The 230,686-nt window shown below is 67.6% G+C and carries 207 protein-coding genes and 6 tRNA genes (1 of these 213 only partly in view); 141 read left to right on the top strand and 72 right to left on the bottom strand.

Translation table 11 applies throughout. The features are described from left to right. Positions 1-165: 165 nt before the first annotated feature. Positions 166-885 carry a hypothetical protein gene (locus C5B99_RS08530; protein ID WP_146081969.1) on the top strand — a complete coding sequence of 240 codons (720 nt, stop codon included), beginning with the start codon at positions 166-168 and terminating at the stop codon, positions 883-885. 220 nt (positions 886-1,105) lie between these two features. On the opposite strand, the gene C5B99_RS08525 is transcribed toward C5B99_RS08530, so the two are convergent. The 4 genes from C5B99_RS08525 to C5B99_RS18980 all read right to left on the bottom strand — a co-directional run bounded on the left by C5B99_RS08525 (position 1,106) and on the right by C5B99_RS18980 (position 4,873). Then, positions 1,106-1,357, bottom strand: coding sequence for a hypothetical protein (locus C5B99_RS08525; protein ID WP_104241322.1), 252 nt, complete (start codon positions 1,355-1,357; stop codon positions 1,106-1,108). Between the two features lie 80 nt (positions 1,358-1,437). Continuing rightward, positions 1,438-2,421 (bottom strand): HNH endonuclease family protein, encoded by a 984-nt coding sequence (locus C5B99_RS08520; protein WP_104241321.1) that lies wholly within the window; start codon positions 2,419-2,421, stop codon positions 1,438-1,440. Between the two features lie 171 nt (positions 2,422-2,592). Then, positions 2,593-3,711 carry an MFS transporter gene (locus C5B99_RS08515; protein WP_181064968.1) on the bottom strand — a complete coding sequence of 373 codons (1,119 nt, stop codon included), beginning with the start codon at positions 3,709-3,711 and terminating at the stop codon, positions 2,593-2,595. A gap of 247 nt (positions 3,712-3,958) precedes the next feature. Next, positions 3,959-4,873 carry a hypothetical protein gene (locus tag C5B99_RS18980; protein WP_146081968.1) on the bottom strand — a complete coding sequence of 305 codons (915 nt, stop codon included), beginning with the start codon at positions 4,871-4,873 and terminating at the stop codon, positions 3,959-3,961. Here C5B99_RS18980 and C5B99_RS08510 point away from each other — a divergent pair. From C5B99_RS08510 to C5B99_RS08500, 3 genes are all read left to right on the top strand, one after another. Beyond that, positions 4,856-6,391, top strand: coding sequence for a hypothetical protein (locus tag C5B99_RS08510; RefSeq protein ID WP_146081967.1), 1,536 nt, complete (start codon positions 4,856-4,858; stop codon positions 6,389-6,391). The genes C5B99_RS18980 and C5B99_RS08510 overlap by 18 nt on opposite strands. After that, complete coding sequence (locus C5B99_RS08505) at positions 6,388-8,187, top strand: HSP90 family protein (RefSeq protein ID WP_104241318.1); 1,800 nt, start codon at positions 6,388-6,390, stop codon at positions 8,185-8,187. Before C5B99_RS08510 ends, C5B99_RS08505 begins: the two co-directional genes overlap by 4 nt. A gap of 256 nt (positions 8,188-8,443) precedes the next feature. Continuing rightward, a complete protein-coding gene (locus tag C5B99_RS08500) occupies positions 8,444-9,418 on the top strand; it encodes a helix-turn-helix domain-containing protein (RefSeq protein WP_146081966.1) in 975 nt (324 codons plus the stop codon). A 622-nt stretch (positions 9,419-10,040) separates the two neighbouring features. Here C5B99_RS08500 and C5B99_RS19240 read toward each other — a convergent pair. After that, positions 10,041-10,655, bottom strand: a complete 615-nt coding sequence (locus C5B99_RS19240; protein ID WP_181062942.1) for a site-specific integrase — start codon at positions 10,653-10,655, stop codon at positions 10,041-10,043. Positions 10,656-10,712: 57 nt separating this feature from the next. Between C5B99_RS19240 and C5B99_RS19235 the strand changes: the two genes are divergently transcribed. Further along, positions 10,713-10,853: a hypothetical protein gene (locus C5B99_RS19235; protein ID WP_181057833.1), complete on the top strand. Its 141-nt coding sequence runs from the start codon at positions 10,713-10,715 to the stop codon at positions 10,851-10,853. Between the two features lie 48 nt (positions 10,854-10,901). Continuing rightward, positions 10,902-11,570 (top strand): alpha/beta fold hydrolase, encoded by a 669-nt coding sequence (locus C5B99_RS19230; RefSeq protein ID WP_146080525.1) that lies wholly within the window; start codon positions 10,902-10,904, stop codon positions 11,568-11,570. Positions 11,571-11,952: 382 nt separating this feature from the next. Here the strand turns inward: C5B99_RS19230 and C5B99_RS08485 are convergent, their stop codons facing one another. Continuing rightward, a complete protein-coding gene (locus tag C5B99_RS08485) occupies positions 11,953-12,549 on the bottom strand; it encodes a hypothetical protein (protein ID WP_146080526.1) in 597 nt (198 codons plus the stop codon). Positions 12,550-13,057: 508 nt separating this feature from the next. On the opposite strand from C5B99_RS08485, the gene C5B99_RS08480 reads away from it, so the two are divergent. The 7 genes from C5B99_RS08480 (at position 13,058) to C5B99_RS08455 (ending at position 18,802) form a co-directional block, all read left to right on the top strand. Further along, on the top strand, positions 13,058-14,020 hold the full coding sequence (locus C5B99_RS08480) for a hypothetical protein (protein ID WP_104241313.1): 963 nt from the start codon (positions 13,058-13,060) through the stop codon (positions 14,018-14,020). An 8-nt stretch (positions 14,021-14,028) separates the two neighbouring features. Further along, positions 14,029-14,190, top strand: a complete 162-nt coding sequence (locus tag C5B99_RS19225) for a hypothetical protein (protein ID WP_181064967.1) — start codon at positions 14,029-14,031, stop codon at positions 14,188-14,190. A gap of 269 nt (positions 14,191-14,459) precedes the next feature. Next, on the top strand, positions 14,460-16,613 hold the full coding sequence (locus tag C5B99_RS08475; protein WP_146080527.1) for a hypothetical protein: 2,154 nt from the start codon (positions 14,460-14,462) through the stop codon (positions 16,611-16,613). 81 nt (positions 16,614-16,694) lie between these two features. Continuing rightward, entirely contained in the window at positions 16,695-17,504 is an 810-nt protein-coding gene (locus C5B99_RS08470) for an N-acetylmuramoyl-L-alanine amidase (RefSeq protein ID WP_104241311.1), read from the top strand. Between the two features lie 5 nt (positions 17,505-17,509). Then, positions 17,510-17,965 (top strand): hypothetical protein, encoded by a 456-nt coding sequence (locus C5B99_RS08465; protein WP_146080528.1) that lies wholly within the window; start codon positions 17,510-17,512, stop codon positions 17,963-17,965. Continuing rightward, on the top strand, positions 17,955-18,314 hold the full coding sequence (locus tag C5B99_RS08460) for a hypothetical protein (RefSeq protein ID WP_104241309.1): 360 nt from the start codon (positions 17,955-17,957) through the stop codon (positions 18,312-18,314). Before C5B99_RS08465 ends, C5B99_RS08460 begins: the two co-directional genes overlap by 11 nt. A gap of 5 nt (positions 18,315-18,319) precedes the next feature. Beyond that, positions 18,320-18,802 carry a hypothetical protein gene (locus C5B99_RS08455; RefSeq protein ID WP_258063124.1) on the top strand — a complete coding sequence of 161 codons (483 nt, stop codon included), beginning with the start codon at positions 18,320-18,322 and terminating at the stop codon, positions 18,800-18,802. 112 nt (positions 18,803-18,914) lie between these two features. On the opposite strand, the gene C5B99_RS08450 is transcribed toward C5B99_RS08455, so the two are convergent. The 3 genes from C5B99_RS08450 to C5B99_RS08440 all read right to left on the bottom strand — a co-directional run bounded on the left by C5B99_RS08450 (position 18,915) and on the right by C5B99_RS08440 (position 21,470). Continuing rightward, positions 18,915-20,648, bottom strand: coding sequence for a hypothetical protein (locus C5B99_RS08450; RefSeq protein WP_104241308.1), 1,734 nt, complete (start codon positions 20,646-20,648; stop codon positions 18,915-18,917). Between the two features lie 84 nt (positions 20,649-20,732). After that, complete coding sequence (locus C5B99_RS08445) at positions 20,733-21,086, bottom strand: hypothetical protein (protein ID WP_146080529.1); 354 nt, start codon at positions 21,084-21,086, stop codon at positions 20,733-20,735. A gap of 311 nt (positions 21,087-21,397) precedes the next feature. Beyond that, a tRNA-Val gene (locus C5B99_RS08440) sits at positions 21,398-21,470 on the bottom strand. 308 nt (positions 21,471-21,778) lie between these two features. Here C5B99_RS08440 and C5B99_RS08435 point away from each other — a divergent pair. From C5B99_RS08435 to C5B99_RS08420, 4 genes are all read left to right on the top strand, one after another. Continuing rightward, positions 21,779-21,850, top strand: a tRNA-Gly gene (locus tag C5B99_RS08435). A gap of 64 nt (positions 21,851-21,914) precedes the next feature. Then, positions 21,915-21,985 (top strand) — tRNA-Cys (locus C5B99_RS08430). A gap of 6 nt (positions 21,986-21,991) precedes the next feature. Beyond that, positions 21,992-22,066, top strand: a tRNA-Val gene (locus C5B99_RS08425). Positions 22,067-22,142: 76 nt separating this feature from the next. Then, complete coding sequence (locus tag C5B99_RS08420; protein ID WP_146081965.1) at positions 22,143-23,060, top strand: hypothetical protein; 918 nt, start codon at positions 22,143-22,145, stop codon at positions 23,058-23,060. An 88-nt stretch (positions 23,061-23,148) separates the two neighbouring features. On the opposite strand, the gene C5B99_RS08415 is transcribed toward C5B99_RS08420, so the two are convergent. From C5B99_RS08415 to C5B99_RS08400, 4 genes are all read right to left on the bottom strand, one after another. After that, complete coding sequence (locus C5B99_RS08415) at positions 23,149-23,778, bottom strand: NUDIX hydrolase (RefSeq protein ID WP_104241305.1); 630 nt, start codon at positions 23,776-23,778, stop codon at positions 23,149-23,151. Continuing rightward, positions 23,775-25,256, bottom strand: coding sequence for a nicotinate phosphoribosyltransferase (locus tag C5B99_RS08410; RefSeq protein ID WP_104241304.1), 1,482 nt, complete (start codon positions 25,254-25,256; stop codon positions 23,775-23,777). The genes C5B99_RS08415 and C5B99_RS08410 overlap by 4 nt, the downstream gene beginning before the upstream one ends. A 51-nt stretch (positions 25,257-25,307) precedes the next feature. Then, entirely contained in the window at positions 25,308-26,150 is an 843-nt protein-coding gene (locus C5B99_RS08405; protein WP_104241303.1) for a phosphoribosyltransferase family protein, read from the bottom strand. A 115-nt stretch (positions 26,151-26,265) separates the two neighbouring features. Beyond that, on the bottom strand, positions 26,266-27,345 hold the full coding sequence (locus C5B99_RS08400; protein WP_258063165.1) for an acyl-CoA desaturase: 1,080 nt from the start codon (positions 27,343-27,345) through the stop codon (positions 26,266-26,268). 241 nt (positions 27,346-27,586) lie between these two features. Between C5B99_RS08400 and C5B99_RS08395 the strand changes: the two genes are divergently transcribed. From C5B99_RS08395 to C5B99_RS08330, 14 genes are all read left to right on the top strand, one after another. Next, positions 27,587-28,003 (top strand): hypothetical protein, encoded by a 417-nt coding sequence (locus tag C5B99_RS08395; protein ID WP_104241302.1) that lies wholly within the window; start codon positions 27,587-27,589, stop codon positions 28,001-28,003. A gap of 200 nt (positions 28,004-28,203) precedes the next feature. Continuing rightward, positions 28,204-30,126: a threonine--tRNA ligase gene (gene thrS / locus C5B99_RS08390; RefSeq protein ID WP_104242059.1), complete on the top strand. Its 1,923-nt coding sequence runs from the start codon at positions 28,204-28,206 to the stop codon at positions 30,124-30,126. Further along, positions 30,123-30,695, top strand: a complete 573-nt coding sequence (locus tag C5B99_RS08385) for an HIT domain-containing protein (RefSeq protein WP_104241301.1) — start codon at positions 30,123-30,125, stop codon at positions 30,693-30,695. Before thrS ends, C5B99_RS08385 begins: the two co-directional genes overlap by 4 nt. A 118-nt stretch (positions 30,696-30,813) precedes the next feature. Continuing rightward, on the top strand, positions 30,814-31,731 hold the full coding sequence (gene pdxS / locus C5B99_RS08380) for a pyridoxal 5'-phosphate synthase lyase subunit PdxS (RefSeq protein WP_104241300.1): 918 nt from the start codon (positions 30,814-30,816) through the stop codon (positions 31,729-31,731). A gap of 7 nt (positions 31,732-31,738) precedes the next feature. Further along, positions 31,739-32,335, top strand: a complete 597-nt coding sequence (pdxT, locus tag C5B99_RS08375; RefSeq protein WP_104241299.1) for a pyridoxal 5'-phosphate synthase glutaminase subunit PdxT — start codon at positions 31,739-31,741, stop codon at positions 32,333-32,335. 46 nt (positions 32,336-32,381) lie between these two features. Continuing rightward, positions 32,382-33,686 (top strand): M18 family aminopeptidase, encoded by a 1,305-nt coding sequence (locus C5B99_RS08370; RefSeq protein WP_104241298.1) that lies wholly within the window; start codon positions 32,382-32,384, stop codon positions 33,684-33,686. Between the two features lie 128 nt (positions 33,687-33,814). Next, entirely contained in the window at positions 33,815-34,579 is a 765-nt protein-coding gene (locus C5B99_RS08365; RefSeq protein ID WP_104241297.1) for a YebC/PmpR family DNA-binding transcriptional regulator, read from the top strand. A gap of 5 nt (positions 34,580-34,584) precedes the next feature. Next, entirely contained in the window at positions 34,585-35,211 is a 627-nt protein-coding gene (ruvC, locus tag C5B99_RS08360) for a crossover junction endodeoxyribonuclease RuvC (protein ID WP_104241296.1), read from the top strand. A 4-nt stretch (positions 35,212-35,215) separates the two neighbouring features. Beyond that, positions 35,216-35,839, top strand: coding sequence for a Holliday junction branch migration protein RuvA (ruvA, locus tag C5B99_RS08355; protein WP_104241295.1), 624 nt, complete (start codon positions 35,216-35,218; stop codon positions 35,837-35,839). Continuing rightward, a complete protein-coding gene (gene ruvB, locus C5B99_RS08350; RefSeq protein WP_104241294.1) occupies positions 35,836-36,870 on the top strand; it encodes a Holliday junction branch migration DNA helicase RuvB in 1,035 nt (344 codons plus the stop codon). The genes ruvA and ruvB overlap by 4 nt, the downstream gene beginning before the upstream one ends. Before the next feature lie 125 nt (positions 36,871-36,995). Then, entirely contained in the window at positions 36,996-37,391 is a 396-nt protein-coding gene (gene yajC / locus C5B99_RS08345) for a preprotein translocase subunit YajC (protein WP_181057836.1), read from the top strand. Positions 37,392-37,449: 58 nt separating this feature from the next. Continuing rightward, entirely contained in the window at positions 37,450-39,213 is a 1,764-nt protein-coding gene (gene secD / locus C5B99_RS08340) for a protein translocase subunit SecD (RefSeq protein WP_228496575.1), read from the top strand. Further along, positions 39,213-40,283 carry a protein translocase subunit SecF gene (gene secF / locus C5B99_RS08335; protein ID WP_104241292.1) on the top strand — a complete coding sequence of 357 codons (1,071 nt, stop codon included), beginning with the start codon at positions 39,213-39,215 and terminating at the stop codon, positions 40,281-40,283. The genes secD and secF overlap by 1 nt, the downstream gene beginning before the upstream one ends. Positions 40,284-40,368: 85 nt before the next feature. Further along, the gene (locus C5B99_RS08330; protein ID WP_104241291.1) at positions 40,369-42,603 is read left to right on the top strand and encodes a bifunctional (p)ppGpp synthetase/guanosine-3',5'-bis(diphosphate) 3'-pyrophosphohydrolase; all 2,235 of its coding nucleotides are present in this window, start codon (positions 40,369-40,371) and stop codon (positions 42,601-42,603) included. Here C5B99_RS08330 and C5B99_RS08325 read toward each other — a convergent pair. From C5B99_RS08325 to C5B99_RS08315, 3 genes are all read right to left on the bottom strand, one after another. Next, positions 42,590-43,165: a hypothetical protein gene (locus C5B99_RS08325; RefSeq protein WP_146081964.1), complete on the bottom strand. Its 576-nt coding sequence runs from the start codon at positions 43,163-43,165 to the stop codon at positions 42,590-42,592. The genes C5B99_RS08330 and C5B99_RS08325 overlap by 14 nt on opposite strands. 40 nt (positions 43,166-43,205) lie before the next feature. Next, on the bottom strand, positions 43,206-44,438 hold the full coding sequence (locus C5B99_RS08320) for a DUF349 domain-containing protein (protein WP_104241289.1): 1,233 nt from the start codon (positions 44,436-44,438) through the stop codon (positions 43,206-43,208). Between the two features lie 136 nt (positions 44,439-44,574). Further along, on the bottom strand, positions 44,575-45,354 hold the full coding sequence (locus C5B99_RS08315; RefSeq protein ID WP_104241288.1) for a peptidylprolyl isomerase: 780 nt from the start codon (positions 45,352-45,354) through the stop codon (positions 44,575-44,577). 69 nt (positions 45,355-45,423) lie between these two features. Between C5B99_RS08315 and C5B99_RS08310 the strand changes: the two genes are divergently transcribed. The 11 genes from C5B99_RS08310 to aroB all read left to right on the top strand — a co-directional run bounded on the left by C5B99_RS08310 (position 45,424) and on the right by aroB (position 56,594). Further along, positions 45,424-46,749, top strand: coding sequence for a replication-associated recombination protein A (locus C5B99_RS08310; RefSeq protein WP_104241287.1), 1,326 nt, complete (start codon positions 45,424-45,426; stop codon positions 46,747-46,749). A gap of 198 nt (positions 46,750-46,947) precedes the next feature. Further along, on the top strand, positions 46,948-47,577 hold the full coding sequence (rpsD, locus tag C5B99_RS08305) for a 30S ribosomal protein S4 (RefSeq protein ID WP_104241286.1): 630 nt from the start codon (positions 46,948-46,950) through the stop codon (positions 47,575-47,577). 197 nt (positions 47,578-47,774) lie between these two features. Further along, positions 47,775-48,200: a DUF948 domain-containing protein gene (locus C5B99_RS08300; RefSeq protein WP_104241285.1), complete on the top strand. Its 426-nt coding sequence runs from the start codon at positions 47,775-47,777 to the stop codon at positions 48,198-48,200. Positions 48,201-48,238: 38 nt separating this feature from the next. Next, positions 48,239-48,433 carry a Na+ dependent nucleoside transporter N-terminal domain-containing protein gene (locus C5B99_RS08295; protein ID WP_104241284.1) on the top strand — a complete coding sequence of 65 codons (195 nt, stop codon included), beginning with the start codon at positions 48,239-48,241 and terminating at the stop codon, positions 48,431-48,433. A 72-nt stretch (positions 48,434-48,505) separates the two neighbouring features. After that, positions 48,506-51,175, top strand: coding sequence for an alanine--tRNA ligase (gene alaS / locus C5B99_RS08290; RefSeq protein ID WP_104241283.1), 2,670 nt, complete (start codon positions 48,506-48,508; stop codon positions 51,173-51,175). After that, positions 51,168-51,674: a Holliday junction resolvase RuvX gene (gene ruvX, locus C5B99_RS08285; RefSeq protein WP_104241282.1), complete on the top strand. Its 507-nt coding sequence runs from the start codon at positions 51,168-51,170 to the stop codon at positions 51,672-51,674. The genes alaS and ruvX overlap by 8 nt, the downstream gene beginning before the upstream one ends. Next, positions 51,619-52,872 carry an endolytic transglycosylase MltG gene (gene mltG, locus C5B99_RS08280; RefSeq protein WP_181059351.1) on the top strand — a complete coding sequence of 418 codons (1,254 nt, stop codon included), beginning with the start codon at positions 51,619-51,621 and terminating at the stop codon, positions 52,870-52,872. Before ruvX ends, mltG begins: the two co-directional genes overlap by 56 nt. Beyond that, complete coding sequence (locus C5B99_RS08275) at positions 52,865-53,731, top strand: shikimate dehydrogenase (RefSeq protein WP_104241281.1); 867 nt, start codon at positions 52,865-52,867, stop codon at positions 53,729-53,731. Before mltG ends, C5B99_RS08275 begins: the two co-directional genes overlap by 8 nt. Before the next feature lie 4 nt (positions 53,732-53,735). Next, the gene (gene aroC, locus C5B99_RS08270) at positions 53,736-55,007 is read left to right on the top strand and encodes a chorismate synthase (protein ID WP_104241280.1); all 1,272 of its coding nucleotides are present in this window, start codon (positions 53,736-53,738) and stop codon (positions 55,005-55,007) included. Further along, on the top strand, positions 55,004-55,519 hold the full coding sequence (locus tag C5B99_RS08265; RefSeq protein WP_104241279.1) for a shikimate kinase: 516 nt from the start codon (positions 55,004-55,006) through the stop codon (positions 55,517-55,519). Before aroC ends, C5B99_RS08265 begins: the two co-directional genes overlap by 4 nt. Further along, positions 55,512-56,594, top strand: a complete 1,083-nt coding sequence (gene aroB, locus C5B99_RS08260) for a 3-dehydroquinate synthase (protein WP_374953189.1) — start codon at positions 55,512-55,514, stop codon at positions 56,592-56,594. Before C5B99_RS08265 ends, aroB begins: the two co-directional genes overlap by 8 nt. Positions 56,595-56,612: 18 nt before the next feature. On the opposite strand, the gene C5B99_RS08255 is transcribed toward aroB, so the two are convergent. Next, the gene (locus tag C5B99_RS08255; protein WP_181064966.1) at positions 56,613-57,431 is read right to left on the bottom strand and encodes a GNAT family N-acetyltransferase; all 819 of its coding nucleotides are present in this window, start codon (positions 57,429-57,431) and stop codon (positions 56,613-56,615) included. 123 nt (positions 57,432-57,554) lie between these two features. Here C5B99_RS08255 and C5B99_RS08250 point away from each other — a divergent pair, with 123 nt between their 5' ends. The 34 genes from C5B99_RS08250 (at position 57,555) to C5B99_RS08085 (ending at position 95,376) form a co-directional block, all read left to right on the top strand. Beyond that, complete coding sequence (locus C5B99_RS08250; protein WP_104241276.1) at positions 57,555-58,457, top strand: HAD family hydrolase; 903 nt, start codon at positions 57,555-57,557, stop codon at positions 58,455-58,457. 23 nt (positions 58,458-58,480) lie between these two features. Beyond that, on the top strand, positions 58,481-58,948 hold the full coding sequence (gene aroQ / locus C5B99_RS08245; RefSeq protein WP_104241275.1) for a type II 3-dehydroquinate dehydratase: 468 nt from the start codon (positions 58,481-58,483) through the stop codon (positions 58,946-58,948). A 116-nt stretch (positions 58,949-59,064) separates the two neighbouring features. Beyond that, positions 59,065-59,628: an elongation factor P gene (efp, locus tag C5B99_RS08240; protein WP_104241274.1), complete on the top strand. Its 564-nt coding sequence runs from the start codon at positions 59,065-59,067 to the stop codon at positions 59,626-59,628. Further along, complete coding sequence (gene nusB, locus C5B99_RS08235; protein ID WP_068484434.1) at positions 59,628-60,035, top strand: transcription antitermination factor NusB; 408 nt, start codon at positions 59,628-59,630, stop codon at positions 60,033-60,035. The genes efp and nusB overlap by 1 nt, the downstream gene beginning before the upstream one ends. Before the next feature lie 165 nt (positions 60,036-60,200). Beyond that, positions 60,201-60,764, top strand: coding sequence for a bifunctional pyr operon transcriptional regulator/uracil phosphoribosyltransferase PyrR (gene pyrR, locus C5B99_RS08230; RefSeq protein ID WP_104241273.1), 564 nt, complete (start codon positions 60,201-60,203; stop codon positions 60,762-60,764). Further along, positions 60,761-61,720, top strand: a complete 960-nt coding sequence (locus tag C5B99_RS08225) for an aspartate carbamoyltransferase catalytic subunit (protein WP_104241272.1) — start codon at positions 60,761-60,763, stop codon at positions 61,718-61,720. The genes pyrR and C5B99_RS08225 overlap by 4 nt, the downstream gene beginning before the upstream one ends. 29 nt (positions 61,721-61,749) lie before the next feature. Then, a complete protein-coding gene (locus C5B99_RS08220) occupies positions 61,750-63,093 on the top strand; it encodes a dihydroorotase (RefSeq protein WP_104241271.1) in 1,344 nt (447 codons plus the stop codon). After that, a complete protein-coding gene (locus tag C5B99_RS08215) occupies positions 63,093-63,635 on the top strand; it encodes a hypothetical protein (RefSeq protein ID WP_104241270.1) in 543 nt (180 codons plus the stop codon). The genes C5B99_RS08220 and C5B99_RS08215 overlap by 1 nt, the downstream gene beginning before the upstream one ends. Further along, positions 63,632-64,804, top strand: a complete 1,173-nt coding sequence (carA, locus tag C5B99_RS08210; RefSeq protein ID WP_104241269.1) for a glutamine-hydrolyzing carbamoyl-phosphate synthase small subunit — start codon at positions 63,632-63,634, stop codon at positions 64,802-64,804. The genes C5B99_RS08215 and carA overlap by 4 nt, the downstream gene beginning before the upstream one ends. Positions 64,805-64,806: 2 nt before the next feature. After that, complete coding sequence (gene carB, locus C5B99_RS08205; RefSeq protein WP_104241268.1) at positions 64,807-68,106, top strand: carbamoyl-phosphate synthase large subunit; 3,300 nt, start codon at positions 64,807-64,809, stop codon at positions 68,104-68,106. A gap of 12 nt (positions 68,107-68,118) precedes the next feature. Next, on the top strand, positions 68,119-68,997 hold the full coding sequence (gene pyrF / locus C5B99_RS08200) for an orotidine-5'-phosphate decarboxylase (protein WP_104241267.1): 879 nt from the start codon (positions 68,119-68,121) through the stop codon (positions 68,995-68,997). Continuing rightward, entirely contained in the window at positions 68,994-69,893 is a 900-nt protein-coding gene (gmk, locus tag C5B99_RS08195) for a guanylate kinase (RefSeq protein WP_104241266.1), read from the top strand. Before pyrF ends, gmk begins: the two co-directional genes overlap by 4 nt. Further along, on the top strand, positions 69,890-70,216 hold the full coding sequence (gene rpoZ / locus C5B99_RS08190; protein ID WP_068484449.1) for a DNA-directed RNA polymerase subunit omega: 327 nt from the start codon (positions 69,890-69,892) through the stop codon (positions 70,214-70,216). The genes gmk and rpoZ overlap by 4 nt, the downstream gene beginning before the upstream one ends. A 73-nt stretch (positions 70,217-70,289) precedes the next feature. After that, positions 70,290-71,507, top strand: a complete 1,218-nt coding sequence (coaBC, locus tag C5B99_RS08185) for a bifunctional phosphopantothenoylcysteine decarboxylase/phosphopantothenate--cysteine ligase CoaBC (protein ID WP_104242053.1) — start codon at positions 70,290-70,292, stop codon at positions 71,505-71,507. Positions 71,508-71,560: 53 nt separating this feature from the next. Then, positions 71,561-72,754 carry a methionine adenosyltransferase gene (gene metK, locus C5B99_RS08180; RefSeq protein WP_104241265.1) on the top strand — a complete coding sequence of 398 codons (1,194 nt, stop codon included), beginning with the start codon at positions 71,561-71,563 and terminating at the stop codon, positions 72,752-72,754. Between the two features lie 14 nt (positions 72,755-72,768). Then, positions 72,769-74,820, top strand: coding sequence for a hypothetical protein (locus C5B99_RS08175; protein ID WP_104241264.1), 2,052 nt, complete (start codon positions 72,769-72,771; stop codon positions 74,818-74,820). Positions 74,821-74,867: 47 nt separating this feature from the next. After that, positions 74,868-75,797: a methionyl-tRNA formyltransferase gene (locus C5B99_RS08170; protein ID WP_104241263.1), complete on the top strand. Its 930-nt coding sequence runs from the start codon at positions 74,868-74,870 to the stop codon at positions 75,795-75,797. Further along, positions 75,794-77,287, top strand: a complete 1,494-nt coding sequence (locus C5B99_RS08165; protein ID WP_104241262.1) for an RsmB/NOP family class I SAM-dependent RNA methyltransferase — start codon at positions 75,794-75,796, stop codon at positions 77,285-77,287. The genes C5B99_RS08170 and C5B99_RS08165 overlap by 4 nt, the downstream gene beginning before the upstream one ends. Before the next feature lie 9 nt (positions 77,288-77,296). Continuing rightward, on the top strand, positions 77,297-77,962 hold the full coding sequence (gene rpe / locus C5B99_RS08160) for a ribulose-phosphate 3-epimerase (RefSeq protein WP_104241261.1): 666 nt from the start codon (positions 77,297-77,299) through the stop codon (positions 77,960-77,962). Between the two features lie 24 nt (positions 77,963-77,986). Further along, the gene (locus C5B99_RS08155; RefSeq protein WP_104241260.1) at positions 77,987-78,250 is read left to right on the top strand and encodes a phosphoribosyl-ATP diphosphatase; all 264 of its coding nucleotides are present in this window, start codon (positions 77,987-77,989) and stop codon (positions 78,248-78,250) included. A gap of 120 nt (positions 78,251-78,370) precedes the next feature. Further along, a complete protein-coding gene (gene hisG / locus C5B99_RS08150) occupies positions 78,371-79,210 on the top strand; it encodes an ATP phosphoribosyltransferase (protein WP_104241259.1) in 840 nt (279 codons plus the stop codon). Between the two features lie 2 nt (positions 79,211-79,212). Next, the gene (gene hisF / locus C5B99_RS08145; protein ID WP_104242051.1) at positions 79,213-80,016 is read left to right on the top strand and encodes an imidazole glycerol phosphate synthase subunit HisF; all 804 of its coding nucleotides are present in this window, start codon (positions 79,213-79,215) and stop codon (positions 80,014-80,016) included. Next, positions 80,013-80,402: a phosphoribosyl-AMP cyclohydrolase gene (gene hisI / locus C5B99_RS08140; protein WP_104241258.1), complete on the top strand. Its 390-nt coding sequence runs from the start codon at positions 80,013-80,015 to the stop codon at positions 80,400-80,402. Before hisF ends, hisI begins: the two co-directional genes overlap by 4 nt. Beyond that, positions 80,389-81,081, top strand: a complete 693-nt coding sequence (locus C5B99_RS08135; protein WP_181064964.1) for a Trp biosynthesis-associated membrane protein — start codon at positions 80,389-80,391, stop codon at positions 81,079-81,081. Before hisI ends, C5B99_RS08135 begins: the two co-directional genes overlap by 14 nt. A gap of 34 nt (positions 81,082-81,115) precedes the next feature. Further along, the gene (locus tag C5B99_RS08130; RefSeq protein ID WP_146080203.1) at positions 81,116-81,394 is read left to right on the top strand and encodes an HGxxPAAW family protein; all 279 of its coding nucleotides are present in this window, start codon (positions 81,116-81,118) and stop codon (positions 81,392-81,394) included. A 1-nt stretch (position 81,395) separates the two neighbouring features. Beyond that, a complete protein-coding gene (gene trpC / locus C5B99_RS08125; protein ID WP_104241256.1) occupies positions 81,396-82,169 on the top strand; it encodes an indole-3-glycerol phosphate synthase TrpC in 774 nt (257 codons plus the stop codon). After that, positions 82,166-83,410, top strand: a complete 1,245-nt coding sequence (trpB, locus tag C5B99_RS08120; protein ID WP_104241255.1) for a tryptophan synthase subunit beta — start codon at positions 82,166-82,168, stop codon at positions 83,408-83,410. Before trpC ends, trpB begins: the two co-directional genes overlap by 4 nt. After that, positions 83,407-84,261, top strand: coding sequence for a tryptophan synthase subunit alpha (trpA, locus tag C5B99_RS08115; protein WP_374953461.1), 855 nt, complete (start codon positions 83,407-83,409; stop codon positions 84,259-84,261). The genes trpB and trpA overlap by 4 nt, the downstream gene beginning before the upstream one ends. Then, complete coding sequence (lgt, locus tag C5B99_RS08110; RefSeq protein WP_104241254.1) at positions 84,258-85,316, top strand: prolipoprotein diacylglyceryl transferase; 1,059 nt, start codon at positions 84,258-84,260, stop codon at positions 85,314-85,316. The genes trpA and lgt overlap by 4 nt, the downstream gene beginning before the upstream one ends. A gap of 209 nt (positions 85,317-85,525) precedes the next feature. Continuing rightward, on the top strand, positions 85,526-90,073 hold the full coding sequence (gltB, locus tag C5B99_RS08105; protein ID WP_258063123.1) for a glutamate synthase large subunit: 4,548 nt from the start codon (positions 85,526-85,528) through the stop codon (positions 90,071-90,073). Then, positions 90,066-91,526: a glutamate synthase subunit beta gene (locus C5B99_RS08100; protein WP_104241252.1), complete on the top strand. Its 1,461-nt coding sequence runs from the start codon at positions 90,066-90,068 to the stop codon at positions 91,524-91,526. Before gltB ends, C5B99_RS08100 begins: the two co-directional genes overlap by 8 nt. A 56-nt stretch (positions 91,527-91,582) precedes the next feature. Next, a complete protein-coding gene (gene pyk / locus C5B99_RS08095; RefSeq protein ID WP_104241251.1) occupies positions 91,583-93,040 on the top strand; it encodes a pyruvate kinase in 1,458 nt (485 codons plus the stop codon). Between the two features lie 129 nt (positions 93,041-93,169). Beyond that, on the top strand, positions 93,170-94,204 hold the full coding sequence (locus C5B99_RS08090; RefSeq protein WP_258063122.1) for an alpha/beta hydrolase: 1,035 nt from the start codon (positions 93,170-93,172) through the stop codon (positions 94,202-94,204). Between the two features lie 68 nt (positions 94,205-94,272). After that, positions 94,273-95,376, top strand: coding sequence for an NADH:flavin oxidoreductase/NADH oxidase (locus tag C5B99_RS08085; protein ID WP_104241250.1), 1,104 nt, complete (start codon positions 94,273-94,275; stop codon positions 95,374-95,376). 35 nt (positions 95,377-95,411) lie between these two features. Here C5B99_RS08085 and C5B99_RS08080 read toward each other — a convergent pair whose 3' ends face one another. Further along, on the bottom strand, positions 95,412-95,870 hold the full coding sequence (locus C5B99_RS08080) for a MarR family winged helix-turn-helix transcriptional regulator (RefSeq protein WP_104241249.1): 459 nt from the start codon (positions 95,868-95,870) through the stop codon (positions 95,412-95,414). 53 nt (positions 95,871-95,923) lie between these two features. Here C5B99_RS08080 and C5B99_RS08075 point away from each other — a divergent pair, with 53 nt between their 5' ends. Continuing rightward, positions 95,924-96,199 carry a hypothetical protein gene (locus tag C5B99_RS08075; protein WP_104241248.1) on the top strand — a complete coding sequence of 92 codons (276 nt, stop codon included), beginning with the start codon at positions 95,924-95,926 and terminating at the stop codon, positions 96,197-96,199. On the opposite strand, the gene C5B99_RS08070 is transcribed toward C5B99_RS08075, so the two are convergent. Continuing rightward, positions 96,200-96,835 (bottom strand): TetR/AcrR family transcriptional regulator, encoded by a 636-nt coding sequence (locus C5B99_RS08070; RefSeq protein ID WP_104241247.1) that lies wholly within the window; start codon positions 96,833-96,835, stop codon positions 96,200-96,202. 104 nt (positions 96,836-96,939) lie between these two features. Beyond that, entirely contained in the window at positions 96,940-97,515 is a 576-nt protein-coding gene (locus tag C5B99_RS08065; protein WP_258063121.1) for a TetR/AcrR family transcriptional regulator, read from the bottom strand. 62 nt (positions 97,516-97,577) lie between these two features. On the opposite strand from C5B99_RS08065, the gene C5B99_RS08060 reads away from it, so the two are divergent. Further along, entirely contained in the window at positions 97,578-98,153 is a 576-nt protein-coding gene (locus tag C5B99_RS08060; RefSeq protein WP_104241246.1) for a dihydrofolate reductase family protein, read from the top strand. 105 nt (positions 98,154-98,258) lie between these two features. On the opposite strand, the gene C5B99_RS08055 is transcribed toward C5B99_RS08060, so the two are convergent. The 3 genes from C5B99_RS08055 to C5B99_RS08045 form a co-directional block, all read right to left on the bottom strand. Beyond that, entirely contained in the window at positions 98,259-99,203 is a 945-nt protein-coding gene (locus C5B99_RS08055; RefSeq protein ID WP_104241245.1) for a hypothetical protein, read from the bottom strand. A gap of 138 nt (positions 99,204-99,341) precedes the next feature. After that, positions 99,342-101,078: a sulfite reductase flavoprotein subunit alpha gene (locus C5B99_RS08050; protein WP_104241244.1), complete on the bottom strand. Its 1,737-nt coding sequence runs from the start codon at positions 101,076-101,078 to the stop codon at positions 99,342-99,344. Then, positions 101,075-106,672 carry a glutamate synthase-related protein gene (locus C5B99_RS08045; RefSeq protein WP_258063120.1) on the bottom strand — a complete coding sequence of 1,866 codons (5,598 nt, stop codon included), beginning with the start codon at positions 106,670-106,672 and terminating at the stop codon, positions 101,075-101,077. Before C5B99_RS08045 ends, C5B99_RS08050 begins: the two co-directional genes overlap by 4 nt. 274 nt (positions 106,673-106,946) lie before the next feature. Between C5B99_RS08045 and C5B99_RS08040 the strand changes: the two genes are divergently transcribed. Next, positions 106,947-107,207, top strand: a complete 261-nt coding sequence (locus tag C5B99_RS08040; protein WP_104241242.1) for a hypothetical protein — start codon at positions 106,947-106,949, stop codon at positions 107,205-107,207. A 198-nt stretch (positions 107,208-107,405) separates the two neighbouring features. Here the strand turns inward: C5B99_RS08040 and C5B99_RS08035 are convergent, their stop codons facing one another. Together C5B99_RS08035 and C5B99_RS08030 are read right to left on the bottom strand one after the other, a co-directional pair. Further along, positions 107,406-108,863, bottom strand: coding sequence for an LPXTG cell wall anchor domain-containing protein (locus C5B99_RS08035; protein ID WP_146081963.1), 1,458 nt, complete (start codon positions 108,861-108,863; stop codon positions 107,406-107,408). 593 nt (positions 108,864-109,456) lie between these two features. Next, positions 109,457-109,539: transfer RNA gene (locus C5B99_RS08030), tRNA-Leu, on the bottom strand. Between the two features lie 35 nt (positions 109,540-109,574). On the opposite strand from C5B99_RS08030, the gene C5B99_RS08025 reads away from it, so the two are divergent. Further along, positions 109,575-110,177, top strand: a complete 603-nt coding sequence (locus tag C5B99_RS08025; RefSeq protein WP_104241240.1) for an ANTAR domain-containing response regulator — start codon at positions 109,575-109,577, stop codon at positions 110,175-110,177. A 68-nt stretch (positions 110,178-110,245) separates the two neighbouring features. On the opposite strand, the gene C5B99_RS08020 is transcribed toward C5B99_RS08025, so the two are convergent. Continuing rightward, the gene (locus C5B99_RS08020; RefSeq protein WP_104241239.1) at positions 110,246-110,692 is read right to left on the bottom strand and encodes a PaaI family thioesterase; all 447 of its coding nucleotides are present in this window, start codon (positions 110,690-110,692) and stop codon (positions 110,246-110,248) included. Positions 110,693-110,796: 104 nt separating this feature from the next. Between C5B99_RS08020 and polA the strand changes: the two genes are divergently transcribed. The 4 genes from polA to C5B99_RS08000 all read left to right on the top strand — a co-directional run bounded on the left by polA (position 110,797) and on the right by C5B99_RS08000 (position 118,281). Beyond that, positions 110,797-113,427, top strand: coding sequence for a DNA polymerase I (gene polA, locus C5B99_RS08015; protein ID WP_104241238.1), 2,631 nt, complete (start codon positions 110,797-110,799; stop codon positions 113,425-113,427). A 94-nt stretch (positions 113,428-113,521) separates the two neighbouring features. Continuing rightward, positions 113,522-115,219 (top strand): DUF885 domain-containing protein, encoded by a 1,698-nt coding sequence (locus C5B99_RS08010; protein WP_104241237.1) that lies wholly within the window; start codon positions 113,522-113,524, stop codon positions 115,217-115,219. Between the two features lie 118 nt (positions 115,220-115,337). Beyond that, entirely contained in the window at positions 115,338-116,657 is a 1,320-nt protein-coding gene (locus tag C5B99_RS08005; RefSeq protein ID WP_104241236.1) for a helix-turn-helix domain-containing protein, read from the top strand. A gap of 100 nt (positions 116,658-116,757) precedes the next feature. Continuing rightward, positions 116,758-118,281, top strand: a complete 1,524-nt coding sequence (locus tag C5B99_RS08000; RefSeq protein ID WP_104241235.1) for an aldehyde dehydrogenase family protein — start codon at positions 116,758-116,760, stop codon at positions 118,279-118,281. Positions 118,282-118,346: 65 nt separating this feature from the next. On the opposite strand, the gene C5B99_RS07995 is transcribed toward C5B99_RS08000, so the two are convergent. After that, positions 118,347-118,985, bottom strand: a complete 639-nt coding sequence (locus C5B99_RS07995) for a TetR/AcrR family transcriptional regulator (protein WP_104241234.1) — start codon at positions 118,983-118,985, stop codon at positions 118,347-118,349. Beyond that, the gene (locus C5B99_RS07990; protein ID WP_104241233.1) at positions 118,951-120,783 is read right to left on the bottom strand and encodes a sugar phosphate isomerase/epimerase and 4-hydroxyphenylpyruvate domain-containing protein; all 1,833 of its coding nucleotides are present in this window, start codon (positions 120,781-120,783) and stop codon (positions 118,951-118,953) included. Before C5B99_RS07990 ends, C5B99_RS07995 begins: the two co-directional genes overlap by 35 nt. A 130-nt stretch (positions 120,784-120,913) precedes the next feature. Here C5B99_RS07990 and C5B99_RS07985 point away from each other — a divergent pair, with 130 nt between their 5' ends. The 4 genes from C5B99_RS07985 to rpsA all read left to right on the top strand — a co-directional run bounded on the left by C5B99_RS07985 (position 120,914) and on the right by rpsA (position 125,384). Next, positions 120,914-121,822: a shikimate dehydrogenase gene (locus C5B99_RS07985; RefSeq protein WP_219819637.1), complete on the top strand. Its 909-nt coding sequence runs from the start codon at positions 120,914-120,916 to the stop codon at positions 121,820-121,822. Next, positions 121,819-123,120: an MFS transporter gene (locus C5B99_RS07980; protein ID WP_104241231.1), complete on the top strand. Its 1,302-nt coding sequence runs from the start codon at positions 121,819-121,821 to the stop codon at positions 123,118-123,120. Before C5B99_RS07985 ends, C5B99_RS07980 begins: the two co-directional genes overlap by 4 nt. Positions 123,121-123,246: 126 nt before the next feature. After that, positions 123,247-123,708, top strand: a complete 462-nt coding sequence (locus tag C5B99_RS07975) for a DUF779 domain-containing protein (RefSeq protein ID WP_104241230.1) — start codon at positions 123,247-123,249, stop codon at positions 123,706-123,708. A 218-nt stretch (positions 123,709-123,926) separates the two neighbouring features. Further along, complete coding sequence (rpsA, locus tag C5B99_RS07970; protein ID WP_104241229.1) at positions 123,927-125,384, top strand: 30S ribosomal protein S1; 1,458 nt, start codon at positions 123,927-123,929, stop codon at positions 125,382-125,384. A gap of 165 nt (positions 125,385-125,549) precedes the next feature. Here the strand turns inward: rpsA and C5B99_RS07965 are convergent, their stop codons facing one another. Then, a complete protein-coding gene (locus tag C5B99_RS07965) occupies positions 125,550-126,194 on the bottom strand; it encodes a DUF4126 domain-containing protein (protein WP_104241228.1) in 645 nt (214 codons plus the stop codon). 150 nt (positions 126,195-126,344) lie between these two features. On the opposite strand from C5B99_RS07965, the gene coaE reads away from it, so the two are divergent. Beyond that, positions 126,345-126,980, top strand: coding sequence for a dephospho-CoA kinase (gene coaE, locus C5B99_RS07960; protein ID WP_104241227.1), 636 nt, complete (start codon positions 126,345-126,347; stop codon positions 126,978-126,980). Positions 126,981-127,034: 54 nt separating this feature from the next. Here the strand turns inward: coaE and C5B99_RS07955 are convergent, their stop codons facing one another. Then, on the bottom strand, positions 127,035-127,760 hold the full coding sequence (locus C5B99_RS07955; RefSeq protein WP_104241226.1) for a YigZ family protein: 726 nt from the start codon (positions 127,758-127,760) through the stop codon (positions 127,035-127,037). A gap of 143 nt (positions 127,761-127,903) precedes the next feature. Here C5B99_RS07955 and C5B99_RS07950 point away from each other — a divergent pair, with 143 nt between their 5' ends. The 11 genes from C5B99_RS07950 to C5B99_RS07900 all read left to right on the top strand — a co-directional run bounded on the left by C5B99_RS07950 (position 127,904) and on the right by C5B99_RS07900 (position 141,388). Continuing rightward, positions 127,904-128,440 (top strand): Dps family protein, encoded by a 537-nt coding sequence (locus C5B99_RS07950; protein WP_104241225.1) that lies wholly within the window; start codon positions 127,904-127,906, stop codon positions 128,438-128,440. Positions 128,441-128,536: 96 nt separating this feature from the next. After that, positions 128,537-130,615: an excinuclease ABC subunit UvrB gene (gene uvrB, locus C5B99_RS07945; protein WP_104241224.1), complete on the top strand. Its 2,079-nt coding sequence runs from the start codon at positions 128,537-128,539 to the stop codon at positions 130,613-130,615. A 64-nt stretch (positions 130,616-130,679) separates the two neighbouring features. Next, positions 130,680-133,553, top strand: a complete 2,874-nt coding sequence (gene uvrA, locus C5B99_RS07940; protein WP_104241223.1) for an excinuclease ABC subunit UvrA — start codon at positions 130,680-130,682, stop codon at positions 133,551-133,553. Continuing rightward, on the top strand, positions 133,553-135,475 hold the full coding sequence (uvrC, locus tag C5B99_RS07935; RefSeq protein WP_104241222.1) for an excinuclease ABC subunit UvrC: 1,923 nt from the start codon (positions 133,553-133,555) through the stop codon (positions 135,473-135,475). The genes uvrA and uvrC overlap by 1 nt, the downstream gene beginning before the upstream one ends. Positions 135,476-135,533: 58 nt before the next feature. Next, complete coding sequence (gene rapZ / locus C5B99_RS07930; RefSeq protein WP_104242040.1) at positions 135,534-136,421, top strand: RNase adapter RapZ; 888 nt, start codon at positions 135,534-135,536, stop codon at positions 136,419-136,421. Positions 136,422-136,492: 71 nt separating this feature from the next. Next, the gene (gene whiA / locus C5B99_RS07925; protein WP_068481866.1) at positions 136,493-137,470 is read left to right on the top strand and encodes a DNA-binding protein WhiA; all 978 of its coding nucleotides are present in this window, start codon (positions 136,493-136,495) and stop codon (positions 137,468-137,470) included. Between the two features lie 184 nt (positions 137,471-137,654). Further along, a complete protein-coding gene (gap, locus tag C5B99_RS07920; RefSeq protein WP_236558411.1) occupies positions 137,655-138,656 on the top strand; it encodes a type I glyceraldehyde-3-phosphate dehydrogenase in 1,002 nt (333 codons plus the stop codon). Positions 138,657-138,687: 31 nt separating this feature from the next. Then, positions 138,688-139,899 (top strand): phosphoglycerate kinase, encoded by a 1,212-nt coding sequence (locus C5B99_RS07915; RefSeq protein ID WP_104241220.1) that lies wholly within the window; start codon positions 138,688-138,690, stop codon positions 139,897-139,899. After that, positions 139,893-140,681: a triose-phosphate isomerase gene (gene tpiA, locus C5B99_RS07910; protein WP_104241219.1), complete on the top strand. Its 789-nt coding sequence runs from the start codon at positions 139,893-139,895 to the stop codon at positions 140,679-140,681. The genes C5B99_RS07915 and tpiA overlap by 7 nt, the downstream gene beginning before the upstream one ends. Before the next feature lie 81 nt (positions 140,682-140,762). Further along, on the top strand, positions 140,763-141,020 hold the full coding sequence (secG, locus tag C5B99_RS07905; protein ID WP_104241218.1) for a preprotein translocase subunit SecG: 258 nt from the start codon (positions 140,763-140,765) through the stop codon (positions 141,018-141,020). Continuing rightward, positions 141,020-141,388 carry an RNA polymerase-binding protein RbpA gene (locus C5B99_RS07900; protein ID WP_104241217.1) on the top strand — a complete coding sequence of 123 codons (369 nt, stop codon included), beginning with the start codon at positions 141,020-141,022 and terminating at the stop codon, positions 141,386-141,388. Before secG ends, C5B99_RS07900 begins: the two co-directional genes overlap by 1 nt. Positions 141,389-141,481: 93 nt before the next feature. Here the strand turns inward: C5B99_RS07900 and pgl are convergent, their stop codons facing one another. From pgl to tkt, 6 genes are all read right to left on the bottom strand, one after another. Next, positions 141,482-142,237, bottom strand: coding sequence for a 6-phosphogluconolactonase (gene pgl, locus C5B99_RS07895; RefSeq protein ID WP_104241216.1), 756 nt, complete (start codon positions 142,235-142,237; stop codon positions 141,482-141,484). Further along, positions 142,234-143,232 carry a glucose-6-phosphate dehydrogenase assembly protein OpcA gene (locus tag C5B99_RS07890; protein WP_104241215.1) on the bottom strand — a complete coding sequence of 333 codons (999 nt, stop codon included), beginning with the start codon at positions 143,230-143,232 and terminating at the stop codon, positions 142,234-142,236. The genes pgl and C5B99_RS07890 overlap by 4 nt, the downstream gene beginning before the upstream one ends. After that, positions 143,229-144,770, bottom strand: coding sequence for a glucose-6-phosphate dehydrogenase (gene zwf / locus C5B99_RS07885; protein WP_236558410.1), 1,542 nt, complete (start codon positions 144,768-144,770; stop codon positions 143,229-143,231). The genes C5B99_RS07890 and zwf overlap by 4 nt, the downstream gene beginning before the upstream one ends. Before the next feature lie 105 nt (positions 144,771-144,875). Continuing rightward, positions 144,876-146,462, bottom strand: coding sequence for a glucose-6-phosphate isomerase (locus C5B99_RS07880; protein WP_104241213.1), 1,587 nt, complete (start codon positions 146,460-146,462; stop codon positions 144,876-144,878). A gap of 9 nt (positions 146,463-146,471) precedes the next feature. After that, entirely contained in the window at positions 146,472-147,590 is a 1,119-nt protein-coding gene (gene tal, locus C5B99_RS07875) for a transaldolase (RefSeq protein ID WP_104241212.1), read from the bottom strand. 77 nt (positions 147,591-147,667) lie between these two features. Continuing rightward, positions 147,668-149,758: a transketolase gene (gene tkt, locus C5B99_RS07870; protein ID WP_104241211.1), complete on the bottom strand. Its 2,091-nt coding sequence runs from the start codon at positions 149,756-149,758 to the stop codon at positions 147,668-147,670. A 243-nt stretch (positions 149,759-150,001) separates the two neighbouring features. Here tkt and C5B99_RS07865 point away from each other — a divergent pair, with 243 nt between their 5' ends. After that, a complete protein-coding gene (locus C5B99_RS07865) occupies positions 150,002-150,904 on the top strand; it encodes a heme o synthase (RefSeq protein ID WP_236558549.1) in 903 nt (300 codons plus the stop codon). A 613-nt stretch (positions 150,905-151,517) separates the two neighbouring features. Here C5B99_RS07865 and C5B99_RS07860 read toward each other — a convergent pair. Next, positions 151,518-152,483 (bottom strand): heme A synthase, encoded by a 966-nt coding sequence (locus C5B99_RS07860; protein WP_104241209.1) that lies wholly within the window; start codon positions 152,481-152,483, stop codon positions 151,518-151,520. A 262-nt stretch (positions 152,484-152,745) separates the two neighbouring features. Here C5B99_RS07860 and sufB point away from each other — a divergent pair, with 262 nt between their 5' ends. The 6 genes from sufB (at position 152,746) to C5B99_RS07830 (ending at position 158,588) form a co-directional block, all read left to right on the top strand. After that, on the top strand, positions 152,746-154,164 hold the full coding sequence (sufB, locus tag C5B99_RS07855; RefSeq protein ID WP_104242038.1) for a Fe-S cluster assembly protein SufB: 1,419 nt from the start codon (positions 152,746-152,748) through the stop codon (positions 154,162-154,164). Further along, entirely contained in the window at positions 154,165-155,370 is a 1,206-nt protein-coding gene (sufD, locus tag C5B99_RS07850; RefSeq protein WP_104241208.1) for a Fe-S cluster assembly protein SufD, read from the top strand. Further along, positions 155,367-155,699 (top strand): non-heme iron oxygenase ferredoxin subunit, encoded by a 333-nt coding sequence (locus C5B99_RS07845; RefSeq protein WP_104241207.1) that lies wholly within the window; start codon positions 155,367-155,369, stop codon positions 155,697-155,699. The genes sufD and C5B99_RS07845 overlap by 4 nt, the downstream gene beginning before the upstream one ends. A gap of 3 nt (positions 155,700-155,702) precedes the next feature. Continuing rightward, positions 155,703-156,467, top strand: coding sequence for a Fe-S cluster assembly ATPase SufC (gene sufC / locus C5B99_RS07840; RefSeq protein ID WP_068481926.1), 765 nt, complete (start codon positions 155,703-155,705; stop codon positions 156,465-156,467). 9 nt (positions 156,468-156,476) lie between these two features. Further along, the gene (locus tag C5B99_RS07835) at positions 156,477-156,809 is read left to right on the top strand and encodes a metal-sulfur cluster assembly factor (RefSeq protein WP_104241206.1); all 333 of its coding nucleotides are present in this window, start codon (positions 156,477-156,479) and stop codon (positions 156,807-156,809) included. Positions 156,810-156,989: 180 nt separating this feature from the next. After that, complete coding sequence (locus C5B99_RS07830) at positions 156,990-158,588, top strand: ABC-F family ATP-binding cassette domain-containing protein (protein ID WP_104241205.1); 1,599 nt, start codon at positions 156,990-156,992, stop codon at positions 158,586-158,588. Positions 158,589-158,683: 95 nt separating this feature from the next. Here C5B99_RS07830 and C5B99_RS07825 read toward each other — a convergent pair whose 3' ends face one another. The 3 genes from C5B99_RS07825 to C5B99_RS07815 are packed head-to-tail and all read right to left on the bottom strand — an operon-like array spanning position 158,684 to position 160,084. Beyond that, complete coding sequence (locus tag C5B99_RS07825; protein ID WP_104241204.1) at positions 158,684-159,538, bottom strand: SURF1 family protein; 855 nt, start codon at positions 159,536-159,538, stop codon at positions 158,684-158,686. Beyond that, on the bottom strand, positions 159,535-159,816 hold the full coding sequence (locus C5B99_RS07820; protein WP_258063119.1) for an acetone carboxylase: 282 nt from the start codon (positions 159,814-159,816) through the stop codon (positions 159,535-159,537). Before C5B99_RS07820 ends, C5B99_RS07825 begins: the two co-directional genes overlap by 4 nt. Continuing rightward, entirely contained in the window at positions 159,809-160,084 is a 276-nt protein-coding gene (locus C5B99_RS07815; RefSeq protein ID WP_146080201.1) for a DUF3099 domain-containing protein, read from the bottom strand. Before C5B99_RS07815 ends, C5B99_RS07820 begins: the two co-directional genes overlap by 8 nt. Positions 160,085-160,164: 80 nt before the next feature. Here C5B99_RS07815 and fabG point away from each other — a divergent pair, with 80 nt between their 5' ends. Next, positions 160,165-160,875 carry a 3-oxoacyl-ACP reductase FabG gene (gene fabG / locus C5B99_RS07810; protein WP_104241202.1) on the top strand — a complete coding sequence of 237 codons (711 nt, stop codon included), beginning with the start codon at positions 160,165-160,167 and terminating at the stop codon, positions 160,873-160,875. 137 nt (positions 160,876-161,012) lie between these two features. Here the strand turns inward: fabG and serB are convergent, their stop codons facing one another. Further along, the gene (gene serB, locus C5B99_RS07805; protein ID WP_104241201.1) at positions 161,013-161,672 is read right to left on the bottom strand and encodes a phosphoserine phosphatase SerB; all 660 of its coding nucleotides are present in this window, start codon (positions 161,670-161,672) and stop codon (positions 161,013-161,015) included. Beyond that, positions 161,669-162,910: a glucose-1-phosphate adenylyltransferase gene (locus tag C5B99_RS07800; RefSeq protein ID WP_104241200.1), complete on the bottom strand. Its 1,242-nt coding sequence runs from the start codon at positions 162,908-162,910 to the stop codon at positions 161,669-161,671. Before C5B99_RS07800 ends, serB begins: the two co-directional genes overlap by 4 nt. A 47-nt stretch (positions 162,911-162,957) precedes the next feature. On the opposite strand from C5B99_RS07800, the gene glgA reads away from it, so the two are divergent. The 3 genes from glgA (at position 162,958) to C5B99_RS07785 (ending at position 165,327) form a co-directional block, all read left to right on the top strand. Beyond that, on the top strand, positions 162,958-164,142 hold the full coding sequence (gene glgA, locus C5B99_RS07795; protein WP_104242034.1) for a glycogen synthase: 1,185 nt from the start codon (positions 162,958-162,960) through the stop codon (positions 164,140-164,142). A gap of 50 nt (positions 164,143-164,192) precedes the next feature. After that, positions 164,193-164,978 (top strand): ABC transporter ATP-binding protein, encoded by a 786-nt coding sequence (locus tag C5B99_RS07790; RefSeq protein WP_104241199.1) that lies wholly within the window; start codon positions 164,193-164,195, stop codon positions 164,976-164,978. A gap of 88 nt (positions 164,979-165,066) precedes the next feature. After that, on the top strand, positions 165,067-165,327 hold the full coding sequence (locus C5B99_RS07785) for a type B 50S ribosomal protein L31 (protein WP_068481959.1): 261 nt from the start codon (positions 165,067-165,069) through the stop codon (positions 165,325-165,327). An 84-nt stretch (positions 165,328-165,411) separates the two neighbouring features. Here C5B99_RS07785 and C5B99_RS07780 read toward each other — a convergent pair whose 3' ends face one another. Continuing rightward, on the bottom strand, positions 165,412-166,107 hold the full coding sequence (locus C5B99_RS07780; protein WP_104241198.1) for an exonuclease domain-containing protein: 696 nt from the start codon (positions 166,105-166,107) through the stop codon (positions 165,412-165,414). A 105-nt stretch (positions 166,108-166,212) separates the two neighbouring features. Between C5B99_RS07780 and C5B99_RS07775 the strand changes: the two genes are divergently transcribed. Both C5B99_RS07775 and C5B99_RS07770 read left to right on the top strand, forming a co-directional pair. Beyond that, the gene (locus C5B99_RS07775) at positions 166,213-167,124 is read left to right on the top strand and encodes an alpha/beta fold hydrolase (RefSeq protein ID WP_104241197.1); all 912 of its coding nucleotides are present in this window, start codon (positions 166,213-166,215) and stop codon (positions 167,122-167,124) included. After that, on the top strand, positions 167,121-168,200 hold the full coding sequence (locus C5B99_RS07770; protein ID WP_104241196.1) for a glycosyltransferase family 1 protein: 1,080 nt from the start codon (positions 167,121-167,123) through the stop codon (positions 168,198-168,200). Before C5B99_RS07775 ends, C5B99_RS07770 begins: the two co-directional genes overlap by 4 nt. A gap of 34 nt (positions 168,201-168,234) precedes the next feature. Here C5B99_RS07770 and C5B99_RS07765 read toward each other — a convergent pair whose 3' ends face one another. Next, complete coding sequence (locus C5B99_RS07765) at positions 168,235-169,110, bottom strand: Sir2 family NAD-dependent protein deacetylase (protein WP_258063118.1); 876 nt, start codon at positions 169,108-169,110, stop codon at positions 168,235-168,237. Here C5B99_RS07765 and C5B99_RS07760 point away from each other — a divergent pair. Further along, positions 169,109-169,948 carry an RNA methyltransferase gene (locus C5B99_RS07760; protein WP_104241194.1) on the top strand — a complete coding sequence of 280 codons (840 nt, stop codon included), beginning with the start codon at positions 169,109-169,111 and terminating at the stop codon, positions 169,946-169,948. The genes C5B99_RS07765 and C5B99_RS07760 overlap by 2 nt on opposite strands. A 12-nt stretch (positions 169,949-169,960) precedes the next feature. On the opposite strand, the gene C5B99_RS07755 is transcribed toward C5B99_RS07760, so the two are convergent. Next, on the bottom strand, positions 169,961-170,770 hold the full coding sequence (locus tag C5B99_RS07755; protein WP_104241193.1) for an SGNH/GDSL hydrolase family protein: 810 nt from the start codon (positions 170,768-170,770) through the stop codon (positions 169,961-169,963). 97 nt (positions 170,771-170,867) lie between these two features. Here C5B99_RS07755 and C5B99_RS07750 point away from each other — a divergent pair, with 97 nt between their 5' ends. Together C5B99_RS07750 and C5B99_RS07745 are read left to right on the top strand one after the other, a co-directional pair. Continuing rightward, on the top strand, positions 170,868-172,046 hold the full coding sequence (locus C5B99_RS07750) for an acyl-CoA dehydrogenase family protein (RefSeq protein WP_104242032.1): 1,179 nt from the start codon (positions 170,868-170,870) through the stop codon (positions 172,044-172,046). Between the two features lie 35 nt (positions 172,047-172,081). Then, entirely contained in the window at positions 172,082-173,911 is a 1,830-nt protein-coding gene (locus C5B99_RS07745; protein WP_104241192.1) for a DEAD/DEAH box helicase, read from the top strand. Between the two features lie 34 nt (positions 173,912-173,945). Here the strand turns inward: C5B99_RS07745 and C5B99_RS07740 are convergent, their stop codons facing one another. From C5B99_RS07740 to C5B99_RS07730, 3 genes are all read right to left on the bottom strand, one after another. Beyond that, positions 173,946-174,647 (bottom strand): DedA family protein, encoded by a 702-nt coding sequence (locus C5B99_RS07740; protein WP_104241191.1) that lies wholly within the window; start codon positions 174,645-174,647, stop codon positions 173,946-173,948. A gap of 107 nt (positions 174,648-174,754) precedes the next feature. Further along, positions 174,755-175,303 (bottom strand): flavin reductase family protein, encoded by a 549-nt coding sequence (locus C5B99_RS07735; protein WP_181059330.1) that lies wholly within the window; start codon positions 175,301-175,303, stop codon positions 174,755-174,757. A gap of 213 nt (positions 175,304-175,516) precedes the next feature. Then, positions 175,517-175,602 (bottom strand) — tRNA-Leu (locus C5B99_RS07730). Positions 175,603-175,733: 131 nt separating this feature from the next. Here C5B99_RS07730 and C5B99_RS07725 point away from each other — a divergent pair. The 3 genes from C5B99_RS07725 (at position 175,734) to mshC (ending at position 179,432) form a co-directional block, all read left to right on the top strand. Beyond that, positions 175,734-177,044, top strand: a complete 1,311-nt coding sequence (locus C5B99_RS07725; protein ID WP_104241189.1) for a M20/M25/M40 family metallo-hydrolase — start codon at positions 175,734-175,736, stop codon at positions 177,042-177,044. 164 nt (positions 177,045-177,208) lie between these two features. Further along, on the top strand, positions 177,209-178,051 hold the full coding sequence (locus C5B99_RS07720; RefSeq protein WP_104241188.1) for an undecaprenyl-diphosphate phosphatase: 843 nt from the start codon (positions 177,209-177,211) through the stop codon (positions 178,049-178,051). A 64-nt stretch (positions 178,052-178,115) separates the two neighbouring features. Next, positions 178,116-179,432, top strand: coding sequence for a cysteine--1-D-myo-inosityl 2-amino-2-deoxy-alpha-D-glucopyranoside ligase (mshC, locus tag C5B99_RS07715; RefSeq protein WP_104241187.1), 1,317 nt, complete (start codon positions 178,116-178,118; stop codon positions 179,430-179,432). 40 nt (positions 179,433-179,472) lie between these two features. On the opposite strand, the gene C5B99_RS07710 is transcribed toward mshC, so the two are convergent. Further along, entirely contained in the window at positions 179,473-180,570 is a 1,098-nt protein-coding gene (locus tag C5B99_RS07710; RefSeq protein ID WP_258063117.1) for a proteasome assembly chaperone family protein, read from the bottom strand. A gap of 87 nt (positions 180,571-180,657) precedes the next feature. On the opposite strand from C5B99_RS07710, the gene C5B99_RS07705 reads away from it, so the two are divergent. The 11 genes from C5B99_RS07705 (at position 180,658) to lnt (ending at position 192,036) form a co-directional block, all read left to right on the top strand. Beyond that, positions 180,658-181,398: an HAD family phosphatase gene (locus C5B99_RS07705; protein ID WP_146081017.1), complete on the top strand. Its 741-nt coding sequence runs from the start codon at positions 180,658-180,660 to the stop codon at positions 181,396-181,398. Further along, positions 181,395-182,450, top strand: coding sequence for a tRNA (adenine-N1)-methyltransferase (locus C5B99_RS07700; protein WP_104241184.1), 1,056 nt, complete (start codon positions 181,395-181,397; stop codon positions 182,448-182,450). The genes C5B99_RS07705 and C5B99_RS07700 overlap by 4 nt, the downstream gene beginning before the upstream one ends. Beyond that, complete coding sequence (locus C5B99_RS07695; RefSeq protein ID WP_146080544.1) at positions 182,447-183,442, top strand: hypothetical protein; 996 nt, start codon at positions 182,447-182,449, stop codon at positions 183,440-183,442. The genes C5B99_RS07700 and C5B99_RS07695 overlap by 4 nt, the downstream gene beginning before the upstream one ends. Before the next feature lie 50 nt (positions 183,443-183,492). Beyond that, positions 183,493-184,410, top strand: a complete 918-nt coding sequence (locus C5B99_RS07690; RefSeq protein ID WP_104241182.1) for an FKBP-type peptidyl-prolyl cis-trans isomerase — start codon at positions 183,493-183,495, stop codon at positions 184,408-184,410. Between the two features lie 9 nt (positions 184,411-184,419). Next, complete coding sequence (locus tag C5B99_RS07685) at positions 184,420-185,445, top strand: YafY family protein (RefSeq protein WP_104241181.1); 1,026 nt, start codon at positions 184,420-184,422, stop codon at positions 185,443-185,445. After that, positions 185,442-186,413, top strand: coding sequence for a YafY family protein (locus tag C5B99_RS07680; protein WP_104241180.1), 972 nt, complete (start codon positions 185,442-185,444; stop codon positions 186,411-186,413). Before C5B99_RS07685 ends, C5B99_RS07680 begins: the two co-directional genes overlap by 4 nt. 106 nt (positions 186,414-186,519) lie before the next feature. After that, the gene (locus tag C5B99_RS07675) at positions 186,520-186,837 is read left to right on the top strand and encodes a hypothetical protein (protein ID WP_146080545.1); all 318 of its coding nucleotides are present in this window, start codon (positions 186,520-186,522) and stop codon (positions 186,835-186,837) included. A gap of 4 nt (positions 186,838-186,841) precedes the next feature. After that, positions 186,842-187,177: a Sec-independent protein translocase subunit TatA gene (tatA, locus tag C5B99_RS07670; protein ID WP_104241178.1), complete on the top strand. Its 336-nt coding sequence runs from the start codon at positions 186,842-186,844 to the stop codon at positions 187,175-187,177. 1 nt (position 187,178) lies between these two features. After that, positions 187,179-188,048 carry a twin-arginine translocase subunit TatC gene (gene tatC / locus C5B99_RS07665; protein WP_308471359.1) on the top strand — a complete coding sequence of 290 codons (870 nt, stop codon included), beginning with the start codon at positions 187,179-187,181 and terminating at the stop codon, positions 188,046-188,048. Continuing rightward, positions 188,045-190,495 (top strand): RNA helicase, encoded by a 2,451-nt coding sequence (locus C5B99_RS07660; RefSeq protein WP_104241177.1) that lies wholly within the window; start codon positions 188,045-188,047, stop codon positions 190,493-190,495. Before tatC ends, C5B99_RS07660 begins: the two co-directional genes overlap by 4 nt. After that, positions 190,492-192,036 (top strand): apolipoprotein N-acyltransferase, encoded by a 1,545-nt coding sequence (gene lnt / locus C5B99_RS07655; protein ID WP_104241176.1) that lies wholly within the window; start codon positions 190,492-190,494, stop codon positions 192,034-192,036. Before C5B99_RS07660 ends, lnt begins: the two co-directional genes overlap by 4 nt. Before the next feature lie 124 nt (positions 192,037-192,160). Here lnt and C5B99_RS07650 read toward each other — a convergent pair whose 3' ends face one another. Both C5B99_RS07650 and C5B99_RS07645 read right to left on the bottom strand, forming a co-directional pair. Beyond that, complete coding sequence (locus tag C5B99_RS07650; RefSeq protein WP_068479689.1) at positions 192,161-192,529, bottom strand: RNA polymerase-binding protein RbpA; 369 nt, start codon at positions 192,527-192,529, stop codon at positions 192,161-192,163. 99 nt (positions 192,530-192,628) lie between these two features. After that, the gene (locus tag C5B99_RS07645) at positions 192,629-193,399 is read right to left on the bottom strand and encodes a glycerophosphodiester phosphodiesterase family protein (protein ID WP_181057880.1); all 771 of its coding nucleotides are present in this window, start codon (positions 193,397-193,399) and stop codon (positions 192,629-192,631) included. 52 nt (positions 193,400-193,451) lie between these two features. On the opposite strand from C5B99_RS07645, the gene C5B99_RS07640 reads away from it, so the two are divergent. Beyond that, positions 193,452-194,231, top strand: coding sequence for an SDR family oxidoreductase (locus tag C5B99_RS07640; protein ID WP_228496557.1), 780 nt, complete (start codon positions 193,452-193,454; stop codon positions 194,229-194,231). Between the two features lie 113 nt (positions 194,232-194,344). On the opposite strand, the gene C5B99_RS07635 is transcribed toward C5B99_RS07640, so the two are convergent. Then, positions 194,345-194,809 carry an SRPBCC domain-containing protein gene (locus C5B99_RS07635; RefSeq protein ID WP_181057882.1) on the bottom strand — a complete coding sequence of 155 codons (465 nt, stop codon included), beginning with the start codon at positions 194,807-194,809 and terminating at the stop codon, positions 194,345-194,347. A 20-nt stretch (positions 194,810-194,829) separates the two neighbouring features. Then, on the bottom strand, positions 194,830-195,009 hold the full coding sequence (locus C5B99_RS19220) for a hypothetical protein (protein ID WP_160071711.1): 180 nt from the start codon (positions 195,007-195,009) through the stop codon (positions 194,830-194,832). 235 nt (positions 195,010-195,244) lie between these two features. Here C5B99_RS19220 and C5B99_RS07630 point away from each other — a divergent pair, with 235 nt between their 5' ends. Both C5B99_RS07630 and C5B99_RS07625 read left to right on the top strand, forming a co-directional pair. Then, on the top strand, positions 195,245-196,351 hold the full coding sequence (locus C5B99_RS07630; protein WP_104241174.1) for an LLM class flavin-dependent oxidoreductase: 1,107 nt from the start codon (positions 195,245-195,247) through the stop codon (positions 196,349-196,351). Between the two features lie 135 nt (positions 196,352-196,486). Further along, the gene (locus tag C5B99_RS07625; RefSeq protein ID WP_181064961.1) at positions 196,487-198,502 is read left to right on the top strand and encodes an AarF/ABC1/UbiB kinase family protein; all 2,016 of its coding nucleotides are present in this window, start codon (positions 196,487-196,489) and stop codon (positions 198,500-198,502) included. Here C5B99_RS07625 and C5B99_RS07620 read toward each other — a convergent pair. Continuing rightward, a complete protein-coding gene (locus C5B99_RS07620) occupies positions 198,484-199,941 on the bottom strand; it encodes an amino acid permease (protein ID WP_258063116.1) in 1,458 nt (485 codons plus the stop codon). The genes C5B99_RS07625 and C5B99_RS07620 overlap by 19 nt on opposite strands. 87 nt (positions 199,942-200,028) lie before the next feature. Between C5B99_RS07620 and C5B99_RS07615 the strand changes: the two genes are divergently transcribed. Further along, the gene (locus C5B99_RS07615) at positions 200,029-201,972 is read left to right on the top strand and encodes a potassium transporter Kup (RefSeq protein ID WP_104241172.1); all 1,944 of its coding nucleotides are present in this window, start codon (positions 200,029-200,031) and stop codon (positions 201,970-201,972) included. On the opposite strand, the gene C5B99_RS07610 is transcribed toward C5B99_RS07615, so the two are convergent. The 6 genes from C5B99_RS07610 to dhaK all read right to left on the bottom strand — a co-directional run bounded on the left by C5B99_RS07610 (position 201,969) and on the right by dhaK (position 207,062). Next, complete coding sequence (locus tag C5B99_RS07610; protein WP_104241171.1) at positions 201,969-202,460, bottom strand: hypothetical protein; 492 nt, start codon at positions 202,458-202,460, stop codon at positions 201,969-201,971. The two genes, C5B99_RS07615 and C5B99_RS07610, sit on opposite strands and share 4 nt — an antisense overlap. A 91-nt stretch (positions 202,461-202,551) precedes the next feature. Further along, positions 202,552-204,027 (bottom strand): flotillin family protein, encoded by a 1,476-nt coding sequence (locus C5B99_RS07605; protein WP_104241170.1) that lies wholly within the window; start codon positions 204,025-204,027, stop codon positions 202,552-202,554. 95 nt (positions 204,028-204,122) lie between these two features. Then, complete coding sequence (locus C5B99_RS07600) at positions 204,123-204,590, bottom strand: NfeD family protein (RefSeq protein ID WP_104241169.1); 468 nt, start codon at positions 204,588-204,590, stop codon at positions 204,123-204,125. 133 nt (positions 204,591-204,723) lie between these two features. Then, positions 204,724-205,428, bottom strand: a complete 705-nt coding sequence (gene dhaM, locus C5B99_RS07595) for a dihydroxyacetone kinase phosphoryl donor subunit DhaM (protein WP_104241168.1) — start codon at positions 205,426-205,428, stop codon at positions 204,724-204,726. After that, positions 205,425-206,057 carry a dihydroxyacetone kinase subunit DhaL gene (dhaL, locus tag C5B99_RS07590; RefSeq protein WP_104241167.1) on the bottom strand — a complete coding sequence of 211 codons (633 nt, stop codon included), beginning with the start codon at positions 206,055-206,057 and terminating at the stop codon, positions 205,425-205,427. The genes dhaM and dhaL overlap by 4 nt, the downstream gene beginning before the upstream one ends. 3 nt (positions 206,058-206,060) lie before the next feature. Beyond that, positions 206,061-207,062 carry a dihydroxyacetone kinase subunit DhaK gene (gene dhaK, locus C5B99_RS07585; RefSeq protein ID WP_104242022.1) on the bottom strand — a complete coding sequence of 334 codons (1,002 nt, stop codon included), beginning with the start codon at positions 207,060-207,062 and terminating at the stop codon, positions 206,061-206,063. Positions 207,063-207,250: 188 nt separating this feature from the next. Here dhaK and C5B99_RS07580 point away from each other — a divergent pair, with 188 nt between their 5' ends. Both C5B99_RS07580 and glpK read left to right on the top strand, forming a co-directional pair. Then, positions 207,251-208,048 carry an MIP/aquaporin family protein gene (locus C5B99_RS07580; protein WP_104241166.1) on the top strand — a complete coding sequence of 266 codons (798 nt, stop codon included), beginning with the start codon at positions 207,251-207,253 and terminating at the stop codon, positions 208,046-208,048. A gap of 154 nt (positions 208,049-208,202) precedes the next feature. After that, entirely contained in the window at positions 208,203-209,717 is a 1,515-nt protein-coding gene (gene glpK / locus C5B99_RS07575) for a glycerol kinase GlpK (RefSeq protein ID WP_104241165.1), read from the top strand. 124 nt (positions 209,718-209,841) lie between these two features. On the opposite strand, the gene trpD is transcribed toward glpK, so the two are convergent. Beyond that, the gene (gene trpD, locus C5B99_RS07570; protein ID WP_104241164.1) at positions 209,842-210,900 is read right to left on the bottom strand and encodes an anthranilate phosphoribosyltransferase; all 1,059 of its coding nucleotides are present in this window, start codon (positions 210,898-210,900) and stop codon (positions 209,842-209,844) included. Positions 210,901-211,006: 106 nt separating this feature from the next. Between trpD and C5B99_RS07565 the strand changes: the two genes are divergently transcribed. From C5B99_RS07565 to C5B99_RS07550, 4 genes are all read left to right on the top strand, one after another. Further along, complete coding sequence (locus tag C5B99_RS07565) at positions 211,007-211,639, top strand: heme-copper oxidase subunit III (RefSeq protein ID WP_236558405.1); 633 nt, start codon at positions 211,007-211,009, stop codon at positions 211,637-211,639. A 22-nt stretch (positions 211,640-211,661) separates the two neighbouring features. Further along, positions 211,662-212,495: a c-type cytochrome gene (locus C5B99_RS07560; RefSeq protein ID WP_104241162.1), complete on the top strand. Its 834-nt coding sequence runs from the start codon at positions 211,662-211,664 to the stop codon at positions 212,493-212,495. 72 nt (positions 212,496-212,567) lie between these two features. Further along, positions 212,568-213,647 carry a ubiquinol-cytochrome c reductase iron-sulfur subunit gene (locus C5B99_RS07555; RefSeq protein WP_104241161.1) on the top strand — a complete coding sequence of 360 codons (1,080 nt, stop codon included), beginning with the start codon at positions 212,568-212,570 and terminating at the stop codon, positions 213,645-213,647. After that, entirely contained in the window at positions 213,631-215,235 is a 1,605-nt protein-coding gene (locus C5B99_RS07550) for a cytochrome bc complex cytochrome b subunit (protein ID WP_104241160.1), read from the top strand. The genes C5B99_RS07555 and C5B99_RS07550 overlap by 17 nt, the downstream gene beginning before the upstream one ends. A gap of 110 nt (positions 215,236-215,345) precedes the next feature. Here C5B99_RS07550 and C5B99_RS07545 read toward each other — a convergent pair whose 3' ends face one another. From C5B99_RS07545 to C5B99_RS07520, 6 genes are all read right to left on the bottom strand, one after another. Continuing rightward, complete coding sequence (locus tag C5B99_RS07545) at positions 215,346-216,566, bottom strand: IS110 family transposase (protein WP_104241159.1); 1,221 nt, start codon at positions 216,564-216,566, stop codon at positions 215,346-215,348. 962 nt (positions 216,567-217,528) lie between these two features. Next, complete coding sequence (locus C5B99_RS07540; RefSeq protein ID WP_104241158.1) at positions 217,529-217,951, bottom strand: cytochrome c oxidase subunit 4; 423 nt, start codon at positions 217,949-217,951, stop codon at positions 217,529-217,531. Continuing rightward, a complete protein-coding gene (gene ctaD / locus C5B99_RS07535) occupies positions 217,948-219,669 on the bottom strand; it encodes a cytochrome c oxidase subunit I (protein ID WP_104241157.1) in 1,722 nt (573 codons plus the stop codon). The genes C5B99_RS07540 and ctaD overlap by 4 nt, the downstream gene beginning before the upstream one ends. 11 nt (positions 219,670-219,680) lie before the next feature. Further along, positions 219,681-220,634 (bottom strand): cytochrome c oxidase subunit II, encoded by a 954-nt coding sequence (coxB, locus tag C5B99_RS07530; protein ID WP_104241156.1) that lies wholly within the window; start codon positions 220,632-220,634, stop codon positions 219,681-219,683. Positions 220,635-220,762: 128 nt separating this feature from the next. Next, positions 220,763-221,128 (bottom strand): iron-sulfur cluster assembly accessory protein, encoded by a 366-nt coding sequence (locus tag C5B99_RS07525; protein ID WP_104241155.1) that lies wholly within the window; start codon positions 221,126-221,128, stop codon positions 220,763-220,765. Positions 221,129-221,228: 100 nt separating this feature from the next. Beyond that, positions 221,229-222,647, bottom strand: a complete 1,419-nt coding sequence (locus tag C5B99_RS07520) for a dipeptidase (protein ID WP_104241154.1) — start codon at positions 222,645-222,647, stop codon at positions 221,229-221,231. Positions 222,648-222,687: 40 nt separating this feature from the next. On the opposite strand from C5B99_RS07520, the gene C5B99_RS07515 reads away from it, so the two are divergent. Further along, the gene (locus C5B99_RS07515) at positions 222,688-223,272 is read left to right on the top strand and encodes a DUF3043 domain-containing protein (RefSeq protein ID WP_181059337.1); all 585 of its coding nucleotides are present in this window, start codon (positions 222,688-222,690) and stop codon (positions 223,270-223,272) included. A 197-nt stretch (positions 223,273-223,469) separates the two neighbouring features. On the opposite strand, the gene C5B99_RS07510 is transcribed toward C5B99_RS07515, so the two are convergent. The 5 genes from C5B99_RS07510 to C5B99_RS07490 all read right to left on the bottom strand — a co-directional run. Continuing rightward, positions 223,470-224,501 carry a quinone-dependent dihydroorotate dehydrogenase gene (locus tag C5B99_RS07510; protein WP_104241152.1) on the bottom strand — a complete coding sequence of 344 codons (1,032 nt, stop codon included), beginning with the start codon at positions 224,499-224,501 and terminating at the stop codon, positions 223,470-223,472. Further along, on the bottom strand, positions 224,498-225,007 hold the full coding sequence (gene nrdR / locus C5B99_RS07505) for a transcriptional regulator NrdR (protein ID WP_104241151.1): 510 nt from the start codon (positions 225,005-225,007) through the stop codon (positions 224,498-224,500). The genes C5B99_RS07510 and nrdR overlap by 4 nt, the downstream gene beginning before the upstream one ends. Continuing rightward, positions 225,007-226,311, bottom strand: a complete 1,305-nt coding sequence (gene hisD / locus C5B99_RS07500) for a histidinol dehydrogenase (RefSeq protein WP_104241150.1) — start codon at positions 226,309-226,311, stop codon at positions 225,007-225,009. Before hisD ends, nrdR begins: the two co-directional genes overlap by 1 nt. A gap of 63 nt (positions 226,312-226,374) precedes the next feature. Next, positions 226,375-229,884 (bottom strand): DNA polymerase III subunit alpha, encoded by a 3,510-nt coding sequence (dnaE, locus tag C5B99_RS07495; protein ID WP_104241149.1) that lies wholly within the window; start codon positions 229,882-229,884, stop codon positions 226,375-226,377. A 76-nt stretch (positions 229,885-229,960) separates the two neighbouring features. Next, positions 229,961-230,686, bottom strand: the 3' portion of a protein-coding gene (locus C5B99_RS07490; protein WP_104241148.1) for an RluA family pseudouridine synthase. It continues 201 nt past the right edge of the window; the window shows 726 of its 927 coding nt (coding positions 202-927); its start codon lies beyond the right edge, outside the window; it ends in the stop codon at positions 229,961-229,963.

Below are 230,686 nucleotides of genomic sequence, written 5' to 3'. Positions count from 1 at the left end.
AATTTCTTACGCTCTGAGCGGCACTTTATACCAAGTGCCACGTTTTGACCTGGGTGCAAGGATTGCCCAGCCCCCCCGCTTCGCCCACCCGAGAAGGAAGTCGTGCACGAAACATCTTCGAACCAGATCCCCCGCCGAACGGTAGTCGGGAGCATGGCATGGTCAGTGCCTGTCATCGCGGCCGCAGTCGCAGCTCCCCATGTCTCGGCGAGCCAGCTGTGCAGCGCAAGCGTCGACTTCAACACGGTTGCGACGAATGGAACCAACTCTTCAACGGGCTTCCCGTCGGCCGTCAGCAGCGTGACGCTCGCAACCGGAACGCCGGCCTACCGCGTTCGAATCACACAGACGGATTCCGTGAACACCCAGTTCGGGACTGCATCCAGCTTCTACAACTTCTCGCAGAGCGCGCGGGCCTGGACGAACAATGACCAGCTCGCAACTCTTCCTGGGCCCGCCGGTCGACTCATCCTGAACCAACGACGCCCCGCAGGCAGCAGTGCGAGCCCGGTGTACCAACGCGTCCGGTTCGAGATCATCAACGCTGCTGGTGTTGCGGTGGATGTCACGAACTTCCGCATCACGCTCGACGACATCAATAAGACCGCGAACCACGATGATGTGATCGCGTTCGTGGACGCACCTGCAACCGTGGTTGCGAGCTACGGCAACTCGACTGGTACGGGGACAGTCACTAATCCATTCCGCCGGGCGAACACGGATGGTGTTCCAGCGGGGAGCCCCACGACGTTCTACCGCGACACCTTCGACCTCGGTGCGGTCCCCGCTTCGGGAACAAGGTTGGATTACGTGGGCGGCACGCCGTATGGATGGCAGTACGTGACGATCAGCGCCCTCTCCTTCACCGCTCCAGGAGCCTGCTGACGACAGCTCACGGCTACTGAGCTCGAATGCTGCGGCGGGCCGTCGACATGACGAACGTCCGCTCATCAATCGAACACCATGACCGGGCCGCCATCGCGAATCTTGCGAGAGCGGCCCGGTGACGGTCTTTCGCCGCACACAGCGTGGGGAGAGCATCCCACCCGCTGACAAGAACACCGCGACGAACGTCGACGCTGACAGGTCCCGCGGGCCGAACGGCCTACTCGTCGAGTCCGGCCAGCTTGGACATCCGCTGAGCGCGTTCCAGACGACGGCGCTGGCGGCGGTTCCTGAGGAACCGGACAAAGTAGAGCCAGCCGGGGACCACGAGGGCGAGTCCGATCACCAGCGAAGTGACGTGAAACCAGACCGTGAGTCCTCCGACGAGCGGCGGTACGGCGATGAGGAGCACGGCCGCCAGCCAGCACCGAAGGGCAGCAAGCAAATTGGAGGACCGGTAGTTGAAGCTCACACGTCCACGGTATCGGCCACGTTCGACTTTCTCCGCGACGTTTCAAGCCGTGCAGACGGAGTATTTGAGAGCTCTGGTGACTAGGCCCTGCGGCGGTGCTGCAGAACAGCCGCCGCGAATGCGGCGAGGGCGACACCAGCGAGCCCGAGAATCCACGGCAGCGCAGATGCGCCGGTCGTCGCGTTCTCGGTCGAGTCCGGAGGTTCCGGGGCGCCGATAACCTCGACCGTCTGCGCGGGCTCTTCCGACGCCACCGTGCTCGGTTCCGCCAGGACTGCACCCGCTGGGAGTGCGCACGAGGCGGCGCCAGCGAAGGGGACACCGTTGATCGTGCCGCCGTTGAGGATCGCGTCCTGGTCGATGGGGGTGACCGCGAGGTCGTAGCTCGTGAGGACGATCGTCATCTGCGCCAGGTAGGTGCAGTGGAACGCGGTATTGGTCGGCATCCACTCAGAGGCGAGGCGCATGCCCTTCGCGGAGTTCGCGCGACCCTCAACGGCCTGCAGGTTCACAGGGTCGTTCGCGAAGGCCTCACGCTGGGCCGCGTCCCACGTGTTCGCCCCACCGGTCCAGGCCGCGGCGAGCGGGACGATGTGGTCGATCTGGACGGCACCGGACGTCGCGACACCACGGGTGAAGGGGACTGCATCGCCCGTGTACGGGTCATCGAGGGTGCCTCGTTCCACGATGCAGTCGCTTCCATCGCGGAGTACGACGTTCGTGAGGTCCCGCTGCAGCATGTCATTGCGGGCATCGCACCCGTTTTCGTCCGGGTCGGACCAGTGCTTGAAGAGGTCGCGGTCGTAGCCCGTCGCGGACGAGTTGATCGTCCGCAGCCCCTCAGCGGCAGCTGCGACCGCGGCACCGTCGACGTACCAGGCGCCGTCCACCTGAGATGCGAATCCGGCGTCGATCAGCGGCGCGACGTTGCTCTTCGCCACGTCGAGTGCGATCGGAACGTACGCGGTGTCCGGTTCGGCCAGAGCAGGGGAGGGGACGGCGGTAGTGACTGCGATCGCAAGGAACGCGCTAGCGGCGCGAGTGCGGAGGAGGGAGGAGGACATGCGTGTCTGCAAGGCTAGAACGAGGCGACTGCCCTTTTCGGCGGGCGCGCGCGGGAAGCGGAAGAGGAGGTGCCGAGGCAGCTCGGAGATCTCGATGCGGGCGTCACCCTGTTCTGAGGAGCGTCCGTGTTCCGTGTTGGGCGCCGAGTGGTGCCCCTCAACGGCCTTGATCTACCCAGAGACCCGTCGCGCGAGGAGCGGGAGCGGCGCAGAGACGGCCAGGAGCAGCGCGAGAGCGAGCAGCACGCTGGGCGTCGTGAGCGCCGCGCTGGTGCCACCAGCGAACGCGCTACCTGCGGCTGAAGCCACGAGCGAGACACTGATCCGGAGACCGGAGGCTCTTCCGATGGAGCCTGGGTCGGCCGCGTTCTCCGTCGCTGACGCCAGGAGTACGGCGATGGGGCCGGCTGCCGCACCCACGCAGAAGAGGAGCAGCCCGAACAGCCACAGGCTCTCCAACGTCAATGCCGAGAGTGCGAGCGCAGTACCCGTGAAGGCGAGAGCCGAGAGCAGCTGCAGGCTTGCAGAGGCGGACCATCGGATGGCGCCGTAGGCGATCGCACCGAGCACCTCACCAAGTGCGAGAGCTGCGAACAGAAGACCAGAGGCGTCGATGGCGTCGTTCGCTTCGGCGACGCGGGGGACAACAAGAACTGCGACTCCACCGACGGTTCCCGTAACTGCGGCGAGGGCGAGAACCGACAGCATCGGACCCCGGAGCCACCTCACGGGTTCACGTGGTTGAACGGCCGCTGGAGTAGCGTCACCGCGACGAGCGATGCGCAGGAAGAACCCAGCGCTGAGCACCCCGATACCCCCAATCATCAGGATGATGACGTCCGGGCTGGCGACGAGGACGACCATGCTCACGAGGAGCGGCCCGATAACCAGGCCCGTTTGGAAGCAGGCTCCGAGGAGCGAGTAGCTCGCGACGCGTTCTCTTGGACCGAGCGAGGATCTTGCGAGCCAGACACGGACCGCCGTCGTGATCTCCGGCAGTGAAACTCCCGCGACGAAGGCTGCGATGAGCAAGGCCGCCGTCCAGGAAGAAGCGGAACGGCCAGAGAGGACGAGCGCGAGGATCGCGACGAGGAACGTCGCAGCTGCGGCGGTGACGGTCGTGCGTGTTCCGATCCGATCGATCAGGTATCCCTGGCCGATCAGGCCGACTGCGGTGCCGCACGTGAATGCCGCGCTCGCCCAACCCGCGATGACGAAGGACCCGGTCCAGGCGTGCACGGTCAGGACCACGGCGACAGGGAGCATTCCCAGGGGCACGGTTGAGATCAAGACCGAAAGAAGGTGTCCGGCCACTCGCCGGTCTCGCATCAATCCGCGATAGATCTGCCGATGCTCCGCGCCCGAGGACGCACTCATCGTCGTGGGGGAGTCATGCGTGCGTGGGGCCGCCTGCTGCTCGACATGGTTCCGAGAATCGCAGATCGACGTTGGCAATCGCCCGCGAGCAGTCGATCCTTGCGGTCCGCCTGCAGCGTCATGCCAGCGCCCCGCCGTTCTCGCACCACCGCCCTTGCCCTCATGACTCGAGGTCGACATGGCGCCTCGGGGGCCGTCCGTGGTCGGGCCCCCGAAGGTCGCGTGACCGCTCGACGATTCGTGAGGATTGGCCGACCGGTATCGCATGACGAGCGGCCTCGTCGACAGCGGCTAGGTTGATCCGAGGCATCTCATTCGGCTCAAGGAACGCGTCGAAACGTACTCGTACTCGGAGGACCACATGATCGGTTACGCAGACCTGCAGGATCTTCAGGGGGAGCAGCGCGAGCGCATCCAGGCGCTTTACGATCGCAGTCATCGCCTCTGGGCTCTCCCGAACGATATGGGCAAGATTGACGCGCTTGAGGAGTTCATCGGTGACTGTGAACGTGCGCAGTTGCCGCCCCTCATCGCCAGCGCGCTCTTCGACCTGCACGTCACCTACGGTGACGGCGGTCTCACTCGTGAAGCGCTGACAGCTTTCGCTCGACTCATGCGTCACCTCGACCGCTACGGCGACCTGGTTCATCCAAGCAACGTCACCCGCATGCTCAACGCAGTGGCCACGAGTACCCTCACCATGCTGAACGACCCGACACTGCCACTCGAGCAGCTCACGCGAGTCATCGATCTGGTCGAAGCTCAAGTTCGCAGGCGAGGCACCGACCCGGTTGGCGTCCTGGTCGCCAGGGCTGCAATTGCCTCGGCCCGCGGCGATGGCCGCGAAACAGCCGACTGGATCGAGCGGTGGCGTTCCGAAGCGAGTGAGGAATGGCGAGCCGACGATCTCGGTGTCATCCAAATCGAGTTGCCGCTCATCGCGAGTTTCGACCTGAAGCGCGCCACCGAGACACTCGAGCAGCGACTTCGGATGGTGGGCATCGACCGTGGTCGACTCGACCTTCAGCAGCGCATCGAAGCGGTTCCTGTGCTCGCTATGCTCGCGTTCTTCCATCTCCGCTCCGGCAAGGTCGCCGAGGCCCGCGCCATCGCCGACCAATTGCTCGATGGCGTGGGCATCGAAGTCCTCGTCCGCGAGGCCGTGGCCTGCCAGCTCATCCCCATCCTGGAGCATCGTCCCGACGCAGCCCTCTTCGTTGTCGACGACGTCTTGCGCAACCTGTCGTTGGACGAGAGCGACGCGGAGACCTTGGCCGCGGTGGCTCGAAATCGGCTCCTCGCCGACCCTGATGGGGACGAAGGTGGCTTGATCCGAGTTCTCGCGCAGCAGGCCGCGGCCGCCCTCGACCGGCGCGGTGCGACCGACGTGCACGTCCGTGAGCTTGCAGACTTCTGGTGGGCGGGCCTTGAGTCCCGGCCCGCGCCGAGTGCGGTCCACGACGGCGAGACCTGGGGAGACCCAAGTGAGCGTGCGCTGCTGATCCTCTCCGCTGGGTGGCTCACAAGAGCAGGCTCGGTGCGCGAAGACCGCATCCCCGTGTCCTTGTGGGAGAGATACACGGCGCTGTTCGACAGATTCCGTGAGCTCATGGCAACAGCGAGTGTGGAAGAGACGAATGCCCTCGCTGCCGAGCTCGAAGCTGAGGGAGAACGTCTCCGCTGCGCAACCACACGCTTCTGTGTCCCGCTTTTTCACTCACTCCAGTCGTCGATGCTCGGCGCCAACGGCCAGGTCGTCGACCTCTACCAGCGTGCGCAGCGCTCCCTGGCGACCGACCCGACGGCGGTGAACGCCACGTACCGCGGGTTCGCGCCCTCGGCCTTCCTCCTCGCGCTCCTCGACGGTGTCTCCACGCCCAGCGTGCCGTGGGCGCAGGTCGAGGCGGTCATCGACGTCGAGGATCAGCTCCGGACGTGGACAGGCGGCTCTGAGGCTCGAGTCCATTTCGCTCGAGCGGAGATCGCCGCCCACAACGGCGACCTGGCGGAGCTGCGCGAACGCACCGACCGCATGTTCGCCAGCCTCGCTGCCGGTGAAGAGCCCTTCGATCGGAACATCCTCGACCTCGTCGCAGTCCGGCAGACGGCGCTGACCCTCCCCGACATCGCCCGGAAGGCGGCCATCCGCGTCGCGGAAGCAGGCAACGAGCTGCAACGGCGTGGCGCGGCAGGCTGGTTGTGCTGGATGCGGGTGCGCGACGGTGACCCTTCCGGTGCCACCGAGCTGGCTGCGCTGCTCGAGTCGGTCGGTGGTGCCACCGAAGAGATCGAGCAGTTGCCCGGCTGGGCGATGCTCGAGGCGTTGACCGACGCAGATGTCGATCTCGTCTCGGTAGTGGATGCGCTCCTCACCGAGGCAGTCGCGGGTGACTGCACGGAAATCGAACTCTTCGCGGCCGCGAGCCGAGTGCTGCAAGACCGAGCCCCGAACGACCCGCGGGGAGCGGAACTGAGGAACGAGGTCGAGAGAACCGCACGCCGTCTCGACGAGCGCAACGGCCACAACGGGTGGAGCACGCATCTTCACGACCGTTGGCTGAACGAGGACCGGGTCTTCGGGGCGCGAGCATGAGCGACGAGCGCTTCCTCGTCGACCTCCGCGGGCTCGTCGACATCCTGTCCCATCACTTGTACTCAAGCCCGAGGGTCTACCTGCGTGAGCTCATACAGAACGCGCGGGATGCGGTGGTCGCACGGCACGAGATCGATCCGGACTCACCAGAGCAGATCACCATCACCGTCGACGAGGCTTCCGGGGCGGTGATCGTCCGAGACCAGGGCATTGGCCTCACCGAACAGGAAATGCGCGACGTGCTCGCGACCATCGGCGCGTCGAGCAAGCGAGAGGACTTCGCTCGGACCCGGCGCAAGTACCTCGGACAGTTCGGCATCGGGCTGCTGTCCTGCTTCCTGATCGCGGACCGCATCGAGGTACGTTCTCGCAGCGCCCGGACTGCGGATGCGGCCACGATCAGCTGGGTAGGGAGCGCGGACGGCACCTTCACCATCAGCCCCGCCACCGAACCCCTCGCTGAGCCAGGCACTGAGGTGCGCGTAGAGGCCCGACCCGACGAGTGGGAATGGACCCAACCGCATCGAGTGCGACTGCTGGCAGAGCGCTTCGCGGGATTGCTCGAGCTGCCCGTCGCGCTCCATCGCGGACCCGTCTTGCCCGCTGAGATCGTCAGCCAGCGGACACAGCCCTGGCGGGGCAGCGCACAGGAGATGGAGGACTGGGCGCACCAGGAGCTGGGATTCCGGCCACTCGCAATCCTCCCGGTCGCTGTGCCCGGCGCTGGGGTGCGAGGGCTCGCGTTCATCGCTGATAGCCCCGGTCAGGTGGGCACGCGTCGCGGTGACACTGTCTACTCGAAGGGCATGTTCGTCACCGACAGCAGTGTGCAACTGGTTCCATCCTGGGCGTACTTCATACGCCTCGTCGTGGAAGCCGGTGATCTGCCGCTCACGGCATCCCGCGAGGCACTTCAAGATTCGGTCACCATCGACGCCGTCAAAGAGCAGGTGGGCATACAGGTCCGGGAAGGCATCGAGCGTTTCGCTGAGAACGATCCCGCTGGGTTCGCCAGATTCCTGGATGTCCACGCCAAAGGCCTGATGGCGATGGCGGTCAGCGACGACGACATGCTCGATCTCGTGTCGCAGAGCGTGAAATGGGAGACCAACGAGGGCTACCAGACCCTGGCCCAGATGCGGCGCCGCGCGGAGGTGGTGCTCTATACGACCTCGATGACTGACTTTACGGCTTTCGCTCCGATTCTCGCCGCGCGCGGGACACCCCTCGTGAACGCCTCCTATGTCTACGGACGTGAAATCCTGCGACGTCTGGTCGAGCGTCCGCTTCGAGGGGCACGGCTGCGAGCCTTCGATGCGGCGCGCTTCATCGATGAGCTTCAGCGTCCGCTTGCCGGAGACACCGCGGCTCGGTTACTTGAGGAGCAGGCGCGCCCGGTGCTGCAACAACTCGGGGTCGCACTCGACCTGCGGGAGTTCTCGCCCGTCACGGTGCCGGTGCTTTTCCTCGGCGCCTCCGGGGACGCTGAGTTCGACGCGGTCAGCGAAGACGAAGCTGACGGCGATGACGCCTGGGGCGACCTCCTCAGCGATCTCGTCACACCATCTGAGTCGTCTGCGCCGCGCGGCCCGCGCCTGGTCGTCAACGTCGGAAGCACTTCTGTGCGCGCCTTCGGGACGATCAAGGATCGCTACGTCCGAGAGGAGGCGATCGCCGGCCTCTACGTCATCGGCAGGCTCACCGCGGGGGAGCGCCTCCAGCCACAAGATGCGGTGCTCCTCAACCGGGCCCTACAGGCGCTGATGACGGCGGCGGGAGATACCGAGACCGAGTGAACAACCCGCCGCGGCGGCATCCTCACCTCGGCGCACCGTGCGAGCATCCTGCAGTTCATTGCACATTGGATCCACGACGTGAAGGAGGCCAGTGTGGTCGTGCTTCGGTCACACGCAGGTGTCGTGCCCAACATGACCTCGGTATCTTCCTGCGATTTCTCGTTATGGGAGAAGGTGCTGAACGAACCGGCCACAGCATGCAAATCTGCTTCCAATTCCACAACCACACGTCCCCGAACAAGTTCAGCCGTCTAGGGTGCTGACTGGCGTCAAACTCCTCGTTGAAGGTCTGGCGCGTGGATTGAGCGCGACGATCGGGGTGACAATGCTCGCTGCATATGCTCAGGGTCTCAAGGATGGTGAAGCCCTGCAGTGGCTGCACGAACAGGGTTGGGGTGTTCAAGATGATGAAGCGTCAGTTCGTGCCCATGTGGACTTCATCGGGACCCGAACGTTCTTGGTGGGACGCAACTGGCAAACGACAACAGCCGTCAACACCGACGCGGACTCGTATGATCCTGATCTTGTCCATGTGTGTTTTGTTGTGAAGGGTTGTCTCTTTCTCCAGGCCGGAGGAGAAACGACAGAAGAAGTGCCTGCGCCGTACTTCTTCACGTATTCAGCGCGTCGACCGGTGCGCATCTCGGCTGTAGATCCCTACTCGTGTCTGTTTCTCGGGATACCAAGGGAGCGTTACGTTGAGCTTGCGTGGGTCGAGAGTCAGGCGCCAGGTCCCTTCCTGACGACCAGCCGTTTTCGAAAGGTCCTCATTGCGTCCTTGAACGCCTCCTTCGAATCGCAAATCAAAGAGGGGCAGGTTGGCTTCCACTCCTGGAGGCGCGGGGTCGAGGACCTGCTGCTTGCAACGCTCGCCGATACGAACGTGCGGCAGAGCACGAACGGTCAATCGCCGCGAGATCTGCATCTCGCTCGCGCGCACCACCTGATCGAGGAGAATTTCCGAGATCCAGCCTTTTCGGTTCGGGTGCTGGCCCGTGACCTCAACATCTCCCTTTCGCAGCTGCACCGAATTTTCGCAGATGAAAGCAATTCAGTCGGAGTGTTCATTCGCCGCTTGCGCGTAGAGCGGGCGCGGACGCTTCTCCGGTCAAGCGATAACTCAAAATCGGACCGTTACAGAATCGCGCAAGAAAGCGGATTCAGGTCGATGCGAACTATGCGTCGCCTTTTGAGCCAGGAATCCGCAGAACGCAAGCCTGCCGGGGACTGAATCCAGACACGAGTGCCGGTCGGGTCTGCAGAGACGGAAGCGCCCAGCAGAGAGACGACGTGGGCCTCGAGGGTCGACCGTCTGGGGTGCGCGTGGTTCTGAATGCTCACGAACGCCCTGTCAGGGACGACGTCCGGGTGTGCGGCCGCAGCACCCCAGTCAGCAATTGCTCCGACCCCGGAGGTGACACCCACGACAACGGCGCAAGTCCGATGCGAAGCTGCCCAAGGGGAAGGCGTCGCGTCCCCCGGCAAGGTCTGCTCCGGCCAGCGACTGGCGGTGCTGTTCGCAACGTTCGCATGCGAGCACCCGCTGGGAACCTCTAAGGCGGACACCTTCGTCTTCGAGGCTAAGGCCATCTCCTCCGCGGAAGCCAATGCGGGGGAGTGGTGCGACCGGTGCGCCGACCGTTGCGGATCGTGCCAGTCGGCACGGTCGCAGGGGAGGCAAAAACCCCCGGACCAGAACGAGGCATTGCCTCGCCGGCCGGGGGGTTTCTCGCGGTGGGTGATGCGGGACTCGAACCCACGACCTCTTCCGTGTGAACGGGCCTGACGCACGAAACGGGGTGAATCGTCGTCACACCAGATGCAACATAAGGCCTGGTCGAGGTTCGATTTCGTCATACGCGACGTAACATCGTGACACGCGCCAGCACGGGAGTTTGCGCCACATTTGCGCCACTCGGATCGAGTAGGGCGGACTCGACGTCCTTCTTCGTGACTGGTGCGAGGTGCGCGTAGATCTCCGTCGTCGACGTGCTCGCGTGCCCGAGCAGCTCGGCGACCCGCGACAGGGAGACGCCGTCCTGCACGAGCCAGGACGCGTAGGTGTGGCGTAGGTCGTGGAGGCTGGCGCCGAGGTGGGTCAGCCCGGCTTCCTTCAACGCTGGCGCGAGGACGTGCTGCGTGAAGTTGCGGTCGTCACGGACGCCACCGTCGTATGAGGGGAAGGCCAGCGCTGACCGGCAGGCGCTGCCTGCCCTGTGGGGGAGTCCGCATGTCGGAGCAGGGTGTAGCTCGAGGCGATCGACGACCCGCTGCAGGACGGGCACGTGGCGCTGCCTGCGGCCTTTCGGGTATGGCTTGATGGATGATTGCCCGTCCCACACATCGCGGACTGTGAGCATGCCCTCGGAGAGGTTCGAGGCGTCGAGGTGGAGGCCGGCGACCTCACCCCAGCGGATGCCGGTGCCGACGAGGAAGCCGAGTACCGCCTGGTCGCGGCGGTCGGGCACGGCGGCGACGAGCGTGGCGCGGGCGATCGCATGGCTGCAGGCAAGGATGGCCGCATAGTGCCCACGACCCCAGGCGGAACCGTATTCGAGGCCATCGAGACGACGCTCCCCATGGGGGACAGGGCCTCGCTCATGGTGCCCGTGTCGTACTCGGCCACGAAGGTCGTCGTCTACACGCACGGCAATGACGGCTCCTAAGATCAGTTCGCGCAGATCGCCCCATGGGCGGAAATGCGGCGCTGGTTCATGGAGAACGACTGGGCCGTTGTGGAATCGAGCGGCGCAGGAAATGGGTGGGGCGGCGACGCCTCCCGGCTCTCCTACGAGCAGGCCGCGGCTTGGGCGATGACGCTCGTCCCGATCGCCGACGTCACGGTGCTCGGACGGTCCATGGGCAGCCTGGTCGCCTACTGGCTGGCGACCTACTCCGAGTTCTCTCCGCTGGTTCGGAATCTGATCATCAACTCGGGGACGACGGACCTCATCGCGCGCTACGCGGCGTCGTCGGGGTCGGACATGCGAGCGATGAACGCCGCGTACGGGGTCGCACCCACCACGGACAAGAACGAAGCGGCCTTCGCTGCCGCGGCGGTCGGACACGACCCGATGCAGTTTCCAACAGGTATCTGGGCAGACAAGCGAGTCCTGCAGCTGTGGGGCAGCGCCGACACCACGGTCGTTCCCGAGGCTCACGGTCAGGCGTGGGTCACGAAGTACGGCGCGCACACCAAGGCGACGGTCGTTGACGTCCGCGCGAACGGCGATCACGGGTGGGACAACGGCTCCTACCTGCAGATGGACGCCATGACGAGCTTCCTGACCGCAGAGCGCCCACCTACCGGAGTCGGGTTCGTCGTCCGCCGAGTCTGGGTGATCGCCGACGGCGAGCCGACACCTGTGCAGGTGTTCGTCTGATCTCGGGAGCTGGCCGGCGTCGAGGGTGACCTCAGATCAGCCTGAGCTCCGGCCATACCTCACATTGGGGAGTTGTCAAGGTCCTCGATGGCGCATTCGTGGGAGCAGAACCCTGCATGCCCAGCGCTGCGCGCCGCGACGGGGTCCGTCTGCTTCCCGCAGGTGCGAGTGCCGGCGTCAACGCTGGCGCGGCACTTCGTGTCGTCTGCGCCTGCGAAGGCGGAGCGAATGCGGGCCAAGAGGGCGGTGCCGGTCATGTGAATCTCTTTTCGTCGCGATCAGAGTAGACCGCCGGGCGTGTCTGCGCCAGAGCATTCGTGTTGCGAGGGACGTCGCTGAGCACTACCGGGAGCAGCACCCAACATTGGCCAACCTGGACGAGTCAGACGAGCTCGATCGGACGTCGTTCTGCCAGAGGCAGAGCCATCGCGGCTTTCTGCGCGGGGACCGCTCCGTCGATGAACGTGCAATTCCACCCATTCGCGTCGCGCCAGGTGATCATCAGACGGTCCGGGATGTTCAAGGGCTCGAATGCCGACCCCAGAACTCGTGACTCGGCAGAGTGCGCTTCCCACTGAACTTGACCGCGTTGATACGCGACGATTCGATGAACTTCCGGGTCTCCGGTTGCCCAGGAAAAATGCATGACCCAGTAGTGGCAGTCGCCCGATTCGCTGATGCGTGCTAGCGCGGACCAGTCGGTCACGGCGCCGCGCAGCAGGTGTTCGCGTCGGTGGAACCGTCTGCGGTGGAGCGCGGCGCGCAATCGGAAACGGTACCTCTTGAAGGCCTGCCATGCGGGCTTCACCAGGATGGTCGACGTGATGATGAGGCCGACCACGCCCGAGACGACGAGGGTGATGCTCAGCGTTTCCGTGCCCCAGCCTTCAACGATCGCGTAGACGCTGCCGATGAATCCGACCGTGGCAGCGAACGCCTTGCCGAGGTTCACGACTGTGGGTGGCACGTGCTTGGTCACGAGCGAAGCATATGGCCACCGTCGCATCCGGAAGTTCGCGAAGATCACCAACCGCCCTTCTCCTCACGCTTCCGGCTTACTCAGCTTGCAGAACTCTCGTGACCTTCGCGCCCCCTCCGGTGGGCGCACCCTGATTTGGAGGCCTCATGGCTCGCGCTGTCGTATCCGAAACGGTCGTGCTCCTCGCGGGTGACCGCGTGGACCCGATCACCATCCCTGTCACCACCGTGGAGGGGGCCGCGGTCGACCTCTCGGAGTAGACTGGCTGGCGGTGCTGGTGGAAGGCCGGGACGAAGGTCATCGCCGCTCAGATCGGCACTGAGCGGCTCGCCCAAGGTGTCCTCGAGATCACCCTGACGGGCGCGCAGACTCGCGAGCTCCTCGGGTCGTCCGAGAGCGTCACCGGCTCGTACGACGCCGAGGCGACGCGAGCTGACGACGTCGAGCCGACGACCTGGATCGAAGGCACGTTCCGCGTCCGCGACGACGTCACGAAGGAAGGCACCCCGTGACCGAGTACAAAGCCGAGGTTCAGCCGCAGCCGGCGTACACCGCGAGCATGACGCAGCCATTCGGTGGGGGCGCCGTGAAGTCCGTGAACACCAAGACTGGCGACGTCGTACTCACCGCGGGCGACGTCGGCGCATCGTCGGTCGGGCACAGGCGCGACGCTGCATCGCTCGTGGGCCTCAACGCGACTCTCGTGGGGCTCGGCAGCGTCGACAACACCAGAGATGCTCAGAAGCCCGTCAGCGTGGCCCAGGCAGCCGCGATCGCTGGCAGAGCTCCGCTCACCCATCGGCATGCGTTCTCGGACATGGACGGGCGCGCGACGCCGGCACAGCTCGGCACGGGCACCGCTTCTGCGTCGACGGTCCTGCACGGCGACGGTGTATTCCGTGCACCCGCAGGCAGCGGCCTGGACCTCGCGCCGGGAACCGGTTCACCCGAGGGCGCCGTCGTCGGCACGGTCGGTCAGCGGTACACGGACACCGCCGCAACCGCTGGCGCATCCTCGTGGATTAAGCGCACCGGCACCGGCAATACGGGATGGCGCGTGCTGTCCGCGGACACGGAGTGGCGGATCATCACGCCGACCGCGTTCGCCACGCACCTCGCCACCAACCCCGGATTCGTCACCTCGGGGCGCATGATGGTCCGCCGCATCAACGACGTCGTGCGCTTCGGCTTGGACGACCTCGTGTTCGGAGGCATCGCCTCCGGCACCGTCGAAATCCGCTTCGACATTCCCGAGGGGTTCCGCATCGGGTCCGTCTACCCCGGCATGATCTTCGCCCAAGCCGGGGGAGCGGTCGCCGGAGGGGCGGGCATCCGAGTTGACGCGTACGGCTCGTACTGGACGCTGCGCACTGTCAGCGCGACCACGCGCCTCCGCGAGTTCAAGAACTTCCCCGCCAGCCCATCCGCATACCCGGCAGCGCCACTCCCTGGTGCGATCGGGCCGACCTGAGGAAGCCCATGGACTACACGAACCTCACGGACGAAGAGCTCGAAGCGGCTCGCGTGGCCGTTCAAGCGGAGCAGGAGCGGCGCGCGAACCTCGCCGCGATCCCCGCGCAGATCGCTGCGCTCAAGCAGACGTTCCTCGACGGCGGCGGAGACCCCGTCGACCTGCCCTAGCCCCACCTCACACCCTCGGCCCTGCACTTACCGTGCGGGGCCTTCCACATGCCCCGGGACTGAATCGCGGACCCCGACCTTGGCAGCGCCTGCCCCCTGTCAGTTATCCATGTTCGACACGCCGTGACACGCCTGGGACGAGCGCGAACCGAGGGGCCTGAAGTCACCAATGTCGGTGGCCAGCGCGAGTCTTTTCTCGTACATAAGTACGAACTTCACGAGAGTCACACGCCCCTCGGATGCGAACAGTCCACTAGGAAAGGCCCATCATGACCGAGAACACAACAACCCCAGAAGCACAGGCTGAAAGCTCGAAAATCCAGTCCACGCCTCCGGAATCGAGCAGCGTCGCGGCAAGCGGCAGCGTTGAAGATTACGTCTCTGACGTTTGGGCGACGACTGCTCGTTACCCCGGCCTCGACCCGACTGGCGTTGGCGACAGTCGCGCTGCGCTTCAGCAGGCGATTCGTGACACCCCGAAGGGCTCTACCCTTCATCTTCCCGGAGGGAAGTACTACATCGGGGGTACAGCTTCGATCATGAACCGCGCACCCGACGACTCGCTCACGAGCTTGTCCTTTGACTGGTCGGGTGCTGAGATCATCTCCGACTCCACTCAGGCGCCCTTCACCTTCGTCGCGAAAACTCCGGAGCAGCACGCGGTGATCTCCCACACCGTCGTAAACCTCACGATGGAAAACGATCTCGTCGTCCCGGGCACAGCATTCGAAGTGGCCGACGTGAGCATCGCTGCAGAATGGCAGCGCGGTGACGTCATCAAGGTCATCGCGAACAACGTGATCCCAGGCTCAGAACCTGGTCCAGCTCCTGGCACGAACCAAGCCCGTGTCGGCGAGTTCCTCGTGTTCCACAGCGTTTCTGGTTCGAGCATCCGCGTCATCGGCACCCTCATCGATTCGTTCACGGACAACGTGCGCCTCTGCAAGCTCGACGAGTCAATCGAGATCTCCATGAAGTGCGGCAAGCTGACGTTCTCCGAAGCGATCATGTCGAGCAAATCACCTCGTAACTCGGTCATCTTGCGCAACCTCGTGAACGCGAGGCTTGACGGGCTCAACGTGCGGGCGGCGCCCAGCGCCATGATTACAAACGAGGGTTGCTACCGGTCTACGTTCGAGAACGTGAACATCGACTACGGCATCGACAACCCGGGGGACAGCAACTTCTCCTACGGCATCGTTGACAAGGCGTCCGCCTACACCCGCATCCTCAATGCGCACGGCCGGAACCTCCGGCATCTCTACACCGACGACACGTCAGCCATAGCGGCGAACTCGGTGAACACGCACGCCTACGGTGCCACGATGTTTGCCAAGATCATCGACAGCACCGGCCAGGGTTCCAGCGCCGCGCCCTTCGACACGCACCACGCTTCCTACGGCGCTGAGTTCCACGGCTGCTCAGCGCGCGATTCCTATTTCGGGTTCCAGCTACGCGGACGCATGGGGCGACTTGTCAATGCCCGCGCTTCGTTCTGCACCGTCGGCGGCCGCGCGTTCGAGCAGACAGTCGGCGGTGAGACGTACGACTCGACCATCATGAACTGGGAGAGCGATAACTGCCTGACCGACTTCGAGTTCATGCTGCGTCCTCCAGGGCACCCCTTGGCGGAGCAACGACAGGACAAATGGTTTGTGGTCGATGGTTTCACGACTCGGAACACGCGACGACGCGGACTACTTCTCAGAAATGCCTCGGTCCGGCTCATGAACTACCGGTTCTCGGCAGCCTCGGACATGATCGGCGGTGGGTGTTCGATGACGATGCGAAACAGCCGCATCTCCATCGACGGCGCAATCGAGCACGACTTCTCCCTCAACGTCTCAGGTGCGGCGCTCAGCGTCATCGAGCTCAACACCACTTGGTTCTCTGTGTTCGAGTCCGGGCCCGCCAAGTACCGGCACCCCGCGTCCACTCCGAGCCGTGTCGCCGCCTACATCAGCTCGGCCGGGAATGACCTCGTCCGTGTCCGCGAGCAGTCAATGACTCAGGCACCCGACCTCATCATTGCGAATGCACCGACATCGAACAGCTACCTCGACTGGTCGTCAGAAGCGAACTCGAGGTCATCCGCTGGCGTGCTGTTGGGGACTACGTCGATGGCGTCTGCGGGTGCTCTAGCTCCACTGGGTCGAAGCATGAAGTCGGACCTGACAGCACTCATCGACCCAAGCGGCGGCAACGGATCCCTGGCTGGTCTTCCCGCTCCACAGTTCGACGGGCAACGGCTCGCGATCATCCACTACGGGTCCTCGAACACCGTGTCGATCTCGCACGACACATCAACTGCTGCCCGGCGAGCTCTGATCGGCAACACAGGCAAATCGCTGACACCTGGCCAGTCGATGCTGCTAGTCGCTATCCCAGGCGGCGTCTGGAAGCAGGTCACTCCCGTGGCCTGATCGTCTCGCCACATCCGTTCCCGAGCTCCGAGGCCCTGCGCGCACCGCGCAGGGCCTCCCTCATGCCCCAGGAGGCACTGCATGACGTTCTCCAACACTGCCACCGGCACGTCCGGCAACGGTGGCCAATTCTCGAATCGATCGGCTCGCGTCGATCGGTTCATCGTCCATCACGCAGCGACCGCGTCGCTGTCCGCCGTGCTCTCCATGATGAGCACCGGCTCCCGCCAGGTCTCCTCGAATTACGTCATCAAGGACGAGCAGATTCTCGGAGTCGTGCCCGAAGAGAAGCGAGCGTGGACCTCCGGGTCCGCCGCATGGGACGGCCGCGCGATCACCGTCGAGACCTGCAACTCAGCGACGGGCGACGCGTCCGGGTGGCCCATCTCCGAAACCTCCTGCCAGTCGCTCGCCCGCCTCATCGCGGACTGCTCCACCCGGTACGGCTTCCCCCTCAACCGCGACACCGTCATCGGGCACCGGGAGCTCTACACGCGCTACGGCGCTTCCTACTCGACCGCCTGCCCGGGCGGCATCAACCTCGACCGGCTCGTCGCGATGGCCCTCGAGTACCAGGCCGGTGGCGACCCCGCCACCGCCACACCCGCAGCACCCAAACCCCTCCAGGAGGAGACCATGTACCCCGTCTTTGTCGCCGACTTCGGCCACGCCCTCATCACGCCCACCTACGTGCGCAAGATCGTCGACCTGCCCCACGCGACCGCGAAGTACACCATTGCGGGCCTCGAGAAGATCAGCAAGCCGGTCGTCGTGCTGCCCTTCCCGGAGTTCTACGGCATCTGGTCGAACGTGAACGCGGGTACCAAGGATGACTCCTCCACCGGCAAGGAGATCCAGGCGCTCGCCAAGAAGCTCGGCATCGCGAGCTGACCGTGATGACTCGTCGCCACGTGCTCCGCGTCTGGCAGCTGCTCACCGACCCGGACGCGACATGGCAGCCCGTGCTCTTCGCGTACGTGGCGACGGTCGTCATGGGCGTCGTCACGTACGCCTTCCCACCGACGACTATCGAGGGGGCGATCGGGTCGACGCTCGCGACGATCTGGGCGGCGTGCATGATCGGCGGCGGGCTCATTGGGCTCGGCACCATGTTCACGCCGCACATGTGGCTCGAGAAGATCGCGCTCTCCATCGCCGCGGTCGGCGGGCTCTTCGTGTACGCGTTCGTCGTCGGCAGCCTCCACGCCTCCGCACCGCCCGGCGCGTCCAGGCTGACTCAGCTGTCGGTGATCTTCATTGCCCTGTCTGCGTACTGGTTCCGCTGGGTCGCGATCCGCAAGCACACGTACGCCCCGCGCGGGCACAGGCGGAAGGCGCCGTGTGGACATTGAACTCACCAAGGCAATCGTCGCGGGCATCTTCGCGTTCCTCGCATCCTCCACGGGCCTCGCGTTCGGGAAGCGCATCTGGGCGCGCTTCACCGGCAAGGACGCCGCTCTCCGGGGAGAGATCGACCGAGCTCACGAGCAGGTCAAGGACGCCGAAGCGAAGGTCACGCTCGCAGAGGCCGCTCTTGACCGCGTCGAGCATGCCCGCAACCAGGAGCGCACCGCCCGCCGCATCTCTCAAGAGCACGCGTCGGAGGTGCGGCGCATCGCGATCGACGCGGGCGTGCCTGCATCAGCCATCCCGCCCTACCCATCCTCGGCCCTGCATATGGGCCCGCTCTCGAAGGAGTAACCCACATGTCCCTCATCCGCACCCCCGACCGGGAGTCGCTGACCGCGCGCGCCCGCGCCGCCCGCTTCGTCCTGGCCTTCGCGCTCATCTTCGCGACCCTCGTGCTCGCCGCGATGCTCGCACCGTTCGCGCAGGCCGCCGAGGTCACCGCAGCTGCCGGAGCGCCGCAGGTCGCGTTCACGCTCGACCCAATCCTCGTCGGCCAGCTCGTGCTCGCCGTCGTCCTGCCGCTGCTCGTCGGCCTCGTCACGACCCGAGTCACCTCGTCAAGCACGAAGGCGTGGCTCCTGGTCGGACTCTCGCTCCTCACGGCGTTGCTCGCCGAGGCGATCTCCGCGTGGCAGGCAGGGGGTATATACGACATCGGCACGGGCCTCCTGCTGGCGCTCCCGACGTTCCTCATCGCCGTCGGGATGCACTACGGCATCTGGAAGCCGACCGGCACCAGCACCGCCTTGCAGAAGGTCGGCGGCAAGCACGCCGCCTGACCCCGCTGAGCACGACTCCGCCCCTCTCGCGGTAGCGACCCTGGACACCCAGGGTGACGCTGCGCGGGAGGGGCGTGTTTCGTCGTTGAGCTGAGTTTTGGCTTGGCCGGCGCTACGGTTTGGCCGCGCGCTTTCGAGCGAGGAGAAGCGTGACACCGAGGGCGAGCAGCGAGCTCGTGAGGAGGCCCAGGGGGGCAAGCGTGTCTGTCCCGGTGGATGCAAGCGCGTGAGGTTGTTCGCTGTGTGGTGGGGTGGGGTGTCCCGCGGGGGCTGATGCGGCTGACATGGAAGGTGCAGATGGGTCGCTTTCAGCGGTAGCGGTCGAAGAGGCTGGTATGGGGGGAAGCGGTGCGCTTGTCGTCCCAATCGGAGTCGGTGATGCGGTGATCGTGCTCGTGGGGGAGTCGGTGACTGTCGGTGACGCTGTCGAGACTGCGGTCTCCGTGGGGGACGGTGCGGCCGAACCGGTGGGGTCCGGCGTCGTCGGCGAAGGAACACCCGTTGGTGTCTCTGTCGGTGTGGAGCTTGCTGTCGGGGTCTCGGTTGCTGTTGGCGAGGGGGTGGCGGTGATGGTCGGGGAGGGCGTTCGGGACGGGATTGGGGCGTCGCGGGGCAGGACGGTCATGTCTGGCAGGCCTGAGATGATCGGATGATCGGACGTCAGTGTGGTCACATTGCCGTAGTCGTCGACGAGCTCGGCGCCCACAACTTCGTAGACACCTCCTCCCCACTTGGGTATGTCCTCTTCGTAGGGGGTGACAGTCAGCCATGCTCCGGACGCGCCGGTAAGAACTTCGCCCAGGCGGTCGCCACCGTCCCCACGCATGGTGTAGATCGTCCCCCGGTAGTTTTTGAGGTAGAACCTGACATCGTCCATGTCGCTCTCATCCCGGATGGTCCAGTTGATATCCGGTTCGTCACCCATGCGAACCGTGGACTGCTCGAATCCTGCTGAGAGCAGTTCTGGAGCCGTGACGTCTGGTCCTCCGGAATCGACAACCGTGAACGCCGCGGCGGAGGCCAGTGCGGCGTTGTCAGCTGGCGTGGCCTGGATGAGTCGGTTCTCGTGTTCGTCCCATGTGGTGAGCTGGGTAACTCGATACTCGCCGAGCGCCCACGTGAAGTTGTTCACTGTGAGGTGCAGTGCTCCCGAGACACGATCGCCTTCCCTGGTCGCAGTCAGCATGTCGAAGCCCTCAGCCGTGTACGACCGGCCATCCGGGCCGGTGATAGTCAGCAGCAGAGACTTGACGCGGCTGGACTCGCGCATCGTCCAGTTGAACCAAATGACGTCGCTCTGACGTACCTCTGCCGGTGCGTCCACTTGCAGGTCGATGAGCTCTGGTGCTTCTTGGTCGCCGTCTGTGCCCACGTCGATTTGGAGCTTCGGAAGAGCTTGGATAACTGGGCTGTATGCCTCGTCCGCACCCCCGTGCACGCCCAACTCGTCGAAGAAGCCCAGGCCTTGCACGCGCCATTCACCAGGCGCCCACTCCGGTCCGTTGGGGGAAAAGGACGTGGTGCCGAAAACGATGTCCCCTTCGCGCCCCGTAATCTCCATGTCGTAGTGTCCGAGGATTTTCCTGGTTTCCGGAGAGAAGACCGTGCCGTTCGCGAGGTCCACTGCGCTGTATGCGATGTCACGGGTGCTGCGCACACTCCAGTTGATGCGGACGGTGTCACCGCCCCTTACTGTCGTCGGCGTTACGATCTCGGCGCTCAAGAGTTCCGGCCCGACGTCAAACTCGTTGTACTCGTTCGCCAAGACTCCAGGGGCGGCGGCTGCAGTTGTCGCAAAGAGCAGCACCGCGGTGCAAGCGCAAAGGAAAGCCAGAAGTTTCTTCATATGTCTCCGATGAGAGAGCCGGGGGATGGAGCCAGACTACTGATGCGACCACGCGACTGGGAAGACAGCCACGTCATGCAGAACTCACCACACTTTCTTCTTCCTGGCCCGCTGATCCATGCAGAGCAACGCGACCGAGAGCTCAGACGCGAGGCTCTGCGCGGCGAGGGCGTCGCCCTCGAGGATGACGGTCCCGCGGATCTGCGCGTTGCCGTGAGATATCGCCCACTCCTTCTCGCTCATCGTCCCGACCTCAAGCGCCTGGCGCACCTCGGCGCGCACGCCACCCTCGGTCACCCACTGCAGCATCTCGAGCCACGCGTCGAACACCTCGAGCGGTTCGAACAAGATCGGCTCGTACGTGTCGCCGTCGACGTCCCGCACCGGGGGAGAGTCACCCCACAGGAGCCACGACATGCCATCGACAGGCCTCGTCACCACCGGGCGCCAACACACGATGCGCTTCGTCCACTTCGAGTCCACCCGCTCCCGGGCCGTCTCGCACCGCAGCACCAGCGACTCGAGGGCGACTTGGCGGTGACCTGTACGGCTAGTTCGTTCATGCGCGGGAGTGTGCAACGGGCCCCCGACAGTGAACTCTCCGAGCGCATCGAGAGCGCGTCCGACCGAGTGCGGAACGAGCTCGCGGGCTGAGCACAAAACAGGTTAGCGCCAACTCTGCGCCAACTACCCAAGCAAGAGAAAAGCCCCGATCTGACGTTAGGGCGTCAGATCGGGGCTTTTCCTAGTGGGTGATGCGGGACTCGAACCCACGACCTCTTCCGTGTGAAGGAAGCGCGCTACCAACTGCGCCAATCACCCGCGACGAGGACTAATCATGCCACAGATTCGGGCTGTGGATGATCACCACGTGCGCAAGGGGGTTTCGTGTCGCCACTCCCGCAGGCTCTGACCCGCACGGCAAGCTCGTGACGCCTCACGACGACGTTCGCCCCGTCGTGCAGGCAGTGCGAGAGTGGGCATCGCTCTGTGTTCGCGATCGCGACCTGCCGCTCTGACCAGGTCTTTCCTCGAATTACACCGGTGGATTTTGTATCGCGGCCCGAGTTCCTATAGAGTCATTCTCGCGCTGGTCAAGCCGGAACGGAAGTTCCCGAGACAAGCGCGATGCGGATGTGGCGCAGTGGTAGCGCATCACCTTGCCAAGGTGAGGGTCGCGAGTTCGAATCTCGTCATCCGCTCGAGTGTGACTCAGTCTGGTGGTAAACGCCAGAAGGAGTTTGCACGGGTTTCAACCCACAACACGGTGACGTGGCCGAGAGGCGAGGCAGCGGCCTGCAAAGCCGTCCACACGGGTTCGAATCCCGTCGTCACCTCGCAATGGGCGATTGGCGCAGCGGTAGCGCGCTTCCCTGACACGGAAGAGGTCACTGGTTCGATCCCAGTATCGCCCACCATTGAGGAGAAGGCCCCTGAGAAATCAGGGGCCTTCTTCGTGTCTCGTCGAAGTCCTGATCGGAAGGCGTGAGGCCCGTGACGAATCCCGAACACGCAGAGACCCGGGTGCTCTCGGCGGCCGGCACCAGCACTGCCCGCCCCGAACTCGAGGAACGCTACTTCCGCCGCATGGCTGCCGCCGTTGACGAGAAAACTCAGCTCACGGACTGGCTGCGCGGCGGTCGGGTCCTCGACATCGGTGCCGGGGGAGGAGAGCTCGCGGCGAGAATCGCAGTGCTCCCTGACATCGAAGAGACCATCGCACTCGACGACTCCGCCGATGCGATCGCGCATCTCGAGCAGATGCCCGGCATCACGGTGCGCTCAGGCTCCGCGGACCAACTGGAGGTGCTCGGCCTGCGTGACCTGGACGGCATCGTGATGAGCTCGGTCCTGCACGAGATCGCGTCGTACGGCCCGAACGGGCCGGAGAACGGGCGTCAGGCCGTCATGGCGAACCTCACGATCATCACGAAGGCGCTCAGCCCGGGCGGAGTCCTCGTCATCCGTGACTTCGTGACACCCGCTCGACCGGATCGCCTGACGACGCTCGTCACCCCCGGCCACGATGGCGACGAGCTCCTCAGCGCCTACTTGGAGCGCGTTCCGCTCCCCGAGCTGAGGCGCCTCGAGAGCCTCGGCCAGCACCGCTTCGTCGGCTCAGCTCGCGTGGTGACTGAGGCGCTGCTGACCGTGAACTGGGGCGCCGAGTCGTTGCCGCGCGAGACACAGGAGCAGTACTGTCAGTTCGAGCTGGACGAGCTCGTCGACGCCGTCGAAGCGCTTGGTGCCGGACTGCGGCTGGTGCACCGGGAGGCCTGGGTGCAGCCGGGGTACCTACAGCACCTTGCCGCCTGGTCCGTGCTCGAGCAGGACGGCACCCAGTGGTTTCCGGAGACGAAAGCCATCTGGGTCTTCGAGAAGGCGGCCTCGCCGCTCTCGACACGCGCATGATCGTGACCACGGTGGTTTAGTCCGCTTGAAGCGATCCGGGTGGCGGTCATCGCTTCGTCCCCGACGGCCCCTCGAGTGCGGCCGAACCTCAGTCCTTCCACTCCCAGACCGTCGTCCGACCTCGGATCTTCACCCCAGTGGTGTTGGTGGTGACACGCACGACCCCCGTCCCCTCCAGCCACCGGCGGAAGTTCGGTCGGTCGAAGGGCTCAGCATCGAGCGCCGCCCCGAGCGCCAGAGCCATCCCCGACGTGAACTTCTCGCCGAGCAGGGCTCGGGTGACGGCCCAGTCGCGCCAGACGACCTCACCGAGGCGCACACGAGCCGCCTCGACGATCTGCGCGTGGTCGAAGGGGAGGTGGGGCACGCTGTCGAGCGGATGCCAACGCAGTTGCCCGTCGCGCGCCTCGGCGCGCAGGAAGACGAGGCTGGCGAGCGAGATCGTGGCGCTGCGTGGGTCGCGCATCGTGCCGTCGAACCAGCCGAGCTGGCGCGTCAGTCGCACATCATCGTCCGGTATCCCAGCCTTCGTCCGCATCGCACGCAGCACGGGGCCAGCCCCGTGCTCCCCGGACAGCAGCAGGACGCCGGGGATGGCCTCCACCCCGGCGTGCGGCGCGTTCTCGCGCACCGCGACGCCGAACTCCAGCCGCTCGTCGCGATAGCGCACAGCGAGTGCATCCATCGCGACGAGCGGCTGGTCGTAGGACTCGGTCAACGCAGCACCGTCTGCTTCGCGAGCACCGCCCGAACCTCCGGGAACGTCTGCCGCCGCACGAAGGCGCCGTCCTCCCAGATGGGCTGCAGCAGGGACTCCGCCTCCTCGGCAGGCGTGGCCCGCTCGATCAGGTGCATGCGGCCGTCGGCGTCCGTCACCACCGCCAGGCGGCCAGTCGCGCTCTTCTTCGTTCCGCTGTCCGTCACAGGGTCCTTCCGGATGTCGACGCCGCGACCATCGACCTGAATCCACGTCGCCTTGATCGCCGACATGAACGTGTCCCTGGTCTGGTACTGGTACCCGAAGCTTCCCATGCCGAAGACGACGTTGCCAGAAGCGAAGCCCTTCGCGGCCAGCCGCTCGGTGATCAGCACCGCCCGCTCGCGGGTGATGGAGTCACCGTAGATGGCCCCGATGTGTGAGTCGAGCTCCTTGTAGCCGGCCTCGTTCACCGTCCCGCCGAACGTGTCCCAGAGCAGTTCGATGACGCCCTTCCGCTCAGCCGCGCCAGCGTCTGGGGCTCCCTCCTCCACTCCACAGAGGATGTCGACGGGGTTCCCGGAGTCTGGCCGGATGACCAGCTTCCCGTCCCGGGCGAGCACCTCTTCTCGGAGCGCCGGCAGGTACTCGGTGAGCACACGCCAGAGATCGAAGGTGTCGGAGACGACGGAGACGATGCCGCTCGGGTAGAGGCCGAGCAGCCCCTCGAAGAGCTCACGCTCGCCGACCGTCGCGATACCCGCGCACATGACCGAGTGCTCCGTGGCTGGCACGCTGCCAGCGACGAACACTCCGCCGTAGTGACGCTCGATCCAGTCGATGGAGACGAGTGAGTCGGTGCCTGTGAAGCTGAGCAGGTGCGCGGCGCCGCTCATCGCGGCGGTCTCGTTGGAGGACATCCCTCGGTAGGAGAAGTCGTGCCCCTGCCAGTCGACAGCAGCCAGGGGCGTCCCCGTTCTCCTCGCCGCGGTCTCGAGCGTCTCGCGCATCGCCTTGGCGATCGTCGCGGTCGTCGATGCCTGCCAGATCTCCGCGCTCAGCACCGTCTCGATGTAGTTGGTGAGCCAGAAGAAGTCGGGGTGCGTGTTCTCGATCGTGAAGCTCGGAACGCGGAGCGGCACTGCTGTGCCCTCCGGCACGGCACAGAACCGCAGGGGGAGGAAGCCGAGGCGGTGCAGCGCGCGGATGTGGGCGCTGCCGATCGTGTTCGGCCCGAGGATGCTCGCGAGACGAGCCTCGTAGGCCTGGCAGACCTGATCCTCGTCGGCCTCGAAGAAGACGCGGAAGCTATCCGCGTATCGCTCGAGGAACGCCTGGAGTCCGAAGTGCACGACCGCGCCGATGTCCGGGATGCGGGAACCGCGGTTGGTGTAGTTGGAGTAGACGCCGGTGACGTCGCCGGCGAGGCCGTACTGCTGGAGGTGGCCGAGCTTGTAGGCATCGGTCTGGAAGAGGGGAGCAACAGGTGTGTAGTGCATGGTCTTTCCTTTCGGGGGAGCTTGTAGCGTCGAGGTCGCGTCTGCCGCGACTCAGTACTCGACGTAGGGGGCGAGGATGTTCCGGATCGAGAGCACCTTGGTCGCGACGCCCTCGCGTGCGGAACCGGGGTGCGAGTCGGTGGTGATGATCTCGCCGAAGTGCTGTCTGAGGGCGGGGGCGTCGCCCGAGAAAACCCCGTGGCTCACGAAGAGCGTCAGGCGCTCCTTGGGCAGTCCAGTGGCCTCTGCCAAGCCCCTGAAGGTGCCGCCTCCGTCGCAGATGTCGTCGACCACGAGGAGGCGCCCGTGGCGGGGGAGAGCCTCGCAGCTGAAGCCGGAGAGCTTCCCGGTCTCGAAGTCACGGTGCTTCTCGGCGCGGAAGAGCGGGAGGTGCAGTGCGGACGCAGCGGCCTGTGCTCGGCCGACGGCACCTGCATCCGGTGCGATGACACCGACGTAGTCGTGCGCGGATCCGACGCGTCCGATCGTCGCTCGCCGCACGTAGGGGGCCGAGCCGACGATCTTGACGTTGTCGATCAGGCCGGGAGCGACCGAGGAGTGGGGGTCGAAGACGATCACCTGGTCCAGCCCGAAGCTGTTGATCAGCTCGGCGTAGACCTTGGCCCCGAAGGGGATGCCCCGGTCGGCACGAGCCGCCGGGAGATAGGGGAGGACCGCGACTGCCCGCTGTCCGAGCTGACGCGCGTAGTCGGCCCAGAGCCCAAGGGTGATGAGGTCGCTCGGATCGGCGCCCGTGACGGTCGCGTAGGCGGGCTTCTCTTCGAGATCCGCGGGGACGACGAGGGTCATCTCGCCTCCGGGAAATCGCAGGACTCGGATGGCGCTTGTGGCCTTCCAGCCGGAAGGCATCTGTGCTTGGAAGTGGATGCTCATGCTTCGACCGTACCAGCTATTCGTAGATTTACGAATAGCTCTCTCCGGGAGACGCAGGCAACACGCAGAAAGGCCCACCCGGATGAACCGGGTGGGCCTTTGCGCACGCGTCAGATCAGACGCGGCGGAACTGATTGACCAGCGGGCAGTCGAAGGGGTCGCGAGCCTGGAGGCCGACCCTGTTGAGGTAGTCGATCACGATGCCGTACGACTTGATGAGCGTCGTCTCGGTGTACGGGACCTCGAGGTTCTGGCAGTGCTCGCGAATGATCTCGCGAGCCCTGGCGAGGTGCGGGCGCGGCATGCTCGGGAAGAGGTGGTGCTCGACCTGGTAGTTGAGGCCGCCCATGAGCGCGCTCGCCCACCAGCCGCCGCTCACGTTCCGCGAGGTGAGGACCTGCTTGCTGAAGAAGTCCATCTTCACGTCGGCCGGGATGATCGGCATGCCCTTGTGGTTCGGGGCGAACGATGCGCCCATGTAGACGCCGAAGACGGCCATCTGCACGGCGATGAAGGCGAACGCCATGCCGAGGGGGAGCAGCCAGAAGATGGCTCCGAGGTAGATCGCGAAGCGGACCGTGATCATCGTGAACTCGATCCAGCGTCCCTTGATGGGCTGGCGAGTGAAGAGCGACTTGATCGAGCGGAAGTGCAGGTTGTAGCCCTCGAAGGTGAGCAGCGGGAAGAACAGGTAGCCCTGCTTCCGCGTGATCAGTGCGAGGAGGCCGGTCTGCTTCCGAGCGTCCTCCTCCGTGAAGGAGATCGTGTCGAAGTCGATGTCAGGGTCTTTGCCCATCTTGTTCGGGTTCACGTGGTGCTTCGTGTGCTTCGTCATCCACCAGCTGTAGCTCATGCCGACGACACCAGCAGCGAGGAAACGACCGAGGCGGTCATTTCCCGGGCCGGACTCGAGCACCTGTCGGTGCGACGCCTCGTGGGCGATGAAGGCGAACTGCGTGAAGATGACGCCGAGGGCGGCAGCGATGAGCAGCTGGAACCAGCTGTCGCCGAGCAGGATGAACCCGGTGATCGCTCCGCCCAGTGCGAGGAGGAGACCAGCGGCCAGCATCCCGTAGAACCAGCGAGTGCGCTTGAGGAGGCCCATCTCGCGGATGACCTTCGACACGGCGCTGTAGCTCTGCGTGACGGATTTCGCTCCCGGGGTGCGGGGCTTGGTGGTACGGATCCGGCCGATGCCCTGGGGGAGCGCAGAAGATGAAGTCGTAATGTGAGGATCCCCTCGGTCGGCAACCTTTGGTTGTTTCGTTCGCCAAAGGCAGTGCGCCGATCGCTGACTTCAGGCTAGCGGGAGGAGCTGCCTTGTTGGCTGTGTATCTGTGCGAGTCGTCACCCAGCGTCTTCACACGCGATGTATCGCGATTGCGCGTATCTTGATGCAATCACGGATCGCGCCGGTCGGCGCACTTGGAGGAATCATGGCTTCGACGGGCAGCGGCGCAGGCGACACCACGGGCTCAGCGAGGGGTGAGCGGATGCGGGAGTCCGCGAACTCTGGCGCGCGCGTCCAGGCCGTGCACACGGGCCTGAAGAAGGTCGTGACCGGACGAGAGAGCGTCATCAAGAGTCAGGCGGTGAAGCTCGCCGAGAAGCTCGACGTCAAGACCGAGGGCCGACACCACCAGAAGATCCGCCTGGCGCTCCTGGCCCTGAACAGCCTGGTCGACACGCTCGGCAAGGATGGCAAGGCCGAGTCGGAAGCCAAGGCCTCAGCCGGCGCCGGTGACGCGAAGTCGGCAAGCGGAGACCCCCGCCCCTCGGCGACACCCCCCGATTCTGACGCGCCCGAGGACATCGGCACGTTCACGCCCCGCGAAGGGCGTCGGAAGAACTAGGCGTCCCGCTCCTCAGGGAGCGAGTTCCGTGCGCCGTGCGGAGGCAGTCGCGCGATAAAGTGGTCGCTTGTTCATGCCTAACGACAAGGAGCATCGTGACCAGCGATCCCGTTGACCTCGAGACCGAAAACCGCCCGCACGAGAACGGCGGCGCGACGACCACCGGATTCGAGCTCTTCACAGACCGCTCCGTCGTCGCGATGAAGCTCGACGGTGTGCTCGTCGACCTCGCCACCGTGGTGCCGGACGGGGCGATCGCGGAACCGGTGACGATCGACAGCGCCGACGGACTCAGCATCCTCCGCCACTCGGCCGCGCACGTCATCGCGCAGGCCGTGCAGAAGATCAACCCGGATGCGCGGCTCGGCATCGGTCCGCCCATCACCGACGGCTTCTACTACGACTTCGACGTCGAGACCCCGTTCACGCCGGAAGACCTCAAGGCCATCGAGAAGGAAGCCCAGCGCATCCAGCGACAGGGGCAGCGCTTCGTGCGTCGGGTCGTGACCGACGATGAGGCACGGGCCGAACTCGCCGACGAGCCCTACAAGCTCGAGCTGATCGGACTCAAGGGCAGCGGCGCCAACGCCGACAACGAGTCGGTCGAGGTGGGCGCTGGTGAGCTCACTATCTACGACAACGTCGACGCGAAGACGGGAGAGGTCTACTGGAAGGACCTCTGCCGGGGGCCACACATCCCCTCGACCCGGATGCTCAGCAATGGCTTCTCGATCCTTCGCTCTGCGGCCGCCTACTGGCGCGGGTCCGAGAAGAACCCGCAGCTCCAGCGCATCTACGGAACGGCCTGGCCGACGAAGGACGAGCTGCGGGCCTACAAGGAGCGCATCGAGGAGGCCATGAAGCGCGACCACCGTCGCCTCGGCCGCGAGCTCGACCTGTTCAGCTTCCCGGACGAGCTCGGATCCGGGCTGCCGGTGTTCCATCCCAGGGGCGGGATCATCAAGCTCGAGATGGAAGAGCACTCGCGAAAGCGCCACGTGCAGGAGGGGTACAGCTTCGTCTCGACCCCGCACATCACGAAGGGGCGTCTCTACGAGATCTCCGGGCACCTCGACTGGTACCGAGACGGCATGTATCCGCCGATGCGCATCGACGAGGAAGTGGACGAGGCGGGCAACGTCACCAAGCAGGGCCAGGACTACTACCTGAAGCCCATGAACTGCCCGATGCACAACCTGATCTACAACCAGGGCGCGCACTCCTACCGTGAGCTGCCACTGCGGATGTTCGAGTTCGGCACGGTCTACCGCATGGAGAAGTCCGGCGTCGTGCACGGCCTGACCCGCGCACGCGGCTTCACCCAGGACGATGCCCACATCTACTGCACGCGCGACCAGATGCGGGACGAGCTGACCCGCACCCTCAAGTTCGTGCTCTCGCTGCTCAAGGACTACGGCCTCGACGACTTCTACCTCGAGCTGTCGACGAAGAACCCCGAGAAGTTCGTCGGCGACGACGCAACGTGGGAGGAAGCGACGCGCACGCTCGAGGAGGTCGCCACCGAGTCCGGTCTCGACCTGGTGCCCGATCCGGGCGGAGCCGCGTTCTACGGTCCGAAGATCTCCGTGCAGGCGCGCGACGCGATCGGCCGCACCTGGCAGATGTCGACCATCCAGCTCGACTTCAACCTGCCAGAGCTCTTCGACATGGAGTACGCGGCTCCGGATGGCACGCGCCAGCGTCCCGTCATGATCCACCGCGCCCTCTTCGGCTCGATCGAGCGCTTCTTCGGCGTGCTCGTCGAGCATTACGCCGGTGCCTTCCCGGTCTGGCTGTCGCCCGTGCAACTCGTCGCCATCCCGGTTGCGGAGCAGTACGGCGACTACCTCCAGGGCATCGTCGACGAGCTGCGTTCCCACGGCGTGCGAGCCGAGCTCGACGCGTCCGACGATCGCATGCCGAAGAAGATCCGCAACCACACCAAGGCGAAGGTGCCGTTCCAGCTCATCGCCGGCGAGGACGACCGCGCCGCGAAGACGGTCTCCTTCCGCTTCCGCGATGGAACCCAGCGCAACGGCGTTCCGATCGAGGACGCGATCCGCCTCGTCCGCGGCGCCGTCGACGAGCACCTGCTCGTGAACACGGCAGAAGACCTGGCATGAGCGCGCTCGGGTTCCCCGAAGGCGAGCTCGACGGCCTCGACATCGAGCGCTCGGCTGACTTCGCCGGGGTGCCCGACTCCTTCCAGCGGCTCTGGACGCCGCACCGGATGGCGTACATCCAGGATGGTCAGGACCCCGCACAGGATGCCTGCCCGTTCTGCGTCGGGCCCACGATGGACGACGAGAAGTCGCTCATCGTGGCCCGGGGCGAGCACGCGTTCGTGGTCATGAACCTCTATCCGTACAACTCCGGTCACCTGCTCGTGTGCCCGTACCGGCACGTGGCGATGTACGACGAGGCCTCCGAGGCCGAGGTGCTCGAGATCGCGCATCTGACGCAGACCGCGATGCGTGTGCTCCGCGCAGTCTCGAACGTCGACGGCTTCAACATCGGGATGAACCAGGGTCGTCTGGCCGGAGCTGGCATCGCCGGGCACCTGCATCAGCACATCGTGCCTCGCTGGCAGTTCGACGCCAACTTCTTCCCGATCATCGCGAAGACGAAGGCGTTCCCATCGCTGCTCGGCGAGACCCGCCAGGCCCTCGCCGACGCCTGGCCGAAGGCCTGATCGACCTTGATTTGATTGGGCAGTCGCCCAATCAAGCCGGGACGCACGCGCGTCTACACTTGAGCCAATTCACCTCCGAACCGCCATGCACTCTCTGCACGCGGAAAGTAAGGACATCATGAGCGAAAGCACTGCCCCCCTCGTCGCCGCCGACGGGACCGTAGGCTCCAACCGGGTCAAGCGCGGCCTCGCGGAGATGCTCAAGGGCGGCGTGATCATGGACGTCGTCACCGCAGAGCAGGCGCGCATCGCCGAAGACGCCGGCGCTGTCGCCGTCATGGCCCTCGAGCGCGTCCCGGCCGACATCCGGGCGCAGGGCGGCGTCGCCCGCATGAGCGACCCCGACCTCATCGAGAGCATCATCGCCGAGGTCTCCATCCCCGTCATGGCTAAGGCTCGCATCGGGCACTTCGTCGAGGCGCAGGTGCTGCAGGCGCTCGACGTCGACTACATCGACGAGTCCGAGGTGCTGAGCCCCGCCGACTACGTCAACCACATCGACAAGTGGCAGTTCACGACGCCGTTCGTCTGCGGCGCCACGAACCTCGGTGAGGCGCTGCGGCGCATCAACGAGGGCGCCGCCATGATCCGCTCGAAGGGCGAGGCCGGCACGGGCGACGTGTCAGAGGCGACCAAGCACATCCGCAAGATCCGCGGTGAGGTCGCCGCCCTCACGTCCATGACCCGCGACGAGCTCTACGTCGCCGCGAAGGAGCTCCAGGCTCCCTACGAACTCGTGCGCGAGATCGCCGAGACCGGCAAGCTGCCCGTCGTGCTCTTCACCGCGGGTGGCGTCGCGACCCCGGCCGACGCCGCGATGATGATGCAGCTCGGCGCAGACGGTGTCTTCGTCGGCTCCGGCATCTTCAAGTCGGGCAACCCGGCCCAGCGCGCCGCCGCCATCGTGAAGGCGACCACCGCATTCGACGACCCTGCCGTGATCGCTGCCGCATCGCGCGGACTCGGCGAGGCCATGGTCGGCATCAACGTCTCCGACCTCGCGGCCCCGCACCGTCTCGCTGAACGCGGCTGGTAGCGAGGCGTTGGCGACTCCCGTAGTCGGCGTCCTGGCCCTGCAGGGCGACGTCCGTGAGCACCAGCAGGTGCTCACGGACCTCGGCGCCGAGGTGGTGCTCGTGCGGACCCAGGCGCAGCTCGAGGCAGTTTCGGGCCTCGTGATCCCCGGAGGCGAGTCGAGTGTCATCGACAAGCTGTCTCGGATCTTCGACATCGCCCAGCCCATCCAGGATCGAATCGCAGCAGGGATGCCGGTCTTCGGCACATGCGCCGGCCTGATCATGCTCGCCGACACCGTCGTCGACGCGATCAGGGGCCAGCAGAGCTTCGGCGGCCTCGATGTGTCGGTGCGGCGCAACGCCTTCGGCTCGCAGAACCAGTCGTTCGAGACGCAGATCGAGGTTCCGGAGCTGGGCGGGCCGGCCGTTCACGCCACCTTCATCCGCGGCCCCGTCGTGGATGCCGTCGGGAGCCGCGCCCGCGTCATGGCGGCACTCCCGGACGGTCGAGTGGTCGCCGTCGCGCAGGGCAACCTCCTCGGGACGTCGTTCCACCCGGAGATGAACGGCGAGACCCGGTTCCACAGGTACTTCCTCGACCGGGTCGCCGAGCACGCCGACTGAACGACGCCACGCACCGACCGATTCGACAGAGAACCAGGAGCAGAACATGGCGAGACGCCGTCCGAGCAAGGCAGCCAGGAGCAAGCAGGTCAGCGATTCCCTCGCGGCCTTCATCCGCGAAGCCCCCTCCTCCTACCACGCGGCAGCTGAGGTCGCACGGCGGCTCGAGGATGCCGGCTTCACGTCACTCGACGAGCGCGATGAGTGGCCACAGGAGGCCGGCGGCTACGTCGTCGTCCGCGACGGAGCGGTCATCGCGTGGCGAGTGCCGGAGTCCACGTCGCCGATCACGCCGTTCGCGATCGTCGGAGCGCACACCGACTCGCCTGGGTTCAAGCTCAAGCCGAACCCGGAGTCGACATCGCAGGGCTGGCAGCGCCTCGAGGTCGAGGTCTACGGCGGGCCACTGCTGAACTCCTGGCTCGACCGCGAGCTGCGCGTCGCGGGCCGTCTCGCCCTCGCTGACGGCACCACCGTGCTCGCCGCCTCAGGACCCATCGCGCGCATCCCGCAGCTTGCGATCCATCTCGACCGTGGCGTCAACGAGCGCGGACTCGTCCTCGACCCGCAGCGCCACACCCACCCCGTCCTCGGTCTCGAGGCGGCGGGAGGCGTCGTGGCGGCGCTCGCATCCGACGCCGGGGTCGACCCGGATTCGATCACGGGCTTCGACCTCTTCCTCGCAGATGCCCAGGACGCCCAGCTCTTCGGACACGGCGAGGCGCTGTTCGCCGGGGCTCGCCTCGACAACCTCGTCAGCGTCCACGCCGCGACGACGGCACTCGTCGAGACCGTGCCGAGTGGCGTGATCCCCGTCATCTCGGCCTTCGACCACGAAGAGGTGGGTTCCGCGAGCCGTTCAGGCGCGGCCGGCCCGTTCCTCGGCGACGTGCTCGCTCGCATCCAGGAGGGCCTCGGTGCGGGACCCGCCCAGCAGCGTCGCGCGCTCGCCGCGTCATGGCTCGTCTCGAGCGACCTGGGCCACAGCTTGCACCCGAACTACCCGGAGAAGCACGACGACGAGACCCGGCCCATCGCGGGCCGAGGGACCCTCCTCAAGCTGAACGCGAACCAGCGCTACGCGACGGATGCGCGCGGGAGCGCACTCTGGACCGGCGTCTGCCAGAACGCGGGCGTGGCCGTGCAGGCCTTCGTGTCGAGCAACTCGCTGCCGTGCGGTTCGACGATCGGCCCGATCGCGTCCACCGAGCTCGGCATCTCGACCGTCGACGTCGGCATCCCCATCCTCTCCATGCACTCGGCCCGCGAACTGGCCGCGATCGCCGACATCGAGGCCCTCGAACGCGCACTCGCTGTGTTCCTCGCGGGTGCTTGGCCGGAGCACGCGTAAACTAGACGAAGAGACCGCTCGCCGACGGCGACCAGTGGCGTCCACTTCTCGGGCCACGGTGTCAGCGTGCATACGAACAGCAGCAGGCGCCCACCGCAGGTGAGACGCGCTAGAACAACGGAGAACAGATGTCCGGACACTCCAAGTGGGCGACGACCAAGCACAAGAAGGCCATCATCGACTCGCGTCGCGCGAAGTCGTTCGCCAAGCTCATCAAGAACATCGAGGTCGCGGCGAAGATCGGCGGCGCCGACATCGCTGGCAACCCCACGCTGGCTGACGCCATCCAGAAGGCCAAGAAGACCAGCGTCCCGATCGACAACATCAACCGGGCCGTCAAGCGCGGCGCGGGCCTCACGGGCGAGTCGATCGACTACACCACGATCATGTACGAGGGCTACGGCCCCGGTGGCATCGCGCTGCTCATCGAGTGTCTGACCGACAACAAGAACCGGGCGGCGGCCGAGGTGCGGACGGCAATGAGCCGCAACGGCGGCAACATGGCGGACCCCGGCTCCGTTGCCTTCAACTTCGAGCGCAAGGGCGTCATCGTCGTCCCCCACGAGGAGACCCCCACCGAGGACGACGTGCTCGAGGTCGTCCTCGACGCCGGCGCCGAGGAGGTCATCGACCACGGGCACGTGTTCGAGATCCGCACGGAAGCCAGCGAGATGGTCGGCGCACGCACGGCCCTGCAGGCCGCTGGCATCGACTACGACTCCGCCGACGCCGAGTTCGTGCCGAACGTCAAGGTCGAGGCCGACGCCGACACCGCTCGCAAGGTGTTCCGCCTCATCGACGCGCTCGAGGACAGCGACGACGTGCAGAACATCTTCACGAACATCGACGTCTCCGCCGAGGTGCAGCAGCAGCTCTCCGAAGACGACGAGTAGTCCGAGTGCCGCGGCGAATCCTGGGCATCGACCCCGGCCTCACGCGCTGCGGCCTCGGCATCGTCGACGCGCACGGCCGACAGCGTGTCGAGTTCGTGCACGTCTCGGTGGTCACATCAGCTCCCGGAGATGAGCTGCAGCGGCGCCTCCGACTCCTCGCAGACGGCATCGAGGCCGTGCTCGACGAGTTCAAGCCGGATGCCATCGCCCTGGAGCGCGTCTTCGCCCAGCAGAACCTCCCGAGCGTCATGGGGGTCGCCCAGATCTCTGGAGTGATCCTCGTCGCGGCGGAACGTCGGGGCATCGCCGCTGTCCTGCACACCCCGTCGGAGGTCAAGGCCGCCGTCACCGGCTACGGCTCAGCCGAGAAGAAGCAGGTCGGCACGATGGTGCAGCGCATCCTCCGACTCGATGACATCCCCAAGCCGGCCGACGCCGCCGACGCGTTGGCGCTCGCTATCTGCTCGGCTTGGAAATCCCCGCTCGACGCCCTCAAGCCCGCGGGGGGCCAGACGCCAGCGCAGCGAGCCGTCGCGTCAGCCGGGCGGCCTGCGGACGCGCCGACAACCGCGCAGAGCGCGTGGCTCGCCGCCGAGCGTGCCGCGAAATCCCGCGGCCGCCGCGTACGGTAGACCGGTGATTGCTTCCCTCCGCGGCCAGGTGCTGTACCGGACCGCCACAACGGTCACGATCGAGGCCGCGGGTGTCGGCTACCAGGTCTTCGTGACCCCAGCCCATGCCCTGCAGCTCCGCCTCGACACCGAGGTGCTGCTGCGCACGCACCTCGTCGTCCGCGAAGACGCCTGGACCCTGTACGGGTTCCAGCGACCCGAGGAGCTCGAGATCTTCGAGCACCTCATCACGGTCACCGGAGTCGGCCCCAAGTCCGCGCTCGGCGTGCTCGCACATCTCGAGCCGGAACAGGTCGCCCGCGCGGTCAGCGAAGAGGACGTCAAGGCCTTCACGGCAGTGAGTGGCATCGGACCCAAGACTGCCAAGCTCATCATCCTCTCGCTCGCGGGCAAGATCGCTCTCGCGCCTGCCCCGGGCACGGCCACGGGGGAGCCGTCTTCCGGCAGCGGAGCCGCAGCGGTGCGCCGCGACGTCGTCGAAGCGCTACTCGGCCTCGGCTACGCAGAACGGCAGGCTTCGCCCGCGGTCGAGGATGCTGCGAAGGCCCTCGAGAGTGAAGAGCAGGACGTCGCGAAGCTGCTGCGGGCCACTCTCAAGCTGCTCGGGCCGGCCGGGAGCCGCTCGTGACCGACGCCTCGCACATCCCGGAGGCACCCGAGTCCGAGGCGGAGATCGCCTTCGAGGGAGCCCTCAGGCCGGCAAACCTCGCCGAGTTCGTCGGCCAGGCGAAGGTGCGAGTGCAGCTGGAGCTGCTCCTCAAGGCAGCCGCCCTGCAGAGTCGCACCCCAGACCACATCCTGCTCGCGGGCCCCCCTGGCCTCGGAAAGACGACGCTGGCTCTCATCGTCGCCGAGGAGACGGGGCAGCCCATTCGACTCACGAGCGGTCCCGCGCTGCAGCACGCGGGCGACCTGGCGGCCGTCCTCTCCAGTCTGGTGCCGGGTGAGCTGCTGTTCATCGACGAGATCCACCGCATGGCGCGTACGGCCGAGGAGATGCTGTACCTCGCCATGGAGGACTACCGCATCGACATCATGGTCGGCAAGGGCGCAGGCGCCACGAGCGTTCCGCTCGAGCTGGCCCCGTTCACCGTCATCGGCGCCACCACCCGAGCGGGCCTCCTCCCGAACCCGCTTCGCGACCGCTTCGGCTTCACCGCGCACCTCGAGTTCTACGAGGACGCCGAGCTGGAACAGGTCCTCGCCCGTGCGGCCCGCCTGCTCGACCTCCGCGTCGACGACGCGGCGCTCGCCGAGATCGCGACCCGCAGCCGGGGCACACCGCGAATCGCGAACCGACTCCTCCGGCGAGTGCGCGACTACGCCCTCGTCCACGAGACCGACGCCAACGAGCAGGCAGTGCAGCACGCACTCCTGGTCTACGACGTGGACGCGCTCGGCCTCGACCGTCTCGACCGCGCCGTCCTGCAGGCGCTCATCGATCGCTTCGCCGGGGGACCGGTCGGCGTGAGATCGCTGGCCGTCTCCGTCGGCGAGGAGGCGGAGACCGTCGAGAGCGTGGTCGAGCCCTTCCTCGTCCGGACCGGCCTCGTCACCCGCACGCAGAGGGGCCGCGTCGCAACGCAGCAGGCCTACGCGCACCTCGGGCGCACCCTCCCTGGCGGGGGAGCACCCCAGCGGTCAGCTCTCGACATCTAGGAACCAGCTTCACCCCTCCAGCTCTTGCTGAGCGACATCCGGACGACCGCGACGTACACTAGATGCGTTTGCCGTCGTTCCGGGCGTGCATAGTCGTAGTACGGACTGCCAGAAAGGCACCCACAATGGATCTCACGCTTCTCCTTCCCCTCGTCCTCCTCGGCGTCATGATCTTCTTCATGTGGCGCAGCAACAAGAAGAGGTCCCAGCAGCAGCAGGAGATGCGCAGCAGCGCGGTCATCGGCGCGGATGTCATGACGCAGAGCGGCGTCTACGGCACGATCGTCGACATCGACGAGGAGAACAACATCACGACGATCGAGTCGGAGCCGGGCACTCGTCTCCGCGTCCACTCGATGACCGTCGCGAACATCCTCACTCCGGCTGTCCCGGACGACGCTTCCGCGCTCTCCGAGCACGAGGCCGTCGAAGAGCGTCCCGAGCTCGAGGCCGAGGCTGAGTCCGAGCGCCGCGACAGCGACAACGGGTCCGAGTCCGGACCGAACATCAACAAGGCGTAGGCGACTCCCTCACCTCTCACGCACGGGCCTCGTCTTGAGGTCAGAAGGCAGAACTCTCTTGGCGAAGTCGACAACGTCATCGGCGCGTCGTGGTCGGGGTGCTGGCATCGTCCAGCGCGCCTGGCGCACGCTCACGTGGCTCTTGATCCTCATCCTTGCCCTCGTGGGCCTCAACTGGCTGGCCGTCGCCACGCAAGGCGGTCAGTGGACGCCTCGCCTCGCGCTCGACCTCGAGGGTGGTACCCAGGTCGTGCTCGCGGCGCAGCTGCCGGAGGGCCAGGCAGACCCGTCGTCCGAGCAGATGCAGCAGGCGGTCTCGATCATCCGCCAGCGCATCGACGCGTCCGGCGTCTCCGAGGCGGAGATCACCACCCAGGGCGGTCGCAACATCGTCGTCTCCGTCCCAGGTGAGATGGACCAGCTCACGCGAGACCGCATCGAGAACTCGGCCAAGCTCGAGTTCCGTGCCGTGCTCGTCGCGGACCAGGCCGCGAACAGCCAGGCCATCCCGGCCGACCAGCTGCCGGAGGAGCTCTCGACGACGCCCACCGCGGAGCCGACGAACGCGAGCGACCTCAACTGGGTCACCGAGCAGATGTACGTCGACTTCCTGCAGTTCAACTGCGCCGACCTCGCACCCGCTGCGGACATCGACCCGACCCAGCCGCTCATCACCTGCGACGACAGCGGGACGGAGAAGTACGTCCTGGGGCCGGTCGAGGTGACCGGTGAGCGCATCGCGGACGCCACGAGCGGTCTCACGACCACGAGCACCGGCGCGACCACCAACCAGTGGGCCGTGAACATCGAGTTCGATGCGCAGGGCACGCAGGAGTTCGCTGCCGTGACCGAGCGACTCGTCGGGTTGACGGAGAACCAGAACCGCTTCGCCGTCACGCTCGACAACCAGGTCATCGTGGCTCCGACCACCAACGCGGCGATCACCGACGGCAAGCCGCAGATCTCAGGAAACTTCAACGAGGAGAGCGCCAAGGCCCTCGCCGACCAGCTGAAGTTCGGCGCGCTGCCCTTCAACTTCGTCGCGCAGTCGACCTCCACTATCTCGGCGACCCTGGGCAGCTCGCAGCTCGTGAACGGCCTCATCGCCGGTCTCATCGGGCTCGCGGCCGTCGTCGTCTACTCGCTGTTCCAGTACCGCACGCTCGGACTCGTGACCGTCGCGTCGCTGGTCATCGCCGCGGCCCTGACCTACATCGTCGTCACGTATCTCTCCAACCAAGAGGGGTACAGGCTCTCGCTAGCGGGTGTCGCGGGCCTCATCGTCGCCATCGGCATCACGGCCGACTCGTTCATCGTCTACTTCGAGCGCATCAAGGATGAGCTGAGAGACGGCAAGGGGCTGGTCTCGGCTGTCGAGGGCGGCTGGACACGCGCCATCCGAACGATCCTCGCATCGGACGCCGTCAACTTCCTCGTGGCCATCGTGCTCCTGTTCGTGGCCGTCGGCAACGTGCGCGGCTTCGCGCTGACACTCGGCATCACGACGATCATCGACATCATCGTGGTCACCCTCTTCACCCACCCCCTCATGCGCCTGCTCGCTCGGACACCGTTCTTCGCGGACGGACACCCCGCTTCGGGCCTCGATCCCAGATCGCTCGGCGCGGTGTACCGCGGCCGCGGCACGTTCCGCACCCCGGAGCAGAAGAAGCGCGGCGCAACACGCGAGGCCGAGCGCCGACAGACGCTCGCCGAGCGCAAGGCAGAAGCCGCCAAGAAGGCCGGCGGCGATGACCTCGTGGCGGCCGGATCGGCCAATGCCGATCAGACGTCGACCACGAGCAATGGGGAGAAGGCCTGATGAGCAAGTTCCAGACCCTGGGCAACGACCTGTACACGGGGGAGCGCTCGTTCAACTTCGTCGGCAGACGGAAGATCTGGTTCTCCATCGCGGGAATCGCAGTCCTCATCTCGATCCTCGTGCCGATCCTCCGCGGAGGCCTCGAGCTCGGCATCGAGTTCACCGGTGGCTCCGAGTTCCTGGTCTCGCAGCCGGCGACCGACGAGCAGGAGCCGGCCATCGCGGCCGCCGCCGAGTTCACGGCGACCCCCGCGAAGGTCGCGGTCCTCGGCGACGGCGGAATCCGCGTGCAGACCGACGCCCTCTCCGAGGACGCCAACACGGAGTTGCGCGCGCAGCTCGCCGAGGCGTACTCCGTGCCTGTCGAGGACGTCAACCTGTCCACGATCGGGCCATCGTGGGGGCAGGACATCACCCGTCAGATGGTGATCGGCCTCGGTGTCTTCGTGGCGATCGCCGCCATCCTGATGTCGCTGTACTTCCGCACCTGGAAGATGTCGATCGCGGCGCTCGTCGCCCTCGCCCACGACCTCGTCGTGACGGCGGGCGTCTACGCCGTCACCGGCGTCGAGGTCACCCCCGCGGCCGTCATCGGCTTCCTCACCATCCTCGGCTACTCCCTCTACGACACCGTCGTGGTCTTCGACAAGATCCGTGAGAACGCCGAGGACTACAACGCGGAATCCTCCCGGACCTTCGGCGAGCTCGTGAACCTGGCCATCAACCAGACCCTCGTGCGCTCGATCAACACCTCAGTCGTGGCGCTGCTCCCGGTCGGAGCGATCCTGTTCATCGGCGCCTTCCTCATGGGCGCGGGCACGCTGCGGGACATCGCCCTCGCACTGTTCATCGGAATCTTCGTCGGAGCGCTCTCCACGATCTTCGTCGCGGGCCCGCTCTACGCGGCGCTGCGCTCACGCGAGCCGGAGATCGCCCGTACGGACAAGCGCATCCTCGCGGCTCGCGCGCGCACGCTCAAGGAGCGCGACGAGGCCGATGCTGACGCCGAAGACGACGAAGCGGCAGCCGCCTCGGAGTCCGAGCCGGCGCCCAAGGCCTCCGCGTCCTGAGGACACCCCGCACGGTGATAACTTGTCATCACCCTGGTCCGCGTACCCACGCAGGCCAGGGTGATGATGCATATGGAGGTGCTGCATGAGTGAAGTCTCCTCGTTGCGCTGGCGAATGCCGCGAATGTTCGCGAAGCAGCCGGTGCACGTCCTCGAGCCGATTCTCAAGTCGCTCAGAAAGCACGATCCTCGAGCGAACACGGCACTCGTGCAGCGGGCCTACGAGGTGGCGAAGGACGCCCACGAGGGGCAGTTCCGCCGCAGCGGCGAGCCCTACATCACGCACCCGGTCGCCGTCGCGAAGATCCTCGCCGATCTCGGCATCGGCTCGATCACCGTGGCGGCCGCGCTCCTCCACGACACCGTCGAAGACACCGACTACACGCTCGACGAGCTTCGATCCGACTTCGGCGACGAGATCGCGATGCTCGTCGACGGCGTGACGAAGCTCGACAAGGTCAAATACGGCGACAACGCGCAGGCAGAGACCGTGCGCAAGATGGTCGTGGCGATGTCGAAGGACATCCGCGTCCTCGTCATCAAGCTCGCCGACCGTCTGCACAACGCTCGAACGTGGGGCTTCATGTCCCCGGAGAAGGCGAAGAGCAAGGCGAAGGAGACGCTGGAGATCTACGCGCCCCTGGCGCACCGCATGGGTATCCAGGCGATGAAGAACGAGCTCGAGGATCTCTCCTTCGCCGTCATCAATCCAAAGATCTATTCCGAGATCAAGAATCTCGTCGCCCACCGGCAGCCCGAGCGCGAGAAGTACGTACAGCGGGTCATCGCCGAGGTGCAGTCGGACCTCCGGCAGTTGAAGATGCGGGGCGACGTCTACGGGCGCCCCAAGGAGCTGTACTCGATCTACCAGAAGATGATCGTGCGGGGCCGCGACTTCGACGAGATCTACGACCTCACGGCGATCCGCCTCATCGTCGACTCGGTGCGCGACTGCTACGGCGTCCTCGGAGCCATCCATGCCAGGTGGACACCCATGCCAGGGCGATTCAAGGACTACATCGCGACACCCAAGTTCAACCTCTACCAGTCGCTGCACACCACGGTGATCGGACCGGACGGCAAACCCGTCGAGATCCAGATCCGCACGATCGAGATGCACCGCCGCGCAGAGTTCGGCGTCGCGGCGCACTGGATGTACAAGCAGAACGCCCAGTCCGGCAAGCAGGACAAGGCTGACGAGACCCGCACCGAGATGGCGTGGCTCAAGCACCTGAGCGACTGGCAGCAGGAGACCACCGACCCTGGAGAGTTCCTCGACTCCCTCCGCTTCGACCTCGGCGCGAAGGAGGTCTACGTCTTCACGCCCCAGGGCAAGGTCATCGGATTGAGCGCTGGGGCCACTCCTGTCGACTTCGCGTACTCGATCCACACCGACGTCGGCCACCGGACCATGGGCGCGAAGGTCAACGGGCGTCTCCTGCCCCTCGACTCGAAGCTGCAGAACGGCGATGTCGTCGAGGTCTTCACCTCGAAGAACCCGGATGCCGGACCGAAGCAGGACTGGCTGACCTTCGTCGCCAGCGCCCGAGCCAAGAACAAGATCAGGCAGTGGTTCTCGAAGGAGCGCCGAGACGAGGCCATCGAGCAGGGGAAGGACTCCGTCGCCAAGGCGCTGCGGAAGGCCGGTCTCCCGCTGAACAAGGACCACGTCCAGGAGGCGTTCTCCTCGGTCGCGTCGAACCTCCGCTACCTCGACGTGACCGCCCTCTACGCCGCAGTCGGCGACGGGCACGTCTCGACCCAGTCGGTCATGGAGAAGCTGCAGGCAGCCCTCCGCCAGGAACAGGACGTCCCCGCCGCGGATGAGGCGCCGCAGTTCACCCCCGGCACGACGATCCCGACCACGAGCGACTCCGGCGTCCTCGTCCGGGGTGCACCGGACATCCTCGTCAAGGTCGCCAAGTGCTGCACTCCGGTGCCCGGTGACGACATCCTCGGCTTCGTCACGCGCGGCCAGGGCGTCTCCGTGCACCGCGCGGACTGCAACAACGTCGCGAGCCTCCGGCGCGAGCCCGAGCGCATGATCGAGGTCCAGTGGGCCCCCAGCTCCTCGAGCGTGTTCCTCGTGAACATCCAGGTGGAGGCGCTCGATCGCTCCGGACTGCTCAGCGACGTGACGCGCGTGCTGAGCGAGCACCACGTCAACATCCTTTCCGCAACCGTGCACACCTCGAAGGCTCGCCTCGCCATCAGCAAGTTCTCGTTCCAGATGGGCGACACGACGCACCTCGACCGTGTGCTCAACGCCGTCCGCAGGATCGACGGCGTCTACGACGTGTACCGGGTCAAGACGCAGTAGCGCTTGCACAGCGGGCCAGCGTCGCGCGGTCCCTCGCGAGGGAGACGAACGGCCTCCGGTGGCTGGGATAGTCAGCGAGGAGCTCCACCGGGTCCCTGGCGAGCAGCCGCACCGCGTGATCGATCGACGCCTGGCTGCTCTCCGGGTCGTGCAGGAGATCCAGGAGCGCGAGATCGGTTCGGACGACCCGGACGCCACCGACGAGCACAACAGCCTCCGGCGGCGGAGCAGTGGATCTGTACCTCACACCCGCACGTTGCCGCCTCGGCGGTCGCGCACCACGCGGGGACGCCAGCGTGACCTGCTGCGGCGCAGGGCCGCCCGCATGCACCCAGATCGCTGACGCGCCACCCACGGCGCAGCTGCCGGTCACGAGACGCGCGAGCGTCGAAGCCCGGTCCGCCGACGTGAGCGGCCCAGCGATCGACGCGTACCCCACGGCACACGCGTGGCCGAAGCGGAAGATCTCACCGTCCCGCTCCATGACCTGGAGCTCGGCGAAGGGCAGAAGACGAAGTGGGGCAGGATGCACGCTCGCATCCTGCCCCACTTCATGGCTCACACGGCAGACGGTCTCGACTGCTGTGGAGTGACGCTCAGACTCAGCTGCCGATGGCCGCGAGCCAGACGCGGCGGGCTTCGAGGGCCTCTTCGGCCTCCTTGACCGCCCGCTTGTCTCCCCGCGCCTCAGCGTCGGCGCGCTCGGCCTCGAGCTTCTCGATGGCCTCGGTCAGCTGGCTGTGCATGCCCTGGCTCCGGGCCTGACGCTCGGGGTTGGACTTCTGCCAGTGATCGTCGTCGAGCTTGCGCACATGCTGCTCGATGGCACGAAGGCGGTCTTCCGTGGCCTTGAAGTTCTCGCGGGGCACACGCCCGATCTCATCCCACCGACGCTGGATGTCGGCGAGCTTCTCTCGCGCCGCCCGGCGGTCGGTCAGCTGGAGGATCGGGGTCGCCTCTTCGAGAAGAGCAGCCTTGGCCTCGTAGTTGGCGGAGTACTCGACGCTCTCTGCTGCGTCGACCTCGCCCTTGGCCTGGAAGAGCACATCTCCGGCTGCCTTGAACTGGTTCCAGAGCGCGTCGTCGTACTTGCGGCCCGCACGGCCCGCTGCCTTCCACTCGTCGAGGAGTCTGCGGTACTCAGCGACACCGTCGGCGCCGCGGGGGGCAAGCGCCTCAGCCCGCTCCAGGATCTTCGTCTTGGCATCGCGAGCCGTCTTGTGGCTCGCGTCGAGCTCCGCGAAGAAGGCTCGGCGCTCGCGCTCGAGCGTGCTGCGCGCGCCACGGAACCGCTTCCAGAGCGCGTTGGCCTCGGCCTTCGGGAGCCTGGGCCCGTCCTGCTGGTGGGTCTTCCACTTCGCGAAGAGCTCGTCGATGCTGGCCGTCGTCTGCTTCCACTGGATGGAAGCAGGAGGCTGGGCGGCGAGGCGCTCAGCCTCGACCACGATCGCCTCGCGCTCCTGGAGCGCCCCGGCGATCTCTTCCTGCTGCGCCTCGCGCTGCTGCTCGGTGAGCTCGCTGACGGTGCCGCCGAGCGCTTCGAGGCGCGAACGGAGGGCGGCGAGGTCGCCGACCGCGTTCGCGTCGCTCAGCTGTGCGCTGAGGTGCTTGGCGGACTTGGCGATGTCAGAGGCCGGGGCTCCGTTCTTGACGCGCTGCTCGAGGAGAGACACCTGGCCTTCGAGGTCGGAGAACTTGCGAACGAAGTACGCGAGGGCTTCCTCTGTCGTGCCATCGGGGTACTGGCCGACCTTGCGCTCAGTTCCATCTTCGATCACGTACACGGTGCCGTCTTCTTCGACGCGGCCCCACGGATTCTGGGGGAGTGCAGACATGGCGAGTATTCCCTCACGGTAGGCGTTTGCGCAGCTTGCGCGACTGACTCCCCATGCTAGGACACTGCGGGCGCTTCGTTCACCAGGGCATGCCCAGTCTCGCCGTCCCGCTCCGGCAGGCGGCCCGCTCGATCCGCTACTGCAGGGAGAGGGAGGTGATGACGGCGGGCGCCACGGGAGCGCCGTCGCCGCCGCCGGAAGCCGGGTCGACACCCGGCTCGACGATCCCCGCGACGAACTCGTCCAGGCCGCCCGTGACCTTTCCCATGACGGTGTAGCCGCCCGCGGCATCGCCAGGGAGGATGGTGTCCTCGTAGACGATGAAGAACTGGCTGCCCATGCTCTCGGCGTTGCCGCCCTGGCGAGCCATGGCGATCGTGCCCGCGGGGTAGACGCCGTCTTCCGGCGCATTCTCAATGGGACCCCAGCTGTAGCCGGGTCCGCCGGTCCCCGTTCCTGTCGGGTCGCCGCACTGCAGGACGAAGAGTCCCTCGGTCGTGAGTCGGTGGCAGGAGGTGTCGGTGAAGTAGTTCTGGCCGTTGAGCGAAACCATGTTTGCCACTGCCTGCGGGGCGGCTGCGCCATCGAGCTCGATGCCCAGCGTGAGGTCGCCGTTGAAGGTCATCTCGCCCGTCCAGGTGCGTCCCTCGGCCAGGGCCGGGTCCGGTACCTCGCCGGACGGCGTGGCCGCAGGGGACGTCGTCTCGTCCGCGGCGGGGGCTGGGGCTCCTGGACCGCCCGTGAAGTAGAAGACCTGCAGTGCGCCGACGACGAGGGCGACCACGACAAGAGCGATCGTCCATGTGCGGTTATCTCGGCTGCGGCGCCGGACGCCGCGCTCGTGGACGGCGACGCGCGCCTCGTACTCGCGGGTCCGCCGACGCTGTTCGCGGGAGTTCTTGTCCGAAGTTGCCACTGTGCCTCATTCGCTTGTCTTCAGCATGCCGTGCAGGCACCAGAGGGGAGTTTACTAACATCGGGCTTCATGACAGGTGACGCGCCAAGCCTTGCGGGCACAACTGCGCCCCTCGCGGTGCGGATGCGCCCGAGATCCCTCGACGAGGTCGTGGGTCAGCGGCACCTGCTGCGCCCCGGCTCACCCCTGCGCGCCCTCGCCTCACCCGAGCAGGACACGCGTGCGGGAACGTCCGTGATCCTCTGGGGGCCACCCGGCACGGGCAAGACGACCCTCGCCCAGGCCATCGCGCACACCTCCGGCAAGCGATTCACGCAGCTCTCCGCCATCTCCGCCGGCGTGAAGGACGTGCGGCAGGTGATGGATGAGGCCCTAACCCAACGTGACCTGTACGGCATCCAGTCGGTGCTGTTCCTCGACGAGATCCACAGGTTCACCAAGGCGCAGCAGGATGCGCTGCTTCCCGGCGTGGAGAACGGCTGGGTCACGCTCGTCGCGGCGACCACGGAGAACCCCTCGTTCTCGGTCATCAGTCCGCTGCTCTCCAGGAGCCTGCTGCTCACCCTGCAGCCGCTCGACGAGGCAGACCTCATCGAGCTGCTCGACCGCGCGACCACTGACAAACGCGGCCTCGGCGGCGCCTTCGAGGTGGCGGATGACGCCAAGCGCGCGATCGTGCAGTTCTCCTCCGGCGACGCACGACGAGCGCTCACGACCTTGGAAGCGGCGGCGGCCGCCGCTCAGGCCTCCGAGCAGACGACGATCGATGCCGAGATCGTCTCGAGTGCCTCTGACCAGGCGCTGCTCCGCTACGACCGGGACGGCGATGAGCACTACGACGTCATCAGCGCCTTCATCAAGTCGGTGCGAGGCAGCGATCCTGATGCGGCACTCCACTACCTGGCTCGCATGATCGTCGCGGGGGAGGACCCGCGTTTCATCGCCCGCAGGCTCATCGTGCTCGCGAGCGAGGATATCGGCCTCGCAGAGCCGCGGGGGCTCGAGATGGCCGTGGCCGCGGCCGACGCCGTCCAGCTCATCGGCATGCCGGAGGGACGCATCCCGCTCGCGCAGGCGACCGTCTTCCTGGCGACTGCCCCGAAGTCGAACGCTGCCTACTCGGGGATCAACGCGGCAATCGCCGACGTCAAGGCGGGCGGGATCGGCCGCGTGCCGAAGCACCTCAGGGACGCGCACTACGCCGGGGCGAAGCGCCTCGGCCACGGCAAGGGCTACCGGTATCCGCACGACGACGCACGGGGGGTCTCCGAGCAGCAGTACCTCCCCGACGAGCTGAGCCAGCGCGAGTACTACTCGCCGACCCGGTTCGGAGAAGAGCGGGAGATCGCCGCGAGGCTCGAGAAGCTGCGGGCCATCACGAAGCCAGGACTCTGAGTGCGGCTGCGGCTGTGCTAGTCTTTCTCGGTCTACCTCCCGGGGTTGCGTGCGGCTGCGCGTCCGAGAGCAAGGCGTGCAGTCTGTAGCCGACGCACGCGCGACACTGCTCAAGTTTGACGCCGGGGCATGGCCTTGGCGGAGAGCAACTTCATTTCTGCGCGCTCACGCGCGCCAAACTTCGCTCGAAAGGCAATTGTGTCCAAGACCTCACGTTCACGCAGCAAGGTGCGCCTCAGCCGCGCACTCGGCATCGCACTCACCCCGAAGGCAGAGCGCGCGCTCGAGAAGCGCCCGTACGCACCGGGAGAGCACGGCCGCACGCGTCGCAAGACCGACAGCGACTACGCCGTCCGTCTGCGCGAGAAGCAGCGTCTGCGCGCCCAGTACGGGCTCCGCGAGAAGCAGCTTCGCATCGTCTTCGAAGAGTCGCGTCGCGCGGCAGGCCTGACGGGTGAGAACCTCGTCGAGCTGCTCGAGATGCGCCTCGACGCGCTTGTCCTGCGTTCGGGCTTCGCCCGCACCACGGCACAGGCTCGTCAGCTCGTCGTGCACCGCCACATCCTCGTCGACGGCAAGCTCGTCGACCGCCCCAGCTTCCGCGTGAAGCCGGGGCAGCTCGTCCAGGTCAAGCAGCGCTCGGAGGCCCTCGAGGTCTTCCAGGTCGCCGCAGCCGGTGGCCACGCGGACGTCCTCCCCAAGGTCCCCGCGTACCTCGATGTCGACCTCGCAACGCTCCAGGCGCGCCTCGTGCGCCGTCCGAAGCGCGTCGAGGTCCCGGTGACGTGTGAAGTCCAGCTCGTCGTCGAGTACTACGCTGCTCGCTAGCCAAGCAGGCGCTCCGGTTCGCCGGAACTGGCAGTTCGGGACAGTCCGAGCCGCGAGAGCCAACTAGCATAGGGGCGGGTCATCGCAAGATGGCCCGCCCCTTTGTTTGTCCTGCGGCACTGTGCCGCTCGTCTACGCGTGCGGCAGCCCCGTTCGTCTATCCGTGCGGCAGCTCGCTGCACTCAGTAAGGAGCACCATGTCTGGTGGCGACATCGCCGGCCTCATCGCGGCCGGAGTCTTCCTCGTCCTCGTCCTTCTGCTCGCGGTACCTCTGCTGAAGCTCGGCGGCGTCCTCGACGAGGTGCGCAGCGGCATCCGCGAGTCCGTCGATGCGATCACCCCGACGCTCGCCGAGACGCAGGTCACCGTCCTCGAGGCCAACAAGCAGCTCGCGAAGATCGACAGCATCACCACCCACGTGTCCGAGACGACGAGCAACGTCTCCAGCCTCGTCGCGCTCACCGCCGCCAGCGTCGGCGGCCCCCTCATCAAGCTCGCCGGGTTCTCCGCGGCAGTCCGCGCCGGCATCTCGAGCTTCAAGAGCGACGGGCCGACCAAGTCCAAGGTCAAGTCCACGCCGAAGAGCACCCCGAAGAAGCCGAAGCCGCGCGCTACGCGCTGACCAGTCCGACCCCCTCACCCCTCTTCACAGGAGTTCGCATGCGCACAGCACTCAGCATCATCGGCGGCATCGCCGCAGGGTTCGCCCTCGCTCACCTCGTCAACTCGACTCCGGCAGGGCGCAAGTTCTTCGCCGGCGTGAACGGTCGCGTCGACGAGTTCACCGAGGCCGTCGCCGAGGGCTACCGGGCCCGCACGCAGGACCTCTCCGCGGCCATCGCCGACATCAAGTAGCGCGACCAGCACATCCCCCGTCGCCTGGGCGACCTTCGTCGCCCGTCGCCAGAGAAAGAGCCACACCGCACGATGCAAACCGCTGAGATCCGTCGCCGCTACCTCGACTTCTTCGAGAAGCGCGGGCACACCGTCGTCCCTTCCGCGCCCCTCGTCAGCGACGACCCGACGATCATGTTCACGATCGCCGGCATGGTGCCGTTCATCCCGTACTTCACCGGGATCGTGCCGCCTCCGTTCGATCGCGCCGTCAGCGTGCAGAAGTGCATCAGGACCAACGACATCGAAGAGGTCGGGAAGACGCCTCGGCACGGAACCTTCTTCCAGATGTGCGGCAACTTCTCGTTCGGCGACTACTTCAAGCAGGGCGCGATCGAGTTCGCCTGGGAGCTCCTCACCTCCCCGGAGAGCTCCGGCGGTCTCGGCTTCAAGCCGGAAGACCTCTGGATCACGGTGTACGAGAAGGACGACGTCGCTCGCGGCATCTGGCGCGAGGTGACGGGCTTCAGCGACGACCGCATCCAGGGCCTCGGGATGAAGGACAACTTCTGGTCGGCCGGAGGCCCAGGCAGCCCCGCTGGCCCCTGCTCGGAGATCTTCTTCGACCGTGGCCCCGAGTACGGCGTCGACGGCGGCCCCGCCACCGATGACGACCGCTACGTCGAGATCTGGAACCTCGTCTTCATGCAGTACGAGCGAGGCGCAGGCACGACGAAGGACGACTACGAGATCGTCGCCGACCTCCCCAAGCAGAACATCGACACGGGTATGGGTCTCGAGCGCATCGCGTTCATCAAGCAGGGTGTCGACAACATGTACGAGATCGACCAGGTTCGGCCCGTGCTCGACAAGGCCGCCGAGATCTCCGGCAAGCGCTACGGCGCGGTGCACACCGACGATGTGCGGATGCGCGTCGTCGCCGACCACGTGCGCTCGTCGCTCATGCTCATGGCCGACCGCGTGGAGCCGGGCAACGAAGGACGTGGCTACATCCTGCGTCGCCTGCTCCGTCGAGTCGTTCGCGCCATGCGCCTCCTCGGGTTCGAGGGGGCGAGCCTGCCGCAGCTGCTCCCAGCGTCCAAGGACGCCATGCAGGACGCCTACCCGGAGCTCGTCGATGAGTTCCCGCGCATCTCGCGCCTCGCGTACGCCGAGGAGGAGACCTTCCTCCGGACGCTCACGGCCGGCACCGCGATCCTCGACACCGCGGTCACCGAGACGCGGGCCAGCGGCGTGCAGCACCTCTCCGGTGAGACCGCGTTCAAGCTGCACGACACCTTCGGCTTCCCCATCGACCTGACCGTCGAGATCGCCGAGGAGGCAGGGGTCAGCGTCAACCGCGAGGCCTTCGAGCGCCTCATGAGCGAGCAGCGCACGCGGGCGAAGGCGGATGCCAAGTCCAAGCGCTCGGCCCTCGCCGACGTCTCGGTCTACAGCGAGTTCCGCTCGCTCGGCGAGACGATGTTCGTGGGCTACACCGATCTCGCCCACGAGAGCGAGGTCCTCGGTCTCATCGTCAACGGCGTCCCCGCCGCCAGCGCAGGCGCCGGTCAGCAGGTGGAGATCATCCTCGCGAGCACCGCGCTCTACGCGGAGTCCGGGGGACAGGAGGCCGACTCCGGCCAGATCACCTCCGCAGCCCGCGGACTCGTTGCCGACGTCGTCGACGTCCAGCGTCCCATCGCCGGACTCGTCAGCCACACCGTCACCGTCGTCTCCGGCGAGGTCGCTGTCGGCGACCGAGTGGAGACGATCGTCGACCCCGCCTACCGACGCAGCGCCAACCAGGCTCACACGGCGACGCACCTGCTGCACGCCGCGCTACGCGACGTCCTCGGGCCAGACGCCCACCAGTCCGGCTCCTACAACAAGGCCGGCTACCTGCGGCTCGACTTCTCCTGGAGCCAGGCGCTCACGGTCGACACGAGAGCCGAGCTCGAGGGCATCGTGAACGACGCCATCCGCGCCAACCATGTCGTCTCGACCCGGGAGATGGACCTCGACGAAGCGAAATCCCTGGGGGCTCGCGCCCTGTTCGGCGAGAAGTACGGCAGCCGCGTGCGGATGGTGGACATCGGCGGACCGTGGTCGCGCGAGCTCTGCGGCGGCACCCACGTGGGCAGCTCTTCCGAGGTGGGGATCGTGAACCTCATCGGCGAGTCATCCGTCGGTTCCAGCAACCGGCGCATCGAATCACTCGTCGGCCGCGACGCCTTCGCGGACTTCGCCGTCGAGCGCGCCATCGTCTCGCAGCTCACGAGCAGCCTGAAGGCGCCGCGGGAGCAGCTTGCCGATCGCGTGCAGGACCTCGCCGCGAGCCTCAAGACCGCGCAGAAGCGCATCGCGGAGCTCGAGGCGGCGGAAGCCATGCAGCGCGTACCGGCTCTTGCCGCCGAGGCGAGCACCGCGGGGGGCGTCGTGCTCGTCGCGAAGCACCTCGGTGAGGTTCGGAGTGCCGATGAGCTCCGCTCGCTGGCGCTCGCCGTCCGCGAGCAGCTCGGCGAGCGCCCGGCCGTCGTCGCCCTCGGGGCCGCCTCGAACGGCAAGCCGATCGTGCTCGTCGCGACCAACGCCGCCGCCCGGGACACCGGTGCAGCGGCAGGCGCTCTGGTCCGTATCGCCGCCCCGATCCTCGGTGGCGGCGGCGGCGGCAAGCCGGATGTCGCCCAGGGCGGCGGCACCGACGTCGAACGGCTCGACGACGCGCTTGCCGCCATCCGCTCAGCACTGGCGAATGACTGAGTTCCGGATCGGCACCCGACTCGGCGTCGACGTGGGCAAGGCCCGCGTCGGCGTCAGCCGGAGTGATCCGCACGGCATGCTCGCCACCCCCCTCGAGACCGTGCCGCGCGACGGCGCCAAGGGCGACGCGCACGCCAGGCGCATCGCGGAACTCGTCGCCGAGTACGACGCCATCGAGATCGTCGTCGGACTGCCCCTGTCGCTGTCGGGTGCGGAGACCGCCTCGACCGCCGACGCGAGGGCCGTCGCAGAGCAGATCGCGTCGAGCTCTCCGGTGCCACTCAGGTTGGTGGACGAGCGTCTGACGACGGTGAGTGCAAGCCGCCAGCTCCGAGACGTCGGCCGGAAGGCCTCCAGGTCTCGACACATCATCGATCAGATGGCCGCAGTGGTCATCTTGCAAACCTCGCTCGACGCGGAGCGCCAATCCGGACGTGCACCGGGTGAGCTCCTCTCCCGAAAGGATCAGGACTCTGTCGGACAACCAGACCCCCAGTAGCCACGACGGACGAAAGCGCTTCACACCTGACGACCCATTCGGCGATCTCTTCTCCGACGAGGCGGCCCCGGCAACGGATGCCGGTGCTGCCAGCCCGCGGAGGGCAGGCGGCAGCCGACGCCGCGAGTCGACCGCGGCACGCCGTGGCAAGCGGAGTCTGCTCGTCATCCTCGTGCTCGTGGTCGTCGTCGCCGTGAGCGCGGCGGTCGTGTGGTTCGGGTTCGGCTCGCAGCTGCGCAGCATCTTCGGCGGCGGCGCCGCCTCCGCCGACTTCGAGGGGTCGGGAAACGGCACGGAGCTCGCCTTCACGATCGAGTCCGGCGACACCGGGACCTCGATCGGAGAGCGCCTCGCCGACGTGGGCATCGTGAAGACCTCCGGTGCCTTCGTGGATGAGGTGCTGGCCCAGCCCGAGGACCCGGTGTTCATCCCGGGCAGCTACGGCATGCAGGAGGAGATGAGCGCAGAATCAGCGCTCGTGTCGCTCCTCGACCCCGCGAACCGTCAGGAGTCGACGGTCGTGATCCCGGAGGGGACCGCCCTCCAGGACGTCTACGCCCTCATCGAGGGCGGCGTCGGCATCCCCGTCGCCGACCTCGAGGCCGCCGCGGTTCCCGCGAACTTCGGCCTCCCTGCCGAAGCCACGACCCTCGAGGGTTTCCTGTTCCCGGCGACCTACAGCTTCGATCCGGGCGTCGACGCCACGACGGTGCTCAAGACCCTGGTGGATCGCATGTTCCAGTCGCTCGACGAGCACGGAGTAGCTCCGGAAGCCCGCTGGGACACGGTGCGCCTCGCCTCGCTCATCCAGAAGGAAGCCGGGCTCAGAGAGGACTACTACAAGGTCTCGAGGGTCTTCCTGAACCGACTCGACATGGGCATGCTCCTCCAGTCGGACGCCACGGTCGCCTACGGAACGGGCAACACGCACCGGGTCTCGACGAGCGATGCCGAGCGCGCCGACGCGGCGAACGCCTACAACACCTATGTGCATCCCGGGATGGTGGTCGGCCCCATCTCGAACCCCGGCGACATCGCGATCGACGCGGCGGTGAACCCTGCGGACGGCCCCTGGGTGTACTTCGTGACCTGGAACCTCGACACGGGGGAGACCATCTTCTCCGAGACGTTCGAGGAGCACGAGGTCGCGGTCGCCAAGTGGCTGGCGTGGATGGCCGAGCACCCCGAATATGGGTGAGGCTTCGACGAGGCTCGCCGTCCTGGGGTCTCCGATCGGGCACTCGAAGTCTCCAGCGATCCACTCGGCCGCGTACGAGGTCCTCGGTCTCGACTGGAGCTACGAGCGCTTCGACGTGCCGCAGGGTGGGCTGGCGGGTTTCCTCGCGTCGAGGGGGCAGGGATGGCGCGGGTTCTCCGTGACCATGCCCCTGAAGCACGAGGCTCGCGCGTTCGCCTCCACGCTCGCGCCCGCCGCATCGGAGATCGGCGCCGTCAACACGCTGGTCTTCGACGGGGCGGACGCGGGCGCCCCGGCTCGAGGGTGGAACACGGATGTGACGGGCTTCGTCGCGGCGCTCAACGAGGCAGGTGTCCTCTCGGCTCCTCGGGTGCGGCTGCTCGGCGCTGGCGGTACGGCGGCCGCCGTCATCGCAGCGCTGCCCTCGCTGGCGGCGACCGAGCTCTCCATCGTCGTCCGAGCGCCGGAACGAGCGCAGGGCATGGCGGCGCTCGCGCGCTCGCTGGGGGTCGAGGTCGAGGTGCTGACCTTCGCTGCGTTCGACGCGCTTCCCCCCGAGGCGCGCGCCGCGGAGCTCGTCGTCAACACCGTGCCGGGGGACCGGGACCACGTCGGCATCGACGCATCGTGGGTGCAGGGGGCGGTGCTCTTCGACGTGCTCTACGACCCGTGGCCCACGAAGCTCGCGACGCGCTGGCAGTCCGCCGGTGGTCAGGTGGTCTCGGGACTCGAGCTCCTCCTGGCCCAGGCACTCGTGCAGGTTCGGCTCTTCACCGGCCGTGATGAGTCGGAAGTCCTCCCCAGGGAGGCCGAGGTTCGCTCGGCGATGCGAACCGCCGCGCTGCGCGTGTCAGAATAGTCCAATGCTTCGATGGCTCACGGCCGGGGAATCCCACGGCCCAGAACTCCTTGCGATCCTCGAGGGACTCCCAGCTGGTGTCCCGCTTTCCCTCGACGATCTCCGCACCGACCTCGCCCGCCGGAAGCTCGGCCACGGCAGAGGCGCACGAATGAAGTTCGAGCAGGACGAGCTCACGCTGTCCGCCGGCGTCAGGCACGGTTTCACGATGGGGTCGCCGATCGGCATCCGGATCGGCAACACCGAGTGGCCCAAGTGGGTCGAGGTCATGAGCCCCGAGCCGGTCGACGCGGCTGTGTTCGACACGGGACGCGGTGCGAAGCTCACGCGCCCGCGACCGGGGCACGCCGACCTCATCGGCATGCAGAAGCACGGCTTCGACGAGGCGCGCCCGGTCCTCGAGCGCGCGAGCGCACGCGAGACGGCGGCGCGTGTCGCGCTCGGCGCGATCGCGAAGCGCTTCCTCTCGGAGCTCGGGATCACGACGTTGAGCCACACGCTCGCCATCGGGACGGTCCGTGTGCCCGAGGACGCGCCGCTGCCCGCCTACGGCGACCTGGCCGCCATCGACGCGGATCCGGTTCGCGTGTTCGACGAGGAGACCTCCGCTGCCGCAGTCGCCCTCATCGATGAGGTCCGCAAGAGCGGCGACACGCTCGGTGGCGTGACCGAGGTGCTCGTCTGGGGCCTGCCGCCCGGCATCGGCTCCTACGTGCACTGGGATCGCCGCCTCGACGCGCGACTCGCGAAGGCGCTCATGAGCGTTCAGGCGATCAAGGGGGTTGAGGTCGGCGACGGCTTCGAGACCACACGTCGTCCAGGCACCGCGGCGCACGACCCGCTGTACGTCCGCGACGGCTCCATCGTCCGCTCCAGCGACCGTGCAGGTGGCATCGAGGGCGGCATGGCGACCGGCACGGTGCTCCGAGTCCGGGCCGGCATGAAGCCGATCGCGACCGTCCCGAAGGCCCTCCACACCGTCGATGTGGCGACGGGCGCGGATGCGGCTGCGCACCACCAGCGTTCCGACGTCTGCGCGGTCCCAGCGTCCGGTGTCGTCGTCGAGGCGATGGTGGCCCTCACGATCGCCGACTCCATCCTCGAGAAGTTCGGGGGCGACTCCGTCGGCGAGACGAAGCGAAACATCGAGAGCTACCTCGCGAGCATCCCGCCGCTGCTGCGCACGTCGAGCGAGTCCGTCTCCGAGGCCGAGCTGCAGGCCGGTCCCGTCGACGAGACGCCGATGGGGGACTCGCTCAGCGAGTGGCGCGTATGAGCGTCGTGCTCATCGGCCCGCCTGCCGCGGGCAAGTCGAGGGCGGGCCGACGCCTGGCCAAGGTGCTGGACGTGAGCTACGTCGACACCGACAAGGTGATCGTCGCGCGCCACGGCGCGATCCCCGAGATCTTCGTCGAGCACGGGGAGGCCGAGTTCCGGCGTCTCGAGCGGGACGTCATCGCCGAGCACCTCGAGACCACCGAGGTCCTGTCGCTCGGTGGTGGTGCCGTGATGGATGCGCAGACCCAGTCCCGCCTCGGCGGGCACACCGTCATCCTCCTGACGGCGACTCCCGCCGCTATCGCCGAGCGCATCACCGGCAACGCGAAGCGCCCGCTCATCACGGGCATCGAGAGCTGGACCCAGATCTACGAAGCACGCCGCGAGACCTACGAACGTCTCGCGGATGCGACGTTCGACACTTCATTCCGGCCCATGGTCCGCGTCGTCGAAGACATCGCGGAGTGGCTGGAGCAGCAGACCAAGGAAGGACCAAGCGACGTTGCCTGAGATCATCGAGGTTCCCGGCGCCCACGGCGACATCATCATCGGGGCTGGTCAGTTCCGCGAGGCGGCTGCGGTCATCCCCGGCCTCCTCGGGGAGGGCGTCGCCAAGGTCCTGATCGTGCACGCGCCCCACCTGGCGGATGTCGCCGAGCGGGTGCGCGAGCAGCTTGTCGGCGAGTACAACCAGGTGCTCATCGCGGAGATCCCGGATGCCGAGGGAGCGAAGCGCATCGAGGTCGCGGCGTTCTGCTGGCAGATCCTGGGCCAGGCCGACTTCACGAGGTCCGACGCGGTCATCACGATCGGCGGGGGAGCGACGAGCGACATCGGCGGCTTCATCGCCGCGACGTGGCTCCGGGGTGTCAAGGTCGTGCACATGCCGACGACGGTGCTCGCCATGGTCGACGCGGCCATCGGCGGCAAGACGGGCCTCAACACCAACGAGGGCAAGAACCTCGTCGGCTCCTTCCACCCGCCGGCGGGGGTCGTCATCGACCCGGAGATCCTGGCCGGACTCCCTCGCAACGAGCTGCTGGCCGGCTTCGCCGAGGTCGTGAAGGCCGGCTTCATCGCCGAGCCCGAGATCCTCGACATCATCGAGCGCGACCCGGAGCGCGCGACCGACCCGACCACGCCCGAGTTCCTGCGGGTGCTCGAGCTCGCGATCCGCGTCAAGGCGAGGGTCGTCGGCGAGGACTTCACCGAGCAGGGCCTGCGCGAGATCCTCAACTACGGGCACACGCTCGGCCACGCCATCGAGAACGCGGAACGGTACCAATGGCGTCATGGCGCCGCCATCTCCATCGGCATGGCGTTCGTCGCCGAGCTGGCCCGCCTCTCGGGGCGCCTCGACGACGCCACGGCGGATCGACACAAGTCCATCCTCGAATTGCTCGGCCTGCCCACGAGCTACCCGGCCGGCCGCTGGAAGACGCTCCTCGCGACGATGCGTCGGGACAAGAAGGCTCGCGGAGCCATGCTGCGCTTCGTCGTGCTCGACGGGCTCGGCCGTCCGACGATCATGCAGGCGCCGGACGAGAGCCTGCTGTTCGCCGCGTACCAGGAGATCGCCAGCTAGATCGGCGCCAGCCACCGGTCAGCAGCAGCTCACGCGCTCCGGCGCCTGCAGGTAGGTGAACGAGCTCAGCGCCGTGAAGCCTGCTCGGTGGAACAGCCGCCGGGAGACGGCGTTGCTCTCGACCACCATCGCGAGGCAGGAGGTCGCACCGCGCTGAGCCGCTTCCTGCTGGGCCTGGCGCAGGAGCAGCCGACCGTGGCCTCGCCCTCGGTGTGCGCTCTGGGTGACCAGGCAGTCGATGACCCCGGTGCCGTCGACCACGGTGACCCGAGCGAGCGCCACGAGCGTTCCCTCCTGCCGGACGCCGAGGAAGCTCGACGCTCCTGAGCTGAGGATGCGCGGGGCGAGGCGCCGGTCGCGCGCCAGTCTGCGGTCGCTCCAGCTGAGCCAGGCGTCGAGCCAGTCCGGAGGGAGTTCGGGACCAGCCCGCGTGACCGGGATGAGGTCGCCGCCCGACTCGCCCTCGAGAGCTGCCGGTTCTCCACCGCGAAGCGAGCGGCAGAGGATCCTGCCCGTCAGCGTGGGGGAGTAGCCGAACGCCTCGAGGGCGGCGACGTCGCGGGGATCCGCCGACCCCGTCGCGAGGAACTGGCTGGGGAGCCCACGAACGCGGTATGCCTCCTCGACGGCGCCGAGCGCGAGCTGCGTCTCCTCGGCGGGGCCGAGCATCCACACGCTGTTCGCGCGCCTCGTGAATCCCTCTGCGAATCCGAGGCGCCACCCGCCGATTCGCCGCTCATCCAGAGCGGGCCAGCTCGCCATCAGCGCGGAGGTGGCCTGCGCGACCGTCGGCAGCAGCGCCGGCTCCTCGGTGGCTGGTCCAGGTTCCGCGGTCATGGATTCGAGGCTACGGGCAGGCGAGCAGCCGCGCCAGCATGCTCGGCCGGGACCGCTCGCGACATCGTCTAGCCTGGACGGCGGACCTGACGGCATGCCTCGCTCGCGCGGGACGCAGACGCAGTGACCGCATCCATCGAGCAGGAGGATCCACAGTTGACCAGGCGCATCGTCTTCCTCGACATCGATGGCACGCTCATCGACGAGCGGGAGCACATCCAGCCCTCGACCGTCGAAGCCGTGTCCCGAGCCCGGGACGCGGGACACCTGCTCTTCATCTGCACAGGCCGGTCCCGCGGCGAGATCTACCCGCAGATCCTCGACCTCGGCTTCGATGGGATCGTGAGCGCCGGCGGGAGCTTCGTCTGGCTCGACGGCGAGACCCGCGTCTCGCGGACCATGTCCCTCGAGGACGCCGCGTTCGCCATCGACTTCTTCACGGGCGCCGGCATCGACTTCTACGTGCAGAGCGACGCCGCCGTCGTCGCCAGCCCGGGGTTCCGCGCGCATCTGCGCCAACTCCTCGCGGCCGAGGTCGCCGACTCGAACCGCGTCGAGTCTGACGGCGAGCTGCAGTTCGAGAAGTTCTTCGACGATGGAGGCGAGGTGCTGCGCGACGACATCGGCAAGATGTGCTTCCTGAGCGCGGCCACGTCGATCGCCGAGATCCGCGCCGCTTTCGCGGGGCGCTTCGACGTCATCAACGCCACCGTGCCGGTTCTCGGTCCCCAGAGCGGGGAGCTCCTGCAGCTCGGCGTCAACAAGGGGAGCGCGATTCTCGAGGTCTGCAGGATCCTGGATCTCGACCCGGCTGACACGATCGGCATCGGCGACAGCATCAACGACGTCGAGATGCTCCAGGTCACGGGCATCGGCATCGCCATGGGCAACGCCCCGGACTCCATCAAGGCCCACGCTGACCAGGTCACGACGGGCGTCGACGACAACGGGGTGTGGAACGCGTTCGTCCGCAACGGCCTGATCACCGCAGACGCCTCCGTGGCGCCGACCGCCGCGTACGCCTGAGGCCGATCGCTAGACTGGCCGGCATGCGCATCCTCGTCCTCGGCGGCCCGAACCTCAACCGGCTCGGCACCCGCGAGCCCCAGACCTACGGCACCCAGACCCTGGACGACATCATCGAACTCCTCCGCGAGCGAGCGGGGAGCGGCATCGAGATCGATGCCCGCCAGTCGAACTTCGAAGGGCAGCTCGTCGAGTGGCTGCACGAGGCGGCCGACGCACGCACCCCGGTCATCCTGAATCCCGCAGCCCTCACGCACTACTCGATCGCGTTGCGCGATGCGGTCTCCATCGTGACGGAGACCGGCACCCCGCTCATCGAGGTGCACCTCTCGAACCCCCACGCTCGTGAGGTCTTCCGTCACACGAGTGTCATCTCGCCGGTCGCGACCGGCGTCGTCGCAGGGCTCGGCGCCGGTTCGTACCTCGCCGCGCTCGAGGGCATTCGGGCGATGAGCGAGGCGACGAGGCCCTCTCCAGAGACCCTGCACTAGACTTCTCCGGGGCCGCTGGGGCAAACGCCTCGCGCCGACAGCTCGCGCGTACCTCAACCAGGTGCCAATAACTGAAGAATCCCGCAGCACCGCGGGATGGACACGGAGAAACTTCCATGGCAACTACGGCAGACATCAAGAACGGCGTTGTACTCCTCATCGAGAAACAGCTCTGGCAGGTCATCGACTTCCAGCACGTGAAGCCCGGCAAGGGCGGTGCGTTCGTGCGCACCAAGCTCAAGCAGGTCGTCAGCGGCAAGACCGTCGACCGCACGTTCAACGCTGGCGCCAAGATCGAGACCGCGACCGTCGACCGGCGCGACTTCCAGTACCTCTACCGCGACGGAGACGGCTACGTCTTCATGGACCAGAGCGACTACGACCAGATCACGCTCGACGAGAAGATCGTCGGCGACGCCGCGAAGTACATGCTCGAGCAGCAGAGCGTGCAGATCGCGCTCAACGAGGGCGAGCCTCTCTACATCGAGCTCCCGCCGTCCGTGGTCCTCGAGATCACGTACACGGAGCCGGGCCTCCAGGGCGACCGCTCGAACGCCGGCACGAAGCCTGCGACCGTCGAGACGGGTGCCGAGATCCAGGTCCCGCTCTTCCTGAACGCCGGCACCAAGGTCAAGATCGACACCCGCACGGGCGACTACCTGGGCCGCGTCAACGACTAGTGAGCGCGCGCACGAAGGCGCGCAAGCGCGCCATGGACATCCTGTTCGCATCGGATGTTCGGGGGACCCCGATTCCGGAGCTCCTCGGACAGGAGGCGGAACGGGCAGCAGATGAGCCCGACCGTGCCGCGAGCTGGCGCTACGCCAGGGAGATCGTGCTCGGTGTCATCGAGCACGCCGACGAGATCGACGGCTACATCGTCGAGACGGCCCGCGACTGGACGCTCGAGCGCATGCCGGCCCTTGACAGGTCGATCCTCAGGGTCGCCATCTGGGAGCTCAAGTACAACGACGAGATCCCCGCTGCGGTCGCCATCACCGAGGCGGTCAGCGCAGCTGGCGAGTACTCGACGGATGCCTCGGGCAAGTTCATCCACGGAGTGCTCGGCCGCATCAGCGAGCAGTAGCCCGGTGCTAGGCTGGTGGCCTGGGTCGATGCCGCGAGAGCGGTGGCGACCCAGGCCCCAGTCGGGTTCCGGCCGACCGGATTCCCTGCAGCTCGCCTGCAGTCCCGGCGGCTCCAGTCCAGACATCCTTTAACACCGTCCAGTGAGGCGGGGAAGGAGGTCGACGTGTCCCAGCGAACCGTGCTGAATCACGACGACGTTCACAGAGCCCTCGTGCGCATCGCGCACCAGATCCTCGAGCAGAACCGCGGGTCCAAAGACCTGCTCCTGCTCGGCATCCCGAGCCGCGGAGTTCCTCTCGCGAAGCGCCTCGCCAGCCTCATCGCTGGCTTCGAGGCCTCGAACGGAACCCACGTCGAAGCCGGCGATATCGCCGGTGCTCTCGACGTCACGATGTACCGCGACGACCTGCGGAGGGGCCCGGCTCGCGTCTCGCAGCCGACGCACATCCCCGTCGGCGGCATCGACGGCAAGACGATCGTGCTCGTCGACGACGTGCTCTTCTCGGGTCGGACCGTGCGCGCTGCGCTCGACGCGCTGAGCGACACCGGCCGCCCGCGCGCCGTGCAGCTGGCCGTGCTCGTCGACCGAGGCCACCGGGAGCTGCCCATCCGCGCCGACTACGTGGGCAAGAACCTGCCATCCGCACGGAGCGAGCGAATCGGCGTGGAGCTCACCGAGCTCGACGGCGGCGACCGCGTGGTCATCACGGACGGAGCTCGCGCATGAAGCACCTGCTCTCCACGAAGGGCATGTCGCGCGACGACGCCATCATGCTCCTCGACATGGCCGAGGACATGTCCGACGTCGGCGACCGCGAGGTGAAGAAGCTCCCCGCCCTGCGCGGTATCACCGTCGTCAACCTGTTCTACGAGGACTCGACGCGCACGCGGATCTCCTTCGAGGCCGCCGAGAAGCGCCTGTCCGCCGACGTCATCAACTTCGGGGCCAAGGGCTCGAGCGTCTCGAAGGGAGAATCGCTCAAGGACACGGCCCAGACCCTCAAGGCCATCGGCGCCGACGCCGTCGTCATCCGGCACCCCTCGAGCGGGGCCCCGCAGCTGCTGGCCGAGCGCGACTGGATCGACGCCCCCATCCTCAACGCCGGCGACGGCATGCACGAGCATCCGACGCAGGCCCTGCTCGACGCCTTCACGCTGCGCCGACGTGTCCACGGGCGCGCTGCGGCACGCGGCAAGGGCCTCGACGGCTGCCACGTCGTGATCGTCGGCGACATCCTGCACTCCCGTGTCGCCAGGTCGAACGTCTGGCTCCTGACCACGCTCGGCGCCGAGGTCACGCTCGTCGGACCCCCGACGCTCGTCCCGGTCCGCACGGAGGCCTGGCCAGCGACCATCACGAGCGACCTCGACGGCGCGCTCGCGACCAAGCCAACCGCGGTCATGCTCCTGCGCATCCAAGCTGAGCGGATGCACGACGCGTTCTTCCCGAACACCAGGGAGTACGCGAAGAACTGGGGCCTCGGTGAGGCCCGCTTCCGAAGCCTGCCCGAGACTACGATGGTCATGCATCCGGGCCCGATGAACCGAGGCCTGGAGATATCCTCCATCGCCGCCGACTCACCGCAGTCGACAGTGCTCGAGCAGGTCGCGAACGGCGTCGCCGTCCGCATGGCAGCGCTCTACGTGCTCTGCTCAGGCGAACGTGCGGGGAGCGGCTCGTGAACCAGGGCCAAGGAAACGAGAGAGGCACCATGACCACGCTGTACCGAGGCGCCCAGCTGCTTGGCGTCGACCCCGTCGACGTCCTCGTCAGCGGGACGACGATCACCGAGGTCGCGCCGGCCGGCACGATCGGCGTCGAGAGCGTGGAGAGCGTGATCGATGTCGAGGGACTCGTCCTGCTCCCCGGGCTCGTCGACCTCCACACCCACCTGCGCGAGCCGGGCTTCGAGTCGAGCGAGACCGTCCTGACCGGCACACGCGCAGCGGCCTTCGGCGGCTACACGACGGTGTTCGCAATGGCGAACACCTCACCGGTGCAGGACACCGCCGGCGTCGTCGAGGCGGTAGCGGCGCTCGGCCGATCCGCCGGCTACGCCGACGTGCGACCGATCGGCGCCGTCACGGTCGGGCTCGGGGGAGAGCAGCTCTCGGAGATCGGGGCGATGGCCCAGTCGAACGCCGAGGTCCGGGTGTTCTCGGACGACGGCAAGTGCGTCTTCGACCCCCTGATCATGCGCCGCGCACTCGAATACGTGAAGGCCTTCGGCGGCGTCGTAGCACAGCACGCGCAGGACCCGCGCCTCACGGCCGGCGCGCAGATGAACGAGGGCGCCCTCTCCGCAGAGCTCGGTCTCGGCGGGTGGCCCGCCGTCGCCGAATCGTCGATCATCGCGCGCGACGCGCTCCTCGCCGACCACGTCGGGTCGCGCCTCCACGTCTGCCACGTCTCGACCAGGGAGGGCGTCGACGTCGTCCGCTGGGCCAAGTCGCGAGGCATCGACATCACTGCGGAGGTCACGCCTCACCACCTCCTGCTGACCGAGGAGCTCGTCCGCGGCTACGACGCGAGGTTCAAGGTCAACCCGCCGCTGCGCACCCAGGACGACGTGATCGCCGTGCGCGAGGCGCTCGCCGACGGCACGATCGACATCGTCGCAACCGACCACGCACCGCACCCGGTTGACGCCAAGGAGACCGAGTGGGATCAGGCTGCGATGGGCATGGTGGGACTCGAGTCAGCCCTGCGCGTCGTGCAGCACACCATGGTCGACACCGGCGCGCTCACGTGGGCGGACGTCGCCCGGATCATGTCGGAGACCCCAGCCCGAATCGGCGGCGATGCCATCTCAGGCCGCCCCGTCGCGGCCGGCGAGCTCGCCAACCTCGTCTTCTACGACCCCGCTCCCACCGCCGACTTCACGACGGACTCGCTCGGCGGGAAGAGCATCAACTCGCCCTTCCTCGGCATGCCGCTGCCCGGCCGGGTCGTGCACACGGTCTACCGGGGCACACGCACCTTGGACGATGGCGCGCTGCTGTCCGCCGAGGGTGCCGCTGACGCCGCCAAGGCCAGAGCGAAGGACCTCGCCTGATGGACGATCGCGTACTCCCCGCGACACTGACGATCGTCGCCTTCCTCATCATCGTCGTGCTCATGTGGCTCGGCTGGCGACGCCGCGTGCGAGGGCAGGCCGGAATCTCGTCGCCCCTCGAGGCGCCGCACTCGACCCAGCAGCCGCTCGGACACTGGCACGACGTCCACTACGTCTCGACAAGCCGCACTGGCGATGCGCTTGACCGGATCGTCGTGCCCCCGCTCGGCTTCCGAGGACGAGCGGAGGTCACCGTCCTCCGTGAGGGGCCAGTCGTCCGGATCGCCGGCGAACGCGCCTTCTTCATCCCAGCGGGAGACATCGAGGCGACGATCGACGGCACCGTCACGATCGACCGCGTGGTCGAGAACGGCGGCCTGACGATCATCCGCTGGCTCCTGCCCGCCGACGAGCACGCGAACCCGCGCGTGAGCGTCGAGACTTCACTCCGAGTTGTCGACGCCACGGCGCGCGAACAGCTCAAGACCGCGCTGCACTCGCTGCAGCTGACACCAGCCCCCACGACCGAGGAGTCCTCATGACGCCACCAATTCCCGCCGTGCTCGTTCTGGAGGACGGCACGCGATACGAGGGCGACGCCTACGGCGCCGTCGGCGAGACGCTTGGCGAGGTCGTCTTCTCGACAGGCATGACCGGCTACCAGGAGACCCTGACCGACCCGAGCTACGCGGGCCAGATCGTCGTGCAGACGGCTCCGCACATCGGCAACACCGGCGTCAACGACGAGGACATGGAGTCGCGCCAGATCTGGGTCGACGGCTACGTCGTGCGCGACCCCTCCCGCGTCGTCTCCAACTGGCGCGCAGAGGACACCCTCGAGAACGCGCTGACGTCGACGAGCATCGTCGGCATCTCCGGTGTCGACACTCGGGCGCTCACGCGCCGCATCCGCAGCGAAGGCTCGATGCGAGGCGGCATCTTCTCGGGAGACGCGGCCGCGACCGACGACGACACCCTGCTCGAGAAGGTGCGCTCCCAGCCGACCATGGCGGGACGCAACCTCAGCGACCTCGTCTCCACGCCGAAGGCCGTCGTGCACCCCTCCACGGGAGCCGAGCGCATCGGATCCGTCGCGATCATCGACCTCGGCATCAAGACCGCGACGATCAAGGCGCTCGCCGAACGCGGCTTCGACGTGCACGTGCTCCCGCACGCCACGACGATCGAGCAGCTCCGCGAGCTCGCACCGACCGCCGTCTTCTACTCGAACGGACCGGGAGACCCTGCCTCGAGCGAGGCCCACGTCGAGCTGCTCCGCAACGTCCTCCGCGACGGGACGCCCTTCTTCGGCATCTGCTTCGGCAACCAGCTGCTCGGCCGCGCACTCGGGTTCGACACCTACAAGCTCCCCTTCGGGCACCGCGGCATCAACCAGCCCGTCGTGGACACGTTCTCGGGACGCATCGAGATCACCGCGCAGAACCACGGCTTCGCGGTCCAGGCGCCCCTCGACGGGCCCGTCGAGACGCCAGCAGGCTTCGGGCGCGCCCAGGTGAGCCACATCGGACTGAACGACCAGGTCGTCGAAGGCCTCCGCTGCCTCGACATCCCGGCGTTCAGCGTGCAGTTCCACCCAGAGGCGGCGGCGGGCCCCCACGACTCCGCGCCGCTCTTCGACCAGTTCAGGGAGATGGTGCTCGAGCACCTCGCCTCCCCATCCACCCACACCAACGGCCAGGAGAACGCGTAAGCATGCCAAAGCGCTCAGATATCTCAAGCGTCCTCGTCATCGGCTCCGGCCCCATCGTCATCGGCCAGGCTGCCGAGTTCGACTACTCGGGCACGCAGGCCTGCCGAGTGCTCCGCGAGGAGGGCGTCCGCGTCATCCTCGTGAACTCGAACCCCGCGACGATCATGACCGACCCGGACTTCGCAGACGCCACCTACGTCGAGCCGATCACCCCCGACATCATCGAGTCGATCATCATCAAGGAACGCCCCGACGCGATCCTCCCCACCCTCGGCGGACAGACGGCGCTCAACGCCGCCATCGCCCTCCACGAGCAGGGCATCCTCGAGCGCCACGGTGTCGAGCTCATCGGCGCCAAGGTCGAGGCCATCCGCCGCGGCGAGGACCGCCAGATCTTCAAGGACCTCGTCATCGAGGCCGGCGCAGAGGTCGCGCGCTCGCACATCGCGACGAGCGTCGAGCAGGCCATCGGCTTCGCCGAGGACCTCGGCTACCCGCTCGTCGTGCGGCCGTCCTTCACGATGGGCGGCCTCGGTTCGGGCTTCGCCTACAACGAAGAGGACCTGATCCGCTTCGTCGCCGATGGAGTCCAGTCGAGCCCGACCGGCGAGGTGCTCCTCGAGGAGTCGATCCTCGGCTGGAAGGAATACGAGCTCGAGCTCATGCGCGACACGGCCGACAACACGGTCGTCGTCTGCTCCATCGAGAACGTCGACCCGGTGGGCGTCCACACGGGCGACTCCATCACGGTCGCCCCGGCCCTCACGCTCACCGACCGCGAGTACCAGCGCCTTCGCGACATCGGCATCGCGATCATCCGCCTCGTCGGCGTCGACACGGGTGGATGCAACATCCAGTTCGCCATCGACCCCTCGAACGGCCGCATCATCGTCATCGAGATGAACCCGCGCGTCTCCCGCTCGTCGGCGCTCGCCTCGAAGGCCACGGGCTTCCCGATCGCGAAGATCGCCGCCAAGCTGGCGATCGGCTACCGCCTCGACGAGATCCCGAACGACATCACGAAGGTGACGCCCGCCAGCTTCGAGCCGACGCTCGACTACGTGGTCGTCAAGGTGCCGCGCTTCAACTTCGAGAAGTTCCCCGCCGCCGACACGACGCTGACGACGACCATGAAGTCGGTCGGCGAGGCCATGGCCATCGGCCGCAACTTCTCGACGGCGCTGCAGAAGGCGCTGCGGTCGCTGGAGAAGCGAGGGTCCTCCTTCACCTGGGCTGCCGACGAGGCTTCGGTCGATGAACTGCTCGAGATCATCAAGGTCCCGACCGACGGCCGAATCGTCAACGTCCAGCGCGCGCTCTGGAAGGGTGCGACGCCGGAGCAGGTCTTCGAGTCCACGGCGATCGACCCCTGGTTCATCGACCAGATCGTGCTCATCAACGAGGTGGCCGATCAGATCGCCTCCGCCGACGTCGTCGACGCGCGGCTCCTCCGCAACGCCAAGCGACACGGGTTCTCGGACGCGCAGATCGCCGAGCTTCGCGGGCTCAGCGAGGACGAGGTCCGCGCCATCCGCCACAACTTCGGTGTGCGCCCGGTCTTCAAGACGGTCGACACGTGCGCCGGCGAGTTCCCCGCATTCACGCCCTACCACTACTCCAGCTACGACCAGGAGTCGGAGGTCACCCCGAGCGACCGGCGGAAGGTCATCATCCTCGGCTCCGGCCCGAACCGGATCGGCCAGGGCATCGAGTTCGACTACTCGTGTGTGCACGCGTCGTTCGCACTCTCGGACGCCGGCTTCGAGACCATCATGATCAACTGCAACCCGGAGACGGTCTCGACCGACTACGACACGAGCGACCGGCTGTACTTCGAGCCGCTCACGCTCGAGGACGTGCTGGAGATCGTCGAGGTCGAGCGCGGAGCAGGCGAGCTGCTCGGCGTCGTCGTGCAGCTCGGCGGTCAGACGGCACTCGGCCTCGCGAAGGGCCTCGAGGCCGCTGGCGTGCCGATCCTCGGCACCAGCCCCGCCGCCATCGATCTCGCGGAGGAACGCGGCCTGTTCTCGGGTGTCCTCGACCGCGCTGGCCTGATCTCCCCGGAGAACGGCACGGCGACCGACCTCGACGGCGCGCTCGAAGTGGCCACCGGCATCGGCTACCCGGTCCTCGTCCGCCCGAGCTTCGTGCTCGGTGGCCGAGGCATGGAGATCGTCTACGACGCCGAGCAGATGCGTGACTACTTCTCGCGCATCGAGGGCCAGGCGATCGTCGGTCCCGCCCACCCGCTGCTCGTCGACCGCTTCCTCGACGAGGCGACCGAGATCGACGTCGACGCGCTGTTCGACGGCGACGAGCTGTACATCGGCGGCATCATGGAGCACATCGAGGAGGCGGGCATCCACTCGGGCGACTCGGCCTGCACGCTGCCTCCCGTCACGCTCTCGAGCGCCGTCCTCAACAACGTCCGCGACGCGACACTGGCCATCGCGGAGGGCGTCGGGGTGCGCGGCCTGCTCAACGTCCAGTTCGCCCTCTCCGGAGGAAAGCTCTACGTGCTCGAGGCCAACCCGCGTGCCTCCCGGACCGTGCCCTTCGTCTCCAAGGCGCTTGGAACCCAGCTCGCCAAGGCCGCCGCACGCGTCATGACCGGCGTGAGCATCGCGGAGCTCAAGGCGGAAGGCCTCCTGCGCGAGCAGGACGGCACGCACCAGCCTGCGTCGAGTCCCGTCGCGGTGAAGGAAGCAGTGCTCCCGTTCAAGCGCTTCCGTACAAAGGACGGCCGCATCGTCGACTCGCTGCTCTCCCCGGAGATGCGCTCGACCGGCGAGGTCATGGGCATCGACACGGACTTCCCGACCGCCTTCGCGAAGAGCCAGCTCGCCGCCTACGGTGGCCTCCCGAAGTCGGGCACGGTCTTCGTGTCCGTCTCCGACCGCGACAAGCGCGCCATCGTCCTGCCCGTCGCGAAGTTCGTGGAACTCGGGTTCTCGATCGCCGCCACCGAGGGCACCGCAGCGGTCCTCGCCCGCCACGGCATCTCGGCGAAGGTCGTCGGCAAGTTCACCCCGGACTCTCCGGATGGAACGACGCCGGGCCAGGACCGCAACATCGTGGACATGATCCACGGGGGAGAGGTCGACATGGTCATCAACACCCCATCCGGCCGGGCGTCTCGAGCCGATGGCTACGAGATCCGCATGGCTGCGGTCTCCGCCGACCTGCCGATCTTCACGACGATCTCGGAGCTCTCCGCCGCCGTCGGCTCCCTCTCCGCTCTCCGCAGCGGATTCACCGTCACGAGCCTGCAGGAGTACAACACCCAGAGGGGGGAAAGCTAGTTGACTGCAGCGATGGCGTCGCGTGCTGGAGTGGGCGGGTTCGGCCCGCGACTCCAGCACGCCGTGGAGGAGCGGGGCCGACTCTGCGTCGGCATCGATCCGCATGAGTTCCTGCTCGCCTCGTGGGGGCTGCCCGACACCGCGACCGGAGCCGAGGAGTTCGGCCTTCGCGTCGTCGAGGCCGCTGCCGGGCGCGTCGGCGTCGTCAAACCGCAGATCGCCTTCTTCGAGCGCTTCGGCTCTGCGGGTTTCTCGGCGCTCGAGTCCGTCCTCGCGGCGGCTCGGGACGCGGGCCTGCTCGTGATCGCCGACGTCAAGCGCGGCGACGTCGGCACGACCCTCGAGGCCTACGCGAAGGCCTGGCTCGAAGCGGGGTCTCCGCTCGAGGCCGACGCGATGACGGTGAACCCCTACCAGGGCTTCGACTCGCTCGCCGCGGCGCTCGAGCTCGCCGAGCGGCTCGGCAAGGGGCTGTTCGTGCTCGCTGCGACGTCGAACCCAGAGTCGACCTCGATCCAGACGGCTCGCCGTGATCGTGGAACGCAGCGCGGTGAGACCGTCGCGGGAGGCATCGCCAATCGTGCGGTCGCCTGGAACGCGCAGCACGCGAGCGGTGACCTCGGCTCGGTCGGGGTCGTCCTCGGCGGCACCGTCGACTTCGACACCCTCGGCGTCGACCTCCCCGCCCTCGGCGGTGCACCCCGTACCCCGATCCTCGCTCCGGGCTTCGGCCACCAGGGGGCCGAGTTCGCGCAGATCAGAAGCACGTTCGGTGCAGCCACCGAATCACTCATCGTGAACGTCTCCCGGAGCGTCCTGGCTGCAGGACCCGATGGCATCGCCGGCGCCATCGACCAGCAGACCGCAGAGCTGGAGAACGCCCTCTCATGACCCAGGTGCCACCCCCCGTCGACCGCGTCGCCGCTTCCAGGGCCGCGGTCCTCGCCCGCCAGGCCCGCGCGGAGGTCAAGCGAGCGCTCGCGACCGGCGCTCGCAGCCCCATCTCGGTGCTCGACGCGAGCCAGTTCCCGGAACACGCAGCCGAGCACTCGCTGCGCGTGACCCAGTTCCTGCTGAGCATCCCGCACATCGGAGCCACCAAGCAGGCCCGCATCCTCGAGGAGCTGGCCATCTCGCCGTCCAAGCGCCTCGGTGGGCTCGGCCGCAACCAGCGCATCCGCCTCCGCGCCTTCCTGGAGGAACGACTCGGTGCGCAGAGCACCGGGAATCGCCTCGTGGTCCTGGCTGGCCCCACGGCAGTCGGCAAGGGCACGGTCGCCAACTACATCCGCGAGCACTACCCGGAAGTGGAGCTCTCCGTCTCCGCCACGACGCGCTCACCCCGGCCCGGCGAGGTTGACGGCGTCAACTACCACTTCACCGACGACGCCGGCTTCGACCGGCTCGTCGATCAGGAGCAGCTGCTCGAGTACGCGACCGTCCACAACGCCTTCAGGTACGGCACTCCGCGCGGCCCCATCGACGAAGCCATCTCCTCCGGCCGATCCGTCCTGCTCGAAATCGACATTCAGGGCGCCAGACAGGTCAGATCGCGCATGCCTGAGGCTAGACTGGTATTTTTGTTGCCTCCGAGCTGGGACGAGCTCGTGCGGCGCCTCGTGGGGCGCGGCACGGAATCACCCGAAGAACAGGCTCGGCGCCTCGAAACCGCGAAGATCGAACTCGCCGCCCAGGACGAGTTCGATGCACTGGTCGTCAACGACTCCGTGCCTGAGGCTGCGGCACGCGTAGTCGAACATCTGGGACTGAACAAGGAGCACGCATGATTGAGAAGCCCAAGGGCATCATTGACCCGCCCATGGACGAGCTGCTGCAGCGCGTCGACAACAAGTACCAGCTGGTCATCTTCGCATCGCGTCGCGCGCGTCAGATCAACGACTACTACTCCGACCTGCACGACGGTGCGATCTACCAGAACGTCGGCCCGCTGATCGACTCCTCGATCGACGACAAGCCGCTCTCGATCGCGCTGCACGAGATCAACGAGCAGAAGATCGTCATGGTCGAGGCGCGTCCGCTCGAGACGCCGGACGACGTCATCGTCTTCGACGACGAGATCAACTTCGAAGACGACGCACCGCAGGCCTAGCACGACCGTGAGCGAGATCGCTGGCGCGCATCCGGCTGCCGCCCACCAGACCGATGCGTCTGACGGGCAGCCGATGCGCGTCGTCATCGGCGTGACAGGCGGCATCGCCGCCTACAAGGCGGTGCAGGTCATCCGCGATCTCGTTCTCCTCGGCCATCACGTCGACGTCGTGCCCACGGAGTCCGCGCTGCGGTTCGTGGGCCGTCCGACGTTCGAGGCCATCTCGCGCAATCCCGTTCGAACCGACGTCTTCGACGACGTCGCGGAGGTTCGGCACGTCGCGCTCGGCCAGCAGGCTGATGTCATCGCCGTCGTGCCGACGACCGCGAACTCCATGGCGAAGATCGCCGCCGGTCTCTCCGACGACCTGCTCGGCACGACGATCCTGGCGTCGACGGCCCCGCTCATCCTCGCGCCAGCCATGCACACGGAGATGTGGCTCAACCCGGCGACGCAGGCCAACGCGGCCCGTCTCGACGCACGTGGAGTGGTGCTCGTCGGTCCGGCCGACGGACAGCTGACCGGCAACGACTCCGGGCCAGGTCGCCTGGCGGAGCCCTCCGAGATCGTTGCGACGATCCTGAGCGCCGGACGCGGCGAACGTCGACGCCGCCGCGAGGCGGAACTGGTGAGCGACCTCCGCGGGAGGCGAGTCCTCATCACTGCAGGAGGCACCCGCGAGCCGCTCGACCCCGTGCGGTTCATCGGCAACCGATCGAGCGGGAGGCAGGGCTTCGCTCTCGCTGAGCGTGCCCTCGCGCGTGGCGCTGAGGTCACCCTCGTCGCCGCCAACGCGGAGGTCCGGCCACCCGACGGGGTCAAGCTCGTCACCGTCTCGAGCGCGCAGCAGCTCGCGCAGGCCTGCGCCGAGATCGCCCCACGTCACGATGTCGTCATCATGGCCGCGGCGGTCGCGGACTACCGGCCACTGACCGTCGCCGAGGGCAAGATCAAGAAGGAGCAGGCGGGCGAGGAGCTGACGCTCACCTTCACCCGCAATCCCGACATCCTGCAGGATCTGTCCGCGTCACGTGGTGCCGATCAGGTCATCATCGGCTTCGCGGCCGAGACGGAGACCGACGACGCTGCGCTCCTCGAGCTCGGTCGGGCCAAGATCGCGAGGAAGGGATGCGACTACCTCGTCGTCAACAGGGTCGGCTGGAGCCTCGGCTTCCAGTCGGACGACAACTCGGTCTTCATCCTCGCAGCGTCTGGCGACGTTGTCTCGCGTCACACTGGCGACAAGATGTCGGTGGCCGATGTCATCCTGGATCTGCTCGCCAACGTATAGTCACGCCGGCGTCGCCAACCAGCAGCCGCAACACTCACCGCAAGGGGTTCTTCTTGTCTTCTCTTCGCCTGTTCACCTCTGAGTCGGTCACCGAGGGTCACCCCGACAAGATCTGCGACCAGATCTCCGACCGCATCCTCGACGACCTCCTGACCCAGGACCCGGCGTCCCGCGTCGCCGTCGAGACGCTCGTGACGACGGGCCAGGTGCACGTCGCCGGTGAGGTCACGACCAAGGCGTACTCCGACATCGCCGGCATCGTCAGACGCACCATCAGCGAGATCGGCTACACGTCGAGCGACGTCGGCTTCGACGGCTCCTCGTGCGGCGTCTCGATCTCGGTCGGAGAGCAGTCTCCCGAGATCGGCGAGGGCGTGACGACCTCGTTGGAGCACCGCTCCGAGAGCTCGGAAGACGCGATCGCCAAGCAGGGCGCGGGAGACCAGGGCATCATGTTCGGCTACGCGACCCGAGAGACCGAAGCCCTCATGCCGTTGCCGATCCACCTCGCGCACCAGCTCGCGCAGCAGCTCGCGGCCGTCCGGAAGTCCGGCGAGGTCGCCTACCTGCGCCCAGACGGCAAGACGCAGGTCACCGTCGGCTACGAGGGGAGCGTGCCCCGTTCCATCGAGACCGTCGTGGTCTCCACGCAGCACGACCCTGGCCTCGAGCAGGCGCAGATCCGCGAAGACGTCATCAGGCACGTCGTCCGCCCGGTGCTGGAGCGCAACGGCTTCGCTGACGCCGAGCCCACCTTCCTCGTCAACCCGTCAGGCAGCTTCATCGACGGAGGGCCCCGCGCCGACGCTGGCCTGACCGGACGCAAGATCATCGTCGACACCTACGGCGGCATGGCGCGCCACGGTGGCGGCGCCTTCAGCGGCAAGGACCCCTCGAAAGTCGACCGTTCGGCCGCGTACGCCATGCGATGGGTGGCGAAGAACGCCGTCGCTGCGGGACTCGCCGATCGCCTCGAAGTGCAGATCGCGTACGCCATCGGCAAGGCTGAGCCGGTCGGCCTCTACGTCGAGAGCTTCGGCACCGGCACGGTGGCGGACGCCACGATCATCGAGGCGATCCTCTCGACGTTCGATCTCCGCCCAGGTGCGCTCGTCGAGGACCTCGACCTGCGTCGCCCGATCTACGCCCAGACCTCCGCCTACGGCCACTTCGGTCGCGAGCTGCCCGACTTCACGTGGGAGCGCACCGACCGGGCCGAGGAGCTCCGCCGAGCCGCTGGTCTCTGATCGCAGAGCCAGCTGTGGACGACACCCTGCCGAGGGTCGCGCGCGTCGTCGTCGCCTCCCCGCTTCCGCAGCTCGACCGGGAGCTCGAGTACGAGATCCCCGTCGAGCTGCGCGGGAGCATCGGCGTCGGAATGCGGGTTGCGGTTCCGCTTCGCACCTCGAACCGCCAGTTGCAGGGGTTCGTCGTGGCCGTCGAGCGAGTCGCCGAGTACACGGGCAAGCTCGCGCCGATCATCGAGCTCGTCTCGACTGCCAGGGTACTCACGCCCGAGATCGCCGGCCTCGCCCGGGCCGTCGCCGACCGGCAGGCCGGATGCGCGGCGGACGTGCTGCGCCTCGCCATCCCGGCGAGGTCCGTGCGCGTCGAGCAGCGCTGGCTGGAGGCACGCGCCCAGGCAGCTCCAGCGACGGCGGAAGCTCCTGGCGGCGAGGACGCGCCGTCGAGCGATGCCGACGAGCCCGCGTCCATAGCGGACGAGCTCCACGATGCCCCGGAGGCGACGCTCGCTCCCATGTACGGGGCAGAGGCAGCCGACCTGCTCGGACGGGGTCCGGCGGCGAGGTTCGCGGTCGACGCCCCGGTCGGCGTCGACGGGGGAGTTCCCCGCTCGCTCCTCGCCCTCGCAGCGATCTCAGCGGTTCGCGTCGCCGCCGGGCAGTCCGTCATCCTGGCGGTCCCCGACTACCGCGACGTCGAGCTGGCCCTGCGCGCGCTCGGCAGGTTCCTCGATGCCGGGCGGGTCCGCCGCCTCGACACCCGCGCCAAGCCCGCCGACCGCTACGCGGCGTTCCTCGCCTGCCTCGACGAGACACCGGGTGTCGTCGTCGGCACGAGGAGCGTCATCTACGCTCCAGCCTCGAACCTCGGGGCCGTACTCGTCTGGGACGACGGCGACGAGAGCTTCACCGAGCAGCTCGCGCCATATGCCAGCACCCGCGATGTCGCCCTGCTCCGCGCTGAGCGCGAGTCGCTCACGCTCATCTTCGCGGCGCACACCCCGAGCCTGGAGGTCGCCCGCCTCGTGGGCATGCGGTGGCTCACTCCGGTGCCGCTCGCGCGACCGGAGGCTCCCAAGGTCATCTCGGGCAGCCAGGCTCTCGCCGAGGAGACGCCGGCGGCGCACGCGCGCATCCCAGCGCTCGCCTGGCAGGAGGCGAGGCGCGCGCTCGAGCACGGGCCGGTGCTGCTCCAGGTCGTGCGTGCCGGCTACATCCCGAGCCTCAGCTGCGCCAGGTGTCGCACGCCAGCTCGCTGCACGGTCTGCGGCGGAGCCCTCGAGTACTCGCGTCCGGGAGCGCCCCCTTCCTGCAGGGTGTGCGACGCCCTCCATCCCGAGTGGCAGTGTCCCGAGTGCGGCGACCGGCGCCTCCGGAACACGTCACTCGGCGCGGAGCGGACCGCAGAGGAGCTCGGACGCGCCTTCCCCGGCACTCGTGTCGTCGTGGCCGATGGAGCCTCAGAGACCGTGACGATCGACGACCGCCCCTGTCTCGTCGTGGCAACGCGCGGCGCCGAGCCGGTTCCGAGCTCCGGCTACGCCGGCATCGTCCTGCTCGACACGGAGCGCTCGCTCGCTCAGGAGCGCCTCGACGCTGGCGTCGACGCGCTCCGCGGATGGTCGAACGCCGCGGCGCTGGCTTCGGGCGGCGCCAAGGTCGTCATCGTGGGAGCCGACAATCCGGCAGCGCACGCGCTCCGCACCTGGCAGCAGCCAGCCTTCTCGACGCGCGAGCTCGAGGAGCGGCGCGATCTCCACTTCCCACCGGCGATTCGCGTCGCCGCCATCTCCGGGAGCGACGAGGAAGTCCGCCACGCCATTGCGAGCGTCGAGGCCTCCGCCGAGCTCAAGCAGGCTGGGGCCATGCAGATCCTCGGACCGACGCCCCAGGAGGTCGGAAGCCGAGCAGTTCTCAAGTTCAGCTACTCGCTCGGCGCCCCGCTGGCGAAGCTGCTGAAGAGCGAGCTCGTCCGAGCAGCAACAAGCCGGCGCCCGCGCGTCGCGGGTCGCGGCGGCGGGCACGCCTCGACCCTGCGCGTACGATTTGACCCGCCGGGCATCTTCTGACCCGCGCTCCAGCACCACACTCGCACCAACCTCGAGAGGCACCAGCTATGCGGCTCGTCTTCGCCGGCACCCCATCCACCGCCGTCCCCAGCCTTGAGGCGCTCGTGGACGACGGTCACGAGATCGCGGCGGTCCTCACGCGCGACGATGCCAAGGTGGGTCGTGCGAGGGCGCTCACGCCATCCCCCGTGGCGGCCCGCGCGGCGGAGCTCGGCCTTCGGGTGATCAAGAGCAACCGCATGTCCCCGGACGTGACCGCTGAGCTCGCGAGCCTCGATGCCGAGCTCGGCGTCATCGTCGCCTACGGGGCGCTCATCGACGCCGCGACGCTCGATGTGCCCGGGCGCGGCTGGATCAACCTGCACTTCTCGCTGCTCCCCGACCTGCGCGGCGCCGCCCCGGCCCAGCGTGCCGTCATGCGTGGCGACTCGTCGACGGGTATGACCGTCTTCCAGCTGACGGTCGGCCTCGACGAGGGGCCGGTCTTCGCGACCCAGGCTTCGCCGATCGGCGAGACCGAGACCTCGGGGGAGCTCCTCGAGCGCCTCGCGGGGGAGGGAGCGGCCTTCCTCGCGGAGACGGTGCAGGGGATCAGCGAAGACGCGCTGATCGCCAAACCGCAGGTCGGCGAACCCACCACCGCGGCGAAGCTGCGGAAGCAGGATTCCGCGGTCGACTGGGCGGCTCCGCTCGTGAGCGTGGACGCGCACATCCGCGGCGTGACTCCAGAGCCGGGCGCGGTGGCGCACGTCGACGGACAGCCGTTGCGCATCCTGCGCATCGCACGCCCGAGCGAGGCCATCGACGTGCCGCCGCTTGCACCGGGGCAGCTCGCTGTCGTCGGCCAGGACATCTTCGTCGGCACGGGCACGCAGCCCCTCCAGCTCGTCACGGTCCAGCCCGCCGGGAAGAAGCCGATGCCAGCGCGAGACTGGCTCCGCGGCAGGCGCGATGCCGAGACGCTGGTGCTCGCATGAGCCCGGCCGATGCAGGGGGACGCCGCGGGAACCGCCCCTCGGAGGGCAGGCGGCGCCCTGACCAGCCGACCGCCGGTCGCTCGGTCACTCGCTCACGCCAGGTGGCGTTCGAGGTTCTCAGAGCTGTCGACGAGGACGACGCCTACGCCAACCTCCTGCTTCCGCACCGGATCTCGGCGGCACGGCTCTCCCCGTCGGATGCGGGCCTTGCGACCGAGCTGACCTACGGCACGCTGCGTCGTCGAGGCACGTACGACGCGATCATCGCCGAGGCCTCCGGACGCGACGTCCGCGATATCGACCCGCCGATCCTCGATGTCCTCCGGCTGGGCGCGCACCAGCTGCTCAGCATGCGCACGCCGAGTCACGCTGCGGTCAACGAGTCGGTCGAGCAGGCCGCCCGCATCGCGTCCCGAGGCGCCTCCGGGTTCGTCAACGCCATCCTTCGGAAGATCTCGCGCACCGGACTCGACGAGTGGCTCGACGAGATCACGACGGGGCAGAGCGAGGAGCAGGCTCTCGCGGTGCGCCACTCGCATCCGGACTGGATCGTGCGCGCACTGCGCGACTCGCTCGCGGCGGAAGAGCGCGGCGACGAGCTCGCCGCGACACTCGCCGCCGACAATGTGTCGCCAGCCGTCAGCATCGTGTCCCTCCCCGGCTTCGACACGCCCGGCGAGCTCATCGAGACGAACCCCGATCTCCTCGGGCCAGGCCGAGTCTCGCCTCGCGGGCTGACGCTCGCCTCGGGCGACCCGTCCTGGGTCCCTCAGGTCAAGGCGGGCAGGGCACGCGTCCAGGACGAGGGCTCGCAGCTGGTCACGCTCGCGCTGCTCGAGGCGGCGCCGGTCCTCGCCGGCGAGCGCTGGCTCGACATGTGCGCCGGCCCCGGGGGCAAGGCTGCGCTGCTCGCTGCCAGCGCTACCGAGCTCGGCGCCAAGCTCACCGCCAACGAGCTCGTGCCGGCTCGCGCCGGGCTCGTCCGCACGGCGCTCGCCCCGCTCGCGGCTCCCGTCTCCGTCACCAACGAGGACGGACGCTCATTCGCCGAGAGCCACCCTGGGGAGTTCGATCGGGTCCTCCTCGACGCCCCCTGCACGGGCCTCGGCGCGCTGCGGCGCAGGCCGGAGGCTCGCTGGCGGAAGCAGAGCAGCGACGTGAGCGAGCTCGTCCAGCTGCAGGAGCAGCTGCTCGAGGCGGCGCTCGCCACCGTGAAGCCAGGCGGCATCGTGGCCTACGTCACCTGCTCGCCCCACCAGGCCGAGACGACCGGTGTCGTGCGCCGCGCGGTTCGGCTGTCTGGCGCTGAGGTGCTGGACGCGGCCGCGATCGTGAGCCGTGCCTCGACGACCGGTGAACTGGACCTCGGCGAACGCCCCCTCGGCGACGGCACGCTCGTGCAGCTCTGGCCCCACCGCCACGGCACCGACGCCATGTTCCTCGCTCTCCTGCGCCGAGCACCCGCTCAGCAGGAGACCCCGACCCCGTAGGATCGCCCCGTGAACGCGCGCATCAACCCCAGCATCCTGGCCGCCGACTTCGCCAACTTCGAGCGAGATCTCGGACGCATCGCCTCAGCCGATGCGGCGCACGTCGACGTCATGGACAACCACTTCGTGCCGAACCTCACGTTCGGGCAGCCGATGGTGGAGCGTCTGCAGGAGATCAGCCCCGTGCCGCTCGACCTGCACCTCATGATCGAGGACCCGGACCGCTGGGCTCCCCAGTTCGCGGAGATGGGCGTGTTCTCGGTGACCTTCCATGCGGAGGCCGCGACGAGTCCCGTGACCCTCGCCAAGCGGTTGAAGGAGCGAGGCGCGCGCGCTGGCATCGCCATCAACCCGGCGACGCCCCTCAGCGCCGTCGAGGAGATCCTGCCCCACTTCGACCAGCTGCTCATCATGACCGTGGAGCCCGGCTTCGGAGGTCAGTCCTTCATGGCGGACATGATGCCGAAGCTGGCGAGGGCCGACAGGCTCAGGAAGTCGCACGGCCTCGAGACCTGGCTCCAGGTCGACGGCGGGATCTCGCTCGACACGATCGAGCTCGCGGCAGCGAACGGCGCCGATACCTTCGTCGCCGGATCGGCCGTGTTCCGCGGTGATCCCGGTGAGCAGATCGCGGCGCTGCGCGCCGCTGCAGCGGATGCCCGGCACGCGCACTAGGCGCCAAGCGACTACGCTGTGCCTGTGAAATCCTTCGACACGCTGTTCGCAGAGCTCTCCGAGAAGATCGCCTCCCGACCAGAGGGTTCAGGCACGGTCCGAGAGTTCGACGCGGGCGTGCATACGATCGGGAAGAAGATCGTCGAGGAGGCCGCTGAGGTCTGGATGGCCGCCGAATACGAGAGCGACGAGGAGACGGCTGAGGAGATCTCGCAGCTGCTCTACCATCTGCAGGTCCTCATGCTCGCCAAGGGCCTCACGCTCGACGACGTCTACCGCAACCTCTAGCAGGCACGAGCTCTCCGCTCTCGACCGGCCCGCGCGAGACGTGCGCAGACGCCGGTGACGTCACCGGGCAGCGCGCACCCACCCCGATTCATGACTCCCAGAACCAAGGACGTTCCAACAATGCTTCGCATCGCCGTGCCAAACAAGGGCATGCTCGCCGAGACGGCCAACGAAATGCTGCAGGAGGCCGGCTACCGCGGCCGCGGCGACAGCCGTGAGCTCGTCGCCATCGATCCGATCAACGACGTCGAGTTCTTCTACCTTCGGCCTCGTGACATCGCGACCTACGTGGGCTCGGGTGTCCTCGACGCTGGCATCACGGGCCGCGACTTCCTCTTGAACACCGAGTCGGCCGCCAAGGAGGTCCGTGCGCTGGACTTCGGCGACTCAACCTTCCGATTCGCGGGCCCCGCCGGCGAGTTCACCGATGTCAGCCAGTTGCAGGGCAAGCGCGTGGCGACGAGCTACACGGGCCTGCTCGGCTCCTGGTTCGCCCGGGCGGGCATCGAAGCTGAGCTAGTGCCCCTGGAGGGGGCGGTCGAGTCGGCCATCAGGCTCGGCGTCGCGGATGCCGTGGCCGACGTCGTCTCCACGGGTGGCACGCTGCGCAAGGCCGGCCTCGAGGTCTTCGGGCCGGTCATCCTCGAATCCACGGCGGTCCTCATCTCGACGCCGGAGAAGGAGCACGCTGCGCGTCGCCTCCTCGGCCGCCTCGACGGTGTGCTCGTCGCGCGACGCTACGCGATCATGGACTACGACATCGAGTCGTCGAAGCTCGACGCGGCTCTGGCGATCACACCCGGCTTCCAGTCGCCGACGATCTCCCCGTTGCGCGACTCGGAGTGGGTCGCGGTGCGCTCCATGGTGCCGCAGAACGAGCTCAACCAGGTCATGGACCAGCTCCAGGATGCTGGGGCCAAGGCCATCATCGTGACGGCGCTGCAAGCCGTCCGGGTGTGATGATGACCGTCTCCTCATCCGCCCCGAAGTCCACGGGGCTCGCAACGCGCGTCATCCCCTGCCTCGATGTGGCCGAGGGGCGTGTCGTCAAGGGCGTCAACTTCCTGGATCTGCAGGATGCGGGCGACCCCGTCGAGCTCGCGGCGCTCTACGCCGAGCAGGGTGCGGATGAGCTCACCTTCCTCGATGTGACCGCCTCGAGCGAGGGACGGGGGACCACCTACGACCTCGTCACGCGGACGGCGGAGCAGGTCTTCATCCCGCTCACCGTCGGCGGTGGGGTGCGCAGCGTCGAGGACGTTCGCGTGCTGCTCGCGTGCGGCGCCGACAAGGTCGGCGTGAACTCTGCGGCGATCGCACGGCCGGCGCTGCTCGATGAGATCTCGTCGACGTTCGGCAACCAGGTCCTCGTCCTCTCGCTGGATGTGAAGCGCTCGGCATCGACCGAGTCCGGGTTCGTCGTGACGTCCCACGGTGGGCGAACAGACACTGGGATCGACGCGCTCAGCTGGGCCCGCGAGGCCATCGAGCGCGGCGCGGGGGAGCTCCTCGTCAACTCCATGGACGCTGATGGCACGAAGGCCGGCTTCGATCTGGAGCTGACCCGCCTCGTCCGCGAGCTGGCGACGGTCCCCGTCATCGCGTCCGGCGGAGCGGGTGCGCTCGAGCACTTCGCTCCCGCCGTCGAGGCCGGCGCGGACGCCGTGCTGGCCGCGAGCGTCTTCCACCACCGGCAGTTCACGATCGGCCAGGTGAAGGACTCCCTGGCCGAAGCAGGAGTCACCGTCAGGCGGAGCGTCCGATGACGGCATCCACGTTCCCCGTTGCCGCTCGGCAGATCGACGAGATCCTCTCGCGCGTCTCGTTCGACGACCGCGGCCTGGTTCCGGCAGTCGTGACCCGGCACGACACCCGCGAGGTGCTCATGCTCGCCTGGTTGAACGCGGAGTCGCTGCGCATGACCCTGACCGAGGGGCGGGTCGTCTACTGGTCGCGCTCTCGTTCGGAGCTGTGGCGCAAGGGCGACACCTCCGGCAATACGCAGCGCCTCGTGAGCTTCGCGCTCGACTGCGATGCCGACACGATCCTCCTGGGCGTCGACCAGCACGGCCCTGCCTGCCACACCGGTACCCGAACCTGCTTCGACGGCGACGACCTCGCGCTCGAGTTCCCGGCCCATGACGTCGCCTGACGCTGCGGGCAAGCGCGGCAAGCGCGGTAAGCGCGGCACGCTCCTCGCGATCGTCGTCGGCGCGGGTCTGGCGATCCTCGCCTGGTCGCAGGTGTGGTTCTCGTTCGAGGTGTCCCTCGGGGCGCAGACGTTCGCGGGCGAGGTCCGCGGAGACGTCGCAGCCCCGGCCGTCATGGCGCTCGCTCTGGCTGCCCTCGCCGTCCTCGCGGCGCTGGCCCTGGCGGGAGTCGTGTTCAGATACGTGCTCGGCGGGCTGCTCACGCTCGTCGGCGCGGTCCTGGTGCTGCAGTCCTTCGTCGCGGTCGGCAACCCGGCCCCGGCCATCGCACCGGAGGTGACGGCAGCATCGGGACTCGCGGGCGAGCAGACGATCGCGGATGCGGTCGCCGCCGGAGCGGTCTCCGTCGGATTCTGGCCATGGCTGGCCGTCGTCGCCGGCGCCGTCCTCGCCTTCGCCGGCGTGCTCGCGATCGTCACGGCCCGCCGGTGGCCGACGAGTGGACGGCGCTTCTCGACGACTTCACTGGAAGCGGCCGACGAGATGCCCGAGAATGGACAACCGGCGGGTGACGTTCGCGCGGACGCCCCGGCGGGCAGCGATCAGCGTGTCGAGCAATGGGATGCGCTGAGCCACGGCGACGACCCCACCGACGCGGGTGGCTCGCGAGCATCCAGCTAGACTTACCCCAGCGCACGTGACAAGGAGCACCCTCATGACTGAACTGGCCGCGAAGACGTCCCACGAACCCACGAGCATCGAAGAGGCCGAAGAGGTCCAGGAGGCGCCGCTGCAGGAGCCTCACGAGAGCCACGGCCACTCCGTTGCCGCGTGGACCGGAGTCCTCATCATGCTCGTCGGCTTCACCGTCGGCACGCTCGGCATCTGGTTCGACCAGAACATCGTCACCTGGGTCGGCGTCGTCGCGATCGTGATCGGGGCCATCGCCTGGCCGCTGCTCGCTCGTCTCGGCTTCGGTCCGAAGGCGCACTAGCTTGCTCGAGTCGCTGTACCACGGCGCTCTCGAGGACGCGGCTGAACGGCGGGAGCGCACTCCCTCGAGCGTCCTCGAGGCTCGAATCTCCGACGTCGCCCCTGCGCTCGATGCGTACGGGGCGCTCGCCCGCTCGGAGCGCGTCAACATCATCGCGGAGGTCAAGCGAGCCAGCCCCTCTCGGGGTCGCCTCGCCGACATCCCCGACCCCGCTGTGCTGGCGGCATCCTACGAACGTGGGGGTGCAGCCGCGATCTCCGTGCTCACCGAGCAGCGCAAGTTCCTCGGCTCGCTCGACGACCTCCGCGCGGTGCGCGACACGGTCGCCGTCCCCGTACTCCGCAAGGAGTTCATCGCAGAGGAGTACCAGCTGCTGGAAGCCCGCGCGTGCGGGGCCGACCTGGCCCTGCTCATCGTCGCGGGGCTCGACCAGTCGACGCTCGTCCGCCTCGCCGAGTTCACCGAGCAGCTCGGCATGACGGCGCTCATCGAAGCGCATTCGAAGGACGAGCTGCTGCGCGGTCTCGACGCCGGCGCAAGGATCCTCGGCGTCAACGCTCGCAACCTCGCGACCTTCGAGCTCCACCCGGAGCTCTTCGGGGAGCTTGCTCCCCTCTACCCGAACGATGTCGTCAAGGTCGCCGAATCGGCGGTCCTCGAGCCAGCTCACGTGCGTCGCTACCGCGACGCTGGCGCAGACGCCGTTCTCATCGGGGAGGCGCTCGTGACGGGCGGCAACCCGGAATCTACTTTGGAGACCTTCCACCTCGCATGAGCACCTTGCCCCCAGACACCACATCGCTGCGGAACGCCTCCGGCCCCTACTACGGGGAGTTCGGCGGCCGCTTCGTCCCGGAGAGCCTCATGGCGGCTCTCGACGAGCTGTCGAGCGCCTGGGAGGCGGCGAAAGCCGACGATGAATTCTGGGCTGAGCTCTCCCGACTGCACCGCGACTACTCCGGCCGCCCCTCGATCATCACCGAGGCGCCGCGGTTCGCCGCGCACGCTGGCGGCGCCCGCATCATCCTCAAGCGCGAAGACCTCAACCACACGGGTTCGCACAAGATCAACAACGTGCTCGGTCAGGCCCTGCTGACGAAGCGCATCGGAAAGACGCGAGTCATCGCCGAGACCGGCGCAGGCCAGCACGGCGTCGCGACCGCGACTGCTGCGGCGCTCTTCGGGCTCGACTGCACGATCTACATGGGTGCCGTCGACACGGCTCGCCAGGCACTCAACGTCGCGCGGATGCGACTCCTGGGCGCAGAGGTCGTGGCCGTCGAGTCCGGCTCGGCGACGCTCAAGGATGCGATCAACGACGCCATGCGCGACTGGGTCGCGTCCGTCGACACGACGAACTACGTGTTCGGCACTGCGGCGGGCCCGCACCCGTTCCCCGCGCTGGTGCGCGACCTCCAGGCCATCATCGGCGAGGAGGCGCGCCAGCAGGTGCTCGACCTGACCGGTGCTCTGCCCGACGCCGTCGTCGCGTGCGTCGGCGGCGGCTCCAACGCGATCGGCATCTTCAGCGCGTTCCTCGATGACCCCTCGGTGGCGCTCTACGGCTACGAAGCCGCTGGCGACGGCGTCGACACGCCACGTCACGCCGCGACGATCGGCGCCGGTCGCCCTGGAGTGCTCCACGGCGCTCGCACCCTGCTCCTGCAGGACGTCGACGGGCAGACCATCGAGTCGCACTCGATCTCGGCGGGCCTCGACTATCCCGGCGTCGGACCAGAGCACGCCCACCTCGCCGCCATCGGCCGCGCAACGTACCTCCCGGTGACGGATGCGGCGGCGATGGAGGCCTTCCGGCTGCTCTCGCGCACCGAGGGCATCATCCCGGCCATCGAGTCCAGCCACGGCCTCGCCGGCGCGCTCGAGCTCGGCAAGGAGCTCGGTCCGGACGCGACGATCCTGGTCTCGCTCTCGGGGCGCGGCGACAAGGACATGGAGACCGCAGCCGAGTACTTCGGCCTCGGCAACCCGGACCGCACCGAGGGAGAAGTCAAGTGACCTCAGCATCGACCACCGCGGCTTCCCCGATCCCGTCCGCGACATCCGCCCTCGAGCAGGTCATCGACACAGCGAATCGGGACCGCAGGGGCGCGCTCGTCGCCTACCTGCCTGTCGGATTCCCCGACTTCGACACGTCAGTGGCCGCGGCTATCGCGGTCGTCAAGGCGGGCGTCGACGTCATCGAGCTCGGCATGCCGTACTCGGACCCGGTCATGGACGGCCCCGTCATCCAGGCCGCAGCTGTTCAGGCGCTCGAGGGCGGCTTCCGCACGGAGCACGTCTTCGAGGCCATCCGCCAGATCCGCGCCGAGGTGGATGCGCCGATCGTCGTCATGACCTACTGGAACCTCGTCATGCAGTACGGCGTCGACGCGTTCGCCCGCGACCTCGCGGCAGCGGGTGGCAACGGACTCATCACCCCCGACCTCGTCCCCGACGAGGGTGGGGAGTGGATTGCCGCCTCGCAGGCGCACGAGCTCGACCGCGTCTTCCTCGCGGCCCCCAGCTCGAGCGACGTGCGCCTCGACCTGGTCATCAACTCCAGCAGCGGCTTCGTGTACACGGTCTCGACCATGGGCATCACGGGAGCCCGGGCGGACGTCGACCAGGCCGCTCGCTCGCTCGCGGACCGACTCCACGCGCACGGCTGCACACGAGCCTGCGTCGGCCTCGGCATCTCGACCGCAGAGCAGGTCCGCGAGGTGCTCGCGTATGCGGAGGGCGCCATCGTCGGATCCGCGCTGGTCAAGGCCCTCGCCTCCGGCGGCGTGCCCGCTGTCGCCGAGGTCGCCGCCCAGCTCGCGACCGGAACCGCTCTCGACGCTTCATCTTCGAAGGAACAGGCATGACGCCACTGACCGGAATCCCCAGCCCGCCCCTCGAGTGGGCGAGCTTCGAGGTCGGGCCGCTCACGGTGCACCTCTACGCGCTCTTCATCGTGGCGGGCATGATCCTCGCCGTGCTGTGGACGGACCGACGGCTCACCGCGCGTGGCGGTGAGAAGTGGATCACGGTCGACTTCGCCATCTGGGCCGTGCTGCTCGGGCTGCTCGGCGCGCGTCTGTACCACGTCTTCACGCATCCCGCCGACTACTTCTTCGAGGGCGCCAACTTCTGGCGCATCTTCTTCATCTGGGAGGGCGGCAACGCCATCATCGGCTCCCTCATCGGCGGAGCGATCGGCATCTTCATCGCGAGCCGGATGACGGGCATCCGCATGCTCGCGTTCTCGGACGCGCTCATCCCCGGCCTCCTCCTGGCACAGGCCGTCGGGCGCCTCGGCAACTACTTCAACCACGAGCTCTACGGCTGGCCCACCGACCTGCCGTGGGGCCTGCAGATCGAGGCGAGCAATCCAGCCTTCCCCGTCGGCTTGCCGGAGGGGACGCTCTTCCATCCCACGTTCCTGTACGAGATGCTCTGGAACCTCGCCGGCATCGCCCTCATCGTGCTCCTCGAGCGCATGTTCCGGTGGCGAACGGGCAAGACGCTCGCCGCCTACCTCATCTGGTACGGAACCGGACGCATGTGGATCGAGTCCATTCGCGTCGACTACTCCGAGGTGATCCTCGGGATGCGCTCGAACGTCTTCGGGGCCCTGTGCCTCGTCATCGTCGGCATCGCGCTCTTCATCTACGTCTCACGCCTGCCGGTCTCGCAGCTGAGCACGAGCATCTACCTTCCCGGGCGCGATCCGGAGTCCGAGGCAGCCAGGGCCGCTGAGGGCGCTCATGGTGCTGAGGCCGACGAACTCGACGGCGACGACGACCTCGACGCCGAGGAGGAAACCTCCACGCAATCTTCGGTTCACGACGAGGAAACTTCCGAAGCCAAGCCTAACTCGGGCGACGTGGAAAATACCCCTGATGAGAGCGAAGAAGTCTCCACGTCCTCGAAGAGCTGAGGCGAAACAGCCCACCCCTCTCGGGCCTTGCACGTGCACCTCGAAACACAGAAGTAACACAGCGGTCGTAATCTGCTGAATGGACCGACGGACGCCTGTAGGCACCCGCCCCGAACGGGCTCCGTCAACATCAGTCTTCTGTCGAGTCCGCCAAGCGACCCATGGCACCACCGACGAGGGGACGAGTTATGACCTCCGCCGCCTTTCCAATGAATGGCTACCCAGCAGCAGCCGGTCTGTACGACCCTGCCAACGAACGCGACGCCTGTGGGCTCGCGATGGTCGCCACCCTGCGTGGCACGCCGGGTCACGACATCATCGACCACGCGCTCGACGCGCTCCGCCACATGGAGCACCGCGGCGCTGTCGGCTCGGATGCGGGCACCGGAGACGGCGCTGGCATCCTGACGGCGATCCCGGACGACTTCTTCCGCGCGGTCAGCGGCTTCGACCTGCCTGCCGATGGCCGCTACGCGGTCGGCAACGCCTACCTTCCCGTGGACGCCGACGAGCGGGCCAGGGTCAAGGCTGGCATCGCCAAGCTCGCGGCAGAAGAGGACCTCCGCGTCATCGGCTGGCGCGAGGTTCCCGTGCAGCCCGACGAGCTCGGCAAGCTGGCTCGGGCCGCGATGCCCGTCATCGAGCAGCTCTTCGTGCGCAGCGAGCGCCAGAACTTCCGAGGGAACCCACGCAAGGGCGCGTCCCTCGACCGGCAGTGCTACCGGATGCGCAAGCGCGCCGAGCATTCGCTCGGCGTGTACTTCATGTCGCTCTCGTGCCGCTCGATCACCTACAAGGGCATGGTCACGACCCTGCAGCTGGAGCCGTTCTACCCGGACCTGAGCGATGAGCGCTTCGCCTCCAAGCTCGCGATCGTGCACTCGCGCTACTCGACGAACACGTTCCCGTCGTGGCAGCTCGCGCAGCCGATGCGCATGATGGCGCACAACGGCGAGATCAACACGGTTCGCGGCAACCGCAACTGGATGCGCGCCCGGCAGTCGCAGCTGCGCTCCGAGATCCTCGGCGACGTCGCAGACCTGTTCCCGATCGTGACCGAGGGCGCCAGCGACTCGGCATCCTTCGACGAGGTGCTGGAGCTGCTCACCCTCTCGGGCCGCTCCCTCGCGCACGCCGTGCACATGATGGTGCCGGCAGCGTGGGAGACCGCAGAGGACCTGAGCGCCGAGGTGCGTGACTTCTACGAGTACCACTCGCTCATCATGGAGCCGTGGGACGGGCCCGCGGCGATGGCCTTCACCGACGGCCGCTACGTGTGCGCGACGCTCGACCGGAACGGACTTCGCCCCGGCCGCTTCGTGCAGACAGCCGACGGCCTCATAGTGCTGGGCTCCGAGGTCGGGGTCGCCAGCCTCGACCCCGCGACCGTCATCCGCAAGGGGCGTCTGCGCCCAGGACAGGTGCTCCTCGTGGACACCGAGGTCGGCCGCCTCATCGAAGACGATGAGGTCAAGCACGACCTCGCGGAGCTGCAGCCGTGGGGGGACTGGCTCGATGAGGGTCGCATCAACCTCGCCGAGCTCCCGGAGCGCGAGCACGTCACGCACACTCCGGCCTCCGTCGAGCGCCGCCAGCGCACCTTCGGCTACACCGAGGAGGAGCTGCGCATCCTGCTCGCTCCGATGGCGAAGAACGGTGCTGAGCCGATCGGAGCCATGGGCACGGACACGCCCATCGCGATCCTCACGGACCGACCGCGGCTCGTCTTCGACTACTTCACGCAGAACTTCGCGCAGGTGACGAACCCGCCGCTCGACTCGATCCGCGAGGAGGTCGTGACGAGCCTCACGACGAGCATCGGGCCGCAGGAGAACCTCCTCAGCGCCGGCCCTGAGCACGCGCGTCAGGTCGTGCTGGACTTCCCGGTCATCGACAACGACCAGCTCGCGAAGATCCAGCACATCGAGCAGCGCCCCGGTATCGACGCGGCGGAGACGCTCCGCGGCTGCTACCGGGTCGACGACGGCGTCGAGGGGCTGCGCAAGCGGCTCGAGGAGCTGTGCGAGGAGGCCGACCGCGCGATCGACGCCGGCGCCGGCTTCATCGTGCTCTCCGACCGCGACTCGAACCGGGACTACGCGCCCATCCCCTCGCTGCTCATGACGAGTGCCGTGCACCACCACCTGATCCGCACGGAACGCAGGATGCGCGTCGGCCTGGTCATCGAGGCGGGCGATGTCCGCGAGGTGCACCACGTCGCAGTGCTGCTCGGCTACGGCGCTTCCGCCGTCAACCCGTACCTGGCGATGGAATCCTGCGAGGACATGGTCCGTCAGGGCAAGCTCACCGGAGTCTCCGAGGAGAAGGCGGTCGCCAACCTCATCAAGGCGCTCGGCAAGGGCGTCCTGAAGATCATGTCGAAGATGGGCATCTCCGCGGTCTCCTCCTACGCGGGCGCGCAGTGCTTCGAGGCCGTCGGCCTCTCGAACGAGCTCGTCAGCGAGTACTTCACGGGCACGGCGAGCAAGATCTCCGGAATGGGGCTCGAGGGCATCGCCCGCGAGAACCAGCTCCGCCACCGCCACGCGTACCCGGCCCAGGCTGCTCCCGCGTCGCACCGCCCCCTCGACATCGGCGGCGAGTACCAGTGGCGCCGTGAGGGGCCACCGCACCTCTTCAACCCGAACACGATCTTCCGCCTGCAGCACTCGACGCGCGAGGGCCGCTACGACATCTTCAAGGAGTACACGAAGCTCGTCGACGACCAGGCCGCGGAGACCATGACGCTGCGCGGGCTCTTCAAGCTCAAGGTGGGCGACCGGACACCGATCCCGATCGACGAGGTCGAGCCGGCTTCCGAGATCCTCAAGCGCTTCCAGACCGGTGCCATGAGCTACGGCTCCATCTCGAAGGAAGCGCACGAGACGCTCGCCATCGCGATGAACCGCATCGGCGGCAAGTCGAACACGGGTGAGGGTGGCGAGGACGTCGAGCGCCTCCTCGATCCTGAGCGACGCAGCGCCATCAAGCAGGTCGCCTCGGGCCGGTTCGGCGTCACGAGCATGTACCTGACCCACGCGGATGACATCCAGATCAAGCTGGCGCAGGGCGCGAAGCCGGGCGAAGGCGGGCAGCTGCCTCCGACGAAGGTCTACCCCTGGGTGGCTCGGACGCGCCACGCGACACCTGGCGTGGGTCTGATCTCCCCGCCCCCTCACCACGACATCTACTCCATCGAGGATCTCAAGCAGCTGATCTTCGACCTCAAGCGCGCGAACCCGTCGGCGCGCATCCACGTGAAGCTCGTGAGTGAGAACGGCATCGGCGCAGTCGCGGCCGGTGTGACGAAGGCGCTTGCCGACGTCGTCCTGGTCTCAGGCCACGACGGCGGCACCGGCGCCTCGCCCCTCAACTCCCTCAAGCACGCCGGAACCCCGTGGGAGCTCGGCCTTGCCGAGACGCAGCAGACGCTCATGCTCAACGGGCTGCGCGACCGCGTGGTCGTGCAGGTGGACGGTCAGCTCAAGACGGGCCGCGATGTCATCGTCGGCGCCCTGCTCGGTGCCGAGGAGTTCGGCTTCGCGACCGCGGCGCTCGTCGTCTCCGGCTGCATCATGATGCGCGTCTGCCACCTCGACACGTGCCCGGTCGGCGTCGCCACGCAAAACCCTGAGCTGCGCGCCCGCTACACGGGCCAAGCCGACCACGTCGTGAACTTCTTCGAGTTCGTCGCGCAGGAGGTCCGCGAGTACCTCGCGGAGCTCGGCGTGCGCTCACTGGACGAGATCATCGGGAAGCGCGAGCTCCTCGAAGTCGACGAGGCGATGCATCACTGGAAGACCGAGGGGCTCGACCTCTCGCGCGTGCTCACCGGCCACGAGTTCGGCGATGCGCCGACTCGGAGCCTTGTCACCCAGGAGCACGAGCTCGACCAGCACTTCGACCAGAAGCTGCTCACGCTCGCCGAGCAGGCGCTCGAGCGCGGCGAGTCCGTCAAGGTGTCGATGGACGTCATCAACACCGACCGCGCCGTAGGCACGATGCTCGGGCACCACGTGACCCTCAAGCACGGTGAGCACGGCCTGCCAGCAGGCACGATCGACATCGAACTGCGGGGGACCGCAGGGCAGTCGCTTGGCGCGTTCCTGCCGAACGGCATCCGCATCCGGCTCGTCGGCGACTCGAACGACTACGTCGGCAAGGGGCTCAGCGGTGGCGAGATCATCCTCAGGCCCGACGAGCGTGCGCCGTTCAAGTCGCACGAGAACGTCATCGCGGGCAACGTCATCGGCTACGGCGCGACGAGCGGAACCATGTTCCTGAGCGGCGTCGTCGGCGAGCGCTTCCTCGTCCGCAACTCCGGCGCCACTGCGGTGGCGGAGGCCGTCGGCGACCACGCGCTCGAGTACATGACCGGCGGACTCGCCGTGATCCTGGGGGAGACGGGCAAGAACTTCGGTGCGGGCATGTCCGGTGGCATCGCCTACGTGCACAAGCTCGACCCGAAGCTCGTCAACCCCGACATGGTCTCGACGGGGGAGCTCGGCCTGACGACGCTGACCAGCGCCGATGCCGACATCCTGCGCGACATCCTCGAACGCCACTACGCGGAGACCGACTCGCAGCTCGCTCGCGAGATGCTCGAGGACTTCGACGCGGTGTCGAAGGAGTTCACGAAGGTGCTCCCGCGTGACTACGCCAAGGTCACCGAGATCCGCAACGCCGCCATCGAACGCGGTGGCGACCCCGATGACAGCACGACCTGGCACGAGATTCTGGAGGCAACCCGTGGCTGACCCGAGAGGATTCCTCACCAATCGCGAACGCGAGCTCCCCAAGCGTCGGCCCGTTCCCGTGCGAATCATGGACTTCAGCGAGGTCTACGACCCTCAGGAGCCCACCCAGCTGCGCCGGCAGGCCGGACGCTGCATGGACTGCGGTGTTCCGTTCTGTCACCAGGGCTGCCCGCTCGGCAACATCATCCCCGAGTGGAACGACCTGACGTTCCGCGGTGACATGGCGGGCGCGAGCGAGCGCCTGCACGCCACGAACAACTTCCCGGAGTTCACGGGACGCCTGTGCCCGGCCCCGTGCGAGTCGTCGTGCGTGCTCGGCATCAACCAGCCGGCCGTCACGATCAAGCGCGTCGAGCAGTCCATCGCGGACACCGCCTTCGCCGAGGGCAACGTCCGTCCGCACCCGCCCGAGCGCCTCACTGGCAAGACGGTCGCCGTCGTCGGATCGGGGCCAGCGGGCCTCGCCGCCGCCCAGCAGCTGACCCGCGCCGGCCACACGGTCGCGGTGTTCGAGCGTGACGACCGCATCGGCGGGCTGCTGCGCTACGGCATCCCGGACTTCAAGATGGAGAAGTCCGTACTCGATGCTCGTCTCTCGCAGATGCGCGCCGAGGGCACTCGCTTCCGCACCGGCATCGAGATCGGTCGCGACATCACGTGGGACAACCTCCGACAGCGCTACGACGCCGTCGTGGTCGCCACCGGAGCGCTGGTCCCGCGCGATCTCCCCGTGCCGGGCCGCGAGCTCAAGGGCGTCCACTACGCGATGGACTTCCTGACGCAGTCGAACCGCGTGGTCGCGGGCGACGACCTCGCCTCGCAGATCCATGCCGAGGACAAGCACGTCATCGTCATCGGCGGTGGAGACACCGGTGCAGACTGCATCGGCACGTCGCACCGCCAGGGCGCAGCCTCGGTCACGAACCTCGCCATCGGCAAGGAGCCGCCGACCGAGCGTCCCGCGCATCAGCCGTGGCCGACGACGCCGACCCTCTTCGAGGTCTCGACCTCGCACGAGGAGGGCGGAGAGCGCGCCTTCCAGGCGTCCACGGTCGAGTTCATCGGCGACGAGTCCGGTCGGGTCCGCGCGATCCGGCTCGCCGAGACCGAGTTCCGCGCCGACGGCTCGCGCGGCCCGAAGGCGGGCACGGAGCGCGAGCTTCCCGCCGACCTGGTGCTGCTGGCCATGGGCTTCACGGGCCCGGAGCGGCACACGATCGAACCTCAGCTGCAGCTCCCGTTCACCTCACGGGGGGCCCTCGACCGCACTGCCGAGTACGAGACGGAGCTCCCTGGAGTGTTCGTCGCGGGCGACGCGGGCCGCGGCCAGTCGCTCATCGTCTGGGCGATCGCCGAGGGACGTGCGGCAGCCGCCTCCGTCGACCGGTATCTTGAACAGTCGACGGAGCTTCCGGAGCCGATCCTCGCCACCGAGCGCGCGATCTCCCTCTGAATCCGCCACCACGCGCCTCTCGGCGCACCACAGTTTCGACGAACCGGAGTTAATGCATGAGCCGTAGAGCGAAGATCGTCGCCACCCTCGGTCCAGCCGTCAACACCCCTGAAGGGATCCGCGCCCTCATCGGCGCCGGCGTCAACGTCACGCGCTTCAACCTCAGCCACGGCGACCACGCCGTGCACACCGAGAACTACACCCTCGTCCGGGATGCCGCCGAGGAGCTCGGCGTTCCCGTCGCGATCCTGGTCGACCTGCAGGGACCGAAGATCCGTCTCGAGAAGTTCGAGGACGGCCCCCACCACCTCGCGGTCGGGGACATCTTCAAGATCACCTCCCAGGACGTGCCCGGCACGAAGGACCTCGTCGGCACGACCTACAAGGGCCTGCCCACCGACGTGAAGCCGGGCGACCCGCTGCTCATCGATGACGGCAAGGTGCTCGTGCGCGTCGTGGAGACCGACGGCGTGACCGTCACGACCCGCGTCGAGGTGCCAGGCAAGGTCTCGAACAACAAGGGCATCAACCTGCCCGGCGTCGCCGTGAACGTGCCAGCCCTGTCCGAGAAGGACGAGGACGACCTGCGCTGGGGTCTGCGCATCGGCGCCGACATCATCGCCCTGTCGTTCGTGCGTTCGGCGGAGGACATCAACCGCGTCCACGCGATCATGGACGAGGAGGGCATCCGCCTTCCCGTGATCGCGAAGATCGAGAAGCCGCAGGCCGTCGAGAACCTCAACGAGATCGTCGACGCGTTCGACGGCATCATGGTCGCCCGCGGCGACCTCGGCGTGGAGCTTCCTCTCGAGCAGGTCCCGATCGTGCAGAAGAACGCGATCCAGCAGGCTCGCCGCTGGGCGAAGCCCGTGATCGTCGCGACGCAGATGCTCGAGACGATGATCGAGAACCCGCGCCCCACCCGCGCGGAGGCATCCGACTGCGCCAACGCCGTCCTCGACGGCGCCGACGCGCTCATGCTCTCCGGCGAGACCAGCGTCGGCGCGTTCCCGATCGAGGCGGTGCGCACCATGGCGCGCATCATCGAGTCGACCGAGACGCACGGCCTGGACCGCATCCCGCCGCTGGGCACGAAGCCCTTCACGCAGGGCGGCGCGATCACCCTCGCCGCGTCGGAAGTGGGCGAGTTCCTCAAGGCGAAGTACTACTGCGTGTTCACGGAGTCCGGTGACTCGGTGCGGCGCATGGCGCGCCTGCGCACCGAGATCCCCGTGCTCGGGTTCACCCCGTCGCCGCACATCGCGCGTCGCATGAACCTCTACTGGGGCGTCAAGGCCGCCATCGTGGAGCGCGTCACGCACACCGACGAGATGATCGGGCAGGTCGACAAGTACCTCATGGAGAACGGCCTCGCCCAGGCGGGCGACGTCGTCGTGGTCGTCGCCGGCATGCCGCCGGGCCGCGCTGGCACCACCAACGACCTCCGCGTGCACCGCGTGGGCGTCGATGACGACCGCGTCGTCCCCGCGTACGAGGGCAAGCACACCCGCTAGCCGCACGCCGCCGAGAGGCCGGTGAGGACCCAACGGTTCTCACCGGCCTCTTGTCGTCGGTGAGAACCCGCGGCGGCCCCACGTTGGGTATCGTTTCACCATGTCGATCGTCGAGGCGCGGAGCGAGTCGTGAGTCCGGTGCAGGGGTCCACCGCGCTGGACGTCAGAGATGCGCTTGTCGCCGCCACGGAATGGCGACCGGATATCCTCGGTTCCGGTTTCTCGGCCCTCGACCTGCCGCTCAAGCCCGACCATGAGGGCCAGGTCGTCGCGACGCTCGTTCGCGGGCCGCGGGCGGACCGCTTCGCGCGGGGCCCAGCACGTGGAGCTGACATCCTCTACGTGCACGGCTGGTCCGACTACTTCTTTCAGAAGCACCACGCTCACTACTGGGCGAGCGAGGGCGCACGCTTCTTCGCGCTCGACCTGCGCAAGTACGGCCGCAGCCTCCGCGACTACCAGACGCCCGGGTTCGTCACCGACCTCGCGACCTACGACGAGGAGCTGGAACGGGCCCTCGAGGTCATGGGGCATGGGCCGGGTGGGCACCGCCGGGGCCGGCATCCGCTCATCCTCATCGGCCACTCCACGGGTGGCCTCACGCTGAGCCTCTGGGCGGACCGGAACCCAGGTCGCGTGGATGCGCTCATCCTGAACAGCCCGTGGCTCGAGCTGCAGACCAGAGCAGCGGTGCGTACGGCGCTGACCCCGCTCATGACGCTCGCGGCCCAGCTCCGCCCCACGGATACGTTCAACAACATCGACTTCGGCTTCTACACGCGGGCGGTGAAGAAGGAGCTAGGTGGCGAGTGGGAGTTCGACGACCGCTGGCGGCCGACGCCGAGCTTCACCGTGCGAGCTGGCTGGCTCCACGCGATCCTCGCCGGCCACGCGGCAGTCGCCGTGGGGCTCGACATCCGGTCGCCCGTCCTGACGCTCCTGTCATCGCGGAGCACGCTGTCGCCGATCTGGCATGAGTCGATGCGCACCTCCGATTCCGTGCTGCGCGTCGACGACATCGCGCGGCGTTCACTCAATCTCGGCGACACGGTCACGGTTCGTCGCCTGGACGGCGCGCTGCACGACGTGCTGCTCTCCGCCCCGCCGGTGCGGGCTGAGGCGTTCGCGGCCATGACTCGGTGGCTCAAGGCGTACCTCCACTGATCCGCAGCGGGAACAACAGCGGCCGAATCACTGTTGGACCGCGTGTGCCCCAACGTCGAAAGGTCAGCATGAGCCGTCTTCTGTCACCCGTCACCCTGCCGAGCATGGAAGGTGGCGGCCTGCCGTTGCGCAACGCCACGTTCCTCGCACCGATGTGCCAGTACTCGGTGACGCGCCGGGACGGTCTTCCCACGTCCTGGCAGCTCGTGCACCTGGGTGCGCGCGCGAGCGGCGGGTTCGGGCTGGTCTGGACGGAGGCGACAGCGATCGTCCCCGAGGGCCGCATCTCGCCGGAGGACACGGGAATCTGGAGCGACGAGCACACGGAGGCGTGGCGCCCCATCGTCGACTTCCTGCATGAGCAGGGCGCTGCTGCCGGCATCCAGCTCGGCCATGCCGGCGGCAAGGCATCCGCCTACCCGGCTCTGCCGGAGACGGCACGAGGCACCGTTCCCGCGGACGAGGGCGGTTGGAGTGCGCAGGCCCCGTCGAGCACCGATGTCTTCGGGCTCGCGGTGCCTGCCGAACTCACCGTCACGCAGATCTCAGGCCTCGTGACCGACTGGGGCAGGGCGGCCCGCCGCGCCGACGAGGCGGGCTTCGACGCACTGCAGATTCACGCGGCTCACGGCTACCTGCTGCACGAGTTCCTCTCGCCGCTCTCGAACGAGCGGACCGATGAGTACGGCGGCTCGTTCGAGAACCGCACTCGCTTCGTCCTCGAGGTCGTCGCCGAGGTGCGGCGCAACTGGCCGGCGGAGAAGCCTCTGGCGATCCGCTTCTCCGGCGAAGACTGGGTGGAGGGCGGCTGGACCATCGCCGAGACCGTCGACCTCGCAAAGCTCGTGCACCAGCTGGGCGTCACCGTGTTCGACCTCTCCAGCGGTGGCATCGGCGCTTTCACCGGCCCGGTCGGCCCCGGCTACCAGGTGTCGCTCGCCCGGGCGGTCCGCGAGGCGCTCCCCGCGGAGACCGCATTTGTGACGGCGGTCGGCCAGATCACCGAAGCGCGCCACGCCGAGGCGATCCTGGTGGGAGGCGATGCCGACGGGATCACGATCGGCCGAGCCGCGCTCGCCAACCCGAACTGGCCGGTGCACGCCGCTGTGCAGCTGGGAGACGGGCAAGTCGGCCTCGTCGCACCCCAGTACTGGCGCGCGACCATGGGCTAGCGCCCCGGTAGCTCCCTGGTAGCTGGCCTGCAGAGCTAGCTGCGGGGCTCGCGCGCCCCCTCGGCCCTGGCCGTCGTCGAGTCGTCGAGAAGCCGGGTGAGCGTGTCTTTGAGCGCCTCGAGTTCGGGGAGGGTCCACCCGAGCTCCGCGACGACCTTGACCGGCACCTCCTCGGCCTTGGCCCGCAGCTCGAGGCCCGGGGGAGTGAGACGAATCTCGACGGCTCTCTCGTCGTCTGGTCGCCGACTGCGGGTGACCAGGCCAGAGGTCTCGAGTCGTTTCACGAGCGGGCTGAGCGTGGCAGGCTCCAGATGCAGGGCCCTCGCCAGCTGACCGAGTGTCTGCCCGTCGTTCTCCCAGAGCCCGAGCATCACCAGGTACTGCGGATGCGTGAGACCGAGCGGCTCGAGGATGGGTCGGTAGAGCGAGATGACGCTCCGGCTGGCCGCGGCCAGGGCGAAGCAGAGCTGCTTGTCGAGCGCGAGGAGATCCACAGGTCCAGACTAGTCGCGCACACAGGCCACGAATAGTTAGTACACTAACGATCATGGCCAGCGACAGACTCCCCAATCCCTACAAGGGTCAGCCCGGATGGTGGAATCGGCTCAACCAGCTGCTGTTCCCGTTCATGGGGCCAGCACAGGTGGGCACCGGGGGAGTCGCGCGAACGGATCCCGTCCGAGCACCCGCGTCCTGCCGGGACTGCGGGCACCCGTACTCCGAGCACGAGATCAGGCGAGGCGTCGGCGCCAATCAGCCGAGCAGCATCCTCTGCCCGAACGATGAGCGACGAGAGCCGGACTCGACGCGGACCACCGCCTAGTCACTCCAGGCAGGCGCAGATCGCGCCGAACGCCCCGCGGACGTCAGCGGCGAGCGCTTCGGGGTCGGAGGTGCCAGCCGCGGCGGCTGTGAAGAGCAGCCCGACGAACGCGAAGTACAGCGCACCCGCTCGCGCGGCGGCGTCGTCCTCGGCGGTGCATCCGCGCTCGGTGATCACGGTGCGGAACCTATCGGTCAGACCGGTCGCCAGATCCGAGAAGAGCCCCGCTTCACGCCCGCCCGAGATGAGAGTGGACGCGTAGGCGCGCGCAAGCTCGTCGTGGCGCGTGAACAGCGCGACGAGCGGTGCCGTGAAACCCACGAGCCTGTCCGGGCAATTGCCCCCGGCATTCGCCCCGGCGACGGTGGATTCGGGGTGCCCGGCCACCGTGGCACGAGCCCGGCTGATGAGGGCGGTCCGCTCGGCAACTTCCGCCTCGACGAGGAGGTCGAAGACCCGCACCAGCAGCGCGCTCTTGTCGCCCACGGACATGACCGTGCCGACGCTCACGCCCGCCGCCTTCGCGATTCCGCGGATGCTCGTGCCAGCGAACCCCTTCTCGACGAAGAGGTGTGCGGCCACATCGACCACGCGGGAGTGCGTGAGCCGCTTGACCTCTGCGCGTGGTGTCGACATGCCCGAAGGCTACCTCGAACAAGTTCAGTGAACGCGTTCACACACGCCGACGTACCGGCTGGAGAGAATGCTGCTGACGCGGCATGGCGACTCTGGGGACGGGACTACCGGAGAATGCGGTCGACGAACTCGTCTATGGCGGCATCGACGGACAATCCAGTATCGATCGGTGCGGTGAGGTGGTCGAGCATCAATCCGTCGATGGCGTAGTGGAACAGGGCGATCTCCGTCTGCCCTCCTGGCAGGCCAGAGTCTTCGTTGAACGCGACATCCTCCCGGAAGGCTCCCTGCCGCCACGCTCCGAGCGCCTTGGCCACAGCAGGACGTCGTCCGGCTTCTAGCCGCAGCTCGAAGAGGGCGAGCGACACATGTGGGTCAATACCGAGGCGCCTGACGACGTCACGCAGGTAGTCGGCGAAGAGCTCCCGGTCGGGTGGCCGAGCGCTACGCGAGGAAACAGCCTCGGGCTCGGGTGTCAGCCTCTCTCCGATGCGGCCGACGAGCGCGGAGATGAGATCGTCCCGGGTCGGGAAGTAGTTCGAGGCTGTGCCGCGGGGCGTGCCTGCGGCGGCGTCGACGGCGCGGTGGGTGAGACCGCGGGCGCCTTCTTCGGCCAGCACGCGAATCCCGGCGTCGGCAAGAGCTGTGCGTCGTTCTTCGTTGCGGGCCATGCCGCCCATGGTAGTTAGACCACAACTCCTGTTGTACTTTAACTACGACACTTGTCGTGATTGGAGATGCTGTGAGGAACCTCGTCTACTACGTCGCCGTCAGCATCGACGGGTACATTGCTGACCCAACCGGCGGGTTCGATGCGTTCCTCGTCGATGGCGACCACGCATCTGTGGTGTTCGGTGAGTATGCGGACGCGCTGCCCGCGCACGTGCAGGCCGCACTGGGAATCGAACCGCCCAAGACGCGATTCGACACGGTGATCATGGGGTGGAACACGCTGGCCCCCGCGCTCGATATCGGAATCGACAGTCCATACCCCCATCTGCGTCAGATCGTTGCGAGCCGCCGGGCACACGACCTCGACCCGGAGATCACCGTCACTCACGATCCGCTCGCCACGATCCGCGGCCTGAAACGGGAAGACGGTTTGGACGTCTGGCTCTGCGGTGGTGGGGAGCTCGCCGGCGCACTCCTGCCGGAGATCGACCGCCTCGTCTTGAAGCGCAATCCCGTCGTCTTCGGCTCCGGCATCCCCATCTTCGGGAGTGCCCCCTACGAGCCGCGTGCGTTCACCTTGACCGGAACCCGCTCCTTCGAGTCGGGTGTCGTGGTCGAGGAATACGTCTCCAGCGGCAGAGCGTGAGCATCGTGATCGCGCGGACGTCGCCCCCACCGCTGTGTCAACGACGTCCTGGTGTCAGACCCCGGGCGCGACCGGGCCAAGTCTCCCGAGTCCCTGTCGACGACCTCACGCAGCGGGCAACGACTCCAGCATGTGCTCCCAGGCACGATGCACATCGGCCGAGACCAGCCCGAGCTGCGTCACCACGGCCACGCAGCGAGCTCGGTCATCGTAGACCTCCAGTGTCGACGTGCGACCCCGCGGCCCACAGGCCGCCACGAGCAGACATGAGCGCACCGCGCCGAGATCGAGCTCGATGACGCCGTCCCCGAGCGAGACGACCAGGAGCGCGCCGACACGTTCCACGAGGTGCACCAACCCCGCGCCCAGCTGCAGCACAGCACTCGACGGAACACCCACGCAGACCGGCAACCCGACCGAGCTCAGGTGCTCGAACACCGCGGGGAGCAGCGAGGGATCCACGGCGCGGCTGTTGCCGACGCCACCGACACCCCAGCCAGAGCGAGCAGCGTTCCCGCGCACCAGCGCGGCGTGTCGATCGGACCCACCCGCATCGAGGATCGCATCCAGCTGCGCGAGCTGATCGCCGTCGCGCCAGTCCGCCGCGGCCTCCCCAGCCAGCTGCAGGATGCGCAGCTGCGCCTCGCTCGGCGGCCGAGAACGTCCGAGGCGCGCGAGCAGCCGGGCGTCCTGGGCAGAGTGGACAAGCACCCGGTGCACGAGGCGCCCGTCGATGGAATAGACGTACAGACTGGGGAGCGCCCCCTGCACGCCCTCCTCGTGGGCGATCACCGCGACGCCGAGCGACGCCGGACGAACCCGCAACGTGATCCAGGCGGACGGCGCGCGCAGCGCCCGACCACAAGCCGTCGGCAGGTCGTAGCTGCCGATCTGGTGGATCGTGCACGCGCCGTTGCTGGTGGTCGCCGTCGCCGTGCCGAACCCGACAAGACCGTAGGCGAGGGCCTCCGGCGACAGCGTCACCTTGCGGAGCATGGTGTGCGGCGACGACAGCAGCCGATCGAGCGTCCCAGCGTTGAGCGCGCTCACCTGCCGGGAGTGGGCCGCGCCGACTGCGCCATCCCGCCCGAGACCTCGGAGCCCACCGCCGCGACGCCGCGCGCACGGGCAGTCCCCGTTCGCCCCGCAGACCTCATCCCTGCCCGCGGTGTCCTCCGGCAGCATGGCTCAGTACACGTCCCTCACGTAGCGCTTCTGGCGCTTCAACGCGGCAACGTACTCTGCCGCGCCTTCAGCCGTCACTCCTCGCTCCTGCGCGACCACCGCGTGGAGGGCGTCGTCGACGTCTCTCGCCATGCGCGATGCGTCACCGCAGACGTAGAAGTGCCCACCCTCCTCGAGCCAGGCGTAGAGCTCGGCGCTGTGCTCGAGCATCCGCGTCTGCACATAGATCTTCTCCGCCTGGTCGCGCGAGAACGCCAGGTCGAGGCGGTCGAGGACACCGCGCTCGGTGAGCCCCGCGAGTTCCTCCTCGTAGATGAAGTCGCTGTCGCGGTGCTGGTCGCCGAAGAGCAGCCAGTTGCGTCCGGATGCGCCGCGCGCCTCACGCTCGTGCAGGAAGCCGCGGAACGGGGCGATCCCCGTGCCTGGGCCGACCATGATCATGGGGGCGTCGTCATCCTCAGGCACGCGGAACGCCGCGTTCGGCTGCAGGAACAGGTGCACGGGGTCGAGGTCGCCGACACGGTCCGCGAGGAACGTTGAGCACACGCCGCCGTACCGGCGGGCCTCGGTTCCGTACCGCACCGAGGCCACGGTGAGGTGGATGCGGTCCGGGCTGGCGAGCGGGCTCGACGAGATCGAGTAGGCGCGGTGCTGCATGGGCCGCAGCAGCGACGCGAACTCATCTGCGGTGAAGCTCACTCCCTGCGCAGCCCGGAGCACGTCGAGCGTGTCCCGGCCCCACAGCCAGCTGTCCAGCTGAGCTTTGTCGCCGCGCTGCACGAGCTCCGCGACGGCTCCGCTCGGCTCCCGCGCGGAGAGCTCCGCGAGCAGGTCCTTCGAGGGGGCCGTGATGTCGAGCTCTCGCTCGAACGCCGTGCGCAGCGTCGAGCCGCTCTCGAGCGCTTCGTCACCGGAGAAGCCGAGGTGCCCGAGCAGCTCGTCGACGAGACCGGGCTCGTTGACCGGCACGACCGCGAGGGCGTCGCCCGCCGCGTACGTGATGCCGCTGTCGCCGAGATCGAACTCGTAGTGGCGGATCTCCTTCGAGCTTCGTGGCCCGGAGAGGACGCGGTTGACGGCGAGGCGCGACGGGTACGGCGTCTTCTTGTTCCACGGCGAGCGCACTCGGGCCGGCGCGGCGGCAGCGGCTGGCGCTGGAGCGGCGGTGTTCGGCTGGAGGGCCGCGAAGTGCTCGACCACCTCCGCGATCCACTCGGCGGCCGCATCCTCGTAGTCGACGTCGCAGTCCACGCGCGGCACGACACGCGTCGCCCCGAGCTGCTCGAGGCGCGTGTCGATGAGCTTCCCGGCCTGGCAGTAGTCGTCGTAGCTGCTGTCTCCGAGCGCGAGGACCGCGAACTTCGCCGACTCGAGGCGCGGAGCACCGTCAGCGGACAGCTCCTCCCAGAAGAGCTCGGCGTTGTCCGGCATCTCGCCCTCGCCGTACGTGGACGTGACGACGACGATGTTGCGTTCGCCGTTCAACGCCTCGGGGGAGACCGAGTCGAGCGGGGCGAGCGTCGCCGCGAGGCCTGCGGCTCGGGCTGCAGCCGCGAGGTCCTCGGCCACGAACTCGCAGTTCCCGGTCTGCGTGCCGATGAGGATCTCGAGCGTCAGCGTCGCGGCCTGAACCTCCTTGTCGGCGGTGGGGATCGCGGCGAGTCCCGCCATGAACCCGGAGAGCCATGCCTGCTGCTCCCTGGTGAAGGGGGCGTCGACGGGGATGAACGGCGCGCTCATGCGAGGCCACCCGCCGTCGGAGCGAGACCAGCGGCCGCGGCCGTCGGCTGCTGGCGCTTCTCGGTGACGACGAGCTCGCGGGCGATGTCGACCATCGCCGCGGTCGCGAGGATCTCGTCCGTGCCCACCGACTGGAGGAGCCGGCGGTTCTTCACGTTCTGGTGCATGATCCACCCCGTCGTTCCTGGCGCGTCGATGCTGCGCACGTTGCGCAGGCGGAGGGCGTCCTTGTAGTCCTCGAGGCGCTTCGCGGCGATGAGGGCCGCGAGCTCCGCGTCCTCGAACCGGTCGAGTTCACCGCGCAGGTACTTGTTCACGCGCTGCATGACGAAGAAGTCCTCGGTGAGGATGAGCTTCCGGACCGCGTCGACCACCCTGGGGTCGTCGGGCCCGCTGGCGTCTGGCACTCGGGTGAGCGCGATGTCCTGCGAGATGTTGAGCACCGCGTAGGAGGCGAGCAGGGCGAACCTGTCGTCACGGTCCGACTCCGAGCCGCCGGGAGTGCGGCCGCCGATCACCGGGTGACCGCCGCGGTAGGCCTCCTTGAAGAGGCGGATGCGCTGGGTTGCGATGGAGGTGGAGAGCTCGTCCAGCAGCTCCTTGCGTCCCTTCGCGGCGAGGATCTTGTCGGCGTCCTGGTAGAGCAGGAGCGCCCGCGGCATACCGCAGAAGAACCTGCTGCGCTCGGACTCCCAGTCGCGGAGGATCTGCGCCGCGAGGGGCGAACCGGTCGCGTCGAGGTGCCACTGCAGGAGGAGCTTGACCGCGGCCTCGTGGAAGTCGCCGTGGCTGGTGTCGGTGATGGGGAACACGAGCAGGGAGTCGGCGCTCACGTTCTCGCGCGTCGAGCCGTCGGCGTCGTACTGGTAGACGAACCCGCCGCTCATGCCGTTGCCGAGGCCCTTGCCCGCCCTGCCGAGATTGAGGACGGCCCCGTTGGTCATGTACTCGCAGCCGAAGTCGCCGATGCCCTCGACGACCGCTGTTGCGCCGGAGTTGCGCACTGCGAAGCGGTCGCCCGCCTCGCCCTGCACGAACGTGCGTCCGCCCGTCGCACCGAAGAGCGCGAAGTTGCCGATGAGCACGTTCTCGCCGGGCTCCGAGCCGCCGCCGCCGGGGGAGAGCACGACGATGGTTCCGCCGCCCTGGCTCTTGCCGACGCCGTCGTTCGCGGTTCCCGTGTGCACGAGGCGCATGCCGTCATTGCTGAAGGCGCCGTAGGACTGTCCGGCGGATCCCTGCGTCGTGACGATGATGCTGCCGTCCACGAGCGAGCGCCTGCCTCGCTCGTCCTCGACGACTGCGGGGAGCCCTGCGACCGTCTCTGCATCGAGCTCGTAGTTGAGCATCCGCTCGATGTCGATCGACAGCTGACCGCCGACCGACTTGAAGCGGTTGCCCATCTCGACGCCTTCGATGAGGATCGACGGCTCTGCTCGGTCGACGAGGGCGGCCCGGATCTGCTCGACGAGGGAGTCGTCGATGCTGAAGTCCTTCTCGAGGTAGATGGGGTTGGCGACGATCTTCTCGGGAACCTTCGCGAGCATGTCGCGAACGTCGAGGTCCCCGACGCTCGCGGGGTGCGCGAGGAGCTGCAGCAGGTCGCCGCGCCCTCGTGCCTCCCCGAGCGAGCGCAGCCCCAGCGAGGCGAGGATCTCCCGCACCTCGTGCGAGATGTTGAGGAGGTACTGGGCGAGGGCGCGCGGGTCGCCGTCGAACACCTCGGGGTTGGTCGTGAGTCCGGCGGGGCACTTGATGTTGCAGTTCTTCGCCATGACGCAGCCGAGCATCATGAGCGCTGTCGTGCCGAATTCGAAGCTGTCCCCGCCGAGGAGCGCGGAGGTCACGACGTCGCTTGCCATCTGGTGGGCACCGGAGCAGCGCAGGACGACCTTCTGCCTGAGTCCGTTCGCGAGGAGCGCCTGGTGGACCTCAGCGACGCCGATCTCCGCCGAGCGTCCCGCGTACTTGAGGCTCGTGACGGCGGCCGCCCCCGTGCCTCCCGTGTTGCCGGCGACGTTGATCACGTCGGCACCCGCCTTGGCGACGCCGACGGCGATCGTGCCGATGCCCTCCGACGAGACGAGCTTCACGACGACCCGCACCCGGGCTGCCTTGCAGTCGTGGATGAGCTGCGCGAGGTCCTCGATGGAGTAGGTGTCGTGGTGCGGCGGCGGCGAGACGAGCTCGACGCCGGGCGTCCCGCCTCGGGCCGCGGCGATGTCGACCGTGACCTTCGGCGCCGGCAGCTGGCCGCCTTCACCGGGCTTCGCGCCCTGGCCGATCTTGATCTCGAGCTCCTGCAGCATCGGGTCGGCGAGGTAGCCGGCCCAGATGCCGAAGCGGCCGGACGCGAACTGCTTGATGCGCGAGCCCCGGATCGTGTTGTAGCGGGTGATGTGCTCGCCGCCCTCGCCGCAGTTCGACATGCCGCCGACCATGTTCGTGCCGTGCGCGACGGACTCGTGGGCGGTCGCGACGAGCGCCCCGTGGCTCATGGCGCCGGATGCGAGGGTGCGGGCGATCTCGTGCGCGGGCTGCACCTCGTCGAGCGAGATGCTGTCCGGCGCTGTCCTGAGCAGGCTCAGGATGCTCGGTGCGCCCGGGGTGACGCGCACCTCGAGCTTCGAATCCGTCGCGGTCGTCTCGGTGATGGCGTCGCCGTCGAGGGCCGTGAGGACCTGCGCGAGCGCGTCGTAGCGGGTCGCTTCGCCGCCGAGGGGGCCGGTGAGCTTCAGCTCGTAGGTGGAGTTCTCCGTGTGCTCGATCTCGAGGCCGCGGACGCGGACGTCGCTGTTGCCCTCGAGCGAGAAGCGGCTGAGCTCCCGCGCGAACTCGGAGGGCGTCGAGGCGAGGCGGACGTCTGCGGGCAGCGAGAGCACGTCGCGGAGCGCCGAGGGGCGCCGCGTGCGCTCCTGGATGGTGTTCGTGACGAAGTCCCGGTAGCCGGGGGTGATCTCGAACGCGTCGATCTGCTCCGGCGTGAGCGCGCCGTATCCGCTGTACGTGTACGCCTTGTCGTCGAGTCCGAACGCGTCGCCGAGCTGGCCGAGGGTGAGGAGTCGCAGCGAGTCGTGCCCTGGGTGCGGCTCGTCGCTCGCAGCGGGCGCTTCCGGCGCCTTCGTGGTCTCGAGGATGCGCGGCTCCTCGGTCATGTCGATGAACCCGCGCACCGCGGTGGTGCCGAACGAGTGGCCGGCTCCTTCCTGGCGCTCCTTGAACAGGCCGAGGAGGGGGATCTGCTTCTCGTCGGCGACCGCGACGGCCCGCTCGTGCCACTCGGCGACCGCGAGGGCGATGCGCTCGAAGCGCACGCCGCCGACCGGGGCGGCGAGGTGGGGGAAGTAGTCGGCGAGGACCGGGTCCTTCGTGTCGAGGTAGTTGGGCTCGAAGAACTCGCCGCCGATGTAGCTCTCGACGGTGCACAGGCCGACACGGCCCATGGTCTTCATGAGCGACTTCTCGGCGGCCTTCGCGAAGCGGGCCACGGCGAGGTCCGTGTCCGTGATCGTGTCGATCGAGGCGGCGCCGCTCGGGTAGCGCTCCTCGGCGCGCAGGCGCACGCAGAGCGGGTAGACCGCGGCGGCGCCGAAGCCGAGCGCGGCGGCGATGTGGTGCGAGGAGGGCAGCTGGCCGCTCTCCGCGATGATCGACACCCGCAGGCGCAGGCCCTCGCGGATGAGCCGCTGGTTGACGGCCGCGATGACCAGGATGAGGGGGATCGCGGCCAGCTCGCGCGACACGTTGCGGTCGGTGAGCACGGCGATGCCGCCCTGGGCGCGCGCGAACGAGGTCACGGCGTCGCACACGCGCTCGACGGCGTCGCGCAGCGAGGCGGCGTTGGCGGGGGCGTCGCCCTGCACGGGCGTGTAGAGGATCTCGAAGCGCTCGAGCGGAGCGAGGCGCTGCTCGCGGAGCGCGACCATGTTGAGGTGGCTGAGGATGGGCGAGGGCACGACGATCTGCCGCGTCTGGTTGCCGCCGTCGGGCTTGGCGCCGAGTGCGACGCGCAGCGTCATGCCGTCGGCCTCCCGGATGCTGTCGAGCGGCGGGTTCGTGACCTGCGCGAAGCGCTGCGAGAAGTACTTCGCGAGCCCGCCCTCCTGGTCGGAGAGCGCGTTGATGGCGTTGCCGTAGCCCATGGCGGAGATGCGCTCGGTGCCGTTGGCGAGCATCGGGTCCATCATGAACTTGAAGCTCTCCTGGTTCAGCGAGTACGCGACGTACCTGCCGGCGGGGGAGAGGTCCCCGTCGTAGCCGAGCGTGTTGCTTCCCCGGTCGATCTCGGGCAGCTCGATGTCCTCGATGTTGACGCGCGCTGCTTCGAGGTCTGCGCTGTAGTCGCGCCGGAGGGCGAGCTGCTCGAGCGCCTCCCACGTGCGGAAGCTGCGCCCCTGCGTGTGGTCGAAGTAGAGCATCCCGCCCGCTTCGATGCGACCGCGGCGCACGATGCTGCCCGGTGCGAACTGGATCTGCCCGGCCTCTGAGCTCACGACGAGGTAGTCGTCGGTCTCGACGGTGCGCAACGGGCGCAGCCCGAGGCGGTCGAGGCGCGCGCCGATGATGTCGCCGTTGCTGAAGACGAGTGCTGCCGGTCCGTCGTTCTTCTCCTCGTAGAGGGAGAAGAACTCGAGCATGTCCCGGACCTCCGGGGTGAGCGTGCGGTCGTTCTCCCACGCCGGCGGCATGGTCGAGACGACGGCCTCGACGAGCTCGAGCCCGTCGTCGAAGACGCGGCTCTGCAGGGTCTGGTCGAAGCGGCTGCTGTCCGACTGTCCAGGTGGATGCACGATGACGCGTCCCCGCGCGGTCGCGAGCGCGTTCTCGGAGAGGCGGTTCTTGCGGTCGGTGTTGAGCTCTCCGTTGTGCGCGAGCATGCGGAACGGCTGCGCCATGCTCGGGTGCGGCTCCGTGTTGGTCGAGAAGCGCGTGTGGAAGAAGAGCGTGCGAACCGACTGGCGCTCGTCGAGCAGGTCGGTGAAGTAGGGGATGACCTCGTTCGAGTTGAGGCGGCCCTTGAGCGTCTGCGTGCGGGCGCTCAGCGACAGGGGGTAGAGCCCCTGGAGTGCGGCGTTGGAGTAGGCGATGCCCTCGATGTCGAGGAGCGCGGCGTTGGCCGCGGCGTCCATCTCGGCGCGGCTCCAGCCCTCGGCCGCGACGAAGATCCACTGGACGATGGGCAGCTGGTAGTGCGCCGCGGCGGGGCGCGCGACGGTGGCGTCGACGGGCACGTCGCGGACGAGGATCGGCTCGATGCCGTGCGCGCGCAGCGTGCTGGAGATGAGCTCGTGCGCCACGTCGAGCTGTTCGACGTCGCTCGGCATGAAGAAGTTGCCCACGCCGAAGAGGCCCGACTCGAGCTCGCGCCCGACGAGCGAGCTGAAGAACTCGACCGACAGGTCGACGTTGATGCCGGCGCCGTCGCCGACACCCTCGGCGGACATGCCTCCGCGGTGGGGGATCGCGCAGAGCGCCTCGTTTCCGAGCCGGATCACATCATGGTGCTGCACGCCGTCCTTGCGCGTGATGAAGCCGACGCCGCAGTCGCTCTTCTCGAGCTCGGGACGGTACAGACCAACGGTTTTTTGCGACACGAAGATGCCTCCAAGGGACAGCAGCGAGGGGAAAGGCGACGCGAACACTGCAACATTGGAGGTTTCGTCTGCGGGAGTCGTCACTTGGTGCGGTGCGGGGTTCCCAGCGGCATAGCGGTATACGTACGGTAAGGGTTGCCTAAAGCTGGCGCAAGGCCACGCGCCGATGATCGATCGACGGATTTCGCGGTCACGGCACTCGGACAGGTGGTTCCGACTGCCCACGTCCGCCCCTGCATGCGCGTCCTCGTTCTCCGGCTGAGATGATGGAGGCATGAGCGACGTCAAGACATACATGCGAACTGCCTCCGCGGAGGCCGACGCCGGCGAGGACACCCTCGCGGAGGTCACCGACAGGCTCGTGCAGCGCCTCGTGGAGGCCGCTGCCGCCGACGGCATCACGATCCCGGAGGGCGAAGTCGAGGTCGACGTGCTCGTCGACGACACGCTGAACCTGTGGGACGCGACCGCGACCTGGTCCGGATCCGGTGCAAGCGCCGCGGATGCTGAGGCGACGGTCACCGACATCGGCTAGCGCCGAACACGACACACGCGCGCGAAGCCCCGGTTCGGCCAGTGAATCACTGGCCGAACCGGGGCTTCCCTCTGTGCACGGACTGCGGACTTCGGACTCCCGTCGAAGGACGGTTGCCGGCTCGTCTCGGCGACGCGCCGTCACCGAGACTCGATCACCGGCCGGATACGGCCCGAGAATCGAGCCCGGACGACGCGATCACTCGCCGTGGCTGCGCCTCCGCCTGAGGAGCAGCATGGCTCCCAGCCCGAGGAGTGCCGTCGCGCCGAGAAGACCCGGCCCGAGGGTGTCGGAACCCGTCGACGCCAGCTTTCCCTGATCTCCGGCCTCGGGCGGAGTGCCGTCTTCGACGGTGACCACGGTGGGGGTTCCGACCGGCGTCTGCGGCGGCGCGTCAGTCGCGCCTGGAGAGGACATCGGCGGTGTGGCTGAGGGCGCCGGCGATGTCGTGGACGTTGGAGTCGGTGTTGGGGCCTGCGTGGAAGGTGCGACGGACTGCGTGGGGACAGGCAGCCCAGTTGAAGGATCGGTGGGTCCGGCCGTGGACGAGGCTGTCGGCGCAGGTGTCGATGTGCCGGTCTCCGTCGGTGACGGGCTCGCCGTCGGAGAAGGCGCCGCGCTCTCCGTTGGTGAGGGCGTCGCGGTCGCGGTCGGCGGGGTCGCAGTCGGGATCGCGGTCGCGGTCGCGGTCGCGGTCGCAGTGGGGGTCGCGCTCGCAGTCGGCGTCGCGGTCGCAGTCGGCGTAGCGGTCGGCGACGGGGGCGCGGTCACCGTCGGCGAGGGTGACCGCGTTGGAATGGGTGCGCTCTGGTCGAGGACGATCATCGGTGGCAGCCCGGCAATGATGGGATGGTCTGATGACAGCGTCGTGACGTTGCCGGACTCGTCCGTGAACGAAGCTCCGACAACTCGGTACTCGCCTGTCGACCACGCAGGAGACCCGGGACTGAGGGGAGGCATAGGCTGATACACCTTCGCACCGGCGGACCCGTAGATGATGTCGCCCAGCCGGTCGCGGTCGTTGCCAGCGATCTCATAGCGCTTTCCCCACTCGGCGTCCAGGTAGAACGTGGCGTCCACGAGCGCGCTCTCATCGCGGATCGTCCAGTTGATGAGCTCGACCTCGTCGCCCATTCGGATTGTTGACTGCTCGAATCCAGCCGAGAGCAGCTCCGGTGCAGTGACGTCTGGTCCGCCAGCGTCGACAACCGTGAAACTCGCCGCAGAAGCCAGTGCGTCGCTGTTGGCCGCCGTGGCGACAGGGCTGGCGCTCCCATGCTCGTCTTCCGAGAACACGCTGAGCACGCGGTACTCCCCAAGCGCCCAGGTGGAGTTGTTGACGGTGAGTCGCAGCGACCCGGAGACGAGGTCTCCGTCCCTGGAAGTGGTGTTTCGGTCGAAACCTCGAGCCTCGTATTCGCGCCCGTCGGGGCCGACGATGGTCATTATCAGCCTGACGACTCGGCTCGATTCACGCATCGTCCAGTTGAACCAGATGACGTCGCTCTGGCGGACTTCGTCCGGCGCGACCACCTCGAGGGCGACGAGCTCGGGGTATTCCTGGTCCCCGTCCGTGCCGACGTCGATCTGGAGCCTGGGCAGGGCCTGGATGATGGGACTGAAGTCCTCGGACGCGTATCCGAATACGCCCAGCACATCAAAGAAATAGAGTTCGCTTACCCGCCATTCGCCTGCCGCCCACTCTGAACCGCCAGTCGTGCACGTTGTCGTGCCGCTGACGATGTCTCCGTCTCGCACCGCGACGACAGCATCGAACTGTCCACATGACTTACTTTCCCGAGACGAAGTCCCCTCCCCGGTCTCAAGAGCGATGCCGCCTATTCCGATGTCGTGGGGATGGCGCACACTCCAGTTGATCCGGATCTCGTCCCCGCCTCCGACAGTCGTGGGCGTGACGAGCTCGGCGGATATGAGTTCGGGTCTGATGTCGAACTCGTTGCCTTGGTCCGCAGCCGCCGGAAGGGCTGGCAGCAAGACCACAGAGAACAGCAGCGCGGCGAGGCAGGCGCAGAGGAGGGCAGAGAGCTTCTTCATGTGTCTCCGTCGACAGAGGGCGGGGGTCCGCAAAGACTAGTGCGGATGTGCAAACGCTCGGGGCCGCGCTCTCCGCTGAACCTCGCTCACATCTCTGCGACTGTGGGCAAAGTGTGGGCAGAGCACGCATCCGGGGAATGACGAAGGCCCCCAGTTGCCAGTGAATCACTGGGAAGTGGGGGCCTTCAGAACCGTGCCGGCTGTGGGATTCGAACCCACACGCCCTCTCGGACAGAGCATTTTGAGTGCACCGCGTCTGCCATTCCGCCAAGCCGGCGCTTCACCTCGGACACAGTATCGTAAGCTCACTACGTGACTGAACAGGAAACCTCTCAAGCCCCGCGACGTGTTGTCGTCGCCGAAGACGAGTCGCTCATCCGGCTCGACATCGTGGAGATCCTTCGCGACAACGGCTTCGACGTTGTCGGAGAGGCCGGCGACGGTGAGACCGCGGTCGCCCTCGCGAAGGAGCTTCGCCCCGACCTCGTCATCATGGACGTCAAGATGCCGCAGCTCGACGGCATCTCTGCCGCCGAGCAGCTGTCGAAGGACAGCATCGCCCCGGTTGTGCTCCTCACCGCGTTCAGCCAGAAGGAACTGGTCGAGCGCGCGACGGAGGCGGGCGCCCTCGCCTACGTCGTGAAGCCGTTCACGCAGAACGATCTGCTCCCGGCCATCGAGATCGCACTGGCTCGCCACGCGCAGCTCATCGCGCTCGAAGCCGAGATCTCCGACCTCAACGAGCGCTTCGAGACGCGCAAGCAGGTCGACCGCGCCAAGGGCCTCCTCACGCAGAAGATGGGCCTCAGCGAGCCAGAGGCGTTCCGCTGGATCCAGAAGGCATCCATGGACCGTCGCCTCACGATGCAGGAGGTCGCGCAGGCGGTCATCCAGCAGCTCTCGGCCAAGAAGTAGCCGAGCCCCGATCAGCAGAAGCCCTCACCGCGTTGACGCGGTGAGGGCTTCTTCGCATTCGCCTGACGCTATTTGGCGGTGCGGATGAGGTTCGTGATGCGGACCGTCGAGCAGCGCTTGCCCGCCTCGTCGGTGATGACGATCTCGTGCACCGTCATCGACCCGCCGAGGTGCACCGCCGTGCACTCGCCCGTGACCCAGCCGCTCACGGCGGAGCCCGTGTGGGTCGCGTTGATGTCGATGCCGACCGCGAACCTTCCCGGACCGGCGTGCACGTTCGCGGCCATGGACCCGAGCGACTCGCCGAGCACGCAGTAGGCGCCACCGTGCAGGAGGCCGATCGGCTGCGTGTTCCCCTCGACCGGCATGACGGCCACGGCACGCTCGGGGCTCAGCTCGACGCAGAGGATGCCCATGCGCTCGGCGAGCGCCCCGAAGCCTCGGCCGTAGGTGACCTCGTGCTGGTCGGGGATGCTGAGCCCGTTGACCGTCGTCGGCGTTTCCAGGTGCGTCATCAGGCTTCCTCCTCGAAGAACGCCCCACAACACGCGCGCATCGGCGCAGTGTCTGGGGCGGCAAGTAGGCTGACCGTGTGTCAGCGCAAAATCAGCCTACCCTCATGGTCATCGACGGCCACTCGCTTGCCTTCAGGGCGTTCTTCGCCCTGCCGGTCGACAGCTTCGTGAACGCCGAGGGGCAGCACACGAATGCCATCCACGGCTTCGTCTCGATGCTCCTCAACCTGCTGCAGAACGAGAATCCGAGCCACATCGCCGTGGCGTTCGACATCTCCCGCAGCTCGTTCCGCACCCGCGAGTACCCGGAGTACAAGGCGGGTCGGGAAGCGACTCCCGTCGAGTTCAAGGGCCAGGTCCCGCTGCTCCGCGACGCACTGCACGCCATGGGCATCACGACGATCGTGAAGGAGGACTTCGAGGCCGACGACATCCTCGCGACCCTCGCCAGGCAGGGGCGCGAGCAGGGCTTCAAGGTCCTCGTCGTCTCTGGCGACCGCGACTCGATCCAGCTCGTCACCGACGACGTCACGCTGCTCTACCCGTCCACGCAGGGCGTGACCAAGCTCACGCGCTACGACCCGGCCAAGGTCGAGGAGCGCTACAGCGTCCGCCCGGAGCAGTATCCAGACGTGGCGGCCCTCGTCGGCGAGAAGAGCGACAACCTGCCCGGCGTGCCGAAGGTCGGCGAGAAGACCGCGGCCAAATGGCTCGCCCAGTACGGCTCCCTTCAGGGCATCCTCGACCACGCGGACGAGATCGGCGGCAAGGTCGGCGAGTCCTTCCGCGAGCACCGGGAGAACGCGGTGCGCAACCGCAAGCTCAACCGCCTCGTCGACGACGTCGAGCTGCCCGTCGCCCCCGAGCAGCTGTCCCGCGGGGCGATCGACGCGGATGCGGTTCGCGAGATCTTCACGAAGCTCCAGTTCCGCACGCTGCAAGACCGCGTCCTGAAGCTCGCGGACGAAGCTGGCGACGACATCACGCCAGCGGAGGCCGTTGCGGCGCCCGTCCGCCCCGAGCTCCTCGATGAGGAACTCGAGCAGTGGCTCGCGAAGGCGGTCGAGGCGACTCCGGAGGGTCTCGGCCTCACGGTCTCCCACGGCGCAGACGGCACCGTCGTCGCGGTCGGCATCTCCACCGCCGCCGAGGCGACCGAGCTGCACTGGATTCCGGAGCGCGTCGACTATGCCCCCTTCGAGGCATGGCTGGCAAGCGACGCCCCCAAGCTGATGTTCGACGCCAAGCCGCAGCTGAAGGCGCTCACCATCGCGGGGCTCGACGTCGGCGGCCAGGTCAAGGACGGTCAGCTCGCCGCCTGGCTCTACCGCCCGCAGAACGCGCCGAAGCGTCTCGCCGAGCTCGTGCAGATGCGTCTCGACGAGCAGCTGCCCGAGTCCGACCCGAACCAGCTCCAGCTCGAGGACGAGTCCTCGCTGGTCGCCAGCGATGCCTGGTACACGCAGCGCGCGACGACCGCGGCGCTCGAGATGCTCGAACCGGGCACCCTCGACGTCTTCTCGAGCATCGAGACGCCGCTGCTCGCGACTCTCTCCAGCATGGAGCTGCAGGGTGTCGCCATCGACCGGGAGTTCCTCCAGGGCCTCGCCGACGACCTGTCCGAGCGCATCCGCACGTACGAGCAGGAGGCGTTCGACGCCATCGGCGGCACCGAGATCAACCTCGGATCGCCCAAGCAGCTGCAGGTCGTGCTGTTCGAGACCCTCGAGATGCCGAAGACGCGCAAGACGAAGACCGGCTTCTCCACCGACGCAGAGTCGCTCGCAGACCTCGAGCGGAGCAGCCCGCACCCGTTCCTCGGCGCGCTCCGCAAGCACCGCGACTCGGTCAAGCTGCGGCAGATCATGGAGTCGCTGCTCAAGGCGGTCGACGACAGCTCGCGCATCCACACGAGCTACCACCAGATCGGCTCGGCGACCGGCCGTCTCTCGTCGAACGACCCCAACCTGCAGAACATCCCGATCCGGTCCGACGAGGGACGCCGCATCCGTCGCGCGTTCGTGCACGGGCCCGAGTTCGAGTCGCTCCTCACCGCCGACTACTCGCAGATCGAGATGCGCATCATGGCGCACCTCTCCGGCGACGCCGCGCTCATCGAGGCGTTCAACGCGGGGGAGGACCTCCACCGCTTCGTCGGCTCTCGCGTGTTCGGCGTGGAGCCGGCCGACGTCACGCCGGCCATGCGCTCCAAGGTGAAGGCGATGTCGTACGGCCTCGCCTACGGACTGTCGGCGTTCGGCCTCTCGAAGCAGCTCCAGATCGAGGTCGCCGAGGCCAAGAAGCTGATGATCGACTACTTCGAGCGCTTCGGCAAGGTGCGCGATTACCTCCGCAACGTCGTCGTGCAGGCGAAGGAGGACGGCTACACCGAGACGATCTTCGGCCGCAGGCGCCCGTTCCCCGACCTGCACTCGACGAACCGCATCGCCCGCGAGAACGCCGAGCGTCAGGCGCTCAACTCGCCCATCCAGGGGTCGGCAGCAGACATCATCAAGCGGGCGATGAACTCCATCGAGGAGCGCATCAGCGCCGAGAGGCTCTCATCGCGGATGCTCCTCCAGGTGCACGACGAGCTCGTGTTCGAGGTTGCCGCTGGTGAGGGGGAGACGTTGGAGGCGATCGTGCGCGAGGAGATGGCCGGCGCAGCCGACCTCACCGTGCCGCTCGAGGTGCAGATCGGCCGGGGACCGAACTGGGACGAGGCCGGCCACTAGCCGCCACCGTCCGCCCCATCCGCGGCTCCCTGTAGCAGGCACACGGGGCTCGCCTCTCGGTGATTCTTCCGAGGGGCGAGCTTAGGCTTGGGGGATGACGACTTCCGCTCAGCACCACCAGAACACCAGTCAGACACGACCGCAGACCGACATCGACCGGCTCGCGGAGGCCTGGGTCGCCACAGAGATCGAGCTCTCTCCCGAGCGTCGCGTGGAACTCGGCGCAGACGGCGACAAGGCCGAGTACGGCGACTACTCCTCGGCCGCGGCGCCACGCAAGCGCGCCGCGATCGTCGATGTGCTCAGCAAGCTCGACACGCTGACCGAAGCCGACGAGGTCGACCGGGTCACCGCGCTCGAGCTCCGCCGCAGCCTTGGCCTCGAGATCGAGATGATCGATGCCAGACTCCACCTGCGCGAGCTCTCGAACATCGCGTCTCCGGCACAGGACATCCGCATGGTGTTCGACCTCATGCCGCGCGAGACCGTGAGCGACTTCGAGGACATCGCGCGGCGCTTCGAGAACCTCCCCGCCGCGATCGAGGGCTACACAGAGCGTCTCAGCGAGGGCATCGACGCCGGCGTCGTGCCAGCGAAGCGCCAGGTCCGCGAAGTTGCGATGCAGACAGGCGAGTACGCGGCCAGCGGCAACTTCTTCGAGCAGCTCGCGGCATCGAGCCCGGCGACCGGCGAGGTCTCGGACGCGCTCCGCCAGCAGCTTCGTCACGGTGCGCAGCTCGCTTCCGCGGCGTACGGCACGTTCACGACGTTCCTCCACGAGGAGCTCCTCCCCGCTGCGAGCAACACGGACGCCGTCGGACGCGAGCACTACGCGCTCGCCTCGCGAGGCTTCCTCGGCGCGGCAGTCGACCTCGACGAGACCTACGAGTGGGGTCTCGCCGAGCTGGCGCGCATGAAGGCCGAGCAGGAGGCCATCGCCAACGAGATTCTCCGTGGTGCGACGGTCGCAGAAGCCATCGCCCACCTCGAGCTCGACCCCGCCCGCAAGCTGCACGGCACGCCCGCCCTGCAGGCGTGGATGCAGGAGACGAGCGACCGCGCGGTCGCCGAGCTGGCCGAGAGCCACTTCGACATCCCCGAGCCGATGCGTCGACTCGAGTGCATGATCGCCCCGACCGAAGAGGGCGGCATCTACTACACGGGCCCATCCGAGGACTTCACGCGTCCGGGACGCATGTGGTGGTCGGTCACCCCCGGCGTGACGGAGTTCGACACGTGGCGCGAGCTCACGACGGTCTACCACGAGGGCGTCCCGGGTCACCACCTGCAGATCGCCCGTGCGACCCTCAACCGCGACCAGCTCAACACCTGGCGTCGCAACAACTGGACCTCCGGGCACGGCGAGGGCTGGGCGCTCTACGCCGAGCGCCTCATGGAGCAGCTCGGGTACCTCGACGAGCCGGCAGACCGCCTCGGCATGCTCGACGGGCAGCGGATGCGCGCGGCTCGTGTCGTCCTCGACATCGGAGTGCACCTCGGCAAGACGGTGCCGGAGGGCGACAAGGTCTGGGACTACGAGTACGCGCTCGATTTCATGCGTCAGCACGTGAACATGCCTGACGGCTTCGTGAAGTTCGAGGTGAACCGCTACTTCGGCTGGCCGGGCCAGGCGCCGTCCTACAAGATCGGGCAGCGGATCTGGGAGGAGCTCCGTGCAGACGCCGAGGCTCGTGCCGGTGACGACTTCGACCTCAAGGCGTGGCATTCGCGTGCCCTCGACCTCGGTGGACTCGGCCTCGACACGCTCCGCGAGGTGCTGAGCACCGACTGATCGGAGCTCCCGTCGGCCGGCCGCTGCTTGCCACGGGAGAACTCAGGCAGAGTCGCCTAGGCTCGCGGCAGCGGGTGCATCGACGCACTCGCTGCCGCGAATCCGAGGAGGCTGCGAGGTGCATCCGCAGAGTGGCGAGATAGCTGGCCTTGACCAGGCTGCCGCAGCATCCGCACACACCCTGATCGACGCGCATGGCAGTCTGGGCGCCTCCGCTGAGCTCCGCTCGGCGGTCGCCGGACTCCGCAGCGTGGTCCGCGACTCCTGGCTGAGATCGCTGCAGCTGCTCGGCAGCCCTGCGAACGCACGGGCCCGGGATCTCGACCAGTTCGAGCCGCTTGCGGCGGCGCGGGAGCGCAGCCCCCTGCAGCGTGTCCTTCCCGTGCTCGATCGTCTCCTCGTGGAGCCGGCGCGAGACACTGGCTTGATCGTCGCGATCACGAACGAACAGGGGCGACTGCTCTGGGTGCGGGGTGACAGCGCCACACTCCGTCGGGCCGAGCGCATGGACTTCGTCGAGGGCGCCGACTGGTCGGAGGCCGCCGTCGGGACGAGCGCCCCAGGGACAGCGCTCGCCTCGGGTCGGGACGTCCAGATCGCAGGCGCTGAGCACTTCGCGCCAGCCGTGCAGCTGCTCAGCTGCACCGCAGTGCCCATCCGCGACCCGTTCTCCGGCATCGCGGTCGGTGCCATCGACCTCACAGGTGATGAACGAGCCGTCGGCCCGCACTCGCTTGCCCTCATGCGCGCCGCCGTCGCGGCCGCGGAGGCGGAGATGCGGCTCGCCGTGCTGCTCTCGCGCCACTCGACGCAGCCGGGAGTTCACCCAGAGACACCCGCGACGGCGAGCACCGTCGCGGCGGGCAGGATCAGCACGCTCGGCGTCCACCGCGCCAGGCTCACCACCGTCGATGGTGCACCGGTCGAACTGAGCGGTCGGCACGCTGAGATCCTGACGCTCCTCGCCGCACGGCCCTCGGGTCTCACCTCGGGCGAGCTCGCGCTCCGAATCTACGGCGAGAGCGCCAAGGAGGTCACGCTCAGGGCGGAGATCGCGCGGCTGCGGCCGGTGCTCGCTGAGCGCGGTCTCGACCTCGTGCCCCGCCCCTACCGGGTGGCGCAGGGCCTCGCGAGCGATGCCGTCGACGTGCTCGACCTGCTGGAGGCAGGTGACGTGGCCGCGGCCGTCGAGTCCTACCGCGGGGAGCTGCTGCCCACGTCGGAGGCCCCCGGTATCCGCGAGCTGCGCGCGGAGCTTTCGGCGACCCTCCGAGATCAGGTCCTCAGCTCCGCGGAGCCGGCCACGCTCCTCAGGTATCTCGAGCTGCCGGAAGTCGCGCAGGACGCGCAGGCCTTCCGCACGGCGCTCACGGTCCTCCCACCCCACGCGCCCGCCCGGTCGAGGCTCGTGGCGAAGATCGAGGCCCTCGAGTCCTGAGTGCCCTGCGCGGAATCGCGGCCGCCTCGAGTGCAACCCGATTGCAACGTCGGGGCTCCTACGCTTCCAGGGAAGAGTTCCCTCGGACAAAGGAGTCCTCATGACTGTTTACGCGAAGCCGGGCACAGACGGGTCCCTCGTCTCGTTCAAGCCCCGCTACGAGCACTACATCGGCGGAGAGTGGGTGCCGCCGGTCAAGGGCGAGTACTTCGAGAACATCACACCGGTCACGGGTCAGCCGTTCACCGAAGTGGCGCGGGGAACCGCCGAGGACATCGAGGCTGCACTGGATGCGGCCCACGCGGCGGCCCCTGGCTGGGGCAAGACCAGCCCTGCGGAACGTGCCATCATCCTGAACGAGATCGCCGACCGCATCGAGGAGAACCTCGAGTACATCGCCGTCGCCGAGACCTGGGACAACGGGAAGCCGATCCGCGAATGCCTGGCGGCCGACATCCCGCTCGCCATCGACCACTTCCGGTACTTCGCCGGCGCCATCCGGGCCCAGGAGGGCACGCTCAGCCAGCTCGACGAGAACACCACGTCCTACCATTTCCACGAGCCGCTCGGCGTCGTCGGCCAGATCATCCCGTGGAACTTCCCGATCCTCATGGCGGTCTGGAAGCTGGCCCCCGCGCTCGCCGCCGGCAACGCGATCGTCCTCAAGCCCGCTGAGCAGACGCCGACCTCGATCCTCGTGCTCTTCGAGCTCATCGGAGACCTCCTGCCCCCCGGAGTCGTCAACATCGTCAACGGCTTCGGCGCGGAGGCGGGCAAGCCGCTCGCCTCGAGCTCCCGCATCCGCAAGATCGCGTTCACGGGGGAGACCACGACTGGGCGCCTCATCATGCAGTACGCCTCGCAGAACATCATCCCCGTCACGCTCGAGCTGGGCGGCAAGAGCCCGAACATCTTCTTCGAGGACATCGCGCTCCGCGACGATGCCTACTACGACAAGGCGCAGGAGGGCTTCACGCTGTTCGCCCTCAACCAGGGTGAGGTCTGCACCTGCCCCTCGCGTGCCCTCATCCAGGACTCCATCTACGACCGCTTCCTCGAGGACGTGACGGAGCGCACGCGCAAGATCGTCCAGGGCAACCCGCTCGACACCGACACCCAGGTCGGGGCTCAGGCGTCGAACGACCAGCTCGAGAAGATCCTCAGCTACCTCGAGATCGGCCGCCAGGAAGGTGCGAAGGTGCGCATCGGCGGCGCTCGGGCCGAACTCGAGGGCGACCTGGCCGGCGGCTACTACGTGCAGCCGACGATCTTCGAGGGCCAAAACAGCATGCGCATCTTCCAGGAGGAGATCTTCGGCCCGGTTGTGGCCGTCACCAAGTTCTCCGACTACGACGATGCGATCTCGATCGCGAACGACACCCTCTACGGGCTCGGCGCCGGCGTCTGGTCGCGCATGGGGAACACCGCCTACCGCGCCGGCCGCGACATCCAGGCCGGACGAGTCTGGGTGAACCAGTACCACGCCTACCCGGCGCACTCCGCGTTCGGCGGGTACAAGTCCTCCGGCATCGGCCGCGAGAACCACCTCATGATGCTCGATCACTACCAGCAGACGAAGAACCTGCTGGTGAGCTACAGCGAGGACAAGCTGGGCTTCTTCTGATTCGCCGCGCGCTGATGCCGCGCGCCTGACTCAGACTGCACGCACAGAGCGCTGACCCGCGGGGATCACTCCTCGCGGGTCAGCCATGCGACGATGACGTCGCCGATCAGGCCCCGCTGGTGGTCCTGACGCGACGGGTCCTGCAGCTGCACGTCGAAGAGGTACCCGAACGTGTACTGGTTCGCGAGCAGGAAGACGCAGTACGAGCTGATGAGCAGGTGCACGTCGAGCGCGTCGACGTCTGCCCGGAACACCTGCGCCTCCCGCCCCCGTTCCAGCAGCCCGTCCAGGAGCGTGAGGGCGGGGGTGCCGAGCTCTCGCAGCGAGTCGAGCTGCCGGATGAACCGACCCCGGTGGATGTTCTCGATCGCGACGAGGCGGATGAAGTCCGCGTGCTCTCGGTGGTGGTCGTAGGTGATCTCTGCGAGCTTCCGCACCGCTTCCACGGGGGCGAGTCCATCGACCTGCAGCTTCTGCTCGGCCACGCGGATGCCACGGTAGGCCTCCTCGAGCACCGCAAGGTAGAGCTGCTCCTTGCTGCCGAAGTAGTAGTAGATCATCCGCTTGGTGGTGCTGCTGCGCTTCGCGATCTCGTCGACGCTCGTGCCCGAGTACCCCGTCTCCGCGAACGCCGATGTCGCTTCAGCGAGCAGCTCGGCCCGGGTTCGCTCAGCGTCTCGCTGCTTCACCCTGTTCTCGGTCATCTGTGTATCTTCCCGTGTGGTGCAGCTGAGCCGCAAACCGGACCGGGGTACTGGCTGCGCCGTATCCGTCGTAGGTGCCGCGGCGCTCGACGATCTCGAAGAAGAGCCCGTCGATGGTGGGGGTGTAGAAGTGGACGAACGCGCCCTGCTCATCGCGGTCGTAGAGGAGGTCGAGTTCTCGCAGCTCGTCGAGGGCCGCGTGCTCGAGGCCGAAGCGCGCCCGGAGGTCGTCGTAGTAGTTGCTGGGTATGGGCAGGAAGGGCAGGCCCCGCCCCCGCGCAGCTCTGGCAGCGGCGACGGCGTCGTCGACGCGGATCGCGATGTGTCTGGGCTGGAGGGGCGCAGTAGGCGGGGCCAGGTTCATGGCGAGCCGAACCGCTCCGTCCGGTGTGCGCATGACCTGACTGCGCACGAGACCCCGTGGGCCAGGAAGCTCCGCGACGGGCTCCGCGTCGAGCGCGAGGACGCTCCGGAAGAAGAGCACTGCCTCGTCGAACTCCTGCCACGGGTAGGCGATGTTGAGATGGTCGACGACCCCGTGCAGGGACGAGGCCGTGCTGTCGTCTTCGGCGCCGCCCACGAATTCCGGCAGCCAGGAGTCGCCCGCCGACCGTGAGTTCCAGGCGACCTCGGTCCCGTCGGGGGCCTCCACACCGCGCAGATCGTACTCGCCGGCGGAGCTGCGTCGGAAGACGGCGGGCGCGCCGATGGCGTGGGCGCGCCCGGCTGCCGCACCGGCGTCTTCGACCTCGACGCCGAGCCCCGAGAGCCGCGCGTCCTTCGTCCGCCGCTGCTCGTTGAGGATGATGCGCGCGGCACCCGCCTGCCAGAGTCGCACGGGCTTGGTGCGGTGTCTGCCACCGAAGGCGAAGCCCAGCTGCTGGAGGGTCGCCTCGACCGCGGAGAGGTCCTCACCGGCGATCTCGACGAAGTCGATGGCCCGTGGAGGCTGGGGTGGGGCGAGCTGCTGGTCGTCCCAGCCGTTGAGCGCCGCCGAGCGGTCGAACAGCCACCGGAGCGACCTGAGCGCATGAGCGGCGGTGCGCTTGGCATCCGTCTGGCGGAACGTGTCGTTGAAGACCTCGAGGGAGAGGGGGCCGCGGTACCCGGCGCGGAGCATGTGCGAGAGGAACCGGGTGAGGTCGAAGTCGCCCTCGCCAGGGAAGAGCCGGTGGTGGCGGCTCCAGGACAGGACGTCGAGGTCCATGTCCGGTGCATCGGCGAGCTGCAGGAAGAAGAGCTTGTCTGCATCGATGCGCTCGATAGCGGCCGGATCGTGTCCTCGCGACAGTACGTGGAAGCTGTCAAGGCAGACGCCGAGGTTCGGTCGATCCGCGAGGCGCACGAGTTCCCACGCGTCTCGGTAGTCGTCGACGTAGCGGCCCCAGGCAAGCGCCTCATAGGCGATGTCGATGCTGTACTCGGCGGCGAGATCTGCGAGCATCCCGAGCTGGTTCGCGGTGGTGGTGCGGTCCGAGATGGTCGCGGTGCCGACGTTGCTGCAGAGCAGGATCATGGAGGCTCCGAGGCGTCGCATGACCTCGAACTTGGCCTTCGCGCGCCGGAGGTTGTCCGCGAGGGTCGCATCGTCGACGCCCTCGAAGTCGCGCAGTGGCTGGAACAGGTCGATGGTCAGGCCGAGGCGGTCGCAGAGCGCGCGGATCTCCTCGGGCGATTCGTAGGCGGCGGTGAGGTCTGCATCCATGATCTCGATGCCGTCAAAGCCTGCTTCGGCGCAGGCGTGCAGCTTCTCGACGAGAGTTCCGGCCAGACAGACGGTGGCTATGGAAGTACGCATACCGCAATGTACCAAATGGTTAATTAAGTCACCAGACACCCTGCAGCGCACTTGACAGGCGTGTGCGACAACGTAAACGATGTACTCACCGTTTAGTACATTAGGCGGTCTGGGACAAAGGAGTACCTTGATCAACCATCGCGCCACCCTCATGGGACTCGTCGGGACGGGAGTGACCCCGTCGCTGACGCCGCCCATGCACATGGCGGAGGCACGCGCGCAGGGCATGGACCTGCTCTTCCGCCCGCTCGACCTGACGACCCTCGACCTCGAGCCCGAGCGACTCCCCGAGATCCTCGACTGGGCCGAGCGCCTCGGCTTCGACGCGCTCAACATCACCCACCCGTGCAAGCAGAGCGTCATCCCGCTGCTCGACCGGATCGACCCGCTCGCGCGAGCGCTGGGCGCGGTCAACACCGTCCTCCTCACCTCGAACGGACGCGTGGGCTACAACACCGACACGACAGGCTTCGAGGGCGCCTTCCGCGGCGGCCTCGGGGGAGTGCAGACGAACTCGGTTGTCCTCCTGGGCGCGGGCGGAGCGGGCTCGGCAGTCGCCGATGCGCTCATCCGAGTCGGCACACGCCTGCTCACGATCGTCGACCTCGATGCGCAGCGCGCTGAGCAGCTCGCGCAGGACCTCGCCGAACGGCACGCGACTGCAGCAGGCGGACCCCGCATCCGAGGCGGGAGCGTGGGCGCACTGCCAGAGCTGCTCTCGACGGCAGATGGAGTCGTGCACTGCACACCCGTCGGGATGCACGACCACCCCGGGATCCCCTTCCCCGCCGAGCTGCTCCGACCCGAGCTCTGGGTGGCCGACATCGTCTATCGCCCGCTCGAGACGCAGCTGATCCTCGCGGCGCGAGCACTCGGGTGCCGCACGCTCGACGGCGGCGCTATGGCCGTCGGCCAGGCGGTCGACACCTTCCGCCTCGTGACGGGCAGGGATGCAGACGCCACCCGGATGCACCAGCACTTCCAGAGCCTCGTCAACGACGAAGAGGCACGATCCGAGACATGGAGGTCTCAGAAATGACCGAAACCACGACCGCCAAGCGGACCCCCGTGAAAGCTGCCGCGGCCAGCTTCATGGGCAGCGCCGTCGAGTACTACGACTTCTTCATCTTCGGATCCGCGGCCGCGCTGATCTTCCCGATCATCTTCTTCCCGGACGACGACAACGCCGCACTCGTGATGTCGCTCGCCACGTTCGGCTTCGCCTACATCGCGCGCCCGATCGGCGCTGTGGTGCTCGGCCACTTCGGTGACCGGATAGGACGCCAGCGGGTCCTCATGTTCACGCTCGTGCTCATGGGCCTGTCGACGTTCATCATCGGCTGCCTGCCGACCTTCGACCAGATCGGCTGGTTCGCGCCAGCCCTGCTGGTGCTCTGCCGCCTCATGCAGGGGCTCTCTGCCGCTGGCGAGCAGGCCGGCGCTGCGTCGCTTTCACTGGAGCACGCTCCCGACAACCGCCGCTCGTTCTTCACGTCGTGGACGCTCACCGGAACCCAGGGTGGGCAGATCCTCGCCGCCCTCGTGTTCATCCCGGTCCTGAGCCTCCCCGACGAGATCAAGTACAGCTGGGGCTGGCGCGTCCCGTTCTGGCTGAGCGCCGTCGTCGTCATCGTCGCGTTCTTCATCCGTCGCACCCTCCATGAGACGCCGACGTTCCAGGACGCGAAGGCGCAGGGCGAGATCGCTCGGATCCCGCTCATCCCGCTCATGCGCGACCACTGGCGCGACGTCCTGCGCGTCATCTTCTGCGCGTTCATCGCCGCCGTCTCGACCGTGTTCGGCAACCTCGCGCTCGCCTATGGCAAGGAAGTCGGGCTGGCGGAGAACCTGACGCTCTGGCTGGTGGTGGTCGCCAACATCGTGGCCCTGGGCACGCAACCGCTCTTCGCGATCCTCGCCGACCGGATCGGACGCAAGCCCGTCTTCGTCTACGGCGCGATCTCGTCCGCCGTGGTCATGCCGTTCTACATGCTCTCCATGTCGTCGGGGAACACCCTGCTCACCTTCGGGCTCGCCATCCTCGTGTTCTCGTTCGGCTACGCAGCGGCCAACGCCGTCTGGCCCTCGTTCTACGGCGAGATGTTCAGCGCCCGCGTCCGCTTCTCTGGCATGGCGATCGGCACCCAGCTCGGCTTCCTGATGGCCGGCTTCGCCCCCTCGATCGTCGCGGCCCTGGGCGGCGTGCAGGAGGGCGGCTGGGTCGTGATCTCGGCGTTCACCGGCGTCATCTGCCTCATCGCCGCGATCTCGGCGCTCACCGCGAAGGAGACGAAGAGCGTGCCGACGGACACCCTCGGCATCCGCGTCGTGGCATAGGCGCTGCCCCCGGAGCGGCTCAGATTTTCGCGAACACACCTTGGCCACAGTCTCACGACGTACGGTCACGGAACCAGCGAGGTCCGGGCACGCTCCGGGCGCCGCACTCTGAAGGAGGGAACTGACATGCACAAGGAAGTGCAGACCGAGCCGAGGCCCGAAGCCAGGGGAGCCGGGCTCATCGCGGAGCCGGCCGTGCCTGGCGAGACCTTCTCGAGGGTCGCATTCACCCAGGACGCGGTCGACATGATCTCATCGCTCGGGCGCCGCCACGGGCCGCTCATGTTCCACCAGTCCGGCGGCTGCTGCGACGGCTCATCGCCGATGTGCTACCCGGCGGGCGACTTCCTCACGGGCGACGCCGACGTGCTCCTCGGCACGACCGAGATCCCGGATGCGGGCAACGTGGAGTTCTGGATGTCGCGAGAGCAGTTCAGCTACTGGCGGCACACGCGCCTGACGATCGACATCGTCCCAGGACGGGGCTCGGGCTTCTCGCTCGAGGCACCGGAGGGCAAGAGGTTCCTCATCCGGTCCCAGCTCATGAACGAGGACGGCAGCGACGCGACCTCGCTGGCGGCATCCTGATCCGAACTCGCCAGGGAGCGCAGGCGGCGACTCGCCGCGAAACTCGGGGGAACTCGCCGCGCGCGGCACTTGCCTCCGCTTGACCTTGCCGACTAGGCTGACAGAGCACTTTTCTGTGTGCACGTATCCGTATTCCCGGATGAACCCCGTTGCCCTTGGCTTCACGCCCCGAGCAGCGCATCCGGGCCGACTTATAGCCCACCTGGAGCATTACCTACATGACCACCACCACGACCGAAAAGGCAACCAAGCAGGTCGCCATCAACGACATCGGATCTGCTGAGGACTTTCTTGCCGCGGTCGAAGAGACGCTGAAGTTCTTCAACGACGGGGACCTCATCGAGGGCACCGTCGTTCGCATCGACCGCGACGAGGTCCTCCTCGACGTCGGTTACAAGACCGAGGGTGTCATCCCCTCGCGCGAGCTTTCGATCAAGCACGACGTCGACCCCACCGAGGTCGTTCAGGTCGGCGACACCGTTGAGGCACTCGTTCTCCAGAAGGAGGACAAGGAAGGCCGTCTGATCCTGTCCAAGAAGCGTGCTCAGTACGAGCGCGCTTGGGGCGACGTGGAGAAGATCAAGGAAGAAGACGGCGTCGTCACCGGCACCGTCATCGAGGTCGTCAAGGGCGGTCTCATCGTCGACATCGGCCTCCGCGGCTTCCTCCCGGCCTCGCTCATCGAGCTCCGCCGTGTCCGCGACCTCACGCCGTACCTCGGTCAGGAACTCGAGGCCAAGGTCCTCGAGCTCGACAAGAACCGCAACAACGTCGTCCTGTCGCGTCGCGCTCTCCTCGAGCAGACGCAGTCCGAGACCCGCTCGAACTTCCTCAACAACCTCCAGAAGGGCCAGGTCCGCAAGGGCGTGGTCTCCTCGATCGTCAACTTCGGTGCGTTCGTCGACCTGGGTGGCGTTGACGGCCTCGTGCACGTCTCCGAGCTCAGCTGGAAGCACATCGAGCACGCTTCCGAGGTCGTCGAGGTTGGCCAGGAGGTCACCGTCGAGATCCTCGAAGTCGACCTCGACCGCGAGCGTGTCTCGCTGTCGCTGAAGGCAACGCAGGAAGACCCGTGGCAGGTGCTTGCTCGCACGCACGCCATCGGCCAGATCGCACCGGGCAAGGTCACGAAGCTCGTTCCGTTCGGCGCGTTCGTCCGCGTCGCAGACGGCATCGAGGGCCTCGTGCACATCTCGGAGCTCTCCAGCGGACACGTCGAGCTCGCCGAGCAGGTCGTGTCGGTCGGCCAGGAGCTGTTCGTCAAGATCATCGACATCGACCTCGACCGTCGCCGCATCTCCCTCTCGCTCAAGCAGGCGAACGATGGCGTCGACCCCGAGGGCACCGAATTCGATGCTGCGCTCTACGGCATGGTCTCCGAGTACGACGCCGAGGGGAACTACACGTACCCCGAGGGCTTCGACCCCGAGACCAACGAGTGGAAGGAAGGCTTCGACACGCAGCGCGAAGCCTGGGAGCAGGAGTACGCTCTCGCCCAGACTCGCTGGGAAGCGCACAAGAAGCAGGTCGCCTCGGCAGCCGAGATCGAGCAGAACGTCAGCGCAGTCGCGCCGTCGAGCTCCTCGAACTCGTTCACGAGCGAAGCAGCTGGCGCAGGAACGCTTGCCGACGACGAGTCGCTTGCAGCCCTCCGCGAGAAGCTCGCAGGGAACTAGTTCCCAGCAGCCTCACTGCACCGAAGGCCGGTCCCATCTCTGGGGCCGGCCTTCGGCCGTTCCGGCTCGGCCGTTCCGGCGGCGCCGCGACGTCGGCTTCGTCGTGCTGCGCAGAGACCTATCGCCCGGCTGGAGAACCAGCCGGGCGATAGGTCTGTGCAAGCGTCAGGAGGAGAGGCCAGGGGCCGGGGGAACTGGGGGAGCGGCTGGCCTGGTCCGCGCGGCGCGCGCATCCCGGACTCGTTTGAAGCTGCGGAAGAGCACCCAGGCCAGCACGCCGATCAAGGCGAGCATGACCACGACGAACAGCGGCACGAGGATCGCGGAGAACAGCAGCCCGACGCTGAGGGCGTCCTCGCCGACGCTGAGCACCGGTGCGGCGGCTCCCGCAGTGACGACGTTCGCGGCGGCTCTCGTGCTGCTCTTCGTGAGGTGCGTCAAGAGCGCCACCCCGATGCCGATGACCACGGGAATCCACGCATTGCTCGTGAAGAACGATGCCGGGTCCTGGATGGCAGCGGTGGAGCTCGCAGTGCCTGCACCGAAGACGATCCCGCCGGAGGTGGGGCGGATGACCGTCTGGATCCAGTCGTTGACGTGGTCGAGTGCCGGGACCTTGTCGGCGACGAGCTCCAGCACCAGGAGCACGCCCACGATGATGAGCACCCAGTCATTGCTGAGCCACGCCCAGCCCGCCGGCAGCGCGATGAGGTCGGTGAATCGGGCGAGGAGCCCGATTCCCAGGAGCGGGATGAACGCGTTCAGTCCGCTGGCCGTCGCGAGCCCGAGACCGGTCAGAATTTCAAGCATGATGTGAGTGCCTCCTGGCCCTCAGTCTGGCATGCGGATGGGTCGAGCGCGGCTTGGGGAGAGCGCACTGCGCTCGCTGCCTCAGCGCAGTAGCGTTGGCTTCACGGCGATGCCCGCAGCGGGTATCCGCAGATGAGAGGACGGCACATCATGGTCACCATCGCTCTGACCGGAGGCATCGGCTCGGGAAAGACGACCATCGCCAAGCGCCTCGAGGAGCTCGGCGGCGTGATCCTCGATGCGGACGTGTTCGCGAGGGAAGCCGTGGCGATCGGCTCGCCGGCGCTCCGACAGATCGAGGCTCGCTTCGGACACGGTGTCATCCTCGACGATGGTGCCCTCGACCGCCCTGCCCTCGGCGCGCTCGTCTTCGGCGATGACGAGGCCCGCGGCGTCCTCAACGACATCGTGCACCCGGAAGTCCGTCGCCTCACCGGAGAGCGACTCGAGGAGGTGCTACGCGATGACCCCGCCGCTCTGGTCGTCCACGTCATCCCCCTGCTCGTGGAGTCGACGAGCAACTACGACTACGAGGAGATCTGGGTCGCGGATGCCCCCGCGGCTGTTCGAGAGGAGCGGCTGGTCGAGAGCAGGGGGATGTCCCTTGCCGAAGCCAGGGCGCGCATCGCCTCACAGGCGAGCGACGAGGAGCGGCGGAAGATCGCCGACGTGCTCATCGACACGAGTGCGCCGCTCGATCAGACGCTCGAGCAGGTCGACGAGGAGTGGAGACGCCTCGCCGCCGTCGCGCTGCGCGCACCGGAGACGCAGACCTACGGGGTCTGATGCGCTGACGAGACAGGGCGGGATGCGATCCCGGATGCCCTCGTCGTCGGTGCCTCAGCTCAGGTCGACCCATTCGGTGCCGAGCGGGACGAGCGTGCCCTCACCAGCGGTGATCGAAGCGACCTCAGAGGCGAGGCCGCGTCTCGCATCCGCCGCGTCGGGAACGGCGAGGCTCAGCAGTGCCGTCGACCCCGCATACTCCGTTCCCGTGACGAGCACTCCGCGAGTTCGGAGCTCGTTCTCCCACCGGCCAGCGGTGGCGTGCGGCGCCTCGAGCCCGAAGATCGCCCTCGACTCGCGCTTCGCGAGCCGAGCCAGCTGGAGCGTGGAGGACACGGACTCCGAGTAGGCGCGGACGAGCCCGCCCGCCCCCAGCAGCACACCTCCGAAGTACCGCGTGACGACAGCCACGACGTCACTCAGGTCCGCTGACTCGACCTCGCCGCGCACTCGCTCGTGGAGCACGAGGGCTTCGAGCATGGGGACGCCCGCTGTTCCCGAGGGCTCACCGTCGTCGTTGGATCGCTGCACGCCCCGGCGGGCACCGAGCACAAAAGCGCTGCAGTGGTGGCGGGCAAGACGATGCGCGGAGCGACGGTCGGCGATGACCTGCCTGGCCTGCTCTTCGCTCTCGACGCGCTCGAGGCGGCAGATGAACCTGGACCGACGGATCTCGATCTCGTGGTCGATGGGAGTCCGTGCAGCGAGGACCCCGTAGCTCGGTGCAGCCGCGGGACCCCGCTCGTGCAGCTGGGTGCCCTCGGACTCTTCGCGGCGCATCGGGGCAGTCTACGTCCGTCCCCTCGCCGACCTGCACGTCTTCCGACCAAACGTTCAGACCGGGCTGACAGTGTTGGTCATCCCGCAACGAACGGGACTCACTGATCGGGAGACGCGAGACGCGCTCCCAAGAGAGGACTGACATGACCACGACAGCCTCAAGCCAGCACACCGAGAACGGCGAGTACACGGTTCCCGGACTCTCGCTCGACAAGGGACACGAGATCGGCGAGCTGCTCCAGCTCCGCCTCCACGCGCTGAACGACCTGCACCTGACGCTCAAGCACGCGCACTGGAACGTCATCGGGCGCGACTTCATCGGCGTGCACGAGATGCTCGACCCCCAGATCGAGCTGGTCCGCGGCTACGCTGACGAACTCGCAGAGCGCATGGCGGCTCTGGGCGTCCCCCCGAACGGGCTCCCCGGAGCACTCGTGGAGGCCCGCACCTGGGGCGACTACGAGGTCTTCAGGGCCGGCACGCGCCAGCATCTCGAGGCACTCGACCACGTCTACGTCGGTGTCATCACCGACCATCGCGAGGCGATCAAGCGGCTGGACGACCTCGACCTCGTGACGCAGGACCTCGTCATCGGCCAGGTCTCCGAGCTTGAGAAGTTCCAGTGGTTCATCCGGGCCCACCTCGAGAACACGCAGGGCGTGCTCTCGAGCGAGGACTAGTCCGCGTCGGCTGCACCTCACTTCGGGGCCTCCGTGATCGCGCAGAGCGCATCACGGAGGCCCCGAAATGTCGCAGCCGCCACGTACACTTGTTCTATGCAAGCAACACGCAGCGTACGTCCCTTCGAAGTCGTCAGCGAGTACACCCCAAGCGGCGACCAGCCGAAGGCGATCGCAGAGCTTGCCAGTCGCATCAACGCGGGCGAGCCCGACGTCGTGCTCCTCGGAGCCACGGGAACCGGAAAATCGGCGACGACGGCCTGGCTCATCGAGAAGCTCCAGCGCCCGGCGCTCGTCCTTGCCCACAACAAGACGCTCGCCGCGCAGCTCGCCACCGAGTTCCGCGAGCTCATGCCGAACAATGCGGTCGAGTACTTCGTCTCGTACTACGACTACTACCAGCCAGAGGCGTACGTCCCCCAGACCGACACCTTCATCGAGAAGGACAGCTCCGTCAACGAGGAAGTCGAGCGCCTGCGCCACTCGACCACCAACTCGCTGCTGAGCCGACGCGACGTCATCGTCGTGTCGACGGTCTCCTGCATCTACGGACTCGGCAAGCCGGAGGAGTACTTCAACTCCATGCTCGCCCTGCACGTCGGCGACCGCATCCCGCGGCAGGAGCTGATCCGCCGCTTCGTGACGATGCAGTACCAGCGCAACGACGTCGCGTTCCAGCGCGGCACCTTCCGCGTCCGCGGCGACACGATCGAGATCATCCCCGTCTACGAGGAGCTCGCGATCCGGATCGAGATGTTCGGCGACGAGATCGAGGCCCTGACAGCGCTCAACCCCCTGACGGGTGACGTCGTCAGGTCCATGGACTCCGTGAGCGTCTTCCCGGGTTCGCACTACGTCGCGGGAGCCGACGCCATGCAGCGGGCGATGGGCCAGATCCGCGACGAGCTGGATGACCGTCTGGGCGTCTTCGAGCGCGAGCAGAAGCTCCTCGAGGCGCAGCGGCTCCGCATGCGCACCTCATTCGACCTCGAGATGATGGAGCAGATCGGCTTCTGCTCCGGCATCGAGAACTATTCACGCCATATGGATGGCAGGGCGCCGGGTGAGGCTCCCCACTGCCTCATCGACTACTTCCCCGACGACTTCATCACGGTGATCGACGAGTCCCACGTCACGGTGCCGCAGATCGGCGCGATGTACGAGGGCGACGCCTCGCGCAAGCGCACCCTCGTCGACCACGGCTTCCGCCTGCCGAGCGCTCTCGACAACCGCCCCCTGCGCTGGGACGAGTTCAGCGACCGGGTCGGCCAGACCGTCTACCTCTCGGCGACTCCCGGCAAGTACGAGCTCGCTCAGGCGGATGGCTTCGTCGAGCAGATCATCCGCCCGACGGGCCTCGTCGACCCGCAGATCGTCGTGAAGCCCTCGAAGGGGCAGATCGACGACCTCCTCGAGGAGATCCGACTCCGCGCGGATCGCGACGAGCGTGTCCTCGTCACGACCCTGACGAAGAAGATGGCAGAGGAGCTCACCGACTTCCTCGGCGAGAACGGCGTTCGCGTGCGCTACCTGCACGCAGACGTCGACACGCTGCGACGAGTCGAGCTGCTCTCGGAGCTGCGCGCCGGGCTCTACGACGTCCTCGTCGGCATCAACCTGCTGCGTGAGGGACTCGACCTGCCAGAGGTGTCGCTCGTCGCGATCCTCGATGCAGACAAGGAGGGGTTCCTGCGCTCCAGCACGTCCCTCATCCAGACCATCGGCCGCGCCGCCCGAAACGTGACGGGCGAAGTGCACATGTACGCCGACCGCATCACCGACAGCATGGCGAAGGCGATCGAGGAGACCGACAGGCGCCGAGACCGGCAGCTCGCCTACAACGCGGAGCACGGCATCGATCCGACGCCGCTTCGCAAGAAGATCGCCGACATCACCGAATCCCTCATGCGCGAGGGGCAGGACACCGAGAAGCTCCTCGCCTCCCGCGGCAAGGGAGACAACAAGCGTCAGACGACACCTAAACTCAAGCGCGAGGGCCTGGCCGCCTCAGGCGCCCGGGAGCTCGAGAACCTCATCTCGGACCTCAACGCGCAGATGCTCGACGCGGCCTCAGAGCTCAAGTTCGAGCTCGCGGCGCGTCTGCGCGACGAGCTCTCAGCGCTGAAGCAGGACCTGCGAACCATGGAACGTGCCGGCCACGTCACCAAGGGCTGAGCACGGCCGCCCGCCGATGACGGGCGCACAGAGCATCCACACGAAGAGAGAACCCGAAAGAGCTATGGCCGTCCTTCCTCCCACTTCGCAGCTGCGCGTTCAAGGCGCACGCGTGCACAACCTCAAGAACGTCGACCTCGAGATCCCGCGCAACAGCCTTGTCGTGTTCACGGGCCTCTCCGGTTCGGGCAAGTCCTCGCTCGCCTTCGACACGATCTTCGCCGAGGGACAGCGACGCTACGTCGAGTCCCTTTCCGCGTACGCGCGCCAGTTCCTCGGTCAGGTCGACCGGCCGGACGTCGACTTCATCGAGGGCCTGAGCCCTGCGGTCTCCATCGACCAGAAGTCGACCAACCGCAATCCGCGGTCCACCGTCGGCACGATCACCGAGATCTACGACTACCTGCGACTGCTCTGGGCACGCATCGGCGTCCCCCATTGCCCCGTCTGCGGCGAGGTCATCCAGCGACAGACGGTCCAGCAGATCGCCGACCACCTCATGGAGCTCGAGGAGGGCACGAGGTACCAGGTGCTCGCGCCCGTCGTGCAGCAGAAGAAGGGCGAGTTCGTCGACCTCTTCCAGTCGCTGTCCGGACAGGGCTACGCTCGGGCGATGGTCGACGGGGAGCGCGTCCAGCTCACCGAACCGCCGAAGCTCAAGAAGTCGTTCAAGCACGACATCTCGGTCATCGTCGACCGTCTGGTCGCGGCCGAGGACGTGCTCGGTCGACTCACCGACTCGCTCGAGACCGCCCTGCGCCTCGCCGATGGTCTTGTGCAGATCAACTTCGTGGATGCGGAGGGAGACGACGCCTGGACCACCTTCTCCGAGCAGCTCTCCTGCCCCAACAACCACCCTATCGCGCTCACGGAGATCGAGCCGAGGACGTTCTCGTTCAACGCCCCGTTCGGCGCCTGCCAGACCTGCGACGGCCTCGGCACGCGCATGTCCGTCGACCGTGAGCTCCTGATCGGAGACCCGCTCGCCTCGATCGCCGACGGGGTCATCCTGCCGTGGAGCTCGCAGGGCAAGAGCCTCTACCAGTACTACGAGCGGCTGCTGCTCGGCCTGTCCGAGCAGATCGAGTTCAAGCTCACGACGCCGTGGAAGAAGCTCCCGGAAGAGGTGCGCGAGGCCATCCTCGAGGGGCGCGAATACGAGGTCAGGGTCAAGTACCGCAACCGCTTCGGCCGCCAGATGACCTACAGCTCCGGCTTCGAGGGCGTCATGCCGTACATCGAGCGGCAGTACGCCGAGGCCGAGACCGACGCGACGCGGGCACGCTGGGCCCAGTACCTGCGCGAGATCCCCTGCTCGGCCTGCAACGGCGCGCGTCTGCGCCCGGAAGTGCTCGCCGTCAAGGTGCACGGTCGCTCGATCGCCGACGCGACGACGCTCAGCCTCGCCGACTGCCTCGACTTCATGAACACCGTCGAGCTCACCGACCGCGAGGCGAAGATCGCCGCGCAGGTGCTGCGCGAGATCCGGGCTCGGCTCGACTTCCTCATCGAGGTCGGCCTCAGCTACCTCGACCTCGCACGCGCGGCTGGCACGCTGTCCGGCGGCGAGGCGCAGCGCATCCGACTCGCGACGCAGATCGGATCCGGGCTCACCGGAGTGCTCTACGTGCTGGACGAGCCCTCGATCGGGCTCCACCAGCGAGACAACCGCAGGCTCATCGAGACGCTCGTGAAGCTGCGAGACCTCGGCAACACGCTCATCGTGGTCGAGCACGACGAAGACACCATCCGCACCTCGGACTGGATCGTCGACATCGGGCCAGGCGCAGGCGAGCACGGGGGAGAGGTCGTCCACAGCGGATCCGTCGCCGACCTCGAGAAGAACACCAGATCGATCACCGGCGACTACCTCTCGGGACGCATGGGCATCACCACGCCCAAGAAGCGTCGCAAGTACGACAAGAAGCGCGAGCTGACGGTCGTGGGTGCCAGGGCCAACAACCTCAAGAACGTCCAGGTGAGCTTCCCGCTCGGCATCCTCACCGCAGTCACTGGCGTCAGCGGCTCCGGCAAGTCGTCCCTCGTGAACGACATCCTCTACCGCGTCCTCGCCGCCAAGCTCAACGGCGCACGCGCCGTCGCGGGCAAGCACACGCGCATCACCGGGGTCGACCAGCTCGACAAGGTCATCCACGTCGACCAGAACCCGATCGGCCGCACCCCGCGATCGAACCCCGCGACCTACACGGGCGTCTTCGACCGCATCCGCACCCTCTTCGCCGAGACGAGCGAGGCCAAGGCGCGCGGCTACCTCCCCGGCCGCTTCAGCTTCAACGTCAAGGGCGGCAGGTGCGAGGCCTGCTCTGGCGACGGCACGCTCAAGATCGAGATGAACTTCCTCCCCGACGTGTACGTCCTCTGCGAGGTGTGCGGCGGGTCCCGCTACAACCGGGAGACGCTCAGCGTGCACTACAAGGGCAAGAACATCGCAGAGGTCCTGCAGATGCCCATCTCGGAGGCGGCTGACTTCTTCGAGCCCATCACGGCCATCCACCGCTACCTCTCGACCCTCGTGGAGGTCGGCCTCGGCTACGTGCGGCTCGGGCAGTCCGCCACGACGCTCTCCGGTGGTGAGGCGCAGCGAGTGAAGCTCGCGACCGAGCTGCAGCGCCGCTCCAACGGGCGCAGCGTCTACGTGCTCGACGAGCCGACCACGGGCCTCCACTTCGAAGACGTCCGCAAGCTGCTCAAGGTCCTCGGCGGCCTCGTCGACAAGGGCAACACCGTCATCGTCATCGAGCACAACCTGGATGTCATCAAGTCCGCGGACTGGCTGATCGACATGGGCCCAGAAGGCGGCTCCGGCGGAGGAACCGTCGTCGGCGTCGGAACCCCGGAGAAGATCGCCGGTATCTCCGACAGCCACACGGGCCAGTACCTGAAGGAGATCTTCGAGCGGGAGGCAGCTGCGCGCTGATGGCGAACGTCCTGCCATATCGCCCCGCGACGGGCGACATCCCCACGAGCCCCGGGGTCTACAGATTCCTCGGGGACGACGACCGCGTGCTCTACGTCGGGAAGGCGAAAAACCTCCGCGCGCGGCTCAGCAACTACTTCGCGCCGCTCGAGCGCCTGCACGAGCGAACACGGCACATGGTGACGACGGCGACCCGCGTCGAGTGGACCGTCGTCCGCACGGAGACCGAGGCCCTGCAGCTCGAGTACACCTGGATCCAGGAGTTCTCGCCGCCCTTCAACGTGAAGTTCAAGGACGACAAGAGCTACCCGTTCATGGCGGTGACGCTCGGCGACGAAGCGCCCCGCGTGCTCGTGACCCGGAACCCCCGCATCCGCGGGGCGCGCTACTTCGGGCCGTATCCCAAGGTCTGGGCGGTGAACGAGACCATCGACCTCATGGTCAAGGCCTTCCCGATCCGCACCTGCAACGACTCGAACTACAAGCGAGCCATGCAGAGCGGCCGACCCTGCTTCCCCGGGCAGATCGGCCGCTGCGGGGGACCCTGCAGCGGACGCGTCACGATCGACGAGCACCGTGTCATCGTCAACGAGTTCGTCCGCTTCATGGAGAGCTACGACCGCAGCCTCCTGACGACCCTGCAGGACGAGATGAAGCTCGCGGCCACCGAGATGAGGTTCGAGGACGCGGCGAAGCTCCGTGACCGAATCGGCGCGCTCGAGAACGTGCTCGAGAAGAGCGCCGTCGTGCTGCCCGACAACGTCGACCTCGACCTGTTCGGCATCGCCGAGGATGAGCTGAGCGCCTCCGTGCAGCAGTTCACCGTGCGGGGCGGACGCATTCGCGGAGTCCGCAACTGGGTGCTCGACAAGGAACTCGACACCGACATCGGCACGATCATCGACCAGACGATGCAGCGCGTGTACGGCAAGGATGGGCTCTTCCCGCCAGGCGAGATCATCGTGCCGGCTCTGCCAGAAGACGCGGACGCGCTCTCCGAGTGGCTCGAGTCCACACGGCAGGCCAGAGTCAAGCTGCGCACCGCGGTGCGGGGCCCGAAATCGGAACTGCTCAAGACCGCGACGATTAACGCCATGGGAGCACTCGCGCAGTACAAGCTCAAGCGCAGCAGCGACTACGTCGCGAGATCCGACGCGCTGACCGAGCTGCAGAACGCGCTCGGTCTCGGCGAGGCCCCCCTGCGAATCGAGTGCTACGACATCTCCCACCTCCAGGGCACCGGCATCGTCGGCTCCATGGTGGTCTTCGAGGACGGACTCGCACGCAAGTCGCACTACCGTCGCTTCAACATCGCCTCGTCGACCGACGACACCGATTCCATCCACCAGGTGCTCACGCGCCGACTGGCCTACCTCCGCGACGACGCCAGTCCCGCCGAGATCGTGGAAGACACTGCCCTCTCCGCGGGCCCCGTGAAGGCGGCCGCCCAGGAGTCCACTCGAGCCAAGTTCGCCTACCGGCCTCAGCTCCTGCTCATCGACGGCGGCGTCCCGCAGGTCAACGCCGCGCAGCGGGCCCTCGAGGAGTCGGGGGTTCGCGGCATCGCCGTCGTCGGCATCGCCAAGCGCCTCGAAGAGCTGTGGCTGCCAGACGACGACTTCCCGGTCATCCTCCCGCGCGGCTCTGAGGCGCTGTTCCTGGTGCAGCGACTCCGCGACGAGGCGCACAGGTTCGCGATCCGCCACCAGCGCTCGAAGCGCAAGGCAGACATCGGCACGGTGCTCGCGGACATCCCCGGCCTCGGGCCGACCCGGGTCGCCGCACTGCTCAAGAAGTTCGGCTCCGTCAAGCGGCTGCGCGCGGCGACCGTCGAGGAGCTCACGACCGTGCAGGGCATCGGCGAGGCGACGGCCAGTGCGATTTCGGAGCGGTTCGCACTCGATCAATCGACAGAAGCGTGAGAGACGCACGCTCGGGCTATGTAGGCTGGTGTTTTAGTCCATGGGAGGTGACCTGCGCATGAGTTCGGCGGAGATCGACGGCGAAGGACGCCAGCACATCATGATCGTCACGGGCATGTCCGGTGCAGGGCGATCGACAGCTTGCAAGGCGTTCGAAGACCTCGACTGGTTCGTGGTCGACAACCTTCCCCCGCAGATGATCCGGCCCCTCATCGAGGTTGCCGGCAAGGCTCGGGACTCCCTCCCGAAGCTCGCCGTCTCGGTCGATGTGCGCGGCGGTCACCTGCTCGAGGAGTTCACGGCTCTCGTCGGCGGACTTCGCGAGACGCACGAGGTCGACGTGCTCTTCCTCGATGCGACAGACGGCACCCTCGTCCGGCGGTTCGAGGCAGTGCGGCGCCCGCACCCGCTGCAGGGCAACGGGACGATCCTCGACGGAATCGCTCGAGAGCGCAGCCGCCTGCAGGACATCCGCGAGGCGAGCGACATCGTCATCGACACCTCGGAGCTGAACGGCCACCAGCTCGTGACCCGCATCGTGAAGCGATTCGGCGAAGCCGACCAGAACAAGGTCGCCGTGACCGTCCAGAGCTTCGGCTTCAAGTACGGCATCCCGACAGACGCAGATCTTGTCGTCGACATGCGCTTCCTCCCGAACCCGTTCTGGGAGCCGGAACTGCGCGCGTTCAACGGTCGCGACAAGCGGGTCTCCGACTACGTCTTCGACCAAGAAGGTGCGGACGAGTTCCTGACCCACTACATTGAGATGCTTGACCCCGTCCTGCGGGGCTACGAGCGGGAGAACAAGCGGCACGTGACGCTCGCCGTCGGATGCACCGGCGGCAAGCACCGCTCGGTCGCCATGACCGAGCGCATCGCGAGCCTGCTCCGCGAACGCGATGACACGATCATCAGCGTCCGGCACCGCGACCTCGGTCGCGAGTGACGCTCGTTCCATCTCGCACTCGCGACGACGATTCGTCGCGCCCACTCACTCTGATCCCTGGAGGTACCCCGGTGACGCTCACCGCCGATGTCAAGCACGAGCTTCTGCGCACTCGCGCGGCCACAACCCAAGCTCGTGCTGCCGAGGTCGCGTCGCTCCTGCGCTTCGCGGGCGGTCTGCAATTGATCTCCGGACGCATCGCGGTCGAGGCTCAGCTCGATTCGGAGATGCTCGCGCGTCGTCTGGGCCGCGAGCTCCTCGAGCTCTACGGCGTCCGGGCGAAGATCTCCATCGTCGCCGGCTCTGGGGCCCGCCCGGGGGAGAGCTACCTCCTCCGCGTGCTCGAGAACGGCGAGACGCTCGCCCGCCAGACTGGCCTCATGGATGCGCGCCGGCGAACCGTCCGCGGTCTCCCGAACCGTCTGACGACGGGCAGCCAGGACGACCTCACCGCCGTCTGGCGTGGCGCGTTCCTCGCCGCTGGCTCACTGACCGACCCGGGCCGGTCCGCGTCGCTCGACATCATCACGCCGAACTCGGAGACCGCGATGGCCCTCGTCGGAGCGGCCGGACGCCTCGGGGTATCCTCCAAGGCCCGCGAGGTCCGCGGCGTGCACCGTGTCGTCATCCGAGACGGCGACGCCATCAGCGCGATGCTCACCGTCATCGGTGCCCACGCGACCGTGGAGAGCTGGGAGAGCCTCCGCCAGCGTCGTGAGACCCGCGCCACCGCCAACCGTCTCGTCAACTTCGACGACGCGAACCTGCGTCGTTCCGCCCAGGCCGCTGTCACGGCCTGCACCCGCGTCGAGCGTGCGCTCGAGATCCTCGGAGAGGGTGCGCCCGACCACCTCAAGTACGCCGGGCAGCTTCGCCTCGCGCACCGGGAAGCCTCACTCGACGAGCTCGGCCGCTACGCGGACCCGCCCATGACGAAGGACGCGGTCGCTGGCCGCATCCGTCGCCTGCTGGCTCTCGCCGACAAGCAGGCCTCTGACCGTGGCATCCCGGGCACGGAGTCCAATCTGCCCGTCCTCGACGAGCTCTGATCCCCACGCCGAACAGCTCACCCCATTTGGTCACCTGGGCGCACGCCCATGGGACTAGGCTGACGATGTTGAACGGGCTCGCCGAGCAGACCGTTCCCCCGAACTCGGTGCGATGGTGCACCCGGCCCTCCAAGGCCACACAGTCCTGTCAAATCGGAGAAACAACAGGAAAAAGGAGCATCACGTGACGAAAATCGCCATCAACGGTTTCGGACGCATCGGACGCAGCTACGCACGCGCACTGCTGCAGGATGACAACAACCTCGAGCTCGTTGCAATCAACGACCTCACCGACAACAAGACGCTTGCACACCTCCTCAAGTACGACTCCACGGGTGGCAAGCTGAAGAACGACATCTCGTTCGACGAAGACGCCATCTACGTCGACGGCAAGAAGATCACGGCGACCGCAGAGCGCGACCCCGCGAACCTGCCGTGGGCCGAGCTCGGTGTCGAGATCGTCATCGAGAGCACGGGTCACTTCACGGACCCCGACAAGGCTCGTGCGCACATCAGCGCAGGCGCCAAGAAGGTCATCCTCTCGGCACCGGCCTCCGGACCGGCACCGACCTTCGTCTTCGGCGTCAACCACACCGAGTACGACCCCGAGAATGACGACGTCATCTCGAACGCATCCTGCACCACGAACTGCCTCGCGCCGCTCGTGAAGGTCTTCAACGACAAGTTCGGCATCGAGTCGGGTCTCATGACCACGGTTCACGCCTACACGTCCGACCAGAACCTGCAGGACGGCCCCCACAAGGACCTCCGCCGTGCGCGCGCAGCAGCGCTCAGCATCATCCCCACCTCGACGGGTGCGGCGAAGGCCATCGGCCTCGTCATCCCCGAGCTGGCGGGCAAGCTCGACGGCTTCGCTCTGCGCGTCCCCACCGAGACCGGCTCGATCACCGACCTCACCGTCGTCTCCAAGACGCCTGTGACCGTCGAAGAGGTCAACGCCGCGTACAAGGAAGCTGCTGAAGGCGAGTTCAAGGGCCTCCTCATGTACAACGAGGAAGACATCGTGTCGCGCGACATCGTCGGGGAGAACCACTCCTCGATCTTCGACGCACCGCTCACGAAGGTCATCGGCAACCAGGTGAAGCTGTCGTCCTGGTACGACAACGAGTGGGGCTACACGGTCCGTCTCGTCGACCTGACCGAGTACGTCGCAAGCAAGCTCTAACCACTTCGGCAAAAGAGGAAGGAACGCCAACATGGCGCTTCGCACAATCGAGACCCTTGGCTCCCTCACGGGAAAGAAGGTCATCGTTCGCTGCGACCTGAACGTGCCGCTCAAGGAGGGCGTGATCACCGACGATGGTCGGATTCGCGCCTCCCTCGGTACGCTCCGCCTCCTCCTCGACCAGGGTGCGCAGGTCATCGTGATCTCGCACCTTGGTCGGCCCAAGGGGGCACCAGAACCGCAGTACTCGCTCGCGCCGGCAGCTGCCAGGCTCGGCGAGCTGCTCGAGATCGATGCCCCGCTTGCAGCCGACACCGTCGGCGAGGATGCAGAACGCCGTGTTGCCGGGCTCGAGAACGGCCAGCTCGTCGTCCTCGAGAATCTGCGTTTCAACCCGGGGGAGACGAGCAAGGACGACGCTGAGCGCCGCGCCTTCGCAGAGCAGCTCGCGAACTTCGCGGACGCATTCGTCTCCGATGGCTTCGGGGTCGTGCATCGCAAGCAGGCTTCCGTCTACGACCTCCCACAGATCGTGCCGAGTGCCGCGGGACTCCTCGTGGCGAACGAGCTCGAGGTCCTCGAGCGGCTCACTTCCGCGGTCGAGCGCCCCTACGCGGTCGTGCTCGGCGGCTCGAAGGTGTCCGACAAGCTCGGCGTCATCGAGCACCTCCTGCCGAGGGTCGACTCGATCCTGATCGGCGGGGGAATGCTCTTCACGTTCCTCGCCGCTCGGGGACACAAGGTCGGCGCCTCCCTGCTCGAGGTCGACCAGCTCGACACTGTCCGTCGGTATCTGGCGGACGCCCAGGAGCGTGGCGTCTCGATCGTCCTCCCGACGGACATCGTGGTCGCCGCCTCGTTCTCGGCGGATGCCGATCACGAGGTCGTCCCCGCCGATGGCATCGAGGGCAGCGCATTCGGCGCAGACGGAATCGGGCTCGACATCGGCCCGGAGACGGCCACGGCATTCGCCGCGGCCATCCGCGAGTCGAGCACCGTGTTCTGGAACGGCCCCATGGGCGTGTTCGAGTTCCCCGCATTCGCGGAAGGCACTCGCACCGTCGCTGAGGCACTCACCAAGGTCGACGGCCTCTCGGTCGTTGGCGGCGGTGACTCCGCGGCAGCCGTGCGCACGCTCGGCTTCGCTGATGACGAATTTGGCCACATCTCTACTGGTGGTGGTGCGAGCCTCGAGTTCCTCGAAGGCAAGCAGCTGCCCGGATTGCAGGTTCTCGGATGGTAACGACTCGCACCCCGCTCATGGCGGGCAACTGGAAGATGAACCTGGACCACCTCCAGGCCATCGCGTTCACGCAGAAGCTCGCTTGGGCGCTGAAGGACGCGAAGCACGACTTCGACGACGTCGAGGTCGCTGTCTTCCCGCCCTACACCGACCTCCGAAGCGTCCAGACGCTCGTGGACGCCGACAAGCTGTCGCTCAGCTACGGTGCACAGGATGTCTCGGCGCACGACTCCGGTGCCTACACGGGGGAGATCTCGGGAGCTTTCCTGAGCGCTCTCGCCTGCAAGTACGTCATCATCGGTCACTCCGAGCGACGCACCCTGCACGCGGAGACCGATGAGGTCGTCGGCAGCAAGGTCAAGGCGGCGATCAAGCACGGTCTCGTGCCAGTCCTGTGCGTCGGCGAGACGTCCGAGGACCTCGAGAAGTTCGGCGCGAGTGCCGTTCCCGTGGCTCAGCTCAAGGCAGCGTTGGAGGGCGTCGAGGGAACACCTGACCTCGTCGTCGCCTACGAGCCGGTCTGGGCGATCGGTTCCGGCCAGGCGGCAACGCCCGAGCAGGCGCAGACCGTCGCGAACGCTCTTCGCGTCGCGCTCGAAGAGCTCCTGGGCGAGTCCGTGGCGTCAGCCACGCGCATCCTCTACGGCGGCTCGGTCAAGTCCGACAACATCGCCGGCTTCATGCGCGAGCCCGACGTCGACGGCGCACTCATCGGCGGCGCGAGCCTCAAGGTCGACGAGTTCAGCGCCATCGCGCGGTTCCGTCAGCACGTCGGTTCCTAGTCGCAAACGCGAACCATCTATACTCGGACGTGGCCTGTTCACTCAGGCCACGTCCGAGTCCGTTCATCTGAGAGGGATTCCGTGGATATTCTCCTCGTCATCCTGCAGGTCGTGCTGGCCATCACCAGCGTCCTGCTGATCCTGTTCATTCTGTTGCACCGCGGACGAGGCGGCGGACTCTCCGACATGTTCGGTGGCGGCATGGGCTCCAATCTGGGCGCTTCCGGCGTCGCGGAGAAGAACCTGAACCGCATCACGGTGACCCTCGCGGTCATCTGGCTGCTCGCTATCGTCGCTATGGGCATCATCACCCGCATTCAAACGGTTGTGGTGAGCTAATGGCCCAGGGGGGATCTGCGATCAGGGGATCGCGTGTCGGTGCCGGTCCTATGGGGGAGACAGATCACGGGGTGCACGCTGCGCGCGTGTCGATCTCGTACTGGGACGCGCACGGCAACGAGACCGTCAGGCACTACTCCGCGGAGATCGCGGAGGACGACATCCCCGATCTCATCGACTGCCCGATCTCCGGCCTTCCTGCCGGACGTGACCGGGAGAACCCGCCGGCAGCCGTAAAGGTCGCGCCGTACAAGACGCACCTGGCGTACGTCAAGGAACGACGCACGGCCGAGGAAGCGGAACGCCTCCTCGAGGAAGCCCTGTCGAAGCTGCGCGAGCGTCGCGGCAAGACGACTTCGAAGTCCTGAGCACCGCAGCTTCACACGGCTGAGCAACGAACAACGGCCCCGTCCGAGAGTCTCCTCTCGACCGGGGCCGTTGTTCGTGCGCCGAACTGGCGCCTAGCCGAGTGCCTCTGCGGCTGCGGCATCAAGCAGCAGCAGCGTCTCGAGGCGACCGGTCGCGGCGCCGAGTGGTGATTCCTTCGCGGTGACTCCCTCGGTGGCGGCGAGGCGAACGGCGTCTGCCTTCTCGGCACCGGTGACCACGGCCCAGACACGCGCGGATTCGCGGATGGCCGGGAGGGTGAGCGTCACCCGCTCGGGAGGCGGCTTCGGCGAGTCACGGATACTGTCGACAAGCGCCGAGGTCTCCTCGAGTCCCTCCGTTCCGGGGAAGAGCGACGCGGTGTGTCCGTCTCCGCCAGCACCGAGCAGCACGAGGTCGAGCGACGGGATGCCGCCGGGGACCCCGTCGGCCGGCGGGACGAGTGCACGCAGCTCAGCCTCGTAGGCTGCGGCGGCATCCTCGAGGGACTCTCCGCTGTCGCTCGCGAGCGTCGCGTGCAGGCGTGCCTGCTCGAAGCCGGCCGCACCCTTCAGCGCCTCGGCGACCGCGACGACGTTCCGCTCGTCGTGGCCCGTCGGAACGAATCGCTCGTCGGCGAACCAGACGTGCACGCGCGACCAGTCGAGGCCCGCGCGCTCCACCGCGGCGACGAAAGCGGGGAGCACTTTCGTCGCGACGGAGCCGCCGCTCACGGCGATGTGGAGCTCCGCCGTCGTGGAACCCAGCAGCCGCGCGAAGCGCTGCGCCGTGTGCTCGGCAACCGCCGAGACGGAGGGCTCGACGTGCCTGCTTCGAGCGGCCTGTGTCATGCCTGCACTCCCTCGTTCTCCGCCGATTCGTCCGTCGTGGAAGCGGTCTCTGCAACCGCGAGCTCCCGGGCTTCCGTCTCGGCGGCCTCGGCGAGCACCTCGCCGAAGACGCGGTCGGGACCGAGCGAGCGGAGCTCCTCTGCAAGGACATCCGGGAGGTCCCTCACGGGCATCGGGATCTTCTGCTCCGGCTGACCCGGCTGCGTGAGCACGACGGCGGAGTCACTGACCCGCTCGAACGTGACCACGCCGCTCGGGCGGGTGAGCTTGATCGCACGGAGCTGAGCTCGGCCGAGCTCTCGCTCCGTCGCCTGGGCGAGCCGGACCGGAACCTGCAGCGCCAGCTGCAGCCAGGCCGCCATCAGGAGGGTCGACGTGTGCGAGGGACGCCCGATGACCTCGACTTCCTGGATGGGCTCGTACGGGGGCTGGTCGAGCACCGCGGCGATCTGCGCGCGCCAGCTGGTGAGCCTGGTCCACGCGAGGTCGCTGTCGCCGTCGCAGAAGCCCTCTGCGAGCTTCGTGACGGTCTCACCGCCGTTGCTGGCGCTGCCGGAGTCGACGATGCGCAGCTGGGCGATGCGACCGAGCGACGAGGCGCTCGGGGCGCCGAGCGCGGAGTCGGGCCACCAGGCGACCACCGGGGCGTCCGGCAGAAGCAGTGCCTGCACCAGGGTCTCGGGATCGTCCGCCGCGGGTCCGGAGACGTGCAGCACGATGACCTCACTCGCCCCGGCGTCTCCGCCGACTCGGATCTCCGCGTCCATGTTGGAGGTCTTCGCGGTGCGGTCGACGACGTGGATGACGATGACGCGCATGGGGTGCTCGCCTGAGGCGGAGTTGGCTGCGGCGATCGCGGCCTCGCCTCGCCGCTCGCCGGTCGAGATGACGAGCGTGAGCACGCGCCCGAGCGCGACTGCTCCGCCTTCTTCTCGCATCGACACGAGCCGCTTCGAGACGGCTGAGGTCGTGGTGTTGCCGAGTTCGATGATCACGGGCGCCTCCAGGTGCGGCCATCGCGGGCGAGGAGGGCCGTGGCCGAGGCCGGACCCCAGCTGCCGGGTTTGTAGAGTTCGGGTTGTCCCTGCGTCGCCCAGTACTCCTCGACGGGGTCGAGGATCTTCCAGGAGAGCTCGACCTCCTCGTGGCGCGGGAAGAGGGGCGGGTCGCCGAGCAGCACGTCGAGGATGAGTCGCTCGTAGGCTTCCGGGCTCGACTCGGTGAACGCGTGGCCGTACCCGAAGTCCATGGTCACATCGCGGACGTGCATGCCGGACCCTGGAATCTTCGAGCCGAAGCGGATGGTGACGCCTTCGTCCGGCTGCACGCGGATCACGAGGGCATTCGGCCCGAGCGACGTCCGCTGCGCCTCCTCGAACAGGTACAGCGGACCCTGCTTGAAGGTGACGGCGATCTCCGTCACGCGGCGGCCAAGGCGCTTGCCCGTCCGAAGGTAGAACGGCACCCCGGCCCAGCGGCGGGAGTCGAGTTCCACGCGAAGGGCGGCGTAGGTCTCCGTGGTCGACTGCGGGTTCATGCCGTCTTCCTCGAGGAAGCCACGCACGAACTCGCCACCCTGCCATCCGGAGCCGTACTGGCCTCGGGCGGAGGCGAGCGACAGGTCGCGGGGGAGCCGGACCGCTGCGAGCGCCTTCTCCTTCTCCTGGCGGAGGTCCTTGGCGTTGAAGGAGAGCGGCTCTTCCATCGCGGTGAGCGCGAGCAGCTGCAGGAGGTGGTTCTGGATGACGTCGCGTGCGGCGCCCACTCCGTCGTAGTATCCGGCGCGACCGGACACGCCGATGTCCTCCGCCATGGTGATCTGCACGTGATCGACCGTGTTGGCGTTCCAGAGCGGCTCGAACATCGAGTTCGCGAAGCGCAGCGCGAGGATGTTCTGCACCGTCTCCTTGCCGAGGTAGTGGTCGATGCGGAAGATGGCGTCGCTCGAGAAGACCGACTCGACGATGCTGTTCAGCTCGCGAGCCGACGCGAGATCGTGCCCGAACGGCTTCTCGATGATGACTCGGCGCCAGGAATCCTCTCGCTCATCCGCGAGTCCCGAGCGTCGCAGCTGGGTCGTGACCTCGGGGAAGGATCGCGGCGGGATCGACAGGTAGAAGGCGTGGTTGCCTCGCGTGCCCTGGTCCTCGTCGAGCTCGTCGAGCACTGACTTCAGCGAGTCGAAGGACTCATCGTTGTCGAACTCACCCGAGACGAAGCGCATGCCCTTCGCGAGCTGCGTCCAGACCTCCTCGTTGAACGGGGTCCTCGCGTGCTGCTCGACGTTCTCCTTGACGAACGCACGGAACTCGTCGTCCGACCAGGGCCGGCGCGCGAAGCCGACGAGTCCGAACGAGGGGGAGAGGAGTCCGCGGTTGGCCAGGTCGTAGACCGCTGGCAGGAGCTTCTTGCGGGACAGGTCGCCCGTTACTCCGAAGATGACGAGGCTCGACGGTCCTGCGATGCGGCGGAGTCGCCCGTCGTCGATGGACCTGAGGGGGTTGTTGTCAGCGCTGATGTCGACTGGCGTCACAGCGTCGCCTCCTTTTTTGTGTAGGCACGAGTGTTCTGTTCTCCGGGGAGACCCGGAGACGGGGCGGGGACGCGAGGGGTCTCGCATCCCCGCCCCGATGATCGATCAGCGCGAGATGGCTCCGAGGAGCGCGTCGAGCCCGTGTCCGCCTTGTCCGAGGTCGATACGCAGGACTGGCTGCGAGTGCGACTCGAGCACGGAGGCGTCGCCGGCAGCCTGCGCGGAGATGAGCGTCCCGAAGGTGAAGGGGCGCTCTGGGATCTCCAGGTCCTGCGGCTCAGCCGAGGTGATCTGGAGGAACGCCCCGACCTTCGGGCCGCCCTTGTGGAACTGGCCGGTGGAGTGCAGGAAGCGAGGGCCCCAGCCAAAGGTCACGGGGCGGCCTGAACGCTGCGCGAGCTCGTCCCGGAGCGCCTCGAGTGCCCCGAAGCGGTTCCGGTCGACGTAGGCCTGAACCGACAGGTAGCCGTCCGACGGGATGAGCTCCACGAGGGCGTCGATGGCGCCGCTCAGCGTGCTCTGCCCCTCGACGACGGACTGGGTGCCGCGCACCTCGACGCCGTCGACCGCGAAGGCCGCCGGAGTCGGCTCCGGTGTCGCCTCGAGCAGACCGCGTGCTGCGACCTTGGCCGATTCGACATCGGGCTGGTCGTACGGGTTGATGCCGATGACGGCTCCCGCGACGGCGACTGCCGTCTCCCACAGGACGAACTGGCCGCCGAGGGTGCCGGAGACGGCGATGTCGTCGCCGCCAGCCGGGGTCGCCTCGGCGTCGCCGACGACCCGAACGAGCTGCAGGTCAGCGGGGCGCGCGGCGACTTCCGGAGCGCGGGAGGTGAGGACCACGGGGAGGATCCCGAGGTCGTCTTTCCCCGTCGACTCGGCGATGAGCTGCTCGACCCAGTCGCCGAAGCCGACGATGGACGTGCCGTCGTCGAGGACGCCGAGGAATCGCTTGGCGGCGATCGCCGCGCCGAGGACGAGCGCGGGGTTGTTCTCGTCGTCGACCGAGACGACGGTTGCCGCGACGCCTGCGTCGTCCAGGAGGCCGGCGATGTCGACGCCCGCGAGCCCGGAGGGGACCAGGCCGAACGCGGTGAGTGCCGAGAAGCGGCCACCGACGTGAGGGTCGGCCAGGAACACCCGGTAGCCGGCCTCACGCGAGGCGGCCTCCATGGGCGAGCCCGGGTCGGTCACGATCACGATGCGGCTGGCCGGGTCGATGCCCGCCGCCTCGAAGGCGTGGGCGAACGTCCGGCGCTGCGAGTCGGTCTCGACCGTCGAGCCGGACTTCGAGGAGACGATGATGGCCGTCTTCTCGAGGCTCTCCTCGACGGCGGCCCGGACCTGAGCCGGGTCGGTCGAATCGAGGACCACGAGCTCGACGCCGGCGGTGCGCGTGATGACCTCCGGAGCGAGCGACGATCCGCCCATTCCGCAGAGCACGAACCGCGTCACGCCGGCATCCGCGAACTCGGCCTTGAGAGCCAGGATGCCCTCCACGAGGTCGCGGGAGACCTCGTGCGCGCGAGTCCAGCCGAGTCGAATCGCGGATTCGGCCTCAGCAGCGGCTCCCCACAGGGTCGCGTCCTGCGCGAACAGGCGGGAGGCGAAGTGATCGCCGACGAGGGCGCCGACCTTCTCGGCGGCGGCAGCGGAGGCCGCGCCCGAGGTGCTGACCTTGATGCCCACGGCCCGGACCTACGCCTTCGCCGCTGCAGCCTGGAGCTGCGAGTCGACGGTTGCCTTGAGCTCCTGCCAGGAGACGATGAACTTGTCGACGCCCTCGGTCTCGAGCTGCTCGGTCACCTCGACGTAGCTCACGCCGATCGCCTCGAGCGCGTCCAGCGTCGTGTTCGCGGCGTGCGCGGTGCCGGCGACGGTGTCACCGGTGATGACGCCGTGGTCGGCGACAGCCTCGAGGGTCTTCTCCGGCATGGTGTTGACGGTGTCGGCCGCGACGAGCTCCGTGACGTAGAGGGTGTCGGGCAGCGCGGGGTCCTTGACACCGGTGGAGGCCCAGAGCGGGCGCTGCTTGTGCGCACCTTCCTCGAGCAGGAGCTTCGCGCGCTCGCTCGAGAATTCCTCCTCGAAGGCCGCGTAGGCGAGGCGAGCGTTCGCAAGAGCCGCGAGGCTCTTGAGCGCGATCGCGTCGTCGGTGCCGATCGCGACGAGACGCTTGTCGATCTCGGCGTCGACACGCGACACGAAGAAGGAGGCGACGGAACGGATCGTCGACAGGTCGTGTCCACGCTCACGCGCCTGCTCGAGCCCGGAGAGGTACGCGTTGACGACCTCCCGGTACCGGCTCAGGCTGAAGATGAGGGTGACGTTGACGCTGATGCCCGAGGCGATGACCTCGGTGATCGCGGGGAGGCCCTCGACGGTGGCCGGGATCTTGATCATGGCGTTCTTGCGGTCGACCGTGGCCCAGAGTCGCTTGGCCTCGTCGATGGTCGCGTCGGTGTCGCGAGCGAGCTCGGGGGAGACCTCGATCGAGACGCGCCCGTCGAGTCCGTTGCTCGCCTCGTAGATCGGCAGGAAGAGGTCGCAGGCCGAGCGCACATCGTCGGTCGTGATGTCGAAGATCGCCTCGTCGACGCTGGCACCGCGGACCTGGAGCTCGGCGACCTGCGCGTCGTATGCCTCGCCCTTGCTGAGCGCGCCGGCGAAGATCGTCGGGTTCGTGGTCACGCCGACGATGCCCCGCTCGGCGATGAGGCGCTCGAGGGCGCCCGACTCGAGGCTGGAGCGGGAGAGGTCGTCGAGCCAGATGCTGACGCCGGCCTCGGCGAGTGCTGCTGTTGGTGTTGAAGTCATTGCTGGTGTTCCTTCGCGTTGCTGGTGAAGAAGTGCTGGGTACCGCTGCATGGGCGAACGGTGCCGCCCGTGGACGGCTAGCGCGCGAGCGACTCGAGCGCCGCGTCGACGACGGCGTCCGCCGTGATGCCGTAGGCCTTGTAGAGCTCGGGCTGGTCAGCGGATGCGCCGAACGTCTCGATGGAGACGCTGCGGCCCTTGGGGCCGACGAACTGGAGCCAGGGGAGCGCGAGGCCGGCTTCGATGCTCACGCGAGCCTCGACGGCCGACGGCAGCACGTGCTCCCGGTAGGCGTCGTCCTGCTCGGCGAACCACTCGAAGCTCGGGACGGACACGACTCGCGTCGGGTGTCCCTGAGCCTGCAGGGTCTCGCGGGCCTCGAGTGCGTACTGCACCTCGGAACCGGTGGCGAGCACGATGACCTCAGGCGCTCCGCCGGCAGCCTCCGCGAGCACGTAGGCGCCGCGCTTCGTGCCAGCAGCCGAGCCGAACTCCTGCTCGTTGGCGTCGCCGGAACCGCGTGCGATGACGGGGAGGTCCTGACGCGAGAGGATGAGGCCGGTCGGGCCGCCTCGACGGCTCACGACCTCGAGCCAGGCGGCAGCCGTCTCCGGGCCGTCGGCTGGGCGAACGACCGCGAGGTTCGGGATCGCGCGGAGCGCGGTCAGCGACTCCACAGGCTGGTGCGTCGGCCCGTCGCCGCCGAGGGCGATCGAGTCGTGCGTCCAGACGAAGATCGACGGGATGTTCATGAGCGCGGCGAGACGCACCGAGGGGCGCATGTAGTCGCTGAACATGAGGAAGGTGCCGCCGAAGGCGCGCGTCTTGCCGTGCAGGGTGATCCCGTTGAGGATCGCGCCCATGGCGTGCTCGCGGATGCCGAAGTGCAGCACGCGGCCGTACGGGTTGCCCGTCCAGCTGGACGTCGAGAACTTCTCGGGGATGAACGACGCGGCCTTGCTGATGGTCGTGTTGTTCGAGCCGGCGAGGTCGGCGGAGCCACCCCACAGCTCCGGCAGGTGTGCCGCAAGCGCGTTGATCGCCTCACCGGAGGCCTTGCGGGTCGAGACCTTGGCGACGCCCGCGAAGTCGGGGAGCGCATCCGCGATGCCCTCTGGCAGCTCATCGGCCTCGAGGCGCTCGAGGAGCTGCGCGCGCTCCGGGTTGGCGCTCTTCCAAGCGTCGAAGCTCTGCTGCCACTCCGCGCGAACGGGCGCGACGCGGTCGGCGAGACCGCGGGTGTAGGCCAGCACGTCGTCGGCGACCTCGAAGCTCTGCTTCGGGTCGAACCCGACGAGGCTCTTGACGGCCTCGAGCTCGGTCTCCCCGAGCGCGGAGCCGTGGATGCCGCCCGTGTTCTGCTTGGTCGGGCTCGGCCAGCCGATGATGGTCCGGAGCACGATGATCGAGGGGCGGCCCGTCTCGGCCTGCGCCGCGAGCGTCGCGTCGTGGAGAGCCGCGAGGTCCTCGTGGTACTGCTCTCCAGCGGTCCAGTCGACCGTCTGCACGTGCCAGCCGTAGGCCTCGTAGCGCTTCGCGACGTCCTCGGTGAAGGCGATGTCGGTGTCGTCCTCGATGGAGATCTGGTTCGCGTCGTAGAACACGATGAGGTTGCCGAGCTCCTGGTGTCCGGCAAGCGAGGATGCCTCGCTCGTGACACCTTCCTGGAGGTCGCCGTCGCTGGCGATGACGTAGACGCGGTGATCGAACGGGCTCTCGCCGACCGCGGTCTCTGGGTCGAACAGGCCGCGCTCGAAGCGCTGCGCGTAGGCGAACCCGACGGCGGACGCGAGTCCCTGGCCGAGCGGGCCGGTCGTCATCTCGACGTGGTCGGTGTGCCCGAACTCGGGGTGCCCAGGTGTCTTCGAGCCGAACTGGCGAAGCTGCTTGAGGTCATCGAGCTCGAGGCCGAAGCCGCCCAGGTACAGCTGGCAGTACTGCGTCAGCGAGGAGTGCCCTGCGGACAGGATGAAGCGGTCTCGACCGATCCAGTGCGGGTCCTTCGGATCGACCCGCATCACGTGCTGGTAGAGCAGCGTCGCGAGGGGAGCAAGGCTCATCGCCGTGCCGGGGTGTCCACCCTTCGCCTTCTCAACTGCGTCTGCCGCCAAGATCCTTGCTGTGTCGACTGCACGTCGATCGAGCTCGGACCACTCAAAATTCGTCACACTGCGTCCCGTCGTCGTTGGGAAAGGGCCGCCTCACAGCTTATCGCCACGACGGGTCCGCGCGGGGGGAACGTCGTTCAGTTCCCGGTCATGTTTCTCCGTGCGACGAGCCTCACAGCGCTTTCAGCCGGGTGTGAGGCTGGCCGCACCCAGGAAACGGGACGGCTTCTGGGCAAGAGCAGATAGAATTGCCAGCAGATTTCGAGCGAAGAGGAATTGGTGGCTTTGTCTGTCGATGAACTAGTGGCCGTGGCACCCCCGGAGCGGAAGCCTTTCGGGCGCAAGGTACGGGCCTACGTGGCGCTGACGAAACCTCGAATCATCGAGCTGCTCCTCATCACGACGGTCCCGACGATGTTCCTCGCCCACGGTGGCGTCCCGAACCTGTGGCTCGTCCTCGGCGTGGTCCTCGGCGGAGCGATGTCCGCGGGCAGCGCGAGCGCCTTCAACTGCTACATCGACCGCGATATCGACCGCCTGATGAAGCGCACCGCCAAGCGTCCGCTCGTCACGGGCGAGCTCTCAGACCGAGAGGCTCTCGTCTTCTCGTTCGCCCTCGGCATCCTGTCGATCGTCGTGCTCTGGCTCGTCGCGAACCCGCTGACTGCAGCACTCTCGCTCGGCGCGATCCTGCTCTACGTCGTCTTCTACACGATCGTGCTCAAGCGCCGCACGGAGCAGAACATCATCTGGGGTGGCGTGGCCGGCTGCATGCCCGTCCTCATCGGCTGGGCCGGCGTCACCAACTCGCTCAGCTGGGCGCCGTTCGTGCTCTTCGCGATCATCTTCCTGTGGACTCCGGCCCACTACTGGCCGCTCTCGGTGAAGTACCGAGACGACTACGCCAAGGCGAGCGTGCCGATGCTGTCCGTCACGGAGGGCGAGCTCTCGGTCTCGCTGCAGACCGTCCTCTACGCGTGGGCGACGGTCATCTGCTCGCTCCTGCTCGTGCCGGTCGCGGGGATGGGCTGGCTCTACACCTCGGTCGCGCTGCTGTCGGGCGGCTGGTTCCTCTACGAGGCTCACGTGCTCTACTACCGCACGATCACCGGCAAGGGCGGCAAGCCCATGAAGGTCTTCCACCTGTCGATCACGTACCTGACGCTCGTCTTCGTCGCGGTCGGCATCGACCCGCTGATCTCCTAGATCACGGTTGGCCGCGAGGTCAACACCCAGCCCGAGGTCAACACTCAGATCGCTCGCGACCGCGTGCGATCGCGCAGGAAGCGACCACGGCGAGCGGGCCGGGTTCTCGCGGTGGTCGCAACACCGTGGTGCATCAGATCGGTTCCAGCAGGTGCCCGGCTTGGAGTCTTCCCACCGCCGGTGGGAACTGGTCACCCTCGCTCCTCGTCCAACGAGCCTCGCCCTCGCCCCACCCCTCTTCAGGCACCTGCGCCTCCCCGCCCTACCGCCCTACCGCCCTTCATCCGCTCGCCCAAAGCTGAGTTGTGGTCGTGAAGACTCGCTCCAAGCAACCACAACTCAGCTCTCGGCGGACTGCTGGGGCGCGGGCCGGGGCGCGGGCGCGAGGTGCGGGCGCGGGCGCGGGCGCAGGGTTGTGGCCAGGTGTTGTTGCCACTTGCCCCGACCGCGTTTCGCCACAACTCTGCGCGCACCCGCCGGGTTTGGAGGCGCGCCCGCGGGGTGAGCTGGGCGGCGCGGCGGGCAGCTTGCGGGCGGCGGGGACATGCAGCGGGGACATGCAGCGGCCCCGGCGAGCCGTGCTCGCCGGGGCCGCTGCATCAGCCGATCCCGATCAGACGCGCGCTGGGCGTCCTTCGCGACGGATGGTGGCGACGGCGGTCGTGGCGACGGCGATGGTCGTGACCGAGAGCACCATATGGACGATGACGAGCGTGATGGGAAGTCCGGTGCGCGCCTGCCAGATGCCGACGGCCGCTTGCGCGACGATGAGGCACAGCAGGCCGATCGAGACTCGCCGCGTCGCCGCGAAGCCCCGAACCGAGGCGACCACGACGAAGATGAGCGAGCAGGCGAGCAGGATGTAGGCCGGCCAGGAGTGCACGTGCTGCATGATGACCGGATCGAGGCCGTTCCGCGAGGCGGCCGAGTCTCCGGCGTGGGGCCCAGAGCCAGTCGTGAGTGCGCCGACGAAGACCGTCACCCACACCCACACGTTGACGACGACGCTGATCGTGAGCACGAGGCCGGCGCGGCTGACATCGAGCCGGGTCCCCACCTCGGGGACGGGCTCGCCGCTTCGCACGCGGAACAGCAGCACCGCTGCGATGGCGCAGATGAGGCCGGAGATGAGGAAGTGGAGGCCGACGATGTCGGGGTTGAGCCCCGTGAGCACCGTGATGCCGCCCACGATCGCCTGCAGGATGATGAGGAGACCGATCGAGAACGCGGGGACGGCGAGGCGCATGCCGCGGGGGCGCACGCGCAGCACGGCGAGGAACAGCAGCAGGGCGATGATGCAGAGGATGCCCGTCAGCAGGCGGTTGCCGAACTCGATGACGCCGTGGATGCCCATCTCGGGCGTGTTGATGAGCGACCCCTCCGTGCAGTACGGCCAGGTCGGGCAGCCGAGGCCGGAGCCGGTGAGTCGCACGAGTCCGCCCGTGCCGACGATGGCGATGTTCGCGACCAGGCTCGCCCACGCCAGGAAGCGCGTGTACCGGGTGATGCTGGTCGGCAGCAATCGCGCGCGGAGGTCATCCGCTCGTGAGGGACGGACGGGAGCGACTTGCGCGGTCACGAGTTCCTTTCAGACGCCTGGCATGTCTGGCGTAGGATAGAAGTTGTTGTCTTCGCTCGGGACGTGCGCCCGAATCGCGGCGCAGGGAACAATGGAGGCCCCTCGCGGGTTCCATTCTACGAGAGGTAGACGCACGCCGTCTGCCCGAGCGACCGCGGGCCCACCGGCCGAAGACCCCACACGCGAGACGATCGACGGCGACAGGCCCCAGAAGCAGCCGCGTGTGGAGAACGACTTCAGAGATGAGAGAGACGAGGCAGACATGTCAGATGTCCTGATCGATCGCCCAGAACTCGAGGGCCTCGGCCGCTATGAGTTCGGCTGGTCCGACTCCGATGTTGCGGGATCGTCCGCGAAGCGAGGCATCAGCGATGCCGTCGTCGCCGACATCTCGCAGCTGAAAGACGAACCCGAGTGGATGCTGAAGACGCGTCTCAAGGGCTACAAGATGTTCGAGCGCAAGCCGATGCCGAACTGGGGAGCTGACCTCTCCGGCATCGACTTCGACAACATCAAGTACTTCGTGCGCTCGACGGAGAAGCAGGCGCAGACCTGGGAAGACCTCCCGGACGACATCAAGAACACGTACGAGAAGCTCGGCATCCCCGACGCAGAGCGCCAGCGCCTCGTCGCGGGCGTCGCCGCGCAGTACGAGTCCGAGGTCGTGTACCACCAGATCAACGAGGAGCTCGAGAAGCAGGGTGTCATCTTCATGGACACCGACACGGCGCTTCGCGAGCACCCGGAGTTCTTCGAGGAGTACTTCGGCACCGTCATCCCCTCTGGCGACAACAAGTTCGCCGCGCTCAACACCGCCGTGTGGTCGGGTGGCTCCTTCGTGTACGTCCCCAAGGGCGTCCACGTCGAGATCCCGCTGCAGGCCTACTTCCGCATCAACACGGAGAACATGGGCCAGTTCGAGCGGACGCTCATCATCGCCGACGAGGGCAGCTACGTGCACTACATCGAGGGCTGCACGGCTCCCATCTACAAGTCCGACTCGCTGCACTCCGCGGTCGTCGAGATCATCGTCAAGAAGAACGCGCGAGTTCGCTACACGACCATCCAGAACTGGTCGAACAACGTCTACAACCTCGTCACGAAGCGCGCGATCGCCGAAGAGGGAGCCACCATGGAGTGGGTCGACGGCAACATCGGGTCCAAGGTCACGATGAAGTACCCGTCGATCTACCTCGTCGGCGAGCACGCCAAGGGCGAGACCATGTCCGTCGCGTTCGCAGGTCCCGGCCAGCACCAGGATGCCGGCGCGAAGATGATCCACATGGCGCCGTACACGCAGTCGTCGATCACGTCGAAGTCCATCGCGAGGGGCGGCGGTCGAGCCGGCTACCGCGGCGAGGTGCGCATCGACGCGAAGGCGCACCATTCCTCGAACAGCGTCGTCTGCGACGCGCTGCTCGTCGACACGCAGTCGCGCTCCGACACGTACCCCGCGATCGACATCCGCGTCGACGACGTGCAGCTCGGCCACGAGGCGACGGTCACGAAGGTGTCCGAGGAGCAGCTGTTCTACCTCATGAGCCGCGGCCTCCCCGAGACCGAGGCGATGGCCATGATCGTGCGCGGCTTCATCGAGCCCATCGCGCGCGAGCTGCCGATGGAGTACGCGCTGGAACTCAACAAGCTCATCGAGATGAGCATGGAAGGATCGGTCGGCTAGATGACGACGCAGGTGACGAGCGAGCAGATCAACCCGCTCGGTCTCAACAAGCACAGCCACGGGCCTGGGTCCGAGGTGCCGGTGCAGACGAGGTCGGAGCGGTTCACCTCCTTCGACTTCGCCGACTTCGCACCGCTGAGTGGTCGCGAGATCGAGTGGAAGTACACCCCCGTCGCGAAGCTCGATGGTCTCATCAACGGCGAGCTCACGGGCTCACGTTCCGAGCTCGAGTTCTCGGAGACCGAGGGGGTCGCAGTCAGCTGGATCCCTCGCTCGGATGCGCGGATCGGATCCGCGGGCAAGCCGGAGGACCGCGCCTCGGCGAACGCCTGGTCGAACTTCGAGGAGGCGCTGCTCGTCGAGGTCTCCGGTGAAGACGACAAGCAGTTCGTCCTGGACCGCAAGGGCTTCGGCAGTGCTGCTGTCGCCGCCCACGTCGTGGTCGACATCAAGCCGCACGCTAGGGGCCTCATCATCCTGCGCCACACCGGCGCGGCGACGGTCGCGGAGAACGTGGAGATCCTAGTCGGCGACGGGGCGAACGTCACGGTCGTCTCCATGCAGGAGTGGGAGGACTCGGCGCAGCACCTCTCGTCGCACTTCCTGTCTGTCGGGCGCGACGCCTTCATCAAGCACATCGTGGTCTCGCTCGGCGGCGGCATCGTCCGCCTCAACCCGACGCTGCAGCTCAACGCGCAGGGCGCTGACGGCGAACTGTACGGCCTCTACTACTCGGACGCGGGCCAGCATCTCGAGCACCAGGTGTTCGTCGACCACAACGCGCCGCACACGCGCAGCCGCGTCAACTACAAGGGCGCACTGCAGGGCGAAGGCGCGCGTGCCGTGTGGATCGGCGACGTCCTCATCCGCCGGAACGCACCGGGCACCGACTCCTACGAGCAGAACCGCAACCTCGTCCTCTCCGAGGGCACACGCGCCGACTCGGTCCCGAACCTCGAGATCGAGACAGGCGACATCGAGGGCGCCGGCCACGCTTCGGCTACCGGACGCTTCGACGACGAGCAGCTCTTCTACCTGATGAGCCGAGGCGTCTCCGAAGCCATGAGCCGCCGCCTCGTGGTCCACGGCTTCCTCAACGAGATCGTCCAGCAGATCGGCAACGAGGAGATCGCCACCCACCTGCGGGATGCGCTCGAACGCGAGCTCAACGAGGGCGCAAGCCCCCTGCTCGTCGCCGAGCGATGACCTCGGTGCGTCTCTGCGCGGCAGATGACGTGAAGGTCGAGTCGCCGCAGCGCTTCGAGATCGAGGGCCAGGCCATCTGCCTGGTCCGAGACTCGGCCGGTGAGCTCTTCGCTCTCGGCGATCGGTGCTCGCACGGAGACATCTCGCTCGCCGAGGGCTTCGTGGAGGACGACTCGATCGAGTGCTGGGCGCACGGCTCCCAGTTCTCGCTCAGGACCGGCTGGCCACGCACCCTCCCCGCCTACGAACCAGTGCCCGTGTACCGCATCCAGGTGCAAGCGGGCGACATCTACATCGACCCCACTCCAATCTTCGAGGAGAAGAGCTAGCACATGTCCACGCTGCAGATATCCGACCTCCACGTCACGGTCGAGACCGACCAGGGCACCAAGGAAATCCTCCGCGGTGTCGACCTGACGATCAACAAGGGCGAGATCCACGCCATCATGGGGCCGAACGGCTCTGGCAAGTCGACCCTCGCCTACACGATCGCGGGCCACCCCAAGTACGAGGTGACCAGCGGCTCGATCACGCTCGACGGCGAGGACGTCCTCGAGATGTCCGTCGACGAGCGTGCCAAGGCTGGCCTCTTCCTCGCGATGCAGTACCCGGTGGAGATCCCCGGCGTGACGGTCGCGAACTTCCTGCGTACCGCCAAGACCGCGGTCGCCGGCGAGGCTCCGCCCCTGCGCCCGTGGCTCAAGGAGGTCAAGGCCTCCATGGCGGCGCTCCGCATGGACCCCGTGTTCTCCGAGCGCAACGTCAACGAGGGCTTCTCCGGTGGAGAGAAGAAGCGCAACGAGATCCTCCAGCTCGAGCTCCTCAAGCCCAAGTTCGCCGTGCTCGACGAGACCGACTCTGGCCTCGACGTGGACGCGCTCCGCATCGTGTCGGAGGGTGTCAACCGCGTCAAGGAGAACACCGGCCTCGGTGTGCTGCTCATCACGCACTACACGCGCATCCTGCGCTACATCAAGCCTGACTTCGTGCACGTCTTCGTCGCGGGCAAGGTCGCAGACCAGGGTGGACCCGAGCTCGCCGATCGCCTGGAGAACGAGGGCTACGACCGCTACCTCGCCCAGCAGGTCGAGGCGTAGGATCTCGCCATGGCACTGACGACACTCGAAGCGACACGCTACGACGAGATCGAGGAAGCGCTCAAGGAGGTCGTTGACCCGGAGCTCGGCGTCAACATCGTCGACCTCGGGCTCATCTACGACCTCAACTGGGACGACGACTCCGACGCGCTCGTGATCTCGATGACGCTCACCTCGGCGGGCTGCCCGCTGACCGACGTCATCGAGTCCGAGACCGCCGAGGCACTCGAGGGTGCTGTCGAGCGCTTCGTCATCAACTGGGTCTGGATGCCGCCGTGGGGTCCTGAGAAGATCACGGACGACGGCCGCGACATGATGCGCGCGCTCGGGTTCAACATCTGAGCTCGGTCCCGCAGTGAAGAGCCCCGCCCCGGCGGGGCTCTTTCGCGCCTCGTCTAGACTGGGCAGGTTGTCGGCTATGGGGCCAGGCTCGGTTCATGCCGCGACCTGGCCCCGCACCGTTTCCCGACAGACCACACGACTCACCCCGAACGCCCGCACTTCACCGAATGGAATCACTTCTTGCTCGCCGTACATGACCTCGAAATCACCATGGGTGCCCGCACCCTCATGTCGGGAGTCGACTTTCGTGTTGCCGCTGGCGACAAGATCGGCCTCGTCGGCCGCAACGGCGCGGGCAAGACGACGCTGACGAAGATCCTTGCCGGCGACACGCTCCCGACGGCCGGTCGGATCGAGCGGCGCGGCGAGATCGGCTACCTGCCGCAGGACCCGCGGAGCGGCGACCCCACGCAGACTGCCCGCACCCGCATCCTGGACGCCCGCGGGCTCGGCGAGCTGCGTCTCGGCATCGACGAGGCGACCATGGCGATGGCCGAGGGCACCCCTGCTGAGCAGGAGTCCGCGATGAAGAAGTACTCGCGCCTCGATGACCGCTTCCTGGCGCTGGGCGGCTACGCAGCAGAAGCCGAGGCGGCGGCCATCGCCAGCAACCTCAAGCTGCCTGACCGGATCCTCGACCAGGAGCTGCAGACGCTCTCCGGAGGACAGCGCCGACGCATCGAGCTCGCCCGCATCCTCTTCTCGGGTGCCGAGACCATGCTGCTCGACGAGCCCACGAACCACCTCGACATCGACTCCGTCATCTGGCTGCGCGAGTTCCTCAAGGGGTACGCGGGCGGACTCATCGTCATCTCCCACGACGTGGAGCTCGTGGGGGACACCGTCAACCGGGTCTTCTACCTCGACGCGAACCGCCAGGTCATCGACGTCTACAACATGGGCTGGAAGCACTACCTGCGCCAGCGCGAGGCAGACCAGGAGCGCCGCAAGAAGGAGCGCGCGAACATCGAGAAGAAGGCCTCCGTCCTGCAGCAGCAGGCGGCGAAGTTCGGCGCCAAGGCGACGAAGGCCACAGCGGCGCATCAGATGGCCAGGCGCGCCGAGAAGATGCTCTCGGGTCTCGAGGAGGTCCGGGTCGCGGATCGCGTCGCGAAGCTGCGCTTCCCGACGCCCGCGGCGTGTGGAAAGACGCCGCTCCGCGCATCCAACCTCTCGAAGTCGTACGGCTCGCTCGAGATCTTCACCGCCGTCGACCTGGCTATCGACCGCGGGTCCCGTGTTGTCATCCTCGGCCTCAACGGTGCAGGCAAGACGACGCTGCTGCGGATGCTCGCCGGCGTCGACGAGCCCGACACCGGGGCGCTCGAGCCCGGGCACGGCCTCAAGATCGGCTACTACGCGCAGGAGCACGAGACCCTCGACGTCGCGCGCAGCGTGCTGCAGAACATGGTGAGCGTGTCCAGCCATCTCACCGAGACCGAGGCACGCAAGGTGCTCGGCTCGTTCCTGTTCTCCGGTGACGACGTGCACAAGCCAGCCGGTGTGCTCTCCGGCGGCGAGAAGACCCGCCTCGCGCTGGCGATGCTGGTCGTGTCGAGCGCCAACGTGCTGCTGCTCGACGAGCCCACGAACAACCTCGACCCACTCAGCCGCGAGCAGATCCTCGACGCGCTCGCGCACTACGAAGGCTCTGTCGTGCTGGTCAGTCACGACGAGGGGGCCGTCGAGGCGCTCAACCCCGAGCGCGTGCTCATCATGCCGGACGGCGTGGAGGACCACTGGACGCCCGATTACTTCGACCTCATCACGATGAACTAGGCAGGCGTCCCAGCAGCAGGGTCGCTCGCTGCAAGGAAGAGCGCATGCTCCCAGCCGGGGGCATGCGCTCTTCGTGTTTGCGGATGCTTCGGCGATCAGCCGCCGGCGCGATCGAGGATCTCGTCCTCGATCTCGGCGTCGGTCTTGCGGCGTCGTCCAGCGCGCTCTCGCTCGCGCGAGATGGCCTCGCGCACCTTCGGGTCGTCCGGGTTGCGGTCCCGGTACTCGGCCCGCAGGCCGAAGATGAGGCCGAGGAGCGCGATGATGGCGAAGATGATCCACTGGAACGCGTACGAGAGGTGGTTGCCCTCGCTCAGCGCGGGCTTCGTCGTGAGCGCGCCCGTCTCAGCGTTGGGCCGCTCCGCCGAGAGGAGTCCGTACGCGCCCGTGTAGACGCGGTCGGTGCCGAGCTCGTCGGAGAACTGCGGCAGGTGGATGGTCGCGATCTGTCCCGCGGGCGCCGTTCGTCCGGGGACCTCGGGTTCGCCGGGCTTGAGGCGAGCGACGATCGTCGCCTCGCCTTCGGGGGCAGCCGGGATGTGGTCGGGGGAGTCCTGCGCGTCACCCGTCGGAATCCAGCCGCGGTTGACGATGAACACCCGCCCGTCGTCGGTCTCGAATGGCGTGAGGATCTCGAATCCCGGCAACCCGTTGTGGGGCCGCGACCTGGCGAGCAGCTGCTCGTCGGTGAGGTACCGCCCCTGCAGGAGCACGGGAGTCCACTCCTGGTCGATCGAGAAGTCGTCGAGCGCCGGGAGCTCGCTCTCGAGGGGAACCGGCTCCCGGTCGAAGTTGCCGGTGATCCGCGCGTTCTCAGAGACCCGCTCGTCGCGCCGCTCGAACTGCCAGTGGCTCAGGAAGCCGCACGCGATCGCGAAGACGATCAGCAGGCCGAGGTAGCCGAGCCAGCGCTTCGAGAAGGCGAAGCGCCAGCGACGCTCGCCGCTCACGCGCGCCCGTCCACATCGTCGTCGAGCTGCCCGGCCGAGATGGCCGTGGCCGTCACCGGGAAGTCACGCTGGCGGAGGAAGTCTGCGAGGTAGCCGGCGTGCTCGTCGCAGGCGAGCCAGATCTTGCGACGCGCCTCGTCGTGGATGCGCGGATTCCGCCACACGATCCGGATCGTCGCGTCGGAGCTGCACCCGGCCCGCGAGCATCGTGGCTCGGCTTCCGCGGCATCGAGCCCGCCGTTCTGGAGCGCGCCGAGCAGGTCGAATCCCTCACGCATCCGGCTTGCCTCGTCGCTGCAGGAAGCTCGGCCGTTCCACCTTCCGCGTGCGCCGCTGCGTGGCAGCGTTCGCGATGACGACAGCGAAGTAGGGGAGGAAGATCGCTCCGGCCGCGAAGACGAACATCCACGGTCCGCGCACCCAGATGAGCGCGACGAAGCAGGCCACCCTGATGAGCATCATGATGGTGTACTTCCTCATGCGGGCAGCGCGCTCGTCGTACTCGCTGTCCCCCATGGAGGTGACGTTCGTGGTGTGTGATCGCACGGTGGCAGGTGCTCCTCTCGGCGATCTGCTCAGCTTACTCCTCGCCCCTAGACTGGAGCGAACCGTCTCAAGGGAGCAGCATGACCCAAAGAACCGTCCTCGTCACGGGAGGAAACCGCGGCATCGGCTACGCCATCGCCGCACACTTCGTCAGCCTGGGCCACCGCGTCGCGGTGACCTCGCGCTCGGGGGAGGGCGGCCCTGAGGGCGCTCTCACCGTTCGGGCGGACGTCACCGACGCTGCGAGCGTCGACGCGGCCTTCACAGCCGTGGAGGAGCAGCTCGGGGCCGTCGAGGTGCTCATCGCGAACGCCGGCATCACGAAGGACAATCTCCTGCTCCGCATGTCGGAGGACGACTTCCAGCAGGTCATCGACACGAACCTGACCGGCGTCTTCCGCGTCCTCAAGCGCTCCTCGAAGGGGATGCTCAAGGCTCGCTTCGGCCGGGTCGTCTTCATCTCGAGCGTCGTCGGGCTCTTCGGCTCGCCCGGCCAGATCAACTACTCGTCCGCGAAGGCCGGCCTTGTCGGCATGGCCCGCTCCCTCACCCGCGAGCTCGGCTCGCGGGGCATCACCGCGAACGTCATCGCCCCGGGGTTCATCGAGACCGAGATGACGGCGGTGCTTCCCGAGGAGACCAAGAAGGAATACCTGTCTCAGATCCCGGCGGCCCGCTACGGAAGCGTCGACGAGATCGCCAAGACCGCCGCCTGGCTCGCCAGCGATGACGCCGGGTACATCTCAGGCGCCGTCATCCCGGTCGATGGCGGCCTCGGCATGGGGCACTAGCGGCACGCCGTCGGCCCGACGCAGAGAGACCCACGAGCAGAGCGGGCCGAGCGGATTCACATCCGCTCGGCCCGTTCTCTGCTCGGAGGCCTCTGCACTCGGGAGTCTCTGCACCCGGTTGGCGCCCTGTTCGGTCGTCAGCCCTCGAGGCCAAGGGCTGCGAGCACCTGCCGCATGTCGCGATCGGGGAGACTGACGTGCGCCTGTTCCCGGACAACCGGCTTCGCGTCGAACGCGATCGAGAGACCAGCAGCCGACATCATGCCGAGATCGTTGGCGCCGTCGCCGATCGCGACCGTGCGGGACGGGTCGATGCCGAGCTCGTGAGCCCACTCGAGCAGCGTCTCGCGCTTCGCCTCGCTCCCGATGATGGGCCCGGACACCTTGCCCGTGAGCTTGCCGTCGACGACCTCGAAGCGGTTCGCGCGCCAGCGGTCGAGGCCGAGCCGCTCTGCGAGCTCGTCGAGGATCTCGTGGAAGCCTCCCGACACGGCCGCGATGGAACCGCCGGCCGCGTGCACACCGTCGATGAGCTCTGGGACGCCGTTCGTGACGACGACCCGATCCACCACCGACGCGACATCCGTCGAGGAGACGCCCTCGAGGAGCGCAACGCGGTGGCGCAGGCTCTCCTCGAAGTTCAGCTCGCCCGCCATGGCTCGCCCGGTGACCTCGGCAACCTCATCGGTCACCCCGGCGTAGTCGGCGATCAGCTCGATGACCTCGTCTTCGATGAGGGTCGAGTCGACGTCGAGGACGACCAGGAAGGGGGACCGGGGGGACGTGCCCGAGGTCACGGCTCGACGATCCCGAACTTCTCCACGACCGTGAGGCCAGAGTCGGTGACCGTGAAGCCGCGTCGGAGGTCGTGCTCACGGTCGACGCCGACTGAGGCGCCTTCCTTGACGATGACGTTCTTGTCCAGGATCGCGCGACGCACGACAGCACCAGCCTGCACGTTGACTCGGTCGAAGAGGATGGAGTCGACGACTGCGGCTCCGGACTCGACGTTGTCCCACGGACCGAGCACGCTCCGCTCGATGTGCGCACCGGAGATCACCGAGCCGAGCGAGATGATCGAGTCGATCATCGTGCCCGTGGACCCACGGCTGTCCCGCACGAACTTGGCCGGGGGAGAGTTCAGCTGCTGCGCGAAGATCGGCCACTTCTCGTTGTAGAGGTTGAAGATCGGCAGCGTGGAGATGAGGTCCATGTGAGCGTCGTAGAACGAGTCGATCGTTCCCACGTCGCGCCAGTAGTCGCGATCGCGTTCCGTCGACCCTGGGACGATGTTGTCCTTGAGGTCGTAGACCCCGCAGTCGCCCTGATCGACGAAGCTCGGGATGATGTCTCCACCCATGTCGTGCTTGGAGTCCTCGAGCGTCGAGTCGCGGATGACGGCTTCGACCAGCTTGTCGGCCGTGAAGACGTAGTTTCCCATCGAGGCGAGGATCTCGCCCGGGCTGTCCGGCAGCCCCTGAGCGTCTTCCGGCTTCTCGAGGAACTCGCGGATCAGCGTTCGGTCGTCCGGGTCGACGTCGATGACGCCGAACTGGTCCGAGAGCGAGATCGGCTGGCGGATCGCGGCGACCGTCGCGCTGCGCCCGGAGGCGATGTGCGCCTCGATCATCTGGGAGAAGTCCATGCGGTAGACGTGGTCCGCGCCGACGACGACCACGATGTCCGGGGACTCGTCGTTGATGAGGTTCAGGCTCTGCCGGATGGCATCTGCCGAGCCGGAGAACCACCGCTTGCCGAGTCGCTGCTGCGCTGGCACAGAGGCGACGTAGGAGTTGAGCATCGCGGGGAGACGCCACGTGTGCGACACGTGACGGTCGAGAGAGTGGGACTTGTACTGCGTCAGGACGACGATCTTGTGGAGCCCGGAATTCACCAGGTTCGAAAGCGCGAAGTCGATGAGTCGATACTGGCCTGCGAAGGGCACAGCGGGCTTTGCCCGGTCTGCGGTGAGCGGCATGAGCCGCTTCCCCTCACCACCAGCGAGAACGATGCCGAACACCTTTGCCTGTGACATGACTCGAGCTTAGGGGTTCCCAGCCCCGCTGTACTACCGTGGAGCCCGTGAGAGTTGATCTGGTAACACGCGAGTATCCACCGGCCGTCTACGGCGGGGCCGGAGTCCACGTCACCGAGCTCGTCAAGGCGATGAGACGCGACATCGACGTCAACGTCCGCTGCTTCGGAGAGGCGCGCGACGAGCAGCAGACCTATGCGTACAACACGCCCCCTGCCCTCCGATCCGCGAACCCGGCTCTCGGCTTCCTCGGCACCGACCTCGAGATCGCGAACGACATCGCGGGTGCCGACCTCGTGCACTCGCACACCTGGTACGCGAACGCCGCGGGCCACGTCGCGAAGCTGCTGCACGGCATCCCGCACGTCATCACTGCGCACAGCCTCGAGCCGCTCCGCCCCTGGAAGGCAGAGCAGCTCGGAGGCGGCTACCGCCTCTCCAGCTGGATCGAGCAGGTCTCCTACGAGCACGCCGACCGCATCATCGCCGTGAGCCACGGGATGCGCGCCGACATCCTCCGCGCCTACCCGAACCTCGACCCGGAGAAGGTCGAGGTCGTCTACAACGGCATCGACCTCGAGACCTGGCAGCGCGTCGAGGACCCTGAGGCCGCACGGGCCCTCGGCATCGACCCCGACCGCCCCGCTGTCGTCTTCGTCGGCCGCATCACTCGGCAGAAGGGTCTCCCGTACTTCCTGCGCGCCGTGCGCGAGCTGCCACCTGAGGTGCAGGTCATCCTGTGCGCCGGCGCCCCGGACACCCCCGAGATCGAGGCAGAGGTCGCAGGTCTCGTCGAGCAGCTGCAGACCGAGCGCGATGGCGTCCTCTGGCTCGCGCGCCACCTCAGCAAGCGCGAGATCATGACCGCGCTCTCGGCATCGACGGTCTTCGCCTGCCCCTCGATCTACGAGCCGCTCGGCATCGTGAACCTCGAGGCCATGGCCTGCGGCACAGCCGTGGTCGGCACGGCGACCGGCGGCATCCCCGAGGTCGTCGACGACGGGGTCACCGGACGCCTCGTGCCGATCGAGCAGGCAACCGACGGCACGGGAACCCCGCTCGACCCAGACAAGTTCGTCGCCGACCTCGCGCGAGTGCTCACCGAGGTCGTCAGCGACCCCGAGACGGCCGCTCGCTACGGCAAGGCGGGGCGCGAGCGCGCCGAGCGCGAGTTCACCTGGCGCCGCATCAGCGACGAGACGATCTCCATCTACGAGCAGCTCGTTGGCTGACGCGGTGCGCCGCCGAAGCCAGCGCACGAGCCGCGTCTAGGCTGGGGCATATGGCAACGGTTCTCGAATTCAACGACGCTACGGTCGTTCGCAACGGTCGTCCGATCCTCGACCATGTCACCTGGTCCGTCGACGAGACGCAGCGCTGGGCGGTGCTCGGCCCGAACGGCGCCGGGAAATCGACGCTCCTCTCGCTCGCCTCGGCGACGCAGCACCCCACGTCAGGAGAGGTCGACGTGCTCGGGGAGCGCCTCGGCCGGACCAACGTCTTCGACCTTCGTCCTCGCATCGGCGTCGCGTCGAGCGCGATGGCGAGGCGCATCCCCGAAGACGAGCGAGTCATCGACGTCGCACTGACCGCCTCCTACGCGGTCACGGGCCGATGGAACGAGGCCTACGAGGAGATCGACGAGCGCCGGGCGCAGCGTGTCCTCGAGGAATGGAACCTCGGCGAGTTCGCTGAGCGCGACTTCGGCACGCTCAGCGACGGCGAGCAGAAGCGAACGCTCATCGCACGGGCGATCATGACCGACCCCGAGCTGCTCCTCCTGGACGAGCCCAGCGCGTCCCTCGATCTCGGAGCTCGCGAGAACCTCCTCGCTGCGCTCTCCAGCTTCGCGCAGAGCGAGTTCGCGCCCGCGATCGTCATGGTCACGCACCACGTCGAGGAGATCCCAGTGGGGATCACCCACGTGCTCCTGCTCCGCGAAGGCAAGGTCGTCGCGGCTGGCCCGATCTCCGAGGTGCTCACGAGCTCGAACCTCGAGACGACCTTCGGACTTCCCCTCCACGTCACCAACGCCCAGGGCCGGTACGCCGCCCGCGCGTCGAACTGACACCCACGGGCTCCTATCTGCTAAAGTTGTCCTTTGGCTCAGGACCCGTGGTCCGATTCTGCTCACCAAACTCGTTGAAGGAACCCTTATGAAGGCTGACGTCCACCCCACCTACAACACGGTGGTGTTCAACGACCTCGCATCGGGGGAGAAGTTCCTCACCCGTTCCACGGTCTCGAGCGCCAAGACGATCGAATGGGAAGACGGCAACACGTACCCAGTCATCGACGTCGAGATCTCCAGCGCCTCGCACCCGTTCTACACGGGCAAGCAGCGCATCATGGACTCCGCAGGTCGTGTTGAGAAGTTCAAGAACCGCTACGCCAAGTTCGGCGGCGGCAGCAAGTAGTCCATTGCTCCACGAAAGGGCGGCACCGTTTCGGTGCCGCCCTTTCGCGCGTCTGCTGGGTGCCTCACCGAAGCCCGTCGCCGGTCAGGGAGCGCTGCGCACCGGCCACGCGCCGTCGGCGGTGAAGTCCGGGTCTCGATTGGCGCGCATGTACGCCTCGAAGTCCCTGGCCTGGTCCGCCGCCCACGTGACCTGCTTCGTGTGCAGCTCCTGGAGCGGCAGCCCGAGTTCCGCGGGATACTTGGCCGCCAGTGCGAGCGCAAGCTGGCCCGCGGCGACGGCGTCGTCACCCGCGGAGTGCGCGTCGATCAGTTCCACGCCATAGAAGAGGGCGGTGTCGGTGAGCGTGCGCTTGCCCTTGCGGTACTTGTCGAGCGCCCGGTCGATGACGAGCGGGTCGACGACCTGCTCGGCGAAGACGATCTGCTCCAGGCCGTGACGCGCGCACTCCCGAGCGAACAGGGTGAGATCGTACGGCGCGTTGTAGATGACCAGCGGAACACGGTGCCGGGCGATCCAGTCGAGCGCAGCCCGAAGCTCCCCGACGACCTCGCCTGCCGGCCGCCCCTCGGACTGGGCGATCTCCGTGGTGATGCCGTGCACAGCCGCCGCGCGCTCGGGGATGGGGACGCCCGGGTCCGCCAGCCAATCCGTGCCGCGCTCGATCGTGCCATCGCCATCGATGAGCCCGACGAACGCCGTCACGATCCGGTCGTTCTCGACATCGATGCCGGTCGTCTCGAGATCGAACACCGCGATCCGCTTCGTCCACTCGGTCATTGCTTCCTCATCCCGCCTCGGCGTCCTCTTGCAGGCACTTCCACCGCGCATCGCACGGGAGCGCCTGAGCACGGCTTCCCGCCCTGCTCGGTACACTCTTGCACGATGCCTTCCTCCGCTCTCGCAGCCACTCCCGAGTCCCCGTCGCTGGCCCGCACAGCGCATGTCCTCGGCTCCGAATGCGCCTGGTGGGAGATCGGCCCATCGGCCGGCGACGCCCGCGCGACGGTTGTGCTGGTCCACGGCTTCCGCGGCACCCACCACGGGCTCCTCCCCGTCGTGGAACGGCTCCCTGACGTTCGCTTCCTCGCACCCGACCTGCCGGGTTTCGGGGAGTCGCAGCCACTCGCAAGCGGACACACGCTCGACGACTACTCGGCCTGGCTCGAGGCGTTCCTCCAGGAGGTCGACCCGAACGGGACCGCCATCGTCCTCGGCCACTCGTTCGGCTCGCTCGTGATCGCCCGGCGCCCCGTCGCGATCGGCGATCGGCGCCTCGTGCTCGTCAACCCCATCGCCGCGCCGGCCCTGGAAGGCCAGCAGGCGCTCCTCACGAAGCTCGCGATCTTCTACTACTGGCTCGGCTCGAAGCTGCCAGAGTCGGCGGGCAGGGTGCTCCTCTCGCATCCGCTCATCACACGCGTCATGAGCGAGGTCATGGCCAAGACCACCTCGAAGCCGCTCCGAGCATGGATCCACGCCGAGCATGAACGGCATTTCTCGGACTTCTCCGACCGCGACACGCTCCTCGCCGCGTTCCGTGCATCCGTCTCCGACTCGGTGCTCGCCCATGCACACGAACTGCCAGCGTCCACCGCGCTCATCGCTGGCGCGCTCGACGACATCGCGCCGCTCGAAGCACAGCTCGAACTCGCGAGGCTCGCCGAGCTGCCGCTGCACGTGATCGCCGGCACGGGACACCTCGTGCACTACGAGACGCCGATCGCAGCCGCCCGTCTGCTCTCCGAGTTCATCGACGAGAACTCCACACCCGACGACTCGGAGCACAGCCGGTGAAACTGCTCTTCGACTGCAGGTACGTTCGGATCGACCGCCACGACGGCATCTCGCGGTACTCGGCTGAGCTCGTGCGTGCGCTCTCCGAACTGCACCCGGTCACCATGCTCATCTCCGACGAACGCCAGCTGCCCATGCTGCCGGACCTTCCGCACGCGCTCATCAGCGCGCCGACGTCGCCAGCGGAGCCGTTCGTCGCTCGCCAGATCAACGCGCTGCGCCCCGACGTGGTCGTGAGCCCCATGCAGACGATGGGCTCGCTCGGGCGGCACTACGGGCTCATCCTCACCATCCACGACCTCATCTACTACGAGCACCCGAAGCCCCCGCAGTTCCTCCCCTGGTACGTGCGCGCGCTGTGGCGGGTCTACCACCTGTCCTTCTGGCCCCAGCGGCTCCTCCTCGCCGGTGCGGACCAGGTCGCGGTGGTCTCGGCGACGACCCGCGGGCTGCTCGAGTTCAAGAAGCTCACCCGCCGCCCCATCCCGCTCGTGCCCAACGCGCCAGATCCGGCGTTCGCTGCGCCGGCGAGGACCGAGCCGCCGAGCGAGCCCAATCTCGTCTACATGGGCTCCTTCATGCCATACAAGAACGTCGAGACGCTGGCGCGCGCCATGCGCGACCTGCCTGGCTGGCGACTCCACCTCTGCTCGAAGGCGGATGCGCGCACCCTGGCGGCGCTCGAGGATCTCGCCCCCACGGGTTCGATCGTCGCCCACCAAGGCGTGAGCGACGACGCGTACCGTGCGCTGCTCGCCAACGCCACCGCCCTCGTGACCGCGTCGAAGAGCGAGGGCTTCGGGCTGCCGCTCGTGGAAGCCATGTCCGCAGGCACACCCGTTCTCGTGAGCGACACCCCGATCTTCCGCGAGGTCGGGGGAGCTGCAGCCGGGTACTTCCCGGCCGATGACGCGGCGCTGCTCGCGACGAAGGCGAGGCAGCTCGACGGCAGCGCGCAGGCGTGGGCCGCCGCCTCAGCTGCTGGCGTGGCGAGGGCCGCCGAGTACGCGTGGGAGCGATCCGCCGCCTCGCTGCTCAGCGCCTGCCAAGAGGTGGCAGAGCAGCGACAGCGCTGACGGCTTCCGGCCGGCCTCGGGGTTCTGGGTCGGCCTAGGAATCCGACGTGAGCCGGGCCGCGAGGTCGGCGAGCGACTCGGAGGTGCCTCCGTCGACGTAGACGAAGGCCAGGTGCTCGATCGCGGCCCCGCCGCGGTTGAACAGCACGACCGGCTTGCCAGCTGCCACGGCGCGATGCACGAGCCTGCGTCCAGTGTTGACGACCAAGGACGTACCGGCGACCAGGAGCGCGTCGGACTCGTCGACGAGGTTGCGGGCACGCTCGGCGACCTCGGGACGAACGACGTCACCGAACATCACGACGTCCGGTTGCAGGATGCCCCCGCAGACCGGGCAGCTCGGGAGCTCCTCGATCTCCTCGCCGCTCGCCTCGGCGTCACCGTCTGGGCGGCTGCTCGCGTCGGCCGCCAGCTCGGCGATGCCGGGGGAGGACTCGATGATGTCGGCGAGCAGCGAGGCCCGTGAGACCTCGTGCCCACACTGCGTGCAGCTCGCGGTGCGCATGCTGCCGTGGAGCTCGACGACGTTGCGGCTGCCTGCGCGGAGGTGGAGGCCATCCACGTTCTGCGTGGCGACCCCCGTCGTGGCGCCGTGTCGCTCGAGCTCGGCGAGTGCCAGGTGGCCCGCGTTGGGCTCCGCTCCGGAGAACCGTGCCGCACCGAGCGCGGCGCCGGCCCAGTAGCGCCTGCGCGTCGCCTCGTCGGACATGAACTGCTGGATCGTCATGGGCGAGATCCTCGGCGCCTTGCCGTCCCCGCGGTAGTCGGGGATGCCCGAGTCCGTCGAGAGCCCGGCTCCGGTGAGCACCGCGAACGCCCGATCCGCCAGCACATCCGCGGCACGTGCAAGACCCTCAGCTCGCGACCGCTCCGCCATGGCACCGCCCGCTTCTGACAGGATTGCCTCCATGCGCCTGACCCCTCTCCAATCGACCGATTGGCCACGTGCGGCCCCATCCGTCCGTTCACTCGAACAGTCTGGACTCGACGACTATTCCCGCCTGACCGACGTGGCCCTCCGCCGTCGCCTCGAGCCGGAAGGTGGCCTCTACCTCGCCGAGTCGCCGAAGGTCATCGAGCGGGCGCTGCGAGCCGGCCACACGCCCCGTTCCCTCCTCCTCATGGAGCAGTGGCTCCCGACCGTCGAGCCACTGCTCGAGGCGTTCCCCGACGTGCCCGTGTACGTCGGTTCCAGCGAGCAGCTCGAGCAGCTGACCGGCTTCCGCATGCACCGGGGAGCCCTGGCCTCGATGCACAGGCCCCCGCTGCTCGACCCCGCAGACCTGCTCGCGACGGCGAAGACCGTCGTGGTGCTCGAGGATCTCGTGGATCACACGAACGTCGGCGCGGTGTTCCGGGCCGCTGCCGGTCTCGGGGCCGACGCGGTGCTCGTCACCCAGGAATGCGCCGATCCCCTCTACCGGCGCAGTGTGCGCGTCAGCATGGGCACCGTCTTCCAGGTGCCGTGGACCCGGCTGCCAGTGTGGCGGGAGGCAGCCACGCTGTTCGCCGACGCTGGCTTCGACGTCGCAGCGCTCGCCCTGGACGACGACGCCGTCTCGCTTCGGGACTACGCCGCGGACCGTCCCGAGCGCGTCGCGATCCTGCTCGGCACGGAGGGGGACGGCCTGAGTCGCGGCGCCCTCAGCGCTGCGACGACGACCGTCACGATACCGATGCTCCACGGCGTCGACTCGCTCAACGTCGCTGCGGCGAGCGCCGTCGCGCTCTACGCGCTCACCGGGTAGGGCTCTGCGCGCTCATCCGAGAGGGGAGTCGATGTCGGTGCCGAAAGAGAAGGGCTCGGCGAACGGACGCTTCGCGATCACGTTGTCGCCCGATGACTCGTTCCTGAGGCGACGCAGCACCCACGGAACGAGGTGCTGCCTCGCCCACACCATGTCCTGGGCGCGGGCCTCGCGCCACCGCGAGGGACGGGCCGGTGCAGGCTGCATCGCCACGAGCTCGTTCTCGACGTTCAACGCGGCGAGCACCATGCGAGCTACCTCGTGGTGCCCGTAGGCGTTGAGGTGCAGGCGGTCGCTGACCCACATGCTGGGGCGCTGGATGGAGCGAAGAGCCCACTGGTCGGCGACGATGCAATCGTGGTACTCGGCGATCCCGCGGATGTGCTCGTTGTAGATGGCGATCTTGCCGCGCATCGATGAGAATACCGGCGCGAACTTCGTGTCCACCCCGGTGAACACCACGACGGTGGCGCCGCTGGCACGCAGCGAGCCGACGAGTCGCGAGAACCGCGCGGCGATCGCGTCCGGGTCCGCGCCCGGGCGGATGATGTCGTTGCCACCAGCGGAGACCGTCACGAGGTCGGGCTTCAGCTCGAGCGCCGGCCCGAGCTGCTCCTCGGCGATCTGATCCAGCAGTCGGCCGCGGATGGCCAGGTTCGCGTAGGCGAAGTCGGAGCGGTGTGCGGCGAGTTCCTCTGCCACACGATCGGCCCAGCCGCGGAGACCGCCTGGAGCGGTCGGCTCCGGGTCGCCGACGCCCTCGGTGAAGGAATCGCCGATCGCCACGTAGCGGCTCCAGGGTATGAGTTCGGGTTCTGACATCTCGCCGTTTCTCTCCTCGATCGGAACTGAAGACTAGACCGTCACAGACGCTGACGTGGTCATCGAGGTCGAAGCCGTGACGAGTACCGTGGTGGACATGCCAGCTTCAGACCCGAGATCCATTTTGGCCGATGACCTGCTCGAGGTGCTCAATCAGCGCGCGAGCCGCCACGACGCGGAGAACTCCTTCCCCGCGGACGACCTCGAGGCGCTCCGCGAGATCGGCTACCTGCGGCTGCTGGTTCCTCGCGACTTCGGCGGCACGGGGGCATCCCTCGAGCAGGCCGTGCGATGCCAGGCACGTCTCGCGGCCGCGGCTCCAGCGACGGCCCTCGCCGTGAACATGCACCACGTGGTCGCCGGCATCGCCCGCGCGAGGCACGAGGCGGGCGAAGGGGCCCTCGACTGGATGCTGCGCGAGATCGTCGCGGGGGAGACCTACGCGCTCGCCATCTCCGAGATCGGCAACGACGCCGTCCTCTACGACTCGAATGTCCGTGCCGAGCCGGAGGCCGACGGCGGCTACCGGCTGCACGGCATGAAGATCTTCACCTCGCTCTCTCCCGTCTGGACGAGCCTCGTGACCTTCGGCCGCGACGACACCGGAGCGGAGCCGGCTCTCGTCCACGGAGTGCTGCGACGCGGCGACGACGGCGTGCGCATCCACGATGACTGGGACACGCTCGGCATGCGGGGGACGCAGAGCTGCTCCACCTCCCTGGACGGTGCCCGTATCCCCGCCGAGCGCGTCATCGCTCGGCTCCCGGTCGGACCGAGCAGCGAACCGCACATCTTCGCCGTTCACTCGAACTTCCTCCTCCTCGTCGCCTCGTGCTACGTCGGGATCGGCGACCGCGCGCTCGAGCTGGCGATCGAGGCCGCCGAGCACCGGACGAGCTCGACGCAGGGCGGGATCCGTCTCGCCGACGACGTGCAGGTTCGAGAGGAAATCGCCAGGATGAGCATTCGACAGCTCGCAGCGCGTACCCTCGTTGAGTCCATCGCTCGCGATGTCGACGAGGGGGCGCCTCACGGCGACGCCTGGTTCGCGCGCCTGACGATGGCGAAGTACGAGGCGGTGGCCGCCGCGGCGACCACGACGCAGGACGCGCTCGGGATTGTCGGCGGCAGCGGCTACCGTTCCGGACATGAGCTCGCGCGACTGCTGCGGGACGTGCTCGCAGGCGGTTTGCACCCGTCGAACGAGCGAGCCGTGCGCCGGCTGCACGCCAGCCACCGACTCGGACCAATCCAAGACCCACCCGCACGGCGCTGACCGGGCGACTGCCCTGAGAGGAACTCGACGCAGCCATGACCGAACGCGAAGCCGTCCAGGAAGCTCATCCCTCCAGCCACGACGGCTCACGCTACGGTCACCAGGTCGGCACCTTCGCTGCCGAGCACCTCTCCCCGTCGTTCCCGCAGCGAGCGCCGTGGGGCACCGCCGGGAGGCTGCGTGCCTGGCAGGCTGAGGCGCTCGACGTCTACTTCGAGTCCGAGCCTCGAGACTTCCTCGCCTCTGCGACGCCAGGCGCTGGCAAGACGACCTTCGCCCTGCGACTCGCCACCGAGCTCCTCCAGCGCCGCTCCGTCGATCGCATCACGATCGTCGCGCCGACCGACCACCTCAAGACGCAGTGGGCGGAGGCTGCCGCTCGAGTCGGCCTTCGCATCGACCCGCGCTACGGCAACAACCAGGGCATCCACTCACGTCAGTTCCACGGCGTGGCCGTGACCTACGCGCAGGTCGCGATGAAGCCGAGCGTGCACAGCCACCTGACGGCCTCCGGACGCACGCTCGTCATCCTCGACGAGGTGCACCATGGCGGAGACGCGCTGAGCTGGGGAGACGCGATCCGCGAGGCCTTCGGACACGCCGACCGCCGACTCTCGCTCACGGGAACGCCCTTCCGCTCCGACTCCGCGCCGATCCCGTTCGTCACCTACGCCCCGAATGAGGACGGCATCCGCACATCCCTCACCGACTACTCCTACGGGTACGGCCGTGCGCTCGAGGACGGCGTCGTGCGCCCAGTGCTCTTCATGTCCTACGCCGGCAACGTGCGGTGGCGCGACACGCAGGGGGAGGAGATGTCAGCGGGCCTCGCGGAGGACAACACGAAGGACATCGTCTCCCAGGCGTGGCGCACCGCCCTCGACCACGAAGGGCAGTGGATCCCCCAGGTCCTGCAGGCGGCCGACCAGCGCCTCAGCGAGGTCCGCCAGGAAGTCCCGGATGCCGGCGGCCTCGTCATCGCCACCGACCACGCGGCGGCAAAGGGCTACGCGGCGATCCTGAAGACCATCACGGGAACCAAGCCCGCGCTCATCCTCTCCGACGACAAGGGCGCGTCCGACCGCATCACCGAGTTCTCCGCGAGCGACGAGCGGTGGATGGTCGCCGTCCGCATGGTGTCGGAGGGCGTCGACGTGCCTCGGCTCGCTGTGGGCGTCTACGCAACCAACGCGTCGACGCCGATGTTCTTCGCACAGGCCATCGGCCGCTTCGTGCGCGCCCGCAAGAAGGGCGAGACCGCGACGGTCTTCGTGCCGAGCGTGCCGCAGCTCACGAAGCTCGCGCACGCGCTGGAGATGGAGCGCAACCACGCGCTCGATCGGCTCGCTGACGCCGACGACTCCCGCGCTCCGGAAGAAGACATGATGGCCGCCGCCGAGCGGCCGGACAAGACCTCGGACGAGCTCGGGAAGTTCACGTTCGAGGCGATCTCGAGCGAGGCGCTGTTCGACAAGGTCCTCTACGACGGCGGCGATTTCGGCTACGCGGCCGAAGTCGGCAGCGAGGAGGAGCTGGAGTTCCTCGGGCTGCCCGGGATCCTCGACGCCGACCAGGTGCGGTCGGTGCTGTCCCAGCGCCAGGCGAAGCAGGGGCGCATCCAGGAGTCGCGCGTGAAGGCAGGCCCACCGGCTCCCGCGCCACCCCAGGCGCTCCACCGAACCCTGAAGGAGCAGCGAACGCTGCTCAACAGCCTCGTCTCGGTCTACGCGAAGCAGTCGGGGGAGCCCCACGGCATCGTGCACGCGGAGCTGCGACGCAGCTGCGGGGGGCCAGCGGTGGGACAGGCGACCGTGTCGCAGATCCAGGCGCGTATCGACGTGCTCCGGCGGCGCATGCGCTCGTGAGCCGTCAGCGGTCAGCCGACCTGAGCGCGCGCCTTCAGGCCGAGTGGCCGCCGCGGTGCACCCGCCCGCGGATCTTCACGACCAGGAACCAGATGATCGCGCCTCCCACGAGGGCGTACACGAGGTACTTGAGCGCGTCTGCGTAGATGAGGATCTGCTCCCAGGAGTCGCCGAGCAGGTAGCCGGCCATCACGAACACGGTGTTCCAGATCGCGGAGCCGGCGAGCGTCAGCAGGCCGAACTGGAGTGCGGGCATCCGCTCGATGCCGGCCGGTATCGAGATCAGACTCCGGAAGATCGGCAGGAACCGGCCGAAGAAGACGGCCTTCTTGCCGTGCTTCTTGAACCAGTTGGTCGTCTTGACGACGTCGGCCGCGTCGACGAGCGGGATCTTCCGAGCGAGCCACACCATGCGGTTGTGTCCGAGCCAGCGACCGAGCCAGTACAGGGCATAGGCACCGACCACCGAGCCGATCGTGGTCCAGATGATCGCCTCGAGCACGGAGAACTTGCCCTGGTGCGCTGCCAAGCCTGCCAGCGGCAGGATGATCTCGGACGGGATAGGCGGGAAGAGGTTCTCCAGCGCGACTGCGATGCCGGCGCCGGGAGCTCCGATGGTTCCCATGATCTCGATCGCCCAATCGGAGATGACCCCGAAGATGCCGCCGGTCGCCTCATCGACGGCGCTCCCCCCTGAGCTTGCGGCGTAGAGGAGTGTCGTGGCGAGGCCGGGCATGGTTCGAGGAGGTCCTTCTCGGTCTGGGGGCGTGGAGGCAGTTCATGCGCCAATCGCTCGTCACAGTGCTGCGCCCCCAAACTACCCGACCGCCCCACGAGTCCCTCTCAGCTGTGCGGGGCGCCGAGCTTTCGCCACACGCGGTTGCGGTAGACGACCCCGTCGTCCTCCAGCGGGGCGCCAGCACTCCCGTCCCTGGCCTCGACGATGTCCAGGACGACAAGAACCGCGCCGTCCACGTCGAGCGTGCTGCGGACGCTGCCACGCGCCCAGCGCGTGACGGCCCTGTAGTGCGGTTCTCCGCTCGGCAGATAGCCCCAGCTGTCTCGGTCTGCGAAGCGGTCGATACCGCTCGTGGCGGCCACCTGGGCCACCGCGAGCGACGCCTCGTCGATGAAGTGCACGAGCACGCTGGACGATCCCAGGATTCCGGGCGTCGCCGACGAGGCCTTCGACAGCGAGAAGGCGACAAGCGCGGGGGAGGCGTTGACCGACGTGAGCGACGTGATCGTCATCGCGACCGGACCGGCTTCGCTCTCGGCCGTGAGCACCGCGACACCCGAGGGGTGCTGGCGGAACAGCGAGCGGAAGCTCTCGGAGAGCTCGGTCTGATCGATCTGCGTGTGGTTCGCGAGCGACGTGGTTTCAGCGGGCACTGGTGCACTCCTGGGATGACGGTGGATGGGCCTCACCGAGCGTCACCCGCAGAGCGTGTCCTGGCAAGCCAACGTTGCCGAGTGTTTCCCTCCGCGCCGTCTCACTACGCAGTGCGTCAGGAAGCGCAGCGCAGATGACCTGAGGGAAGCAACAGGAAGCTGCGGCAGGGAACACGAAAGGCCCGGGAGAAAACTCCCGGGCCTTTCAACCTGTGCGCGAGGGGGGACTTGAACCCCCACGCCCTAATACGGGCACTAGCACCTCAAGCTAGCGCGTCTGCCATTTCCGCCACCCGCGCAGGTTGTGCTGTTGAGCACGAGGAGAAACATTACCAGGATTCCGGCGAAACGCTAATCGAGGCCGAAAAGCGTGCATCCCGGGCGCGTCGCAGGGACTATCTGGGGGACTCCGCGGCGGTAGCGTTGGGGCATGGCTGACTCCCTCGAACTCGATCCGACCGTCACGACGACCCAGGACCTCATCCGCCTCGACACCACGAATTACGGCGAAGGCCGCTCCAAGGGCGAGACCGAGGCTGCGCAGTACCTGGAGGCGCGGCTCCAGGCTCTCGGTCTGGACGTCACGACGATCGAGGCGGCCCCAGGACGCCCGAGCATCTTCACGCGCATCCCGGGGCGCAACCCGGAGAAGCCGGCGCTCGTCGTGCACGGCCACACCGATGTCGTCCCGGCGGAAGCTGGCAACTGGAGCGTCGACCCATTCGCCGGCGTCATCAAGGACGGCCTCCTGTGGGGGCGCGGTGCCGTCGACATGAAGAACATGGACGCCATGATCCTGACCGCCGTCGAGGAGATCCTCGGCGCGGGCGAGCTGCCGGAGCGCGAGCTGATCCTCGCGTTCTTCGCCGACGAGGAGAACGGCGGCCAGTTCGGATCCGAGCCCATCGCCCGCGACCATCCGGAGCTCTTCGCTGGCGCGACGCAGGCGATCTCCGAGGTCGGCGGCTACTCGATCACGGTCGGCGGCAAACGCGCCTACCTGCTGCAGACGGGGGAGAAGGCGCTCCTGTGGCTGCGGCTCCACGCCAAGGGGAGGGCGGCTCACGGCTCACGGGTCATCCCTGCTGAGGAGAACGCCGTGACGCGCCTGGCCCAGGCCATCGCGAAGCTCGGCTCCCACGAGTGGCCGGTGCTCCTCAACGACACGACCTCCTCGATGATCACGGAGCTCGCTCGCCTCCTCGAGGTCGACCCGCAGGAGACCACGCCGGGTGCCATCGTCCTCGCGACCGGCAGCGCGTCTGGGTTCCTCACGGCCAGCCTCCGCTCGACGACGAACCCAACGATGCTGAACGCCGGCTACAAGCACAACGTCATCCCCGAATCGGCGAGCGTCGCCATCGACGCGCGGCCGTTCCCCGGAGCCGAGGACGAGCTCCTCGCGGAGATCCAGGCCATCGTCGGCGACGACATCGAGATCGAGACCGTGTTCCGAGGCATCGGCACGCAGGCTCCCGTCTCGGGCCCGATCGTCGACGCGGCGACGGCGGCCCTGCAGCAGCACGACCCCGAAGCCGTCGTCGTGCCGTACTTCCTCTCCGGCGGAACCGACAACAAGGCGCTCGCGACGCTCGGCATCGAGGGCTACGGCTTCGCCCCGCTCCGCCTCCCCGAGGGCATCGACTTCCCCGCGATGTTCCACGGCGTCGACGAGCGCGTGCCGCTCGAGTCGCTGGTCTTCGGACGCAAGGTGCTCGGGGACTTCCTGCGCAGCTACTGAGCGCTCGGTGGGCGTGCTCGATCCGGGCACGCCCGCTCTCCGCATCCATTCGGCTCCGGGGTGCCATCCGCGCCTGACTCCCGGATTCGTGTTAGCGTGCGCCGGGCCCGACGTGACCTCGACCGCGGCCGCAGCAGGAAATCTCTCTCGAAAAGGCAGTGGCAATGAACTGGTTTGACGCCGTCATCCTCGGACTCGTGCAGGCGCTCACTGAGTTCCTCCCGATCTCCTCGAGCGCGCACATCCGCATCGTCGGCGAGTGGATCGGCGTGCAGGACCCTGGGGCGACGTTCACCGCCATCATCCAGCTGGGCACCGAGGCCGCCGTCCTGGTCTACTTCTGGGGCGACATCAAGCGCATCATCTCGCGCTGGTTCGGCTCGCTTCGCGGCAGCGTTCCGCGGAGCGACCCAGATGCGCGCATGGGCTGGCTCATCATCTTCGGCTCGATCCCGATCGTCGTCCTCGGCTTCCTGCTGCAGAGCCTGATCCGGGACCAGTTCAGGTCGCTGTGGATCGTGGCGTTCACGCTCATCATCTTCGGTGTCATCCTCGGCCTCGCCGACATCTTCGGCAAGCGTGCGAAGGCACTGCAGGACCTCAACACGAGGGACGGCATCGTCTACGGGTTCGCTCAGGCGCTCGCCCTCATCCCCGGCGTCTCGCGCTCTGGCGGCACGATCACGGCCGGACGCATCATGGGCTACGACCGCCCGTCGGCTGCCCGCTACAGCTTCCTCCTGGCCGTGCCAGCCGTCTTCGGCTCCGGCTTCTACGAGCTCGTCTCCGCGTTCGGGGAGACGGAGGGTGCCCAGGCGCCCGTCGTCGGAACGATCATCGCGACGATCATCTCGTTCGTGGTCGGCCTCGTCGTCATCAAATACCTCATGGCGTACCTCAACAAGGGCAGCTTCCTGCCCTTCGTGGTGTACCGCATCGCGCTCGGAACGCTCATCATCATCCTGCTCTCGTTCGGACTCATGGACCCGACGAGCGGCGCCGCCTGACGCTGACACGCGGTGGGGAGTCCCACTCGACGGTGAAGGCTGGGGCGCGACATAGGATGTCCCGGTGCGAACCGTTCCCTCGTGGCCCATCCCTGCAGTCCCCTCGGTAGCCGGCAACGGCGGTGGTCCGATCAGGGTCTTCGACTCGGCGAGCGGACGTGTGCAGGACACCGTCACCCCCGATGGGATCGCGACCCTCTACGTCTGCGGGATCACCCCATACGACGCGACGCACCTCGGCCACGCGGCCACGTATCTCGCGTTCGACACCCTCGGACGCGCCTGGCGCGATGCGGGTCTCGAGGTCAGGTACGCGCAGAACATCACGGACGTCGACGACCCGCTCCTCGAGCGCGCCGCCAAGACGGGGCGCGACTGGCAGGAGATCGCGACCTCGCAGACCGACCTCTTCCGCTCGGACATGGCCGCGCTTCGTGTGCTGCCGCCCGACGCGTACGTGCGGGTGCAGGACAGCATCGCCGAGACGGGCGAGGCCATCGCGAAACTGATCGACGCGGGACTCGCCTACCGGGTTGCCGTCGCGAGCGACGCGGCTCCCGCTGCCGTCACCGAGCTCGGCGACGTGTACTACGACGTCGCGGCCGCCGAGACAGCCAGCAGCTGGACGATGGGCGACGTCTCCGGGTACACCCCAGCCGAGATGGAAGCCGCCTTCCTCGAGTTCGGGGGAGACCCGGACCGTGAGGGCAAGCACGGCCCCTTCGATCCGCTGCTCTGGCGCAGCGCGCGCGACGGCGAGCCCGCCTTCGAGAGCACCGTGGGACTCGGTCGTCCCGGTTGGCACATCGAGTGCTCCGTCATCGCGACGCGCACGCTCGGCGCCCCGATCTCGGTGCAGGGCGGCGGCCGCGACCTTCGCTTCCCCCACCACGAGCTCTCGGCCGCGCACGCGATCTCGCTGACCTCGGCGGACTCGGACGGCTCAGCTGCCGACTTCGCGCGGGCGTACGCGCATGCTGGCCTCATCGCCTACGACGGGACCAAGATGTCGAAGTCCCTCGGCAACCTCGTGCTCGTCTCGCGGCTCACCGCCGATGGGGTCGATCCCATGGCGATCAGGCTCGCGATGCTCTCCCACCACTACCGGAGCGACTGGGAGTGGACCGACGCGGAGCTCGAGCGCTCGAGCGAGCGCCTGTCTGCCTGGCGTGAGCGAGCACGGCGGTCGATCGCCGGAGGAGTCCCGTCCGAGCAGAGCAGCTTCGTCACGCGGATGCGGGCGGCGATCGCCGAGGATCTGAACACCCCAGCGGTCGTCGAGATCGTCGACGAGTGGGTGCAGGCGCCTCCGGCCGCCGGAGACGGCGACGTCGTCAGGCTCGTCGACGCCCTCCTGGGTGTGCGCCTCACCAGCGAGTAGCTCCGAGCGGGTCCCGGCCCGGGACCCGCTCCTGGCTGGGTCAGTCCTCGGAGTCCTCTGGTGCCTCGGTCTCCTCCGCGGCAGGAGACTCCGACTCGGCAGCGTCCGCATCCTGATCGTCACCCTCGGGCGTCACTCGGCGGTCGCCTCCCATGGGCCGCTGCGCGGTCCCCGAGAGATCGGTCGGGAACGCTCCTGGCCCCGGCTGGGGCTTCTTCCCGGCCGCCTGCTCGAGGAAGCGCTCGAACTCCTGCGCGATCGCCTCACCGGACGCCTCAGGCGCCTCGACCATGTCGCGCGTGCGCTCGAGGTAGCCGACGTACTGCGCGATCTCCTCGTCCTGCGCAGTCGCCTCCGTCACCTCCGCCTCCCATTCCGCGGACTCGGTGACGAGTTCGCCGTGGGGAATCGAGACATCGACGATCTCGGTGAGACGGTCGACGAGGGCGAGCGTGGCCTTCGGCGAGGGCGAGTGGTGCGCGTAGTGGGGAACGGAAGCCCAGAGCGAGAGCACCAGCATGCCGCGCGAACGCGCTTCCTCGCCGATCGCCGACAGCACTCCCGTCGGACCCTCGTACTCGCTGCGGTCGATGTCGAGCTCCTCGCGGACCGCCGCGTCGTCGCTCGACATGAAGATCGTGATGGGTCTGGTGTGCGGCACGTCAGCGAGGAGCGCCCCGACGAGCACGACGCGCGTGATGCCCTCCCGCTCGCACAGGTCGACGACGTGCTTCGTGAAGCTCCGCCACCGCAGCGTCGGCTCGGGCCCGATGAGCACGAAGACGTTCTCACCGTTGTCGGAGCTCACTGAGAGCCCCGCATCTGCTGCGAGCTCGGTGGTCTCGGCCGGGGCGTCCGTCGCCGAGGCCTCACGCAGCGGGATGCCGCTGAAGGCGACGCTCGGCCATTGGATCTTCCGGATCCCCTCCACACCAGCCTTCATGACCGGGCGGTGGATCGAGTAGTCGAAGAAGGACTCGTCGTCGATGTCCTCGATGAGGCGGTCCGCGCCGATAGCCTCCTGCAGCGATCGGACGGCGCTCGATGCCGCGTCGCCCGCGTCGTTCCAGCCGAGCAGGGCGACCACCAGCAGTCTGCCTCGCGCAAATGGTGTGGTGGCCTCGCTGTGATCCGTCACCGTGCTCCTCGCCATGGATGGACTGTCGTCCAAGGATACGCGGCGGGGCGTCGGCAGCCGCCCTGCCGCCCCGTAGACTGTCGCCCCGTGGCTCCTTCGAAACTTCCCGCCGCCGTCCTGTGGGACATGGACGGCACCATCGTCGACACCGAGCAGTACTGGCAGACCGCTCAGCTGAACCTCCTCAGCGACCACGGCCTGCCCCCGCTCACCGAAGAGCAGGAGCTGGGGATGGTCGGCTCGAGCATGGCCGACGCGTCCGAGTTCTTCGCTCGCCTCGGCGTCAGGCTCGAGCCGCAGGAGATCGTGGACCACATGAACTCGACGGTCATGGCGAGCATCCTCAGGGAGCTCGACTGGCGGCCCGGCGCTCTGGAGCTGCTGACGGACCTGCACGCTGCAGGCATCCCGAACGCGCTCGTGACGAACTCGACGCGCATCCTCGCCGACGCAGTCGTCTCGACGCTCGACGCCCCGCTGTTCACGATCGTGATCGCAGGCGACGAGGTCGACAACGGCAAGCCGCACCCCGAACCGTATCTCCGCGCGGCAGAGCAGCTGGGCGTCGCCCCGGAGAGCTGCATCGCGGTCGAGGACTCACGCCGCGGCCTCGAGGCCGCTCGGGCCGCCGGATGCGCGACGATCGGCATCCCGCACGGCCAGACGCTCGAGGCGCACCACGCGCATCTCGTGACGCACACACTCGAGGGCATCACCCTCGATGAACTCGGCGAACTCGTCGAGCGCGTCGCAAGCGCAACGGCGACGGGACAGGACGCACAGACGGCACACGACGCCGCCAACCGAGAAAGCGAAGCACAGCTATGACCCAGACCGACATCGGCGGACCCTTCCGCGCTGGAGACCGCGTGCAGCTGACCGGCCCGAAGGGACGCGTCAGCACCCTCTACCTGGAGCCGGGCAAGCGCTACTTCATGCACAAGGGCATGATCGACCACGACACGATCATCGGCGTCGACGAGGGCTCGGTCATCGCCGCGACCGACGGCGGTCAGTACCTCGCGCTGCGTCCGCTGCTCGAGGACATCGTCATGTCCATGCCGCGCGGTGCCGCCATCATCTACCCGAAGGATGCCGCGGCGATCCTCGCGAAGGCCGATATCCGCCCCGGTGCACGCGTCATCGAAGCCGGCGTCGGCTCAGGCGCGCTCTCGCTGTGGATCCTGCGCATGCTCGGGGGTACGGGCTCGCTCACGTCCTTCGAACGCCGGGAGGAATTCGCCCAGGTCGCGGAGGGCAACGTCATCAGCGTCATGGGCGAGAAGCCGGACAACTGGAACCTCGTGCTCGGCGACCTCGCCGAAGCGCTGCCCGAGCAGCACGCCGACGGGACCGCCGACCGCGCCGTGCTCGACATGCTCGCCCCCTGGGAGTGCCTCGAGGTCGTCGCGGATGCCCTCAAGCCCGGCGGAGTGCTCCTCTGCTACGTGGCCACGGTCACCCAGCTGTCCCGCGTCGCCGAGGCCATCCGCGCGACCGGCCTCTTCACCGATCCGAACGCCGACGAGACGATGGTCCGCGGGTGGCACGTCGAGGGCCTCGCTGTGCGTCCCGACCACCGCATGATCGGCCACACCGGCTTCCTGCTCACGGCCCGCCGACTCGCGGACGGCGCCGTCCTGCCGAACCTCAAGCGCCGAGCCTCGAAATCTGACTTCAGCGACGAGGACGTGGAGATCTGGACGCCGGGATCGCTGGGTGACCGACAGGTGAGCGACAAGGTGCTCCGCAAGCGCGCCAGACTCGCGCAGCGCGGCGCCGCCATCACCTCAGGACAGGGCAGCGAGCCGGAGCCCTCCGAAACGCAGCAGGACGACACCGACGCGCAGAGCACCGGACCAGAGGGAGAGAGCGAATGAATCGCACAGGAATCCGACTCGTGGGGGCCGCGATGACCGCGTCCGCCGTCGCGATCGCCCTCACGGGCTGCGTCACCTGGCCGGAGAGCGAGCTCGACGTCGCGGCGTGCGAGCTGCCCGGCGTCGAGGGCACCGCTTCGACGAGCATCACTGCCGACGGCGCGTTCGGCGAACTCAGCGGCGCGACCCTGCCGCATCCCCTCTCGGTAACTGCTCTCGAGACCACGCGTGACGGCGTCGGAACCGGCGACCCGGTCACGCCGTCCGGAGTCGTGCGCGCGAACTTCGAGCTGCTCGACGGCGCCGGCGGCGAGGTCCTCGTGCCCTACAGCCCGACGGTCGCGGATGAGTCCGGTGCCTCCGCGCCGACGAGCGTGGCGACGATCGCGAACACCTTCCCCGGACTCGCGGAGGCCATCGAGTGCTCGCAGACCGGCGAGCGCGTCGTCGCCGTCATGCCCGCGAGCGTCCTGTTCGGCGAGGCGGCGGCATCGACGGGGGTCGACCCGGCCATGACGATCGTCGCCATCGCCGATGTGCTCGACGTGTACCCATCGAGTGCCGGTGGACGCATCGCCGCCCCCGAAGACGGCATCCCGGCCGTCGTCACGGCACCGAACGGCACCCCTGGTGTCACCATGCCAGCCCAGGACCCGCCCGCAGCCCCGAAGCGACACGTGCGCATCGACGGCTACGGTGCCCCGGTCGCCGAAGGCCAGGCCGTGACGATGCAGCTCTCTGCCTTCGACTGGACGACCGGTGAGCAGGTCGCATCCACGTGGACCCCCGGCAACAACGTGCTCCAGCTCACCATGGCACCCACCGACGGCCTCTTCGGTCTGAGCCAGGAGATCGTGGGCACCCCCGTGGGCTCGCAGCTCGTCGTCGTGCTTCCCCCCGAGCGTCTCGCGTCCCAGCCAGGGCCGTTGAACGCCACGGCCACGCAGGGACGCACGCTGGTCTTCGTGATCGACATCCTGGCCGCCGAGTAGCGACCAGGCTGACTTCCCACCTCCCTCTCGATTCCACGCAAGGCGGATCAATGCAACGACGTCTCCCCGCGATCGCCGCGGCCCTCCTCCTCTCGCTCGGCCTGGCCTCGTGCGCCGGCAGCTCGACCCCCGCAGCGAGCGGAGACGCGCTCAACGGCGTCGAGGTCAGCGGCGAGTACGGCGCAGCACCGACCGTCGAGATCGGCGATGTCGCAGGTCTCGGCGAGGAGATGGAGCGCCGCGTCGAGATCGAGGGTGACGGCGAGGAGATCACCCTCGATTCCACGGTCGCCGCGAACCTGACGGTGTACGACGCTGGCACGAAGGCCGAGGAGAGCCCGTACGCACCGCTCGGGCAGGTCCTCGACCTCGACGCCGAGGGCATCCCGGGCTACCTCACGGGGCTCTTCGACGGCGTGACCTCCGGTTCGCGCGTCGTCGCCCTCATCCCCGCGGCCCTGCTCCTGGAGGGAACCGCCAACGCGGGAGCAACGGACACGCCTCCCGCGCTTGTCGTCGCCGACGTGATCGAGGTGCCGGAGACGCGGGCAACCGGAGCCGAGCAGGCCTCCACGCAGTCGCTCGTCACGGTCACGGATGCGGCCGAGGGCGCCCCGCAGGTCACGATCGTCGAAGGTGCGACTGCGCCGGACGAGCTGGTCCTCGAGACCCGCAAGCTCGGCACCGGCCCCGTCGTGGCAGAGGGCAGCTCCGTCGTCGTCCAGTACACCGGCGTCCTCTTCGCGACGGGGGAGACGTTCGACAGCTCCTGGGACCGCGGCACCCCCGCCCAGTTCTCCACCACCGGCGTCGTCGACGGCTTCGCGCAGGCTCTGGTCGGACAGACGGTGGGCTCGCAGGTCATCGCCGTCATCCCGCCAGCACTCGGCTATGGCGACCAGGCGAGCGAGGCGATTCCCGCGGGATCAACCCTGGTCTTCGTCGTCGACATCCTCGGCACGATCTAACATCGAGGCGTGGCAAGCGAGCGAACACCCCGAGCCAAGGCACCCTCCGCTGCGGAGCGTCAGTTCTCGCTGGTCCTCGCGCTCCTGACGACCGAGCGAGGACTCACGAAGAGCGACATCTTCGAGACCGTCCACGGGTACTCGGGCGACAGCGGCGGGAGTGCGGCTACCGCGCGCGAGAAGCGATTCGAGCGCGACAAGACCGAGCTGAGAGACCTCGGTGTTCCCGTCGAGGTCATCGACGACCCGTCGGCGCCCGGCAACAACCAGCTCGCTCGCTACCGGGTTCCTCGAGGCGGGTTCTCCATGCCAGCAGGACTGGTATTCGATGCCGAGGAGACGGCCCTGCTCGCACTGGCCGCCCAGGTCTGGCGCGAGGGCTCCGTCTCGCAGGAGTCGAGGCGCGGCCTCATGAAGCTGAAGGCGCTGGGGGAGAGCACCAGCGAGGATCTCGTCGGCGTCGCACCGCGTCTCCGGGCGCGTGACGCGGCCTTCGAGCCCCTCTCGACAGCCATCGAGGAGGGTCGACTCGTCTCGTTCTCGTACGCGAAGCCCGGCGAGGAAGCTGCGCGGGTTCGCCGGGTCGAACCGCTTGCTCTGGTGTTCGCCGACGCGAACTGGCTGCTCGTCTCCTACGATCTCGACCGAGCCAGCGAGCGCATGTTCCTCCTGGCACGCATCGTCTCGACGCCGAGGCCGCTCGGCGCCGTCGACACGACGCGCTACCCGGGGGTGACCCCAGAGCAGCACGCAGCACGAGCGCTCGACACGCTGGCGGAACTCGCACGCAGGCAGCGCGCGAGACTCGAGGTCCGTGAGGGCTCGGACGCCGAGGTCAGGCTCCGCTCCGTCGCGTCCACAGCTGACACCCCCTGGCGTGAGATCGAGCTCGGCTACACCGACGTGGACCTCCTCGCGAATCGCCTCGCGTCCTTCGGCTCGGAGGTCCGTGTGCTCGAGCCGGAACAGCTCGCCAGGCTCGTCGAGGCGCGCCTGACCGAGGTCGTCTCCGACCACAGCGAGGTCGCCCCGTGAGCCCCTTCGTCTCCGCCGACCGTCTCGCGCTCCTCGTGTCGCTCGTGCCGTACCTGCGCCAACAGGAAGCAGCGGTGCCCGTCGAGACCGCAGCAAGCCACTTCGGCGTGAGCGCGACGCAGGTCCGGGATGCGGTCCGACTCATCGCCGTGTCCGGCACTCCCGGCGATGCGGGGGTCTACAGCCACCTCGACCTCTTCGACATCAACTGGGATGCCTTCGAAGCGCAGGACCTCATCGAGGTGACCCACTTCGTCGCCCTGGAGGAAGCACCGCGCATGTCGAATCGAGAAGCGGCAGCCGTGATCGCCGGCCTCGGGTTCCTGCGCAGCCTCCCTCGACTCGTCGATGAGAACCGCATCGACGATCTCCTCCGGAAGCTCGGCGCGAGCGGCGCGGCGCCCCACTTCGCCTTCGGCTCGATAGCGGAGGCTCCGGCCGCCCGCGACGCGGTCTCAGCCGCTCTCGCCACGAGGCGGCGCCTGCGCTTCCGCTACCGGCGCGAAGACGGCGACGAGAGCGTGCGCCACGTGGATCCCTTCACGCTCGAGACCCTGGGCGGGGACCTGTTCCTACGCGGATGGTGCCTGGAGCGCGACGCCGAGCGCGTGTTCCGGCTCGACCGGATGCGCGAGGCGGTGGTCACGGATGTTTCTGCCGAGTCTCATCCTGCGGCCGCGACATCCCGCCCGATCTTCACGCCGAGCGAGGAACACGTCCTGGTGACGATCGAGGCTGGGGCCGCCGTCCTGCCGCTCCTGCGCGATTACCTACCGCCGGGGCAGCCCGCGCCGGCCGTCGATGACCGTGGACGCGCCACCGTGCAGGTCCGGATGGCCTCGATGCGGCATCTTTCCCGTCTTGTCGCCGGGAATGCGGGGGAGATGCGCGTCCTGGCGCCCGCGTCCGCGCGTGCCGCCGTCGCCGATTGGGCCGCCACAGCGCTCCGCGAGCACCACGAGCGCTGAAGCTCGACGGCGAGCCAACGGCGGGTGACTGGCGATTCAGCTCAGACCAGGTATCGTTGGAGTCACTATGCCGTGGTGGAGTTGGGTTCTCATCTGGGTGGGCCTCGTGCTCATCCTGCTTGGCGTGCTCGGTGCACTGGGCTACTGGCTCTTCAAGAAGGTCGTCCTGCTGCAGGGCGAGCTGGCGGGCCTCGAGGTTCTCCTCGAGGCGTTCGAGAAGCGTGCGCAAACGCTCGTCTCGTTCACGCCTCCACGGAGCAATGCGATCGTTCGCGGTCTCCGCGAGGTCCAAGTCGAGCGAGGTGCGCTGAAAGAAGCGCTCGACGAAACCAAAGAGCAGCGTCACGAGCAGCGCCTGGAGCGTGGCCGTGAGCTGACGACCGCAGACCCGTTTCAATATGAACACCTTGTGAAAGGCAACTGACACCATGCCGAATCTGACTGGCCCACACCTCATCATCATCCTGGTGATCGTCCTGTTGCTCTTCGGCGCCCCGAAGCTCCCGGGCCTCGCGAAGAGCATCGGACAGTCGATGCGCATCTTCCGCGGCGAGGTCAAGAACATGAAGAAGGACGACGAGGTCGACGCCACGCCGTCCACGGACGTGTACTCGCAGCCTGCCGCCACTGCGCCGCAGGCACCCGCAGCCCCGCAGGCACCCGTCACGCCTCCCGTCCAGAACTCCGCTCCGGCAGCGCCGGCTCCTGAGGCCCCCGCGGCCCCGAGCTCCGATGCCAGGGGCACCGCTGGTCCTTCCAACTGACGTGACCCTCCAGCCAAGCGAGGGGCCGTCTCCGGCAGGAGTGCCGAAGACGACGCCGAAGAGAGCGAAGAAGGACCGCAAGCGCGATCCTGACGGCCGCATGCGCCTCGCCGAGCACCTCATCGAGTTCCGCAACCGGCTCATCATCTCAGCGATCGGCATCGTGCTCGGCATGGTGGGTGGCTTCCTGCTCACGGACTGGGTCTTCAACCTGATGTCCGCGCCGATCCACGACATCGCCGTGTCGCAGGGTCGAACGGCGGACCTGAACTTCCAGAGCATCACGGGCGCCTTCGACCTACGGTTGCAGATCTCCCTCGCTCTCGGTGTGATCCTGTCCTCGCCTGTCTGGCTCTACCAGATCTGGATGTTCGTCGTCCCCGGGCTCAAGAAGAACGAGCGCTGGTACGCCATCGGCTTCGTCGGGACGGCGATCCCGCTGTTCCTCGCGGGCGTCTGGGTCGCGTGGCTGCTGATGCCCCGCATCGTCGAGGTCATGGTGAGCTTCGCACCCTCGGACAGCTCGAGCCTCATCAACGCGGGCGACTACTACAAGCTCATCATGACGCTCTGCATCGCGGTGGGCATCGCCTTCGTACTCCCGGTCATCCTCGTCATGCTGAACTTCGCGGGCGTCATCACGGGTTCCGCGATTCTCAAGGGATGGCGAACGGCCGTGCTGCTCGTTGCGCTCTTCGCGGCGATGGCGACGCCATCGGCTGACGTCCTCTCCATGTTCTTCCTGATGGCCCCGATGCTCGGCCTGTACTTCCTCGCTGTCGGCATCGCCATGATCAACGACCGACGGCGCGCGAAGAAGCACAAGAAGTTCGAGGCCGAGCTGGCGGCAGCCGAAGCGTCGGCTGCATGACCCCGAGCCCGTCCGAGCGCTTCGCGGCCAGCAGGTCCCGCGCTCAGCTGCAGCAGTTCGAACTGTTCCGTCGCGAACTCAGCTTCGACCTCGACGAGTTCCAGATCGCGTCGTGCGCGAGCGTCGAGGCCGGCAAGAGCGTGCTCGTCGCGGCGCCGACGGGCGCTGGCAAGACCGTCGTCGCCGAGTTCGGCGTCTTCCTCGCCATGCGCCAGCCGAATGCCAAGATCTTCTACACGGCGCCGATCAAGGCGCTGAGCAACCAGAAGTTCAGCGAGTTCGTGCGCCGCTACGGCGAGAGCGAAGTCGGCCTCCTCACGGGAGACGTCAACATCAACCCGCGCGCGCGGATCGTCGTCATGACCACCGAAGTGCTGCGGAACATGCTCTATGCGGGCAGCGATCTGCTCGACGACCTCGCGTACGTCATCATGGACGAGGTCCACTACCTCGCAGACCGGTTCAGGGGCGCCGTCTGGGAAGAGGTGATCATCCACCTTCCCAGCGAGGTGCGACTCATCTCGCTGTCGGCGACGGTCTCGAACGCCGAGGAGTTCGGCGACTGGCTGCAGACCGTACGCGGCGACACCGACGTCATCGTCTCCGAGGAGCGCCCAACGCCGCTGTTCCAGCACGTGCTCGTTGGCCAGCGCCTCTACGACCTCTTCGAGACCCGTGACGGAGACATCGCCGACCGCGTGAATCCCGACCTCGTCCGGGCCACGCAGGGTGGCGGCGGGCGGCGCGAAGACGGCCGCGACCGCGACCGCGTCGGGCGCAGGGGCCGGGGGAGCAGCTGGAAGGAGCAGCGATTCCAGACGGCCCGGGCCGACCGAGCTGGCCTGACGCGCATGCTCGACGATGCCGACATGCTGCCCGCCATCAACTTCATCTTCAGCCGCAAGGGCTGCGACCAGGCCGTCTCCCAGGTGCTTCGCGCCGGCGTCTCGCTCACGACTCGCGAGGAACGCGACGAGATCCGCTGGATCGTCGAGGACCGCTGCCGCAACCTCCTCGATCAGGATCTCGCGGTCCTCGGCTACTACGAGTGGACAGAAGGCCTCGAGCGCGGCATCGCAGCCCACCATGCGGGGCTGCTGCCCGCGTTCAAGGAAGTCGTCGAGGAGCTCTTCCAGCGCAAGCTCGTGAAGCTCGTCTTCGCGACCGAGACACTGGCGCTCGGCATCAACATGCCGGCTCGCACCGTCGTGCTGGAGAAGCTGGAGAAGTTCAACGGCGAATCGCGAGTGCCCATCACCCCAGGCGAGTACACGCAGCTGACCGGTCGAGCGGGCCGTCGTGGCATCGATGTCGAGGGCCACGCCGTCGTGCAATGGGTCGGCGGGATGCATCCCCAGGCGATCGCCTCGCTCGCCTCGCGTCGCTCCTACCCGATGAACTCGAGCTTCAAACCGACCTTCAACATGGCGGTCAACCTCATCGACCGGTTCGGCCGCGCGCGCACGCGCTCCGTGCTCGAGTCGTCATTCGCGCAGTTCCAGGCGGACAGAGCCGTCGTCGACCTCGCGAAGCGAGTGCGTCAGCAGGAGGAGGCCCTCGCGGGCTACGAGGAGGGCATGAACTGCCACCTCGGCGACTTCTTCGAGTACTCGCGCATCCGTCGCGAGCTCAACGATCTCGAGCGCAAGCGCATCCCCCACGACGAGGCGCACCAGCACGCCGCGCGCGAGCGCAGGCAGGCGAAGCTGACTCAGCTCCAGACCGCCCTCAAGCGTCACCCGTGCCATGTCTGCCCGGACCGGGAGCAGCACGCTCGCTGGGGTGAGCGCTACTGGAAGCTGAAGCACGACAACGACAAGCTGACCCGGCAGATCGAGTCGAGAACCGGGGCTGTCGCCCAGGTCTTCGACCGGATCACCGAGCTCCTGCTCGATCTCGGCTACCTCGCCCCCGCAGACAGCGGTGACAAGGACCTCGCCGTGACCGACCACGGGCGCACGCTCGCGCGCATCTACGGCGAGCGTGACCTGCTCATCGCCGAGTGCCTGCGCAGACAGGTGTGGAACGAGCTGAACCCGCAGCAGCTCGCCGCCATGGCTGCCGTCCTCGTGTACGAGCCGCGCCGCGAAGAGGAGACCCTCGAGGAGTACCAGCTGCCTCGCGGGGCCTTCCGCGGTGCCATGCAGACCACCGAGAAGCACTGGCAGTCGCTCGACGAGCTGGCCGAGAAGTACCGTGTACCGCGCTCGTCACGCCTGGCGACGAACCTCGCCCCCGCCATCTTCCACTGGGCGCACGGCGCGGAGCTCGAGCGTGTCCTCGAGGAGTCGAACCTCGCCGCCGGCGACTTCGTGCGCTGGTGCAAGCAGGTGCTCGACGTGCTCGACCAGATCGAGAAGGTCGCGGAGGGCAAGTTCGCGACGACCGCGCGGCAGGCATCCAGCAGCGTGCGTCGGGGCATCGTGGCGTATTCGGGGGTGGGGTGAGGTCCTTCTGGCTCTCCCTGCTCGCTGCCGTTGCCGGCGGCCTGCTGCTGAGGGCCGCCTTCCCAGGACCCGCGCTGTGGCCGCTCGCCTTCGTCGGCATCGGGCTGGTGCTCTGCTCCCTCGTGCACCGTTCCGCCGGAGGGGCGTTCCTCGTGGGCCTCGCCTCCGGACTCGCCTACTACTTCCCGCTCATCGCCTGGGCCTCGCTGTTCCTCGGCCCCGTACCGTGGAGTGCGCTGAGCGTCCTCTCGTCACTGTTCTGGGCCGGGGGAGCGGTGCTCATCGCGCTCGCCTACCGTCGCCTCACGGCGCGCTGGGAGAGCGGCGCGAGACGCGTGATCTTCGTCGCGGCGGCGATCGCGGGACTGTGGACGCTGCGCGAAGCGATCTACTCGGCGTGGCCGTACGGCGGCTTCGCCTGGGGGAGAATCGCGCAGTCGCAGTCAGCGAGTCCGTTCGCGGAGCTCGTGTCCTGGCTGGGACTCTCGGGCATGGGCTTCGTCATGGTCTTCCTCGTGGCGCTGACCCTCGAGCTGGGCCGCGCCCGAGTCAGACCCCAGACCTGGGTTACGGCGGCTGCGGCCGTGCTCGTGGTCGCGGTCGTTCCCATCTACCCGACGAACGAGATCGGTTCCGCCCGGATCGCCGCGGTCCAGGGCGACACCCCGGAGGCCGCCTACTTCGTCGACGGAGACCCAGGAGACGTCTTCCTCGGCCATGTCGACGCGACCCTCACCATCCCGGATGACGCCGACGTCGACGCCATCCTGTGGCCGGAGGGCTCGATCGATCTCGACCCGAAGACGTCGACCGGGGTGCGCCGCACGCTCGACCAGCTGAGCGAGCAGTACGGTGCCCCGATCGTGGCGAACGCCGTGACGGTCGAGGAGGGCGTGACCGCCGACGACGACCGGTTCTTCAATTCGCAGTTCGTCTGGGACGCGGAGAGCGGCTGGGGCGATCAGTACGACAAGAAGCACCCGATTCCGTTCGGCGAGTACGTCCCGGATCGTGAGTTCTGGTACTCGCTTGCCCCTGACCTGATCGGCCTGATCGGGCGCGGCTACTCGCCGGGGGAGCGGGACAGCATCCTCGAGGTCGGCGACATCAGGGCTGGCACCTACATCTGCTACGACATCGTCGATGACGTGCTGATCCGCGACGCGGTCCTCGAGGGGGCCACGGTGCTGTTCGCTCCGAGCAACAACGCCGACTTCGGGAAGACCGACGAGCCCGCCCAGCAGCTTGCGTTCGCACGGCTGCGCTCGATGGAGACGGGCCGCTCCATCGTGCAGGCGTCGACCGTCGGCCTGAGCGCCGTCTACTCTCCAGAGGGCAGAGTGCTCGCCGAGCTGCCCTGGTACGAGCCCGGTGTCATGATCGTGGATGTCCCGCTTGCCGACGGCCTCACCCCTGCGGTGCTCTTCGGGCGCGGCATCGAGGTCACGCTCGCTGCGCTCGGGCTGGGCCTGCTCATCGGCGCAGGAAGCTCCAAGACGCGGCGGATGAACACCGCGACCGTGCGCATCCCTCGACGCTAGCCGAGCCGGCCCAGTCCGAGACGGACCCGGCGGTGGCGCAGCGACCGGACACACGAAAGGGACGAAGCCAGAAGGCCTCGTCCCTTTCGACAGTCACGGTCGCTCGCTGAGCGACCTGCGGGGGTCAGACGTCTTTCGCGCCCTTGGTTCCGCGCCGTGAGCGCAGGAACGTGAGCCGCTCCTGGAGGACCTCTTCGAGCTCCTCCCGCGTACGACGCTCGAGCAGCATGTCCCAGTGAGTGCGCTGGTGCTTCTGCTCCGGCGCCTCGTAGGCGACCTGCTCGCCGCCCTCGTCGAGCAGACGACCCTCGTTGCCGCTCTTCGGCGATGCCCAGACCTCGGGCACCTCCGCTTCAGCGGCGAAGGTGACGGCGAAGCGCTCACCCAGGGTCGTCTCGTACGTTCGCACCTGGCGGTCGACAAGGACAACGCCCTCGTCACTCTGCAGGCTCTGTGCGCCGAGCCGCATTCCGCGCAGACTCCGATCAGCCATTGCTGACCTCCTCTCCTCGTCAGTGCGGTTCTACTTCTATCGTCCCAACGTCCTATTGTGCCGCGGTATTCCCGCGCGTTCGCCCTTTTCCTTCGAAACTCACACATTCCCGCGGCTTCGAACGACCTCGACGGCAAGATCCGCGCGGTCCGTCACGAGACCGTCGACGCCTCGCTCGAGCAACTCCGCCATCTTCGACGGGTCATTGATCGTCCAGACGTGCACTTCCGGCACGTGGCGGTGGAAGGCTCGCAGCCTCGTGGGGGAGAGCAGGTCGATCCGCGCGGCCCGCTCGGGAATCTGCACCGCTGAGACGCCCCGGAGCGCCCGATGCAGCATCCCACGCGACCGCAGCGACACGCCGACGAGCGCGGCCGCGATGGCGGAGCTCGCGGCCCCGCGGGCTGCCTCTGGAATGAGAGTCGCGGTCAGCTGCAGACGACGAGCTGAGAACGACGTGACCAGCACTCGTCGCTGCGCGTTCGTCCGTCGAACGGCGGCAGCGACGGCGTCGACGGCATCCGCTGATTTGACGTCGATGTTGAATCGAGCCTGCGGGAAGGCGTCGAGCGCCTCGTCGAGGGGGAGCAGCAGCGCCCCAGGAGTGCGCCCGGCCGACGTCAGCCGCGTCAGCTCGGCGATGGGGGAGCCGGCGAGGCTCCGATCGCTCCCGTCGAAGCCCTCGAGGGTCGCGTCGTGCCAGAGCACCGCGCGCCCGTCCCTGGATGCACGGGCATCCGTCTCGATGTGGGTGGCGCCGACGTCGAGGGCGGCGCGAAAGGCCTCGCTGGTGTTCTCCGTGGCCCGCAGCGCGAGCCCGCGGTGGGCGAGGACACGTGGGGGAGCGCCATCCAGGTACGGGTGCTGCATGCGTCCAACGGTAGTGCGCCCGGCTCTCGTCACGCCCAATAGAATCGAGCACATGGCTGAACAGATTCTCAACCCGCTGGCCGCCGGAGCACTCGAGGGCAAGCGTGCGCTTGTCACGGGTTCCTCCCGCGGCATCGGCGCGGACACCGTCAAGTTCCTCGCGCAGGCTGGCGCCAAGGTCGTCGTGAACTACCGCAACAAGGAAGCGCGGGCCGTCAAGCTCGTCGACGCGATCGCGGCCGACGGTGGTACCGCGATCGCCGTCGGTGCCGACCTCACCGACACCGGGAGCCGCCAGGAGCTCTTCTCGACCATCGAGCGCGAGTATGGGGGCCTCGACGTGCTTGTCCTCAATGCCTCGGGCGGCATGGAGTCGGGCCTCGGAGAGGACTACGCGCTGAAGCTCAACCGCGACGCGCAGGTCGAGACGCTCACTGGCGCGCTCGAGCTCATGCGTGACGGGGGCCGTGTCGTCTTCGTGACGAGCCACCAGGCGCACTTCATCCGCACGACGCCCACGATGCCCGAGTACGAGGCAGTCGCCAGCTCGAAGCGGGCGGGGGAGGACGCGCTCCTCGAGCGAGTTCCGGAGCTCGCCGAGCGCGGCATCGAGTTCGTCGTCGTCTCCGGCGACATGATCGAGGGCACGATCACCGCGACGCTGCTCGACCGCCTCAACCCGGGCGCGATCGCCGCCCGTCGAGAAGAGGCCGGCAAGCTCTACAACGTGCAGGAGTTCGCGGCCGAGGTGACGAAGGCCGTCGTCGAGCCGGTTCCTGCCGACAACATCCGCCTCATCGGCGACACGTCGGGCTTCGCCGCCGAGGCCTAGACGCGGGGATTCTGCTGTCGCGAACGACGATGCCCGGACCAGGTGGTCCGGGCATCGTCGTTCTGACCAGCGTCGTCGTGAGCACCGCCGATGTTCGGCGATCAACGGCGACGTCAGGCGTTCTTGAGCGAGTTCGTCGCGAGCTTCCGGCCGGGTCCATCCTCGAACAGCTCCTGGAGCTGGAGGAGGTGCTCACGCCAGCCATCGCGGTACTTGGCCACGTGGATCTCGGCGTAGTCACCGCGGGGGAACCCCTGCTCGAGGACTCGCACCTTGCTCTTCTTGTCGTTCTGCTGGACGACGACGAGCACAACATCGGTCTCGAACTCGCCGGATTTCGTCTTCCACGTGAAGTGGAGTTCCTCTGGCGCGTCGATCTTGGTAATGTTTCCCGTGGTGATACGGGGTTTCTTCTTGCCTGGCCGGAGCGATCGAGCCGTGATCTTCGCACCGCGCTTGATCTTGAACTCAGAATCGGCCCACCAGAGCTCGCGCAGGTCTTCATCGACCAGCGCCTGCCAGATGAGCTCAGCTGGAGCCTTGATCCGGACGCTGATGTCGATGCTGGGGGTGAACACCGCGCGGGAGGCTTCGGTCGCTACTTGCGGCTTTGTCCCACGAGCTGCCACGGGATGAAGAGCGCCAGCGAGTTCAGCAGGATGCCGGCGAGGAACACGAGAAGGCGAAGCGTGTCGCCGTCGACCTGGAACGCCAGGCCGTAGCACCAGAGTCCGGCGCCGAAGATGATGATGCAACCGATGGCAATCAGAACGCTCACGAGTGTCGGCTCCCAGGATCTCGATGTGGCTCAGGCCACGAAGTCTGCCACGGCGAAGTACTCACCGTGCACTCACAGCCTACTTGATCACCGAGGCAGAACCCGCGCAGTCCAGGCCGGGTTTCACGACATCCGATAATGCGCATTATGACATTACGAGCAGACGCCGGGCTTCCGCTGGTGCCCTGCGCCCGCGAGACGAGGCCTTTCGCCGCCTTACCGGTCTTTACGCCGCGTGACCCAGGCGCCGTTCGAGCTCCCCGGCCAGCGGGATGCTGAGGGCATCATGAGCGAGCCATCCACCCACCCCATAGCCACCACCCGCAAGCGCCTCTCCTTCCTGGCCTTCGTCGAGCACACACGAGTGTCCTCGAACGCCTCGCTCGGACTCCAGGAGGGCCTCGAGCTCTTCGAGTACGCGGAAGACCTCGGCTACGACACCGGCTACGTGCGCCACCGTCACCTCGAGACGTACCTCTCCTCGCCGTTCACGTTCCTCGCGGCGGTCTCGCAGCGCGCGAAGCGCATCAGGATCGGAACGAGCGTCACTCCCCTGCGATTCGAGCAGCCAATAAGGCTCGCCGAGGACGCGGCGACGCTCGACCTGCTCTCGGAGGGCCGGCTCGAGCTGGGGCTGAGTTCCGGATACGCGGCCACGGAGTCGACGTTCTCGCAGGCATTCGGTGAGATCGAGGGCGATGACATCAGGGCGCTCGTCGACGCTCGACTCTCGAGCTTCCTCGCAGCGCTCGAGGGGCGCACGGTCGCGACGGCCGAGTCGGATCTCTCGTTTGCCAAGGCGGGTGCCGAGCTCACCGTGCAGCCGCACAGCCCGGGCCTGCGAGGCCGCGTGGCCTACGGCGCCGGTGGCGGCACCAGCGCGCAGAAGGCCGGCGCCCGCGGCCTCCGGCTCCAGCTGTCGACGCTCAACACGGAAATCGGCGAGCTCGGCTTCGAGGACACCCAGGCCCAGTCGATTCGCACGTACCGCGACGAACACGCCAAGGTGCGCTCATCCCCCGCCTCCCCCTCCTTCGCATCCGTGAGTCGCGCCATCGCGCCCTTCGACTCGGCGACCGAACGTGCTGAGCTGGAGTGGCTGCTCGAGCGCGACGCCGAGCGCGCAGCGAGTGTCGGCGAGGGGCCGCTGCCCTTCCAATTCGGGCGGGTCGCGCACGGATCTGGCGAGCAGATCGCCGAGGCGCTCATCGACGATGCCGGCATCCACGCGGCCGACGAGCTGGTCATCGCACTCCCCTTCGACTACCCGGCCGAGACGCAGCGGCGCATCCTGCGTCAGTTCGCGGAGGACGCCGCGCCCCACCTCCCCTACCTGCGCTGACGGGAGTCCCTGCCTGGGCACTACGGCGTTGCGGCCGAGCGGCAGGAGAAGCTCGGGTCGGACTCGGACCCGGGCATGGCCCGGCGATCGGCCTTGCCGCTAGCCTGGGCGGGACCCCACACCACGAGGAGCGCCGTGTTCGCCAACGCCCTGCTGATCGCCGTCGCCATCCTCGCCGCCATCCTCGTTGGGCTCGTCGCCCGCCGGGTGCTCGGTGTGCCGATCGGCTACATCCGCTCCATCATCGTCGGCGCGCTCGTCGTGGTCGCCTCGATCCCGTTCGGCAACTGGATCATCCGCGAGACGGGCGTCGACCAGCTCGAAGACGGGGAGACCAACTTCACGGTCGTGGTCGTCGTCGTCCTCCTCGCCGTCTCGTGGATCTTCGCGCTTGGCGTGCTGATCCTCGTGGCCCTCGAGGCGACGATCCCGACGAGGGCCTTCCCCAACCCGATCGAGCTCGTGCGCTCCGCGATTCGCCGCCGGAGCCGCACGAGGCGGTACCTGCAGATCCTCACGATCGCCTCGCGCGACGGCGCAGGGTGGCTCCTGCACGGACGCCGGAGCCCCGCCAACGAGGGGCGCACGACCGCCCAGCAGCGAGCGGACGCGCTGGTCACGACGATCAACAACGCCGGCGTCACCTTCGTCAAGCTCGGCCAGGTGCTCTCGACGAGGCGAGACCTCGTGCCCGAGCCCTACCTGTCCGCCCTCGCACGGCTGCAGTCGAACGCCACGACCGTGCCATGGCCCGAGATCGAAGCGGTGCTCAAGAGCGAGCTCGGGGTGCCGCTGGACACCGTGTTCGGGGAGATCGACTCCACTCCCCTGGCCGCGGCCTCCGTCGCCCAGGTGCACCGCGCCCGGCTGGTCGACGGCACACCCGTGGTCGTCAAGGTCCAGCGACCTGACGCGCGGGCGCAGGTCGAGGCCGACGTCGACATCATCGGGCGCCTCGCGGACCGGGCGGAGACCCACACGGCACTCGGCAGGGAGATGCGCCTCTCCGCGATGGCCGCCGGCTTCACGACCACGCTCGCGGAGGAGCTGGACTACCGGGTCGAGGCCCGCAACGTGCACATGATCGAGAGCACGATGCGCGACATCCACGCGGGGTCGCCGAGGCTCCAGAAGATCGCCATCCCGTCCGTCTACTCCGCGGCGAGCACCCGCAGGGTGCTGACGATGGATGTCATGGACGGCAGCCCGCTGAGCTCGGCGGACGAGCGCCTCGGAGCGCTCGGCCCGGAAGCACGACACGACCTCGCGCAGACGCTCATGGAGACGGTGATCGAACAGATCCTCGTCTACGGCGTGTTCCACGCGGATCTGCATCCTGGGAACGTATTCATCCGGGACGACGGCTCGCTCGGCCTGATCGACTTCGGGGCGATCGGGATCGTCCAGCGAAGCCAGCGCGAACATCTTGCGGCGTTCCTCCTCTCAGCGGCGAGCGACGACGACGTCTCCGCGGCCGACGCCCTCCTGCTCATCGTGGACGCGCCGGAGGACCTCGACGTCGACGCGTTCCGTCACGACATCGGGACAGCGCTCACCTCGGTCCAGCACTGGCCGCGCGGAGAGGGGTCGATCTTCACGATGATGCTCGACGTCATCCGGAAGCACCACCTGGCGCTCCCCTCCACCCTGGCATCCGCCTTCCGCAGCTTCGCGACGCTCGAGGGGTGCCTTCGAGTGATCGAGCCCGACTTCGACTTCGTGCAGCGGGCGCTGCCGTTCGTGCCGGAGCTGCTGAAGCAGCTGCTCGCCCTCAAGCGGGTCATCGGCACCGCTCAGGCGAAGGCCGCGGTCGCTGCCGCGTACGCGGCGCGCATGCCGAACCGCATCGACACGATCGTCTCGAAGCTCGAGGACGGCGAGTTGAGCGTGCGAGTGAGCCCGTTCTCCGACCGCCAGGACCGCAGCTGGCTCGGCGGGCTGGTGAGCCGGGGAATCGACACCGCGGTCGCGCTGACTGCGGTGATCCTCGCGATCGTGCTCGTGGTCGCCGGAGGCGGCCCGACCCTGGCTCCTGGCCTGGAGCTCTTCAACCTCCTCGGCGCAGTGATCGGCCTCCTCGGGTTCTTCGGGATCCTCCGCTCGATGCTGAGGTCCATCGTCGGCGCGCGCGGTCAGGCCTTCTCCGACTGAGACGGTGAGCGCTCCTCCGCTCTGGCGCGCTCGACCCGCTTGCTGATCACGAACCGCCACATCAGCCCGAGGCCGAGGAACCAGAAGGGCAGGACGATGAGGCCCGCACGTGTGTCCTCCCCCAGGAACAGCGCGACCAGGATGAAGACGAAGAAGGCCAGCACGACCCACGGCATGAAGCGTCCACCCGGCATCTTGAACTTCGAGGCCTCATGGAGCTCGGGACGCTTCTTCCGGAACATGAGGTAGCTGACCAGGATGAACGTCCAGGTCGCGATGAAGTTCAGCGAGCTCACCGAGGTCACCACGGTGAACGCCGCCATGACGTTGTCGCCGAGAGCCAGCACCGGGAGGGCCGCGAACAGGAACGCCGTCGTGAAGAAGACGCCCTGCGTCGGCACGCCGCGTGCGTTCAGGAGCCCGAAGCGCCTCGTGGCCTGGCCGTCCTTCGCGAGGCCGTAGAGCATCCGCGTGGACGAGTAGAAGCCGGAGTTGGCGCTCGAGGCGGCAGACGTGAGCACCACCAGGTTCACGACGATCGCCGCGGCCGGGAAGCCGATGAGCTCGAACATGGAGGTGAAGGGACTCACCCCGGGCTCGATCAGGTTCCACGGAGTGACCGACATGATGATGACCAGGGCGCCGACGTAGAAGACGAGGATGCGAACGACCACCGAGTTGATGGCCTTCGGCAGGTTCTTCTCCGGGTCCTCAGCCTCGGCTGATGCCGTTCCGACGAGCTCGATGCCGACGAAGGCGAAGACCCCCATCTGGAACCCCAGGATGAAGCCGCTGATCCCGAACGGGAACATGCCGCCCTGATCCCAGAGGTGGGAGACGGACGCCGTCACACCGTCCGCGCTCGTGAACCCGGTCACGAGCAGGACGATGCCGACGGCGATCAGGGCGAGGATCGCGACGACTTTGATGATCGCGAACCAGAACTCCGTCTCGCCGAACGCCTTCACGGGCTGCAGGTTGAGGAGGAGCAGGCCGATGGCCGTCGCGATCGCCGGCACCCAGGCGGGGATGCCGTCGTTGAAGAACGCCACGTACCCGGTGATCGCCACGATGTCCGCGATGACCGTGATGACCCACGCCAGCCAGTACGTCCAGGCGACCACGTACCCGGCCCAGGGCCCGATGAGGTCAGCCGCGACATCCCCGAAGGTCTTGTAGCCGAGGTTGGAGAGCAGCAGCTCCCCCAGCGCGCGCATCACGAAGAAGAGCGCGAACCCGACGATCGCGTACACGAAGATGATCGAGGGGCCCGCGAGACTAATCGTCGTCCCCGAGCCGAGGAAGAGCCCCGTTCCGATCGCCCCGCCGATGGCGAGCAGCTGCAGGTGGCGGGACTTGAGCCCACGCCGGAGGCCGCCGTCGCCCGTCTCATCGCCACGTGGATGCTGCGCTTCGGTCTGGATAGCCCTGCTGGTCACCGGAACCCCCTCGATACTGGTCGATGCCGAACCCACGAATTCTAGTGGTGGCTCAGGAAGCTCGACTCCCGGGTCTACATTGGTCGCATGCACGATCTGCGCACTGCGCGACCCGAGGCCGCCGCCGCCTCTCACCCCCGCACAAGCGGCACCCTCCTCGCCCGCTCGGCGGTCGGCGTCGCCGCCATCGGCATCGTCTTCGGCGACATCGGCACGAGCCCCCTGTACGCACTGCGGGCGGTGTTCTCGGAGCACGACGGCGTCGTGCAGCCCAGCATCGCGCACGTGTACGGACTCATCTCGCTCATCATCTGGGCCGTGACGCTGCTCGTGACCGTCAAGTACGTGCTCTTCGTGCTCCGGGCCGATCACGAGGGCGAGGGCGGCATCCTCGCCCTCTCGACCCTGATCGGGCGCCGGCTCCGTGGGTCCAGGCGAGCCATGGCCGCGACGACCCTCGTCGGCATCATCGGCGCCGCCCTGTTCTTCGGGGACAGCGTCATCACCCCGGCCGTCTCTGTCCTCTCCGCAGTCGAAGGACTCGAGATCGCGCTTCCCGGCACCGAGGCGCTCGTCGTTCCCATCGCGCTCGTCGTGCTCGTCGGGCTCTTCGCGCTGCAGCGGTTCGGCACGGGCGGCATCGGTCGCCTCTTCGGGCCGATCATGCTGATCTGGTTCATCACCCTCGCGTGCCTCGGCATCCCCCACATCCTGGCGCATCCCGAGATTCTGGCGGCGTTCTCCCCGCACCACGCCATCGCCTTCATCATCGGCGAACCGCTCATCGCCGGCGTCGCCCTCGGCGCTGTCGTGCTGGCTGTCACCGGAGCGGAAGCGCTGTACGCGGACCTCGGCCACTTCGGCCGCTCCCCCATCTCGAAGGCCTGGCTCTTCGTCGTCTTCCCGGCCCTGACGATCTGCTATCTCGGGCAGGGCGCCCTCGTGATCGAGGATCCGTCTGCCATCGACAACCCGTTCTTCCGGATGGCGCCCACCTGGGCCGTGTTCCCGCTCATCGGCCTCGCGACGCTCGCGACGGTCATCGCGTCGCAGTCCGTCATCTCCGGCACCTTCTCGGTCGCGAGGCAGGCCATGCGGCTCGGCTTCCTCCCGAATCTCACGGTCAAGCACACGTCCCGAGCGTCCATCGGCCAGATCTACATCCCGGTCGTCTCACTGCTCCTGCTCGTGCTGATCATCGGCGTCGTCCTCGGGTTCCGGAACTCGGAGAACCTGGCGGCCGCCTACGGCCTGGCGGTCACCACGACGTTCCTGCTCACCTCCTCGCTGTTCATCGTGTACCTGCGCCTCGTGTGGGAGTGGCCCTGGTACCGAGTGCTCCTCGTGACGGTCCCCATCGTCGTCCTCGAGCTCGCCTTCTTCGTGTCGGGGCTCGTGAAGTTCTTCGCAGGCGGCTGGTTGCCGCTCGTCCTTGCCGGCGCCCTCATCCTGACCATGCTCACCTGGAAACGCGGTCGCGAGATCGTCACCGGACGACGGGAGCGCCTCGAGGGGACCCTGCAGGAGCTCATGCGCCGCCTGCTCCTGGACCAGCCGACCCGCGTGCCGGGATGGGCCGTCTATCCGCACGGCGGGGCACGCACGGCTCCCCTGGCGCTTCGGCTCAACACCCGCGTCAACCACGCCCTCCACGAGCACGTGCTGCTCGTGCGAGTCGCGACCGCCGACGTGCCCCACATCCCGGAGCGCCGGCGCTGCACCATCGACGACATCGGGCCGGCCCCGGAGGGCCTCGTGCACATCACGCTGACGTACGGGTTCCTTGACCGGCGCGATGTCCCCCTCTCCCTCCGCGACGCGCGGCTCGCCGGCACCGTGTCGCAGTTCGACAACGAGAGCGCGATCTTCTTCCTGTCGCGGATCGCCCTCAGGCCGGGGCACGCGAGCGGTATGGCCACGTGGCGCGCCAAGCTCTTCGTGCTCATGTCCCGCGGAGCCTCTTCCCCTGCAGCGCAGTTCGGGCTTCCCCCCGAGCAGACGGTCGAGATCTCCCCGCAGGTGCTGCTCTAGGAGCGGTCGGCCTCCGCCTTCGCGAAGCCGGTCAGGTATGCGGGGACCAGCACGGACGCCGTGAACAGGAGCGTGAGCACGAAGGTGCAGGTCATGACCGTGAGCAGGTCGTAGGCGCCACCGGAGATCCAGAAGCTGCAGAACGTCGCACCGGCTGCGGCGAGGATCGAATGGCCGATCGCGAGCGGCAGCACTCTCCGACGCGTGTACGAACGCAGCCCGGTCGACACTCCCCGCTCAGCGGCGAGCGCCGCGACTGCACCCAGGATGCACAGCAGGAGCATCGCCAGCCAGCCGAGGAGCAGCGGCAGGAAGCCGCGCTGATCGAGCTGCACTCGACCGACCTCGGTCAGCAGCGCATAGCCGAAGAACATGACGAGGCCAACAGCCCCGAGGGTCGGGACGAGTCGGCTGAGCACCTCGCGCTGGCTGGGCCGGAACGCGGCAAGGGAGATCGACGGGGAATCTTCGAGGGGGGCGGCGCTCACGCGGGTCAGTGTATCCGCCGCAGACGACGAGACGGGGCGGCCCGTCGGGGCCGCCCCGTCTCGGGAACGGTGCTGCGTGTCTCGCGGTCGATCAGACCCCGGGAGTCGTGTCGCTCGTCGCGCCGGTCGGGTTCATGCCGCCCTGCTTCGAGAACGAGCCGACCAGCTGCTGCAGGTCGATGCCCGTGAGGGTCTTGAGCACCTCGGTGCCCTCGCCAAGCACGGAGCCGACCGTCTTCGTGACGGCGCTGGCGCCGTCCGTCGAGATGACGGTGAGCTTCTCGATGTTGCTGATGGGGTCGGCCGCGGCGCGGACGATCTCCGGGAGGCGGGAGATGATCTCCTGCGCGATGGCAGCCTCGCCGTACTTCTGCAGCGCCTGCGCCTTGGCGTCGGTCGCTGCAGCCTCGGCGAGACCCTCAGCCTGGATCGCAGCGGCGCGAGCGTCACCCTCGGCGCGGATACCCGCTGCGAGCGCGATCTGGCGGTCACGGTCGGCTTCACCGGAGTACCGCACGGCAGCGGCGGCTGCCTCGGCGTCCTGGACGGCGGCGACCTTGTTGGCCTCTGCCGTGCGCGTGCGCTTGTAGACCTCGGCGTCGGTCGCCGCGTTCTCGGTGTCGCGGATGGCGTTGGCCTGCTGGACCTTCGCGTAGGCGTCGGCCTCGGCAGGCTTGCGGATCTCGATGTCGAGTCGCTCCTGGGTCACGAGGGCCTGTTCGATGAGCGCCTCGCGCTCCTGCTGGGCGACGAGTCGGTCCTGCTCGGCGCGAGCGAACTGACCGGCCGCTTCAGCCTCTGCGTTCGCTCGGTCGGTCTCGGCCTTGATCGATGCCTGGCGCAGTCGGAGTTCCTTCTCGCGTTCCGCGATGCGCTCGGACGCCTCGATCTTGGCGAACTCGGAGACCCGAGCGGCCTCCGCCTCGCTGACCTCAGCGACCTGGCGCGCACGAGCGGACTCGGAACGCCCGAGGTTCTGCAGGTAGTCGCTGCCTGGGGTCGAGATGTCGGAGATGTTGAGGAGGTCGACCTGCAGGCCCTGCTCGATGAGGTCGGCCTTCGTCTCCGACACGACTCGGTCGGAGAGGCTCTTGCGGTCGGAGATGATCTGCTCGATCGTCATGTCTCCGACGATGGAGCGCAGCGAGCCCTCGAGCGACTCGCGGATGATATCCGTGAGGGCCTCCTGCTGGTCGAGGAAGCGCTGGGCCGCGCGGCGAACACCTTCCTCGGTACCGGACACCTTGAAGTTGATGGAGGCCTTGATGGCGATCTTGATGCGGTTCTTGTCGACGCCCTCGACCTGGATGCCGATCTGACGCTGCTCGAGCGAGAGGGCGAAGCCCTGCTGCAGGATGGGCCACACGAAGGTGCGGCCGCCGATGACGACGCGCTGCCCCGTCATGTCGCTCTGCGCCTTCTGGCCGGCGCCGCGACCGACGATGATGAGCGCCTCGTTCGGCGGGACGCGCCGGATGCGCGACGCGATGAACACTCCGAGGGCGAGCAGCGCGATGATGATCGCGATGACGCCGATCACAGTGACGTTGGCAGTTATCAAGTCCATATGGTCGATTTCCTGTCGTGGAGGTCGTGGGTGGTCATGCTGTGGTCATGAGGCGCCCGACGGCGCAGGGAGTCGGCCAGCTGGGCGTCTCCCGATCAGATGGATTCGCGTTCGACTTTGACGCGCGAACCGAGGTGCTGCACGACGCGGATGCGCGCGCCCTGCTCGATCTCACCGTCGGCGAACGCGAGGCGCCGCTCGATCTCGTGGGACCCATCGAGCGCGACCTCTCCGCTTGAGATCGTGATCTTGGACATCGCCGTGCCGGTGTCTCCCGTGACGTCCCGCGGCACGCCGTCGCTGCTTCTCGACAGGTTGCGCACGAGCAGCGACGAACCGACGTAGGCGATGAGGCCGATGACGATCGCGACGATGTAGGCCCAGAACTGCGGCAGGCCCATGCTGTCGGTGATGGCACCCGAGGCGCCGAAGACGACGAGCGCGACGGCCAGGCCGGGAACGGAGAGCAGCCCGCCAGCATCGACGTCGAGGACTTCCCCGAAGAAGAGCGAGAAGACCAGAAGCCCCAGGCCGATCGCTCCGATGATGATGAAGACGGTCATGACGGTGAGCTCCCTGGTGGCCGCGTGCGGCGGGGTGTCCCGCCGCCTCGCGTTGATTCTACCGAAGGCTGAGACACCGCGGCGCGGAGACCTCTCCGGCGCGGCGGCGCCTCAGCCTGAATTCTGACGGAGATCAGGCTTCTCCGAAGCCGGAGCTGATGAGCGCCGCGATCTCGGTGACGGCCTGCTCGGCCTCCGCGCCCGTTGCCGAGACCTCGATCTCCTGCCCCTTCGAGGCCCCGAGGGAGATGATCCGGAGCAGGCTCTCCGCGTCGGCCCCGCCGATCGTGATCTGCGCATCGAACTTCCCTGCCACCGAGACCAGCTGGGCCGCCGGCCGTGCGTGCAGCCCCTGCTCGTTGACGATCTCGACCTTGGTGCTCGCGCGGGGAGCCGCGGCCTCATCCGCTGCCGACGGTGCCGACTGCTCGGCTCCTGACGCGTCCTGCGCGGCGCCGTTCCTGTGCCACGCCGACTCCCCCGCCCGTGACACAGCGTCCAGCGACGCCCCTCCGGCCGCCGCGACAGCGGCAGCCACCGTGCCCTCGACGAGCGGCGCGTCCACGAGGCGCACGTCCCCGGCGTCGTCGTCGAGCATCTCGAGCACGGTCTCGGCAGTGAGGACGGCGGAGCCGAGGTCGGTGAAGACGGCGACTCCCTCGCCGGACTGCGCCGTCGCGACGGCGCGCTCGATGAGCTCGAAGCTCGTGCCGATTCGGCCGTCCTCGGTGCCGCCAGCAGGGACGATCGTCACGTCCTCCGCCATCTGACCCGCGAGCTCGACGAGACCCTCCGCGATCGGTGCAGAGTGCGATACGACGACGATGCCGACCGTCATGAAGCCGCCTCGACAGCGGCACCAAGGAGGTAGGCGGTCGACTGCGCGCCCGGATCCCGGTGCCCGGCGCTGCGCTCGCCCAGGTAGCTCGCTCGGCCCTTCCTGGCGATGAGCGGCTCCGTCGCAGCCGCGCCCTCCACTGCCGCGAACGCCGCGGCCCGGAGCACAGCGGCGCCGTCGTCGCCAGCGGCGGCCGCCTTGCTCGCGGCGGAAGCCGCGGGAGCCCAGGCGTCGACCATGGTCTTGTCGCCCGGCTGCGCCTTGCCACGCTGCTGCAGCCCTGCCGAGGCCGCCTCCACGAAGGCCGCCACGTCCGCGGGCTCCAGCTCGGGCTTGCCCTTGAGCGCGACGGCGCCCTTCAGGAACGCCGTCCCATACAGCGGGCCCGCCGCTCCACCGACCGTGGAGATCAACGTCGTCGCGAGCAGCTTCAGCACGTCGGCCGGCGTCGCATCAGCCTCCAGTGAGGAGAGCTTCCCGAGCGCGGCCTGGAATCCGCGATCCATGTTCTCCCCGTGGTCGCCATCGCCGATGTTGCGATCCAGGTGGATGAGCTCAGTGCGGTTCTCGGCCATCGAGGTGGCAGAGAGCTCCACCCAGCGCCTCGCCCAGTTTCCGTCGAGTGTCATGTTCTACCTTCCCCACCGAAGTGCCGCTGTGTGCACCGGTGCATCCCACAATGCCGTGAGTTCGTCGTCGAGCCTGAGAACGGTGATCGAGCAGCCCTGCATCTCGAGCGATGTCGTGAAATTCCCGACGAGGTGCCTGGTTACTGTAATTCCGTGTTCCCTCAGCACCTGCGCGGCGCGACGGAACACGATGTAGAGCTCGATTTCGGGGGTGCCGCCCATTCCATTGACAAATAGCAGCACATTATCGCCGGAGGCGAATGGCAGATCCTCGAGAATCGGGGTGAGCAGCCGGTCGACAATCGCATCAGCAGGCTCGATCGCGATTCGCGCGCGACCCGGCTCTCCGTGAATGCCGATCCCGATCTCGATCTCGTCCTCTGCGAGATCGAAACTCGGCTCGCCAGCGTGCGGCACGGTGCAGGCCGAGAGGGCGACGCCCATGGACCTCGTGTTCGCGTTGACCCTGGTCGCGAGTTCGGCGACGGCGTCGAGGTCGTCTCCACGCTCTGCCGCTGCTCCGGCGATCTTCTCCACGAGCACCGTGCCGGCAACTCCCCGCCGACCGGCCGTGTAGAGCGAGTCCTTCACGGCGACGTCGTCGTCGACGAGCACCGTTCGCACCTCGATGTCCTCAGCCAGCGCAAGGTCGGAGGCCGTCTCGAAGTTGAGGACGTCGCCGGTGTAGTTCTTGACGATGTGGAGCACACCCCGACCGGCGTCCACGGCCTTCGTGGCCTCGAGGATGGGGTCAGGCGTCGGTGAGGTGAAGACCGGCCCTGGGACTGCCGCGTCGAGCATCCCGTAGCCGACCAGCCCGCCGTGCATGGGTTCGTGCCCTGAGCCGCCGCCGGAGACGATCCCGACCTTGCCCTCCACCGGTGCATCGTTTCGCACGAGGAATGCGGGCTCGGGGGCGACCCGGAGAATATCCGCATGGGCGAGCGCCATACCCTCGAGCGCTTCCTTGACAACGTCCTTCGGATCGTTGATCAGCTTCTTCACGATCATCCTCTCGACGAGATTTCGGCAGCAGCATTGCAGCCACGCTCAGCCTAGTGCCGATGGCGGGTCACAATTCGGGAAACTCGCTCGTAACACGCGCGTCGGAGTTGTTCCTGTGCCTATGGTGAGGAACCGCTCAATCGCGGCACGGGCTCGCCCCGTATCGAACTTCCCAGAAAGGCAATCCCGTGGATCTAGGATCGATCTTCTTGGCCGAGCTGGTGGGCACCGCAGTGCTCGTCCTCCTCGGTTGCGGTGTCGTCGCCAACGTCGTCCTCAAGGACACGAAGGGCAACGGCGGCGGCTGGCTGCTCATCAACTTCGGCTGGGGCTTCGCCGTCTTCATCGGCGTGCTCTCGTCAGCGGCGTCAGGCGGCCACCTCAACCCAGCAGTGACGCTGGGACTCGCGGCCAACACCGTCGTCACCGGCGGCTCCGTGGACGTCGCCGAGGTGGGGCTGCGCATCGTCGCTCAGCTCATCGGCGCCATCCTCGGTGCCGTCGTCGTCTGGCTCGCCTACAAGCTCCACTTCGACGACGAACCGGATGCGGGTTCGAAGCTCGCGGTCTTCGCGACGGGTCCGGCCAAGCGCAGCCTCGGCTGGAACACCGTGACCGAGATCATCGCGACGTTCGTCCTGGTGCTTGCCGTCATCGCGTTCCAGAACTTCCCGGCCTTCTCGATGGCGAACACGGACTCGACCGCGCCCGACATGGGCAGCCTCGGAAACCTCGCGCCGCTCGCCGTCGCGATCGTCGTGGTGGCCATCGGCGCGAGCCTCGGTGGGCCGACCGGCTACGCCATCAACCCAGCCCGTGACCTCGGACCGCGCCTCGCGCACGCCTTCCTCCCCATCAAGGGCAAGGGCGGCAGCGACTGGAGCTACTCCTGGGTTCCGATCGTCGGACCGATCATCGGCGGTGTCCTCGCCGGCCTCGTCGGCACGGCGATCCTGCCCGCCGCAGCTTCCGCCTTCGGCGCCTAGCACCCACAGGGCGAACTCGACGCTTTCAGGGCCGGAGTCTTCACAGTTCCGGCCCCGAAACTGTCTGCAGGACACCACCAGCGATGCTCGCGCCAGTCCAGCATCGCGTTTTTCACCGCTGGCACATCAGCACCTCTGACAAAGGAGTCACTCCGTGAGCAAGTACGTCATCGCCATCGACCAGGGAACCACCTCCTCGCGAGCCATCGTCTTCGACCACTCCGGGTCGATCGTGTCGACCGGGCAGCTCGAGCACGAGCAGATCTTCCCCAAGGCCGGCTGGGTCGAGCACGACCCCAAGGAGATCTGGAACAACACGCGAGAGGTCATCGGCCAGGCACTCTCGAAGGCGAACATCACCAGGCACGACATCGCGACGATCGGCATCACGAACCAGCGCGAGACCGCCGTCGTCTGGGACAAGACCACCGGGGAACCCGTCTACAACGCCATCGTGTGGCAGGACACGCGCACGCAGCCCATCGTCGACCGGCTCGCGGCCGAGGGCGGCGTCGAGCGCTTCAAGGACACCGTCGGGCTTCCCCTCGCCACCTACTTCTCCGGAACGAAGATCGTCTGGATCCTGGAGAACGTCGAGGGTGCGCGGGAGCGCGCCGAGGCCGGCGATCTCATCTTCGGCACGACTGACAGCTGGGTGCTCTGGAACCTCACCGGCGGCGTCGACGGAGGCGTCCATGTCACCGACGTCACGAATGCCTCCCGCACGCTCTTCATGGACCTCGAGACGCTCGCCTGGGATCAGTCGATCCTCGACGCGTTCGGGGTGCCGGCATCGATGCTCCCGGAGATCAAGTCCTCCTCCGAGGTGTACGGCCACGCCAGCACGCAGTCACTGCTGCGCGAGGTGCCTATCTCCGGCATCCTCGGCGACCAGCAGGCGGCCACCTTCGGCCAGACGGCCTTCTCCTCGGGCGAGGCGAAGAACACGTACGGCACGGGATCGTTCCTCATCTACAACACCGGCGAGAAGATCGTGAAGTCCGAGAACGGACTCCTCACGACGCTCTGCTACAAGCTCGGCGACGCGGCTCCCGTCTACGCGCTCGAGGGCTCGATCGCCGTGACCGGGTCGCTCGTGCAGTGGCTGCGCGACAACCTGGGCCTCATCAACTCGGCTCCGGAGATCGAAGAGCTGGCCAGCAAGGTCGAGGACAACGGAGGCACCTACATCGTCCCGGCCTTCTCCGGGCTCTTCGCCCCGTATTGGCGACCGGATGCACGCGGCGCCATCGTCGGCCTCACGCGCTTCGTCAACAAGAACCACATCGCTCGTGCGGCCCTCGAATCCACGGCATACCAGACCCGCGACGTCCTCGAGGCATCCAACGCGGACTCCGGCGTGCCCCTCGCGGAGCTGAAGGTCGATGGCGGCATGGTCGCGAACGACACGCTCATGCAGTTCCAGGCAGACATCCTGAACACGGACGTGGTGCGCCCCGCCGTCACGGAGACGACCGCGCTCGGTGCGGCCTACGCCGCCGGGCTCGCAGTCGGATTCTGGAAGGACCTGGACGAGGTGTCCGCCAACTGGCAGGAGGACAAGCGCTGGACGCCGCAGATGCCGGAGGAAGAGCGCGAGCGTCTCTACCGGAACTGGAAGAAGGCCGTCTCGAAGACTCTCGACTGGGTTGACGAGGACGTCAAGTAGCGCCCTGCGCGCTTCCCGACGACCGAGGCCCTCAGCAGTTTGCTGCTGAGGGCCTCGGTCTGTCCTGGTGCGGCGTCGTCGCGTTGCTCACTCTGCTGTCCGCTGCGCCGATCGGCGACTCGCTTCACGCGGAGCGAGTCGCTGCCACCCACGCATCCAGCGTCTCGATCGCGCGGCCGGAGTCGATGCTGGACGCTGCGTCAGCGATGCGCGCCGCGAGGCGCTCTCGGAGGGGCCGCTCTGCCGCTTCCGGCGTCACCGCGAGGTCGTAGGCGACGAGGCCTGCGGCCGCGTTGAGCAGCACGATGTCTCGAACGGCGCCATGCTGCTTCCCGGACAGCACGGCGCGGGCGATGGCCGCGTTCTCCTCCGGCAGACCGCCGAGGAGCTCCTGCATGTCGTAGGTGCCGAGGCCCACGTCCCGTGGGTGGAGATCGTGTTCGGTGATCGCACCGTTCGACACCTCCCAGATGTGGCTGTAGCCGGTGACGCTCAGCTCGTCGAGCCCGTCGTCACCCCGGAAGACCAGAGCGGTGGCACCGCGGGTGCGGAAGACCCCGGTGATCAGCGGAATGGCGGCCTGGCGGGCGACCCCGACGGCCGATGCCTCGGGGCGAGCGGGATTCGTGAGGGGGCCGAGCAGGTTGAAGACCGTGGGAACCCCGAGCTCACCGCGCACCTTCTTGGCGTGGCGGAACCCCGGGTGGAACTGCGCGGCGTAGACGAAGGTGAGTCCGACCTCCTCGAAGATGCGTCCCACTCGAACAGGGTCGGCCGTGTGGACTGCGCCAAGAGCCGAGAGAACGTCGCTGGATCCGGACTTCGCGCTCGACGCCCCGCCCCCGTGCTTCACGACGGGGACCCCCGCACCGGCGCAGACCATCGACGCCATCGTCGAGACGTTCACGGTCCCGACCATGTCGCCACCGGTACCGACGATGTCCAGCGCCAGGGGCGGCACCTCGAGCGGCACAGCGTGCTCGAGGATCGCGTCGCGGAACCCGACAACCTCCTCGACAGTCTCGCCCTTCGCGCGGAGGGCGACCAGGAAGGCAGCCAGACGTGCTTCGCTGACGTCGCCGCTCATGACCTGGCGCATGGCCCACGTGGCCTGCGCGACGCTGAGGTCATCACCGCCAAGGAGCTTCTCGAGCAATCCGGGCCAGGTCTCGGTCGATGTCATGCAGGAAACGATAGCCGTCCACCACCCAGGCACACCTAATCGGACGCGACCCGCCGGTCAGCCGTGCGTTGTCTCGGGAACCTGGGAAATCGGTCATAATGGTCAGGTGACTGCTGCAACCACCGCTCAGGCCGTGCACACGGTCCATCGCCCCAATACGACTGCCATCGGCGTCATCGTTTGGCTCGGTAGTGAGGTGATGTTCTTCGCTGGGCTCTTCGCGATCTTCTTCACTCTGCGCTCTATGGCGCCAGAGCAGTTCGCCGAAGGCCACAGTGCGCTGAACGTGCCCTTCGCCACCATCAACACGCTGATCCTCGTCAGCTCGTCGTTCACGTGCCAGTTCGGCACGTTCGCGGCTGAGCGCGAGCAGGCCCGCGCCACCGGCAAGAGCCCCAAGAACTGGGGCGCGATCGAGTGGTTCTACCTCACCGTCCTGCTCGGAGGCATCTTCGTCGCCGGCCAGGTCTGGGAGTACGCCACGTTCGTCAGCGAGGGCTACGTCCTCAACCTGAACGCGTTCACGAGCGCCTTCTACATGACGACCGGCTTCCACGGCCTGCACGTGACCGGCGGACTCGTCACGTTCCTCCTCGTGATCGGCCGCATGTACTCTGCCCGCCGCATGGGAACTCGCGAGGTCAGCAGCGCGCTGGGCATCTCCTACTACTGGCACTTCGTCGACGTGGTCTGGGTTGCGCTCTTCTTCGTCATCTACCTGCTGCCCTACTTCTCGTAGCCCGATCCTGGAGAACACACCAATGTTCCGAACGACCAAACCACGGACTGCGAAGACGGCGACCCGCAAGACGGCTCGCCGCCGCACCCCCCTCGCCACCGCGGCTCTCCTCGGCGCAGGCCTCCTGCTGACCGGCGGCGCGTACACCGCGATCGACACCGCAACCACGGCTGCTGCAGCCGAGGACGTGGCCCCCGCCAGCGCCGCAGACATCGAGAACGGCGCCGCGCTCTTCGGCGCCAACTGCGCCACCTGCCACGGCATGAACGCAGCGGGCACCGAGAACGGCCCGAGCCTCATCGGCGTCGGTGCCGCTGCCGTCGACTTCCAGGTCGGCACCGGCCGCATGCCTATGCAGGCCAACGCCGCCCAGGCCCCCGCCAAGCCCGTCCAGTTCGACGAGCAGGGCATCTCGGACCTCGGCGACTACATCGCTTCGCTGGCCCCCGGTCCCGCCGTCCCCGACGAGAAGTACCTGCAGGCCGATGGCGACGCAGCACGTGGAGCAGAGCTGTTCCGCATCAACTGCGCCATGTGCCACAACGTCGCAGGTGCGGGCGGCGCCCTCACCGAGGGGAAGTTCGCACCCGAGCTCATGACGGTCGAGCCCGTCCACCTCTACGAGGCGATGATCACGGGCCCGCAGAACATGCCCGTCTTCAACGACGCGAACCTCACCCCCCAGGACAAGGCCGACATCATCACGGCGATTCGCTGGCAGACCGAGGTCACCGGCACGATCGGCGGCAACAGCCTCGGATCGCTCGGTCCGGTCTCCGAGGGCCTCTTCATCTGGATCTTCGGAATCGGCGCAGGCGTCGCGATGGCGGTCTGGATCGCCACTCGACCGAACTAGTGCCGGAAGCAACCCGGCCCGGGTCCAAACGACTTACTGCAGCTGAACAGACACACCCAGAAAGGGATCACCATGGCTGATGGCGAACACGGCGGAGAGCTTCGCACTGCTCCTTCGTCGGAGCGGGCGCCTCACATCGGGACCGCGATCCTTCCCAAGGACGGCTTCGAGAACCCTGGCATGCCGGCGCACCGCGACCGGATCACGGACGCGGACCCCGCGCAGGCGAAGCGCACTGAGCGCCTCCTCGTCGCGCTGTTCGTGTTCTCGGCACTCGCCAGCATCTTCGCTGTCGTGGCCTACTTCGTGTGGCCGATCAGCCGCGAGGACATCTCGACCGTCCGCCTGAACAACATGTTCCTCGGCATCGGCATCGCGCTCGCGATGCTCGCCATCGGCATCGGCACGGTCGCCTGGTCCAAGTACCTCATGGCCGACCACGAGATGGCCGAGGCCCGCCACCCGGGCAAGGGCTCCCCCGCCACTCGTTCGCGAGCGGTCGAGGTCTTCGCGCAGGCGAACGAGGAGTCGGGATTCAGCCGCCGCAAGCTGTTCCGCAACTCCCTCATCGGAGCCCTTGTCGCCATGCCGCTTCCCGGCATCGTGCTCTTCCGCGACCTCTACAACGGGAACAACCCGGACCCGGTCGAGTCGCTCTCCCACACCATGTGGGAAGAGGGAACTCGCCTCGTCCGCGACCCCACGGGAACGCCGATCCGCGCCGCGGACGTCACCTACGGTTCTGCCTTCCACGTCATCCCCGACGGCCTGATCGACCTCGAGCACCACCTGCTCGAGGAGAAGGCCAAGGCGGTTGTCCTGCTCATGCGCTTGCCCGCTGACCAGCTCAACGAGCGCGAAGACCGTGCCGGATGGTCCTACGACGGAATCGTCGCCTACTCCAAGGTCTGCACGCACGTCGGTTGCCCGGTCGCTCTCTACGAGCAGCAGACGCACCACCTGCTCTGCCCGTGCCACCAGTCGCAGTTCGACGTCAAGAACCACTGCGAGGTCATCTTCGGACCGGCGGGACGCCCGCTCCCGCAGCTGCCGATCGCTGTCGACGACGAGGGCTACCTCATCGCGCAGAGCGACTTCACCGAACCTGTCGGACCGAGCTTCTGGGAGCGACGCCATGACTACAACGTATAAAGCTCCGGTACGCGAGGGCGGGTTCATCGCCGGCGCCGCCAACTACCTCGACGAGCGCACCACCATCTCCGGTGCGGTCAAGGAGTTCGGACGCAAGATCTTCCCGGACCACTGGTCCTTCATGCTCGGAGAGATCGCGCTCTACAGCTTCGTCGTCATCCTGCTCTCCGGAACCTTCCTGACGTTCTTCTTCGACCCGTCGATGGCCCACGTCGAGTACGAAGGCTCCTACCTCCCGCTCAAGGGCATGGGCATGTCGGCCGCTATGGCGTCGACGCTCGACATCTCCTTCGACATCCGCGGCGGACTGCTCATGCGCCAGGTGCACCACTGGGCAGCGCTGCTGTTCGTGGCGTCCATCGGGCTCCACATGCTGCGCGTCTTCTTCACCGGAGCGTTCCGCAAGCCCCGCGAGCTCAACTGGGTCGTCGGCTTCGTGCTCTTCATCCTCGCGATGGCAGAGGGCTTCACCGGCTACTCGCTCCCCGATGACCTGCTCTCCGGCAACGGCCTGCGCATCATCGACGGAATCATGAAGGGCATCCCGCTCGTCGGAACCTGGGTCTCCTTCCTGTTCTTCGGCGGCGAGTTCCCCGGTACCGAGATCGTCGGGCGCCTCTACTCGCTGCACATCATGATCCTGCCCGCGATGGTCATCCTGTTCATCGCGTTGCACTTGGCCCTCATGGTGATCAACAAGCACACGCAGTGGCCCGGACCCGGCCGCACGAACGGCAACGTCGTGGGAAACCCGGTCCTCCCGGTGTTCGCCGGCAAGGCAGGCGGATTCTTCTTCCTGATCTTCGGCCTCATCTTCCTCATCGCGTCGTTCTTCTCGATCAACCCGGTCTGGAACTACGGCCCGTACGACCCCTCCCCCGTCTCCGCCGGTACCCAGCCTGACTGGTACATCGGCTTCGCCGACGGCATGCTGCGACTCATCCCGCCCGGCTGGGAGGTGTACTGGTTCAACCACACGTGGTCGTTCGCGATCCTGACCCCGCTGATCCTCATCGGAATCTTCATCGTGCTGGTTGTCGTCTACCCCTTCATCGAGGCATGGATCACGGGTGACAAGCGCGAGCACCACCTGCTCGACCGCCCGCGCAACGCACCCACCCGCACCGCGATCGGCGCAGCCGGCGTCACGTTCTACGCCGTCATGTGGGCTGCAGCAAGCTCCGACCTCATGGCAACGCACTTCCACCTCGCCATGGAGCACGTCATCCACTTCCTGCAGGTGATGCTGATCCTCGGACCGGTCATCGCGTACATCGCAACGAAGCGGATCTGCCTCGGACTCCAGAAGCGCGATCGTTCGCTTGCGCTGCACGGTGTCGAGTCGGGACGTGTTCTTCGACTCCCCCACGGCGAGTTCGTCGAGGTCGAGGTTCCGCTCGACAAGTACGACCGATGGGAGCTCGTCTCCTATAACGAGCAGGCGCCGATCATGCTCCGTCCGAACGAGGACGGAAAGATCACGGCTCCCATGCGCCTGCGCGCCGCTCTGTCGCGCTGGTTCTTCGAGGACCGCGTCGAGCCCGTCACGAAGACGGAGATCGAACAGGCACACCACGGCCACCACTAGGCCGTAGCAACTCCCTGAGCCTTCGGGCACACAAGAGGGGCTGTCAGTCCGCTGATGCGGAATGACAGCCCCTCTTGTCGTCGGCGGTCCCTCATGCGAGGGGGGTGTCCCTATGGTTCTTGGCAAGCGGCAAGGGCTAGGGGTGGTTGGTAGATGGTGCCGTCGCGGAGCATTGCGTAGAGGACGTCGCATCGTCGTCTCGCGAGGGCAATGAGTGCTTGGTTGTGACGTTTGCCTTGCGCTCGTTTCCGGTCGTAGTAGGACCGCGAAACTGGGTCTCTGAGCGCTGCGAAGGCTGACAGGAACAAGGCCCGTTGCAGGATCTTGTTCCCGCGCCGGGAAGCGTGCTCGCCTCGGATCGAGGACCCGGAGCGTCTCGTGACGGGCGCGAGCCCGGCGTAAGACGCGAGGTGTCCGGCTGACGCGAACGACTTCCCGGCGACTTCGGTGAGGAGCCTTGCTGCGGTCCTGTCGCCGACTCCCGGCATGCTCGTCAGGACCGGCTGAAGAGGGTGCGCGTCGACGAGCCGCTCAACCTCGACCGCGATCTCCGCCCGCTGCGTGCGGAGGTCCTCGAGCTGCTTCGCGAGGCGCGGCAGGACGAGGCTCGCGGCGTTCGTGCCGACAACCACGACCGTCTGCTCGGAGAGCGCCTGCATGATCTCGGCCGCGAGGGGCTTGCCCATGCGCGGCGCGAGCTTCACGAGCCGGCTGGCGAGACGCGCAGGTCCCATTTTCGCGAGATCCGCTGGCGCGGGATGACGTTGCAGGAGATCAACGACCGCGGGGTGATCGAGATGCGGACCCAGGACCCGCTCAAGCGCGGGATGGATCTGTGTGAGCAGACCTCGGATGCGGTTGCTCGTCGCGGTCACTTGCCCCGTGAGATCGTCATCGAAGCCGCAGAGCATGCTCAGCTCCGCGACCTGCTCGTCCGCGAGCTGAATCGACCGGAGGGCGTGCGGGAGCGAGCGCGCAGCCTCCGCGATGATCGCGGCGTCTCTCGCGTCCGTTTTGGCTTCTCCCGCGTGGAGGTCCGCGATGCGGCGCATCGCGAGCCCGGGCAGGTAGCCGACCAGGACGCCCGCGGCTTGCGCGACCGCGATCGGCAGCGCGCCGATCGTGGCCGGCTGATCGACCACGAACAGCAGCGTCCCGTGGCCCTTCAAACCATCGATGAGCGCGCGCAGCTTGCCTTCGTCGTTGGGCAGCGCCTTGTCGAACAAGCGCTCCCCGGCGCAGTCGATCGCGACCGCGTGATGCTCACCTTTGCCGACATCGACACCTATGAACACGTCGACGCTGTCGTGCCCGATGATGCTTGTTTCCATCGGCCCTTCCCGTTCCGAACTCGGTTGCAGTGTTGGCCGAACCAAGAAGCGGCGGAGCTCGACATCCACGTTACGAACGACACTCGGACGAGTCCGGGCCCTGTCCCTATCAGCGATTCCCCTGCCGCCAAACCAGGCTCGGTGACAACACCCCCCAGATCATCAACGACAGGGGGCAGGAATCATGCCGAGCCCGGGATGGCCAACACCCTCCAAGGATCCCTCCTCAACCGGGTAGGAAGAAAGTAACGGGGCAGCGGCGACCGGCTCCCCGTGGAGTCAGGAGCGGAGACCGCGCAGCCAGTCCCCCAGTCCTCCACTCCCCCAGCCCGCCAGCCGAGGACGCTCGGCCGAGACGGGATCTCGCCGAGCGCTGTGGCTTCTCGCCCTCGGGAGCCCACACGTGATTGGCCGGCACGCGGAGTCGCGCGAGGGCACAGAGACCCCAAAAGCCACCGGCACGAGCAGGGGCGGCTGCGTTGCCGATCCCCGCGAGGTCCACCACCAGTCGAGGTGGTGTCCGGTCACGGTGCCAACGGCACAGAGACTCCCGCACGGGCTCCACAGCCCACTGTCGCGGCCCCATGGACGTGAGACGGGAGGGAGCTCGCCGTTTCCACTGCACTGCCCACGCTTGGCGCGCACCGAATGCAGGCGGGTAGGGGTCGGACTCAAGAAAGCGGCGCTCTTGCTCCGCCCGCGTCCGAGCGGGCTCCGAACGTGCGGGCATCCGGTAGAGGCAGAGGCAGAGGCAGAGTCCTCACGGCCCGAGGTGCGCGTGCTCCCTCAGCGCGCTCTGGAACCCTCAGGTCCTCTCCGGGTGCACGAACACGCACCCTCGACTCAGGGAGCGCCACAGGGGCACGTGGGGGCTACCAGAGTGGCGCCGAGCCTCGTCGGCGGAGAACGGCAAAAGGCCCGACCCTCTTGCGAGGGACGGGCCGGAAGCCTGCAGACGACGCCTAGTGGGCGTAGCGTCCGCGGTAGTACTCGAACACCCAGCCGACGATGGCGATGATGAACAGCGGCGCCGCGAAGTACGCGAACCACCATCCGCCGATCGACAGGCCGAGGAAGATCAGCCCGACGGCAAGGGCCAGCACGAACGGCCACCAGCTCTGCGGCGGGAAGAAGCCGAGCTCAGGATCAGCGTCAGCGATCTCGCCGTCGAGCCTGTCCTCGGGAAGGACGTGCACTCGGAACGGCTTCGCCGAGCTGCCGAGATAGAACGCGACGAAGGCCACGAAGATGCCGGACAGCGCCAGTGCGACGATGCCAACCCACTCGTAGTGGCCGAGGGCCGCATGAGTCCAGAGGGTGTAGACGACGGTCACGACCGCGTAGAAGACGGCAAGGACCCAGAGGAGGCGTGCTGAGGTCTTCATTCTCGTTCTCCGATCTTGTCGTTGACTGGCGTCAGGTCGCGGTAGCCGTGCGGTGCGACCTCGGGGTGGTTGAGATCGAACGCCGGACGCTCCGAGCGGATGCGCGGGATGGACGTGAAGTTGTGACGCGGCGGCGGGCAGCTGGTCGCCCACTCGAGCGAGGAGCCGTAGCCCCACGGGTCGTCGACGGTCACCTTCGGTGCGTTGCGGGCCGTGATGAAGACGTTCAGGAAGAACGGCAGCAGCGAGATCGCGAGCACGAAGGCGCCGAACGTCGAGAGCTGGTTCATCCACGTGAAGTTGTCTTCGGGCTGGTACGTCGCGTAACGACGCGGCATGCCCATGACGCCGAGCCAGTGCTGGATGAGGAACGTCATGTGGAAGCCGATGAACAGCAACCAGAACTGGATCTTGCCGAGGCGCTCGTTGAGCATCTTCCCCGTCCACTTCGGCCACCAGAAGAAGAAGCCGGCGAACATTGCGAAGACGATCGTTCCGAAGATCACGTAGTGGAAGTGAGCCACGACGAAGTACGTGTCAGACACGTGGAAGTCGAGCATCGGCGAGGCCAGGATGACACCCGTCAAGCCACCGAAGACGAAGGTGACGAGGAAGCCGAGCGAGAACAGCATGGGCGTCTCGAACGTGACCGAGCCACGCCAGAGCGTTCCCAGCCAGTTGAAGATCTTCACACCGGTCGGCACCGCGATGAGCATCGTCATGAGCGCGAAGAACGGGAGGAGCACGGTGCCCGTCACGTACATGTGGTGAGCCCACACGGAGGCGGAGAGCGCCGCGATGGCGATCGTCGCGTACACGAGGGTCTTGTAGCCGAAGATCGGTTTTCGGCTGAAGGCCGGGAAGATCTCGGACACGATCCCGAAGAACGGCAGCGCGAGGACGTAGACCTCCGGGTGGCCGAAGAACCAGAACAGGTGCTGGTAGAGGATCGCTCCCCCGGCCTCGACGTCGTAGATGTGCGTCAGGAACACGCGGTCCATGAGCAGGCCGAACCAGGCAGCCGCGAGAACTGGGAACGCGAACAGCACGAGGATCGACGTGATCATCGCGTTCCAGGTGAAGATCGGCATGCGCCACATCGTCATGCCAGGTGCACGCATCGTGATGATCGTCGTGATGAAGTTCACGGCGCCGAAGATCGTCGCGAATCCTGTCGCCGCGAGCCCGGCAACCCAGAGGTTGCCTCCGACTCCCGGAGAGTAGGTCATCGTCGACAAGGGGACGTAGGCCGTCCAGCCGAAGGATGCCGCACCTCCCGGCGTGAGGAAGCCACCGACCGCGATGAGCGCGCCGAAGGTGAAGAGCCAGAAGGCGAACGCGTTCAGTCGCGGGAACGCGACGTCGGCCGTGCCGATCTGCAGGGGCACGAGCACGTTCGCGAAGCCGGAGAAGAGCGGCGTTCCGAACATGAGCAGCATGATCGTGCCGTGCATCGTGAACAGCTGGTTGTACTGCTCTTTGGTGTCGATGATCTCCATGCCCGGCTCGAAGAGCTGGGTGCGGATGACCAGTGCCATGACTCCGCCGATGCAGAACCAGACAAAGCTCGAGATCAGGTACATGTACCCGATGGTCTTGTGGTCCGTCGAGGTGATCCAGGTGACGAGGACGTTGCCCTTGCGCTCGACAGAGCGGCTCGGAGCCGTGGTCGCCTCAGAGACCGGGGTGATGCCTGGACGGTTCAGCGTTGACGTCATTTTCGTCGCCCCTATTCCGACTCGTGGTTGAACTCGGGAACATCAGTGCCCGGAAGGTTCTGGTTGCGGTTGTAGTCGTCGCCGTGGGCGCCGACGTTGCCCGCCGCGCGCAGCTCGGCGATGTAGGCGTTGTACTCGGCCTGCGAGACGACCTCGACCTGGAAGAGCATCATCGAGTGGTACTCGCCGCACAGCTCGGCGCACTTGCCCATGTAGGTGCCTTCACGTTCTGGCACGAACGACATGGTGTTGGTGTGGCCGGGGATGTTGTCGATCTTGTAGTGGAAGTCGACGACCCAGAAGGAATGGATGACGTCGCGCGACTTGATGTCGAGCGTGACGTTCGCGCCGACCGGGAGGACGAGCTTGGGCAGCGCTGCCTCGTCGATGGTTCCGGTCGCAGCTCCGCGCTCTCCGTCGACAGACGGCTCGCGGTCTTCCTGCGCCTGGATGCCCTCGTAGTAGACGCCCGAGTCATACGCGGTGTTGCTGGTCGGCAGGTAGTTGAAGTCCCATGCCCACTGCTTGCCGTAGACCTCGATCTTCACGTCCTGCTCTTCTTCGGCGAAGTTCGAGACGACAGGAGCCTCTTCTCGCACCGTGAAGGCGAAGAAGCCGGCGACGAGGATGATCGGGACCACGGTGAAGAGGATCTCGATGGGCATGTGGTAGCGCAGCTGAGCTGGCAGGCCCTTTTCGCCCTTGCGGCGGCGGTACATCACGGATGCCCAGATGATGAGCCCCCACGTGATGCCGCCCACGACAAGCAGAATGATCCAGGAGTTGACCCAGAAGTTCGTAAAGGCGTCGGAATGGTTGGTGACGCCGGGGTCACCGGGCATGTAGCCCCGTAGTTCTTGCGACGTGCAGCCAGCCAGAATCAGAATCAGGGCTGCTGCAATCGGAGCGGCGAACCACTTCACGCGGCGGGTGTCTCGCACGGCAAACCTTTCGAGGTGACGCATACAGGTTGCTGTCAGTCTAGTGGGAATCTCGCGGGCGAACGACTCGGGGCGCGCGGAGACGACGAAACGGCGCGGTCAAAGACCACGCCGTTTCGGGTGTGTCGCGGGGCGCCGCCCCGCGTGTCGGGTCAGTGGAACGAATCGCCACAGGCACAGGATCCCTGCGCGCTCGGGTTGTCGATCGTGAAGCCCTGCTTCTGGATCGTGTCTTCGAAGTCGATCTTCGCGCTGTCAAGGTAGGGGACGCTCATCGGATCGACGATGACTTCCACTCCGTCGAAGTCGACGGTCGCGTCGCCGTCGAGGATGCGCTCGTCGAAGAACAGCTGGTAGATCAGCCCGGAGCAGCCACCAGGCTGCACGGCGATGCGGAGGCGGAGCCCGCCCTCGCTCTCCTGGCCGATGAGGTTCTTGATCTTGTCGAGGGCCGCCTGCGTGAGGGTCACGGAGTGCGTGGCCTCGCTCACGGTGATGCCTTCAAGAACTGCGCTCATTGATTCTCCTCGTGCTGCTCGGCGGGACGACGTGCTCCCGCGCTCTTCACGTCGATAACGGCGTGTGAGCCAAGGATATTCCTCCCACGCACGAATCGCATCACCGGATGTCCGCGTCAGGGCGCGCGAAGCGGTGCAGGAACAGCGCCTCAGCCGAGATCGCCCGGCGGAGCACCCCGAGGTCCTGCGACTCGTTCGGGCTGTGTGCCATCGTCGCCGGATCCTCGACTCCGGTCACCAGGATCTCCGCCTCCGGGTACACCTCGGCGAGCGCCGCGATGAAGGGAATCGATCCCCCGATGCCCGTCTCCTCCGGCTGGGCGCCCCATCCGTCTTCCATCGCGGTCTTCATGAGACCGACGGCTGGTCCGGCCGTGTCGACGAGGAACGGCTGCCCCAGGTCCGGCTGGGTGATCTCGATGTGCGCCCCGAACGGCGCATGCTCGCGAAGGTGGCGCTCGATGGCCTCAAACGCGCGCGAGGCGTCGTCCCCAGGCGCGATGCGGGCGGACAGGCGCACCGAGACCGCTGGGAGGAGCGTGTTCGAGGCCTCGTCGACGCTCGGCGCGTCGATGCCCGTGATCGTGATCGCTGGCTGGTTCCAGAGCCGGTCGTGGACCGTGCCGGTGCCGATCGTGGTGACGCCCTCGAGCAGTTCCGCGTCACGGCGCACGTCGGACTCATCGCCCCCGGAGGGTCCGTCGGCACGCGAGCCGAGCCCGGTGACCGCGACGGCTCCGCGCTCGTCCCAGAGGGAGTCGAGGAGCCGGACGGTCGCGAGCATCGCATCCGGCACCGCTCCCCCCAGCATGCCGGAGTGCGAGGCGTGGCCGAGCGTTCTCACGGTCACCTTCATCGTCACGTTGCCGCGCAGCGAGACGGTCAGGCCGGGGATGCTCGTGGACGGGTTGTCGCTGTCCGCGACGATGATGGCGTCAGCGCCGAGGGCCGCCTTGTGCTTCTCGAGGAAGTCGGCGAAGCTCCGCGAGCCGTTCTCCTCCTCGCCCTCGATGAACACCGAGATGCCGATCTTGGGTCGGCCGGCTGTCGCCGCGCTGAGCGCCTCGACAGCCGCGATGTGGGCCATGACCCCTGCCTTGTCGTCGCTTGCGCCACGGCCGTAGAGGCGGCCGTCCCGCAGCGTGGGCTCGAACGGCGGGGTCCGCCAGTCGTCGGCGCTGCCCTGCGGCTGCACGTCGTGGTGCGCGTAGAGGAGAACCGTCGGCTGGCCGGGCTCCGCCGCCCGCGTTGCGATCACCGCGGGCTGCCCTGCATAACCGTCGGCGGTCTCGACGCCGTCGATGTCCACGGATTCGAACACCCCCGTCTCGCGGAGCAGCTCGGCGGTGCGCTCGGCACTGCGTCGCACGTGGACTCGGTCGAACGCATCCCAGGACACCGATGGAATGCGGACGAGCCCGGCGAGCCGCGCGATCGTGGTCGGAAAGCGGTCCTCCACAGCTCGGAGGAGGGCCTGTTCCTGGTCATGTGCATCGAGTGGGGCATCGGAGAGTGTCATAGCGGTTAGGCTAAATCACCCAGAGTTCTTGAGAGGCATCATGTCGAAGCACGAGTCCAAGAGCGCCGAGACAGTGTCGCTTCCCGCGAAGAGTCCGGCCAAGAAGCAGCAGCCGACCCCCACGAGGCGCGAGCGCGAGGCGCAGAACCTGCGTCCCCTCGTCCCCGAAGACCGCAAACAGGCCAAGCGCGAGATGCAGGCGAAGGTGCGCATCGAGCAGGCCAAGGCACGTGAGGGGCTCGCCAAGGGCGACGACCGCTACCTCCGTCCCACCGAGCGCGGCCCGCAGAAGCGCTTCATGCGCAACTACATCGATGCGCGGTACTCGATCGGTGAGCTCCTGCTCCCGATGATGTTCCTCGTCATCTTCGCCACCTTCATCCCGAGCCAGTCCGTCGGCATCTGGGCCATGAGCTTCATCTGGGCCTTCCTCGCCGTCTGCGTGCTCGAGGCCGTCATGATCGCGAACATCATCAAGCGACGCATCGCCGCGGTCGTCGGCAAGGACAAGGTCGAGAAGGGCATCATGATCGGCACGATCGCCCGGAGCCTGCAGCTTCGCGTCATGCGCATGCCGAAGTCGCAGGTCAAGCGCGGCGCGAAGATCGAGTTCACGGGCAAGTAGCCCTCGCCGGGACGGGCCTGCTCGTCTGCAGGACTCAGAAACCACAGGAACTCGACACCGCAAAAAACTCGAAGGCCCGAACGGTATTCCGCTCGGGCCTTCGCTGTTTCACAATCTAGACCTGCTCGGGGCCCAGCAGGTGTCAGCTGCCTGAGAATCGCGAAGACGGCACGATCTGCGAGCAGCGAGGCCCGGGCTCAGCGCCTCAGGCGCGCGAGCCCCCTGTTGATGCTGGCTGCCCAGCCGGGGCCGGCATAGAGGAACTCCGTGTACCCCTGCACGAGCGTCGCGCCGGCGTCGAGACGCCGCTGCACTTCGGCGGCGTCGGCGACACCTCCGACGGAGATGATGCAGAGGCGGTCCCCCGCCGTCTCTTTGACGGTGCGCAGCACCTCGAAGGAGCGTTCCGTGAGCGGGCGTCCAGAGAGGCCTCCTGCGCCGAACGCCTCGACGACCCGCGAGGATGTGCGCAGCCCCGACCTCGAGATCGTCGTGTTCGCGGCGATGACGCCAGCGAGCCCCTCGTCGATGGCCAGCTGCGTCACTTCGCGGATCTCGCCGTCCGTGAGGTCTGGTGCGATCTTGACCAGCAGCGGCACGTCTGGCGCAGCCTCACGGGCTGCCCGCAGGATGGGCGTGAGGGACTCGAGCGACTGCAGGCTGCGCAGGCCCGGCGTGTTCGGCGATGAGACGTTGACGACCAGGTAGTCGGCGACGTCCTTCACCGCCGATGCGGCTGCGGCGTAGTCGAGGTGCGCATCCTCTGCTTCGGTGGTCTTGTTCTTGCCGATGTTGACGCCGACGATGACGGTGCGGTTTCGGCGAGCCGCGATGTTCGCCGCCGCGAGCTCGGCGCCCCGGTTGTTGAAGCCCATGCGGTTGATGAGCGCGCCATCTGCGACGAGCCTGAAGAGGCGTGGGCCGGGATTCCCCGGCTGTGGGCGCGGCGTGACCGTGCCGACCTCGACGTGCCCGAAACCGAGGGCCGCAAGCCCGTCGATGTCTTCCGCGTCCTTGTCGAATCCTGCTGCGAGACCGAACGGCGATGCGAAGCGAAGTCCCATCGTCTCGACCGCCAGCGACTCGCCGGGGGCCGTGAACGTCGACGTCACCCTGGCCGGGATGCGACGCCCGAGAGTCCTGATGACGCCCGACGCGAGGGCGTGGGCACGCTCCGTGTCCATCTTCGACAGCACGTGGGTGAAGAGCAGGCGGTACGCGGCGTTCATCTGACCTCTTCCTCGATGGTGGGCTCGCCGTCGGCAGACTCCGTGGCGTACTGCGCCCTGATGCCGTCCTCGTGCATCTGCTCGATGGCGGCTCGGAAGTCATCGAGGCTAGCGAAGCCCTGGTAGACGCTCGCGAACCTCAGGTACGCGACATCGTCGAGCTCGCGCAGCGGTGGCAGGATCGCGAGCCCGATGTCGTTGGCCTCGATCTGGGATGCCCCCGTCGACCTGATGCTCTCCTCGACCCGCTGGGCCAGCAGAGCGAGATCGGTGTCGGTGACAGGCCTCCCCTGGCATGCCTTGCGCACGCCGGCGACAACCTTGTCTCTCGAGAAGGACTCGACGACGCCATTGCGCTTGATCACCGCGAGGCTCGCCGTCTCGGTCGTCGAGAAACGGCGACCGCATTCGGGGCACTGCCGCCTGCGACGGATCGCGAAGCCGTCGTCGCTGGTCCGCGAGTCGATGACCCTCGAGTCGGGGTGCCGGCAGAATGGGCAATGCATCAGCTGAACCTCGCCGTCACTGCTTCGCCGTGCGCGGGCAGGTCCTCAGCTTCGGCGAGCGCCACGACGTGGCCGCTCACCGTCCGCAGGGCCTCTCGGTCATAGCGGATGACCTGCTGCGGCCGCAGGAACGTGTGTGCCCCGAGGCCGGGCGTGTGGGCGGCCTGCCCTCCCGTCGGGAGCACGTGGTTCGACCCAGCGAGGTAGTCGCCGAGGCTCACGGGCGAGTTCGCCCCCATGAAGATCGCACCGGCGTTGTGGAGCGTCGCGAGCACGGCCTCCGGCTCACGGGTCTGCACTTCGAGGTGCTCGGGTGCGTACGCGTTCGAGACCACGGCCCCCGCGGCGAGGTCGTCGACGAGGATGAGCGCGGACTGGCGTCCGCCGAGCGAGGTGCGGACCCGTTCGGCGTGCTTCGTGGACGCGGCTCTGGCGGCGACACGCTCGAGCACTCGTTCGGCCCACTCGGGGTCCGGCGTGACGAGGAGGGCCGAGGCGAGTTCGTCGTGCTCGGCCTGGCTGACGAGGTCGGCGGCGACGTGGTCGGGATCCGCCGAGTCGTCCGCGAGCACGAGGATCTCGGTGGGTCCGGCCTCGGAGTCGATGCCCACGAACGACTGCACGATGCGCTTCGCAGCCGCCACGTAGACGTTGCCAGGGCCCGTGATGACCTCGACGGGCTCGAGGCCGATGTCCGGGACGCCGTGTGCCAGCGCACCGATCGCGCCGGCCCCGCCCATGGCGTAGACCTCCGTGATGCCGAGCAGGCCAGCCGCACCGAGGATCGTCGGGTGGACGCTCCCGCCGAATTCGCGCTGAGGCGGCGACGCGATGGCGATGGATCTCACCCCGGCGGCCGCGGCCGCGCAGACGTTCATGACGACGCTCGACGGATACACGGCCTTGCCGCCTGGCACGTACAGGCCCACTCGGGCGACGGGGTGCCAGCGGAGCTCGACGATGGCGCCGTCGCCGAGCGTCGTCACACGCGGCGCGGGGACCTGGGCCGCGGATCCGGCTCGAACCCGCTCGATCATGGCTTCCAGGCCAGCGCGAACCCGAGGGTCGAGGCCAGCCGTCGCTTCGTCGATGGCCTCCTGAGGTACCCGCAGATGGGGTGGCTCGACGCCGTCGAGTCGAAGGGCCTGCTCCCGGAGGGCGGCGCCGCCCTCGTCACGGACCGCGGAGATGAGCTCCGCTGCGGTGCCGAGGGCGCGCGTCACGTCGAGCTCGGCACGAGGGAGGATGTTCCGAAGCTCGGAGGCGCTGAGCGCAGAACCACGCAGATCGATGAGTTGCATCATGGTTTCTCCATCGTAGTCAGGCAGGAGGGAGTGCCGTCGCGACAGCAACGGCCGAGGTGGGCGCTACTCCAGGCAGCTCGGCCCGAGGAGCGCCTTGAGCTCCCCGTAGAGGTCCTGCGTGATGCGCACGCGGTGCGGCAGCTCGAAGCGGCGGATGACACCGGGAGTTCGCAGCCTGAGCCGCACCTCGCTCTCGCCCGAGTGCCGCCGCAGCACCTTGCCGAGCGCATCCACGACGGGCTCGGTGGCGCGCGTGTCCGGGATCGTGAGCGTCAGGGTGCCGGCGTCCTCGGCCGCGGAGATCTTCGGCAGGGTCAGACCCTGCGCGTGGAGGTTCATGCCGTCGTCTCTCTTCGAGACACGGCCCTTGACGGCCACGATCACGTCGCCCTGGAGCTGCGTCTGGAACTCCTGGTAGGTCTTGCCCATGAACATCACGGTCATGGTGCCGCCGAAGTCCTCGACCTCGATCATGCCGTATGGGTTGCCCGAGTTGCGGGCGACCCGGTGCTGCACACTCGTGATGAGGCCAGCGATCGTCACCTGGGAGCCGTCTTCCAGGTTCTCGGCCTGCGTGAGGTCGAGGATGCTCGTCGTCGCGAGCTTCGCGAGGTCGCGCTCGAGACCCGCGAGCGGATGGTCGGACACATAGAGCCCGAGCATGTCGCGCTCGAAGGCGAGCTTGTCTCTGCGGTTGAACTCGGGGCGGACGGGAACGTCGTCCTCCTCCGCCTCGAACTCGTCGAGTCCTGCGAACAGGTCGACCTGGCCGTGCGCCTCGTTCCGCTTCCGCGAGACCGCGACGTCGATGGCGTTCTCGTGGACCTCGACGAGCGCGCGGCGGGTGTTGCCGAGCGAGTCGAACGCGCCCGCCTTGATGAGCGACTCGACGGTGCGCTTGTTCGCCACCGTCGTCGGCACCTTCTTCAGGAAGTCGTGGAAGGACGTGAATGCCGTCTTCGACTCCCTGGCCTTCTGGATCTCCTCGACCACGTTCGCGCCCACGTTGCGGACGGCGCCGAGGCCGAAGCGGATGTCCTCGCCGACCGCCGAGAAGTTGACGAAGGACTCGTTGACGTCCGGTGCGAGCACGGTGATGCCCATGCGGCGGCATTCGTTGAGGTACATCGCGAGCTTGTCGCGGGAGTCGCCGACGCTGGTGAGGAGGGCGGCCATGTACTCAGCCGGGTAGTGCGCCTTGAGGTAGGCGGTCCAATAGGAGACCACGCCGTAGGCCGCGGAGTGCGCCTTGTTGAAGGCGTAGTCGGAGAAGGGCAGCAGGATGTCCCAGAGCATCTTGACCGCTTCGTCGGAGAAGCCGTTCGCGTGCATGCCGCCCTGGAAGCCAGCGAACTGCTTGTCCAGCTCCGACTTCTTCTTCTTGCCCATCGCTCGACGCAGGATGTCTGCCTGGCCGAGGGAGAACCCCGCGACCTTCTGCGCGATGGCCATGACCTGCTCCTGATAGATGATCAGGCCGTAGCTGGTGGAGAGGATCTCCTTGAGGGGCTCCTCGAGCTGCGGGTGGATCGGCGTGATCTCCTGCTCGCCGTTCTTGCGCAGCGCGTAGTTGATGTGCGAGTTCGCGCCCATGGGGCCCGGGCGGTACAGCGCGATGACGGCCGAGATGTCCTCGAAGTTGTCGGGCTTGAGCAGACGCAGGAGCGATCGCATCGGGCCACCGTCGAGCTGGAACACGCCGAGCGTGTCTCCGCGGGTCAGCAGCTCGTAGGCGCCGACGTCGTCGAGTTCGAGATCTTCCAGAACGAGGTCGATGTCGCGGTTCGCCTTGATGTTGACCAGCGCGTCGCTCACGATCGTGAGGTTGCGCAGGCCGAGGAAGTCCATCTTGATCAGACCGAGGGACTCGCTCGCCGGGTAGTCGAACTGCGTGACGATCTGGCCGTCCTGCTCCCGCTTCATGATCGGGATGATGTCGATCAGCGGATCGCTCGACATGATCACGCCAGCCGCGTGCACGCCCCACTGGCGCTTGAGGTTCTCGAGGCCACTCGCCGTGTCGAAGACCTTCTTCGCGTCCGGGTTGCTCTCGATGAAGGCGCGCATCTCGGAAGCCTCCGAGTAGCGCTTGTGCTCCTTGTCGAAGATGCCGCTGAGCGGGATGTCCTTGCCCATGACGGCCGCCGGCATCGCCTTCGTGAGCTGGTCGCCCATGGAGAACGGGTAGCCGAGCACGCGCGACGCGTCCTTCAGGGCCTGCTTCGCCTTGATGGTGCCGTACGTCACGATCTGCGCGACGCGCTCCGAGCCGTACTTCTCGGTGACGTACTTGATGACCTCGGACCTGCGGCGATCATCGAAGTCGACGTCGAAGTCGGGCATGGAGACGCGGTCGGGGTTGAGGAAGCGCTCGAAGATGAGGCCGTGGCGCAGCGGGTCGAGGTCGGTGATGCCCATCGCGTAGGCGGCCATGGACCCAGCACCGGATCCACGGCCGGGGCCGACGCGGATGCCGTTGTCCTTCGCCCAGTTGATGAAGTCGGCGACGACGAGGAAGTAGCCGGGGAAGCCCATCTGGTTGATGACGCCGATCTCGTAGTCGGCCTGCTTGCGCACGTCGCTCGGGATCCCACCCGGGTAGCGCTTGCCGAGGCCGGTGTCGACCTCCTTGATGAACCAGCTGCTCTCCGTCTCTCCCTCTGGCACGGGGAAGCGCGGCATGTAGTTGGCGCTCTCGTCGAACTCCGCGGAGCAGCGCTCGGCGATGAGCAGCGTGTTGTCGCACGCTTCAGGGTGGTCGCGGAAGATGGCGCGCATCTCGGCGGCCGACTTGAGGTAGTACCCCGTGCCGGAGAACTGGAAGCGGTTCGGGTCGTCCATGGTCGACCCGGACTGGACGCAGAGGAGCGCAGAGTGGCTGTCGGCATCGTGCGAGTGCGTGTAGTGGAGGTCGTTCGTCGCGACCAGCGGAAGGCCGAGGTCCTTCGCGAGCTTGAGCAGGTCGGGCATGACGCGGCGCTCGATGTCGATGCCGTGGTCCATGATCTCGCAGAAGTAGTTCTCCGCGCCGAAGATGTCTCGGAACTCCGCGGCGGCGGCGCGAGCTTCGTTGTACTGCCCGAGCCGCAGCCTCGTCTGCACCTCGCCGGAGGGGCATCCGGTCGTCGCGATGAGGCCCTTCGAGTACGTGTTGAGCAGCTCGCGGTCCATGCGCGGCTTGAAGTAGTACCCCTCCATGGACGCGCGGCTCGAGAGCCGGAAGAGGTTGTGCATGCCCTGCGTCGTCTCGCTGAGCATCGTGATGTGCGTGTAGGCACCGGAACCGGAGACGTCGTCTCCCCCGCCGTTGCCCCACTTCACCCGAGTCCGGTCGCCGCGGTGCGTCCCCGGCGTCAGATAGGCCTCCGTGCCGATGATCGGCTTGATGCCGTGCTCCTTGGCTGCCTTCGCGAACTCGTAGGCGCCGAACACGTTGCCGTGGTCGGTCATCGCCACCGCGGGCATGCCCTGCTCGACAGCGGCCTTCATGAGCTCGCCGATCCGGGCTGCACCGTCGAGCATCGAGTACTCGCTGTGGACGTGGAGGTGGGCGAACGAGTCTGCTGAAGGCAATGTCTCTCCGGGAAGAAGGGTGGATCGGCGCACCCATCTTAGATCGCCGGAGCGGGTCCGCGAGCGTGCCTGTGGACTACAGCTCGCCCTCGCGCAGCACCTCGAGCGAGTGCGCCAGATCGTCGGGGTACTCGGTCGTGAACCGCACGGGCTCACCTGTTCTGGGGTGCGCGAACCCGAGCTCCTTCGCGTGCAGCCACTGGCGCTTGAGGCCGAGCTTCGCGGCGAGGATCGGGTCGGATCCGTAGAGCGGGTCGCCGATGCAGGGATGGCGCTGTGCCGCCATGTGCACGCGGATCTGATGTGTGCGCCCCGTCTCGAGGTGCACCTCGAGGAGGGCTCCACGACGGAACGCCTCCGTGGTCTCGTAGTGGGTGACGGAGGGCTTGCCCTCGCTCGTCACGGCGAACTTCCACGAGGAACCGGGGTGGCGCCCGATGGGGGCATCGATCGTTCCGGAGAGGGGATCAGGGTGGCCCTGGACGACCGCGTGGTAGACCTTGTCGACCTCGCGGTCGTGGAAGGCCTTCTTGAGCTGCGCGTATGCCAGCTCGCTCTTCGCGACGACCATGAGTCCGCTGGTTCCCGCGTCGAGGCGATGCACGATGCCCTGGCGCTCGGATTGCCCGGACGTCGAGATCGTGAAGCCCGCCGCTGCGAGCGCACCAAGGACCGTCGGCCCATCCCATCCGATCGATGGATGGGCTGCCACGCCGACGGGCTTGTCGATCACGACGAAGTCGTCCTCATCGTGCACGATCTTGAGGTCGGGCACCGCGATGGGCACGACTTCGACCGGCCC

This window comes from Pseudoclavibacter sp. Z016, assembly GCF_002931215.1.
Taxonomy (GTDB): domain Bacteria; phylum Actinomycetota; class Actinomycetes; order Actinomycetales; family Microbacteriaceae; genus Pseudoclavibacter.
The sequence above is the reverse complement of the archived record's forward strand: the minus strand, read 5'-3'. Positions and strand labels throughout refer to the sequence as shown.

Bases quoted from the DNA above. Each gene is read 5' to 3' on its own strand.
- C5B99_RS07845 (WP_104241207.1), top strand. From the start codon at position 155,367: ATGACCTCGGTGCGTCTCTGCGCGGCAGATGACGTGAAGGTCGAGTCG.
- C5B99_RS07975 (WP_104241230.1), top strand. From the start codon at position 123,247: ATGCACAAGGAAGTGCAGACCGAGCCGAGGCCCGAAGCCAGGGGAGCC.
- uvrB (WP_104241224.1), top strand. From the start codon at position 128,537: ATGCAAGCAACACGCAGCGTACGTCCCTTCGAAGTCGTCAGCGAGTAC.
- C5B99_RS07690 (WP_104241182.1), top strand. From the start codon at position 183,493: ATGCAACGACGTCTCCCCGCGATCGCCGCGGCCCTCCTCCTCTCGCTC.
- C5B99_RS07820 (WP_258063119.1), bottom strand. From the start codon at position 159,816: ATGCGTGAGGGATTCGACCTGCTCGGCGCGCTCCAGAACGGCGGGCTC.
- C5B99_RS07900 (WP_104241217.1), top strand. From the start codon at position 141,020: ATGGCCCAGGGGGGATCTGCGATCAGGGGATCGCGTGTCGGTGCCGGT.
- C5B99_RS19230 (WP_146080525.1), top strand. From the start codon at position 10,902: ATGGAGAACGACTGGGCCGTTGTGGAATCGAGCGGCGCAGGAAATGGG.
- C5B99_RS07540 (WP_104241158.1), bottom strand. From the start codon at position 217,951: ATGAAGACCTCAGCACGCCTCCTCTGGGTCCTTGCCGTCTTCTACGCG.
- C5B99_RS08475 (WP_146080527.1), top strand. From the start codon at position 14,460: ATGACCGAGAACACAACAACCCCAGAAGCACAGGCTGAAAGCTCGAAA.
- sufB (WP_104242038.1), top strand. From the start codon at position 152,746: ATGTCAGATGTCCTGATCGATCGCCCAGAACTCGAGGGCCTCGGCCGC.
- dhaL (WP_104241167.1), bottom strand. From the start codon at position 206,057: ATGACACTCGACGGAAACTGGGCGAGGCGCTGGGTGGAGCTCTCTGCC.
- C5B99_RS08085 (WP_104241250.1), top strand. From the start codon at position 94,273: ATGAGCCGTCTTCTGTCACCCGTCACCCTGCCGAGCATGGAAGGTGGC.
- coaBC (WP_104242053.1), top strand. From the start codon at position 70,290: ATGCGCGTCGTCATCGGCGTGACAGGCGGCATCGCCGCCTACAAGGCG.
- dhaM (WP_104241168.1), bottom strand. From the start codon at position 205,428: ATGACGGTCGGCATCGTCGTCGTATCGCACTCTGCACCGATCGCGGAG.
- lgt (WP_104241254.1), top strand. From the start codon at position 84,258: ATGACGCCACTGACCGGAATCCCCAGCCCGCCCCTCGAGTGGGCGAGC.
- C5B99_RS08130 (WP_146080203.1), top strand. From the start codon at position 81,116: ATGACTGAACTGGCCGCGAAGACGTCCCACGAACCCACGAGCATCGAA.
- C5B99_RS18980 (WP_146081968.1), bottom strand. From the start codon at position 4,873: ATGGAAGAACGCGAGCATAGCGAGCACAGGAACCGCTTCGATGCGCTG.
- C5B99_RS08465 (WP_146080528.1), top strand. From the start codon at position 17,510: ATGACTCGTCGCCACGTGCTCCGCGTCTGGCAGCTGCTCACCGACCCG.
- C5B99_RS08450 (WP_104241308.1), bottom strand. From the start codon at position 20,648: ATGAAGAAACTTCTGGCTTTCCTTTGCGCTTGCACCGCGGTGCTGCTC.
- C5B99_RS07775 (WP_104241197.1), top strand. From the start codon at position 166,213: ATGCCTTCCTCCGCTCTCGCAGCCACTCCCGAGTCCCCGTCGCTGGCC.
- hisD (WP_104241150.1), bottom strand. From the start codon at position 226,311: ATGATGCAACTCATCGATCTGCGTGGTTCTGCGCTCAGCGCCTCCGAG.
- C5B99_RS08265 (WP_104241279.1), top strand. From the start codon at position 55,004: ATGAGCGTCGTGCTCATCGGCCCGCCTGCCGCGGGCAAGTCGAGGGCG.
- trpB (WP_104241255.1), top strand. From the start codon at position 82,166: ATGAGCACCTTGCCCCCAGACACCACATCGCTGCGGAACGCCTCCGGC.
- C5B99_RS08165 (WP_104241262.1), top strand. From the start codon at position 75,794: ATGAGCCCGGCCGATGCAGGGGGACGCCGCGGGAACCGCCCCTCGGAG.
- C5B99_RS07660 (WP_104241177.1), top strand. From the start codon at position 188,045: ATGACCCCGAGCCCGTCCGAGCGCTTCGCGGCCAGCAGGTCCCGCGCT.
- rpsA (WP_104241229.1), top strand. From the start codon at position 123,927: ATGACCACCACCACGACCGAAAAGGCAACCAAGCAGGTCGCCATCAAC.
- C5B99_RS07915 (WP_104241220.1), top strand. From the start codon at position 138,688: ATGGCGCTTCGCACAATCGAGACCCTTGGCTCCCTCACGGGAAAGAAG.
- polA (WP_104241238.1), top strand. From the start codon at position 110,797: ATGGTCATCGACGGCCACTCGCTTGCCTTCAGGGCGTTCTTCGCCCTG.
- tatA (WP_104241178.1), top strand. From the start codon at position 186,842: ATGCCGAATCTGACTGGCCCACACCTCATCATCATCCTGGTGATCGTC.
- C5B99_RS08050 (WP_104241244.1), bottom strand. From the start codon at position 101,078: ATGAGCGCGCCGTTCATCCCCGTCGACGCCCCCTTCACCAGGGAGCAG.
- uvrA (WP_104241223.1), top strand. From the start codon at position 130,680: ATGGCCGTCCTTCCTCCCACTTCGCAGCTGCGCGTTCAAGGCGCACGC.
- coxB (WP_104241156.1), bottom strand. From the start codon at position 220,634: ATGCGTCACCTCGAAAGGTTTGCCGTGCGAGACACCCGCCGCGTGAAG.
- C5B99_RS07695 (WP_146080544.1), top strand. From the start codon at position 182,447: ATGAATCGCACAGGAATCCGACTCGTGGGGGCCGCGATGACCGCGTCC.
- efp (WP_104241274.1), top strand. From the start codon at position 59,065: ATGGCAACTACGGCAGACATCAAGAACGGCGTTGTACTCCTCATCGAG.
- carB (WP_104241268.1), top strand. From the start codon at position 64,807: ATGCCAAAGCGCTCAGATATCTCAAGCGTCCTCGTCATCGGCTCCGGC.
- fabG (WP_104241202.1), top strand. From the start codon at position 160,165: ATGACCCAAAGAACCGTCCTCGTCACGGGAGGAAACCGCGGCATCGGC.
- C5B99_RS07725 (WP_104241189.1), top strand. From the start codon at position 175,734: ATGGCTGACTCCCTCGAACTCGATCCGACCGTCACGACGACCCAGGAC.
- C5B99_RS07745 (WP_104241192.1), top strand. From the start codon at position 172,082: ATGACCGAACGCGAAGCCGTCCAGGAAGCTCATCCCTCCAGCCACGAC.
- C5B99_RS07560 (WP_104241162.1), top strand. From the start codon at position 211,662: ATGTTCCGAACGACCAAACCACGGACTGCGAAGACGGCGACCCGCAAG.
- C5B99_RS08215 (WP_104241270.1), top strand. From the start codon at position 63,093: ATGGACGATCGCGTACTCCCCGCGACACTGACGATCGTCGCCTTCCTC.
- C5B99_RS07785 (WP_068481959.1), top strand. From the start codon at position 165,067: ATGAAGGCTGACGTCCACCCCACCTACAACACGGTGGTGTTCAACGAC.
- C5B99_RS07800 (WP_104241200.1), bottom strand. From the start codon at position 162,910: ATGTCACAGGCAAAGGTGTTCGGCATCGTTCTCGCTGGTGGTGAGGGG.
- C5B99_RS08040 (WP_104241242.1), top strand. From the start codon at position 106,947: ATGAGCGACGTCAAGACATACATGCGAACTGCCTCCGCGGAGGCCGAC.
- pyrF (WP_104241267.1), top strand. From the start codon at position 68,119: ATGGCGTCGCGTGCTGGAGTGGGCGGGTTCGGCCCGCGACTCCAGCAC.
- C5B99_RS07790 (WP_104241199.1), top strand. From the start codon at position 164,193: ATGGCAACGGTTCTCGAATTCAACGACGCTACGGTCGTTCGCAACGGT.
- C5B99_RS07980 (WP_104241231.1), top strand. From the start codon at position 121,819: ATGACCGAAACCACGACCGCCAAGCGGACCCCCGTGAAAGCTGCCGCG.
- C5B99_RS08470 (WP_104241311.1), top strand. From the start codon at position 16,695: ATGACGTTCTCCAACACTGCCACCGGCACGTCCGGCAACGGTGGCCAA.
- C5B99_RS07650 (WP_068479689.1), bottom strand. From the start codon at position 192,529: ATGGCTGATCGGAGTCTGCGCGGAATGCGGCTCGGCGCACAGAGCCTG.
- C5B99_RS08370 (WP_104241298.1), top strand. From the start codon at position 32,382: ATGGCGAGACGCCGTCCGAGCAAGGCAGCCAGGAGCAAGCAGGTCAGC.
- C5B99_RS07720 (WP_104241188.1), top strand. From the start codon at position 177,209: ATGAACTGGTTTGACGCCGTCATCCTCGGACTCGTGCAGGCGCTCACT.
- C5B99_RS07990 (WP_104241233.1), bottom strand. From the start codon at position 120,783: ATGCGTACTTCCATAGCCACCGTCTGTCTGGCCGGAACTCTCGTCGAG.
- C5B99_RS07645 (WP_181057880.1), bottom strand. From the start codon at position 193,399: ATGCAGCACCCGTACCTGGATGGCGCTCCCCCACGTGTCCTCGCCCAC.
- C5B99_RS07955 (WP_104241226.1), bottom strand. From the start codon at position 127,760: ATGCGCCGCGAAGAGTCCGAGGGCACCCAGCTGCACGAGCGGGGTCCC.
- C5B99_RS08255 (WP_181064966.1), bottom strand. From the start codon at position 57,431: ATGACCGCGGAACCTGGACCAGCCACCGAGGAGCCGGCGCTGCTGCCG.
- C5B99_RS07510 (WP_104241152.1), bottom strand. From the start codon at position 224,501: ATGAACGCCGCGTACCGCCTGCTCTTCACCCACGTGCTGTCGAAGATG.
- C5B99_RS08075 (WP_104241248.1), top strand. From the start codon at position 95,924: ATGGCCAGCGACAGACTCCCCAATCCCTACAAGGGTCAGCCCGGATGG.
- C5B99_RS07780 (WP_104241198.1), bottom strand. From the start codon at position 166,107: ATGACCGAGTGGACGAAGCGGATCGCGGTGTTCGATCTCGAGACGACC.
- nrdR (WP_104241151.1), bottom strand. From the start codon at position 225,007: ATGCATTGCCCATTCTGCCGGCACCCCGACTCGAGGGTCATCGACTCG.
- tal (WP_104241212.1), bottom strand. From the start codon at position 147,590: ATGACTTCAACACCAACAGCAGCACTCGCCGAGGCCGGCGTCAGCATC.
- gmk (WP_104241266.1), top strand. From the start codon at position 68,994: ATGACCCAGGTGCCACCCCCCGTCGACCGCGTCGCCGCTTCCAGGGCC.
- C5B99_RS07750 (WP_104242032.1), top strand. From the start codon at position 170,868: ATGCCAGCTTCAGACCCGAGATCCATTTTGGCCGATGACCTGCTCGAG.
- C5B99_RS08330 (WP_104241291.1), top strand. From the start codon at position 40,369: ATGAGTGAAGTCTCCTCGTTGCGCTGGCGAATGCCGCGAATGTTCGCG.
- C5B99_RS08455 (WP_258063124.1), top strand. From the start codon at position 18,320: ATGTCCCTCATCCGCACCCCCGACCGGGAGTCGCTGACCGCGCGCGCC.
- C5B99_RS08220 (WP_104241271.1), top strand. From the start codon at position 61,750: ATGACCACGCTGTACCGAGGCGCCCAGCTGCTTGGCGTCGACCCCGTC.
- C5B99_RS19225 (WP_181064967.1), top strand. From the start codon at position 14,029: ATGGACTACACGAACCTCACGGACGAAGAGCTCGAAGCGGCTCGCGTG.
- C5B99_RS07640 (WP_228496557.1), top strand. From the start codon at position 193,452: ATGGCTGAACAGATTCTCAACCCGCTGGCCGCCGGAGCACTCGAGGGC.
- hisG (WP_104241259.1), top strand. From the start codon at position 78,371: ATGCTTCGCATCGCCGTGCCAAACAAGGGCATGCTCGCCGAGACGGCC.
- C5B99_RS08320 (WP_104241289.1), bottom strand. From the start codon at position 44,438: ATGTCTGCACTCCCCCAGAATCCGTGGGGCCGCGTCGAAGAAGACGGC.
- C5B99_RS08135 (WP_181064964.1), top strand. From the start codon at position 80,389: ATGACGTCGCCTGACGCTGCGGGCAAGCGCGGCAAGCGCGGTAAGCGC.
- C5B99_RS07515 (WP_181059337.1), top strand. From the start codon at position 222,688: ATGTCGAAGCACGAGTCCAAGAGCGCCGAGACAGTGTCGCTTCCCGCG.
- hisF (WP_104242051.1), top strand. From the start codon at position 79,213: ATGACCGTCTCCTCATCCGCCCCGAAGTCCACGGGGCTCGCAACGCGC.
- C5B99_RS08020 (WP_104241239.1), bottom strand. From the start codon at position 110,692: ATGACGCACCTGGAAACGCCGACGACGGTCAACGGGCTCAGCATCCCC.
- C5B99_RS07995 (WP_104241234.1), bottom strand. From the start codon at position 118,985: ATGACCGAGAACAGGGTGAAGCAGCGAGACGCTGAGCGAACCCGGGCC.
- sufD (WP_104241208.1), top strand. From the start codon at position 154,165: ATGACGACGCAGGTGACGAGCGAGCAGATCAACCCGCTCGGTCTCAAC.
- C5B99_RS07520 (WP_104241154.1), bottom strand. From the start codon at position 222,647: ATGACACTCTCCGATGCCCCACTCGATGCACATGACCAGGAACAGGCC.
- pgl (WP_104241216.1), bottom strand. From the start codon at position 142,237: ATGACACAGGCCGCTCGAAGCAGGCACGTCGAGCCCTCCGTCTCGGCG.
- C5B99_RS08520 (WP_104241321.1), bottom strand. From the start codon at position 2,421: ATGTCCTCCTCCCTCCTCCGCACTCGCGCCGCTAGCGCGTTCCTTGCG.
- C5B99_RS07600 (WP_104241169.1), bottom strand. From the start codon at position 204,590: ATGACCGTCTTCATCATCATCGGAGCGATCGGCCTGGGGCTTCTGGTC.
- C5B99_RS07950 (WP_104241225.1), top strand. From the start codon at position 127,904: ATGACCACGACAGCCTCAAGCCAGCACACCGAGAACGGCGAGTACACG.
- trpD (WP_104241164.1), bottom strand. From the start codon at position 210,900: ATGACATCGACCGAGACCTGGCCCGGATTGCTCGAGAAGCTCCTTGGC.
- rapZ (WP_104242040.1), top strand. From the start codon at position 135,534: ATGAGTTCGGCGGAGATCGACGGCGAAGGACGCCAGCACATCATGATC.
- pdxS (WP_104241300.1), top strand. From the start codon at position 30,814: ATGAGCGAAAGCACTGCCCCCCTCGTCGCCGCCGACGGGACCGTAGGC.
- C5B99_RS08405 (WP_104241303.1), bottom strand. From the start codon at position 26,150: ATGAGCATCCACTTCCAAGCACAGATGCCTTCCGGCTGGAAGGCCACA.
- C5B99_RS07550 (WP_104241160.1), top strand. From the start codon at position 213,631: ATGACTACAACGTATAAAGCTCCGGTACGCGAGGGCGGGTTCATCGCC.
- C5B99_RS08295 (WP_104241284.1), top strand. From the start codon at position 48,239: ATGCGCACAGCACTCAGCATCATCGGCGGCATCGCCGCAGGGTTCGCC.
- C5B99_RS08510 (WP_146081967.1), top strand. From the start codon at position 4,856: ATGCTCGCGTTCTTCCATCTCCGCTCCGGCAAGGTCGCCGAGGCCCGC.
- C5B99_RS07755 (WP_104241193.1), bottom strand. From the start codon at position 170,770: ATGTCAGAACCCGAACTCATACCCTGGAGCCGCTACGTGGCGATCGGC.
- C5B99_RS08275 (WP_104241281.1), top strand. From the start codon at position 52,865: ATGGGTGAGGCTTCGACGAGGCTCGCCGTCCTGGGGTCTCCGATCGGG.
- sufC (WP_068481926.1), top strand. From the start codon at position 155,703: ATGTCCACGCTGCAGATATCCGACCTCCACGTCACGGTCGAGACCGAC.
- C5B99_RS08065 (WP_258063121.1), bottom strand. From the start codon at position 97,515: ATGGGCGGCATGGCCCGCAACGAAGAACGACGCACAGCTCTTGCCGAC.
- C5B99_RS08310 (WP_104241287.1), top strand. From the start codon at position 45,424: ATGACAGGTGACGCGCCAAGCCTTGCGGGCACAACTGCGCCCCTCGCG.
- C5B99_RS08385 (WP_104241301.1), top strand. From the start codon at position 30,123: ATGAGCGCGCTCGGGTTCCCCGAAGGCGAGCTCGACGGCCTCGACATC.
- secF (WP_104241292.1), top strand. From the start codon at position 39,213: ATGAGCAAGTTCCAGACCCTGGGCAACGACCTGTACACGGGGGAGCGC.
- C5B99_RS07740 (WP_104241191.1), bottom strand. From the start codon at position 174,647: ATGCCCGGCCTCGCCACGACACTCCTCTACGCCGCAAGCTCAGGGGGG.
- C5B99_RS07525 (WP_104241155.1), bottom strand. From the start codon at position 221,128: ATGAGCGCAGTTCTTGAAGGCATCACCGTGAGCGAGGCCACGCACTCC.
- C5B99_RS07965 (WP_104241228.1), bottom strand. From the start codon at position 126,194: ATGCTTGAAATTCTGACCGGTCTCGGGCTCGCGACGGCCAGCGGACTG.
- gltB (WP_258063123.1), top strand. From the start codon at position 85,526: ATGAATGGCTACCCAGCAGCAGCCGGTCTGTACGACCCTGCCAACGAA.
- C5B99_RS08170 (WP_104241263.1), top strand. From the start codon at position 74,868: ATGCGGCTCGTCTTCGCCGGCACCCCATCCACCGCCGTCCCCAGCCTT.
- thrS (WP_104242059.1), top strand. From the start codon at position 28,204: ATGAAGCTCGACGGTGTGCTCGTCGACCTCGCCACCGTGGTGCCGGAC.
- aroC (WP_104241280.1), top strand. From the start codon at position 53,736: ATGCTTCGATGGCTCACGGCCGGGGAATCCCACGGCCCAGAACTCCTT.
- C5B99_RS08410 (WP_104241304.1), bottom strand. From the start codon at position 25,256: ATGCACTACACACCTGTTGCTCCCCTCTTCCAGACCGATGCCTACAAG.
- C5B99_RS07545 (WP_104241159.1), bottom strand. From the start codon at position 216,566: ATGGAAACAAGCATCATCGGGCACGACAGCGTCGACGTGTTCATAGGT.
- ctaD (WP_104241157.1), bottom strand. From the start codon at position 219,669: ATGACGTCAACGCTGAACCGTCCAGGCATCACCCCGGTCTCTGAGGCG.
- pyk (WP_104241251.1), top strand. From the start codon at position 91,583: ATGAGCCGTAGAGCGAAGATCGTCGCCACCCTCGGTCCAGCCGTCAAC.
- aroQ (WP_104241275.1), top strand. From the start codon at position 58,481: ATGCGCATCCTCGTCCTCGGCGGCCCGAACCTCAACCGGCTCGGCACC.
- tpiA (WP_104241219.1), top strand. From the start codon at position 139,893: ATGGTAACGACTCGCACCCCGCTCATGGCGGGCAACTGGAAGATGAAC.
- C5B99_RS07835 (WP_104241206.1), top strand. From the start codon at position 156,477: ATGGCACTGACGACACTCGAAGCGACACGCTACGACGAGATCGAGGAA.
- C5B99_RS07605 (WP_104241170.1), bottom strand. From the start codon at position 204,027: ATGGACTTGATAACTGCCAACGTCACTGTGATCGGCGTCATCGCGATC.
- C5B99_RS07615 (WP_104241172.1), top strand. From the start codon at position 200,029: ATGCACGATCTGCGCACTGCGCGACCCGAGGCCGCCGCCGCCTCTCAC.
- C5B99_RS08300 (WP_104241285.1), top strand. From the start codon at position 47,775: ATGTCTGGTGGCGACATCGCCGGCCTCATCGCGGCCGGAGTCTTCCTC.
- C5B99_RS08070 (WP_104241247.1), bottom strand. From the start codon at position 96,835: ATGTCGACACCACGCGCAGAGGTCAAGCGGCTCACGCACTCCCGCGTG.
- C5B99_RS08000 (WP_104241235.1), top strand. From the start codon at position 116,758: ATGACTGTTTACGCGAAGCCGGGCACAGACGGGTCCCTCGTCTCGTTC.
- C5B99_RS07555 (WP_104241161.1), top strand. From the start codon at position 212,568: ATGGCTGATGGCGAACACGGCGGAGAGCTTCGCACTGCTCCTTCGTCG.
- C5B99_RS07700 (WP_104241184.1), top strand. From the start codon at position 181,395: ATGACCCAGACCGACATCGGCGGACCCTTCCGCGCTGGAGACCGCGTG.
- C5B99_RS08225 (WP_104241272.1), top strand. From the start codon at position 60,761: ATGAAGCACCTGCTCTCCACGAAGGGCATGTCGCGCGACGACGCCATC.
- C5B99_RS08365 (WP_104241297.1), top strand. From the start codon at position 33,815: ATGTCCGGACACTCCAAGTGGGCGACGACCAAGCACAAGAAGGCCATC.
- C5B99_RS08395 (WP_104241302.1), top strand. From the start codon at position 27,587: ATGGCTTCGACGGGCAGCGGCGCAGGCGACACCACGGGCTCAGCGAGG.
- uvrC (WP_104241222.1), top strand. From the start codon at position 133,553: ATGGCGAACGTCCTGCCATATCGCCCCGCGACGGGCGACATCCCCACG.
- C5B99_RS07760 (WP_104241194.1), top strand. From the start codon at position 169,109: ATGCGCCTGACCCCTCTCCAATCGACCGATTGGCCACGTGCGGCCCCA.
- yajC (WP_181057836.1), top strand. From the start codon at position 36,996: ATGGATCTCACGCTTCTCCTTCCCCTCGTCCTCCTCGGCGTCATGATC.
- alaS (WP_104241283.1), top strand. From the start codon at position 48,506: ATGCAAACCGCTGAGATCCGTCGCCGCTACCTCGACTTCTTCGAGAAG.
- C5B99_RS08505 (WP_104241318.1), top strand. From the start codon at position 6,388: ATGAGCGACGAGCGCTTCCTCGTCGACCTCCGCGGGCTCGTCGACATC.
- C5B99_RS07765 (WP_258063118.1), bottom strand. From the start codon at position 169,110: ATGGAGGCAATCCTGTCAGAAGCGGGCGGTGCCATGGCGGAGCGGTCG.
- ruvX (WP_104241282.1), top strand. From the start codon at position 51,168: ATGACTGAGTTCCGGATCGGCACCCGACTCGGCGTCGACGTGGGCAAG.
- coaE (WP_104241227.1), top strand. From the start codon at position 126,345: ATGGTCACCATCGCTCTGACCGGAGGCATCGGCTCGGGAAAGACGACC.
- C5B99_RS08010 (WP_104241237.1), top strand. From the start codon at position 113,522: ATGACGACTTCCGCTCAGCACCACCAGAACACCAGTCAGACACGACCG.
- rpoZ (WP_068484449.1), top strand. From the start codon at position 69,890: ATGATTGAGAAGCCCAAGGGCATCATTGACCCGCCCATGGACGAGCTG.
- hisI (WP_104241258.1), top strand. From the start codon at position 80,013: ATGACGGCATCCACGTTCCCCGTTGCCGCTCGGCAGATCGACGAGATC.
- carA (WP_104241269.1), top strand. From the start codon at position 63,632: ATGACGCCACCAATTCCCGCCGTGCTCGTTCTGGAGGACGGCACGCGA.